Source organism: Paenibacillus massiliensis 2301065 = DSM 16942, from assembly GCF_000377505.1.
GTDB lineage: Bacteria > Bacillota > Bacilli > Paenibacillales > Paenibacillaceae > Paenibacillus > Paenibacillus massiliensis.
On record NZ_KB898196.1, the window covers coordinates 1 to 181932 of the forward strand.

Here is a 181932-nt window from a genome sequence, read left to right on the forward strand (position 1 = left end):
TTACCACGACATGCTGCCAAAGGTTGGCGCCCAAATCAGCATGTCTCGCCGGGGCAATTGCCTAGACAACGCCTCCATGGAGAGTTTCTTCTCGCATCTCAAAACGGAAGGACTCTATCCCTATGATATACGAAATCTGGCAGAGGCACAAAGACGAATTGAGAAATACATACGTTTTTACAACCGAAGACGACCACAGCGTAAATTAAACAAACTGACGCCGGTAGAGTACCGACGCCAGTTTCTAGCTTAGGTGTTTTTTCAATGTCCACTAAATGGGGTCTTGACCAGTCTCCATTGGGTTCTTTTCTACCAGGAATGTACCTGACAATCTTAAATATACATATCTCAAAGCTTAATGATATTATCGGCATTTCCCGATGCTTATTGCACTCTTTGCAGGCAGGATATTCACTTATTTTATGGGCTTGGTTGTAGAGCAAACCTTCATGTTACGATCAGATTATTGCATTTGTGCTGTCCATACGAAGAAGCATGTTCATTCAAACATAAATAGAATCGCCAATATTTACAGCATGTGGAATTTATATAGGTAATTAGCCTTGATTTAATTCCATGAAATGATAATATTATCCGGTGATTCTGATATTTTTCTACTATTTCCAATGAGAGGATGATTCTATAGAACCATATCTTAAAGACTAAAAAAAGAATAATAGGGGTGTATACACTTGAAAGCAAGAAAGAAATCTTGGAGTCGCTTGTTATCTTTATCGCTCGCTGGCGCTTTGGCGCTGTCAACCTTTACCGCAGGTACATCTGTGTTGGCTGAAGAATCTGCCATACAGGCTTCATTTCAGGACATTGGAGCATCCTACGCTAAGAATGAAATTATTGCACTGGCCGAGCAAGGCATCATCTCTGGTTTCTCTGCCAAGGAGTTCAAGCCAACCGAAGCCGTAACGAGAGCACAGTTCGCCAAGATCATGGTCAAAGCCATGAAGCTGGAGCCAGATGTCTCCGCTGCTGCTGCATTCAAGGATGTTCCTGAGAATCAGTGGTATGCCGGGTATGTTGGCACGCTGGTGAAAGCCGGAATCGCACAGGGAACCTCTGCGGAGACATTCGCACCGAACAAGACCGTGACACGCGAGGAGCTGGCTGTATTCTTCGTCAGAGCCTTTGGCTGGGATCAGCAAGTCTCCCCTGCTACGCCCGACAAGCCCGCCCTGGCCGACCTGGCGCAGGTGTCTGACTGGGCAAAGCCAGCAGTAGAGCTGGCTTACCAAAGCGGCTTCATCAAAGGTGCAGTCCAAAAGGACGGTAGCGTGCAGTTCCTACCAACGAAGGTCGCAGATCGTCAGGCATTGGCCCGATTGACTTATGAGTACGCCTTTAATCCCTCTGCTTATGAAGCTTCTGTGAAGCCTACGGAAGAACAAGCACCGGATAATACCAGCGAGCAAGCAGCCGGTACGACGACTCCTGCTGGAGGCGGTGGCGCCAGTACGTCCACAGACAAAGATAAGGACAAAGGTACGGGCAACAACGGCAGTGGCAACGGAACCGACAACGGTAGCGGGAACGGAAATGGTGGAACGAGCAGCAAGCAAATCACCGCTCCGGGCACCTATACCTTGGGCAAAGTGAGTGGCAATGTGTCCATTACTTCTGCAGATGTCATTCTCAAGAATACAACCATCCAAGGAGACCTCACGCTCCAGAGCTCCATTGGCAACGGCGATGTCACCTTGGAGAACGTAACGGTAACTGGCAAGACGAATATTTTCGGTGGCGGACCTAACAGTATTCATATCCAAAAGTCCGTGCTTGCTACCCTGTTCGTCAACAAGAGTGATGGTAGTATTCGTCTCGTCGTAGAGGACGGATCCAACGTGCAGCAGGTGGAGTTCCAGTCCGGTGGTAAAATCGAGAATCGTGGCAGCACCGTGGGTCCAGTAGATATTCTGGAAAATGTCCCTCACAATGCTCAAGTCGTGCTGAGTGGTAGCTTCGATAATGTGCTGGTACACGCTGCACAGGCTCGCATTGAGCTTGCTGAACAGTCCAGTATCGGCAACCTGCAAATATTTGAGCAGGCAATCAATGCTTCCTTTGATCTGAAGCAGGGCTCTACAATCTCCCGTGCTATCGTTAATGCTGTAGTGGAGTTCATCGGTGAAGGAGCACTGAGCTCTGCACTGGTTCAAGTAGACGGTGTTAGCTTCGATCAGCTGTCGCAGCCGCCTGTCATCGAGGCAGATCCTACGGTTACCAGCGTAGTGTACGCACCCGAGCAGGTGACACTGTCCAACCTGCAATCTCAGCGTCAGGTTATCATGACAGGGATTACAGGCTCAGCCAATAAGGATCTGACCAACCGCGCGGAATGGAGCATTGTAGACACGTCTATCGCTGTGGTAAATCCGGAAGGGTTTGTCACGGCTAAAGGCGAGGGCACTACTGAGCTACATGGGAAATACGGAAATCACGAGATTACAGTACCTGTAAACGTATCGGTATCCGTATATCAATCGGTGTATGAAGATACCTACGGTGTCCCTTATCCATATATTGATTGGATTGCTGTGACGAATGGCGAGATCACAGCCGTATTTTCCGACAATGTAGATGTTGAGCAGTTGTCTATCGAAGACTTGGTGATAACGGCTTACGTGGACGGGCAAGTACACCAGCTTGAGAATTTGAAGCTGCATTACAATGGATTGAATATGGCAACCATTAACTTTGATCCGGTTCATGAATATGGCGGCACCTTGTATGTCACCGTGGAGTCCGTATCGGACATGGCCAAATTTTCAGGAAGCCAGAGTGGTAATATCCCTCTCACTGGATTCGGCGGACAAATCAAGGATGTCGATGGTAATCCTGTAGTTCTGGACATTAAGATTCGCCAGGGACTGGGTAACAAGACTGGCAAGATTGTCTTCCAGACCACGACGGATGAGAACGGCAGATATTATGTGAATCTCGCACCAGGCATTTACACCGTCGAGTTAGGTGGAGAAGGCACTCCATACATTACAACCTATCTGACAGGCGTCGCAGCAATCAACGTGAAGAACACCAACGAGAATTACACCGTAATCAAAGTACCCGAAGCGAACGAGACTCGCATTGTACTGACATGGGGCAGAGATCCGCGGGATTTGGATTCTCACCTGATCGGGCCAGCTGTAGGAGAAGGCCAGTTCCATACGTACTTTAGCGATAAAGTGTACAAGCATAACGGATCGCTTATCGTAGACCTGGATCTGGACGATGTTACCTCCTACGGGCCAGAGACGACTACCATTCGACGCAGTCTCCCTGGCGAGTATACGTTCTATATTCATCATTATGCTGGCTTGAGTACCATTCGGAACTCTTACTCCAAGGTCGAAGTATTCCGCGGCAACGTGGCTTCTCCAACCGAGGTGTACAACGTAGCTCCGGGTAGTGGTAATGAAATCTACTGGATTGTATTCAAGATGGTGGTGGCTGAGGATGGTACTGCAACGTTCCAGACCATCAATGAATTCACGAACACGAACCCTGCCAAAGGCTCTTATGTGAATTATTCGGCAGATTAATAACACTAATGTTAAGTGGTAGTAGTAGAGTGAAGGTAGCGTAAACGGGTATTAGAGGAATAAGCAATAAGAAGGCTGAAAAAACACGGGTCTCGTTAGCGAGGCTCGTGTTTTTGTATTATGGAAGGAGAAACCTCGCATTACGTGGGTTTGATGAATTTCTTTATTTCTTTGGACCAGCCTTTGATTATGACTCCATCATTTCTTTCTAACATCAAACTTATTGAGCCAGTACACAGGTCTCACTGTATTGGATATAGATTTGAGTGACTCTAATGTTTCTTTCTTTTTTTAGTTTGATTGCATCTGACTGGCTTTGGAAGTAGCCACCAGATTCAATTGGCACTGGGTAGTGGTATAAAGAAAGACCTTGAGGATTTGCCACCCCCAAGGCCAAGTTAAACATCACCATTAATTATAAACTTTATATCCTTTAGCGATTACCCACCCATTAAGACCATACGAAGCTGAAATCACATAATAGTTATACTTTTCATTTTGTAAATGTTCAAGCAAATCCTCTGGTTTTTCATAATGCATTGGCCACCCGTAGTTCTTCTGTTTCTCCAATAGTTCCTTGTTATTTTTGAGAAATCGGCTTACTTCAAATGTGCTAATATCAAAAATAATACTTCCCTGTAACTGTGTGTCAAACATATGAGCCAGGACATCAGTAAACTCGATAGTGGTGGCAACTGAATCTTCGTTACCATCTAATGTTTGAATTGTAATTCTAGATTTCCGAAAATCAACTTCATAGGAAACAATTTCATTGTCGTGAATATTTTTCATTTCCACTCCAACCCCCTATCATAAAAAGAGATGTATTATTTGCTTCTTTTTGGAGAACCACTACTCCAATCCCAAGTATGTCTATGAGGGAATTCATGGCTATTGTCTCCATTTGAGTGTTCATAATCAATGTCTTCTATAGCTCGCCCGTTTTTGTCATAATATCTTCTCTGCGTCAATGTACCCTTCTCATCATAAAAGTCTACTGAAGAATTCGGTTTACCAGTCGTCGGCAAATTTCTCACCGTATCAGTTTTCTGTACAGTTGTATGATTTTCATATGGCTTACCTTTTGAACGAATAGAAGAAGTATTACCCTTCCCCTTAGAAGACCCATTCCCTCCAAGAACAGCACCCGAGCCAGCAAGCCCATACCCCTCTGCAGCTGCCATTAACTTTTGATCCCAGCCATTGACAAAGAAGTAATCAAGCTCTTTCAGCGCCCATTTTGCACTTCCTGGATTACTAGGATTAGTCGAAAGGCTAAATAGATACATAAACTGGTTCTGTGTCATTTCCCCGTTATATGCCTGACCAAACATGGAACGCTGATGTTTAGCAATAAGTTGTCCTAAAAGCTGATTCTGTACTTGACTGCTTGCTCCCCGTGCATGAATAATGCTGAGAGTGTCTTCAGATGTTGCTACACTATAATAATAACCACCTGCACCTGCTCCAGCTACATGCATATGCCCCGTCGGGTCCACATACTTCAACGGGTTATTGCTCACATACGTATACCAGTTCATAGTCAGCGGATTCGCAATCTCGCCCTGATACGTATCCTCACCCATGAAGCGTCCCATGCTTGGGTCATACCAGCGAGCACGCAGGTATTGCAGGCCTGTCGTATCGTCCCAATACTCCCCGGCATAGCGCAGTACATTGGGTACCGTCTCCTCCGCTGTTAGCGGACCGCCCCAGATGTCATAGCTATACTGATTCAGCGTCTTGCCACTGCTATCGCTGAGACCTACCACATCGCCATGACCATTGAGGTGGAAATATTGCAGCTGATCCGTGGTCAGGTCCTTACGCGCCCAGATGCGGCCAGACAAATCATAGATATATACATACGTCATCTTCGGCGTTCCGCCTGCTACTTCTGCTTCGGCAATCAGCTTGGCTTCCTCATCGTAGTAATAACGAGTGGTCTTGCCAGCAGAGGTTCGTTCGTACAGCAAGCCGTCTCCGTTATAGCTGTAGCCGACTTCGATACCTTCTCCTGCCGCTTTGGTAAGACGACTAAGTGAATCATACGTATATTCGGCGTTCTTCAGACCGAACAGCTTCCCACTGCCCATGCTGGCACGGTTCCCGTTCGCATCGTAGCTGTAGCCGCGGCTCTCGTCACCCTGTGTCTCTGTCCCGATCCGGTTCAGGGCATCGTATCCGAACGTATCTGTAGTGCTATTGTTGGTTATGCTCGTGATGTTCTTGCTTCCATCCCACTCATATCCGAATTGCTGAAGGGGAGTCCCGGATTGAGAGACTGCCATACCGGTCAGATCATTCCCCTTGTATTGAAAGCTAGTGCTCAGTCCGTTCGCAGAGGATTGACTCTTGATTAGACTATTCGGCGTGTAATCGAACGTCATGCGATCCAGGGACCCTGTCGTTCCTACGGACTGAAGCCCAGCAGATCCACTACTGCCATTGTTCACATCCAGCTCGGTTACACGGCTCATGCGATCCAGAGCTGCCGTTACGTTCGTCTCTTCACCAGAGGGACTGGTAACCGTATAGCCTGTCCGTGACTGTGTGTTGTACGTATACCGGATGGACGTACCGTCCGGGTATGTCAATGTGCTCAGGAAGCCATTATCCGGCTGATAGCTGTAAGCTGTAGTTCCATGTGCGTCCGTCATCGTCAGACGTCGTCCGACACGGTCATACGTATAGCTGGTGCTGAAGTCAGGGCCCGACCATTTCGTAATCAAGTCATCCTGATTATATTCGAAGCGAATGGCCTCAGACTTTCCAGTCATGATCTGTGTCACATTACCGCGTACATCGTACGTATTCGTCGTCTGGCTGCCCGATGCCTTTTGCAGCAGCGTACGCCGACCAAGCTCATCATATTGATAGTAGTTCTGCTGGCCATCCGGGTACTTCACCAGCATCAGATTTCCGCCTATTGTATACGTGTATTGCATGGTCTGCCCCATCGGGTCCGTGACCGAGGTCATCTGCCCTCGTGCATCATACGCATAGCTTGTCGTCTGAGCGTTGCCATCTGTGGTACTTGTAGTCATTCCTGCGAGATTATACGCATAGGACTGCAAAGGCTGGAAGGAGCCGTCGCGTTCCTCCTGAATGGAAGTCACACGACCAAGAACATCCATCGTCTGCCGCTGACGATTCCCTGCTGGATCGGTGTAGGTTACCGTGCGCTGAGCTGCATCGTATGCCGTAGTGTCACTAGTACCGTCAGGATAGCTGGTTCTAACGTTGCGTCCTAAAGCATCATAGCTGTAGCGGGTGACCGCACGCTCGGCATCGCTACTCTCGATCACGTTGCCCTCTTCATCGTATCCATAGCCATAGACCGCATCTGCTGTCTGTTGTTGCACCAGTTGGCCGAATGGATTGTAGAACAGTGAGCCTGGGATGCCATCAGGACCTACGAGTGTAATATCATTCGTAGCATCATTATACGTAATGGAGGTCTGAGTCCCATCACTATGTGTCGTCTGAGTCAGACGTCCGACAGCATCGTAGACATACGACTCTACACGACCCGAAGCATCTGATCTGGACTTGAGCTCCCCCGTTGAATAATAATCATAGTTATTTTTTACATTTCTCGGCAGACTTTCGCTGGTAAGCAGATAGGAGCCGTATGGGGATTTGTAATCCATCCAGGCCACCATCGACTGCTGGTTCTCCGCATCCATCTGGACCGTCCTGCTCGTCGGATGTCCTTGTCTATCATAATTGACCCGAATATCGGACAGCAGCTTGCCTCCGGCACTTCCCTCACGAACCTGAGCTGATCTCACGCTGCCCTGAAGATTATAATCATAGACCTCTACAGCATTCTGAGTACCACTGATCTTCGTAGACACTTGCTGTGGCAGCACCCAGAAGATAGAGGAATCTCTTGATGTTGCATACTGATAGCTTGTCTGCTGGCCCGTACTAAGTGTCTGGGACAACGGCAATCCATGTTCATTATAGGTATAGGTTGTAGTAAGCAGACTGCCTGGATTCCCATTCTCACTGTAGCTCTCAGTCTTCTGGACGGGCAGATTCCACTCCCGCTCCAGATCATAGGAATAGCTCGCTTGGTAACCCGTAGTTCCCCCTTGATGTCGATAATCTGACAGATACAGGCGATTCGGAGCATTCGCCGCCACGAAGGTTTTGTCCCATTTATATGTCTCTGTAAGTCGTGCTTCATTCACAATCGTCTTCCAGCTGGCATCCTGACCATAGCTCGCCAGATCTTCCCCACTGTAGCTTAGCTTCACGTCACGGAGCTTGCGATCCCCGGCAGTAGTGCTATAGAGATCTACTCGGGAATTCACTTTATATACATGGGCAGTACCATATACGCCGATTCGTTTCTCAGCAGCTTCATAACGGAAGTCCGTCATCGCTGATGTGGGTCGAACAATACGGGTCAAGAGTGCTGCTGTATTAGCCCCTGCTTCCCCCATACTGCCATCTACGGCTGTTACGACATTGAATGGTGATGTACTGAATTGATACGCGTACCTTGTGCTTCGTGACAACGGGTCCAGCACCTCTGACAATACGCGTTCTTCCCCGTCACCTCTCTGCCGATACGTGTATTGACGCTGCGTCCCCGTCTCTTGAATAGACAACTGATTGCTTCCGTAGCTAAATACCAATTCTCGTCCGTCATTATTACGAATACGGCTAATCCGCTTATCCGTACCAGAGCCTACGTAGTTGAACTCGACCCGGTTGCCATAATGATCGGTAATTAGAATCAAGTAGCCTTCCTGATCCAGATAGTATTGATGACCATTCAACTGGCGAATGAGATATTTACTAGGGACCCCATTCACCGCTTCACCTGATGTACTGGATACCTTCAGATTGTTCCATACGTAGCCCTCAAGCTCCATAGCCTCTGTCAGTGCATAGGTACCTACACCCGGCATAAATAGATACTTCTGACCCGCATGTTCCTCAATAGAAGGCAGATTCCAGCTCCAGCCTCTTCCCAGAGCAGTAGCTTCCTCACGGCGAGGAGTGACTACGTTCCGATACACACCCGTCTCTGTATCCAAGCTTGCTCCAATCAGATCGTTGGATTTGGCACTATCATATACCCGGGTCAATGGGAATGGCAGCGAGCCTTGCAAGACGAAATCCGTAGCTTGTACAACCAGATTCCCCTCAGTGACAGATACACCGTTATCTCCATAAGACTTGATATAGCGAGAAGCATCGTCGGTTAATACAGCCTGTACTATCGCACTACCATCATATGGGCCGTATACATCTGCCAGTACGGATGCCATCAGGCTGGAGATATTCCCTACACCCGGTAGCTTCATGCCCCCATCCATACTATAGACATCTGCCTGAACCGTGTGTTCTCCATCATAATTCACAGCTTTCGAGTCAGTTACTTCTGTATTCGGACTGTCATGGGGTGCCCCATTACTTTCTTCATCCGATACTGTGTCCACAGCAGATACATCATCCGTAGATTCACTGTTGTCTGCTACTGTACCCTCAGTTCCGTCAGTTCCATTCGTTTCGTTTGCAGGCAGGCTGTCTGCTGCCGTACCATCAGCTGCAGCAGGTTCGTTAGCAGGAATCGTATCTACTAGAACAGGCGGCTCCTCAGCCACCGTCTCCATGACACGCAGCGGAGCCTGAGATGTAGCCAATGAAGACTCTGTATGGCCTTCCTCTATAGCTCGATAGATTTCATATAGTGTAAAACCCTTGTCTACCTGCTCTTGTAGCCACTGCTCATCCTTGCCCGTCTGCTCCTTCAGCCAGGTCCAGGTAATAATCTGTGGCGAGGAAGAGGTAGTCTCCTCCTCTGCTGCCTTGCCTGAGGCCCACGCTCCAAAATCTCCAAGCAGTAGCAGTAAGCACAGCAATGAGATTATACTTCGTTTAATCACAGAATCACCCCAAGATCATATATTTTAAAATGGGAATATCTTTTTCGTACGTTTAATGACATTTCCGTTCCGATCGTATTCAAGCTGGATCTGATCCCCCGTGTATAGCGTCGTGCTCTCCAAGCGGTTGCCTTTTCCGTACTGATAGGTTGTGTCTGTTCCCACTGGCATAAGGGCTGCCTTGATGACTGTCGTCAATGCCGCCTTATTCTTTTCCTCCAGCTTCACATAGACCGTCTGCCCGGCCTGTAGCTCCCATTCCAGCACGGTATAGTCTCGTCCATAGAGCTGCTCCAACTGAGAGGAGGAGACGAGCAGCTTGCTCATAGCAGCATCCTCATACAACGATATAATGGGTTCTTGGTCTGGATTTAAGCTCTCTCGCACAGCAAAACGGTAGCGCCCCGTCTGTAATGGTGTGAAGTAATATAGCCCTTGTGCACTCGGGCCGAAATCTGCCTTCTTCTCTACCAGCTCAATCAGCTCTATGAGATTGCCTGTAACAACCTCCTGCATGTTGAAGACCAGATAAGGAGCCCCGAAGGCTACTCCCGTCACTGTGCTGCGCAATTTTGCCGAGCCCTGAGCAGGAACCTCCTGACGATCACTCACCTGGGTCGCACTCTCCCGAATAATGTTGCCTTGAGCATCTGTAATGCGAGCCTCATACAGCAAGCCCGTGCCCGGAACCTGCACCGCAGCAAGCAGAGATGCCGGATATGGACTTGTAGAGGTGAAGATCACTTGCTTTCCTGACGACAGGGCAATCTTCCGCAAGGCTGGTTCTGTGCTTGGCTCTGCAACGAGGTTCTCGCCATACTGGAACGTCACTGGCATAGCTGAGGTCACTGTCACGATGATGAACTGCCCCGCATTTAGTGAAAGGGATGTCCCCGGTTCGTTCATGCCTATAATGCCTGCCTGAAGACTATTGTCAGTTCTGGCCGTATAAGCCGCATAATCGAACAAACGAGTCCCCGCAGTCCCATTAGCCTTGAGCACCGCTTGTTCTGATCCCGCCACCGTGAATTTATAGCTTTGGCCTTGTCTTAGCGTAATCTGCCCATTCTCTGGTTGAGGCTCAGGTCCAGCAATGGCTACCGGTTCTACCTGGAACAACCGATATACGGCTCCAATCACGGCTGGTGTCTGGGATACCGTATGGATGACTGCCTTTCCGCCTGCATGTACAGAAGGCAAGGCTACCGTGTCATCCGACTTGCTGGCTTCTGTGCCATCGGTCCGATAATTCGTGTAGCTCCAACGAGCCGCTGGGAGTGAGTCTTTATCCAACGTCTTGTCCTGGCTACTAATATTCGTGAATTGATAAGCTTCATGCTGTTGTATGGTCATTCTGTGGAATGCTGGCTCAGCGCTTGGAGCGGTTTGAATACGATCTGTAAATGTGAACTGTACAGGATTCCCGGCAATATTGGTTACAACAGCCTCTCCCCCGCCGAGAATACTCGGTTTGGTTGTCACGCCAAAGCCGTCCGTTTGAACCGTACCATTCGGACGATAGCTGGCGTAGTCCAGCTTGGTGCCTGCCTTGGCAGCATTATGATCGAGTGTATAGGTATCCGTGCCTTGGTTACGGAATACTGCTGATTCACCAGGCATCAGTGTAAGACGCTGCAAACCATTGTCTGAATCTTGTCCTTTAAATATGCGATACACACCACCAAAGGTGACCGGGTTCGTAGTCACTGTCGTAACTGTAATCTTTTCCCCTGCTCTGACCCCTGGTTTGAACGTAGTACGTGTATTGCTGCTTCGTTCCTTACCACTTGCATCATAGATAACATAGCCGTATCTTCGCTCCTGGCTAGCGGATGTGTTCGCACGCAGATACGCAGTCTGGCTGCTGACATTGGTGTAGGAATAACTCTCGCCTTGGGTCAGAGTAACCCGAATATAAGCAGGCTCAAGGCTTGGAGTGGCCGTGAAATCATCCGTATAATCAAATACGATCGCCCGCGTGCCTGTCACACTCACTACAGCCTCTCCCCCGGCTGGTACATTGGGACTTGTGTTCATATTCATGCCATGTGCCGCCAGCCTCCCGTCAGCTCTATACATGGCATAATCGAAGCTGCTGCCAACCTGACGAGAATTATTTATGATCGGATTCAGCCTCGAACCATTGTTATTGAATACATAGGATTCACCTGGCTGAATCGTTATGCGCGTAATAGCTTCATTAGAGCGATACTGCTCTGCAAAAAGAGTGTAGACAGCCCCAATGGTAATAGGAGAAGAGGTTACCCCCGTTACAGACACCAGATTGTTCGGCATGACGATCGCGTTGCGCGTCGTACTCATTCCCCGTGAACGCTCCGTCCCATCCTCGTAATAGGTCACATAGTCCATTTTCCGCTCAGGGTTGCTTGATCTGCTGTCGCTATCGAGCCGCGCCCTTTTGTCGCTTATGTTAATGAATTCGTAGCTCTCACCCTTGCTCAAGGTAACCCTTATGAAGGCGGGTTCCCCGCTCTCTTCAGCCATAAAATCATCTGTATAGTCAAACTTGATAGGGACGGTGCCTGCTACCGTGATAATAGCGTAGCCTCCAGCAGGAATAGACGGCTTGGTTTTCTGATTGAATCCCTTGCTCTTAAGGGTATCGTCCTCATCATATACGGCATAATCGAAGAGCCCGCCAATCGTCGATGCATTATTCTTGATCGGATTGCTGCGTGAACCCGTATTCGTGAATCTGTAGGATTCTTCCGGTCTCAGTTCGACCTGACTAATAGCCTCTCCCGCTCGGTCACCCGAATCAAAGATGCGATAAGGCACCCCAAACGTAACAGGCGTAGCTGTGACCTGGGTAATGACGATGTATCTTCCTGCAGCGATCGGTGGCTTAGTATATGTATTTCTTCTACTATTGGCCTCTGTTCCATCTGGATAGTAGACAGCAAAATCAAACCGATCCTTGGATGTACCTGTACTTTCCAGAGTAAACGATTGATCACTTTCATTAGTAAAACGATGACTCTCCCCCATTTGAAGGGTGGCACGCTGGTAAGCAGGCTCTGTACTTGGCTCAGCTGTGAAATAACCATATGGAAAAGCAACGGTCACTGGCATGGACGAAGCACCTGTGATGATCAGCTCATCCCCGTCATACAATCTGGGATTAGAGGTACCCTCCAGCCTGGAAGAGCCCAGCTTCCCGTTATTTTCGTAGACTGCATAATCGTAGTACATATTGGAGGCAGAAGCCGCGTCACTGCTGATGGAATGTCCGCTGTTCCCCTCATTCACGATTCGATAACTATCCCCCATCTCAAGGCTGTAGCGCTCCATAGCTGGATTAGGTGAAGCAGCATACATCACAGGGTCTTTTATGGTTATCGTGATCGGACTAATCCCGACAGCCGTAACATAGGTAACACCTTCAGGTTGAACAATCGGAGTGTTCACCGAATCGATGTTATCCGCATAAATGGCACCCGTCGCACGGTAGGAGACATAATCAATATAATTTCCCTTGGCCTTGGAGCCGTCATGGCTAAGCGACTTCGCAAGCGATGAATCATTGGTAAATTCGTAGGTCTCGCCAGGGTAGATCGTAAGCGTATCTGAGGCAGCTGCAAGCTGCATCAGACGATTCTGCAAATACACACTATCCAACACAGAAGTGGGAAGGAGCTCAGTCTCTATAGACTCCACATTCTCTACCGTCTCCATGGTCTCTACACGCTCTACTGTTCCTGCACTCCCTGCAATGGATGATTGCCCAAACACCGGAGAACTGCCCACAACTTGAAGCAGCATGATGATAGCTAACACCAAAACACTTAAAGATTTACTAAATATCCCTTTCATGAATACCTCCTTGATCATCTGTAAGCTGAATCCACATGGACCCGAGCTCTTAACATTTTCAGTTCAATTTATATTGCAAGAAAAGATAATAATTTGATATCAACCTCCTTTTATTCCATTTTAAAGAATCCAACCCTTTATATCGGCGGTATTCCTACTATTTTTAAGCTGCAAAACGACGCTTTTAAGTCTTCTAAGTGTTGCATTCGAGAGCATAGCGTAGCTCCACAAAAAAAACAGGAGAGAGATTCCTAGAGAATCTCCCTCCTGTTTTACAGGTTACGCATGGATAACTATTTCATTTATGGCGACATTACACCGCATAGCAGACGCTTCTATAGAGTCCGTTGCAACAACAGGCTTCATCCCCTACCGCTACTGCTTAATCCGTAACACACGGATACCCCAAATCTTTACCTTACGACTATACAGCGGCATCCGTCCTCTTGAACCCGATCAGATTCAAAGCGAATACAAAAAGTGGAATCCCCGTAATCAGCCCCCACATCCCGAAGAAATGCTCCGACATTACCAGCACAATGAATGTGTAGAAGATCGGAACACTGACCTTCTTGGACATTAGCTTCGGATTCAGGAAATACGCCTCCAGCATATGAATGAACACGATCAGAATCAGCAGATACGCTACATAATGGAACCCCCCAAGACTGTACGCAATAAGACTAAGCGGCGCCATGGAGAGCACGACTCCAGCTACTGGAATTAATCCTGCTGCGAAGATGACTACAGCCAGCCCCAGCAGATTCGGGAAGCCCATCAACCACAGCACGGCGGTAGTAATCGTACAATTAATCAGGGAGATAGCCACCTGTGCCTCCAGCACCTTGCCGAACGTGCTCAGGAACAGTCTGCCTAGCTCCCCCGCCTCGCGGAAGAACCAGCTGAAGCGGCTTTCCTGGAAGGAAGCTGTGAAGCGGCCAATGTATTTCGTGTCCAGCAGGAAGAACAGGCTTAGTACAATCGCTAGCACGAGCTGGGTACCCAGATGACTGGTCTTCAGCAGGAACTCCATACCTGGGGTGATCAGACTCTCCAGATGAATACCCTGCATGAAAGTGACGAGGAGCTGGCTCCATTCATTTTCATGCGGATTGTGGAAGGCCTCTTGGATCATAAGGTACAGCTCATTGACCTGGGTCGATACGAGCGGCACCATTCGATACACACCCCAAGCTACAACCGAAAGCAGAAGAACATAGAGTGAGATGACGATCAGAGCCGGTGGAAGCCGTACAATGCTGGATAATCGCTTCGTGACAGCCCTATATAGACCTCCAATCAAGATGATCAGAATCAATGTGAGCAGCAGGACGTTCATCATACTTTTCAGGGAGACTACAAGCAGACCAAGCACAACTAGTACACTGATCCGCCGGAATGAAGCATGGTTCAATACTTCTTTTATATTCAATATCATTACTCCTCTATTATGGCATCATTTGCCGCTCTTCCACCGTATCGCTTCTGCGGATGATTTCACACGTAATATATCACAATTTGACGAAATATTTCAGTTTTTCTTGTTTGGTGTCTGCCCTACTCGACTGTTTCACTCGCTACGGGTCTCACAGGTCTGAGATAGCAAGTGCTATCCCGCAAATTTGATGCTGCAGCAAGCATGTCGAATTTATGTAAATTTTGTAATATAAATTGATTTTCCTATGTATAAAGTATCACTATCTTTCATCGCTATGCAATTCCAATGCCAAATATGTAAAGTTTTTAGGTCATTAGTACGATATATTAATCATTGATATCTAACAAGTGATGTAGGAGGGACTTCAAAAATGAAATTGAAAAGTAAGTTAATGATATTGTTTTCACTAACCGTAGTCCTTGCTGCCTCACCATTAGCCACAGTAGGTCTATATCAGACGCAAAAACAAAGCCTGCAAAATGTTGACTCTCAGCTTGTAGGCACGATGGCCTCCGCCTCCAAGGAATTGGATGGATGGCTGAGCAGCAACGCCAAAATTGTAGAGACACTAGGATATACCATACAAGAGGCTACTCCGCAGGACAGCTTGAACAAGGATTATTTCAAGCTCATGCATTTGGGAAGCAATCAGGGAACGTTATCCGATTTATACTTTGGCCGTGAGAGCGACGGCTTATTCCTGAATGGAGCCGATTGGACTCCTGACCCCGGCTATGACCCTCGTGAACGCCCATGGTACAAGCAAGCTCAGACACAAGGGGACAACCAGCTGATGTTTACTGACCCTTATCAGGATCAGATGACTGGGGGATACGCCGTGTCGATCGCTATGCCTGTGCATACTCCAGAAGGAGATCCGCTGGGTGTGGTTGCCGGAGACCTCCTATTAACGAGATTGACAGAGACGATGAGCAACGTCAATCTCAATGGATTGGGCTACGCCTTTCTGCTCGATAAAAATGGGAATTTCCTGACGCATCCAGACGAATCATTAGTCAACACCTCTGCTGCAGATTATGAAGAGCTGAAGCCATGGCTCGCAGAGATGCAGGCGAATAGCGCGGGGCAAGCCGAGTACACCTATCAGGGCAAAGACTCACTGCTCTTCTATAATCAAGTACCAAGCACCGGCTGGATTGTAGGGTCCGTAATCTCGACGGATCTTGCCTATAGTGAGTTTTACAAGCTGCGTAACCAGTTCACCTTAATCATTATGGCCACGTTAGTCGTTGTCCTGGGGATTGCTTATATTATTGCAAGAGGCTTCGTGAATCCATTAATCCGTCTGAAGAAGCTGTCGCAGCAAATGTCTGATGGTGACTTTACACAGCGTATTACCATCAAGGGCAAGGATGAAGTGGCCGAGCTTGGTACTGCCTTCAATCTCATGTCCGAGCAGCTCGGTAGCCTGCTCAAGCAAGTATCCGGGTCTGCAGAGCAGGTTCATGATATCTCCTCCGAGCTGAACCAACACACCCAGAGCACCAAGCGTATTGCCGAGCAGATTGCTGTAGCGGCTGATGAACTGGCTATGGGCTCAAGCTCTCAGGCTGAGTCCGTATATGACGGGTCTGCCCGACTGAGCGAGATGAGTGACGCCGTTAGTGGTATTAACCGTAATGTAGAGCATTCGGTAACGATGATGCAGGAAGCGACCAATGCAATGAACGCTGGGCTACAGGCTGTCAATGAGCAGGTCACGATGTCCTCCGACAACCAACGCTCGATTGAGGGAGTAAAAAATTCTCTCTCCCAGCTGGCCGAGCGCTCTCAGCAGATCGAGGTCATTGCAGGTATGATTCATGGCATCTCAACTCAAACCAACCTACTCGCGTTGAATGCATCTATTGAGGCAGCACGTGCAGGGGAATCCGGCAAAGGGTTCGCCGTTGTCGCGGAGGAAGTCCGCAAGCTGGCTGAGCAATCCGCGAATGCCGTCAAAGAGATCATGGTGCTACTGAGTGACGTTCAATCTGCCAGCGAGCAGACGATTCAGGATGTCAATGCAGCTGAATCCACAGCGGAGCGGCAGGTGTCAGGCGTGAATGAGATGCGCTCCTCCTTTGAGCGTATACGCCATTCCATAGAAGGCATGAGTCAGCAGATTGATGCTGTATCCTCGGCCACCAAGGATCTGGATGCGAACGCAGGCCGAATCGCAGATGTGATCTCGGGTGTGGCCTCCATGTCGGAGCAGAGTGCTGCTTCTACTGAAGAGGTCGCATCGTCCACTCAGGAGCAATTCAATTATATTACCAGCATTACAGAACGCTCCAAGGAACTGACTGAGCATGCGGATATGCTGCTACAAGAGGTCAATAAGTTCAAAATTTAATGTTGCTAACTAACTTGTCATAGATTAAGTCATAGTTGTCCTGGTATGTAGTCGATAGCTTAGCGCCAAAAAAGCCCCTGATCTCCAGCGAAAATTCGTTGGCATCAGGGGCTTCTTCTATTATAGTTTCGCGCTGCAATATATTGTATGCATGCTTTCTATCCTATACGATTGAATTCAAACTAATTCGTCTCCCACTTTATGTGGTTACGAGTTCTTTGACTTCATCATATTCATCGTTAATATCCCCGACAATCTCCTCCAGGATATCTTCCAACGTCACCATACCAATCATGACATTGGCTTCATCTGTCACGAGTGCCATATGCACACCCGTCTGCTGCATCTTGATCAATACATTACGGATTGGCAAGGTACTCTTGAACTTGGGAATATGATGAATGAATCGGTCCATGTCGTACTCCCGTCCTGCTGCCACGCTGGTCAGAATCTCCTTCGTGTTCAGAAAGCCGAGAATGGAGTTCCGATCCTGACTACTTGTCACCGGATAGCGGGTATACTCCTGCTGATTGACGACCTTCACCATATCCTCCAGAGACATGGACTGGTCCAGCGTCACCATATCCTTGCGTGGAATCATAATTTCCTTCAGAATCCGTTCGTCAAAGGCAAAGATGTTCTTCAGATAGCCCATCTCCGTCTGATTGATCTCACCCAGCTCATAGCTCTGGTTCACAATCAGCTTGAGCTCTTCTTCGGAGTGCACCGTCTCGTGACCCGCTGGTTTGACTCCGAACAGCTTCAGCAGCACACGCGCAGAGTTGTTCAGTGCGGTAATGAACGGATACATAATTTTGCCGAACCAATATAGAGGTCCTGCAAGAAGAAGTGTCATCTTCTCAGCATATTGAATAGCCAGCGTCTTCGGCGCCAATTCCCCAATCACGACGTGCAAGAACGTAATGATCGACAGGGCAATAGCATAGGACAGCACAGTAGACAGTGCCGCAGGTACATTAAACGCCTCAAACACAGGATGTAGCATCTTCTCCACGGTAGGCTCACCCAACGCCCCCAGCACGAGTGCCGTTATGGTGATACCCAATTGACAGGCAGACAAGGAGTAATCCAGATCATGAGCTACCTTCTTGGCTACAATCGCCCGCTTATTACCCTCTGCAATCAATTGATCCAATCTGGACATCCGGACCTTCAGCACGGCGAATTCCGCACCGACGAAGAACGCCGTCAAACCAATAAATATCGCTACCAGCACCAAATTCAATATTATAATTCCGTCCAATGTATCCCTCCTGTGAGGGACTCACCTCCATAGGTTATGAATAGTTGTTACAATCAATCCATATGCCAATCATTACGTTATGTCATCACTTCGTTAGTCAATCATTCGGAACGTTGCAGAATCACGCTCTTGATCTGATGATTATCCATCTCTGCTACCGTCCAGACATGTTGCTCCTGCTCAATGACGTCTCCAGTGTTGACGTTCATCGACTTTTGATACTGAATCCACCCACCGATGGTCGTAATATCCTCGTTGCGTTCGAACAGAAGACCCAGCTGACGCTCAATATCGTCCAACAGCACACGTCCATTAATGACGTATTGATCATCTGCAGTCTGCTGAATATCAGCTCGCTCATCCGCATCGAATTCATCACGGATCTCACCGACGATTTCCTCCAGCACATCCTCCATGCTCAGAATCCCGGACGTACCGCCATACTCGTCAATGACTACAGCCATATGCACACGATGCTGCTGCATCTTGATCATGGCCTCCTGTACGGGAGTTACCTCGGATACATAAGGCAGATCACGTGCAAATTCCTCAAGACTGTATTCAGTGCCCTCTACCATCTTCGGAAGCATCTTCTTCACGTTTACCACACCGATAATTCGGTCCTTGTCACCAGCTTCGACGACAGGGTAACGGGTGTAATTATATTCATCCAGGATCGGGATAATATCCTCATACGTCATATCCTTATCCAGCGTGATGAGATCTATCCGCGGAACCATGATGTCTCTGGCGACACGCTCATCGAAGGAGAACACATTATCCAGATATGACAGCTTGGTCTTGTTGATCGCTCCACCCTCATAGCTCTGATTCATGATAATACGGAGCTCCTCCTCGGAGTATCCCTCTTCATGACCAGCCGGCTTCACACCGAAGCTACGCAGAATAACACGAGAAGAACCATTTAGCGCCCAGATGAATGGGTACATGATTTTACCGAACCAGTACAGAGGACCTGCAAGCAGCAAAGTCGTCTTCTCGGAGAACTGGATCGCAAGCGTCTTCGGAGCCATCTCTCCGACAACCACGTGCAGGAACGTAACAAGTATAAAGGCAATGGCATAAGAAGCAATGGAAGATGCTGCTCCCGATACGTTCAAGGCACTGAACACGGGGTAGAGCAGACTTTCTACGGCTGGCTTACCCAGTGCACCAAGCCCCAGGGCGGTGACGGTAATACCTAACTGACACGCTGACAGATAGTAGTCCAGATCTCCCGCTACTTTTTTGGCTACAATAGCCTTCTTATTACCTTCTGCAATGATCTGGTCAATCCGGGACATCCTTATTTTGACTACGGCAAATTCAGATGCAACAAAAAATGCGGTTAACAGCAATAAAATAACCAGCAAGACTAAGTTCGTCAGGGTGATTATGTCCAATGATTACCCTCGTAAGAGGGATTCACCTCCAAAATATTTACAGCACGCAGAAGCCCCTTCGCTACAAGCGTTGGCTACTGTCGAGCTATCTATTGTTATATTAGAATGTCAATGTACGTGCCACGGCATACGCTCACCGATACACTTCGGTCCGTAAGACGCGATAATTCATAAAATACTGCTCGGGCCACTCCACAATGAATAGGCCTGACAGCCATTTGTTCCATATGCTCACCTTACTGATGAACACGAGCTCATAAGTAACTTGAATAACTTACGCTTCAACAACTCACGCTTCGCTTCCGTCCGGATATGAAGGCGGAATACGTGAGAAGAGCACAACCAATTACAATCGCCAAACAACGAGTATACAGTGACGCCTTCCCATCTAAAGTCCACCTCCCTTCCCGCGATTTATTTGTTGACAAAGATTATATCACATCTGACCTTGAACCATCCAGTCGCACGTCATGGTTTTGGGGAGATGCACCTTGTAGTCCAACAGTTGTCTGGGTTGAAGCCACGCTGATGCGATGCTGGAACCTCCACAAAATCATTTACCCCCGCAATGCATTTTTATATCGTATTCAAAAAAAAGAGTGCGAAGACCACTTTGGCCCCCACACTCCGCTATAACCAACATTTGCTCTGGAATCCTAGTGTCAGGTAGACGAGTTATGCTGCATTGGATTTTTCCTTTTGCTTACTTCCGGAGAGGAACCAGCCCGCGACTGCGATGATGATCAGAACCGCATAGAAGGTAAGCTTCCAGCCTGTCGACTCAGCAAAATCATGCGGAATCACATGTACCGCGGGGTGAGCCAGCGTGTGAACTCCCAGCTTGACACCGACCCAACCAACAATGAAGAATGCAGCGATCTCAAGTGCTGGACGGCTCTCTAGGAGCTTCACGAAGAACGTAGCTGCAAAACGCATAATGATCAGACCGATGAAGCCACCGAGGAAAATAACGATGAAATGACCGCCGTCCATACCACCGATGTTCGGCAGATTAGTCGTTGGGAGTGCAACAGCCAGCGCAACAGCAGCTAGAATGGAGTCGATGGCGAAGGCAATATCCGCTATCTCTACTTTAAGCACCGTTGTCCAGAAGCCACTCTGCTTCTGTTCCTTTTTCTCACGCTTGGCGGCAGCTTCCTCACCTTTTCTCACAATAAGCTTACGGGCGATATGATTCGCAGCAATGAACAACAGATAGAGCGCCCCCAGTGCCTGTACTTGCCAGACGTCCACCAGGAACGAGATCGCGAACAGGGATGCAAAACGGAAGACAAATGCTCCAGCAAGACCATAGAACAATGCCCTCTTACGCTCTTTCTCCGGTAGATGCTTGACCATAATCGCCAGCACCAGCGCATTGTCCGCGGCGAGCAGACCCTCCAGTGCCACCAGCACCAGCAATACCCAACCATACTCCAACAACAATCCCAAATCCATAATCCATCCTCCTTCGACATCATGTGTCATGTGTATTTAGTTTTGCCCAAAAGAAAAGAGACCTTTGCCTTGAATCGGCAAAGGTCTCGCTAACAATGCTGTCGGTGCAGTGCCAATAGAACCGGAGGCCGTAACCCGGCACTCGTAATGACGACTCTATTGTAAAAGCTACTCCCCTTCTGGAGTGGTCCTTCTTATTCAATTGAACAACCTATATGGAGGTAGTACGGAAGACAAAACAACGTGGTTTCATTTGTTTCATTTTTATTTTTCGCTCATACTATCGGATTGGTTTGGATGCTCCGAATACTATGTAACATGTATACACCATTTTCATGATGGCAAAACACGTCATGTCCTAAATATAAAAAAAGCAGCTCTGACTATTCGTAGTCGAGCTGCTTGTGTGGCAATACATTATGCTGCTTGCGATGTTTGCTTTTCCTTGTCTTTGCCCCCGGAGAGGAACCAGCCCGTCACTGCGATGATGACCAGCACAATGTAGAAGGTCAGCTTCCAGCCTGTCGACTCGGCAAAGTCGTGCGGAATGACACCAATTGCAGGGTGAGCCAGGGTATGAACAGCAAGCTTTACTCCAACCCAGCCGACAATGAAGAATGCGGCCACTTCAAGTGCAGGACGGCTCTCCAGCAGCTTCACGAAGAGGGATGCGGCAAAACGCATAATGACCAGACCAATGAAGCCACCCAGGAAGATGACAATGAAATGTCCACCATCCATGCCGCCGATATGCGGCAGGTTTGTCTTTGGCAAAGCAACAGCCAGGGCTACTGCGGCCAGGATGGAGTCAACAGCGAAGGCAATATCGGCAACCTCTACCTTAAGTACAGTTACCCAGAAGCCGCTCTGCTTCGGCTGCTTGCCCTCTTCCTTGGCAGCAGAGTCCTCGCCCTGCTTCAAAATGAGCTTGCGTACGATATGATTCGCGGCGATGAACAACAGGTAGAGCGCACCAATCGCTTGCACTTGCCATACATCCACCAGGAAAGAGATAACGAACAAGGATAAGAACCGGAAAATAAAAGCCCCAAACAATCCATAGAATAAAGCTTTTTTACGTTCCTTCTCTGGCAAGTGCTTAACCATAATCGCCAGCACGAGCGCGTTATCCGCTGCCAGGAGTCCTTCCAGTGCTACCAGCACCAATAACACCCAACCATACTCTAACAACATTCCTAAATCCATGCCCATCCTCCTTTGATATCAATGCATCTATGACTAAATTTGCCCAAAAGAAAAGAGACCTTTGCCTTGGGTAGGCAAAGGTCTCGCTAACAATGCTGTATCTGCATTGCCAATAAAGCCGGAGGCTCAAAATGAGCACTCGTAATGACGACTTTTACTGTAAAAGCTACTCCCCTTTTAGGGTTGTCTAGCATATATCATTGGTGTGTCTATCCGTCTATGAAGATAGTACGGTAGACATGACACTAAGTTTCATTTACCAGATATTGCGTCCTAGATATGCAAAATATGAACCTTAAAGTTATTATAAGGAAAGTAATAGGCTCTTACAATCTTTTTTTTCTCTTGTCTATCAGGCTAGGTAGCATCTTTGCCAACATACGGTTCAACATGTACATGTACATCGGAGATATCATGCTCGACCTTCAATTGGTTCTCTACATGAGTGGAGATATCATGAGCCTCCGTTAAATCCAGGTCAGCCTTCACATACAAAATAATATCTACATTGGTATTGCTGCCGTAGGATCTGGCTCTGATCGTCTTCACACCCTGTACCCCTGCCACCGTCAACACGGTATCTCTATAGGAATCGATCTTCTCCTCATCGTATCCGTCTGTTAGATGATGAGTTGCATCACGAAAAATATCCCATGCTGTCTTACAAATTAATAAGCCTACGAGAACAGCTGTTAACGGATCCAGCCAAGGCAAGCCAAACTGTGAACCCACAATTCCGAGGACGGTACCGATACTTACCCATGCATCCGAGATATTATCCTTCGCAGCAGCCATAAGTGCCTGACTGCGTATCTTCTCGGCAAGCTTCTTATTGTATCTATAGACGAAATACATAACAACCGCACATATGATTCCGGTATAAGCTGCCACAGGATCAGGGGATTCCTGGCGTCCCGCAAAGATCGAGCCTACTGCTCCGTACAATACCTGCAGACCCACGGCCATCATTATAAAAGATGCTACCAGAGATGCAACTCCCTCTGCCTTCCAGTGACCATATGTATGATCTCGATCCGCAGGACGCTGAGATAGTCTCAGTCCAATCAATACTGCTATAGATGCAATGATATCGGTCGCGTTATTCAAGCCATCTGCCTTCAATGCTTCTGAATCTGCAGCATAGCCAATGAAGAGCTTGAAAAAAGACAGGATAATATAAGCGACGATGCTTATAATCGCCCCTTTTTCGCCCATCCTCAGATTATCGTATTTCAACTGTTCCAACTCGTTAATCCTCCCCAGCCAATAACTTGAACATGACACCTATGTTATCAAGCGAGAATCGTGTGGGTCTAGAGAAACGTTTTGTCTACGAGCCTACTATATTTCGGGTGCCAAAAATAATGACATAGGGTAAATACTTTTTACTTCATTCAACATTTGCGTCTACGTGCAACTGAAGGGACAAAAACTCAAGCTTATAAGATCATCCGAAGGCAGAGTAGAAGCTTTTCGTTGTTTTAATGATACCAACCTTTATTGTAACTTATTTAGTTACATTTTTATGTTGACATCATGAATAATTGTAACTATTATAGTTACATAAAGTGTCGAACTAACATTTTTGATAAGAAAGGAAGAATTTCTAGTATGTTAAGTAGCAAAAAAACCTTAGGAATGATTGTAATTGCTTGTTTGATCCTAGTACTGAGTGCGTGTTCCGGAGGATCAGCTGCACCGAATGCCTCAAGTGAAAATACAGCCAGTACAGGCACAGTAGCTGGGAGCACTGCCAGTGAAGGAACTCAAGCCCCCCAAGCGACAGAGCTTAAGATTACTACCTATAATCCGGGAGATCAGGGCATCTTTGCTGTTACCTCTAGCCTCATTGAGGGCCCGAGTGAAGTATTGCTCGTCGATGCACAGTTTCAGAAAAATGATGCCGAGGCTCTGGTCAAGCTGATCCGCGATACGGGTAAGAAGCTGACAACGGTGTACATCAGTCACCAAGACCCTGATTACTATTTTGGCTTATCAACTATTCGCGAAGCCTTCCCGGACGTAAGCATTGTTGCGACCCCAGCTACCGTAGAGGGAATCAACCGCACGATTCAAATCAAAAATGATTACTGGAACCCGATTCTGAAAGATAATGCCCCCACTGCTCAGATTGTTCCCGAGGCGCTTGAGGGGGATACTCTGACTGTCGATGGTGAACAGATTCAGATTATTGGCCTGGATGGATCCGACCCATCCCACACCGTTCTTTGGGTTCCATCGACAAAGACCATTTTAGGTGGTGTGCCCATTTATGAGAATCAACATGTATGGATGGCTGATAACCAAACCAAAGAGAGCCGCGATCACTGGCGAGAGCTGTTGGACCGCATCACTGCTTTGAACCCCGAACGTGTAATTCCTGGTCACTATCTGGGCAAGAGCACGGAGGATATATCAGCTGTAGCCTTCACCCAAGATTATATGGCTAAGTTTGAAGCTGCGACGGAGCAGGCCAAGAACTCAGCAGAACTGATTGCCACGATGCAGAAGGAATACCCTGATTTCACAAACACAGGTGATCTGGAGCTGAGCGCACAGGTATACAAAGGCGAGATTTCCTGGCCTTAAGAGTAATGAAATAACCCAAAGACTCCTACCCGTAGAATTAAATTCTCACGGATAGGAGTCTTTGGGTTGCATGAGTTTAACTTCGATACAGCCCCTTCATACCCTCCATCACACATGTTCAGCTTACAACGGATTATTATGCAAAGGCTTGTCTCCTTGGTGAACTCGATGACGCTGATGAATCAACCGCTCCTTCATTACACCTGGAGTACAACCATAAGCCTTTCGGAACACACGAATGAAATAGTTGGTCTCCATCCCGAGATGCAAGGCTATATCCTGAACCGGCAGCTCCGGGTCCTCAGTAATCATCTGAACAGCCCGCTGCAGCCTCAGATTCTGCAAATACTGATGTGGAGATGTGCCGTATTCCTGCTGAAACAGGCGTTGAAAATGCTGAACGGAATAGCCGACCGCAGCCGCCAAATTATGCACCAGCAACGGTTCTGTAAAATGCTCGTTGATCAGCTGAATTGCCTTCTGCATCGCTTCATTGCGTACCGCGTGCCCCGTAGGGCGCCCAATGGATTGCTCGCCCTCCGAGGCGGATTTCACGAACAGCAGCAGTCGATAGAGCTGTACCGACAGCTCCTGAGCTAACTGATTCCCATGTTGATCAGCTGCCTGATTATTGACCATGCGCCATATGTCCTCGATGATTCCCCAACAGGATTCAAACGCTCCGGGGTCCAATCGACGGACCTCTGATGGTAACAAATTCAATGTTTGAAGTATTTCCAAAGCTTGACTACCTCCGACCCCAACGAAGCCCATGTGCCATCGCTCGTGAGATAACGGAAAATATTCATGACCGCGTTCAGATGGAAAAAAATAAGCCATTCCTGGCTCTAATATGGTCTCCGAGCCGCTTTTCATATCCCGAAACAACCCTTGGCCACTACGGACCATGAATAGCTGCGCCACCGGGAACCCGGTAGGCCGCACATGATGGTATTGATTGTGCCGGCCGACTGAATAAGGATATAACGGAAATGCCATCGAATCACGTGGCATTTCAATTAAGGAGAAAGGAAGCACACAATCACCTCATGTTCATTTTGTCCTACCGATTCGAGTCATTAATCCTAACGATATTTATGGCGTATCTTTTAGTATATTAAGCGTATAACAATACCAGTGCAAGATTCGAATCAAAAAGGTGTATCAGAGAATAATCTCATCCTTACAACAATCCCCAACCGAAAGGACATACTTATTATGACACTCAAACATCCCGCAATTAGCAGCAAAGCGCCACACATGCTGCACGGTGCCGACTATAATCCGGAACAATGGTTGAAATACCCCGAGGTGCTCGAAGAAGATATCCGTTTAATGAAGCTGGCTGGCTGCAACGTCATGTCTGTAGGCATATTCTCTTGGGTATCCCTGGAGCCAGAGGAAGGCGTGTTCCAATTTGAGTGGCTGGATGAATTGCTGGAACGCTTCACAGCTAACGGCATTTATGCATTTCTGGCAACCCCAAGTGGTGCACGTCCAGCATGGATGTCCCAGAAATACCCCGAGGTGCTGCGGGTCGAGCGTAACCGTGTACGCAACCTGCACGGCTTCCGCCATAATCACTGCTACACCTCGCCAGTATACCGCGAGAAGACTAAGATTATTAATACTAAGCTGGCTGAGCGCTATGCCGACCACCCTGCCGTGATCGGCTGGCATATCTCGAATGAATTTGGCGGCGAATGCCACTGCGATCTATGTCAGGCGGAATTCAGAGTATGGCTGAAGAAGAGATATGACAACAATCTTGATACAGTCAATCATGCCTGGTGGGCCACTTTCTGGAGCCACACGTTCACTTCTTGGGAGCAGATCGAGTCCCCAGCACCACATGGTGAAACTCAGGTACACGGACTGAATCTGGATTGGCGGCGTTTTGTAAGCGATCAGACGATCAGCTTCTGCCAGCATGAGATGGACACGGTCCGTAGCTTCAACCCGGAGTTACCAATAACGACTAATATGCACAATATCGATGGAATCGACTACCGTGAGATGGCCAAAATTCTGGACGTTGTCTCATGGGATGCATATCCAAGCTGGCACTTTACGGACGACGGTGACGATGTTCATCTAGCGGCGTGGACTGGCTTCCATCACGACATGTTCCGTAGCTTTAAGAACAAGCCATTCCTGCTGATGGAAAGTACACCCTCCCTGACGAATTGGCAATCCGTTAGCAAGATGAAGCGTCCAGGTATGCATAAGCTATCCTCATTGCAAGCGATTGCCCACGGCTCGGATTCAGTGCAGTACTTCCAATGGCGAAAGAGTCGCGGCTCCAGCGAGAAATTCCACGGTGCAGTTGTCGACCATGCTGGTCATGAGCATACACGTGTATTTAGCGATGTCGCTGAAGTAGGCAAGGTGCTTGCTGGACTGAATGAGGTCGTGGGTACCTCCACTCCGGCCGAGGTTGCTATCCTGTTCGACTGGGACAACCGTTGGGCGGTTAAGGATGCTCAGGGTATCCGCAACTCCGGGCTGAAATACGAGGAGACCGTTATACAGCATTACCGCGGCTTGTGGGAACTAGGTATTCCTGTTGATGTTATCGGCTCTAGCGATGAGCTGGCCTCTTACAAGCTCGTTATCGCACCTATGCTCTATCTGATTAGCGAAGAGAACGGGCGTAATATAGAACAGTATGTTGAGAACGGTGGCACATTCCTCGCCACCTATTGGTCAGGCGTCGTCAATGAGACCGATCTGTGCCATCTCGGCGGATTCCCCGGACCACTGCGCCGTACACTCGGCATCTGGGCTGAGGAAACGGAAGGACTGCATAGCCGTGATATGAATGGCCTCATCTTCGAAGCAGGTAATGAGCTGAACCTGACTGGTGATTATGACGCTCATGAGATTGCCGAGCTGATTCATCTGGAGGGAGCCAAGACTCTGGGCACCTATCGGAACGATTTCTACGCGGGACGTCCTGCACTGACCGTGAACCGCTTGGGCGAAGGTAGAGCATATCATCTGGCAACTCGGGTAAAGGAGCAGGCCTTCTACATGGAACTGTACAGAGCCATTACAAGGGACATCGGCATCCAGCCAGTGCTTGACTGTGAGCTACCGGTGGGCATCACTGCCCAAGTGCGTACAGATGGTGAACAGGAATATGTATTTGTACAGAACTTCAGTGGTCATGCTCAGGCAATCGAACTGGACGGACGCAGCTACCTCAACATGGAGACAGGCGAGCCAGCGGCATCTACTCTTGAATTGCCAGTCAACGGCTTAGCTATATTGAAACGCAGTGCCTTACCCTATTAATTGATCTGGAATTTGAAATATAGGAGTGCAACTACATGAGTAACAAAGAAAAAATGCACAATGGAAGCCTATATCTACCTAACGACGAACAAATCGTCCAAGAACAAACGCTCTGTCTAGAACGACTTTATGATTTCAACATGACGAGACCGTTGGAATATGAGAAGCGGGCTGCCTTACTCAAAGAAATGTTCGCTGAGTTCGGAGAAGGATGCTATATTGAACCACCACTGCATTCAAATTGGGGTGGCAGGCATGTCCATTTCGGCAAAAAAATATATGCCAACTTCAATCTGACCCTCGTGGATGATACACATATCTATGTGGGCGATTACACCATGTTGGGTCCAAATGTAACGATCGCCACAGCAGGGCATCCTATTCTACCTGAACTGCGTGAACAAGCGTATCAATACAACGCCGTGGTAACCATCGGCAAAAACTGTTGGATAGGCGCTGGTGCCGTCATACTGCCCGGGATTACGATTGGCGATAATACCGTGATTGGAGCCGGAAGTATTGTAACTAAAGACATTCCAGCAAATGTGGTAGCTGTGGGTAACCCATGCAAGGTGCTCCGTGAAATTAACGAGCATGATAAGAAGTATTATTTTAAGAAGCTTGAGATTGGCGATGAGTTGAACACATAAGTATAAATAGCATGCACCACTAAATGGTAATACCTCTTGGTATGGTCCCTTTTTCCTTTGTTGAATGGAGGGATCATACCCCTTTGTTTTTCATTCCCTTCTATGAGTCAGATAAACACAAAAAAACACCGATAAGTTGACTTAACGGTGTTCTCTTGGAGACTAATCGTTATTTGAAATCATCTAATTCTTTCATGAATTTGGCGGGAACCCCTCCCACAACGCAGTTATCAGGAATGTCCTTGGTCACAACTGCCCCGGCTGCAATAATGACATTGCTTCCTATGTTAACTCCAGGAAGGATTACACAATTCGCCCCGATCCATACGTCATTCCCTATTCTCACAGGTTTAACTATCGACAGCTTTTCTCTCCTGCCTTGGGCAGTCATCGGATGATTAACTGTGGAAATTGTACTGTTGGGTCCAATCATGCAATAATCGCCAATAATAACCTCTCCGACGTCGAGAATTGTAAAGTTATAGTTGGTTAAAAAATCTTCCCCAACATGAATATTCTTACCTACATCGCAATGGAATGGTGGCTGCATGTATACATTATTTTTGCAGGAACCAAATAAATCCTTAATGAGCTTCTTCTGTTCTTCTAGATTTGAAGTGTCGATCTCATTGAATTGTTTACATAGGCGAGTCGCATTCTCTTTCATGGCAGCAACCTCAGGGTCAAGAAAACAAAATGGTTCGCCTGCAAGAAGCTTTTGCATTTCCGTCTTCATGTAGAGTCTCCTTATTACAAATTTAATGCTCATATTAAGTGTTAGATATAGCTCTAAGTCAACAGAAAAATGATTTTTCTTGCATAGGCTTTGACTTAGAGATAACTCTAAGCGATACAATAATAATATTAGAAAGAACTAGGGGGAGTATTCATGGGATATACAATCGGTGAGGTTGCTAATATAACTGGAATATCTGCATTTACTTTGCGTTTTTACGACAAGGAAGGCTTAATGCCTTTTGTAGATAGGAATCCATCAGGAGTTCGTGTATTCAAAAGAAGTGATTTTGAATGGCTCGCCGTCATAACCTGCCTGAAGAAAAGCGGCATGCCGGTGAAGAAAATAAAGCAGTTTGTGGATTGGAGCATGGAAGGAGACACTACATTAGACCGGCGGCTAGAGGTATTTGAAGAACACAAAAGATCGGTGACTAATAAGATCGCCGAGCTTAATAAGCACATGGAGAAGATTGATTATAAAATTTCGTATTATCAGACAGCCATAGAGGCCGGTACCGAAGCGATCCACGCTCAACAAACTTGTGTTCTGTCAGAAGAATTTTTCAAAGCCTAACGGAACCGACACCCCATAATCACCACTGTAGCTAGCAACAGCAAAGAAGCCTTCCTAGCTGCCAATTTAATAGCCGGGAAGGCTTCTTTCCATGGTTATAGAAGCTGAGGACTCTATCTCAATAAGCAATGCCTACACGTGACTTAATATACTTGCTATCCTCTAATTGCTTGTAAGCGAACTCCGCTGTATCCGTAACAGATATCTCCGCTCCACCTTCAGGCAGAACATCACGCTCTACACGATACTTCCCGAGCCTTTCTCCATCAGGCAAGTACGTTGGACATACAATAGTCCATTCCAGAGACGAGTTCTTTAGCAAGCTATACACTTGATGATGCTCAATGGCTGCCCGGTTCGACTTCCGCTTGGATTCGCTGGATTGATACCGCAGTAGATGGGGAGAGATTCTGCTTTGTAAGATACCGGCGGTTCCAATGGTTATAATACGCTGAATATTCTCATTATACATGGCCTCAATAATCAGGGGCATGCTTGCTGATAACGTTGTAGTACCATCTGTATTTAGTGCGCTAATGACTACATCCATCCCATGCATTGCATGTGTAATATCATCTCCATGCAGGACATTCCCTTGAACAATAGTTAAATGTTCACGATCCATGTGAATTTTGTCTGGGGACCGAGCTAATACAGTCACATGGTGGCCATCATCAAGAGCATGCTGCAAGATATGGGCCCCGACTCGTCCAGTTGCACCAAATATCAAAATATTCATGAGAGAGACCCTCCTCCTATACATCGCATAAATCTATTCATAGAGTAACATTCAGCCTCATCCACCTTCAATCGAGCATACAATAATGATAAGCCATTGACGCAATGCTTGGATAAGAATATGCCCTATTGTAACGTTTCCATCATAGTATAGCTATTATTGAAAATCAGCAACGATCAGCATATCTACCCAGCGCGCCCGACGCAGCATGAAATGGACAACCGTCTCCCTCATTAGTGAATACCATAACGGTCTACGGGATTGACCAATGATTAATTGAGTGGCATGCACTTCCTTCATGCATTGAAGCAACGCTTCTCCAACATTCTTATGGCTTCCAAGCCCGGTCACTTCCATGTTGCCTCCCAGGCGATTGCTTAGTTGGCGAAGTGCATCCAGCCGTTTATTGTCGGCATCTGAAATGACATCCGTGTTATGCACATAATGGACATGCCATGGTGCCTTGAGTCGATGAGCCATTCGAAACCCGCGGCGAATTAATCGCTCAGCCCGCGAGCTGGTATCCACGCATACGAATATGACCTCTTGTCGATGTCTTGGTCCACGAACGGAAGAGTTGCGCTCCCACGCTTCCAAACGTTCATCCACATCGTCGGCAATTTCGCGCAAGGCCAACTCACGCAAAGCAATCAGGTTACCTATTTTAAAAAACGAACCTAAGGCCTGGTCCACCTTTTCAGAGGCATATATTTTCCCCTCTCGCATACGCTGTTGCAGCATTTGAGGCGTAACATCTATAAGCTCAACCTCATCTGCCATTTTCAGAATGGCATCAGGCACGGTCTCCCTTACACGAACACCGGTCAACTGCTCCACTGCATCATTAAGGCTTTCCAGATGCTGCACGTTAATGGTCGAGATGACAGAAATGCCGCTTTCCAATATGCGAATAACATCCTCATATCTTTTCTTGTTCCTACTTCCAGGGATGTTCGTATGCGCAAGCTCATCAACAAGCACCACCTCGGGATGACGTGCAATAATGGCATCAGTGTCCATTTCCTCAAGATGAGCCGACTGGTAGAAGGCGTGCATTCGAGGGATAAGCGATAAATTTCCCGTCTGCTCCTGTGTCTCCTTCCTGCCATGCGTCTCCAACAACCCTATGACGACATCGATCCCTTTGCGAAGCAGACTATTACCTTCCTGCAGCATTTTATATGTTTTACCGACACCAGGTGCAGCACCGATATACACTTTAAATGTACCTCGGCGGATGGTTTCTATTTTCTTTTCTATTTCCACAGGACTTAATCTTCGGAATGGCTCTGCGCTACCTCCTGAGTGCGGCTTGATTGGCAGAATGCGTTCTCCTTCATGCTCTGCGCGATCTGCCATCAAGAAGACGTCCACATTCCTCATTGTCCTAAGCACTCTACCCGCAATGGAGCCTTGCCAGCGTTCCTGCCAGCGACTTTTTTGAGAATGTCCCATCACAATACGTGTAACGTTATTTTGGATGGCATAGCGTACAAGCATCGTTGGAAGCTTGCGCACATGGAGTAAGGGAAGCTCTTCGAATCTGGCATCTACCTTCTCCGCTAATTTCTGGATCGAACGCTTGAACATTTGCTGATCCTTCGACAGCTTCTGATTGGGCAGTAGGAACGTAACCACCATCATGTCACCATTCAATCTTTTGGCGATTTGTTGTCCTCTGCGCACATAGAGTGAACCGTTCCAGTGGTACTGAACCGACACCAAAATCCGCTCTGTTGCTCCCGATGCACCAACTAGTCCGAGCTCTTCACGGTGTTTCTCAAGCGAATCGTTAACCCCCTCTGCCATCAGGCGCAGCGAGATTTCCCTCAGCACACCAAGATTTCCACGCCGGGCCAGCGCAGGATGCGTGTGATCTCCAAGGATTCCTTCGTCAATCCGCTTCAGCATCGTCTCCGGAGAGACATCAATGAGCCGTACTTCGTCAGCCAGCTCAAGCGTATCGGTAGGAACCGTTTCTTCTGCACGAATCCCCATCCGCTTAAAGACAATCTCGTCCACCCCCTCCAGCTCGTAGACATTGATCGTCGTAATGACGCTGATGCCTTGCTCCATCAGATATCGAATATCCTCCAGTCGTGTCTTGAACTTCGCCCCACTTCGATTGCGATGAGCAAGCCCGTCAACCAGGAGCACCTCAGGATTACGCATCACAAGTTCATCCAGCGGTAAATCCTTGTATTCCTTGCCATCGCTCCACCAATGAATACTCGGTACACGCCCCAACTCCAACGCTTGTTGAACCGTTTCAGAGCGCTGCATAGTCGAAATGGCACACATGACCACGTCAATTCCCTGCTGCTTCAAGGACCTGCCTTCATGCAGCATATGATACGTTTTTCCCGAGCCACTAACTGCACCGATAATAATTTTAAGACGCCCCTTGTGCAGTTGCGCTATCGAGCTTAAGATCTCCTCTGGTGATTTCCTCTTAAATTCGGTCACTCGCTACTCACCTCCTGAGATGCAGACCAAGGTTGACGCACCTGTTTCTCTTCTTATGTTACTTTTCCAGCCTCTCTTTCAAAGCCAGATTAAGCTTCAGTACATGTACTCTCGGGTCACCGAATACTCCCAAATCACGACTTTCTGTATACTGATCCACTAGCGCTTGCAACTCAGAAATAGAAATGCCCGTCAGCTTGCTGATTCGTGGCACCTGCACCTGTGCAGACTCAGGAGTAACGTGCGGGTCAAGACCCGAACCTGAATTGGTAATGAGAGCAATCGGTAGTTGATCGATGGGTACGTCAGGGTTATCCTGACGCCATTGGTCGATGGACGCTTGCGTGCGTGCCAGCATTTCTGGATTAGAAGGAGCGTAGTTGTTAGAACCGGATGCCTCTGCGGTGTAATCAATGCTGGACACACGACCCTGAAAATAGCTCGGGTCTGTAAACGATTGTCCAATCAATGCGGACCCAACAACGTTACCGTCATTATCCCGTAATAAACTCCCATTCGCCTGCTGCGGAAACATGAGCTGTGCGAGGCCAGTGCTGACAAGTGGGTACACAATACCGCAAAGGACGATGAACAATATACTGACGCGCAATGCGGTCCAGAATACCGTTCCTTTGGAAGGCTCCTCCTGCTTCGGTTGCATCATTGTACTCATAGCTACTTCCTTCTTTCTATGGTAAGAATGGCTCAAATCCAGATATGAACGAGCAGATCAATCATTTTGATGCCGATGAACGGCGCAATTACCCCTCCCAGGCCATAGACGAGCAAATTACGAGTAAGCAGTCTCGAAGCACTCATCGGTCGGTAGGCAATCCCCTTCATTGCTAGTGGAATCAGCAGTGGGATGATAACCGCATTGAAGATTAATGCCGATAGAATCGCCGATAGCGGCGAGCCAAGCTTCATAATGTTCAAGGCCTCCATTTCTGGAATAGCAATCATGAACATCGCTGGAATGATCGCAAAATATTTGGCAATGTCGTTAGCGATACTGAACGTGGTCAGGGCACCACGTGTCATCAGCAATTGCTTGCCGATCGCGACCACCTCGATAATTTTTGAGGGGTCTGAATCCAGATCGACCATATTGGCCGCTTCCTTTGCTGCCGTGGTACCGCTGTTCATCGCGAGCCCGACATCGGCCTGCGCCAATGCAGGTGCGTCGTTCGTACCATCCCCCGTCATCGCAACCAGCTTGCCTTCGGCTTGCTCACGGCGAATCACGGCGATTTTATCCTCGGGCTTACTTTCCGCAATAAAGTCGTCTACCCCAGCTTCCCTGGCGATCGTAGCTGCCGTCAACGGATTATCCCCGGTGCACATAATCGTTTTAATCCCCATTGCACGCAATTGATCGAATCGTTCACGCATGCCAGGCTTCACGGTATCCTTCAAGTAGATAACGCCAAAGACTTGTTGATCGACGGCTACAGCCAATGGTGTTCCACCCTCTGTCGCGACTCGATTAGCCTGGGCGTCCAACTCCTCTGGTATCACTCCACCTTGTGCAATGACCCATTGGCGTATAGCATCAACTGCTCCTTTGCGGACCTGCCGCCCATCCTTCAGGTCAACGCCACTCATCCGCGTCTCGGCTTTGAATTCAACAAAGCTGCCAGCGTCTCCAAGCGTCGAGTCAAACGTTTTTTCGTTTTTCCTCATCCATTCCAGCACCGAGCGACCTTCAGGTGTTTCGTCCTGAACGGAGGATACTGCCGCCCAAGCGGCCGCTTCATTGATGTGGACCCCACCAACTGGAATGATCTCACTGGCCATTCGATTCCCGTAAGTAATCGTTCCGGTCTTATCCAAAATCATGGTGTTGATATCACCGGCAGCCTCCACTGCTTTGCCAGACATGGCCAGCACATTGAACTGGGTTACCCGATCCATCCCGGCAATACCAATGGCTGAGAGTAGACCTCCGATCGTCGTCGGGATTAAGCAGACCAGCAATGCAATGAGCACGGGGATCTCCAGATTTACATGTACATAAGAAGCAATAGGGCCAAGCGTGACAACAACAATCAGGAATATAAGCGTCAGACTGATCAGCAACGTATTGAGTGCGATCTCGTTTGGCGTTTTTTGGCGTTTTGCACCTTCAACAAGCGCAATCATGCGATCAATGAACGTCTCTCCAGGATCGCTTGTTATTCTTACTTTAATTTGGTCACTAATGACGCGTGTTCCGCCCGTTACCGAATTGAAGTCGCCCCCTGCTTCCTTAATCACGGGCGCGGATTCCCCAGTAATCGCCGATTCGTCAACAGAGGCCAGACCCTCCATGACTTCACCATCGCCAGGAATCATTTCGCCTTGGGATACGACGACGATGTCCCCTTTTCGCAAATCGGTTGATGGAATGGTTTTAACGCTACCCCCAACTACTTTATTCGCAGTGATTTCCTTCTTCGTCTGCTTTAACGTATCCGCCTGCGCCTTCCCTCTGCCCTCTGCCAGCGCCTCGGCAAAATTGGCGAATAACACGGTAAACAATAGAATGATGAACACAGTAAGATTGAATCCGATCCGATCCTCTGCATGGAACGTGCCAGGAAGCAACGTCATCAATAACACGATGACCGTACCCAATTCCACGACGAACATGACGGGATTCTTCATCATGACAGCCGGATTCAGCTTGAACACACTTGCCTTCAAGGCCTGCATAATCAGCGGGCCAGAGAATAGGCTTATTTTACGTTTTTCGTTCATGGCAATTTCTCCCCATTTCTAACTTAACGAATCGTTAATTGTTCAGCGATTGGTCCCAATACAATCACCGGCAAGAAGGTCAGCGCACCAATCAGAATGACGCTGCCAATCAATAGAACAGTAAACAGTACGTTGTCGGTACGGAATGTGCCGATTGTCTCCGGTACCCATTGCTTACGTGTTAATGATCCGGCGACGGCAAGCAGCGCAATCATGGATATATACCGCCCGAAGAACATCACAAGACCCGTGGTTATATTCCAGAATGGTGTATTGTCCGCTAGTCCCTCGAAGCCAGATCCGTTGTTAGCTGCTGACGATGTGTATTCATACAGCACTTGTGTAATCCCGTGGAAGCCAGGGTTGGTGATCGAGCCTCTACCCAGATCAGTCAGGAAGGCAACAGCGGTTGGGACCAAAATGATAAACGGGTGTGCCAGAATCGCAATCGCGATGAGCTTCATCTCCCGCGATTCAATCTTACGTCCCAAAAATCCAGGTGTTCTGCCGACCATCAGTCCGCAAATGAACACAGCGAGTATCGCATACATAAGCATGTTCATTAGCCCGACGCCTTTTCCGCCAAACACGACGTTCAGCATCATCTCCGCTAACGGTACCAGACCACCAAGTGGAGTCAGTGTATCATGCATATTGTTGACCGAACCGGTCGTCGCTGCTGTTGTCACTACCGTGAACAGTGCAGATTGGGCGATACCGAATCGTACCTCTTTCCCCTCCATGCTTCCTTGCGAAGCATCAATACCAAGCGCATTCAGCGCCGGGTTCCCACTTTTTTCTGCTGTGTAGGAGATAGACAGGAACACAAGGAGCAATATCATCATCGCCGAGAAAATAACCCAGCCCTGCTTGCGGTTATTCGCAAATCTGCCATACATAAATGGCAGCGCAGCGGATATGGCCCACATGGACAGGATCTCAATCACATTGGTCAGCGGACTCGGATTCTCAAACGGATGTGCCGAGTTCGCACCAAAGAAGCCACCTCCGTTCGTTCCCAAATGCTTGATCGATTCTAACGAAGCGACCGGGCCAATCGCAATCTGCTGAATGTTTCCCTCCAGCGTCGTTACAGATAGAGTCGAATCCAGCGTTTGGGGTACTTGGAGCGCCACCAGTATCAACGTGATAACTAACGCAAAAGGGAAAAAGATTCGTGTATGCGCCTTGACGAAATCCTCAAAGAAGTTCCCTAAGGTCTTTCCTTTGCTCGTAATTCCTCGGACAAAGGCCACCGCAATGGAGAGACCCGTAGCCGCTGACGTAAACATCATCATCATAATGACAGCCATTTGCGAGAAGTAGGTCAGTCCCGTCTCTCCGCTATAATGCTGCAGGTTGGTGTTCGTAATGAAGCTAATTACGGTGTTCATCACTAATGTCGGCTCCATATTTGCGATACCATTGGGATTCAGCGGCAAGCCACTTTGCACCCGTAATAGTAAATAACTTATCGCGACGAGCACCACGTTGGTCGTAACGAAGCTGATCGCATACCATTTCCAATTCATGCCTACACGATGCTTCAGACCGATCAATGCAAAAACGGGTTTCTCAGCCCATCCAAATAGTTGATCCGTACGATTGGGTTCGTTAGAGAACACGTAGTACAAATAATCACCTAGCGGTCTGGCAACTAGCAGCAAAATGCCAATGACGATTCCGATTTGCAATATATCCATAAAATTTCCTCCCTGGTCCTACTCAATGAAAAAACATCGTTAAAATTTCTCAGGATGAAGCAAGGCATAGATTAAGTAGATGAACAAAGCACCTGTAGCAATCAACACAATGGTCATTCACGTTCTCCCTCCATAGGTTCAATAGATCTCCCACACCATTCAATAAATCCGATTACGAGCGCGAAAGAAACAATTAATGTAATTACCATCCATAAATCCAACATCCCAACACTCCCTTTGTTAATCCAATGAATCTTTTCCATGCTCACCTTCGAACTAAAGAAGAAGACAACAAAAAGAAGCCACAGAAAAGGAAACCTTTTCCGCGGCTTCTTGCTCATGACCTGTGTCCTGAACAGCCCGCGATAAAATGTTGCCCCTCCATACGCTTACGAGGTTAGCTGTCGGATTCGGGCGTGAGAGTCGCCCTACACCTGGCACCAAAAGGCCAAGTGATTCACCCCATGAGACCATCAGGTCTCGATTGGTTCCCCCGTTCCTTGCTTGTTCCAAGGATTCAGCGTGATTGGTCCACCGACCTCGTCTTCATCGGCAGTTCAATTCCGTTCACGGACTGTATCTTACCGCTCGAAAAAAACAATGTAAAACAAACGGTTTTGGCTATGGACTCAAAATGCATGAAATCCACATTATGTAAGCGTTCTTAAATAAGAGTTTCTAGACTTTCCTCTCATATACTCTTTATTACTAAGGTTTTCATTCATTTTTACGGAATTTTTACGCCTTTAAATGTCTTCTTTTATGCCTTTTTTACAGCATTTCTGCCTTTACTGAAATAACAAGAAATCTCACCCAATCCATGATCATATTGAAAATAAACGTTGACATCGATCACAGAAGTAAGCGAAAGTAAAGCGTCTCGCAGAACTGTCTGACCAATTTATCGAAGCAGACAAATATATGTTCGTTACTCAGAACAGGGCCCTACAGGGAGCTTCACAAACGAGACTAGTTGTTGTAGGTGGCGCAGGGAGTCTATTTATAGATGAAGCTCACACAACTCGTAAATTGGAGGCACCTGGTTTTCCGGAAATATATCTACCCCCAGCTGTTCATATGGCCGAAAATCTCGATGATCTTCGGCAATCCACGAATATTCAATGGACGTACCTTAGTCCAGCAGGAATTTTGATCCTGAATAGCTGTACGTCTCCAGCTCCAGTACTAGTATGCTACGTTCAATCGCCTTCTGAATGAAATAAAACCAAGAGGATGAGCTCGCTTGAGCCCATCCTCTTGTACGTTATTACAATGTTGCTCTTACTTCTTTGGCTGCTTGGACAAGGTTCTTCAAGCTGGCCCACGTTTCATTGACACCGCGAGTTTTAAGTCCGCAGTCCGGGTTAACCCATAGCTTGGACACCTCGATCTTATCCAACATACGATCCAGTCCTTGTTTAAGCTCTTCTACGCTTGGAATCCGAGGCGAGTGGATATCGTACACGCCTGGGCCGACTTCAGTGCGGAAGCCACACTCGTTAATTGCGTCGATAATTGCCAAGTCTGAGCGCGACGCTTCGAATGTAATGACATCGGCGTCCATCGCATCGATGTCACGAATGATATCGTTGAACTGGCTGTAGCACATATGCGTATGAATTTGCGTTTCGGCTTTGACGCCGCTATGCACGAGTCGGAAGGCAGGAATCGCCCAGCTCAAGTATTCGCTCTGCCAGTCGGAATGTCGCAACGGAAGCTTCTCTCTTAAAGCGGCTTCATCGATCTGGATAATCTCGATTCCATTGGCTTCGAGATCAAGTACTTCGTCACGAATCGCAAGGCCAATCTGAAGGGCGCTTTCTTTCAGACTGATATCTTCGCGAGGGAACGACCAGTTCAGGATCGTCACCGGACCCGTCAGCATGCCTTTGACCGGCTTGTTGGTACGGCTCTTCGCGAACGTCGAGTACTCTACAGTAATTGGCTTGCTACGACTAATGTCGCCCCATACAACCGGCGGCTTTACACAGCGTGTTCCGTAAGACTGTACCCAAGCGTTCTCAGTGAAGATAAAGCCATCCAAGCATTCCCCAAAGTATTCGACCATGTCGTTGCGCTCGTATTCGCCATGAACAATCACATCGATTCCAATTTCCTCCTGCTGCGCAATGCACTCCGCGATGCGGTCAAAGTTGAATTGCTTATACTGTTGCTCGGTGATGTTACCTTTCTTGAAGGCTGCGCGGTTCGCGCGGACATCAGCCGTCTGAGGGAACGAACCAATCGTCGTCGTAGGTAACGGCGGTAGATTGAATTTGGCTTTCTGAAGCGTTTCCCGTTCGGCGAAGGCAGGAAGTCTCGTGAAGTCGGCGTCAGTCAACTCTGCTACTCTCTTCTGTACCGAATTGTCATTCGTGAGTCGCGATGCACGGAACAGCTTCTCATTCTCTGTATAGTAAGTGGAAGCTTCCGGACTCTCCTGCTCCAAGATCGACTTGAGTTCTGCAAGCTCGCACAGCTTTTCTTCCGCGAACGCGAAGTATTGCTTATTTGTCGCCGTCAGTTTTGTTTCGTGCTTAATCGTGTACGGGACATGAAGCAGCGAGCAGGACGTGCTGAGCACGACTTGGTTTGCATGCTTGCTGATCTCTTGAACGAGAGCAATGGTTTGTTTATATTGGTTTTTCCAGATGTTCTTACCGTTGATTACACCGGCAAATAGCACCTTGTCACTTGTGAAGCCATGCTTGCGCACGAGGTCCAAAGACTGCTTGCCCTCGACAAAGTCGATGCCAATTCCGTCGAACGGCAGACCTTGAAGTACCTGATAGCAATCGCGCACGTCTCCAAAATACGTTTGTGCGACAACTTTTACGCCGCCTTTGGCGGACAGGATACCGCTATATAGCTCCGTAAAAAGCTCGATATCTTCCGAAGTCAAATCCGTTACTAATGCAGGCTCATCCAGTTGGAACCATGCTGCGCCAAGAGTGTTCAATTGGTTCAGAACAGCAGTATAAGCTTCGACAACCGCAGGCACGAACTCCTTCACTTGCTTCGAGCCTGTGAATCTTGCAAGCTTGAGCAGAGTGAATGCTCCGATCAGCACAGGCTTGGTTGTGATGCCAAGCTGTTTTGCTTCCGTAAATTCGTCGAACAGCTTCGAGCCGGCCAAGTGGATGCTTGTCGTATCTTCGATCTCGGGCACCATATAGTGATAGTTTGTGTTGAACCATTTTTTCATCGCCAGCGCTTTAACATCGCCTTCGTCGCCTTGATAGCCTCTCGCCATTGCAAAATACGTCTCTAGTGGGCTTAATCCGAGTTCCTGATATCTTTGCGGAACGATTCCAAGCAAGCAAGCCGTGTCTAGCAGTCCGTCGTAGAAGGAAAAATCGTTGGAGGCAATGAAATCGACGCCGTTCTCCTGTTGAAGCTTCCAGTTTGCGTATCTAAGCTGAGCCGCCGTTTGTTGCAGCTCTTCAACTGGAAGTATGCCTTTGAAGTATTTTTCGGATGCGAATTTAAGCTCTCTGAGCGCGCCGACTCGTGGATAACCGATTATGGATGTTTTCAATTGTAACAGCTCCTTGCTTAAATGTTGGCTTTAGTATAGAGCGTGGAAGCTGCTATCGGGAAACACAAAAAAACTATACCCAGATATAGCTTTTTTCTATGGCCCAAACGAAAAGCCTGAATATTACAATGCAAAGAAGGTGCCACCCCAATCAGAGTAGCACCTATATCTTCATTTAGTTCTTCATTTAGTTCTTCATTTAGTTCTTCATTTAGTTCTTCATTTTCTTCTTGCTACCATACATCCATAGACTAACAACAGCTAGAACAGCTCCAGCACCCACCATTGCTCCTTGAATAGCATCCTTCACTCCAGAACCTTCTCCACTTATGGCTGATGCTAACAGTAGAACAACTACTCCTGCGCTCATTAACTTATACGATTTTGTATTCAAATGATTAAGCATATTCAATCTCCCACATCGTTTATTTTGTTGTTTTTTTAGCCCGGTGCTATTTCTAGATTTTGTACGCCTTCATTGCCTTGCGCAGCTCTTTCCAGCTTGGACGCTTGCCGTACATCAGCACACCCGTCCGATAGATCTTCGCGGACAACCAGCCGAAGCCCACAATGGATATGACCAAGATGAGAAGCGACAGCCATATCTCCCATAGTGCAGCCCGCTCTAGTCCAATCCGCAGCAGCATGACTGTAGGTGACGTGAACGGTACGAACGAGCTGACCTTCACCAGCATCGTATCCGAAGTGAAGATATTGAAGATACCGATGTAAAATGCAGCCAGTGCCAGCATGGTGATCGGCATCACCGCTTGCCCCAGATCCTCCGTCCGGCTCACGATGGAGCCCACAGCAGCGAACAGCACTGCATACAGGAAGTAGCCGAGAATATAGAAGATTAGTCCATAGACCAGCACCTGCACATTCAGCTCTGCAAGACTGAGGCCTGCATCCGCCAGAATGACGTGGTTGTGTGGTAGCAGCAGATTTCCTCCCACTACAAGAGCAAATACCAGAATTTGTAGCATGCCAATCATGAATATACCGATAATCTTGCCGAACATCTGGGTCAGTGGCGATACACTGGTGATCAGAATCTCCATGATTCGCGAGCTCTTCTCTGCCGTTACCTCAGAGGCAATCATATTGCCTGTCATCATGGCGGAGGTGAAGAAGAGAATCATCAGAACATAGACTAGCGCATAATTGATCGGAGATAGATTCTCACCTGCGTTACCGTCCGCTCCATTGCCGCCTTCTGCCTCTACACTGATCGTACGGCTGTCGATCTGTACGGGAGTGCTAATCTCCTGCACCTGCTGCTCACTTAGTGTCGTCCCCGCAATCAGCTTCGTCTTGGCGGACTGAAGTCCCGCTTGAAGCAGTGCGATCACATCTGGTGAAGGAGCATCGCCCTTCGCGACATACTCGACAGTAGGGAACTCTCCAGCAGCCGATGTCAGCTCCACATAGCCTGTAATCGTGTCATTTTGCAGGGCAGACTGCAGTGCTTCATCCGTCGTGCTGTCATATCGTATCCAGCTTAGCGGTGTGACGGATTGCAGCTGAGTATACTGTTCTAAGGCTTCGGCCACAGTTGCATCCTGCTGCTGGACAATCAAGCCGATCGACATTTGCTCCTTCATGGGAGAAGAGGCCTTATCCTCCCCTTTGAAGAGGGTAATCAGATAAGGGATATTCATCCCGATCGTAATGAGCAAGGCTAATACCAGTGTAGTGATAAGGAATGACTTGGTCTTTGCCTTCTGGCGAAATGTGAACCCGATGACCGTACCTATTCTATTCATGCGATTCACCAACCTCCCGGATGAATATTTCGTTCAGCGTTGGTTCCTTAATCTCAAAATGCTCAATATTAGACTCTGCTATCGCTTTATTCAGCACCAGCCTGGCGGCATCCTCATGTTCCATATGCAGCATCCAGCCGCGCTCCAGCTTCTCTACATGGCTAATGCCTGGTATTGATTCCAGCCCCTCAAGCTCTGTCGAGGTCACCAGACGCAGTCGCTCCCGCGGATAACTGGACTTAATCTCTCTGACACTGCCTTGTACGACTGTGTTTGATTTATGCAAAATGGTAATGTTGCGGCAAAGCTCCTCCACATGCTCCATACGGTGTGTCGAGAACAGAATGGCAGCTCCTTCATCACGCAGCTCCTTCACGGTCTCCTTGAGCAGCTCCACATTCACGGGATCGAGTCCACTGAATGCCTCATCCAATACCAGAATAGATGGACGATGAACGACGGCAGCGATGAAGCCCATCTTCTGCTGATTCCCCTTGGACAGCTCCTCGATCCGCTTATCATAGTATTCAGGTACCGCGAAGCGATCCAGCCAATACCGCAGGCTCTGATCCGCATCCTTGGCAGACATGCCCCTTAGCCTGGCCAGGTAAGTGATCTGCTCACTTACTTTGACCTTCGGATACAGCCCCCGCTCCTCTGGAAGATAGCCCATACCATGCTGCATTTGCAGGCTGAACGGCTTGCCATGATACATAATGCTTCCTTCATCGGGATAGATCAGGCCAAGCACCATCCGCATCGTCGTCGTCTTGCCCGCACCATTGCCTCCAAGCAGGCCATAGATCTCTCCTGCCTCCACCTGCAGACGAATGCCATTTACCGCCGTCTGTTCTCCATAGTGCTTCACCACATCCTGCAGCTCCAGTACGTTCATGCTCAGATCACTCCTTTATCCATAAGAATGTCTTCGGGCACCTGCCCATCCATCCAATACGTCATCAGCTCATCAAGCTCCAGTGCCCGGGAACGCAAAATGCGAATCCCTGCTTCCTCCAGCATCTCTGCTACGGCTGGCGCCTTCATCGTTACCACACGCTGCAGCATGCCTTCCTGCGTATGCTCCACGACGCCCGGCAGATCGCCAGCATCCTCCTTGCTTCCCTCGAACCAAATTTCCTTGCCTGTCTCCAGCAACCGATCTTTCTCGGCTACGCCAAGCATTTGCCCTTTATCCATCAATGCCACATAATCCGCGAGGCGTCTGACCTCATCAATGATATGGCTGGATAAAATGATAGTGGTACGCTCATTGCGCATACAGTCCTTCAATTCATCAATCATGATCTTCCACGAGAACGGGTCCAGACCTGACGACGGCTCATCCAGTAGCAGCAGTCTAGGGTGCGGAGCGAGAGCAGCGGCGAGCTCGAATTTGCGACGCTCTCCCTTCGAGACCTTGGACAGTCTCTTGTCCCAAGGTGCCTGGAAGCGATCCATCAGCTCCTGGAACCGCAGTTCATCCCAGCCCGTATACCATTGGGCCCGAAAAGCAGCTGCCTGCCTTGCCGTCAATCGATCCTCATCCCGGGTGAAATGCTCAGGCATGTAACCGATCCACTGCCTTACATCAGCAGGAAGCTCATGCTCGTAGGATTGTCCGCACCAGTGAATCTCACCTGCATCCTGTCTGATTATCCGAGTCAACATGTGCAGCAGCGTGCTTTTACCAGAACCGTTATGCCCTACCAAAGCGAGAATATGCCCCAGTGGCAAGGAGAAGCTCAGCGGTCCGATTTCTGTCACGCCTCTTCGCTTGCGAACATTCTTCATCTCAATCATGGTCTTCTCCATTGTGTCATTTCTCCTTTACAGTCCCGTATTTCCTGCGCACAATATCATCGAATAGCTGCCTAAGCTCTTCCTCCTGGCACTGTACCGAGATGCCGATATCGACGGCCTGCTCCAGCGCAGTAGTTACCGCGTTCGTCTTGTAGCTGCTCTTGAGATCGTCGCCTACTCTGGCTACGAAGGTTCCCGTCCCTTGCCGGGTACGAAGCAGACCTTCCTGTTCAAGATCCTGATATACCCTCCGCACTGTAATTACACTGCAATTCAACGATGATGCAAATTCGCGAATGGAAGGCAACAGCGTACCTTCATCAATCTGACCTGCAATAATCAAGGACCGTAATTGGTTCTTGATCTGGGCATATAACGGCTCTGTACTGTTCTCATCAATTTGCACCGGTATATTCACCTATCTTCCTCCCCCCTGTTCCATGTCCATGCTCCCAATCCGCTTCAAGCCAGATCACGCCGAAGCAATGAACGAAGCGTCAGACGGGCGGAGGTCCACACGCTTGCAATAGCTCCAATTAGCAGCACCCACAGCAGAGGGGACGCCAATGTAAAGTCACGACTGATCCTGGTTACCCAACTCACGACACTGGAGCCCATCATGCTGACAACAATAACTAATATGACGATCGGTATCCCGGCAATCAACGAGTTCCAGAAGTACTTCTTCCCGCTTGAGGTCATCTCCATGAAGATATAGATACAGTGCACGATGATTCCATAAGCGCCCCAGGTCAAGGCGAAGGTCAGGAAAAAAGCAATTGAGAAATTCGATTGCAAATCACCGGCGAGTACGAATAGACAACTAAAGTACACGAGACCATTCATCCCAAAGGCAACGAACATCTGCTGAATGCGACTCATAACAACAATCCGTGATGGAATCGGCAGCGTTCGGTAGTAAGCCAGCATCGTCGTGTAGGAATCCTCCTGCAGATACATGAAGCTTCGCCGGTTGAACAGAAATCCGAGAAATGGAAGTAGAAACAGGATCAGAAAATCCATTATTGGACTTAGCGCAACGTCTTCTCCATTGAACTGTATAGCCATCACCATGGAGGTGGTAAAGCCCAGATACAACGAGAACAGGATCGACATCGGAATGGTCCAGCGCCCCATCGTCATTTCCCTTACCGTAATTAACCACGCTCGCTTCATATCCATCATGCTATCTTCATCCTTTCTACGAGAAAAATCAGATTTACACCTTCCACCCGCAACAGATACTTGGCAATTGGGCTATTGATGTTAAGGTGTGGTAGTTACTAGCATTACTTAAATGTTATTAGTGTGCTCACTGTGATTAGTGTGATTAGTGTGTATATCTTTATACACAGTATATAAACACCCACTCCCCAAGTCAACCCTTTTGTATGCCTAATCTCACACCACCAAGCCCTATGACCCTGAAAATTCCTATTCTAGCATGGTATCACAGCTACTCAAATTTCCTCCTAAATGCTTATGCGCTTCATGACTTTCGTCGATAAAATGATTAACCCGTACAACCTTCATTACTGCATACGCTCTTTGTGCATGTTTATAAAATGATAAAAGGAGACCTTCACCATGTTCCTCAAAAACGCAAGCTCCAAGCCATCACAGACAGCTACATCACTTCAGCAGATGCTTGACCAGGTGAAGCAATTGTCCGCTTCATTGGATTCAGGTCAACTAGAGGCGCGCTTGTCCACGGATGAGGCTGCACCTGCTATTGCCCAAGAGCTAGCCCAGGAGATCAATCAGATCGTAGACAAGCTGACCGGCAGAGTTGAGACAAGTACGCAGGTGCTTGAGCTATACAGACATTCTGCCATTTCCGGGTTCTGTGAGATTACTGTTGTCGATGGTGATCCACTGCACCGGGACAATCGCGTTCTGCCTTCCCCAGAATTCGTAAGATTATTTCAGATGGATCATACCCATGATATGCCTAAATCTCTTCATTCGTGGACAGATGTATTCCATCAGGAAGACCAGCCGCTGATTCGTAATTCCCTCACACAGCACGCCGCTGAACGGAATCAGCAGCCACTAGAGCTGGAAGGCCGCGTACATACCAAAGGAGATCAGTACCGCTGGTATCGTACCATTTGCAAATTCCTGTATAACGAACAAGGAATCCCCTACACGCTATTATCACTAATCATCGACATTCATGAACAGAAGGTAGAAGCCGATGAGCTGCAAGCTCTGATTACCAGATATGATCTCATCAACCGTGCCCTGGTGGAGGCTCCTTGGGATATGACTGTCGTAGCCGGCGATGTGGTCAACCCGAACAACGAGTTCTGGTGGTCACCTCAGTTCCGCAAGACGCTTGGCTTTCAGGATGAGAGCGACTTCCCCAACATCTTTAGCAGCTGGAGCAGTCGACTTCACCCCGAGGATGCCCAGCGGACAGTGGATGCTTTTGCAGCGCATATGAATGATTATTCGGGACGGACACCATACGATCTGGACTATCGTCTGCAGCTCAAGAACGGAGAATACCGATGGTTCCATGCCGGCGGGGAGACCGTGCGTGATAGCAAAGGCGTGCCTCTGCGGGTAGCCGGTACGATCCGGGATGTCACTCATGAGAAGAACAAGGAAGAAGTCGTACAGGCCATGACACTGAAGACCCAGCAGCTATTTGATGCCATTAACGAAATGATCCGGGGCATCAACTCCATCACCGAACAGGCTCAAGATCTGGTCAATGCACAGGAGCAATCGGCGGAAGCCGCCTTGCAAGTGAAGAACAGTGCGGAAGAGACCAAGAATATTACCGCCTTCATTCGCGAGATCGCCAGCCAGACGAATCTCCTCGGCTTGAACGCAGCCATTGAGGCTGCACGGGCAGGCGAGCTGGGATTAGGCTTTGGCGTCGTAGCCGGGGAAGTTCGGAAGCTGGCGGATCACAGCTCAGAGGCTACAGTGAATATTGAGGGTAGCATGCAGGACATGAAGAATTTGATCGATCAAATTCTGGACCACATCGGCAAGATGTCCTTCCTCACTCAGAATCAGGCGGCACTGACACAGCAGGTCAATGCCTCCATGGATGAGATTAACCGGATGTCGCAGGAGTTGGTCAACTTTTCGCGTAATCTGTAGTCTATGGCAATACGAAGGCCTCTTCTCCTGTCATGCAGGAGTCAGAGGCCCTTTTGAATGGAGCTACCAATAGTATTTAGCCACCGGATCTGGAGACACGGATTACTAATTTTTCGCAAAATACCGAAGTGGAGAATGACCCTACTACTTATATGAGGGTACTATAGTTCCTGGTGACTGCTGATCCGTACTACTCACTGAGAATGAGCGGCCCCTCTTTCGTCACAGCAATCGTATGCTCATATTGAGCTCCCCAGCTTCCATCAGCTGAACTGATCGTCCAGCCATCGTCACCCCATAATACAGCACCACTAGAGCCGAGCATGAACACAGGCTCAATCGTGAACACCATACCCTCGCATAGCTTCATCCCTGTACCCGGCCGTCCGAAATGAAGCACCTCCGGCGGCTCATGCATCTGTCTGCCAATTCCATGTCCAACGAGGGATTTGACGATTCCCACTCTACCCTGCCTCGCCGTTTGCTCTACCTCATAGCCAATATCACCCAGCGTGAAGCCGATGTGCGCTTTCTGGATGCCTTTCATAAGTGCCTTATGTGTCGTGTGCAGCAGGCGGGCCACTGGCTTATTGACCGTCCCCACCTGATAAGTCCAGCCTCGGTCGGCTAGCCAACCGTCCTTGTTCACCACAATATCAATAGTTGCAATATCCCCTGGCTCAAGTGGCTTGCTGCTGGGAAAGCCATGACAGACAACATCATTCACCGAGGCGCATGTAGCGTAAGGGAAACCTTTATAACCCTTCTGCTCCGGGGTGGCTCCACTCCTGTATAGGAACTCCTCCACCCGATTGTCAATCTCTGCTGTTGTAATCCCAGGTACCATCCAGCGTGCAATCTGATCATGGCATGCCGCCAGAATCCTCCCCGCCTCCCGCATATATCCGATCTCTTCCGGGGTACGTATGCGTATGGTCATGAGCCCTCTCTCCCTCCCTATGTCTTGTTCACTCAGCTTTCTCTATCCTGACAATCGTCACGCCTATAGAGTCATACCTATTCCATTGTATGAAGCTGTATGCGAACTCGCGCATGATGTTCCTGTGAATGCCAGAGGAAGCAGGTGTTAGCAACGTCAAGAAGCCGCCCGAATTACAACAACACACATGCTGTACATGCTGCTGTAGTCGGACGGCTTATACCGTAATCTAGTAATCAAATATTACGTGTGTTTCTGACACCTAAACATACTGTTTCAGCTATTACACGGCTATTACACTATTCCAGAAGATACTCTTCCAGAGCACACTGTTCCAGACGAGCTATTGCTCCTTACCCCACAGAACGACTCAGGCAGGCTTCGGTGTATCGACTCCGTTCAAGACAAGGTGCATATGAATCTCTGCCTTCAGAGAGTCTGATACTGCGCAATACTTCTCTTTGCCCATCTCGATCGCCTTCCATACCCGATAATCCGGGATATCGCCATCGACATGGAACGTAAGATCAATCGCGGTGAAGCCTGTAGGGTTCTCTTCCTTACGCTTGCCTTCAGCTACAATATCAATGCGCTCTATGGATGGGAGAAAACGGTCCAGAATCATCGTGATATCGATTCCCATGCATCCGCCGAGCCCTGCCAGCAGCAGTTCCATGGGTGTCATCCCTTTGCCATCTCCACCATATTTGGCTGTAGCATCCATGCCTACGCTATATCCTGACGGTCCTTCGGAGGTGAAGGCTCGTTTTCCTTCCCAGGTTGTTGTAACTTTCATGTTCATCCTTCTTTCCGCTGTAAATTTGTTTACCTATATAGGTCGCTAATCGCTCCAATTGTCTATATATCGCACTAAAACTCCGTAATCTGCCGCAAAAAACGCTTCGTCCGCTCTTCACGCGGAGCCTCGAAGAATGCCTGTGGTGCAGCCTCCTCCACGATGAATCCATCCGCCATGAAGATGACCTTGTCTGCGACCTCACGGGCGAACTTCATCTCATGAGAGACGACGAGCATCGTCATCCCTTCACGGGCCAGCTCGCGCATGACACTGAGCACCTCACCTACCAGCTCCGGGTCCAGCGCTGATGTAGGCTCATCGAACAGCATCATGGCTGGCTCCATCGCGAGCGAACGGGCAATTGCGACACGCTGCTGTTGTCCTCCCGACAATCTGGAGGGATACGCATCCTGCTTGTCCTTCAGCCCTACTCGATCTAGCAGACGCTGGCCGATCGGAATGGCTTGATTGCGATCCATTTTTTTGACGGTGACAAGCCCCTCAATGACATTCCCCAGTGCAGTCATGTGGGGGTACAGGTTGAATTGCTGGAACACCATGCCTGTCTGCTTGCGAATTTCACGGATTGCCTGCTGCTTCTGACGAACTGGAGCCGTTGCTGCTACCTGGATGCCGTTCACCTCGAAGACTCCTCCGGATATTTCCTCCAAGCCATTAAGACATCGTAGCAGCGTACTCTTTCCTGACCCACTCGGCCCGAGCAGCACAACAATCTCTCCGGCCTTCACATGCAGATCAATGCCCTTCAGAACCTCGTTATGTTGAAAATGCTTCGTTAAGCCTTTAGTTGTAATCATATGCACTCACTCCATTGAATTTCAGTGGTCCTGCATCTCAATAAGCTCGCGCCAGTCTATGCTCCACACGCTCCAGCAGGAATGACAGCCCTGTGCTCATGAGCCAGTAGATGATGCCAATAGCGATATAATACGGCATGAATACGAACGTCTGCGATTGCAGTAGCTGAGCCTGACGTAGCAGCTCGCTGACGGTAATGACCGAGACCAGTGAGGTCTCCTTCAGCATGCCGATGAAGGTGTTGCCCATCGGTGGAATCGCAATGCGAGCAGCTTGCGGAAGCACTACCCGACGCATCGCCTGTGAGGGAGTCATTCCCGTGGCGAGCGCCGCTTCCATCTGTCCGTTCGGCACAGACAGAATCGCTCCACGGAACGTCTCGGATAGATAAGCACCCGCATTCACGCTAAGTGCAATATAAGCTGCCGTCAGCGAGCCAAGCGTAACACCATAATCGACTAGACCGTAATAAATGATACAGATCTGCACCAGCAAAGGGGTACCGCGTATAATCGACACGTAGGCCCGCGCCAGCCAGCGAATGAAGCGATTGCCCTTCAGCCGTGCCACTGCTGTAACCAAACCGATCAACAGACCGAAGGTCATGGAAACGACCGTTAACAAGAGCGTATAATAGGCGCCTTCCAATAGGAATGGCAAGCCGTTCAATACCATTTGCAGCATTTAAATTTCTCCTTCCCGAAGACGATAGTCGGGATCTCCCGTATATTATCGTCACAGCATGAGGCCATTCATGAACGATCCATGAACAGCCTCAGCAGCACACCATGTGTTGTTATTGGGCAGGCGGCGCCTCGCCGAACCATTTCTTGAAGATCGTCTCATACGTTCCATCACTCTTCATATCCGCAAGCGCCTTGTTGATCGCATCTCGCAGTTCAGGGTTCTCCTTGCGCAGCGCAATTCCTGCCTGATCTGATTTGATGGGCTCCCCAACCGCCTTAATCTTGAATCCGTTTTGATCTACAAGCGGCTTCAGCGCATACAGGTTATTGATCGTGGCATCAATTCGGCCTACGTCAAGATCTTTAAGGGAGGTAATTACATCGTTATAGGTCTTGATTTCAAAAGGACCATACTTTGGCAATACTTCATTGCGCAGGTAGGATTCATCGTTGGTGCCCAGTCCGACGCCGATCGTCTTTCCTTTGAAATCCTCCAGCTTGGTAATATCGTTATTGCTGCTGTTCACAATAATCTTGACGCTATTTGTGATATAGCCATCTGAGAAGTCAATCTGCTGCTTCCGCTCATCGGTGATCGTCACTTGACTGGCCACAACATCGAATTTGCTTGTCTGAAGGCTAGGAATTAGCCCGGAGAACTCCTGAGTTGTGAACTCGGCCTCTACACCCAGACGCTTTGCAACCTCCTTGGCAATATCAGGATCGAAGCCATCTACTTCATTCTGATTGTTCAGGAATGTGTAGGGTGGATAGGTTCCCATCGTTCCCACCTTCAGCACTCCAGCACTCTTGATGTTCTCCAGCAGATTCCCTCCAGCCGTCTCTGTACCTGGAGTCTCAGTGTTACCATTAGTGCCACTATTCGCTGCCGGGTTGTTGGTCGTGCTGCATGCACTCAGGATCAATGTGAGTACCGCGAGTAATGTAATTGTCCATTGCCAGCTCTTGCGTGGGTTCGTCTTCATCTTCATTCTCTCCTTATTCTTGGTCCCGGGACTTGCCCAGCAATCCGTAAAATTCAAAATTAGCTGCTTCCGCGGCGAGTCGCTCAGCCGTAGCTGAAGCAATTGACTGATGTAATTTCTCCGAGCCGAACAGCCAACGGGAAATGAGACCTTCAAGCAAGCCCATCAGCAGTGCCGCACGCAGCTCTACATCAAGGCTAGGTGGCAGCATCCCCAACTCCATCGCACGTTCGATATTTCGGCGAAATGCCTGTTCCATCGCCTGTCTTACTTCAACAATATGCTGACGCACCGTCTCTTCGACACCGTTCCCCTTAAGCAGCAGCTCCATCAAATAGCGATTGTCTGCTGCGAACATGAATAGAGAGCAGAACAGCGTCTCTGAGGCTCTGACCATATCCGGTATATCCCCTGGCTGCTGCCGGTAGCCCTGATGAATGACATCCAATAGGGCAACACGCCCGGTCTCGATAATCTCCAGAGCCAGTGCTTCTTTGCTCTTGAAATGCCAATAGAAGGTTCCCTGAGCTACACCGGCCTCGCGAACAATGTCGGATACCTTAGTCATATGATAGCCATTTGTGGCGAATTTCTTTAATGCAATTTGCAGAATTTGAGCGCGTCGATCATCTGGTGCGATAAATGTGTCTTTTTTCAATAGTCCATCCCTCCCGATTGATCAGTCAGTCGGTTAATGACTAAATCCTATAGGACAACTACGAATTTGTCAATACATTGATTTTCTATTGCTTCAGCAGACACAAAAAAGCCGTCCGACCACAACATCATTGTTGCGATCTGGACGGCCCCATGCCGATGCGTTTATGTGTATACAGCAAACGAACGGCTCAAGAGACAGAAGAGTTCAGGCGCCCCAGCTCATTCTCCACGACTAGAGTTAGCTCTTCTTCATAACCTCCCGTAATCCGATATTTGCGTACGTACTCTTTTACGAATTTTTTGGGATCTTTAGGCCGGAAAATTCGAGTCATCTCCCGCAGACTTTCCTTTACTTCGTTATGACCTTTCGTTGCCATGATAACTCCCTCCCAAAACGTTGAAAAATAAATGCTTCGTTGAAGAGAATGCCGCAAAGTTGTGTTGTCATATACATTTGAAGTAGGTGTAGAAAACGCAGCTTAGGTCGGGAACTACCTAATGGCAGTGTACCTGACACTTTTATTACCCGAATCTGACCAAAATGAATCACATTCATAGTATAACATATTCAAAACTTCGTTTCAGCTTTCCGGGCTTCATGAACTTTTTTTAATTTCATGTTTTCGATGCAAAGCACGGTTATAGATTAATATCGGTATTTACAGCTCAATATGTTTGGGCATATTCTCAAAAGAGAACATTCATCATGATCAACTGCGTAGTATTGCACGATTTAAGCCCATTTCATGAAGCAATCTATTAGGAGGAAGCGTCATGCTGAAGAATCAGCCCAAAGTCTTGATTCTCTATGCCAGCTACGGGGCTGGACATTATCAGGCCTCACTCGCGGTCAAGCAAAGCCTTACGAATAGAGGATTCCAGGTTCGATTACTCGATCTCATGGCCGAGGCACACCCTCTGCTCAATGAGGTTACGAAATTCGTATACATGCAGAGCTTCAAGACGATCCCAAGGATGTACGGCTGGGTCTACAATCGCACCAAGGACATGAGCGCACGGTCTGCCTTCGGCCATGTCCTGCATTCCTTCGGTATCCGTCAGCTCGCCAAGGCCTTGAACGAGGAACAACCCGACTTGGTCATTCATACGTTTCCACAGCTCGCATTACCCGCATTGCGGCGCAAGCGTGGAATCAGGCTGCCCATTGTGAACATCATTACTGATTTTGATCTGCACGGAAGATGGCTACACCCTGAAATAGATCGTTATTATGTGCCGACCGAGGATATGAAGCTTGAGGCGATCGAGCGAGGGATGGACCCGGAACGGATTGTCCCATCAGGCATTCCAGTCCATGCTTCCTTTCACGAGATGAGCACGGAGGAGATGACTCTGGTGGATGAAGCGATCCATCAGCCAAATATCATAGAGCTCAATGCAGGCGGAGACAACAAGACCAAGACGATTCTGCTGCTAGGGGGAGCTTATGGTGTCATGACCGGGATGCACACTCTGTGCAGTAGGCTGGCAGCTCTGCCTGATGTCGAGGTGCTGGTCGTATGCGGTCGGAACGAGTCACTACGGGAGCGCCTGATGAGAGATCTTACGCACTGCTCCAATATCCAGATCTTCGGGTACGTAGATCACATCGCAGCATTAATGCGTAGGAGTGACCTCGTCATTACAAAGCCCGGGGGAATTACCCTGTCGGAAAGTCTATCCTCTGGCTTGCCAATCTTGATCTACCGTCCGGTACCAGGACAGGAAATGAACAATGCCTTATATCTGGAGCGCAAGGGAGCCGCACTCATCTCTACTCATTTCGAGCAGTTAATTGAACAGGTTACCCGGATTTTGTCCGCCCCTCATACCTATGCAGCGATGGCAGCTACAGCCAGGCAGCTCGGGAAGCCATGGGCGGCAGAGCACATTGCGGAGGATATTATACAGCAATGGTTCGCTCCTCTGCCCACAGCTATGGAGCAGTAGAACGCTACAGCATACAGCCTCCGTGAAGCAGAAAAACAGAGTCAGCGGCCACGTATCTTTATTGGGCTCTCGCATAACTTTACGTCAGTACGGACAGCTTAATAGGAGTATATGGAGCCATCCAGCAAGCCCTTGCTGGCGAGTGCTATCAAGTTGACGTAAAGGAGCCAAGCCATGGAACGTAAAGGGAAAGACATGCTCCCACTCTCGGGAGAGCAAGTGGAGGTAGATGGAGTCTACACCGATGAGGATGGTCACGAGCAGCATCTGAAGCGGGGACAGCATTTTCCATCGGATCTGGTACTGGGGTCCAGTGAGTGGCAGATGACGGAGTATTCCTTTGACAATCATCATGAAGGCCGCACCGATCCACGCCTTGTTCCCAAGGAGGATGACGTGGACAAGCAAGGGAAGATTACTCATCCTCGTCGGCACATGGAGCGTGGTGACCGCTAAGCCCATACGAGCTTTACATGAGATCTTAATAGACCCGCTTTAAAAAACCGCAGGTCCCTTACGTGGGAACCTGCGGTGCTTATTATCTCAGAATTTGTTTTACCAGCTTATGATCTACAACGGCATAAAAGGCCGTATCGGTCACACCAGAGGCTGCATCCATATATCCGGTAGTGAAGGCACGCTGGAGCTTCAGATTAATCTTATTCAGCACCTCGTAGCGATCCTTCAGTTGGATGCGTACATCCCCAGCCGAAGTCAGTGTTACTGCCCCCGGCAGAATAGTGTCCTCCGTATAAGAGCGTTGGACGATCTGGTTCTGCTGAGAATAGAGCTCTATGCTGTGCTCAGTATAAAGTACATAGTACTGATCATTCACCACGATGTGGGCTTCATCGGGAATGGTGAGCTCCCATTGCTTATCCCCATCCTTGTTAAAGGACATGAGCAGATCGTTAACACCTTCTGTCTGGATACGCAGCATGAAGGTACTGTCATTCATAGCATGAATGGAATAGCGTGTGGGGTCTCCAGCCGAGACATTAGCATTCGCCGGGAAGATGTAATTGTTAATCGGCTTTAACTCCAGGTTCAGAACATCAAGCACCGTGCTGCCCGATGGCTGCCATCCGTCTTTGGTTTTGACCTTTCTTTGGCTATCCATAACGATTCGATCCTGCTCGGCAGCGACAAAGGCTCCGTTCACAGTACCTCCTCCAGTTAGCTTACCAGCGTCGCTGTAACGGTTAACGACAGAGGTTGCAGTGCCATCCGCTCTGACCGTTGCCTCTTCAAATACGTACAGCTCCCCGTTATTCATCAGCTTAATGATACTACCCGATGATATATTCTGATTCCACCGCTCTAGCCCCTTGTCTGACAAGGATATTAATTTGTTCGTGCCATCGGTATACTTCACATAAGCGTAGAAGGAACCTGAATCCGTAGGCATCAGCTCTACAGACGTTGCATAGGCCCCATCCGCGGATTGGAATGTATACTGCCACAGTGACTCCCCAGTCTGATCATTGAAGGCCTGCAATGTATACAGGTACGAGTCGCTAGTCTCTTGCCCCTCGGCAGACTTCACAACAGGCTGTTGCGTGTATACGTGCACCCGTTGCTTGGATGGCAAGGCGAACACTTTGGACTGATTTGGCTCAAGCAGCTTCTGCTCGGCCTGCGCCACAGGCAAGGACGGAGCATTCCAATAAGCAGCCTCCAGCGGCTTGGATACACTTACATCGGCTGCATTAGCTGCCAAGACTGCTGGCTGAGAAGATAACACTAATACGGCTCCCAGCGCTACACTTCCTCCACATTTCCACCATTTCATACTCATGTCGGATTCATTCCTTTCAGCATTTCTTGTGCACGAGCTCCACTTCTGTATTTCAAAATAACAAGAGTACATATTGGACAAATTCAGCAACATGTACATGTATATACGCTCGGCACCATTTCGGTCATTGTTACTAAACTATACCATTCCTACTCTAACGAAACACTATCCTATCAAGATACTACTCAACAAAATGAACCTTCCCATCCTCCAGCGACGCAATACGCACCAGAGACTCGACTCTGTAACCAGCCTCCTGCAACAGGCGCCCGCCAGGCTGGAAGGCCTTCTCAATCACAATACCGATGCCAACGACCTCCGCTCCTGCCTGCTCCACAATCCTTGTCAGCCCGAAGGCCGCTTCTCCATTAGCCAGAAAATCATCAATGATCAGGATACGCTCACCCTCGTGCAAAAATTTGCGAGACACCGTGATTTCATTCGTCTCCTGCTTAGTAAAAGAATACACTTGCTCAACCCAAATATCCTCTCGCAGCGTGAGAGACTTGTGCTTGCGTGCAAAGATCAGGGGGACATCCAGCTCCAGAGCGGTCATGATGCCTGGTGCAATCCCCGATGATTCAATGGTAAGCAAACGCGTAATGGCCTGATCCGAGAAGCGACGCGTGAATTCACGGCCAATCTCCTTCATAAGCATGGGGTCCATCTGATGATTCAGGAAGGAATCCACCTTCAGCACCGTGTCACTGAGCACAATACCTTCTTTACGCACCTTATCCTGTAAAAGTTGCACGATTTCAACCCCCGATCACCAAATCCATATTTAGAACATCACAAATTTTGTGTAAAATAGGCTGTAGAAACTCAAGCTCGATTCGATTATCTCAAGATAAGGAGTGCCACTGTGTATGAAGAGAAAAGGATTATTACATGAATTCAAGGAGTTTGCTGTACGTGGCAATGTCATTGATCTTGCAGTAGGGGTTATTATCGGAGCAGCCTTCGGCAAAATCGTCACATCTATTGTGAATGATATTTTGATGCCGCCGATCGGTAAAATTCTCGGAGATACAGACTTCTCCAACCTTTACTATCCGCTGGATGAGAATCACCTGAACCCGGATGGCAGCTCCATGTCCCTCGCTCAGGCCCAGGATGCAGGTGTAGCTGTCATTGCTTACGGACAATTCATCAATGTCCTGCTGGATTTCGTTATCGTCGCGTTCTGTATCTTCCTACTCGTCAAGGGCATCAATATGCTCAAGCGTAAGGAACAGGACAAGCCTGCTCCCGAGAAAAAAACCAAGGAATGCCCGTACTGTCTCTCCGAGATTCCTGTGAAGGCTGTACGCTGCTCCCAATGCACTTCCCAACTGGAGGAGTCCGTCAGCTCCTGATCGGCTCGTCCAGTATAGCTCGGGCGAATATCACACGCCCGCGGCGTGGCATGTCTGTGAGCAGCATACCACGTCGCGGGCGCTTATCGTCATGCTGTATGAGTGACTTGTAGCTGATCTCTTGGCCTCTTAACGTCTAGGCAACAGGTTCTCCAGCAAGGCACGAAGATTGCGATCCTCGCTGTACACCTCTTCCCCCGTATCCAATTCCGTCACACGGATATACTTATAGCCAGATTTCGCATCTGTCGGCTTGAACACCAATTCATCCGTCTGATCTGCTCTTACATTGTAGCCCATGTTCCCGAACATTTCTGTCAGCTGATTCATATTCGGTGCAGCCCCATCATCTGTAAAGATCAAGCCTCTTAGCTCTTTGACCTCTTCATCATGCACAACGCGAAAGTGAACGATACATTCCATCACTTCCACCTCCTTAATACCATAATTCGTCACATACACTTCCATAGTCTTATCCAGCTTGCCCCGATCTGCGCAGGTTAACCAGCTGTAATTCCCTTGCCACACTCGGCAAAGCAGGCCGATGGGCGTATAATGTATAACCAACCATACAGCAGACCCTTACCTATAGTTTACCATTCTGATCAAGAGAACTACCCTGCAATTAGCAAAAATTTATGTATTTTATCCAAACACGAGACGCTTAATCAGAACAAGGCCCCATTTCTAATACAGCTTATACAGCTACAATATGCCCACAAAGGAGATTACGAGCATGACAGAGGAACGTTTCGATATCTATGATGAAGAAGATCGGTGGATCGGCACAGCCAGCAGGCATGACACCCATCGCTTAGGCTACTGGCATCACTCATTCCATTGCTGGATTGCTCGGCAGGAGGATGCCCGAAGCTATTTGCTGTTCCAGCAAAGACAGTCCACCAAGGATACCTATCCGGATCTATATGACATCACGGCTGCTGGACATCTGACCGCAGGAGAGGATATGAGTATGGCCGCCCGTGAGCTTCAGGAAGAGTTGGGAGTAAAGGCAGAGCTGCATGAATTGATTCCTTTAGGACATACACGAGAGGAATTACAGGGTTATCTGAATGGAGTGCCGTTCGTGGATCGTGAGGTTAGCTCCGTATTTGGCCTACTGGATCAACGACCACTGCATGCGTACCAGCTTCAGCAAGAGGAAGTAGCAGGGCTGTACGAAGCAGAGCTGGAGGACATGCTGGCTTTATTTGAAGGCAGGCTGCCTACCGTCCACGCCCGAGGTGTGAATGTGGAGGCCAAGTTCGCAGGTAGCTCATCTTCACTGGAAGATCGACAAATCACGGCAGATCAATTCGTTCCTCGTCAGATGGACTACTATCAGCGAGTATGCAGAGCACTATTACACTTCATAGCTGGCAGTAATGAGGTGGACACGCGCCTGCACTAGCGCGTGTATTTATCTACAATGGAGCGGAAGCCTGGACCGTAGCGGGCCGAGAGCTCTGTGCCCATATCGTGCTCCAGCTCGAACAAGATTACTTCCTGTGCAAAATGGTTCAGCAGCAGGCGAGTCATCACCGGGTGCTCAGTTACTACCGCCTGCGCCTGACCTTCTCCGTCCCTCGTGCCGAGTATGCACCAGCGGCGATCAATGATCAGCGAGAAGGCGCGCCCCGTCATAGGCGTCAGCTCGCCGAATGTATCCAAAGGCAGCAAGCGCACGGACGGAGCCTCTCCTCCGTCATACGACCACAGCAGCTTGACGCCTCGCTCCTCCGCCTGTGCAAGCTCCTCTCTAAGGAGCTCAGCTTCCTCGCGGGACACATCCGCAATGACCTCATGCTGTGAGCGACGAAGCTCACGCAGCACGGTATCAATAATGTTCCTGTCCCCTTCCATGTTATAGAAGGGAGACTTATCAGGCTCCGGACGAGGCATTTCCTCTACCACAGCCTCCAGTGATTCCTGTACCTGGCCTGAGATAATCCGTGTTAATTCCTCAGCCGGCAGTACGCTGTACCGCACAGGCTCTCCTTCACTGGTACGCAAATAGCCATGGCTGGCGAGCCGCTGCAAGGCGGCGTACACATTCGAGCGTGAGGCTCCCAGGCGCTTGGCTACTTCATAGCCTGAGGAGGCTCCGTACCGGGCAAGATCCAGCATGGTCTTGCCCTCCATTTCGGTAAATCCCAGATTTCTAAGATGATGCAGCAATCGTTCCATATCCTCTTCGTCCCTCCATGCTGTCGAACGACAGATCCCTGCCTATTCAGCAGGGACCCAGTTGCATCAGATTTGTTCAGCACCGCAGCGGGGACACCACTTGGAGCCTTGTGGCAGCTCAGCAGTACAGATTTGACAGCGTACCAGCTCACGATCCGTATTTACGCGTGGTGCTGCCTGAGCGTCAGTCTGATTGTTCTCCTGCCAGTAGCGGATTCGCTCATCCAACACCTCTTGACGCTTGCGTTCACGTGCCAGCTTCTCTTCCTCCATCTGCTTGGCAGCTAGCTCCTCTTGTCGGCGACGCTCCCACTCTGCATCGAATTCCGCCTTTTCCTCAGGCGAGAAATCATGTTCTGCATAACCGTACCCATCCTCGTCCAATTCCGGCAGCTCGAACTTGCGTTTCTCCTGCCCTTGCTCTGGCGCCTTCTCCAGAGTAGGCTCCTTATGACCCAAGCCACTCTCCCGCAGAATCGAGGAAATGTCGCTTGCTACTGCAGCCTGAGAATGGGCATGAGTATGATTTTGAGTATTACTTTGAGCTTGGGCTTGAGTATGAGCTTGAGTGCGAGATGGCGAGCTGCCGAAGTCATTCGTCAGCTTGCGCCCACACTTCGGACAGAAGTTGGCGTCCAGTGCAGCGGAGGCACCGCATTCGCACAGCCGTTCGTTCTTCAGCTCAGCAATGATCCCACGCAGCCGATCCACATCGTCCTGCAGCTTATCACATTCCTTGGACAGCTGGGTCATTTCCACCTCAGCAATGGACATATCGGAATAACGGTAGCCCTCGTAGAAGACCTGCCCCATCCGCAAGAAATGCACGTCCATCTCTTGCTGGATCGCGTCAATCTGATTATTAATTCTCCCGATCTCTACCGCATGTTGGGCCTTCTCTGTCGCTCTGTTCGCCCCATCTTTAATACGCTGAATAAATTTCATATCTGTATCCTCCTCGTTCCTCTTCAAGCCATATGCCTGCCAGACATCCTCCAGGCGCCTGCACCGTATGAGCCTAACGATATTTCCATGGCTATGGTCAGCCTTGTGGCTAGGTCTATACGCAATCCCCTTTTGCCGGGCTACTGTTGGAAGCGGCCAATCTTCGCTATAATGGATTTCTATATATTCATATTAGTTGTTGGACGCAATTTTCGCTCGAAAGTCGCGCCTGTCTGTTCAGAACATGTCTATCATACCAAAAAGTGTGCTGGAATGTGAAAATGGAAGATTTTGAAAACGAAAGAGGTTTCACAGTATGAACCCCATAAGTACATTTTACCCCCGTCCACTCGGGGTTGCCTATCATACAACACAGCCGGAGGCTTCCAGAGCCTCTCTCGATACCAGCAGGGAGCTAGTGCACGAGCACGAGCCAGATGCTGCTTATTTTCGCGCCCTTGAGCAGGCTGGCATTCTGCTGAATAAGCCGCAGATTGATGCGGTGCGCTACGGACAAGGACCTCTTCTAACCCTGGCTGGTGCAGGCTGCGGCAAGACGACAGTGCTCGCCGCCAGAGCGGGCTATCTCATTACGGTACGTGGTGTAGCCCCGTCTTCACTGCTTCTCGTTACCTTCACCAGTAAAGCTGCTACCGAGATGAAAGAGCGAATCGCCGCATTACCTGGAATTCGACCCGCTGCTGCCAAAGCCGTACAAGCCCGTACGTTCCATTCCTTTGCACTCGCACTGCTCCGGCATCAGGGTGTACAAGAGGAAATCTTCGGAGATACGCAGGCACAGCATACTGTGATGAAAATGCTCCTGCGTCGTCTGCGGTTAAGTGATGCCATGCAGCCAGAGACCATCCTGTCTGCCCTGTCTGCCTGGAAGGGAGAAGGTAGACAGGTGGAGGAGCTGCCTGAGTCCACTCCCGAGGAAGCTGATCTGAAGCAGGTCGTCTTGGGCTACGAGGAATGGAAGCGGGATCGTCATAAAATAGACTTCGACGACATTCTGCTACGGGCAGCGACTATGATGCGTGATCCAGACATCCTGCGTCCACTACAGCGACGCTTCTCTTATATTATGGTCGATGAGTTCCAGGACACCAATGTGCTCCAGTATGAAATGGTACGCAGATTGGCCGCCCCACATCGCAACCTGATGGTTGTGGGTGATGACGACCAGACCATCTACACATTCAATGGTGCGCGTCAGGAGTCCATTCTGGAGTTCGACCGCGTCTATCCGGGAGCCAAGATTATTACCCTGAATATTAATTATCGCAGTGATCCTCGCATTCTCGGCTTGGGCTCACGCATCATCGCTGTAAATCGCCGGAGACGGAAGAAGACTCTCATGTCCGCAGGTCCAGGAGGCCTAGAGCCGCAATACTTCACTCCCGCTCAAGCGGAAGAGGAGGCCGCCCATGTAATCCAGCACCTGACCCAGCAGGTAGAGGAGGGTACGCTGCGTTATGCTGATATCGCTATTCTACACCGTACCGCGAGCGCCAGTCGGGCGATCTTCGAGCAGTTAGTCATGCGGGAGATTCCTTTTGTCCAATATGGTGCGAGCTCCGTATTCTATGATCAGTCCCTGATTCGTCCGCTGATGGATCATCTGCGGCTGGCCCTGAACCCTCGGCTGAAGGAGGCGCTTCCCAGTGTACTTGGCCCCCTCTATGTGCCTCGGGAGTCAGGAATCGAGTATCTCCAGACGGAGGACCGCAAGCAGCCCAAGAAGTATCCGCTCATTCACCTGACCCGTTGGGATCGACTGCAGAACTTCCAGCATGAGCAAGTCAAAGAACGGATTCGCCTGATTAAGAATCTCGCAGGGATGAAGCCTGTAGCAGCCATCCAGGAAATGCGACGCACATTTTATGATAAATATCTGGAGAGCGGTGATCCGGGTACATGGACACACTACAAAGAGACCATTCAGGAAAGTCTGGAGGAGCTTGAGACTGCTGCGCAGCGCTTCGAGACAGTGGAGGATTTCGTAGGCTTCGCTAACGAGCTGACAAGGCGTCATCAAGAAATGGAGCAGCTACAGGCTGCTGCTGACGGGGATGCACTGCATCTCATGACCATTCATCGTGCCAAGGGCCTCGAATTTCCCTGCGTATATTGGATCGGTGCCAGCGAGGGCTTGCTCCCGCACAGCTCGGCTCTAGCCTCCCAGGCACCGGAGGACCTGCGCCAAGGTCAGGCAACTGCGGGCTCTTCAGGCACAACTTTATCCGATACGGATGCCCTGCTTGAAGAAGAACGGCGACTGGCCTACGTAGCGGTCACACGAGCGAAGCATATGCTGTATATTACGTCTCCAGCGTCTCATCATGGGAAGCCTGCCGCTGTATCCCGCTTTCTGCTGGAAGCTTACGGAGTCAAGCAGGTACCCTCTCGCCCTTCGACATCAAGACCGGAGGTCAAGGAACGAGTTAGCGAAGGGCGAAGCCCCCGCACCGTCACCATACCGGTGTGGGTCTGCCCGGATGTGGCTTGCGGAGCCTGGATGCGACAAGACACCCGGGGAGCATCTGGAGCGTCAGCAGCCTCATCTACTAACCGAAGCGGATCGTCAGCAGTTCACCAAAAGACAGGTCAGGCCAGACAAGGAACAGCTGGCCAGGCAGAACAAGCTGGATTTACCAGACAGACGACGCGGGAGGCACCGCCTGCATGTCCGCTATGCTCAGCAGCGATGCAGACGGGTACTCGTGCTGTGCCCGCCAGATAAGATCATAGATCCTTTATATGTATACATTTGGAAGATTCGACACATACGCTATGCACATTTTTTCATAATTTAAGCTCACTTTAAGCGTGAAGCTTTTGCTTGTAAGATTCGGCTTAGTGTACAATAGAATTAAGGCAAGAACAGCCCGAAAAAAACACATACGGCACGTGCAGGGCTATTCAATACGAAAGTGACAGTGTACAGCGCTCAGCAGTACATAATTCGCAGGCTGAATATTAGCAAGACAGGATATCTGGCAGGTCACCACGCTTTAACGAGGCCGTGGATCGTGAAGCCCATCTACCTTTTGGGAACACCGATTGCCAGCACTGCCCTGCTGCGATGTAACTTCCATGTACGGCCGGCTAGGAGAATGCATGTGACTGAATCCAATTCGTCAACTTTGAATCAAATCCCACTCCCGCTTCATGAGTTCCAGCAGCATCTGGAGACTAATCATCAGCTCGCCAAGCAGTTCGAGGAGTGGAAGAAAATACCCGTCATGTACCAGCTCGCTTTGGAGGAGCTCCAGAACAAGATCAAGCTGATTCAGACCGAATGGAAGCTCATGGATGGCTTCAGTCCCATTGAGCATATCAAGACTCGGATCAAGGAGCCCCATAGTATATTGGAAAAGGTCCGCCGTAAAGGATATGAAGTCACGGTGGATAACGTGTTATCCCAGATTCACGACATAGCGGGTATGCGTATCGTATGTGCTTTTGTCAAGGATATCTATCGTCTGCTGGATCATTTGCAGACCCGTGAGGATATACGCATCATAGAAGTAAAGGACTATATTGCTCATCCTAAGCCTAACGGCTATCAAAGTCTGCATGTCATTGTAGAGGTGCCCCTGATCCTGTTCGAGGGCAAGCGCTGGATGAAGGTCGAGATTCAGATGCGTACGCTCGCTATGGATTTCTGGGCCAGCCTGGAGCATATCCTGTATTACAAATTTGACAAACAGGTACCGGAATATGTTGTGACTGAGCTCGCCGAGGCAGCCAAAGCGGCCAATGCGCTGGATGACAAGATGCTGAGTCTGCGTCGTGAAATCCTGTCCCTGAGTGACGGACAGCGACAGCCTTCCTAGTCCCGTTCTTAGCTTGTCCTAATGACAATGTGAACAAAAACGGCCTGCTCCCGGAGCACAAGCTTATGCCCCGAGAGCAGGCCTGACTTGTGACCAGCTCTGCTATGTGGAGCTGGTACTACAGCCAGTGAAGAGAACAAAAAAACAGGTCGAGAACCACTGAGCTGATATGCTCCCATCATAGTAGAAGTAGAAGTTTTGTTTTTTCTACTGTCTACTATGATGGGAGCACTTCACTGAGCTCTGTCCCCGACCTGTTTTTTCTATTGTTAGATCGCTATGACCTTGCATGATCCTCGTCTCATTGCAAGTTCAGTTGCTTCTCCGATACACTACACTTCAATGATTCTCTTGTCACTACAGCTTCATATGATCCTCGTCAAAATACTCCTCCAGCGTCAGTCCCAGCTTGGCTACGTCTTGTGCAAGCTCCTTGCCAAGGTATCGAATGTGCCAAGGCTCATATACATAACCCGTAATACTCTCCTTGCCATCTGGATAGCGAATGACAAAGCCATATTCAGGTCCATGCTCTGCGAGCCATTTGCCTTCTTTGGTGCTGCCAAGCGACTCTTCCAGCGCATTCCCTACACTTGGGCTGGATACGTCGATGGACAGCCCCGTCTGATGCTCACTCATACCAGGGACGGCGCTCACGCGTGATGCATAGGTCTCACCCTTGGTCTTCACGTTGTTGTTATAGATGGCCTCTTGACGTTTGTAGGACCGGTATCCAGAGACAGCGCGCAGCTCTATCCCATCCTGCTCTGCTGCTGCGAAGAGTTCCTCAAGTGCCTGAGCTGCTTCCTTACGCATATGGCGCTTCTCATGAGGGCCGTCGAAGGAGAACGGTACATTCGGCTCGACCAGATCACTAGGCTCATAGCCATCTGGAAGGCTACGCTGCTTGTTCACAATGACAGCAATGGCCTCAGCGTTCGTCACTACAGCCTTGCTTCCCTGCTCCTGTACTGTCGCTTGCAGTGCATTGTTCTGACGTTGTGCCAGCACTGGAGCTGCTGACGAGCTCGAACCGCCTGTAGCCTGTCCCACTCCTGAGTCCCCACCTGCGGCCTGATCTCCCGATGCTTGTCCTGCACCAGTAGATCCAGTAGCAGACCCCGGGGATACCTCAGTGTTGTTGTCGTCAGTGCTGCCGTCTACTGCTGGTGTATCTGTCCCCGGTGCAGCAGGCTGTACAGACTGCTCTCCGCCTTGCTCTCCTTGAGAGGCCGCCAGGTTGTCGCTCTCCTGCTTGCCGGCTCCCCCTTCGCCGCAACCGCCTAGCAGCATTGCTGGCACCAGTAGGCCCGGAATCAACAGTCTTGTCCAAGATTTATAACCGCTCATGCGGTGCTTCATATGCTCCATGAGATAAGCTCCTTCATCTATGTCAGGATGAATATTCGATCTTCAGATCGCACCATCCCATTGTATCCAAATTGTGAATAAGTCACGATGTTCATATAGGACCATGCCATGAACTGAGTAACTGATATAGTCCTATTATAGCCTAATTCGTCTATCAGACGTCTCTTTTCGACAGACTTCCAATTCGTTCCTGCACATTCGCAGCGGCATGCTGACGAACGATGTCGAGTGCCTGAAGCGCCTTAGGGTGATGAGACATCAGGGCGGCTACATCACGAAGCTCAGGCTGAGACACCGGCCCTGTAGATGAGCGAATCTCGAACGTATGCAGTTCGGGGCCTGGTTGATGAAGGGTTCCTTCGGCCGCTGCCTCCGCAATCCACTCACCGAATGCGCCCCCCCCTCGTCTGCCCTCCCCAGACGGATCGACAGCGAGTCGTTCGAGAGGATTACTTCCAGGTGTCCTTCCCCGGTCTCTCGCCCACTCGTCAAATACGCCTGATAACAGCTCCGCCTTCGACAGCCCTGCTGCTTCCAGTCTGAGCAACGGATCAGCCTCTAGCACAGCCAGTGCCTCCGTGGCATGCCTGCACTCCTGCTCTCCACAGCTACAGTCTTCAAGGATAAGGAGGGGCAGCTGTCTTTTGATCCATTCAGATGCCTCTCCCTGCAATAGTTGGTACAGCTCCAGGGGGAAGCCGCGTAGCCTGTTCAATATGCTCTCTCTGGTTGGAAGAGCAAGCAGTTCCGTCTTGCCTGTGACTGTACACACAGGCTGCTCTTGCCGCTCATCGCCCCACTCTGCCGACCATGTCCCTGCAGCCACCTGCAGACTTATTCGCATCTTCATTCCCCCTGCAACCAAATATCATTCTGCAAGGCAACCAAGCCTCGCAGCTCTTCATCTGACATCTCTGTAAGCCAATTCTCGCCAGAGCCGACAACCTGCTCGGACAGCATCTTTTTGCTCTCAATCAGCTCATCAATCCGTTCCTCCAGCGTGCCCTGACAAATCAGCTTGTGCACCTGAACATTGCGGTTCTGTCCAATCCGGAATACACGGTCTGTCGCCTGATTCTCCACAGCGGGATTCCACCAGCGATCATAATGGATGACATGGCTAGCCCGTGTCAGATTCAGACCGACGCCTCCTGCTCGAAGCGAGAGAACGAAGATATCTGGTCCTTCCCCCTGTTGGAATCGCTGCACCAGCTCATCTCTCTGCTGCTTGGACAGCCCGCCGTGGAGGAAAGAAGGACGCTCGTCATACATCCGTGCCAGACGTGATACCAGAAGCTCTCCCATAGCTACATACTGAGTGAAGATCAGTGCTGCTTCTCCATTGGCACGTATGGCCTCGATCAGCTCCAGCAGTCGTTCCATTTTGCCCGAGGCCTCTGACTTGGTATTCTCTCCCCGTTTACTCCCTAATAGAGCAGGGTGATTACAGATCTGCTTCAGCTTCGTCAAGGAGGAGAGGACCAAGCCTTTGCGTGCGATGCCACTTTGTCCATCCAAGGTCCCCATCAATTGATCAACGACGCCCCTGTACATACCCGCCTGCTCTGGAGTCAGCACACAATATGATTTGAGCTCCAGCTTCTCTGGAAGGTCCTTGCGAATATCGGGGTCACTCTTCAATCTGCGCAGCATGAAGGGCGAGACAAGCTTGTGCAGCTCACGTAGCATCTCCTGTCGATCCTCCGCTGCTCCGGTATACCGGTGCCGGAAGGAGGTCGCGCTTCCAAGATAACCAGGATTCAGGAAATGAAAGATCGACCACAGCTCGCTGAGACGGTTCTCAACGGGAGTGCCTGTCATGGCAATCCGATGCGGAGCCGAGAGCTTCATAACGCTCTGCGATTGCTTGGTCCTGGAATTCTTGATGTATTGTGCTTCGTCCAGCACAATGGAGGACCACGATACGGCCGATAGATCGCCTCCGTCGCGACCAGCCAGATGATAGGTCGTCAGTACAATCTCATGATCCATAACCTGGTTCACGAAATCCTCACCATGCAGTCGCTGGCCCCCATGATGGATATATAGCGACAGGTCGGGTGCGAATCGCTGTAGCTCCCGCTGCCAATTGCCGAGCAAGGAGGTCGGGCAGATAATCAGCGCAGGCCCCCTGTTGCTATTGGACGGGCTGTAATCGAGTAGACAGGTAATTACCTGTATTGTCTTTCCCAGTCCCATATCGTCCGCAAGGCACACACCAAAGCCCAGATCACGCATCGCAGACAACCACTGGAAGCCACGCTCCTGATATGGACGCAATTGTCCATGCAGTTGGGGAGGTACCCGCCTTGGAGCAACAGATCTTAGCACACCGCCCTCCAGCAGCGAGCCCAGCAGACCGAACGACTCAGTGCCATAGATGGATATGCCCTTCCAGACGGAGCCCTCCTCTGGGTCCTGCTCGGCAGACAAATGCATCCATTCGGCCAGAGTCATCTCGCCCTCTTCCTGTTTCTTGATGTATCTCAGTACCTGTCGCAGCTCTTTCGGATCAATCTCAACCCATTCGCCTCGCAAGTGTACATAGGGCAGGTTAGTTGCAGCGATGGCTTCAAGCTCCGCCAGTGACAGCACATTCCCACCCAGCACCGCCTCGGCATCGAAGGCTACAATTTGATGCATGCCTAGTGGAGAGGCCTCCACTGCGTTTGTCCCGAACGCAGTACCCTCTGCATGCTCACGCATACGCAGACGCAAGCCTGCACGCTTACGTCCCTCCTTGCTCCATTTGGAGGGCATTTGTACAGCTGCACCGATCTTCTGTAGTCTTGGGACGGATTCGAGCAGGAAAGGATAGAACTGCTCCGGGCTCAAGGTGAAGGCTTCCGGGTAGGGATTCTGCATTGCCCCCTGCACCTCACGCGACACCTCCGCTGCACGTCCCATACTCATGAGTAGCTGCAGACGAAGCTGGCGATAAATGATATGCCCGCGTTCAAGATCAGGCTTGTCATACGTCCATATATCCGCCGCTGATAGACGGAGGGACGGCTCCAGCACACTTTCCGCCCAGAAGGTCACCTGCCAGTTCATAGCTCCCTCCTCCAGAGGAGGCTCAAGACGCAGACACAGGCGTAAGCTCCCTTCCTCAGGCTCTCTTTCTTCCTTCCCACTCTGCGGAATACCTGCTCCATTCAATGAAGCCACCTGTGCATGGAGCTCCTCCATCTCAGCTGGCGTACCCTGAATGGTGATCGGTCGCGTACCTGTCAGCAGACTGTTCCACCATAGATCAGCCAGCGGTGAAGTCCCGCGGCGATAATCCGGGCGCTGCCTGGAGAGCTCGCGCTCACGTTCCGCCGTCGCCTTGCGCATCTCCTGCTGAATGATGGCAGACATGAAGGAATGCAGCACGATCGCTGCGGCTTCTTCCCGAGAGGAAGGATCATGATTCGCAAGCAGCGTTGGCGCAGACAGGCCAATCGCAGGCATTGCTGCTGCTAGCTCACGAAATCTACCGATATCCTCTTCAGATTCCAGTCGTGGCTGCCAGACACCCATCGCAGATTCCTGCACACCGCGTCGTCTGGCACCGCCAGACTGCACCTGCTGGATGCCTGGCACAACCTCGCCTCTATGAATCAGTTCAAGCGCAAACCGCGCCGCTGTCCGCCAATAAGGCAGCTCTTCTCCTGCCCGAATACCTGCAGCAGCACAGTCCTGTTCACTCAAGCGCAGCAGCAGCTCAAGCGCATCTGCAGGCTCCAATGCCAGTCCTTCCAATGTACGTCCGAGCATGGCTCGCCTCTTGCCTCCGCCTGATTGCTCCGCACGTCCAGTATTGGGCACACGCAGCTCAGCCAGCCGCAATGCTGCCTGCCGAAAAGGTTGTATTCCGTTAGATAGCTTCAGTCTTCGTACGACACTGCTCCAGGCATCGACACGTGGCTCAGAAGTCTCACCCGAGAAGCAGAACATTACATCTCCAAGCCAAATTGCGTACAGCGGTTGGTTCATATCAATCTCCCGTCCAGCCTCTAATTGTTACTCTTCATCATATACGAAAATCCCGCCAAATCAAAATGCTTTCGAAATTATGCTGACGCCAAAAAGACGTCCCCGGTATTCTGGAGACGCTTTTTGGGGAGATCAGCCCTACTAGTATTCGCGCGAATGAAGGGACTGAGCTGAAAGGGGAGCTACTTTCTCCCGTAATCCGCCTTGATTTCTCCCCAGCTCTTGGTTTCCCACTTGACTACTTTATTGGTATACGTATTATTCTGCAGCCACCGCTCCGCGCGGTCTACCAGATCCCAGATCTCTCGTGTCGATTCATCGCGCGGCAAAGTGGAGACGGCCTTCTTCTGTCTGACCCATTTCAGGGCGTTGACCGAGTCGCTATAGACTGTCTTGTTGCTGTTCTGATTCTTGAGATACGCAAGTCCATGCACGATGGCCAGGAATTCGCCCAGATTGTTCGTCCCCTTGGCAATTGGCCCGCAAGAGAACAGTACCTCACCAGTGCGGGTGTCGACCCCCTTATACTCCACTGGACCCGGATTTCCGCGTGTGCCTACATCCACCGAAATGCTGTCATAATCAATGTCCGTTGCTGGTGCTCCTCCTGAATGTGCTGTGCCCTTGCCTGCACTGGAGCCCTTGCTTCCCGAGGAGGTTTTGCCTGTACCTGCCACATTACCCCAGATTCCCTTCCAGCCGTGGGCAAATGCCTTCTCCGCCTCTGCCTTGGACGGAAAAGCCTTGAACTTCGCCCCCGTTACACCGCTCACCTGCGTCTGACACTCAGCCCAGCTTGTATAGACACCTGGTGTCTTCCCTTCCCAGACAACATAGAATTTTTGGTTAGCCATAGATCCTCCATGTATGAAAAGATTAGTTTTTAAATTTCATGATCATCAAATGAACCTGTCCAACATAACATTTTATCATGTCATATGTTACATGTGGGCAAAATGGGTATATTCATAATAGATCATTCTTGACCCGCTGGTCATCGCAAATGACCGTAGAGCGAACATTCACTTCAGTTAGGAGGATTTCGAAATGCATCGAAGCCATCCCTTGAAATGGTGGAATATCATTGCTTATGTTGCGGTCATCGTGACCAACTATCTGGCCATGGCACTGCCGATCGGAGGTCGCAGCACATCGGCTGTCTCGGACATGTATCCAACGCTGATTACTCCAGCGGGCTACGCCTTCTCGATCTGGTCGGTCATTTATCTGCTGCTGGCAGGATTCGTAATCTATCAGGCTTTGCCCCGAGGCCAATCCCGGGACTCTGTACAGGGCATCGGAGTCTTCTTCATTCTGAGCTGTCTGTTCAATATCACCTGGATTTTCCTGTGGCAGAATCTCTATATTGAACTGGCTCTCCTCGTGATGCTCCTGCTGCTTCTGTCACTCATCAAAATCTATCGTGCCACCAGGGTATCTTATCCGAGCTCCGGAGAAATATGGTTCGTACGACTCCCATTCAGCCTCTATATGGGTTGGATATCTGTCGCTACAATTCTCAACGTGGCCATTACACTGGAGAAGAATCAATGGAGTGGCTGGGGCCTGAGCGACAGCACCTGGGCCGTCATTGTCCTCTGCATAGGAGCAGCCTTGGCGATTCTGGTCAGCTTCCCATACAGGGACAGTATCTATCCGCTCGTGTTCGTATGGGCCTATATTGCCATAGCCGTCGAGCAGCGAGGTACGCAGAGCGTCTATCTTGCAGCCCTTATTCTGGCGGCCCTGATCCTGATCTATTCCATCTGGCTGCTATTCGCCCGTAGTCAGGATCGCGATTAGCGGAGTTATCTGTGCTGATTGAATGATTGAATCAATGATTCAATCGTCTAGCTCGGCTGAATAATAACACATCCAATCTCTTCACAAAAAAGGGGATCATCCACCGTAGTCTTATCACTACGCGGACAGTCCCCTTTTCCTGTATTATATCTAAGTAACGATTAACCCTTCAGTGCGATGGTCTCGATCTCCACCAAAGCATCCTTTGGAAGACGTGCCACCTCAACTGCACTTCTTGCCGGGTATGGCTGCTCGAAGAAGGAGCTGTACACTTCGTTCACCTTGGCAAAATCGTTCATATCCTTGAGGAACACTGTAGTCTTAACTACATTGCTCAAGCTGCTGCCCGCCTCTTCGAGAATAGCCTTGACATTATTCAGGGAAAGTCGTGCCTGCTCCTCTACACCTTGACCGAACTCACCAGTTGCTGGATCAAGTCCCAGTTGACCTGAGGTAAAAATAAAATCGCCTGCCTGCATAGCCTGACTATACGGGCCGATTGCGCCAGGTGCGCGTTCTGTCGAAATAGGTTTCATATTATGTACTCCCTTCGGTCATCTTTTTGAATACTGAGCCTATTATAGCATTATGCTCAGGGTGTAGGACAAGCTATCCTCACCTTACCATATGAAAAAGGTACCGAAACGCCCGGTACCCTGCTCATACGACATCTATTCTGATTCAGCCTGCAATCATCCTATTGGCATGTCATGTACATAACGACTGTCGACGGATTAATACCCGCCTGCTCCGTGTGTATAGGTCCCCATATTTCCGGCGGCCCCTGTCCCAACTGTTAATCCTGGAGTAATGAATATAATACCGGCACTAAGCGTAAGTAACAAAAAGCATTTCATTTTCCGCATTTTTACGCACTCCTCTGATCATATTTTCATAACTCCGCTGATTTTCAACACGTGTATGCCGTCTAAATTCTTCAAATAATGTCACACATTTGATAAAACCAGCCTTGTCACCCATTTTAATGGATGATGACAAACTTTGGAGTACATATTTTACTGCAAGGTCGAAATTTTGCTGCTGATAATAGTAATATGACAATTCATAACAGAAATTGGCGAATCGTTCGAGGGTGAAGTGCATATTATAATAGCTGCTGCTAGCTTGCTGGCTGTCGATATAGGTGGAGATTCGGTCCTCGAATTGATCAAGTATGCTGCTGACGTCCAGACTGTAGCGGTTCGCAGCCTCCATAATCTTCTCCAGTGCAGGCAGGACCTCGTCTTCATTATGCTCAATATACGCAATGTAAGCAGGCAATACGCTCGTATTGCCTGTCATCAGCTCATAGGCGAAGCCGTTGGCCTTGGCCCAAATGCTGAATTTGCGCACCTCTGCCTTACCCATCTCACCCAATCCCTTGAACCAGCTCAAATCTGTGTAGTACTGCGTATACTGCTTGGCCTCATGATACTTCTTCTGCTTGTCACACGCCGCTGCCTTCATCAGATAGGCATAGCCATAATAGACCACAAGTGGATACTTGGTTGTACGTTCTTCTTCGTTATATGGCTTGTTCTTGCATTCGTATGTATACATGGTGTAAGTATAGTTGCTTAATTCATTCGCCAGCTCGTGAACCCGGTCCAGTCGATTCAGTGTAAAATAGACATTAATCAGTTGGAGCATAGCATCAGGCTGCTCTTCCTCCGGCAAGCGGTTACGGAATGGATCGAATCGAATCGCTGCGCGCAGGTTCATCTCATAATCATCGCTTAGCTGCAGCATGAACAAACGATAGTGGCTACGTGCGAGTCGCTCTGCATGCTGATACTGCTCACTCTCGGCCACCGCCTCGAAGAATGGAGCCGATTCCTTATGATACCCTTCCTGGTATAGCTGCTCTCCTACTGAAAAAATAACAGGGATATGCCCAAGCTCGTCCAATACAGCAGGTAGTGCCGATTGGATACAATCCAATCTTCCCATGCGTGCGCATTGCAGCAGATAAGGCTTCAGACGTGACAGCTTCCATTTGTTATCAACAACGCACTCCTCCAGATACATCGGGTATAGCTCGCCTTCCGGGTGCCCCATCGCCTCCGTGATCCGGTCCAGCTCCTTGAGCGACAACGGTTTCGGAATCTGGTAACGCAAAATAGCACTTAAAGTCCCTTTATTCAGTCCGCAGCGTCTGCTGAATTCCTGAAGTGAACAATTCGTCTGCTCTAAGTACGACGCTATGAGCGAACGCAGTCTATTTCCAACCTCCACATTAGCTCCCTCCCACCATAGTACATATGAACATCACCTTATAATTCACTTTCCCTGCTGCAATACGCATGTAGTCGATTTTGTTACTTTATCCCCCTTCTAGGTAGCATATATAGAGACAGTGTATTTTTTTGAATTTATTGAGATTATATGTAAGAATTAACCAGGGGTCAATGAAACTTTTTAGCTATTTCTCGACGGCAAATTTTACTAAGTCGAAAAGCATGACCACGGAACCACTTCTTTTGTTATTTTCACTATTTTCAGTGTCTGTTTTCAGCGGAAGTGCTCGGATCGAATCGAAAAAAAGCACAAGTATCGCTGACTCGTAAAATACCAAGAATCAGTGAACTTGCGCTTATCCGGAATCTATATTCAATTGCTCAATGTAGGCTGCCACGGCCTCTTCGTTATGTTGTCTGCTCATTGTCCTCCTAGGCTGTAGGCTTTTTGTATTGTTTTTTGGCATACCAGTAACGATTCAAGAGGTCATCCAGTTGTTCGGAGGCTCTCAGTACTCGATCGTCTGTTCGTCCAAACTGATGTGCAGAGTCTAACATTTTTTCACGAAAGTACTCGATTTTCCCCTCCAGCTCTCTCAATTCCACCATAATACCCCTCCTTTTCATCAGGTTTCTTGCCAAGACCTTACGAAATTAGGCCTGTCCACTCCTACTCTGGCTCGTGGCTTACATCTTCAGCTTTAGTGTCACATGTGTTTATAATTTTTTGACATTGCCAAAAAAAATAATCTTTTGTCTTCTATGTTATATATACCCATTTTTTAGCAGCAACGATCATGGAAAGTGCAGATTTTTTTACAAAAGTAGTTTCGAACCTCCCGATTCTCCCTGGATGTGAGACAGACCGTCTTTTGCTGAAGTTTTTCTTACGATAATCGAATGATTCAACTCCGCTGAAAACTTACATTCTATTATCTTAACAAAATGGGAGTACCTGTCGGTTAGACAGAGCACTCCCATGTATTCGTTCGCTTCTCATGAGCGATAGTTATAGATCACTGCGTCGGATCGGAGCCCAGCGCGTGAATGACTTCATTCGGGTACACATGGACTCCTCTAGCACCCGCTAGAGCTATGCGAACCATTGCCTTGGCAATAGCTGCCGCCGGAATGGCCCGATAAGCAGACAGCCTTCCGTTCCATAGTGGTGACGTGAGCTTCATGAGAACCGCAGCAGCCCGCTCGCCTGCTCTTCGCTCTGATCGCTCACCCAGAATGAGGGATGGACGAAACAGATGCAATGCAGGCAACCCCACTTCGGCCAGCGCTTCCTCAGCCTCGCCTTTTGTACGGCTGTAGAAGATTCGTGAATGCGGATTGGCACCAGCGGATGAGACAGCGAGCATCTGTACGACACCTGCCTGTCGTGCCAGCTTCGCTGCCTGCAGTGGATATTCCAGATCCACAAGCCTGAACCTCTCCTGCGACCCCGCCTTCTTGATCGTAGTACCAAGCGCACAGTACAGATCATGCACCCCCTCAAATACATGAGCGGATTGCTCCAGCTCATCCCACGAGATGACGTGCTCGGTCAGCTTAGGGTGCTGGATGCCAAGCGGTTTACGAGTAAGGACCTTCACCTCTGCATAGGCGGGGTTCTCCAGCAGTTCTCTTACGATCAGGCCTCCTACCAGTCCTGTCGCCCCTATAATCAATCCCTTACGATCCATGCAATTGTCTTCTCCTCTTCCTATATCCTTGCTTGCGGCCTGACTCCTCCAATGGTAAGGACTCTGACGTGTAGAGGGGCAGATACAACGCGAACGTGCTCCCCTCGCCCTCTGCACTGTCCAAGCGAATAAAGCCTCCCATCAGACGCGCCAAGTCCCGACTAATAGACAATCCCAGGCCCGTTCCTCCATACTTGCGGCTAATCGATCCGTCCGCCTGCTGGAAGGCCTCGAAGATATAATGCTGCTTCTCCGAAGAGATGCCGATCCCTGTATCCTTCACTGCAAATACAACCCATTCACCTTCCAGTTCAGGCTCTACAAGCTTGCGCTTATGGATACTCAATGTCACACTGCCCTCATGAGTGAACTTGAACGCATTAGACAGCAGGTTCCGCAGAATCTGCTGAATACGCTGCGGGTCAGAATTCATCTGGGCCGGGCAATCCTCAGAGGTCTCTAGCTGGAATATCAGGCCCTTGTTGCGGGCAGTAATCTCAAAATTCACCATCATGACCTGGCCGAGCTCCAGCACATTGACGGGCTCCATGACAATTTCCATTTTCCCGGCTTCCACCTTGGAGAGATCCAGAATATCATTGATCAGCTGCAATAGATCTTGTCCTGATGCGTGGATAATACCTGAATATTGCTTAAGGCTGTCCTCCTCCATCTCCTTACCCTGCTCGTTAATAATCTGGGCAAGGTTAATGATGCTATTTAGCGGAGTACGAAGCTCATGAGACATGGTTGCCATGAATTCGGATTTATATTTGGAAGCCATCATTAGCTGCTTGGCTCGTTCCTCCAGAATCAGCTTGGCCTGCTGCAGCTCGTCCCTCTGCCTTGAGAGCAGACGGTTGGCCTGGATAATCTGATGGTTGCGTCTTTGATCCATTTGGAAATCACGCAGCATCAATGCGAACAGATAGCTTAACACTATGCCTAACGGCAGCGTATAGGGCACGATATGCCCCAAATAATGGGCTGTAGGAATAACCCCGAACATCGCAATATTAATGACATTCGCTATATTAACAATTCCTATTACAATGGAAGCCTTGACGATAAGTCGATAGCTGGAGTGCCGCATCCAATAGTTCAATCCGGCTCCAAGCACTCCTAATATACTCATATTGATAAAGCCCGCGATAGAAGCTTCATTGAACCCAAGGGTGAAGCGCACTAGTCCCGTGAGCACCCCGATCAGCACCAGCACAGAGGCATGAGGATAGACCAATATGGCGATGATCAGCGGGACGAACCTGAGGTCGAAGATAACTTCCTCGTTAAAATTAAAGCCGAATGCGGAGCTGATCCAGCCACACAAAATGATGAACAGGACAGAACTCACATATTTTACAGCGGTAGAGGCCTTGGTCAGTACATATTTATAAAATACGTTCGCACAGTATGCCACTGCGATCAGCATACCTAAATTCAGCAGGAACATCTTTGAATATTCCATAGCTTCCCCCTGCTATCCAGAATAGAAGTCCCTAACCTAGGGATGGCTCACATACTCTTCCATCATACCATGAAGTGATTTGATTCGACACTCGTGCTAAGGTATCGAATTTTCATCTTGAAAGTTAATGATTTACTTTTAGCGCACTATATGTTATAGTGATAAATGTATGATTTAACCCCATATGATTCCTCGCAACAAGTACACTCCGCTCACCGCTGGAGTTCATTCAATTTTTTTCATCACCCAACGTGTAGAATTTTGAGCTTTTTGCAGTATATTTTGCATTCACACTGGCGCGGTCATCGGAGCCGCAAGGATGGAAGAGAGGTAGGGCTTTCGTCGTTTGGCAAATGAATTGATGGAATCGAATGCCCTGTTACCGGGATGGTAACTGCCTTCATACTAGCGAAGGTGGCAAGGGGTTAGTATATAGAATACAGGCTGACAAGTGTGTACGTCGCCACAGAGAGACTGCCCCCATCTTAGATGGTAGGGCGGTCTTTTTTTCCAATAAAATGAGCCGAAGAGACTCACTGGGCAAAAAAATAACCCGTCCAGTATGGGCGGGTTCATTCACACTTGATGAAAGAAAGGGGTTAATATCTGTAGTATAGGCGGCCTACCTTAAAATCAAATGATATGAACCTTAAAGAAAGATTAAATTAAACACCTCTACAAGGATTAATAATCGGTCCAGTATCTATAGGCCTCATCATCTTGTGAAGGGCGCTGAGGCAAGGGTCTCTTGGTCTGGGTGTTTCCCTCGGGACGCTCCCATCCCTCCAGAATGACCGCCTGCATAAAAGAGGACTTGTCGTCCCATCGAATATACGCCTGCTGCTCCAAATGGATGAAGGCGTTCGTTATCTCCTGCTTGCTCCGCCCAGTCCTCACCTGAAGCTCTCGTTCATTGGGCATCCGCCGCTGCTGCGCATAGAAATTGTACAGGATACGCAGTAGCTTGCGCTCAAGATCTGGCAGCATGGAACCCCTCCTTCATGAACTGGAATAAAACATATTCTATCTGCTTGCATGAATTAGAAAGCAACACCACACCAACCACCAACATGATCTCAACATAAGCAGTTGAACATAAGTGACCCAACAAAATGATCACCAAAAATAACTCTAGAAAACAAGAACATTTGTTCCTATTTTAACAGCTACTAATGCTGTTGGCAACCCTGTGCCGCATCCAAAAAAAACACAGCTTCAACTGAAGCTGTGCTCTGCCCCATATATGCCTTGGTTCATCAACCATTGTCTCTCTCCTGGCGGCCTACAGAATACATCCACCATGCGATACTGCCAATGCCTCCAAGAGCCAGTGCTGAAAAAAACAGGATATACAACAAATGGGTCATTTGTGACATCACAATCGCCTCCTACTTGTTGTATACCCTTATTGTAAGTCTGATTATACCTTAAGAGCTGCTTTTGCTGGGTTCACCAGGCTTACCGCCTCTACGCTTCACCAGAACGATAATGATAGCAACTACAAAAAAGATACAGGAAAGCGCAACAGCCAACGTATGGGAAATACCTCGAACATCCTCTTGCTGAATCCCGTTCGATATCGTGTAGCTTGCCCCCTGCATGATCATCAGTGTACTGAATAGCACAATCGGGCTGAGAATAATCAGACTAGCAATTCGCTTCTTGCCTGCGACCAGCACGACACTCCCCGCCGCAACGATCAGCAGCAGCCAGTACAGCAAGGCTTCTATCAAAATTGAATTTCCCAACATGTTCACTCCTCTACACATAGAACTAATATCGTCCTGCAATCCGTCATCTAAATCACTATTTGTGCAATCATATTGTAACAGACTGCAGTCCATCCTCCAACCGCAGCCCTGCTTTCTGAACCGTCTTTTATTAGCGCCTGGACCAGATCAAATAAGCGAGTAGAGCTGATATAAATCTACACTATTGCTTAATACAACGAAGAGCACCCCTTGCCTCCAAGGCTCAGGGTACCCTCGTCTGATTTCCACCTTAACAGTTCTATGCAGCCTGCTTCTTAATGTGCGCCCTTCTTGGTGAAGCCACCGCCATACACGTCAGCCACATCCTCGACGGCGACAAAGGCCGACTTGTCTACTTCCTGCACGACGCTCTTCAGCGTAGACAGCTCCAGTCTGCTGACTACACAGTAGATCACTTGAGTCTCCTCCTTGGTGAAGCCTCCTCTGGCGTACAGGTAGGTAGTGCTTCTGCCCAGACGTGTCATAATAGCCTCGGACATCTCCTCGTATTCACTCGTAATGATCGTGACAGATTTGGATTCATCCAGACCTTCAACGACGATATCCATGACCTTCGAGGCAATGTAGAACGTAAAGATGGAATACATCGCCGAATCCCAGCCCAGAATAAAGCCTGCCACGATGAAAATAACCACGTTAATGATGAGAATGATCTGTCCGACGGAGATGTTGATTTTTTTGGAGATCAGGATCGCCAGAATCTCAGCACCGTCGGTAGTCCCTCCCAGGCGAAGCACCAGACCGACTCCCAATCCCAGTAGCAGTGCTCCGAATAATACTGCGAGCAGCTTGTCATCTGTGAAGGCCTCTACATGGTGGAGATAGCCGGTTGTAAGCGACAGAATCACAATCCCGTATAGAGCTGACAAGGCAAAGGTCTTGCCTACTTGTCTGTATCCGATGAACAGGAACGGAAGATTCAGAACGAACAGAAAGATCCCGAGTGGAAGTCCGGTCACATTTGCAATCATTAGAGAAATCCCTGTAATCCCGCCGTCAATAATCGCATTCGGAACGAGAAACAGCTCCAGTGACACCCCTGCCAGAATTGCTCCCGCTGTAATAAAGAGGAACTTCAATAGCAATTCAGTGGGTGTAAGTTTCTTGGGTTTATGTACCATAACCAATCCTTTCTTCAAGCAGATTAGCTTAATTTTAATATTTTTCAACCACTTGGTAAATGCTTCATCCTTACAAGTCGTTATCCGTTCTACTCATCAGGTACAAAAAAGACCGGTCCATAGGCTGGAAGCCGGTCAAACATGACACCTATACATTCTACCCCATACCCAGCGCAATATCCTAAAGGACCTTCAAAAGCCTCATTCGCCCAATCATGACCTTCAAGCACCGTAGTTAGATACAAAGAAACCGGAAAGTCCAAAGCGGAGTCTCCGGATTCCGTTAATTCATATGAGAAATTGATCTTAATAACCTTCTCTTTCTCTTCTTTCTGCAGCCCAATCTCTAATTTTCAAATGTAAAGCAATGTTTCCTACAAATCTCAATGTATCGTTTTCTTGTACGGAAGCATCATATTCAAATTCATCAAGAGCAAAAATGTATGTTATGTGTTCGTAACCAATATCTTTGTTACACGCAGCCTTAACTTCATCCACTATGCTCTCAAAACCAGAAAAACCCCCCTCAGGTAACCATAGAGAAATAGCCTGATCGTAATCTATAAATCTGTTTTTTATTTTGAAATCTTTCTCGAATTTAGAACCGCCTTTTTTCGCAATAAAGTTCAATTTAACTTTTTCAAATGAAGGCTCCTTCGACACCCAGACAGAATGCATTGACTCAACCGTTTTATATATCATTTTATCACCTCAAAAAGGAAGATCATATGTACCAATGGTAAACGCGAACTAACATCACCACAACATGGGATATTCATATCACCTATCAATGGCAGAGACAACAAGATCTTGATCGGGTTGTCTAGCCAGCACTAATTCTCCACATCATGGTGATGGAGTATACGAGCAGATTTTGCCGCGCCAAAACTTACTTCCTCCGATACCACAGCGCCAGAAACAAGACAATAGACAACAGCAGGAGTGACATCGTATTCGTAATCAGGAAAGCATACCCGGTGCCGCTAGTGATGAGATCCAATGCATAGATCTCCATTAGCAGAACCCCAGTGAACATGGATATAACGGTGTTCAAATGGAGCCCCCTGGCTGAGAGTTCTCTACACATCAATACAATTTGGGGCACCCAGCCTACGGATAAGATGACACCGCCGATCAATTGCAGTATGGCAAATAGCACATCGCCCATCTCCTTTACCCGAGCAGTATATGCCCAGGTGTAGAGATGGTTACGATGCAGCGGAGTACTTTGTCTTGAGTTTCGCGCTGACTTGGCCTTCTTGGAGACACTAATGCTGCTCAAGAGCGGGAATAGTTATCCTGTTACCGATTGTTCCCCTATGTATGTATGAATAGCCGTGGTCCAGTCCAGCACCAGACATATCTAATTCAGGTCCTTACTACGCAACGCCGACAGCTTGGAGGTGACCGATTGCAGCTTCAGGCTACGCGAGGATTCCTTGTCACGACGATCATCAATCTTCACCGAGGTGGACACCCGTCCTGCCCCTGCTTGAAACGGCGCTTCATGTAGCGCAGCAATTGCAGTAAATACATCGTCAAGCGATCCCTCAATGATCGTGCTCATCGAAGTAAGCTCGTAGGAGATTCCTTTCTGCGTAGCCAGTACGCGCTGCATATCTGCCACATAGTCACTCAGACTTGTAGTTCCAGTACCAATTGGGATGACGGTCACTTCAGCGATTGCCATTGGCTGCTCCTCCTTCAAATTGGATCATCTAAACTCTATTCTACCAGTCTGCAGCCTGCCAATTCAATTGGGCTCAGGTTGAGAGGAACAAGAAGGCGATTATAAATCGTTCCACAAAGTTCAAATTTGAGCCAAACTTCGGCATACTCATTCTAACTCTCAAAAGCTTGCAATTTGAACGATAACCAGCAATATCCTTTACCTTTTGCTTGGAATTTTGCTATAATCGTCATTGCGTCTTTCGAATTTTCTGTTTGCAAAACACTATATATTGGGGTAACCTATTTAAACAGTATCTAAATATAGTGCGGAAGCGGAAATAGACGATTTTGTCCTTAAGCCTATAGATTTACATATATTTTCCACTTCTATAAGCAGGCTAACACCATCAACAGATTGCAGCATACGCTTCTGCCGACCATGGCTCACAGTGTGATGCTCCTCTTATCGTTGCTTTCGATCTATCGAACAGCCCAATCATCATTTATCCCTTGAGTTATTCATATCGCAAATTATTCATCCCATGAAAGTGAGGAATTCATCCATGCCACACACCGTGACCAAACCTAATAACCGCCAGCTTGCTTTCGACGAGATGCGTTTGTCCGTCTATGCCGATCGGGCGCTGAACGGCCTGAATCAGCTTGATAAGGAACGCCTGCTGCGCGGGGTTAACTCCAAGCTGCGCCGTGACGAGGTCACTGGAGACGAGATTAGCAATGCCTTCATCATGTCTGCCCTGGAGCTCGTGACCAAGGAAGAGCCAGACTGGAAATTCGCAGCTGCTCGCTCTCTACTCACTTCCCTGTATAAGAAGGCAGCCTATAACCGCCGCTATAAGTCCTACCACGACAATCCATACGGTGCCTTCTACCCGCTCATTACCGAGATGGTGAAGAAAGGTATCTATCGTCAGGAGCTGCTCGATTGCTACAGCAAGGAGCAGATCGACGAGCTTGGTGAGTGCATCGAATACCAGAACGATCTGCTGTTCGATTACATCGGACTATTGACTCTATCCGAGCGGTATCTTGCTCATGATTTTGACGGTCGGGTCATGGAGCTGCCGCAGGAGCGCTACATGGTCATCGCCATGTACCTGATGCACCAGGAGCCAGCGGAGCGCCGCATGGAGCTGGTTAAGGAAGCTTACTGGGCGATGAGCAACATGTATATGACGGCTGCTACACCGACGATGTCCAATGCAGGCAAGAAGGTGGCCGGACAGCTTTCTAGCTGTTTCATTGACACCGTAGACGATTCCCTAGAGGGTATCTTTGATTCCAATACAGACGTAGCTCGTCTCAGCAAAATGGGCGGCGGTATCGGCGTATACCTGGGCAAGGTTCGCGCTAGAGGCTCTGACATCCGTGGACACAAGAACACCAGCTCCGGCGTCATCCCATGGATTCGCCAGCTGAACAATACGGCTGTCAGCGTAGACCAGCTTGGAACACGTAAGGGTGCCATTGCGGTATATCTGGATGTATTCCATAAGGATATTCTGGCCTTCCTTGACCTGAAGCTGAACAATGGTGATGAGCGTATGCGTGCGCATGATGTATTCCACGGTGTCTGCCTGCCTGACTTGTTCATGGAGCGCGTGGAGAGTCGCGGTGAATGGAGTCTGTTCTGTCCACATGAAGTCAAGAAGGTCATGGGCTGGACCGATGAGAATGGTCGTCCGCTGGGGCTGGAGGATTTCTACGACGAGACAGCAGGAGCAGGCTCATTCCGCGAGAAGTACGAGGAAGCTTTGAATCATCCAACCTTGTCCCGGATTACCGTGCAGGCGATCGACATTATGAAACGCGTGCTGAAGTCCCAGTTGGAGACGGGGACACCATATATGTTCTATCGTGATACCGTGAACCGTGCGAACCCGAACCGCGTTCATGGCATGGTATATTCCTCCAACCTGTGTACGGAGATTATGCAGAACCAATCTCCAACCGTGGTAGAGAAGGAAGAGCTCGTAACCAAGGATGGTCAGACACGCATCGTTATTTCCAAAATTCCTGGAGATTTCGTCGTATGTAACCTGAACTCCATCCATCTGGCTCGTGCAGTACCTGCAGGCGTGCTGGATCGTCTAGTGCCTATTCAAGTGCGCATGCTGGACAACGTTATCGACATCAACAATATTGAGGTGCTGCAGGCTCAATATACGAATAGCCAATACCGGGCCGTGGGCCTTGGAACCTTTGGTCTTCATCACCTGCTGGCTCTGGAGGGCATCCGCTGGGAGTCCGATGAGGCAGTAGAGTATAATGATCATTTGTACGAGAAGATCAATTATCTCGCTGTCAGATCCAGCATGGAGCTGGCGAAGGAGAAGGGCCGTTATGCGAAATTCGCAGGCTCTGACTGGGAGAATGGACAATACTTTACCTCCCGCCATTACACAGATGGTACCCGTCCAGGCAAATTCGTGACGACTGAGCAGTGGAGCGAGCTGGCTGCAGAGGTGCAGACGAATGGTGTACGCAACGCCTGGTTGTTCGCGATCGCGCCTAACGGCTCCACCTCGATCATCGCTGGTTCTACGGCCAGTATTGATCCGCTCTATGAGCTGTTGTCCTATGAAGAGAAGACGACCTACAAGATCGCTAACCCTGCACCAGACCTGAACGCGAATACCATCTGGTACTACAAGACAGCGTTCCTCGTAGACCAGCACGCTTCCATCAACATGGCAGCAGCTCGTCAGCGTCATATCGACCAGGGACAAAGCTTCAATCTGTACGTTCGTCCAGACATCAAAGCTACTGAATTCCTGGAGCTGCACCTGCATGCCTGGAGATCCGGTATGAAATCGACCTATTATGTTCGCAGCCGTGCGCTGACGATTGAGGAATGCGATAGCTGCGCATCCTAAACCCAACTGAAGGAGAGACTCACCCATGCAGTTGCAAAAAATATTTAACACCGAAGCGCCTAACCGCTCGACTCGTATTATAGAAGGAGAATGCTCCGGCATTCTCAACTGGAACGATATTCGGATGCCCCACATGTACAAGCTGTACAAGGTGCTGCTCCTGAACCACTGGATTGCTGATGAGATCCCGATGTCCAAGGATGCATCACAGTTCCCGCTGCTGGACGCCGAAGAGCAGCGTACCTTCAAGATCAACATCGGCTTGCTGGCCGTACTTGATTCCATGCAGACCATGTTCGTGGGAGATGTGAAGCGCTACTTCACCGACTCCTCCCTGGAGGCTGTAGCAGCCATTATCGGACAGCAAGAGGTTGTACACAATCAATCCTATTCCTATGTTCTCTCCTCGCTCGTATCCGAGCAGGAGCAGAAGGAAATCTTCGAGTACTGGAAGCATGATCCGGTGCTGCTCGAACGCAACACCTTTATCTCTAACATCTATCAGGAGTTCCGGGACAATCCTAATCCGCAGACCTTCTTCAAATCCATGGTAGCGGACCTGATTCTGGAGGGTATCTTCTTCTACAGTACCTTCGCCTTCTTCTACAATCTGGCACGTGACCAGAAGATGATGGGCACCAGCCAGATGATCTCTTACATTCAGCGTGACGAGAATCAGCACTGCTACTTCTTCGCGGAAGTATTCAAGCAGCTGCTGGTAGACTTCCCGGAGCTGAACACCAAGGAGAACATGGACTATGTCTACAGCACGATCCACCGCGCCGTGGAACTGGAGACAAACTGGGCATTTTACACGTTGCCTAATGTTCGCGGTATTGATCTCAATGAGCTGTCTGATTACATCAAGTACATCGCGAACAAGCGTCTCCGTCTGATGGGTATGGAGAAAGCCTACGAAGGTGTGGATGTGAACTGCATGCCGTGGATCAAGCCATTCTCGGATGAAGCGCTGAATGCGACCAAGACCGACTTCTTCGAAGCCAAATCCCGTAACTACGGTAAAGTGGGCGACGATAACGGATTTGACGATCTGTAAGCTAAGAATAGCTTGCTAGGGCAGATCATTATCATTGTATAACCTTACAATGATCACATAGTAAAAGCGCGAGTTGCGGGTTTACCCCGTAATCGCGCTTTTTGATTTAGAAAATTTAAGCTAAATTTTCAAATAAATGACATCGAAGAAAGATCTCAGCTTGAGTAATCGTTTTAATCATGTCTCTTAAATCATTACGCTCAATCTAGCATCTTGCAGATGATTATCACGTTGAATTAATTGAATAATAATGTAATTGTTGTAACTATTCATCACTTTTAATACTATATTTCAAAGCATATAAGACATATAGAAAAATAAAAATAAAAATGACAATTCCAATATACCATTTGTCCCAGAACACCAATGAAATAGGAATAACAATAAAAAGACTGAATGCAGTCCAGTTTTTGAAGGAATAGTCAAAGCGTTTTTTCATAAAGAACTCAGACACTATCAAATCTAACACTAAACTAAAAAACACAAATGAAATAAGGATGGAAATAAAATAAACTTTATCCGTGAATTCATTAGTGGTTAAAACAACTGTAAAGATAGTAAATATTAAAGTTAAAATAACTAAATTAATTACTGTATGGAACAATGGCTCAAACAGTGATGCTAGCTTCGTTTTATAATACATTTCAATTAAATCCATCATCCCACCATTTTTTCTATACGTAATAGGATCTAATTGCATCTTCTTTAATTTAATTATTTCATCCTTAATTTTCTTATGGAATGATTGTAGGAGATCTAATCTATCCAGTTCCATATTATCTTCAATCGCCACTAAACTATAATAATCTTTCAATAGATCAGACGGAAGATATGTACTTGCTTTTGTAATAATAACATCAATAATTACAAATTCAGCATTCCCTTTGAGCACTTTTCGTATTACTGTCTCAAGTTCAGAATACGATTCAATTGCTCTCTCTATTTTTATTACATTATTTTTTTGATTTTCAACTATAGATATTCGGAATTGCCTATACATCCATATGACTGCTAATGAGAGTAGAATATATAACATTACAAACTGAGAGTTTGGAAATAGTGAATTTATCACTGTAATAATAAAGCTTTCGCTCACATAACCACCCTTTTTAAAATTATAAGACTGTACAATTCTATTCACGAAAGAAACAAGCTCATTGTTTCACTGTAATTATATTTCAAGAATTCTAATTAATAAAATCAAATATTTTAATTGCCCCATATAATGGGCATTCTAAAAATCGAATGAGAACAATCACAACACCCTTTTTATAGGTAGGCCTTATCTAATAAAAGAAGCACCGTCATTAACAGTGCTCCTAGCGAATTCAATATTTAGTTGCAATGTTGATACCCTAGATACTCCGCTTAAGACGCAGCAGCTCCACGCCAGCCAGTAGCACAATTCCAATCCCATGTGTGTCATTGAGCTGCCAATCCAGCTCTTCCTTATAATACAGCTTGTTGAAGGAATAGCCGGAGCCGCGGCAGACACCATACACGTTGCCACCCTTGTCGATACAGTAGCGGGACAGGCCCTCCCAGCCACGCTGAGCTGCGGACATGAACATATCCGGCTCATTTACCCAGCCCAGACGCACACCACGCGCATACGCATAGATGAACATGGATGTACATGATGCCTCCGCATACGATTCAGGGTCGGTGAGCACCTGATGCCACAAGCCCTGCTGATCCTGCAACCGCAAATACCCATAGGCAAGCTCATTCCAGAAATGAAGCAGCTCCTCCCGCAGCTCATGCTCCTCTGGCATCACGGTCAACAGCTCTGTGAGGGAGAAAATAACCCAGCCGTTCCCTCGGCCCCACGGCACCCCGTTGGGTTTGTCGAACTTGATATCATAGACATGATGCATGATGCCCAGCTCCGGCTGGAACATCCGCTTGCGGTACAGCAGGAACTGCCGAGCCGCATCCTCCAGATAGGCTACCTCTCCAGTCAATCGGTAATACTCCGTCAGGAACGGCGTGCTCATGTACAGATCATCGCACCATATCGTATCCTTCATGAAATCCGTAGTCCCTGCTGCACGGTATAGAGCGCCATCCTCCTGCCGATCCTGCACCTGTGTGATATAAGCAGCGATATCTGCTGCGGCCCTCTCAGCTCCCTGCAATGGACGCATTCGATGGGCTACCAGCATGGCGGCACCGAAGGAGCCGCAATCATCCAGCGAATCTATCAAGGTGAGCTGATGGTTAATTCCTGGTGCTCCGAACCGATCGCGGTCCCAGACCGCATAGGTATGCAATGAAGTACATTGTTCGATGTGCCCTTGTGCATAATCTGCAAAATAAGGCTGTGACAGCTCCTGTCCTGTGGCAAGCAGACCATATAGCGTGACCCCCAGCGGATAGTTCCAGCGTCCATACATCGCCGTCTCTGTATATGGACGCACCCAACTGTCGGGCTGATCCACACGCCAGAATTGGGCTGAGGCCCCCTCGCCCAGCAGCGCACGAACTGTAGGTAAAGAGGCTACAGACGGAGCATCCTCTACCTCGAATGGCCCCAGATGCAGCCACGGATCAGTCGAGCCCTCAATACGATAAGGCTGTACGAGACGGACCTTTTGAATGGCAGCATTATTGATCGTGCTGTGCTCCCGCCTTGCTTGTGTATTGGCTGGACGGGTCGGACCGGAATCAGCTGTTGTAACGGCTCCAGCTATGGATACCGTTGAAGCGGTATCATCAAAGGCTGAGTCTAGATCTGGACCCATGTCTGCGTCTGACTCTAATTCAAGCTCGAAGCCCCAGCCTTCACCGTCACATACGGATTCCACAATCAGCTCATGGCGACCAAATTCCAGTCGCAACGGAACGACTAGCTGGTCACGATCCTGCGCCTTGTTGCTGACCAGTGTGCCGTCAAGGTACACCGCAAGGGACGAGATGGCCCGACAGGACCCATATAGCTTCACAAGGATCGGCTCTGGACTCATAGATTCAATGCTACACCAGGAGAACGCTACGGCATCCTGCTTCACACCCAAGATACGAGAAAGCTGCCCCTCCTGCTGCTCCTGCTCAGTCCAGCGGAGGTCAGGATACCACGTATATTTTACGGCAAAGTCAGCTTCTTCATGCCCCCATGAGGAAGAGGCAGAGGATACCTCCTCGCTGGCATCTGCTCCTCCGTCCTTCATCGCATGAGAGACGGTTGCCTTCTGCCCATGAGGCATATTGGCTACAGACGACTCTGCAATAGACTGACCAGGCCACACGCTCCACCGCTGCTGCTGTGGAGCACTGTATAGCCAACCTTCACAGCCGCTATGCTCGTCAGTCGGCATCAGGAAGTGCAGCGGGGCTCCCTTCACACTGCCTGTGCCGAACATACCGCCGCAGCCTGTGCCGACAGCCACAAATTCCAGTACAATATGATTCCAGCCCGCATCCAGCTTAGCCCGGAAATAGCTCCGCCGCTCAGGGAACACATCCTCGTTCAGATTGGAACGAAATACGCTTCTCCCATTGATATAGACCCGGGCGGGACTATAGCAGCTGATCGCAAACGGGAGCTCAGCCTCCGTGTCACTCCACAGCTTTCCCCATACATAGACGAATTCACCCGGTTGTACAGATGGGAATCTCTCATGCAGATTCATATCATAGCGACAATCCGGCAAGCGCCGGAAGCCGCGCTCCGAATGGACACGGTACACCGGGGGGTGAGCCGGGTGTGCACCCACGAAGCGCCCAGCGACAGCTGTCAGCACCTGCTCGATCTGCGTTCCCGCATATCGGCTTATACTATGGTGAGGAGGAAAATACGCCGGAATGTGAGCCGAGGCATCGCTTATTTGGACAGCCATGCTTGAATGGATCGTAGCAGGTAAAGCCTTTAAATCTTTTACATCCTTCGTATTGTCCGCATTCTTCTCAACCAATCTGCTCATCGTCCGCTCCTCCTCTCACACCCATTCTCCACCAGGATACAATGTTGAACTATAAAGACGCTTGCTCTGCTTCAATGGCTTGGCAGCAGCCGGGGTCAATTCCATAGGTGCAGAGGCAAAAACCTTTGCAGTCTCATCATCATAGATAATGACCTGCTCAAGTCCGGTTCCCAGCAAATCCCCGTGTGCAGCATAGCCTTCATGAGGGAACTGCACAACTCTGTTCATTTCACCGTCATAGAGGCCCGGATACACGCCTCCGCCCCGACGATAGGCCAGAATGTAATCCAGTGCGTCCTGATCCCAGTGACCTACCGTCTCCACAATCGTCAGCCACCCGCCTGTCGTGCGTTCTTCCTTCCACACCTCACGGCCTTCGTGATCCAGCAGGAACAGGGCATCCTTGCCCTTTAATCCTTTGCCATCATCCTCCCGTACCATCCGATCGAGCCCGGCTACCTGCAGTCCTGGCTGATCCTTCAGGAATCGTCCCAGAGCCAAATGCTGAGATTCAATCGAGCCTTCGTACCGCCACAGCTCCTGTCCATTCCGATCGTACATCACCGTCACACTGCCGCCGATGACCAGCTCAGGTAGTCCATCGCCATTGACATCACCGACCCAGATGCAGTCCGCATGATCGTCCAGATCATGGCAGCTCCAGCGCAGCTGTCCCTTGGCATCCAGCAGATCATACCCGGCCATTACCTCATCCAGCCCATCTCCATCCAGGTCATACACCCACGGGAAATGCCCTACATTCCCCTTATGTGTCCACAGCAGATTGAAGTCCCGGTCAAGTGCCCATAGCTGGTGATACCGATCCTTGAGGATAATATCCGAGGGATGGTCCCCCCCTGTCAGATTGGCAATGATAATACAGTCATGTGCATGCTCGGACGGAAGTTCATGCACGGCTTTTACCTGCCCAGTGTTACCGTCTAAGATATGAAAACGTCCATCCATTACACACAGCACCTCAAGCTGTCCATCGCCATCAATGTCGTAGATTTGAACAGGATAATCTGAGCCCTGCTTCCCTGCACCCGGGTCAGGCTTCCCTGTCTGCCATAGAAGCCTTCCCTCCAGATCGTAAGCCGTGAGACACTGCACCTGATGCGGAATATAGCGTACATCCTGACGGTTGTCTGGCTGCACGAGCAGCAGCTCCGCGCGTCCATCTCCATTCAGATCGCCCAGTAGCAGCTTGCACCGCGGGCCAGCAGCCGTAATATCAATATCCGCAAGACAATGTGGAGCCAACTCTTGAATAATTGCTTCCATAACCAGTCCTCCTGTCTCTTCTTCACACGAATACATGCCATCTTTACGAATACAGTCGAGTTCGAGCAGATACACTCCTTAGCAGATACATCCCTCAATTGAAGCAACAACTCTATGCCTTGACCGATCAAAAATGATTTCAGAGGGGCTCCCCGCTTACAGCGACTCTACACTCACGTCTAATATGGTCAAGGAGCTAGTCCAGATCCACCTGAGCTCCCCCGGGAACCTCCACGATCGAGCCATCAACTGCCAGCCACACGGAGGAAGCCCCTGGATTGTAGACAAAATCACGAACAGCGGAGAAGATCAGCTGCTTACACGCCTTTAGATAATGGACGATCTCAATATTCGTCGCATACCAGATATCCTCACGGTGTCCTAGGAGCTCACAAAAACGCTCCATGACCTCCCAGTTGTTGTCCTGATCGAACTCATAGCTATGTCCCCATACCGCCATCAGGTACAGGTAATGCCGCTTGTGCAGGGCCGCAAAATTCTCCCCGTGCTCCATCAGGTGATCGTTATGATGACAGGTCATTTTCCACTCCAGCCAATCCTCAGGCAGCCCGAACCCACCTCGGGTGGTCGGCACCACACGTGCATACTCCATCCCAAGCGACGGAAGAACGCTTATTATATCCTTGTTATAGGAACCATTCGGATAGGACATTCCTCGAATGGGTGTACGCAGCAGGCTCTCGAAATACTTGCGGTCCTCAACAATTTCATGGATGATCTGCTCCATGGGACACCGTGCGAGTGTAGGATGCGTCTGGGTGTGCACAGAAATCTCGTGACCACGGTACAGCTCCACAAGCTCATCAGCAGGAATCCGCTCAGACTGGTCCAGCAGACCTGAATTCAGGTGAAAGGTACCTTTGATGCCGTATTGGTTGAACAAGCCTACGAGTCGTTCATCGGCTCGCTTCCCATCGTCATAGCTCATGGTAAGCGCTTTATGCCGACCTTGCGGATAACAGTAATAAATGCTAGGCATGATCGCATGCACTCCTTTTCTATATCAACTTCCATGTCCCTTATGCTCATTGTGCTCATATGTCTTTGCCGCACCTCGTATTTCTGTTTACTTCCGCTTGCTTCTTTATTGTCTTTATTGCTCTTCATTGCTCTTTATTGCTTCTTCCTTGTTCTTTATTGCTTCTTCCTTGTTCTTCTTCATTCTCCATCTTGCTTCTTCACACTTCCCCATACTCACTCATTCTTACTCATGCTCCATCTATACAGCCAACATGCGATCATGCGATCCGGTAGGCTGCTCCATGACCATTTCTCTTGCTTATTGAAGGTCTTCTGCTTGAGACGATGCCAGTGGTGCATACACAGACAGATCGGCATATTCCGCAATCAGCGGTGCCATCTGTCGGAAGCCAATATACCCACCTCCAAGCAATGGACCATAGCTCTCCCCATCATCTATCCAACGAAAGATCGGCAAGCCGTTGATGGCAAAAGTAAGCTCTGCACCTTGCTTCAGCACCAGAATGTCATACGTATCTCGCATGTCCTCCACACCCGGGAGCGGATCGGCGCCCTGTGCTACCAGATGGAAGCCGTAGCTTTTCCGTAGATTACAGGTATGAAAGCCGCGTTCCTCCGCCCACATTCGACGGAAATACGAGACATGAAATGCATTGAGATCCCCGTGATGATATTGGTCATATTCACCAGTACGGTCTGCCAATGCAGGATCGAACAGATCCCGTCCGCCTTGGCCGCGGGCTGCGAAGAACATAATGGCCAGCCCAGGTTCCCGCAAGGGACGGAAGCGCCAAGTGATTGCACAATCTGCCGGGAAGCTCACGGGGCACCAATATACGACATTGGCCCGCTGTCCTTCCTTCGGGTCCAGTGTGCTTTCGAGCCGCATTCGCCCCATTGGGAAGGTCACAGCCCCCTGCCCCTCCAGACGGAAGTTGCTAACATCCGCCGGAGATGCGAGTGGATTATAATAGACTCGTTCCCACTGCTGTGGAATCAAGACAGGACGTTCAGTGTGCGTCATATCCTCCACCTCCCGTTTGCTTTTCTCTGGCATCCATTCAGAGCCCATACCTCTTAGGCACGAGCAGCAATCGCCGCTGCATCCTCAGGCAGTTCAGCAGCGATCAGCTCTAGGCTAATAATGGCATTGATGGACCACTGCGAGGCTTCATTGGTATTCATCCAGTCAATCTCACTCAGCTCATGGACATACTGCACTCGTGCAGCTTCATGCTGCAGATTCACACGCCCGAACGGATTGGCCAGCAAAATGCTCCAGCAACGCTCAGCCGTAGCCGTATCCTGTCGGTAATACGCTCCATAAGCAGCAATACCCACACTCAGTACAGCGTGCTCGAAGCGAAGTGGACCATTGATGATCCCACCTGTGATGGCGTCCTTCTCTTCCTGTGGCAGATTGTAGAAGACACCGAATTCCGCGAGCATATCCTCCCACTCCGGGTCCTCCAGCATGGCTGCCAGCTCGAACCAGACCTGCGGACCGCCCATACTAATGGCGAGGTGTCTGCCCCAATTGTCGTCCCCCATGCCGTAGAGCATCCCGGTCTTGGGATCGTAGCCATAGGTAGGTCCCGACAGCAAGCGCAGATTCGCTCCCTTGATGCATTCGATCCCCGTCAGAATCTTGTCACGGTAAGCCGAATCTTCGAATCGCTCCCACCTTGTCATCCAATTCGAGCTGAAGGCCGCCCAGTCTGGTCCTACCCGAGCATGAGTCGGAAATTCGTCCTTCGGGAAATAAGCCCGCATCGGGTCCAGTGTCACGGTACTGAAATCCGCATCCTTCACATCATCCATAACATCCCCGATCCGCTCATCCCCGGTCAGATAGTAATAATAGCGGTGGAGGCCTGCCATGGCGATCCGTGCTTCCTTGCAGCCGCAGCCCCAGTGAATGACGTTATGACGCGAGCCCAAGCCAGCATATTCTCCAAAATGGTAGGAATCCACCTCGCTCGTATGCCGAGTCATCGCCTCGGCCATTCGGAATACATCTGCGCGTCCGGTCCGCAAGAACGTCAGCCACAACCACATATTCGGCACCAGCTCACCGTTCTGCCAGGCACAGCCACCCAGATCGTAATTCCAGACATGCCGCACTGGATCATAGCTATGCATGAAGTCGCCATAGTCCCAGAAGCCGTACCATCTACGCTGCTCGATCTCCTCCAGATAGAATTCGATAATCCCATCCAACCGATCCTCCAGATAGCTCTTGGACGGTGTGCTTCGATCTGGCAGACTCCAGATCCCAAAGGCAGCGGCCTCATGGTAATACTCCGGTGTACACACGAGCCTTGCAGGCGTATCCACCGCTGTCTGCATTCGCGCCAGCCCTTCCCTGTCTGGTGTCTGCTCCGTGCACCAGAGCGTCAGCTCGTTCGTGTTCGCAATCCCATACGGTGTCGCTCGCAGCTCCTCCGCTCCTTCATAGGATGATTCCACATGCGTTTCCGTATCGTAATGCCTTAGGTCCATAGCTCCAGCTTCCGGGGACCAGAACCAGACCGTCAAGCTTGCGCTATCCGTCGCGGCTGCTTCAATCTCCATGCCTGAGGGATATTTGCGCCAGCTATCCTTCAGTCCTACTGCTACGCCGCCACCCTCCGAGCCAATGTACCCCAGACCACCAGCACGACGCCCTTCGGCTGCCTTGATCCAGGCATTGCCCTCAGCTGTGCGCTTGACGATCCGGTAGTGATCTGCGGAGTCCTGTACGATCCTGAAGCCGTTCCAGGTCGCCGAATCCGCGAGCAGGCTGAGAAAATAGGCATCCTCATCCGCGTCGAAGGCTACGGGGCGACCCTCAGTCTGATCTGTGAACAGCTCCTGATATTTCCCCTTCGTGCGCCGGGTATGCAACGTCTTGGGCGATTCACTGAACAGGCCACGGTCACCACCAAAACGAACATGGCGATTATAGAGCGGCCCACGCATAGGAATGCTGAACCGTATTCCGAGTCCTCTGATATAGTCCTGATGCGGGTTCCCATCGTAATGAAAGGTATGTACCACCCTTATAGAATCCAGTCCGGCATGGAAATACAGACGCAGCGTGTATGGCAGCCATTCCCGCGAACCTAAGTTGGATACGGAACGGTGTCTTCCCTCCAGCTTCAGCACAGCCTGCAGCGGACCATCCTGCTCCAGTAAAACATTCCGGGTATGCCCCGCGAAGCTCTCCTCCCGGATCGTCACGGTCCCGGAGACCCGATCCTGCACCTCACGTATACAGACCAATTCGCCCCCATCGCACAGCTGTACCATTCCATTTGTATCCGGAGCGCTTACTGTGGAGACAGGGATTGCCACACCTGATCTTCGGTGGATACTGCGGAGCAACCCTCGTCCCTGCTTGTTCACTATACAGGTCATAACACCTGTGTCTATGATGAAGGTCTCCTGCGTCTCCTGAACAGCCACTCGGGGATGAAGGGCTTGTATCTCTGTTGCATCTAGATCCTTGGGATCTGTTGCCTCAGTCAGAATCCATTCTTCATCTCCAACTTGGGAATCCTCACAGATGGCGGTATGGAAGGACCACTTGATGCTGCCGTCGGGCCAGTAGGCGCCTGGGCGACTCTGTAGTGGGAGCTCGACATCATGTTTCTGCCTGCTTGCGACCAAGTGGGGCAACTCCTTGCGAGACAGCTCTCCTTTTCTCCACGGCACCCCCCAGGTTACTCCTGTGGTGATGGTCGGCTTATGTAGCCAGCGTAGAGGAATCCTTGGCACCATGTTCAACATAATCATCTCCTTATAGTGAAGCTGCTTCTTGAGGTCCAAGAAGCAGCAACCTGAGCAGGACAGCACAGTAATTCGGTGATTCGAGAGTAATAAAGTAGTCTCATATTAATGAAATATCCTAATAGTATTGAAGTATTCAAGTGGTATTAAAGTATCATCATGAAAAAAAGCACATAAGCAATACGCCACTATTTCCCGTCCTGCCGGGCAGATTCGGAGCTGTCCTGCTGGTACAGCTTGCGATAATGCGTCGGGGTCATTCCCTCCTGCTTCTTGAAGATCCGATTGAAGTAGCTATGCTGATATCCAACCTGTACCGCCACATCGTTAATCAACAACGAGGTATCCCGCAACAGCTCCTTGGCCTTATCCAGCCGTAGCTCCGTTAGATAATCAATGAAGTTCTTACCTGTAACCTTCTTGAACCACTTGCTGAGTACAAACGGACTTGTGCCCGTATAATCAGCGCAGCTATCCAGCGAAATATTGTGCATGTAATTCTCGTTGATATAAGCCATTACCTGCTCCACGGTCCGTCGGAGGCCGGCGTCCGAGCGTTCTGCCATCTCCTTCAGGAACGGAGCGACCACCTTCGATCTGAACCAGTCGAGAATGAGACGCGGCTCATGGATCTGCGACAGCGCAGCATACATATTCGCACCCTTGAACAGCTGGTTAGGGTGAACGCCTGATATCATAATCGCATGCTGGATACTCCCGAGCAGATGCAGCATACCCTGCTGCACATCTATCGCCTTCGCGCCATCTGCACATAGCGCCTCCAGGAACTCCTCCAGCAGACGATAGGCCTCATCCGCCTCTCCCATACGAAGAGCCTGAATAAGCCCCCGTTCCAAAGTGAAGGAATACTGCGAGTCTGGTGCTGCTTCGCCAGTACGATCCATCTGCTCCAGATTGATGATCTGATTCTCTCCACTGAATTGACGATAGCTGGCAGCCTGCTTCACGGATTCGAAGAGCAACGGAACCGCCGATACCCGATCGGTCGGGGCGGCAAAAGCAATCGTCACTCTCATCTTGAGCATGCGATTGATCGCCCCTGTCAATTCCTCTGCGAAGGTCTGTACCTGTTTCAACAGCTGTTCTTCAGGTGTCCCCATAATAAGTAAGCCAGCCGTCAGATCGTGGAAATGGATACTCTCCGCTTGGTGGAAGTGTTCAGCAGCCATCTCACCCATGATATTAACAGCCGCGAAGGATACCAGACTCTCGTCACCATCCCTGAATTTCCCCTCCAGGCTGGAGATCCCTGTTAATTGAATATAGAGCACCACCAATTGGCAGCTGTCCATGCTCCATTGATAGCGTTCCATTCGCTTACGAAGCTCCTGCTCGGAATACGCATACATATTCCCTTGGAAAAGCTGATGCAGGAAGCTCTCCTTCACTTGGGGAAGCTGCTCGGATAGCGTGTACTGTAGCGCGTGACTCTCCCCGTATAGATGTAGCCAGCGCTGCTCAATCACGGAGAACTCATCCACTCGGGCATGAGCAGCCGCATCCTCTGGCATTAACGTCTGCATGAGCCTTCTGACTGGAGAATAAATCTTCCGCGAGGCGAACCAGGACAGGATTGCTGCCAGCAGCAACGCACAAGAGCTTACCGCGAAGATCAGACGAGAAATAAAGATGACAGGAGCCGTAATACTCGTGATTGGAGAAGCCGAGACATACAGCCATTCCGCAGCAATCCGAGAGAAGCTGCCATAAGTAACGGCGTAGGTCATATCCTCCCATTTGAACAGGAACGAGGACGAGCTCCCGGAGGCACGCTGCTCCTGAATGGCGCTGCGCAGGGCGCTCACGAAAGGAGCGTCCTCCGTACTCCCCCCGGCAGAGACGAACAGATCACCTGTCGTCCTCAGCAGGAAGGTCTCGCCGTTTTTGTAAGGCATCATCGTCTTCAGCATGGCGGCTACCTTCTCTGAATCCATACGCATCAGCAGAGCTCCGTTCGGACTCTGGCTGCCACCGGGAATATGGTGGATTAGCGTCAGGTCCTTCTCCCAAGGTCGATTGGGATCAAACGCCCACTGCGCCCAGTAGGTGCTCTGTTCTTGCTCCATCAGCTTCTCGTAGCGCTCGACTACCGCAGCCGAGGACACGAGACCATACTCCGGATTGAATAGAACAGGCTGCTCCTCTGACAAATACAGCTCTACCTGTTTTGCCATGGAGCTAGAGCCTTGCATGACCACCAGCGTCTTGGTAATATCCCACGCCCGTTCATGGTTCAGCGTGAAATCCATTCCCTTGAGACTGTAATCGAACTTCGGATCGAAGGCCCAATGCGCCAGCATGAGCTCCAGATTCGTTAATTGATCATTCATGTAAGCTGCCCGCTGCTCGATCTGACGATTGTGGTTCGCCAGCAGCTCACTCTCCAGTCTGCCGCCAGCCATCCAATAGATCATTGCACCAATAATGAATCCGGGAATGGAGGACACGACGAGGACTATAGTCAAGTTACTGCGAAAATACCGTCCCCGGTGTCCCGCCCGGAACGGACTGTACCGATTCCATTGCATCGCGATCCTTTTCAATGTGCTCTCACCAGCCGAATTAGATTTGAAGTGAAGCCGAACTGTACGCTTCTTCTTCGGCTCCATCCGGCTGGGTCTGCATCCATGAGAGCACACATCTTGCTGCTCTATACGCCATGGTTGCTATCGCTACTGGGATGCTGCCTTGGACAACCTTTCGAAGTAATATACTGCTTCATGGCTGGCACAGACTCCACGATTAATGGAGCCTATGTCAGCCATAGCAGGATCTAACTATCGAAAGTACCCTTATTTCTCGGAATTCGCGTACAGCTCGTTCATTTCATTTACCAGTTCATCTCCGCCTGTGTTGCGCCATACCTCAAATGCAGCCTTCAGGCCTGCTTCGTCAAGCTGTCCTACAATGAATTTGATACGTGCGTCGTTGATGATATTGTCCAGCTGCGAGCCTTTTTGTGAATACACCTTGGAGATGAAGGCCTCCGCCGGATTATTCACAATGAACTCCTCATTAGCCTTCTGTACGGCATTTTGCTTGATCAACAGAGGCGTCTGCTTCACCTTGGCCGTGCGATCCTCAGGGATGAATGCCAGCATTTGGTTCAGTCCCTCAACCTCACTCTCCAGCAGGACTGTATCCTTGGAACGCTCCACAGCTCCGTCCACTATGGCATAGTGCTTGCCTTCCAGGCCATAGTTCAACAGTGTCTGATTATCGGCATCGTTCAGCTGATCGAGGAATTTCAGTACCTTTTTCAGCTCATCCTCCGTCTTCACCGTAGATTTCGGAATGGCCAGGATGCCTGAGAAGCCTGAAGTCGGCAGCGTGCGCAGTTGACCATCTGGACCCTTGACTCCGCCATTAACATCAATATAGTGCTGGTCCGGCTGATCCTGACCTGATTTCTCCAGCGCAGCGTGAATCCGATTGTCGATCCGTGCTCCACCGTCTACCACGTCTACGATTACGCCAGCCTTGTTATTCACGATCGGATCTGTCCATTTGGCGCTGTCCATGACCGGGAAGTCTGAGTTGATCAGCTTCTCATCGTAGAGCTTTTTCATAAATTTAAGCGCTTCCAAATATTCAGGATACTCATGCTCCGGCACAAGCTTGCCATCCTTCACGCCCCATTTATTAGGCGAATTAAACCACAGCTTGATTGTATCGAAGCCACTTGCCCATTGTCCGGTCCATTTCACCAGCACCATACCGTAGGTGTCAGCCTGACCATTGCCATCCGGGTCCTGCTCCTTGAATGCCTTGAGCATATTATAGAAGTCATCGACCGTCTCTGGCTCCTTCATACCGAGCTTATCCAGCCAATCCTTCCGGAATGCCATACCGTTACGACCGAGGTTGCGTCCACGATAGATCCCGTAGTTCTTGCCTTCAATTGAGGAGTTCTTCATAATGACCGGGTTGGCCTGACTGAGATTCGGGTAATCCTTCAGATAAGGACCAACCTCCCAGAAGGCGCCTGATTTGGCAGCGTTCACAAAACTGGATGCCTTGACATCGCCTACATAAATAATATGCGGCAGCTTGCCTGAGGCCAGTGTAATATTGAATTTGTCCGCATAGGAAGCATTAGGCACCCATTCAAAATGGATCTTCGTTCCTGTGCGCTTCTCAATCTCGGCTGCAGTCGGACTACCATCCTTCGGATAATTCGTTTTGAAGATTGGAAGCATGATATTCAGATTCAAAGCACCATCATCAGCCCCTGCTGATCCTTGATCCTGATCACCGGAATTGGCGGAGTTGCCACCGGCACAACCTGCGATCAAAGTTACTATCATCATAGCAGCAATCAGCATTGACAACCAGCGTTTCGTGTTAGCCATACATGTCCCCTCCATTATACTTATTCATTTTCTTGCCAGTCTGAGAACTTGCTCTACTCGTCTGAGAACTTGCTAATGACCCTCTTCAACACCGCTTCCCTATCCATAACTTAGCCCTTCACAGAGCCCAGCATCACCCCTTTGGCAAAATGCTTTTGTAGGAATGGATATACTAGCATAATCGGCACTGTACCAACGACGATGACCGCCATCTTGACTGCCTGGTCCGGTGGCTGTACAAAATTCGGGTCCATTGAACTCAGATCACCAGCAGCCGACTGGGATAGCATGACGATCTGACGCAGAATGACCTGCAGGGGCCATTTGCTCGGATCATTGATGTACAAGAGCGCCGAGAAGAAGTTGTTCCAGTGCCCCACCGCGTAGAACAAGGTGAACGTCGCCAGCACCGGCTTGGAGAGTGGGAGTACGATCCGCCATAGCAGCCCAAGCTCGGTACAGCCATCAATCTTGGCAGCCTCCTCCATCTCAAGTGGCAGCTCCTGAAAGAAGTTCTTCACAATGATCAGATTGAAGGCACTGATTGCTGCAGGATAAATCAACGCGTTCAGGGAATCGAGCATATTCAGCTCACGAATGACGAGATACGTCGGGATCATCCCGCCGCTGAACAGCATGGTGAAGATGATCAGATTCAGAATCAGATTGCGCCCCATCAGCTGCTTCTTCGCCAATGGATACGCCATAGTGACGGTGCAAAAGAGATTCACAATCGTCCCGACAACCGTCACATAGATCGAGACGCCAATACTGTTCACAATCGTATCCGTGGAGAAAATGAAGCGGTACGCATCTAGCGAAAATGTAGTCGGAATCAGAAATACAGCACGCTGTGTAATCTCTGCCTCCGTCGCGAAGGAGCCGGACACGACGAATATGAATGGAATAATCGCTACAATGCCGATTAGACCGAGGAAGACATAGTTGAAGATGTCAAACGTCACGCCTCCAGCAGTTCTATATTGTTTGGCCACGCTCTATCCTTCCCTTCCGAAGATCTTAGTCATAGCTTAGTAAATGCCGGACTCACCAAACTTCTTGGCCAGCCAGTTCGTGCCCAGTACCATAATGACGCCGATCACCGACTTGAACAGCCCTACAGCTGTACTGTAGCTGAACGCACCTTGTGTGATCCCGAGTGTGTACACGTACGTATCGAATACCTCCGCTACTTCACGGTTGAGTGCATTCATCATCAGGTAGATTTGCTCAAAGCCGTTGTCGAGGATCGTCCCCATACGTAGAATCAACAAAATAACAATCGTGCTACGAATAGCTGGAAGTGTAATATGCCAAATCTGCCGCCAACGGTTCGCACCATCCACAGTCGCCGCCTCGTACTGCTCCATATCTACTCCAGAGAGCGCCGCCAGGAAAATGATTGTCCCCCAGCCGCACTCCTTCCAGATGGTCTGGAGGATGATCAGCGGACGGAACCAGTCAGGATTGGCGAGGAAATCAATTTTTTGCCCTGTAAACGCATACACAATCTCATTGACTGTGCCGCCTTCCGTCGTTAAGAGCACATAAGACATACTCGCAACAATAACCATAGAGATGAAATGTGGTACATACACCATAGTTTGAATGGTTTTCTTATAAAAGGAAAGCCGAATTTCATTCAGCAGCAGCGCCAGTATGATCGGTGCCGGGAAGAAAAATATAAGATTATAGAAGGACAGGATCAATGTATTGCGCAGCAGCATAAAGAAATCGGGATTTTGAAAAAACACACGAAAATGCTCCAACCCTACCCATTCGCTCTTCCAAAAGCCCAAAAACGGCTGATAGTCCTTAAAGGCTAACATGACCCCCCACATCGGGATGTACTTGAATATCAGAAAATACAGCAGACCTGGGATCAAGAGGATATACAGCCATCGATCACGGATCAGCCTCTTCTTGCGGAGTGCCCATTTATTAGGATACAGTCTTGGCTGCGATGCCGCCAGGTCCTGAACTGCTCCACGCTCCATTACGAATCACCTCCGGTTGTCATCACAACAATTACGATTGAAGCAGCCATGGAATGCCACAATCCTTTGCGTGAGTTCATTATGGAATGAGGAGCATTTTCCGGCAATTAGACTTTTTCAACGGGGCTGTTATTGGCCTGATTTGACCGGATACTAGGCCTCTTCAAGAAAGTGCAAACGGTGCAAAACATTACTATTGCGCGCAATGACGCCGCCGCTTATGCTTCCCCTGTTAAGTGACTATAGGAGAAATTCAGGTAGTAGCCAATCAGAATTGGTTCAGTGTACGCAATGAAATATCTACTCACCTACGAGACAAGGAGGCTGTACGAGTATGACGGCTAAGCTGTATCACGGGGCTGCCTGGTATCCCGAGCTGTGGAATGAGGATGTGCTGAAGCAGGATATTCGACTGATGAAGGAGACCGGAATTAATCTGGTCCGTATGGGGGAATTCATATGGAGTGTGCTGGAGCCAGAGGAGGGGCGTATCGATATCACGCCGTTCGCCGACTTCATTGAACGTCTGCATCGGCACGGGATTGATACGATCATGTGCACACCTACGCCTACTCCGCCGATCTGGATGACCCATCAGCATCCCGAGCGCTGCTTCGTAGATCAGCAAGGCACGGTCATGGGACACGGAGCTCGTCAGCACATTTGCACGAATCATCCTTATTTCCGGGAACGGGCTGCCATTCTGGCAGAGCATCTCGCACGGGAGCTCGGGCCATTGCCTGGCCTTGTGGGCTGGCAGCTGGACAATGAATTCAAAGCCCATGTAGCCGAATGTATGTGTAGCACCTGCCTGGGGCTATGGCATGAATGGCTGGAGGCACGCTACGGTACTATCGAGCAGTTGAATGAAGCTTGGGGAACGAATATCTGGAATCAGCGCTATCAGCGCTTCGATCAGGTGCCCCAGCCGGGGCCGGCTCCATTCCTGCATAGCTCCTCGCTGTGGACTATGTATCGTCTCTTCTCCATGGAGAAGATCGCCGAATTCGCAGATGAGCAGGCGGCTGTCCTGCGTCGCTATTCGGATGCTCCCATCACGCACAACAGCAGCGTTGCCTTTCATGTGGATAATGAACGGCTGTACCAGAATCTCGACTTCGCCTCATACGATACCTACGCCTCACAGGAGAACGTGCACGCGTATCTTCTGAACTGTGACCTGTGGCGTAATTTCAAGCCGGGCCGGAGCTTCTGGATTATGGAGACAAGCTCCTCCTTCGCGGGCTCACTGAAGAGCTATGCTCATCCGCATCCGAATGGCTATCTGAAGGCTGAGGCGGTAGCTGCCTATGCGCTGGGAGCTGAAGCGTTCTGCTACTGGCTCTGGCGACAGCAGCGCAGCGGCAGTGAGCAGACGCACAGTGCCGTGCTAAGCGCTTGGGGCGATTACGGAGTAGGATATGCCAATATCCTGGAGGTCGATTCCGCTCGCCGCGAGCTAGAGCCCTGGCTACTTCATAGCCATCCCGTGCAGGCCGAAGTAGCCATTACCTATTCAGACCGTACCAAGGCGTTCCTCGCAACAGAGCCGCATCGGGGACTGAATTACCGTGGACTGCTAGGGGATTACTACAAGCGCGTGCTGAACATGGGGATTCATCGTGACCTGCTGCCGGAGGGAGCTGAGCTTAGTGGATACAAGCTACTGCTTACACCTTTCGTTCATTATATATCTCCCGAGTATTTGGCTAAGGCTCGGCAATTTGTAGCCGAGGGTGGCACCTGGATTGTAGGTCCGCTGAGCGGTGGACGAACCCAAGAGCATACGATTCATACAGATGCTGCGCTGGGCAAGGAGCTCGAACAGTTGGCTGGTGTCAAGACGAAGTATACGTACCCGATGGAGCAATCCGGGGCGATCGGCCATGCCTTCGGTGTCTCGGCGGGATTATCGTTATGGAGTGCCCTCTTCGAGCCACTTCCCGGCGAGGCGGTCAGTATAGGGGAAGTCCTCGGTGGACTGACACCCGGCTTGTCCTTCGTCACCGAACGCAGCTATGGACGCGGGTCCGTCGTCATGCTCGGCTCGCTGCCAACCGGTGACGACGGAGATCTGCTGCTACGCAAGCTGATTGATCATTATGCAGCGCAATCCGAGGTTCGGTTGCGGAGTAATGTCACCTCGGGGACCATTGTCTGTCCCCGCCAGGGAGAGGACTACGAGCTATGGGTGATCGTCAATATGGACGGTCATGGCGGCTCCGTCACACTTCCGCACTTGGGAGAGGACGCCTTGAGCGGACAGCAGCTGCCTCCCGGACCACTCAAAATTGGAGCTTATGAGTACAGAGTAGTTCGTTTTCCTGCGTAAAAAGTATAAATATGCAAAAGAAGCTTCCAGACCCACGTAGGTTGTGGTCTTGGAAGCTTCTCGTGCGTGGTCAGCAGAAAGCGGGGAAGCCCTAACTCAAATCAAAGAACGGCAAGCTTAACAGCAGTCGGCAGGGCTCCCCGCTTGCAGCGGCTCTAATCTCCGTTTTGATTCGGTCAAAGTCTAATCTAAAGTTCTTGCTCTATGTCTGCTGGCGCAGCTTCAGGAATACCTGATAGCTACGCTCGGCACAAGAGGAGATGGACACCGGATCAAAGCCGATCAGGTCAGCATACAGCGTATCATTTAGCGGATCTGTCCAGGACTGCGGCAGCTGTGATGCACCGAGTCGTGCGCCCATAATGGAGCCTACCGTAGCCCCGTTGCAGTCCGTGTCCATTCCACCGTATACAGAAGTGACTACCGCCTTCTCAAAATCATTGCCCGCATACACTAGTGATGCCGCTACCAACGCCGCATTGTTATTGGTGTGGACGGCATCATAGTGACTGAAGGCATCCCAGATCCGGCTGACGAGCTCCCGTTCATTGCGAGCCTCAAGCCCGATCTCCATGCCGCGCTGCACATCCGCCGCCAAGCGACTGGTCCTCGGAATCTCACTTAAGCCGATCTGTACAATCCGCTCACTGTCATCCTCCACAAATGCAGCCGCAATCATGGCCGCAGCCAGCATCTCGCCGTAAATGCCGTTCTTCACATGAGAGAACGAGGCATCGCGCCAGCCCAGCTCTGCTGCCAGCTCTGGTCGCCCGGCTACACCATAGGCCAGACCATCGGCACGAATCGCAGCTCCAATCCATTCCCGATAAGGATTCAAGTGCATCCGTACATGCTCCTGACGCTCCAACCAGTTCGAAGGCTTGCCCGGATGGAGATGAGAAGTCTCTTGCGCAAAATTCATGTAGGCTTGGGTCTCCGCTGTACATACCTGACTGTATGTCAGACGGCAATGCCACAGCTTCCCGATATCCCAGGAATCCCAGTCGAGCCCCTTCTCCTCCAGCATGAGCAGACCCAGAATCGTATAACGGATATCATCATCGCTTTCCATGAAGCGAATTTTCTCCCGCACACTCAAGGGTCCCAACTCCGTCAACCCCAGTCCGTACTCCTCCTCAGCTCTGGAATGCTCTGGTGTATAGCCCTGGATGGGCCAAGCATCTGCACCCTTGAACCACAGCTCGATATTCTCCCATCCCGGTCGTCCATCCTTGCCGTACAAATAATCGGGGTGCTCCAGCGGCTTGCCGAGCGTGCAGCCAATACTGCGTCCCAACCAGGCACCACGAAATTTATCCTGCCATGTCTTCTCACTCCAGTCGGTCTGAAGAGTCCGTGGGCCATCGGGCCGCAGACGACGAATTCCTTCCAGATCTGAAGGCTCCTCGAAAGGAAATTCCGGAGCTACAGTAAGACTCATCAGCTCATGATACAGCTCGAGCAGCTTATGTTCGTCCTGACCCACAGCTGTCCATCGCTCCGCAAAGCCCTGCGTATCACAGCCCTCTTCGCCCCGCTGTATGAGCTCCAGCCTCACCGTCTCTTGCAAGTCTGTCCAGCCTGCCATGTTATGCATCTCCTTGCGAGGCTTGCAGCACCTTGGCATCCAGTATAGCCAGGGCTTCAAAAATAAGACGAATAAAGGCTTCACGATCAACGCCGAGCAGCACATTGACGTTCGGCTCCCGGTCTGTCTTCGTACGCAGGTCACCTACCGTCATCCCGCGGGTATACGTCCCTTGTGTCTCGATCGTGACATCCACCATTTTGGACTGGAACAGCTCGGGCTTCAGCAGCCATGCAATGGCACATGGATCATGCAATGCATTGCCATGATAGCCCATCTTTTTTCCGAAGATCGAATAGAAATCCAGTAGCTCTCCTACCATGACAGAGACTGGGCCACGCGTCTTCAGCGCTTCGATCTCTTCGTCGAATATAGCGGCCTTATCTGTCACGTCCAGACCGCTCATTGTAATAGGAATGCCTGACTCGAAGACAATCTGAGCCGCCTCGGGATCCACGTAAATGTTGAATTCCGCTGTCCGTGTCACATTGCCGTAGGCAAGTCCGCCGCCCATCATCGAAATGCCCGCAATACGGGATTGTAGCTCGGGATAGGCACGAATCAACGTCGCAATGTTAGTCAGCGGGCCAATCGGTACCAACGTAACGGGCTCAGGCGAGGACAGCAGGATATCCCGCATGAATTCGACTGCTCCCATCTCCAGCGGACGATAGCGGCTTGGAGGTAGCACCGGGCCATCCATGCCGGATTCGCCATGAGCCTCTTCTCCCGTCACCAGCGTACCGAGCAGCGGTCCCTTCGCTCCTTTGGCTACAGGGATGTCCGCACCTACGAAGCTCAGAATCTTCAGTGCATTATCTGTGATCTTCTCCAATACCTGGTTACCGCCTACTGTGGTGATTCCTTTGATCTCCAGCTGCGCAGGATGAGCCAGCGCCAGCAATATAGCAATGGCATCGTCATGCCCAGGATCGCAGTCAATAATAATTGGTCTAGTCATGGTCCTCTCCTCAGTTCGTTTTTTGTGCCAGCTTACGACGCTTCTTGCGTGTCTCTGCAATCGCATAGACGATCAGCCCGATGACGGTAGCTACATATGGAAGGGTACCGATCAGCTCGGCTGGGATCTTGAGCACCTGCAGTGCATTGGCTAACGCTTCTGCGGCACCGAAGAGCAGCGAGGTCAAAGCTGTACCTACTGTCGTGCTCCGTCCCATGGACTCAGCCGCGATCGCAATCCAGCCCCGTCCGGCAATCATATCCCGAGTGAACAGGGACAGGTACCCCATCGACATGTAAGCTCCTCCCAGACTGGCGAAAAAACCACTCAGCAGCAAGGCCGCATATTGAATCTTCACCACGCTGACTCCGACGGATTGCGCTGCGTGTGGATTCTCGCCAACCGAGCGAATCTGCAGTCCCAGCGGCGTGCGCTTCAGCAGATAATAGACGGCGATGACTGCCAATATAGAGACATAGGTCAGAATATGGTGCCCTGACAGGATGGGGCCGAGCACCGGCACCTGATTAAGCAGGGGAATATCCAGGCTGGGCAGCACCTTGCTGGGCAAGGAGGTGGATGAGCCTTTATCACCGCTCAGCAGGTACAGCAGGAATACAGTTCCCCCTGATGCGAACATATTGATAGCAACCCCGCCCAGAATAATATGCGTCTTGAACTTGAGAGTGAAGAAAGCTAGCAGCCCGGCAATCGCTGTACCAGAAAGGACGGCACCCAGCAAGCCTATCCAGGCACTGCTTGTATAAGAGCTAACAACAACCCCAGCTAGCGCTGATACCAGCATGATGCCTTCCATACCGATGTTGATGATGCCCGCACGATTGGAGATCAAGGCACCAAGCGCAGCGAACAGGATCGGCGTCGTCACCCGCAGCACCGAAAATGCAAAATCCGTCGTAAGAATTACGTTCAACAGACTATTCATGAAGCTTGGCCTCCTTCAGCAGCATCCGATTCTTCCAGAATTTGAGGAACTGCTCTGCCGAGATCAGCAGGATAATGACAGCCTGAATAATCGAAATCATCTCGGAAGGCACGTCCGACAGGCGAGCCATCAGATCAGCACCAATTCGAATATAGGCCAGAAAGAGTGCCGCTCCGATAACGGACAGCGGGTTATTCTTGGCAAGCATGGCTACAAGTGCGCCATCAAGCCCGTATCCTGGCAGCGCAGTCCATTGGAAGCGATTATACATACCCAGCACCTCTACAGAACCGCCCATTCCAGCGATGAAGCCTGCAATCAAATGCACGACAATGATCACCTTGGCTGTCTTCATGCCAGAGTAGCCGGCGAACTCACGGTTAGCCCCCGTCATACGCAGCTCATACCCCCAACGGGTCCGGTACATGAAGAAGTGGGCAGCTACGATGAGCACTAACACAATAATCAGCCCGGTATGCAGGCGGGTGCCTGGTACAATTTTGTCTAGCTGGGCTGTCTGAGCAAATTTGTAGGATACATTCGAGAAGGCCTTGGCATCGCGTAGATGATAATTCAGCAGGTACAAGCCGATCCCGAATAAAATGCTATTGAACATCAGAGAGGTAACCAGCTCATTCGCGTTCCATTTGGCCTTCAGGTAGCCCGGTATGGCCGAGATGAGCGCCCCCGTAATAGAGCCTGCAGCAATAGCAATAATCGGGTGCAGAATTCCGTTCATGCTCAGGTGAATAGCCAGAATCGCAGCGACTATGCCGGAAATGTAAAAAATGCCCTCTGCTCCAAGGTTGAACATATTCGTCTTGAACAAGAGCGATACCGACAGCCCCGTGAACATGAGTGGAATGGCCATTTCGACTACATTTCCCATTCTGCTCACCGTTGATAGCGGCTCGAACAGAAAGATGCGAATCGTCTCTACAGGCTGGCTGCTTACCAAAGAAATAATAATGAATGCGATAGCAAGCGCAATCAGAATGACCGCTGAGGTTCGCAATACTTCAAAATACTTCAATCGGAACATGGGGAAGCCTCCTTACTCACTTGCTCCTGCTGACGTTGAATACCTAGCATGTAGAGGCCAAGCTCCTCTTCACTGACACTGGCTGGTGACTCTAGCCGTGCAACAATCTTGCCATCGTACAATACGAGCAGCGTATCACTCATTTCGAGGATCTCATTCAGATCCGCCGAGACGAGCACGACGGCACAGCCTCCATCTCGCAGCTCCAGTAGCTTCTGATGGATGAATTGGGCTGCTCCGATATCTACGCCACGCGTCGGTTGCTCCGCAATCAGCAGATCAGGTCCGGTCGAGCACTCCCGGGCAACGACTACCTTTTGCATATTACCACCAGACAGCATACCAATCTGCTGCGTGGGGCCTGAGCATCGCACCTTGAATTCCTCAATCAGTGAGCGTGCCAGCTTGTGAACAGATGACATGCTCAGGAACAAGCCTTTATTCAAATTCTTCGAACGGTACTGGGTAGAGATCAGATTATCCGCAATGCTGGCTTCACTCGCGGCACCCTGCCGATTCCGATCCTCCGGAATGTAGGAGACACCCAGCTTACGAATATCATGAATGCCCTGAGTGTTGATGCTTCTACCTTTTACGGCAACCTCTCCTACGGCCTGAATGTTATGCAGTCTTCCAGTCAGAGCTTCGATCAACTGCGCTTGTCCGTTACCTTCGACTCCGGCGATGCCCACGATCTCACCGGCACGGACATGAAAGCTAATATCCGACAGCAGAGTTTTTCCTTCATGATCAACAGCTCCAAGTCCCTGTACCGATAGTACAGGGTCACCATAGCTCGGGCGCGTCTTATCATACTTCAGCACGACATCCCGTCCGACCATCAGGCGTGAGATTTCCTGCTCACTGACATCCGCTATGTTGAATACACCCTCTGTACGTCCACCCCGCAGAATCGTGATCCGATCACAGATCTCCTTCACTTCCTTCAGCTTGTGCGAGATGAACACGATCGTATGGCCCTTCTCCTTCAGCTGCTTGAGCTCCCGGAACAGCTCCTCCGTCTCTTGGGGCGTCAATACAGCCGTAGGCTCATCCAGAATGAGAATTTCTGCGCCACGAAGCAGCGCTTTGAGAATCTCCACCTTCTGCTTCATTCCCACACTCAGATCCTCGACCTTCGCTTCGGGATTCACTGTCAGGTTGTACTTCTGGGCCGTCTCCTTCGTCATACGCACGGCCTCCGCATAGTGAATGCCGACCCCTCGCCTTGGCTCCATTCCAAGCACCATATTCTCTGCAACTGTAAAAGACGGTACCAGCATGAAATGCTGATGCACCATACCAATACCCAGCGCTATAGCATCCTGCGGATTGCCCAGCTTCACCTGCTGACCTTTTAGCAGAATCTCGCCTTCACTCGGCTCCTCCATCCCGAACATCATCTTCATCAAGGTGGACTTGCCTGCACCGTTCTCACCAGCAATGGCATGAATCTCGCCCTCCTGCAGAGAGAACTGTATGTTCTTGTTAGCCACGACCCCATTCGGGTATACCTTCGTAATGTTTCTCATTTCCAGCAGCGCGCCGGGCATGGTAGGCAACTCCTCTCTACAGCAAATGTGCACAAAAAATATACAGCCGAAAAATGCATCAAATAGCATGACTACACTTTCCAGCTGTACCAGATCAATTCCCGTGTGTGAGTGTAGAGCCGCTGCAAGCGGGGAGCCCTGTCGACCACTGTTAAGCTTGCTGTTCTTTCCAATGAAATTGAAAAGCTGATGAACAGCCGGCTTAAAGGTGGACACTCCGTTTCTCTAGGGCTTCCCCGCTTTCCGCTAACTACGATCTCCGCAGATCATTAACACCCGAAATCTTATTGGGTCAAGATAGTAGACTATGAAAAAACGACACAACCTCTTTCAGTTAGCGGGCTTATGGCTTGACACTGTTGCGGATCTCTTCGATCTCAGAAGTCTCCATGCCCATTGCATTCGCTACTGTGATCTCTTTGTTCATGAGCTTCTTCTTGATGTCCTCTACCTGAGTCTGCAACTCGGCTGGGAACACTTCCTTGTAAATATCATTCTCGGCAATCCCTACACCGTTCTCGACGAATCCTAACACTTCACGTTTGCCCGTCTCCAGCGTACCTTCCTTAGCTTTGGTCACCGCTTCAAGGATGGCTGTGTCAATCTTCTTGATCGCAGAGGTGATAATGAGATTCGCTTTCTCACTGTCTGTATCTTTCAATAGTGCCGCTTGGTCAGAATCCACGCCAATGGCATACTTCGATTTCTCTTTTGCCGCATCAAAGATGCCAAGGCCAGTACCACCGGCTACGTTAAAGATCACATCCACACCGGAATTATATTGAATGAGCGACAGCTCTTTTCCTTTGGCTGGATTTACAAAATCACCTGCATACGATACAGCGACCTTGATGTCAGGGTCCACATATTTGGCTCCCTGAATATAGCCTACGAGAAAGGCGTTGATGCCTGGAATATCCATACCGCCCAGGAAACCGATTACGTTGTCTTCATTAGCCTGTGGCATGTCCGATTTCGTGGCCAACGCAGCAACAGCTCCCGCCAGGAAGGAGACTTCATTCGTAGAATAAGACATGTTGTAGACATTGGCAGGTGCATCCTCGATGTCGGTGTCATAGTTGATAAAAGTCTTGTCAGGATACAGTTCGGCTGTCGCATTGAACATCTCCGTGATCTCGGAACCACCGGAAATGACGATGTTCCAATCCTCAGCCGCAATATCATTAAACGTAGGCTCCCACTTCGTCTTGTCCGTACCCATCTCAATCACCTTGGTCTCGGCGTCCAGCTCCGTTTTGACCATTTCCAGACCATGATTGGCTGCGTCGAAGAATGATTTATCTCCCAGCGTGCCTGGAATCAGCAGCACGACCTTCAAACGGTCACCCTGTTCACTACCACCGTCAGCACCATTTGTGCCCGTTCCTTCAGATGTTCCTTTCGTTCCTCCACAGGCGGACAGCAGCAGCAGCACAGCCAACATACACATTACCAATGCATTCTTCTTCATTTTCTTTACTCACACCCCTGTTTGTTGTTAAAATCATTGATGATCTGTCATACTTGTACATCAGGTCTTTCTAACAAATTGTGAATCAGATGTGCCAACTTGAACCATATTGCAATGTTTCATTATCAAAAACCGAACGTAACAATGGATAACAACAGTTAACTTTCGTTTGTGAGTATGATCATAACAAAATTCAGCCATGATATTTATATGATTTCGGCCATGTTTTTGTACGATTCGGCTAAATGTCGAAATTTCGGGGAGGGCGATTATGGATCAAGTTCTGTATGTTGTCAGAGCGGAACATGCCAGATTCACACATATTATCCCTCATCATCATGAATGCTATGAGCTGATCTATTATCTCAAGGGCAAAGGGACCTCGACGATCGGAGAGCATAGCTACCATTTTCAAGCTGGCTCTTATGCCTTGATCCCTCCGTTACAGCAGCATGACGAAGACCACCGCGAGGATGCCGAGGTGCTGTTCATCGGGTTTCAGACAGCTAGGTCCAAGGCTACGGAGCTTCAGGGTATGCATCGGGATGACAAGGAGCACAGTATCCGCAGCTATATGCAGGAGCTGAGCACCGAATATACAAGACGTCGAGAGGGCTTTCAGCAGCATCTGAATGATCGTCTTCATCATATGTTGTTGCATCTGCTACAACGAGGGACAAGCAAGCGAAATCCCTTGTTCTCTGGAGATCGGCTACAGTATGTACTCGCTCATATTGATGAGCATTTCAAACAGCGTCTATCCGTCGATATGCTGGCTGATATGTCTGGTTACAGCTATGATCGTTTTCGACATTTGTTCAAAGAGCGCTATGGTACAGCTCCTTCTAGATACTTGCTGATCAAGCGTCTGGATTACTCCAAACACCTGCTGGCTAGCACACAGATGTCCATCTCCGAGATCTCGGCCGAAGCTGGCTTCGTGAATGATGCTCAATTTTGCAACATGTTCAAGAGAGAGACGGGAACGACTCCACGGTCCTACCGCAAAAGCCTGCAAATTAAGAGTATGTGACCACGCAAAAGAACCTTCATAACCACTTGAGTGTGTGGAAATGAAGGTTCTTTTTTATTTAACGCTGATATAAGTTATTTCATTGATTACGCTGGATATCCTCCGGTATGCTGTAGCAGTTCAATCTCTCGTAGCATATAGGGCAGATCAGATAATGAATCAATGATGAGATGTGCACCAGCACGCTTCAGATTGTACGCTGCCTCACGACGCCGCTCTTCCTTGTCGAATGGGGTTGGAGCTGACGTTCCATCCGCAGCGGCAGGCTCCTCATTTCGATTCAGCACCCCGATCGTCCATACCCCGGCATTTCTGCCCTCTTGCATGTCTATAACCGTATCTCCTACCTTAACTACGTCGCTAAGTGGATATACCTGCATACGGTGGGCCGTCTCATACAGCATCCACGGATAAGGGCGACCATTGCTCACCTCACAAGGCGTCACCATGCAATCCAGTCCCAATGTATTAAACACATGACCAGGGACCGTACTCAGCATCTCAAGCGAAAGAGCAGAAGTTGCACCACACTGGATACGCCGCTCTCGTATCTCCTGTAACGCCAGATTCAATCCCTTCGCCGGGGCCGTACCATGCAGCATGGATTGCAGCATCGGCAGCAGCTCGTTGTAAATATGCTCTACATCCTTAAGCCCAGGCTCATGTCCATAATGATTCACCCAGTTCCTTCGCACTTCAGCAAGCTGCAAAATATGGGCGATATGCTCTCGTAGGGGCAACCCCCGTCCACGCCTGATATCCGTAAGCCCGACCTGGACCCCCATCCAGCGAAAAATGTCGGCCATGCCTTGCGATAATCGAAGTCCTTCGGGGTCCAGCATTGTGCTTTCCAGATTGAACACCACCGCTTGTATCATGCCCTTCGCCTCTCTTCCACGCTGCCTTGTATTACTTCAAGAGCTGTTGCACTCCATCGTATATGATGAGTGTAAGAAGAGATGCTGTAGGAGGTTAACAATATGCAAAATTCAATGGATTTTAAGTTCATGTCTAAAACGCCGCTTGTAGCTGTTTCTTAATCTCAACTATAATGATAGGGCGAGTGAACCCGGCCAAAGCGTTACTCGCCCCAAGCCGATTGCCTATGTGATCGGCTTGGGCTATTTGGTAGTGTGCTATATAGCATTAATCCAATATATATTTACTCTTGATTTCATCTAGATCATTTAAACGAAGAACCAAATCATTCTCCGGATTGGCACTTGTAATGTTGGATTCTTCCACTTTCTGTGTACTTGCTCCTTCTTCTGATGTCTCCCCATATATAAATAAGCTTTGAACAGAGTTCAAGAGACTTGCAGGTGTGTTTTCATAGGTAGCTAAGAATAAAATATAGTCATTTCCAGTCAAAATATCTATATTTTCTTCAGATATAAACTCTATATTCCCCACCTCTCCTCCAAGTTGCTTTACTTCAATTGTATCGCCAGGCTTGGAATTACCTTTGAGAGAATCTACAATTTCGATGGTGTAGATGGTATAATTCGTTTTTTCTTCGGGTAATTCACCTCCAGGATTCATTTTTTCGTCTACAGATGTTGAATAAATTACATCATTAAGTGCTTCAACTCGTGACTTAATGACCCTGCCTTTAATAATAACATCTGCTTTTTCTGACAAAGAGTCTATGCTCTTGTAGTGGGGAAAATCCTGTCTCACAAGAACAGTCGACAGCTCTCCCTGACTCGTACTATCATCAATATTCACGGGAGTACAAGCAACCAGAGACAGCATTGCAGTTGCACATATTATTAGTCTAATAATATTCCTCATTTCGTTCCCTCCGTATCAATTTTTAGTATTTTGCTTTCACATTATTGATATCAAACGTCTGTGGTTGAGTTATTTCGTTACTTTTTTAACAATAATTTATATACGTTTTTTTGTTGTTAGACTTATATTTAATGAAAGTTACATCCATGTATTTATGTTTTCTCTTCGAACTTTCTGAACATTCGATTGATAATCCGTCCTCAAAAAGGTAAAGGAAAACTCCAGACTAATTAAAGCCTGGAGCCTATTTTATATCAATCTAAGAGGTTGAATCAGTTCTGTCTCACTGTCAACAAAACGAAAATCATTACAGCACAAAAACATAAACGATAAAATATAATATCGTGAGTATATGAATGTTAATGCGAGTTTTATCACAAAATGATTTCAGTGGCTTTGCCAAATAAGGACTAACATACATAAACGAAAGGCTAATCAGTATAAATTGAATATAGCGTCGCAAATCCGCACTTAGATTAATAATCCGTCAGTCTTCTAAATTGTTTAGATATTCAATAAATGACGTTTCAGAAGATATCTCAAAAGTCACATCTTTATAATAAGGGAATAGAGGACTTTCTATCCGCTCTGGCTCGTTAATTACAACTACTCTCTTATTTAATTCAATGGCTATTGCAAAATCAATATACGCATGAGGGCTCCATTCGTTTGAAACGATGACATGATCAGCCTTACTAATCATATTCTTTGTATCCAAATAACTTTGGTGAGTTGTAAAGGTTATATTGTGCTTTTCAGAAATAAATAGAATTGCATTTTTGGCCTTAATAGTAGATGTCTCAAATGTGAAGTCCACTGCCTGAATCACATGTATATTCATTAGTTTATATCAACTCCTGACCCAATTTGACCTACGCTAATCCATGAAGCACTATTCATCGAGAACGCCTGAAGAAGGTTATGAGCAATTCTAACGCGATCTACGTTTGTTGGAATTGACATATTACCTACATATAGTACACCGGCTGGTGCTGCTGGATTATTAAGATGAGTATAAGTAACTCCATTTCCAAAGCTCTTATAATTTACGGGCAAACTTGTAGAGTCAACATCTATAGATTTATATCGCCAACTTTGGTCAAAAAAACTAACGAAAAGAGAGCCCAGACTAAAAATCAACACTTGACTTTTAGATTGGGCTCTTACAAATTATTAATTTATTGACTTTTCAACCGCTGAGCATTTATGGAGTCTAATTGAATCCACTGATTAGAATTTCGATCTGTATATATATATATGATGTCTGGATCATCAACAAATTTAACATAGACAGGGTATTTAGGCATTTTACTAAGTTTAGCTTCGATACTGACAATCTCGGATGGACTGTATCCCTCTACACGAATGAGATGTTCTCTTAGGCTGTCTTCAAGCTGGGTATATTTCATTTGTAGTTGGATATACATTCCTAAAGCAATCACAGTAATGATGATCAGAGCAGTAAGCGACGGTACTCTTAATAGGATGTTCTCTTTTTTACTTACTTCATCCTTCTTATGGGATTTCCAACGCTTCATGGAGACACTCAGGATTTTTAATAGGATGTATGTCCCACAAAATATAAGAAATAATACAATAACTAATGACAGCATATCATCACCTCTCAATCGATATAGATTTATATTTAAGGAGGAGAGATACTTATACCGGAGATGTACTTAGAATAATTATATTCTAAAAGATACTTGATAACTTAAATATTTGGAACTAATTACATTAGAGGGTGTTACAAAACCAGGGAGGTGGGGGAAATTCCCTCCTCCAAAGAGATCAATTCCTTCTCCATAATAGAAAGCCTGCCATATAAACTTTGAACAGTAATTCGGCGAAATCGTTCCCATTAAGGCAACGGGATTTATAAAATAATTAGTAACCCGAGTATAGTTGTAAGTAGCCCATCTAGCAGCTTCTACCCCCCGTCCATCTCTTGGGCGATATACTCTGATGGTTTCGCCTGGGTCATGCCGATCTAAATAATCTGAAAAATTATCAACTTTCCCACCATTAACTGCTGGAGTTACGTGAACTACTTTGAAATTTGAATTTACAATACCGACATGACCGACAATTTGCGTTGTACTCCCAAATGTTTTTGTTGAATATAACACATCGCCTATTCTCATTGCTACTGAGGTACCTGGATATTTAGGACCGATTTCTGCATAAGGTTCGATTAGACCTTCGAGGTTATACAGATCTTCACGATCATCTAAGCCATAAACAGCTTCAGTGACATCTAACTTCATTTGATTATTATTATATTGCTGTTCTACCATATACGATTCATTACTAATACTTGCAGATGCTTGTCCTAATGGCACCATACAGAGTATTAATAAAATCGGGATTAATATAAATGGAATTTTAAGTAGCAATTTTTTCACTAATAATTCCTCCTTATTTTCACCACAAAATAATCAGAATCTTGTTCCATCCAAAATCCAACTCTCTGTTGACTACAAATATACCGGAATTTGCCTCATAGACATCATTCGGCACATTCTTGTGGAACATTGCATAGTTTCGCTGTGAAAAGTAGAGGGTGAGTGAACCCGGCCAAAGTACTACTCGCCCTTCTCCGCCTGTCTATACAATTGATTTAATTCTTCTTGTCCCATCGCCAAGCTTCTGATAGTAATTCATTAGTTCATCAAGCTTCACAGATTGGGCTATGACCTTGGGATGATGAATAGAGTGCTGCGCAGTCATCTTATGCAGTTTTATTCGCTCTCGTTCGATGCGTATACGAGCAAAGAACATCTTGCTTGGCATGATCAGTACACCTCCTTCTTTATAGAAGCTTAACTTTTTTTGTCAAAACAGCTACTGTGACTTAAAAGACAAAATAGCAAAAAAAGGCTTACTTAGAGCCCCTAGCCTCTTCTAAATAATCTGGTATACCTCACTCTTTAAACTTTCAAAAACCTCTACAGATTGCGGACTTGACCATTCTCGATACTTCTCAAATAAGGCCATACAACTAGCCATGTAACGAACGCTACGTATATCAATAGATAACCGCAATGCTTCCAAGATCAATAATATTGCATCATTCGAATCTTTTTTTGTTCGATAATCGACTAGGTCAGTCAAAAACTGAACATATCTCTCAGCCATAATGTAATCTTTATAGTATGCATGTTTATATTCCGTAGGATTAATTGGGACATAAGAATTAAATCGCTCTAAAATGCTGTCGATATCATATGAAAATTGATTAGCTGCTTTGACAATGAAACCAAGTGCATAAAAAATCTCATTAGGATGGTCAGCTATGTAATCAGCGTATTCATGCAAGGCTTCGGCATTCCCCATATTCATTTTATATAAAAGTGAATTAGCTTTTCCCCATTCTTTAAATTGGTTTACGTGCCAGATCGCCCGCTCACTATCCTCTTTGACCCAAGAGTCAGCAGAACTATACAGAGCTACGTATTCAAGGGCAGCAGCATAGTTTTGATTTCCCTCACAAACCGTCGACAGCGCAAGCCATGCATAAAGAATATAATAAAATATTGGATAATCCGCTTCCTTCGCATCCCTATTTTCAGACATATAAAAATATATATTGTTTGCTAATTGGAGCAATTTTTTTGCAAGCTCATCTACACGCGTCAAGTGATGTACTGCCATAAAAACATTAATCAAATGCTTCAACGCATCCAATTGATCCATCTCATCCAGCCGGTCAACATAATCCTCAAATACCATGGCGGCCCGATAGTTGGCTTCCAGATCCGTACCTAATGAAATGACAAAGAGACGATATCGGCACAGCGCCAGACGTTCAGAGTGCTGGTACTTCTCCGCTTCACTAACCCGAAGATAGATGAACTTAGCGGCTTGTAACAGTTTATCTGCATATAATTCCTCGGCTATTTCAAACATAGCAGATACATAAGAGTTGTCCTCAAGCAATTCAAATACTAGCCGCTCTATACAGTCAAAACGTTCGAGCTTGGCACATCTCAGTATGAATGGACGAATTCTACGTAATGAGGGAGTAGCGACACACTCATGAACATAGCGATCGAAGAAGTAATCCTCTGACAGCCCCATCCCCTGTGTAATCTGCACAAGCTGCTTAAAGGAAATAGGCTTGATCCCCTGGATTAACCGACTGAGCGTACCAGGGTTCATGCCTGAATAGTCGGCGAATTGTGCGATTCTATAATCATTCTTGTGCATGTAATCAGCCACAATATCACGAATCGGAGTCACCCAACCATACACCTCCTCTCATAAAATCCAAAAATAGGATGTAATTACATTACACATCATAATTCAACAGTGGTCAATATGAATTTGTTTAAAATTCCCAACAAAAAAGAAGCCCTCTACAAATATGAGGACTTCAACAACTCCGGATTAACTTTCAATTATCACTGCCTCGAATCAATGGAACCATACACCAACACTCATCCGAAGCTTCTACTAGAGTGCTTCAATAATATCACCAGCAATCACAGAAGCTGCATTCATCCGATGCGCAGCTGCCTGTGAACCCGCCAGACCATGGAGTCTCACACCAAATGTAGCTGCCTGCGTAGGGTTCAAGCCCTGCGCGAGCAGTCCTGCAATGATTCCGGTCAGGACGTCTCCAGCACCAGCTGTTGCCATACCTGCATGCCCTGTAGTATTGACGTATACCTGTCCATCAGAAGTAGCTACGACGGTACGCGCTCCCTTTAAGACCAGTGTTACTCGTCTTGTACGAGCATACTGCATAGCAGCATTGATTCGGTCACGTTGAAGCTCCTTCGTAGGCACCCCGAGTAGCCTGGACATTTCACCGGGATGCGGGGTCAGAATTACAGGTCCACCATTCGGTCTGGACCACGATAATGCTTCATCGCCTGCATCTGTCAGGATATTCAGGGCGTCAGCGTCCAAGACCAACGGAGCCTCTATCCCCTCCCACAACTGTCGCAGCCAGTCTGTATCTCCACTGAACCTGCCAAGACCCGGACCGATAGCGACTACATCCCGCTGAACTGCTAGTTCCAGCAAGGATTGTACGGTGTACGCACTCCAACCATCCTCAAGACCATCTTCACTGCTAGATAGCTGGTCACGATCCGTCTTGCCTTTACCAATAGCTTGATTACCAGACACGCCTCTCAGCATCAGTTCGGGCACAGCACCGATCATATGTGGAAGCAGCGCCGCAGGCAACGCCCAGGTCACCAGGCCACAACCGATTCGCAGCGCAGCTCTTGAGGTCATTAATCCCGCTCCACTCATCGCCAGAGTCCCACCGACTACCAGCACATGACCGTAAGTGCCTTTATGACCATCGGCCTGCCTGCTACGGCGAATATCAACCCCTAGCCGCTGCTCTAACAAGGCTTCGGTCAGAAGCTGAACCTGCACATCCTGCCTCCGTATGGCACTGACGGGAATGCCAATATAGCGAACGACTATCTTGCCGGCATATTCTGCACCGGGGTATTGCGTTAACCCACGCTTGAGACAAGCCAGTGCCACGGTCAGACTGGCACGGATGCAAGGATCGTGCGTCTCACCAGTATCAGCATCCAGCCCACTAGGAATATCCACCGCCACAATGGGCAAGCCACTATCGTTCGCAGCCTGAATCAAGAATGCATAATGCGAGCGTGGCGCACCCGAGGTTCCCGTGCCAAGCAACGCATCAACGATTCCGGTGGCATGCTCCCATTCCACTCGATCCTCTCCCCACACCAGAGCAGGAATACCCAATGCCTCTACAATATTGCACTGCTCTGCAGCCTCGGCCCGTAGCTGTGAGGGGGCGTCGGCATATACGATCGTAACGCGGATACCAGCGTCCTGCAGATGACGAGCCGCTACCAGGCCATCGCCCCCGTTATTGCCTTTGCCTGTGAGAATGAGCCAATGCTCAGCTGAGAGAAGAGCAGCATCCTCCGTCAAATCGACCTCTATAGCATGGTCCTGTGCATGGTCCCGCACAGCATTTTGGGCATTGCTACGCATATTACCAGATTTACGGCTTTGTGCAGCATGCCCATACAGCGCTATCCCGTGCTCACTCTCCGAGTTGCTGCCTCTCGTACAGGCTGGCTTTTCCCCAGCACGATCCCAGCAGTATCGCAGCACCTCTTCCGCTACCACTCGTCCAGCGTTCTCCATCAGGCTAGCTACTGGAATACCGAGCTCATCAATGGCATAACGATCAATCGTTCTCATTTCTTCAGCAGTTACAATCTCCACTATTACTCCCCTCCCTTCATCAGCTAATCCATTTCCTTCGAAAGAGCATCAACCTTAACCGGGGGCGACAGGGCTCCCCGCTTGCAGCATCCTTACATTTACGCTCAAATTTGATCTGATCAAGCTTCTAGTACCCAACCGTGAACCTGGCATTGACGAATTCTGCTTCCTCCGCCTCATCTACGAGAGCAACCGCGTAATCCTCAATGGAAATACGACTGTAACCGAGCTCATCGGTGACGAGCCAGTCTGTGCCTATGCGAAAATTCCCAGTGCGAAGGCCTGGCTTAATGACCGCAGCAGGGCTAAAATACGTCCAAATCACATCAGCTTGGGAGATGACTGTGAACGCCTCAGCATGAGCTAGAGCCAGCGGACGTGCCTCCTCTGGGAACTCCAGCGTATCCATCAGCAGCTCCCCGCTGCCCGTCTTCAGGCTACCTGCTCCACCTACAACCAATATCCGTGGTACCTGAGCCTTCTTGGCTGCCTCAATCAGGATGCGAGCCACCTCGACCAGCTCATCCTCGGCCCCGAAGCGTGGCCCGTATGCACTAATGATCAACTCATGACCTCGTGCCGCTTCAGTCACGTCAGCCAGCGACAACAGATCGACCTCCACGACCTTCACATCTCCAGTCAGCCCGCCCAAGCGCTGCACATCCCGCACGGCCGCAGTAACCTGATGCTTCCGCTTCAGCAGCTCCTTCACGATGGCTTGTCCAACTCTTCCTGTAGCTCCAAATACGATAATGTTCATTTGCACATGTATTTCCCCTTTTCTAATGAAGTTCTTGTCTCATACAGCTGATCATTCTGGTGAATACACATCTTATGTTATTACTTATCCTTACTCTGCCCTGGCTAAACGTATTTCTCGCCATCTTACTCCTTCAAGGCTTCCTCCAGTACATTCCCTCCGAGACGGGGCTCGTCAGCCGGAAGCCGAATTGCTCATACAGTCGGTTAGCAGGGACATCTGCAAAGAGATTGGCGAAGCTTCCTGAGGGGACTTCACGCTCCAGGAATTTCATAATCTCACCCATTATAAGCTTGCCGTAGCCCTTGCCCTGCTCTGACGGCTTAACAGCAATATCGGTGACCAGGAAGAAGCATCCTCCATCCCCGCTTACTCGCCCCATTCCGATCAATTGTTCCGCCTCACGGAGCGTTACCGCGAACAGACTATTGGCAAGTCCCTTCTCCGCTGCTTCCAGGCTGAACACGGATAGTCCAGCTTCTCCGCGCAGTGATAGGTACTCTTCAGCAGCAGGTCTCTCATATCTGATCTCCATCTGTACCATTCTCCTTCCGCGCTCGCTTATCTTACTCATTGTAACAGTATTATACAAAATTAAATCACAAGCACGACCCAATACAGTGTTTGTCTCCAGATCTTGCGCGTTTATATGAATAAAGAACTGTATTTAACACCTTACTAATGATCCTCGAAGCATAGTCTTCCGTTTCGAGCTGAGGATTTTTGGCATCTTTCTTGAAATGTATATCGGGGTTATGCAATAGTGTAATTATTAAGGAAAGGAGGGACCGGCGTTGTCCCCAGCGGAGCCTATGAACTGGAATTGGATTGAACTCTTCGTCATGCTGGCGTTCACCTGGACCGGCGTCCTCGTGGTGTGGCTGTATGCGCACAGCACTGCGCAATTGCGACTATCTCGTCGTAGCAGGCTGGACGAGCTTCAGGAATCATTATACATATACGGCGAGCTTGCTGGAGCCTTGGCATGCGTAAGGGAAGGCTCAAGACGAGGTGAGCCGAACAGCAGTCTTGTCCGGGCTTTGGAGAAAGCCAAGGCAGCTCCCTATCTAACACCCTATCTGCAGGAGGAGATTCAGGATTGTCTAGAGCAGGCGGACAGCTCGCATATCTCGCTACTGCATAGATCAATAGAACGAGAAATGAACAAGCTAATCGACGAACGGCGAATGCTGCTGCAAGAGACGCATGCCCCCGGATGGGGAACGGCTTGGTGGAGTATGCTGCGCCCGGGTCTCGGTCCAGCGGCACTCATCGGCATTCTTTGGCTGATCTGGCGGATGCTGCGTCAATGGTTAACACTCGAAGATACGGCTACCCCGTGGGAGCACAGCTTGCTCTGGATGCAGCTCCTATCTGGCCTACTGGCCATCCTGTGTGTTTACCGCCTGCTCAGCCTTCGGCGCCAGAATGGCCTGGATGTGACAGCGTCTCATATCCCGGCCAGCATTGTATCGTTTCTTATCGCTGGCATGGCTTTGCTACAGTGGCTGGGGCTCGGAGCCTCCCCTTATATTCTGGCTGCACAGCTCCTGATGTTCGCCCTCGGCTTCCGCTTCACTCGTGGGCGGTCCCGCAGTAACCGCCCTTATGCAGGTCAGTCGGATGAAGACCCTGAGACCCCTAAGGGCACATCTACTGATGCCGGTAACACGAGCCAATAGCCTCGCCTTTTGTCCGATTACAAAGTAGTGCTAATGATGATCCAGCACATTCATCTTATGTTGTCATCCGGTCTGTCCCCGGAGACAGGCCGAGGATTAGGCTTGTAACCGGGGACAAATCATCGTATTATAGTTAGTAAAAATATAAATAATATACACATATGTAAACGATATAGAATTTACAAGTGAGGAGCGCCCATGGAACTCGATATCTCAGAAAAATCTCTTCCGGTGTACGAAGCATTAGCCAGTGAAGTCCGATTGAAGATTATACAACTGTTGGCGAACAAGCCGATGAATATCCGTGAACTGGCAGATGCACTGACACTGAGCAGCGCCATTATGACCATGCATGTCAAGAAGCTGGAGAAGGCTGGCCTGATCTCCACTCGTATGCAGCCAGGTCGTGGCGGCGTGCAGAAGGTGTGCAGCCTCGCCGCAGACAAGATTGAGATTACGCTCCCCGGACAGCAGCAAGAGGTGCGTCAATATCATCATACCGAGATTTCCGTTGGTCATTATGCCGATTTCAAGATCGAGCCCACCTGCGGGCTGGCTACTGTCGACAGCGTTATTGGTGAGTACGACGAGCCTCGTTACTTTCTGGATGCAGAGCGGGTCAATGCTAAAATTCTCTGGTTCGGTAAAGGCTATATCGACTACAAGATCCCCAATTTCCTCCTCTCCAGCGAGCAGCCTGAGGAACTGGAGATTTCTCTGGAGCTCTCCTCCGAAGCCCCCTCTACGAACAACAACTGGCCTTCGGACATTACCTTCTTCCTGAATGATGTTCAGTTGGGGACCTGGACCAGCCCAGGGGATTTCGGAGACAGTCGCGGTAAGTATACACCAGGCTGGTGGCCCGATACTGTCAACCAATACGGCTTGCTCAAACGGCTTCGAATTACTGCCGAAGGCACCTTCATTGATGGCAAACAAATCTCTGACGTAGGCATACAGCAGGTAGGCATCGAGAACAAGCAGTGGACCTTCCGCATCGCTGTGCTGGAGGAATCAAGACATGTTGGTGGTGTAACCTTATTCGGCTCGGGATTCGGGAACTACAATCAGGATATCATCTTCCGACTGTACTACAAGCTACTGAACTCGGCAGCAAGAGAAGGTCTCTAAGTATTAGAGGATCAACTGATAACCCGAGTAATCGAAACAGCGACAGTAAAGGACGAGAACATAATGTCCTAGACTGTCGCTGTTTCGTTGAATTAAACGTCTCTTGTTCATACCTATCTAGATTCAAATAAAGCTAGCATCCACACTCTTGTACTCTCTCAAGCCACTCACTGATAAGTGACTCAAACAATATAGCCTGTTCAATCTGAAGATTATGGCCTGCTCGGTCCAGAACGGCAAAGGTTGCTCTAGGATATGTATCTAAAATGCCAAAAGCATCGTTATAACCAACGACTGCATCTTGGCGACCGAGAGCAAATACGGTTGGTTTATCGAAAATGAATTCATCTATATTAGTAGAGAATCCATAGTTTCTCTGGATTTTGCTAAGAAAATCATAATCAGCGATTTTACAGCCTGCCACGATCTCATTAGAATACCTTTTCCAATTATATTCATTGAGAACAACTTGATTTGCGCTAAAATCACTTCTTTGCTCTTCGCTTAAAGTATCCATGAACTCACGATCATAATAAATAACAACATGTTCGGGAACGATTCTTCTCTTATGCTCAGGAATAATTAATGGACAAATTAGCGCAGCACCACCAATACGATCTCTATGTCTATTAATTACCCCTCTTGTGATATATCCACCGTACGATTCACCTGCTATAAGATAATCTTGGTTCGGAATAAGTGTCTCGATAAAATCGACTACTGCTTCCAGCATATCATCTGAATTATTGATTTGATCGTAATCCTGTGTCAGTCCCATTCCAGGCAGGTCAAGATAGATACGGCGCCAACCGGATTTTTTTTCAAATATGGGCTCCATGCACCCACTCATTAACCGATGGTCTGGTGTGAAGCCGTGGATCATTATGATCGGTCTGCCTTCACCCATTTCCTCGTAATATATATTGGCATTCTTGACTTTACAATACGGCATTCAGACTCCTCCAAATTGAGCTATTTATACTATACTTACACTGCTTACTCTAAAGAAAAATCTACTGCGCACCCGTAGCGATGACAAAGACCCTTCCCAGTGGAAGAGCCTCTTTGTCAGACTAGACTTTTATACATCCGCGCTTAGCATCGCCTTTGTCTTCATTAACTCTCTTTCCCGCCTCATAGCTGTCCACAAAAAATAGAGTATGAGACAAGCATTACAGCTTCATTTTCAGCCCTTCATGTGTCGCCGTAAAGCCTAAACGCTCATAAAAACGCAACGCATCATCTCGTTTTTTATCTGTCGTTAGCTGGACCATATGACAGCCTCGCTCTTTGGCGCGCTCTATCGCCCATCGAATCAATTGGCTCCCAATGCCTTCTCCTCTTACTGAAGAAGCCGTCCGCACCCCTTCAATCGTAGCTCTCCAGCTACCTTGATGAGTAATATAAGGAGTAAACGTAAGTTGTAGAACGCCAACAATCTCTTCATTCAGGCAGGACACAATCAGTTCATTATTTGGATCTGAATCAATGGCCTCAAACGCTCTTACATAGCTGTCCGGAAGGGGAGTCTCGAAGCGTTCTCTCATTCTGCCCAGTTCGTCGTCCGCAAGCATTTCAACAATTTTATACAGATCATCTACTGTAGCTATTCTAAAATGAATCATGTTACCTCCTCTTAAGAGAGCAAAGTTAACATGCATTCTATCATAAGTGAGTTTTCGCCGCCAACCTGACTGTTAGAGCATGAAGCCTCAGCCAGCCCTTATGAGACTCGCACCTTCACTCAGGAACGCAGCTGCTCCAGAATCTGCGGGTCCTTGATCTTGCGATCCTCGGCCAGCAGCACAATCTTGGACAAGATCTCTGCCGTCTTGGGGTCCTCATCCAGGAAAGGAAGGAAAATTCGCCCCCGATGCTGGCTATGCACAGGTACAATATACAGGTCACCTGCTGCCTGCTTGAATGTGCTCCCACTGCCAAGATGAACGGCATATTCGCCTAATTCGCCTGCAATACGAGCATAGTTGCCTTCCAGCCTTACATTCTCCAGCTTCAACAGACGAAGGGACTCCTTCACAATGACACGCCGCATCTCAATCGTCGTCAGACTAGCCTCTGGATCAACTCCACCAACATAAGCAACGCTAACGACCAGATCGAGATCACGCATCACCTCGGAAAATAATACTCCAGGCACATCCTTTAGAGCCACGGGCTCATTGGTCTTTCGGTCAAAGAACTGCACCGTCTCTAGTGTAGGCGACTCGGTATCTGCAGGGGAGAACCAATCAGCCATCGCGTACAGCCGCGCAATCAGATTATGCTGGTAATCCACGCGCTGCAGCCCCTCTTCGTAGCTAACCGTCCACTGACGCTGCTTGAGCAACGAGACCGTCTTATTCGGCTGCACTTGATACCCTGCATAGCGATTCGAGACCAGCCCGTTAGCCAGCTCATCCTCGTTAGGCAAATAGAGCTCGCGGAACACCTGCTTGAAGGGCTCGCGCTGCTTGAGGTCCTCTCGCTCACGCTGTCCAATGTAGAATAGCTTCTCCATACTGTTACGCTGGTACAGGTGCCACAGGCCACTCTTGAACAGATGCAGCGGATGAGCAATGACCAGTTGATCTTCGGACTCCAGCGGATGACTCACATAACCCAGTTCTCCATTATCCGTGCCCCCTTGCTCTGAACCAGACTGTACCTGTGGACCAAGCAGACAGCGCTGTCCCTCATCCAAGTACCCGAAGGCGTCTCCACTACGGAACACAAGCGCCTGCAGGAGCGGAGCAAGCACAGGATTACCGATGAGACGGAACAATTCCTGAGCGGTGAACACGGTCTCTTGCACCATGGATCGCTCCAGCTCCTGCCGAGCACGACGGTATTGATCCGTCAGCTCACCCTTCAGCTCCTTAAGGCGCACAACATGCTCATGCTTGTTCACACGGGACGGCAAGGATTTTAGCTCCTTACCCTGCTTCACCGCCACAATGCTCGTCTGTCCTTCCCTGCTAATCTCCAGCTTAACATGCAGACCTGGTTCAACCTCATACGGTTCGAGGAACGGCTCCAGGCCATCCAGCCTGCTCGCCTCCATATCCCATGTCAAACGCGTCACATCAGCGTATCCGGCATTACGTGCCAGATTATCGAGAGCGATCTGAGCAGCCGTACCTTCACTGGCTTTACGCTGAGCCCCGAATTTCTTACTTTCCTTGAGGAACTGCTGAACAAAATCATACCGTCCACGTACATCCTGCTCGCGCTCAGAGCCAAGTGCTAATGGAATCAGACTATACGCCAGCAAGTGATCCTTGTTGCGCTTCGACACCACAGAGCCGTGCATCTCCTCAAGTGACAGCTCCCCTAGCACGGCATCCGCGAACAGCTGGGAGCGGCGGTGGTTAGCCCCACCTGAGATATACTTCGCACAGTCATACAGCAGCTTGAAGCGCTTCGCACCAAGGGTAGCATAGGCATCATTGAACCAGCGAATGTCGAAGGCACCGTCATTGAAATCTTGAGCAGATATCGGTGAATAACAAGCGACAACCGTCTCCTTCTCCGCAGAGAAATGCTCATTAATGTGAGCATGGAAGTACCAAGCTGCACTATGCAGTCCCTCCCACCCAAGGTGTCCGGATACGATATCCAGCCATTGCGGAGCATACATGGCGGCCTCCAACAGCCTTTTCTCCGTCAGGGGGTATTGCTGTAGCAGCTCGGCAAGCTCCTTCTTCCCCTCTCCTGGGCGTGGATGGCAGTTGCGTATGAGGTAGCTGAATGTCTCCTTGCGTGTAGTGCTGTTCCCATAGGAATATATATATCCGCGCACAAAGGAATCCTGGTCAAGTGCTGCAACCAATCGGACCCAATATTCGATGCCAGTTAGTCGGCCCAGCTTCATCGCCTGCTCCGTCAATTCAGTCGGTAGCTCCCCCCGCAATAGCTCCAGCTCCACAATCCGGCTTATGGCCGTGTCACGCAGAGCCTCTATACGAGGATGTCCATCTGTTGTCTCTGTTCGCGGAGAAGTCAGGTCCATGAGGAAATGCGGTGAGCTAGGTCCTGCGAGTAACTGGTAGTAGATCTCCTGTTCATCAATCAGGCTCAGCTCATAGGCTCGAATAAAATCTGACAAGGATAGTAGCATTTTCGGATATACCTTCTCCACCTTAACCATAGCTTGATAGGCTGTCTGGAAATATCGCTGGAAGCTAGCATCATCATAGCTACGATCTCGCACGAGATAAGCCCATGTGTCCGTCAACATGCCCAGCAGTCCCGCCTCTTGCTGCACTTGATCCTCGGGCATAAGATGCAAGATTGCCGACCAGTATCGCTCTGCTATGCTGAAGGTGTCTTCTCGACTGCTATCGGTAAAGGCTGCCTCAATCAGCGTCTTCACCTGGTCTTTATACTGCAGATTAAGAAGCAGTCCTTGGATGTCCTCAATCAAGGATACGGGGTACACCTGCTCTATATAGGACTTGCGCCAGCCCTCCAGCAGCCAGATATCCTTCATGTCATCATAGGAATCCATCGTGTAATGATAATATTGGTAATACTCATTCAAGGTGCCTCGCAGGCTGGGAAAGCGCGCAATGATAAACAGCTGTAGCAGTTCCTGACTAGTTAGCTGGTGATCACGGAAGTATGCGTGCCATACCTCCGACAGCGGCAGTTGATCCAGCTCTGGCATATGCTTGCGCTCGTTATACCGTACCTTGGATTGCAGACGAGTACCCAGCAAATAACTATGACGATATCCCGCATAATACTCGATCTCATATTCATAATCTCTGTGCTCATGCACTAGCCGATCCAAGCCCTCAAGCCATGTGCTTATCCGCTCGGGAGTCAGGGTGAACAGCTCCTCCGGACGGAAATTGTTAACATCCCGGACCTCTTCCAGCAGTGCTCTGCGGCGAGAAGGATCAAATAACCCGAAGCCATTCTCCAGTGTGTATCTGGCATGAGATGGACGTAGCTTGTCTAGTAGTGGCTTCTCCTTGGGTGTCGGCTCAGTCACCAGCTCCAGCAGAGATTGTACACGTTCCTCCTGCTTCAGCTCTGGTCGTACCACCACCTGCTCCGTCAGGATCTCAAGCGCACCCAGACGCTGAAGCTCAGACTTGGATTGTAGCAATCGTGCCAGTGATGTATCCAGCTGGGCCTCGTTCTGAAGCAGCAGTACTTGAATGACAAGCTGTCGTAACGAGCCTGTCTTCAGCTTAAGCAGCTCCTCCAATCGCTTCATCTCATCAGGTCCAAGAAGCATCTGCTTGGCATGGGCGAGTGCATGCTCACGATTAGACATGCTTTTGTCGGATAGACTCTCAAATATAAAATTACGCTGCGCAGCATGCTCTGATCCACGTACGAACAAAGATAGTAGCTCTCCGCGAAGATCGGGTCCCAGCTGATCCTTCAGCAGGATAATCTCTGCGATCCAATCCGAGTCCATGTCATAGGCTGCCAAATACAGCATCTTACGAACCACATCATCCCGATGAATATGATAATGGACATAATCCAGCACACGGGATGCCCGTTCCTCCCCACTTGGTGGAACTTGTTCAAGCATTTGCTTGAACAGCTCGAAGTCACGGCGGCGTTCCGCCTTGCTCGCCAGCTCGGATACAGGAGTCAGAAGGACACTTGAGCCTTTCTCTTCACTTGCAACATTCCATTCGATCTTAAAGCCCCAGTTCCTCGTATACGCTGCATCGTAGTTCATGATAACCCAGTAGATTAACTCAGGGTCCTGCACATGCAGATGCTGACGTGCGATGCTCAGTCTCAGTTGCCGGTTCTGGCTATTCGCCAGCACATACTGAGAGACTACCTGCTGGTAGAGCTGCCCCTGCTTCATGAGCTCTGGGACCAGCTGTGCTAGTTCCTGTTCCTCAAGCACTGCCGTTGCCCATAGACTCATCAGCAGACGATTAGCATTCTCTTCCCTTAGCCACTCTTCACGAACCTGCTCACTCGACAATGCCTGCAATGCTTGCTCCAGCAGCTGCGCAGCTACACGTTGGTTAGCTGACTCCAGGGCCATACCTGTCCATACTGACATCGCCCGCACCACGGAGCTGAAGCGAATCAGCTCATGGTCGATCAGGATACGCAGCATATAGATGAAGGCCTCTACAGTCCCCTCATCCATGCGCTCTACTATACTTTGACGGAGACCCTCCTGCAGTCGGGCAGCCACCAGCAATTCACCAATCTGACGGTAGCCTTCCTCCCAGCTACTCATCAGCATCCCCTTGATCATCTCTCCACTAAGAAGAGCATGCTGCTGCTCTCCATAAATAATATCCGTTAGCACCTGCTGTACATGTGCATCTCCGGTATCCAGCGCATAAGCAATACGATCCGGCAGAACCGTTCTGACTTCATGATGAGGGTAGGGCTCATTTGCAGGCAAAGATAAGTAGGCCTTCAGGTCAAAGCCAAGCATCTCCATTCTCAGCACGGAAGCCAGCTTGCGCACGATCTGCGGCAAATGGACACGGTAATCACGGGTTCGGAAGGGTCTACGATTATATCCGTTACTGTGTGGATATAGCAGCGCACGTTCCACCACATATGCAAAAAAATCAGCTGTTGGCTGCTTTGTCAGACTTCTTACTGCCTGAACCAACGGCTGGAGAAATGTCGAGCCCTGTTGTGTGGAGTCTTGCTGTACGGAGTTCGCGATATTCTGTCCCAACAAACGAACAATTTCGCCATAAGTCCGCTCACTCTCATTCACATATGGAGAATGGGCCAGCTGTGCAATACATTGTGCGAGCTCACCCTCCTGGCCCTGCAGCCGCTCTGCCGACTGCTTCAAGTGCTTCAAATATTCCTTCTCTTCCACGGAGTTCCTGCTGTTCAAAATCATTCTCCTCCTTCGTCTTCTTGACTCTAGTTGTGAAAGGCTACCACAATCGCCCTGCTAGCATGGTTAACCTGATAAAGACCAGCTCGTCACCCTCCTCTAATGGTAGTAGCTCATCCAACTGCTCAAGCTCTTGTTCATTCAGGAATACACGGTACAAGCCATCCTTATATGCAGTAAGAGCAACCGCAGACGCCTCTGTCACGTCAGGCATCCCATCACGATTGATGGTTCCGAAGCTAACCTTCCCGGTGTATGCCTGATCATCAATACTCTCCGGAAGCAAATAAGCAAGTCCGTTATTCCCCTCCTGACGATCCTGATATTTCTGAATTTGCCAAGCAACTGTATGCTCAATTAGCTGTCTCAATGTATTCGTTGTTTCAGGAAGCTCAATAGTTTGCTTAGCCAATACAGGCTTGCGCTTGGCTATGCTCTTGACCGTCACGGCAATCCTCATGATGCGCCTCCTTTATTGCATATATAAACATTCCGCAATGGGTACATACATTCCCCTTTTTATTATGATAAACAAATTGATTCCATGATTTCATGAGTCATATCTCATTGTTGTCTAGTTACTAAGGACCAGTTCTAATGCGGTGCAAATACGAAGACAGCTCATACAAAAAGAGGCGTCCCACACACGCCCCTTCAATCGTTCGTTATAATTGACTATATTTATGTCGCCTTAACTTGCCTTAATTTCGCTTTACCTTGCCCTTAGCTCATGTTATCTAGCTACTACACTCGCTCTACCCTAACCACTATCGCACCACAGGCTCCACGCATACAGGCGATTTCAGCTCTAATTGATGGCCTGACGCTGCCAATCGACCTGTCTCCCCGTCGATCGAATAGGAGACGAGATTGTCACTCTCCTGGTTAGCCACGATCAGATAACCGCCCACCAGGTTAAAATTGCGCGGTGTCTTCCCCAGCGTATCCACCCATTCTATCCGTTCAAGCTTCCCGCTCTCCTCGTCAATCCGATACAACACAATGCTGTTATGCCCGCGATTCGATACATACAGGAAGCGACCACATGGCGTAACCCGAATATCAGCCGCCGTATTTTCCTCCCGATAATCCTCAGGCAGCGTAGATAGATGCTGGAGGGGCTGCAGCTCTCCAAAGTGCGCATCGAACAAGAAGGCCGAGACCGTATTGTCCAGTTCATTGGCTACATAGGCGAATTGGCCGTTCGGATGGAAGACCAGATGACGCGGCCCGGCCCCCTTCGGCTGCTCAGCTTCCTTATGGGTCACCAGCTTGCCTTCCTCGATCCGGTAAATCACGATCTGGTCCATGCCCAGATCGCAGACCATGACATAATCGCCAGAAGGGTCTGGCACAATCGAGTGGGGATGTGGTCCGTCTTGGCGCTCTGCATGGACACTAGACCCGACATGCTTGACCTGGGAGGCCATCTCTCCAAGACCTACACCACTTACGATGGGGAACATCCCAGCATTGCCTCCTGAGTAATTGGAGACCAGAGCGAAAGCACCATCCTTCGTCACCGAGACGTAGCAGGGATGAGCCCCCTGTGTTAATTGATGGTTCAATTGCCGGAGCTCGTGAGTCTGTTCATCGACTTTGTAAGCATATACCTTCCCCTCGCCGTCCTCACTGACAGCATACAGACAATGCTCCTCCGGATGTAGAGCCAGAAAGGACGGGCGCTCTATGCCATCGGTGCCGTTCACAATGCTCATCTCTCCATTGTCGCCATCCAGCTTGCACAGGTATAGGGCCTTCTCCTCCCGTGATGCATATGTTCCTGTATAAAAGTAGTACATCTGCTCTTGTGCCATGGTCAAATTCCTCCCTGGATCATGAGATAGATATTTCGTCTATCATTATTACCCAATTATCAGCGTTACTCATGGCAGGACTATAAATTAGGTAATAGCTATATATACAAAAAGATCGAGGGCAAAGCTCTATCCAGCCTGCCCTCGATCTCAGATGTATGCGAATATATTATCTAACTATAATGAACGTAGCCCACTTGCTCCAGCGCTCTAATTCAGCTTCTTGCCAATCACATGACTTAGTGGAATGAAGCCAAGCACCCGGCTGTCGTTACTGTTATTGCGATTATCTCCCATCACGAAGACATAGCCCTCAGGCACGTCCCACGTCTGATCCCCCTGATCCATCATCTCTTCCTTAATATATGGCTCATTCAGCAGTGTACCATTCAAATATACCTGACCTTGATTCAGCTCAAGCTCGTCACCAGCCTTGGCAATCACACGCTTCACATAGATGGAATCCGTCGGCTCATCGCTCAGCCAGCGCATGATAGGCTGCTCCATGATATCATCTCGAATGGTGCGCGCCTCATGTACACGACTATCAATAATGACTATATCCCCGCGCTCTATCGTTCCCGGGAACGTATTCGGAATCTTGGATACTAGCACCTTCTGTTGGTCATGTAGCGTAGGATCCATAGAATGACCTTCAACCGTATAAGGTTGAATACCAAAAATACCGATAACTAATGTAATGACGATCGCAATCCCAAAGGAGCATATCCAGCTCAGCATACTTTTGAAGAACTTTACCATGAATCATCTCTCCCGTACAATCTAGCTTAAATTCTATATGATCTGGATTAGAAATCTTACGATTGTTCAGATCTGTTAATCCTAGTATACACTTTCTAGTAAAAAGAAAGCCAATCTCTCACTACAGTTGTGTAAAATAACGGGCTCCGTACAATGATTTTACAATTCGAGGTCCTGAAACTTGAATTTGTGTATTAATGTAGTATTATGAACCAAGGCTTCAACAATTGCGTATGTACTTATGGATTCATTACAGATTGTGCCACTAAGGCACGAATGATGTGCTCAAGATTACCAGGTAGGTGAAAATATGCTTCCTTTCAGAGAGCGCTTAGCATCTCTCAAAATCATTCAACTGGTGGTCTCCGCCTATCAGAAACGAATTGTACGCCTGATCATTCCGGTAGTTATTATTACCCTGGTCGTGTGGCTGGGTAGCCGGGAGCTGCAATCCATTAATCCGGGACGTATGCTGAACGAGCTGCGGGGCTTATCGTCTGGCTCCATCGTCTTCATGTTCATATTCTCGCTGATTGCTGCTGCTGTCATGAGCTCCTATGATTTTGTGATTCGACGCCATTTCAAGCTGGAGGTCACCCGCTGGGCAGCCTTTCGGTATGGATGGATTGCCAACACCTTCAATAATGCCTTTGGCTTCGCCGGCTTTACAGGAGCGGGCTTGCGGGCTTTGCTGTACAAGAAGAGCGGTGTACCACTCAAGACCATTACGACTGCGGTCATCTTCCTGTCGCCTATTGTAATTATTGGTCTGTCTCTACTGGCATGGGCATGTATTCTGCATATTCTACCCGTAGGTGCCATGCTGCAGGAATATTCCTGGCTTCGCTGGGCTGTATGGGGGATGGCAGCGTACTTTCCAGTATTTATGCTGCTTCAGCGCACCCCCATGTTCGGCAAATGGTTCAACAAAGGTGAGGGACAAATTCCGTGGAAGACCATTCTGGCCTTCCTCCTCTCCTCGTTGCTGGAATGGCTGTTCGCAGGCCTTGCGTTTGCCGTGGCCGCACTTCAGATTCTGGATGGCCTTCCAATCGACGCCTTGATCGGTATCTATGTTGTGGCGGCTATTGCCGGCATTATCAGTCTCGCACCAGGCGGTCTGGGCGCGTTCGATGTCACCACACTGCTTGGCCTCCAACTGCTGGGGGTAGACGCGGATCGTGCTGTCACCGTCCTGCTGCTCTTCCGACTGTTCTATTTCGTCATCCCTTGGCTCATCGGAATGGTGCTAGCAGCTCTTGAAATGATGCCCGGACGGGAGAAGCTCGGAGAGCTTGCCGGGGCTGGCTGGACCTATTCGCTGAACAAATGGCAGCGATTCTGGGGCTGGCCTGGGCAGTTCCGCTTCTTGGCCGACCTTAGCGTATGGGCACTGAGCAAGCTGGTGCTGATCGCCGGCGCAGTCTTGCTGCTATCTGCTGCTGTACCTGGTCTGCTATACAGGCTTCGCTGGGCCGAGCATCTGCTGACGCTACCGATCATGCGGCTGTCCCACGATATTTCCGTCATGATCGGGATTATGCTCATTGTGCTGTCTCACGGCATATCGCTGCGGATCAAGCGAGCACTGCGGCTGACACTCGTGCTACTCCTTGCCGGGGCCGTCTTCACCTTCGTGAAGGGACTGGATTTCGAGGAGGCGAGCTACCTGCTGTTCGTCGCCTTGATGCTGTGGCTGTCCCGCTCTCGCTTTTACCGGATCGGAGCACCGCTGCGGAGGACGAATCTCTTCATCTGGGGAGGTATATCAGTCCTTGTGACCGGAGTTTACCTCTTGATTGGGGCTGGTGGCTATCGTTATTTCTCACACTGGCTGCCGCAAGGTATGAACTCGCATCTGTTCAATGACCCGAATCGAATCGTGATTACAGCGGTCCTCAGCCTGCTGTTCGCCTGGATTTTCTTGACGATGTATCTGGTGCTTCGCCCTCAGCGTAGTAAATCCGAGCAATTGGATGAGGAAGCATTGGACAAGCTGGAGCAATTCCTGGAGGACGAGGACGGTCATCTGCTGACACACATGCTGTTCCTTGGCGACAAGCATCTCTACTGGGCCTGTGATGGCAACGTATTGATCCCTTACGCACGCAGCCGTAACAAGCTAGTCGTGCTCGGTGATCCATTGGGTCCCCGCGAGCAGATCAGCCGAGCTATACAGGAATTCCAGCAGTATGCGGATCGCTACGCCCTGCTCGTGGTATTTTACCAGGTGTCCCCAGACTACTTGCCCATCTATCACGAGAATGGATACCGCTTCTTCAAGCTGGGGGAGGTGGCTCTTGTCAAGCTGGAGGAATTCACCATCTCCGGGAAGAAGAACACGCCACTACGGACCGTCAGGAACCGTTACGACCGGGAGGGCTATTCCTTTGCCATGGTGCATCCTCCATTGACCCCATCCCTGCTGGAGCAGCTTGAGCATGTATCATGCGAGTGGCTCAAGGGACGCAAGGAAAAGGGCTATTCTCTCGGCTGGTTCCAGGAATCTTATCTGTCTCGTGCACCAGTAGCACTCGTACGCAATCCAGATGGGGATATTATCGCATTCGCCTCTCTCGCGCCAGCCTATGACGGGGATGACAAGATCGCCATTGATCTCATGCGGCATCTACCTGATGCTCCGAATGGCACGATGGACTATCTGTTCACTCATGTCATGGAATGGGCGCGGGAGGAGGGCTACACGACCTTTAGTCTCGGAATGGCGCCACTATCCAGCGTCGGTCAGAACGAGAAAGCTCTGCGTGAAGAACGCATGGCACGGCTGGTCTTTCAATATGGTGGTAACTGGTATGGATTTCAGGGACTCAGGCGGTATAAGGAAAAGTTCAATCCCTCGTGGGAGCCACGTTATCTGGCCTATCCCTCCTCGGTGTCATTGCCCATTCTGACCGCTGACCTGCTGTATCTGGTCTCTAAAAAGATGAAATAGCACCAAAAGAGGGACTGCCTCCGTTCACCACCGTTAGTGGCGACGAGGCAGTCCCTCTTCGCATATTATTTATTATTTATATTATTTATTACTTATATTATTCGTTAACCAGATACGCTTGGTCAGGAATATGACGTTTCTTAGAAGCTGCCGCGTACAACTACGTCTTCCAGTGGCAGACGACCCGATGGACGAGCAGGCTCCAGTGCTGTTCCTACTGTGATCAGCATAACTGGAATGTAACGCTGTGGAATCTGGAAGCTCTCGATCAGCTGTGCTGGATTGAAGCCGCCCATTGCGCAAGTGTCATAGCCAAGAGATTTGGCAGCCAGCATGATGTTCTGTGCAGCCAGAGAAGCATTCAGGATCGCAGAATCACGCGCTACCTGCGGATTTTGATAAGCTCCGTTAATTTGTCCTACCAGCGCATCACGCACTTCAGCAGGCAGGAAGCCATTATCAACAGCCTGGTCATAGATAAATGTATTGCGGTTAGCCTCAAGATCACCAAGGACAGCAATCGTCACACTGCTATCTGCAACCTGGCTTTGATTGTAAGCGATTGGCAGCAGCTTCTGCTTGTCAGCCTCACTTTCAACCACGAGGAATTTCCAATGCTGAAGATTCCAAGCAGATGGAGCTTGGCCAGCAGCACGCAGGATCGCTTGCAGATGCTCTTCAGGAAGAGCTGCATCCTTTACATATTTCTTGACAGCATGACGCTCGCTAATGACACGCAGCGTCTCGTTATGTTCAATGTTAGACATGGTTCACACTCCTAAAAATATATATATTGTTTTCGCGAATCAGCGACAGCGAGCTCCTCGTCCACGGATCTCCGAAAACTACCTCAACCCAGCAAGGATGCACCATGACTCACGGCTCACGTAGTCTTCGGAAAACCAGCAAATGTAATTTTATTAGTTACAACTAATAATGTCAAGCATAGCTTTACATAATCAGGTGATCCTAGATATGATATTAACAGATTCAAATAATATCGGCTCATTAAGGAATGTTATCCTACTTCAGGAAGAGCCAGATTATACTATATAAAGGGGATTTTTTATGCTTGGTTACAAGAAAAGCGATCTGGTTCTCTTCGGTGCATGGGTCGTCGCATGTATCGCCACACTAGGGAGCCTGTATCTCAGTGAATATCTGGGGTACGAGCCCTGCAAGCTCTGCTGGTATCAGCGTATTCTGATGTATCCACTCACCGTGCTGCTAGGGATTGCCTATTTTCGTGGTGATACGGGTGTTCGGACCTACGTGCTGCCACTGGCAGGGATCGGCGCAGCCATCTCAACCTATCATGTCATTATTCAACGGATTGCTGCTTCCCGTGCTTCTGCACCTTCAGGTGGTACCGCTTGTGGGCGTGTCTCCTGTGAGAATGACTATTTGAACTGGTTCGGATTTATTACTATCCCGATGCTGGCCTTGATTGCCTTCATCATGATTATTGGCGCCATGCTGTACCTGGTTAGAACAGAACGCAGTGGCAAGAACTGATCATTGGCATTCCAAGAGTAACTGTATATTATAACCAGCAAGGGTTATACTGTAGTCTGTTACATAACCTGCTCTCATATTCTGTATAACCACGCCGAAGAGTCATTACAGTTCAATCACAGCTGAATGGACATCGACTGCGAGCATCAGGCCTACTAAATATGGTATACTATTGTAGTTAAAATTCAAGATATCAACAATACGTCATAAAAGCAACTGTATCTCCAGAAGGAGGTTCCTGCATGTTTCAGATTAACCCGACTTACCTGCAATATGGCGCTACGTTTGGCATGCTTACCATTGCGCTGATGGCTATTTTCATACGAATGAAGGTCGGACACCGTCCGGTGAACAGCAAGACCATTATTATGCCCCCTGTAGGCATGGCGACAGGATTTGCGATGTTTGTCGTACCGGATGTGCGTATCCCGCTTTTATGGGCGCTTGCTTCGTTCTTGATCGGATGGTTCATTTTCTCCTATCCGCTCATTCGCAGTACTCGCTTCGAAGTACAGCAGGGTCAAGTCTTTGTTCAGCGCTCGCGGGCATTCTTCTTCATTCTGCTTACGCTACTAGCTGTGAGACTGCTGCTGCACGAGCTAGTCTATATGTACATTTCCATTCCACAGACGGCAGGTGTATTCTTCATTCTCGCCTTCGGTACACTGACCCACTGGCGACTCTATATGTATAAGGAGTATCGCAAAATCCAGCCAACTGCCCCTGCTGATCCGCCTTCGCGGAAGGAGATGTAGCTGGTAAGGAACCATGACGGTCCATTAACAACATACGACGAACAACATGAGGCAGTCATCGAGAGATGGCTGCCTCTTTTATGTAATGGATTTGAAATCGCTCTAAGCAAGAGCAGAGTGTATCCGCTCGAACCACACAAGCATAATTGCCGAAAGGGGACGAGTACATGGGCCGCCTAAAAAGATTCTTGCTTTTCTTAATACCCTTCACGATACCCTTTTTTGTATATTGGGGATATATGGGCTTTATAGCCATTAAGATGAATGAGTATGAGAGGCTTACGGAAGATTACCTGTATCAAGAAAAGCTATACGCCCAGCGTGAGGTCGATTCCATCACAAGTATGCCTTCCAAAGGCGGAAAGTTTGGTATACATATACTTGTTCGTTTAAATGATGAACCTGATATTGTTTATTACTACGTTATGGATTCAAAAACGGATAAGCTCCGCCAAGTCTATGCTATGAAAGATAACTCGACTGTTGAAGGACTCCATAGTGAGACACGGTAAATCACATACTCACTTATTATGGATTCGCTTACATTCCAATCATTAGCTACCCATGCGCTTTTCATAAATAAATAGACCGTTTTCTTCTTTGGTTTTGACATAACCACTTTTCTCATAAAAATAATGATTACCAACACTCCAATTCGGAGTATCCAGCCACCATTTTTGCGCCTCAGGGTACTCAGCTTCTATTAGCTTGATCACTTGGTAGCCTATCCCTTGGTTCTGATGCTTGGGATCAATATAGATTCTCCCCAGATTATATACAAAATTGCTACCCACAAAAACGATAACACCACCAACAATTTCACTATCTTTTACGATCTTATAGTAATGTCCCTGTTTCATAAATTCAATTTGTGATTCTTTAGAATCGTAGCCATCAGGGCCACCTGGCTCATGATTAAAGGTTCTTGACTCGTCATCAAAACTGTCTTTCTGAATTTGAGCTAATAGCTCAGAGTCATCTACAATGGCTTTTTCGATAAAAACACTCATCCTCTTGCCCCTTCCATCTCATTTTAAAACAAACAAGACTAGCCATATCGGTTAGTCTTGTTCATCATACGATTACTGCTCCGTCAAAATTACAGGTCCATCTGCAGTAATCGCAATCGTGTGTTCATATTGTGCGGATAATCCGCCATCCAGTGTGCGCGCTGTCCATCCGTCCTGATCAATCTTACAGCGATAAGTGCCTGTGTTCAGCATCGGCTCGATCGTAATGACCATTCCTTCCTTCAGGCGCGTGCCGCGGTGTGGAGGTCCATAGTGAGGAACCTGCGGCTCTTCATGCATCTTCTCGCCAATACCATGACCGATGAAGTCACGCACGACGGACACGCCCTCTGCTTCGGCAAATACCTGGATAGCATTAGAGATATCGCCGATGCGATTGCCGATCACAGCCTGCTCAATCCCTTTGTACAGGGATTCCTTCGTCACATCCAGCAGCTTGCCAGCCTGCTCGGATACGTTACCCACGGCATAGGACCAGGCCGAGTCTGCGAGCCAGCCATTCAGGTTCACAACCATATCAATCGTTACGATATCGCCATCCTGCAGTGGTGTCTTGTTCGGGAATCCGTGGCAGATCACATCATTCACCGATCCACAGGTAGCATACGGATATCCATTATATCCCTTCTGCTCAGGAGTAGCTCCATTCTTGCGCATGAAGGCTTCCGCGAAAGCGTCGATCTCCATCGTGCTAATGCCTGGACGAATCAGCTTCGCAATCTCCCTGTGGCAGGCTGCGAGAATCTCTCCCGCCTTCTTCATATGTTCTATCTGTTCTTTCGTCTTCAAAATAATCATCAGGTGGTCTCCTTAACATGGTTAAAATGCAAATACAGCTTCCTACGCTTGTAGCCTACTGTATATTGTATCTCGAAACGACAAGAATTGAAACGTTGTTGGCCTGGCTTGCAGTCAGAAAGTACAAAAGCTTATGATAATTGTAACTTTCCATAATATAAGCTAGACGGGACCTTTGAGAGGAGGAAACAGCTTGACCGCACCACAATATATGATTGGCGTAGATATCGGAACTACCAGCACCAAGGCCGTGCTTTTCGAGGAACAGGGACGTGTCCTTGCCCAGCATCATGTCGGATACCCACTAGACACCCCCGAGCCTGGGGCTGCCGAGCAGGACCCGAAGGCTATTCTGGAGGCTGTATTAACTGTGACCAAAGAGGTTATGGACAAGAGCAAGGTTGCCCCTGAGTCTGTTCTCTTCGTATCCTTCAGCTCAGCCATGCATAGCATTCTGGCTGTGGATGCAGACGGCGAGCCCCTCACAGCCTGCATTACCTGGGCAGACAATCGAAGTGCCGATTGGACCCGCGTCCTGACTGAACAATTGAACGGGCATGAGATCTACAGACGGACTGGAACACCGATCCACCCTATGTCTCCATTAACCAAGCTAATGTGGATCACTCGTGATCTGCCAAAGATCGCTGAACGCGCCTCTAAGTACATTTCCATCAAAGAATATATATTTGCCAAGCTGTTCGGTGAATATGTCATAGATCATTCCATCGCTTCTGCTACAGGAATGCTGAATCTGAAGCAGCTCGATTGGGATGCCGAAGCCTTGGCGGTAGCTGGCGTTACCCCGGACCAGCTCTCGAAGCTCGTACCGACGACTCATGTTATGAAAGGGCTTCAACCAGACTATGCCAAGCGCATGGGACTGGACCCATCCACTCCATTCGTCGTTGGAGCCAGTGACGGGGTACTCTCGAATCTGGGCGTGAACGCCACCGAGCCAGGGGTCGTGGCTGTCACTATCGGCACCAGTGGCGCCATTCGAACCGTTGTAGACGAGCCCGTCACGGACCCGAAAGGACGTTTCTTCTGCTACGCTCTGGCAGAGGGCAAATGGGTCATCGGTGGACCTGTCAACAACGGCGGCATCATCTTCCGATGGATACGGGATGAATTCGCGGCTTCGGAGGTCGAGACAGCCAAGCGGCTAGGACTAGACCCATATCATGTACTGACGAAGATCGCTGAGCAGGTGCCTGCTGGGTCAGAGGGGCTTTTGTTCCATCCTTATCTATCGGGTGAGCGTGCTCCACTCTGGAACCCGCAGGCGAGGGGCTCTTTCTTCGGCTTAACGTTGCGGCACAAGAAGGAGCATATGATCCGCTCTGCACTGGAGGGCGTACTGTTCAATCTGTACAGTGTAATGCTTGCCATGGAGGAGGTCATTGGTCGTCCTGCATTGATTCATGCCACGGGTGGCTTTGCCCGCTCGGAGCTGTGGCGGCAGATGATGGCTGATATTTTCGACCAGGAGGTCGTCATTCCTGAGAGTCTGGAGAGCTCCTGTCTCGGAGCAGTCATTCTGGGGCTGTATGCACTGGAACGAATTCCGACGCTGGATGGAGCAAGCTATATGATGGGCACCACATATCGGCACAAGCCTGTTCACAGCCATGTCGGGGTATATCGTGAGCTGCTGCCAATCTACATTCGCCTGTCCCGCAAGTTCGAGGAGGAATACAGCGAGCTAGCCAGCTTGCAGAATCGCCTTACCCAGGAGGCCGCGAAGCAGTAGCACAGTTGATGGTGGGGTAGTTTTAAAGGGTAGCGTGAAAGCATCGTGGACATGAAGAAGCGTAAAGGCTCGACTTTTAGCTTGCCAAAGCTTGAAACCATACCGGGACACGAGCCGTATATGATGAAAAGCTAAAATTTTAAATACAAGGAGTGTCGAATATATGCTACGCAAAATAATAAACAAGCTTCTTCATTCCACATCCTCATCCTCGCACAAACGCCATTACAGCAGCAGCTCCCGCGGAAAACAATATAAGCGGTATTCGAGCAGCGATCATGGCAGAGGCTATAGACGTAAGATGTCTTCTTCGGATCTGAAATACGGTAATCGTTCACACGGTCAGGATTACTACAAGAACAGACACAGACGCTATTCCAGCTCATAAGCTGTCAAAGGTTATGCAGCTATAAGGCTAAAATGCTATAAGGCTATAGCGCAATAGCGCATTAGCCTCTAAGCACCACCTTGAGAGCTTAACCTTCAAGCAGCAGTAACTGAACAACAATCTTTGAGGAAAATTCGATGAGCAATAACATCTAAAGCGAGCAGTACAGCAGCAGCCCTCACCCATGATCCTACCAGGTGAAGGCTGTTTGGCTTGATTTGATCTAGGGCAATCAAGGTACTAGTGTCATACTCTCTCCATCATAGATCATGCTACCTGCAAAGCTATTGAAACTGAACGTGAGCGGCTGCTTGTATTGCTGATCGTTCAGAATGATGATGAGAGAGTCCTCTTCTGTAGTTCCTCTAGCTCCTAAGTCCATATTAAAATCGTACTTCTGTCCATTCGCATCTGCCCAATCAAATGTTTCGAATGAATAGGGTGGAGAACCTTCGAGCTTTAGAGAAACCCATTTCTTCCCCCCCTCCTCGCGAATAACACTACTCTTGATTCGGTCATCCGAAGTGTACACCTGTTGATTACGCTCCGTATCCAGCTTGACTTTGATATCGGTGCCAAACTTGAATCTCATACCTCCTATCGTAAATCGCATAGGCGTAGCTTCCCGATACCAACTGCCTGGAAAATAAATCGTATGCTGTCCGCTACTGTTGTCTATATCCTGATACATATGCAAAATCTCGCTAAACTGATGATCCTTACCGAGCTGCAATCGAGGATCGAGCAAGTGATACGTTGGCCGATTCTTGACATCAACCTCCCGAATCTTCACATCCGTGCGAAGTGGGGTCTGCGTAAAGCCTTCAAGCACATATTCCTTATCACCGATCTTGAATGGCTTCTCGATCATGGCCTCTCGGTGCAAGTCAACGAATCTGCTCTGGTCCAATTGTACCTCCGTCTCGAACCATCGCCCATTATGCAATCCGCCAGTCTTGCTCTCTTCCTGAATATATCCCGTTAGCCTGAATTCAGATGGTACATATTCTCCTGTTGGAAAGTCGAAGGCAATCTTATTTTCCTCCGTTATGATCTGACCCTCCATCATATATGGCATATAGATAGCAGATGTGGGCTTGCCGTCTCGAGCCAGAAGATGTAGCTTGTTATTCTCAAGGATCACCTTATTTGAGGTAGATGAGCTAGTCAGATTGTAGAACACAATCACACGCTGTGAATCGGCAATCGCACCATCAATCTGCATAACATATGGTCCAGACTCCAGCGTCTGATTCAATGACTGATATAATCCATGCTCGACAGCCTGTAACAGGGTACTATCCTTCTCCACAAGCTTCTGCACATACGTCGGAAGTGCAGCTACAGCATCCGAGGAAGCTGGCTTGGCAGGCTCCCCCTGCGGCATATAGTATAGTGAGGCCAAGATAGCCAGACAGATCGCAATGCCTGCCCCACCCCATCTCAGGATATAAGCAAAGCGGCGACCACGTTTTCGCTCCGCCGCCTGTCGCAGCCCTTGCTTCATCGCTTGTTCCAGCTGAACCTCCTGAATTCTTCTTTCCGCCAAACGGCTGTCTTCGAAATATCTGCGCAGCTGCTCCTCATGCTCTCCCATGCTGCACCTCACCTCCAGTCTCCAGCTTGCCCTTCATGAGCTTCAATCCCTTGTACAACCAGGTTTTTATCGTTCCTTCGGGCTTGTCTAATACTCTGGCGATCTCCGGGATCGTCATATCCTGATAGTATTTCAGCACGAGCACATCTCTGTACTTGGGCTTCATGTGGGCCAGAGCCTCCTGCAAATCAAGCTTGCTGTCGCTAATCATTTCGCTCGTCGTCTGACTCTCATGATTGAACAAGGGCTGGAATCGCTTGCGTCGCTTCAGCTCATCGGCACAAATATTCATCAGGATGCGGATGAGCCAAGGAATCATGGTCTCTGGCTCCCGCAGGCCACCACATTTGAGCCATCCCCGGCACACGGTCTCCTGAAGGGCTTCCAGGGCATCAGCCTCAGAATGCAAGTAGCTATAGGCAATCCCGTACAAGCGTCTTCTATGCGCAGCAATCAATTGCTGAAATGCCTCTTCATCCCCGGCACAGGCCCTCTCTGCAAGCTGCTTTTCTTCCACTAGCTCCATGATGCAATACTCCTCTCCATTCGCATGCTATGAACTCGGCCGAATCTTATCATGCTATTAAAGAGACTTCACAGTCCCGTAGAAAGTTTTGACTAATGCGTTTTTTTCTTCCACACATGACAAAACACCCTTGGCCTGCATCGGCTTCATCCGATACGGCACAAGAGTGTATTGGACACAGAGATCACGTAACTCAGTGACTGGTACTCGAATTAAAATAGTTCGGTCGACTAGCAGATGAATAACATTTGCGCAATAATTACCAGCAGAATGAACAGGACAAGAATGGCGCCTGTAGAGGTAAATGGTCCTGGACAATACCCATAGCTAGGCCCGTAGGAACCTCCTTTATCACCCCCGTACGCCGGCCCAAATCCCATATTATTCGCTTTACCGCTCATGCACAGCACCCCTTTCGCTCATTTTCCATACCATCCTATGTAGACGATCCTATAAGCGTAAGGGACAATATCCCATTTTCAGTGAAATTCGCCCGCTAGTTGGGTGTGCAGTTGCTGTAGATCATGGCGCAATTCAAGCGTATCCTCATAGCAGGGGCCTAATTGCAGCAGACGCTCCAATATATGACGAGTGCCTTGATGCAGCTGCAGCTCCTGCTCCCAGCCTGCAGGCGGCTGCTTCGGTGCAGATGACTGCGACTTTGTAACCTCGACCGTCTCATACGACGTATAAAGCAGGAACAACAGATGATGTCCCAGATCGTAGAGATCACTCTGAATGACTGGGAGACGTCGCTGTGGATCCCGCTCATTTAGTAGCTGTTGAATGGCCGCTGTAGCTGGCTCTTCCCCACTCGGCAAAGCGAGGCCAAAATCAATCAGATACAGGTCCTCGCCATGCAGGATGACGTTAGGAATCCTCAAATCCATATGCACAAAGCCACGCTCATGCACATACTCCACCAGCTCCAGCAGGGACAGCATATAAGATACGCATTCCCGTTCATTGAATTGGTGCTGCTCCTGAAAGATCAATTCCTCCAGATTGCGACCTTCGACAAACGTTGTCACTATATATTGTCGCTTTTTATAAGCAAAGGCTGCCTTAAGTGCAGGAATACGCGGGTGCTCCAGCTGACTTAAGGCAGCGGCCTCCTGCTTCAGCAGCAACTCTCCTCTTGCCTTCTTGCTTGGTCGGGCTTGCTTGAGCGCATAGATCCGCCCATCCTGCTCGTCAGTACACGCGTAGGTCAGGCCATAACTACCCTCACCCAGCAATTCATGTATTTTGTAGCGGTCGGCAATGATCTCCCCCGGCTCACAAGGATAATCCTGCCATGCCTCAATGCTCCTCCGTATATATCCTAAGACCACTGTTCCTCCTAGCGTAAGAGGATGGACTGTCGCCATCTTTACAGCCCCATTATATCATTAGCCAGCAGACCTATGCCTCCCTGCTCTTGCGCGGCACCAGACCCAGTAGAGCAAAGATAGAGCTGCGGGTCTTCTTTTTACGACCTTGGTACGTACGTAGACTGGTGATCAGCTGACGATCACGCTCCTCCTCCGTCCTTTCCTTGATCCAATTCTTCTGCTCCTCCAACTGGGCAGTCAGCTGGCTATTCAGCTGTTGCAGCTGTAGCTGTCCTTCCTCCAGTTCCTCAATACGGCGATACAGCTTGTCCCAGTCCGGACTTACAGCCTCATGGCGGAGAGATATTTGCTGCTCTGTTTGCGGTGTTTGCGGTGCCTGCGCTGGCTGATCTGAGCCCCCAACCTGATCGGACTGCATGGATGAACCCGACTGTATAGGTTGACCTAATGGTAGTCGCTGACCTGATGATAGTGGCTGATCAGACTGCAGCACGGAATTTGACTGCAGCTCCCCGGCGGCTGATTCCACATGAGCGTCCTGTCCTAAAGTTTCGTTCAATTCGCTCCGCAACAGTGAAGGCTGATCCTCCTCCATTCGTTCTGCCTTCCCTTTACCCGTGTACTCCTTCTCGGATGTTGCCGCTGTGACTGCCTCCACAAGATACCTCAGCTCATCGCCCTTTTCGGCCCTTTTGGCCGAATACAGGAGCAATGCCGGCTCTTCCTCCATCCCACTTGTCACGCTCAACCCTACGCTCCCTGAATTATGAATATCGTATGCTGCACGCTCTCCATCTTCCGCGAACAAAGCTTGTTCCACAGCCTCTGACAGCAGCAAATTATTTTCCCTCAATGCCGTCTTCAGCAGCCTGAACCGTTCCATATCCTTCTGCGAGAACATTCTGGACTGGTTCGCCGCTCGCTCAAAGCGGTACCCCTTCTCCTCCATTGCAGCAGCGTACTTACGAAGCGTACTTGTTCCTACGCCAAGCTTTCTGGCGATATCGGCGGTTGACTTCAGCTCTTGCATTCGTAATCCCTCCTGAATCTATAATGGATGCAGCCTTCTGACATGACGGCTCGTCTACCGAAGGGTAACCTCGGCATTTCGCAATGTAATTCCAATTCGCTTTTAGAGCGGCGATCTCCTTTGGCTGAATTTTTCTAATATTGAGGATTACTAAGAACTTTTGTCGTTCGCGCATTCGTCAGTTTTCTTATCATGAAATGATCAAAAAACTGTCGGTTTTATCGCTTGTTCACCTGTATTTTTCTGGCATGAAATGTTTTAGGATAGAAATATCTATAATTCAATTGCATTATGTGAAGAAACGTGACGTATACCTGGGCTTTTGCATAGACTATATTAAGAAGGATGTTCATCCACATAGGAGGCTGTATCGAATGAAAGGGAAAACGCGTAAAGTGGCAGTGATCGGTGCGGGGATGGTAGGCTCCAGCTGTGCCTATTCCATGGTGAATCAGGCGGTATGTGATGAAATCTTGATTATTGACCGTTCCAGCGACCGGGCTCTCGCCCAAGCACTTGATCTGTCCCATTGCATGGATTTTACCCATACTCGAACCAAGGTCTACCCAGGCACCTGCGCTGATTGTACAGATATGGACGTAGTGATTCTGACGGCTGGAGCCAACCCACAACCAGGGCAATCCAGACTGACCGTCCTAGAGGCAACAGCTACCATCATTCAAAATGTTGTTCAAGAGGTGATGGACAGTGGCTTTCAGGGGATATTCGTAATTGCCTCCAATCCGGTGGATGTCGTAACCTGTCTTGTGCGGCAGCTCTCAGGCTTCCCACGCTCCAAGGTCATTGGCACCGGTACATCCATTGACAGCTCCCGCTTAAAGACACTGCTCTCGGAGGTATTTGCCATTGATCCCCGCAGCGTCTCCGGGTACGCATTAGGTGAACATGGCGAATCACAGTTCGTCGCCTGGTCGCACGTCACTATTGGCGGCAAGCCTATTCTTCATATCCTACGGCAGCATCAGGATCGGTTCGCTCATGTGGACCTGGAGGATATCGAGCGCAAGACGCGGGATGCTGGCTGGGAGATTTTCACCCGTAAGGGCTCCACTCAGTTCGGAATTGGAAATGCACTGGCCTACATCACACGCTCCATCCTGAACGATGATCGCAAGATTACAGCCGTCTCAGCGGTGCTCGAAGGAGAATACGGCCATTCCGGGCTTGCCATCGGGGTACCGGCGATTATTGGCGGGGCGGGAATTCAAGAGGTCGTAGAGCTGGAGCTGACAGCGGAGGAGCAGGTCAAATTCAATCAATCCTGCAATATCATCCAGCAAAGCCTCGACCAACTCTCTGTCGTGTAATCACTTCTTCAAAATAGACCGCCGCCCCTGAGAAGTTGAGCGGATCGAAGAGCCAATAACGCTCACAGATCATCTCATCCCGGGGCAAGCGGTCTTTTGTTCACGTGCACATTTTTCTTACTCACACTTTACGAATCGCTTCATACAAGTTAGATGTAAGTAGCATGTACTCCTGACCTGTGTAGCTATCCTAATAAAATCTCAAGCAACCAGCTACAAGCCGTTTCAACGCTTCATCCTGTTAGCGTGCACCGACATTCGTACCAGCTGGCGTTCCGGACCCAATCAGATCACTGCCTGTTGCCAGCTTCAAGAAGTTGCCAAGCTGCAGGGAGCCATCTGCACTCCGAATGACCGAAGGACTGAGGCTGGCAAAGTCCTCTGCACTCACGACCAAGCCTTTGGCATTCGTGCTCTTCTTGTTCTTCCACCATACGTTAGAGCTATCGGTATCCGTACCACTAGTCTTATCGCTGCTTCCACCATTGAACGACAGATTGTTAGTAAAGATATGCGTTCCATTATCAAACGCAAAATTGCTTTGCCCGTTGGCCCATGAAGTATTATTCTTCATGCTGATGCTGCCCGGATTGCTGTTGAAGGTGAAGCCGTGCTTCTTATTCTGGAAGGCAATGCTGTTGGTAACGATATGATCAACACTGATCTTCTCCCCGCCCAGCTTGAAGCCGTTGCCATCACTGTTGGAGGTCGAGGTACCGTCCTCTGTGTGTCCATTCTGATAGGCGATACTATTGCGGATTGTGACTGCGCCGATGGCGCCCGTATCCGACTTGGAGTAGAGATCCCATCCATCGTCTACATTATATGCCGCCAAGCACTCATCAAAGACATTGCCTGGGCCAACAGTCAGCTTAGCTGCGAAGCCGTCTGCATCCTCACCATCATCTGGATCAAAGTTATTGTGTGAATAGGAACGAATGACTTCATTGTAGCTAGGCCACTCACTCTTGGCTGCGGTTGAGCTGTAGCGGGCGATTTGAATCCCTGTGTCACGATTATGATGCGCTTCTATATTTTCGAGGCGGTTATAGCTCCCCCCGATGAATACTCCATTATCTCCGGCTCCCTTGACCTCCAGACCCTTCACGAGCCAATAGTCGCCAAATAATTGTAAGCCCCGATTCGCCGAAGCGAATTCCTGAGCAGAGAAATCAAGAACAGGCTTCTCGCTTCCATACGCTACGAGCCCCTTACGGCTACCGGATGTACCACTATTCCCGCGCTCAACGGTAATCGTCTGTCCATAGCTGTACGTGCCTCCACGCATATAGATCGTTTTGCCAAGTGCAATCTGGGTTAACGCTGCCTCCAATGTCATTGGACTGCTTAACGTACCCGGATTGGTTGCGCTTCCATTAGGAGCTACATAAAGATCCGTAGTAGCCAAGCTGATGACTGCCTCCTCAGGCTGTGCCTCCGAAGCCAGTACATAAGATGGAGATGCATGGTAAGCGCTTCCAGCAATGAGAGCCGCAACAACCCCTGTGATTACTGTAACCGAAGACCATTTCGATTTGGAACGGGTATGGGCTCGTCCTGCACTTGCAGTGTTACGATTGGATTTGATTGTACTCAATGGATATTCCTCCTTTGAATTATGAATCATGTCAATCCTACGGCCGTCTCCACGCTCTTAGCTCCCGTAAGAGCCTCTCCCCTCCTTAATGGTCGATTGGGCGCTGCTTGTACACAACCACTGTAATACGTGAGCAGCCTAAAGCCTGTACACAAGTACATCATACACAGATCAGGTATTATATTCCAGTGCTTTTTCTTACATTCGTCCTAAATTTTTGTTTTTTTTTGGAATTTGGAGCACAATAGATGTCGTATGCCCGGCATACTTCTTCTAACCTGTTACAAAGAACAGGGCTTGCGGGTAATGATTAGCTAACCTGTTACCCAATCCTCCAACCCAAAAGGAGTGAATGACCATGCTACTGGAGGCAGTACACCATGATCCGAAGCGCAACTGGGCTTTTGGATATGATGAGAAGACCATCTACCTTCGTCTGCGCACGAAAAAGAACGAGATGACTGAGGTTCATGCGCTAACCAGAGATAAGTATGACTGGGAGCGGACGCGTGAGCTCATCCCTATGTACAAGTTCGCTACCGACAGCCGATTCGATTATTACGAATGCAAGGTCCAGCCACGCCACCGTCGTCTGAAATACAGCTTCCTCCTGTGCTCGGGAGAAGAGCAGCTATGGATGGTTGAGCATGATTTTGTAACAGAAGAGCCTGAGAATCCTGATCGCATGTTCCAGTATCCTTTTCTCAACCCTATCGATATTCTCCGACCACCTGCTTGGGTCAAGGATGCTGTGTTCTATCAGATCTTCCCGGAACGCTTCGCGAATGGCGATCCCTCCATTAATCCTCCGGGGACAGAGCCCTGGGGCGGACAGCCACGGTTCGACAACTTCTTCGGCGGGGACCTGCAAGGCGTGCTGAATCATCTGGATTACCTGGAGAGCCTTGGCATAACAGCTATCTACTTCACTCCTGTGTTCCAGGCGACGACCAATCATAAATACGATACCGAGGATTATATGAAGGTGGACGCCCACTTCGGCGATGCCGCTCTGCTGAAGACGCTGGTGGATGCGTGCCATGCGCGAGGAATCCGGGTGCTGCTGGATGCCGTGTTCAATCATTCGGGCAGGACCTTCGCTCCGTTCGTGGATGTGCTGGAGAAGGGAGAGGCCTCCTCCTATAGAGACTGGTTCCATGTACATAGCTTTCCCTTGACTGTAAATGATGGCATACCTACCTACGATACATTTGCACTGGAGCCGATGATGCCCAAGCTGAATACAGAGCATCCCGAGGTGAGGAGATATCTGCTACAGATGGCCGAATACTGGACGAGAGAGATCGGCATTGATGGCTGGCGCCTGGACGTTGCCGATGAGGTAGATCATGCCTTCTGGCGAGCCTTTCGTACGACCGTGAAATCCATTAATCCCGAGGCTTATATTCTGGGAGAAATGTGGAATGATTCTGTCGAGTGGCTGCAGGGTGATCAGTTCGATGCCACGATGAACTACCCTTTTACTAGATCGGTTATTGATTTCTTCGTGGATAATAAGACAGATGCTGAGCAGTTCGCCTTCTCCATCGGCAATCAACTGGCCCGCTATCCTCGTCAGGCCGCCGAGGTTGCCTTCAACCTGCTGGACAGTCACGATACTCCGCGCCTGCTCACCTTATGCAAGGGAGACACCCGGCTCATGAAGCTCGCGGCGCTCTTCCAGTTCACCTATCTCGGTACACCATGTATCTACTATGGTGATGAGATTGGCATGGATGGCGGGGCAGACCCGGATTGTCGGAAATGCATGCAGTGGGACGAGGAGCTGCAAGATCGTGAGCTGTTCTCCTTCTATCAGGAATTGATTCAGATGCGGCACGAGCACCCTGCTTTGCGTGCTGATGGAAGCTTCCGCTTTCTAGAGGCGAAGGCGGGAAGTGGCTTAATTGTCTACGAACGTCGCTCACACCAAGAGCATCTCCTGATTCTGCTCAACCGTGAGAACCATCCGCAAGCAGTCAGGGTAGCATTAGAGGCAACAGGTGCTGCACCTCTGAAGCCACGATATGGCTATTCGCAGGGAGTCCTCCATGGTGACATTCTGGAGACGGAATTGCCGCCCTTCGGTTACGCAGTATGGCAAGGCGCCTTGTAGATCGTTAGAGGTGATCAGGCCTACCCCACGAATCTCTGATCCGATAGGAATGTAAGCCGGATTCAAGAGCTACCAGGAGCTCCGTACTTGCAGTTACCATTTGAGGAGCTCCTTACTACCATTTGAAGAGTTCCTGACTTGCATCCGTCCTTCTCTCCTCTAACCAAAGCAAGACCGCTGCCCATGGTATGATGACCACTGGCACGGTCTTGTTCTTTTACGTTATCTCAAGATTCTTTACACGTTCCCAAGATTAGTTCTGGCATCCTTGACTCATTCTGTACATCTGGGAGCTCGGGCGATAGGTCTAAGTTCAGTTTGTGTGTCTCGTGCTGTATATGTCTGTCTCTTGCTGTATATGTCTGTCTCTTGCTGTATATGTGTGTCTCGTGCTGTATGTTGTGTCTTATGCTGTAGATGTGTGTCCCAGTTGTATGTCTATGTCCTATGCTGCAGGTATGTGTCTTTTTCTGTATATGTTGTCTTGCTTCACTGTTCGTTAAAAAATGTGCCGCCTGCACATTCTGTCGCCAGAGCTCGAAGCTGGGTCAGCCCATCTTCCCTGAGACAGGTACCCTTCCCATCATGCTGTATGAGACTGCTCCCCGGCATAACGCTCATATGCCTTACACATGTCGGCGGATGGCTCCACGCCAAGCTCTTCATATAGCAGCGCAGAGAAGCGCTCATAGTGCTGGATCAGTGCTGTATGATTCCCCATCTCATCGTATATTCGTAGCAGCTCGGTACATACCTGCTCGGAATACGGCTCCTTCTCCTGAAGCTGCAAGAGACGCTGGGCTGCCTTTCTGGAGTGTCCTGTACGGTGCTCTTCACGGGCTCGTAGCAGCATTCCCTCCACATAGAGCTCTCGCAGCTCCTCCTGACGGGAGTAAGCCCATACATAATCATGCTCCTCCAGATAATGTCCGCGGTACTGCTGTAGCGCACGATCCAGCTGTTCATAATTCTCCTGGCCCTCAGGTGCGCCGCGAAAGGCTTGAACGGCCTGCTCAAATGCATCCACATCTGTACTCCAGTGTCCTACATTCAGACGATAACGGTCCAGATTAAATTCAAGCCGGATGCCCTCCAGCCATTCCTTCAGCATTTTGCGGATCTGGTAGACGGTGGTGTGTAGATGCACGACAGCCTTATCCATTGTATATTCCGGCCACAGGTCGTCGAGAAGCTGCTGCTTGTTCACCCATTCTCCCCGTTGCTGAACCATATAGGCGAAAAGCTCCTGGGACTTTAACGTCCTCCATTTGAAAGGTTTACCGTCCAATTCCTTCGGTGCAGACCCGGCGAGTGACGTTAACTCAAGGCGTTGGAAGCAACGCACATCCGGTTCGGCCACCAGCGGCTCCACAGGCTGAGCCGGGCCCCTGCTTACGATTCGGTCAATCGTCTTGCCGAGCCGCTGAGGATGCACAGGCTTAAGCACGTAATCCAGTGCTTGCAGCTCAAAGGCTTCGATGGCATATTCTGAATATGCTGTGATGAAGACGATCTGAGCTCCTAGTCCAAGCTGCTCAATCCATTCAGCCGCCTCCAGTCCATTCATTTCAGGCATACCGATATCCAAGAATATCACATCTGTGTGGGCTGAGCTCAAGTGCTCTATTCCCAGCTTGGCAGAGGTGTATTTGCCTGCGACTGTCAGCCGCCCGTCGTTCTGTAGGAGTCTTTCCAGTTGATTCAGCGCCGAACGCTCATCATCAATCAGAATAGCCTTCATAAGCCTTCCTCCCTGCTGTTGTTCTCGTTATAATAGTCGGCTTTCCGGCAAAGAGCTGCGCTTGTCCAGCAGCCCAATAGTTCTTAGTAGACGGTCTGCTGTCAGCGGCTTCAATATATAGTCCACTGCCTGCTTCTCAAAGGCATGCAGCGCATAATGGCGACTAGCTGTCACAAAGACAATCTCCGCCGCACATTTCGCCCGAATAACATCTGACATATCCAATCCAGAAATGCCTTCTAATTCTATATCGAGAAAAACAGCGTCAGGCTTTAGAGCTTCTACCTCATTTAATGCAATTTTGGGGTTACTTGAGCATCCAACGACTTGAGTCTCAGGCATATGCCCAAATATATCCTTCATTCTGCGCATATGATCTTCATCGCAATCCAGTAAGTATATCTTCAGCAAGCGTCCCCCTCCTGAGCAAATTATTATCCTTTCGCCGCGAATTCTCCAGGTAGCTTGTAAGGTACTTTGAAGCTGACCGTCGTACCCACTCCAGGTGTACTCTTGATATCAAGTCCGTGCCCGTATAAAGTCATCAATCTGCGGTGAATATTGCGCAGACCTACACTATTGCTATGAGTCCCCTCAATCAGAAGCTGTGGTAGCAGCTTAGGCAGAATTCCGACACCATTGTCACTCACCCGAATATGTATGTGGCTGTCTTCATGGTGTATTACAATCTGAATAAGTCCGCCAGTAGCCCTCTGCATAATTCCGTGCCTGATCGCATTCTCCACAATCGGCTGAATGGTTAGTGGTGGAATGAGAGCCTTCGCCTCCTCACTAATATCGTATTCAACCTGAAGCCTCTCCTCGAATCGTGCCTGCTCAAGGGACACATAGGCTTCTACAAGCTCAAGCTCCTTTTGCAGCGGAATCGTCTGATCGCGATTCTGGAAATCAAAGCTGCCACGTAAATACTGACTTAAGTCCATCAACAGCTCAATTGCCCGATCCGGGTCCACCGTACAGGTTGAAATAATGACATTCAGGGCGTTGTACAGGAAGTGCGGCTTGATCTGGGCTTGTAAAAATGCCATCTCAGAGCGGACAACCTCCTGTGCAGAGGAACGAATATTCAGTAGTGTATGCACACGTACTCGCAGCTCCTGAGCATCCACAGGCTTGCGCAGAAAATCATTAGCCCCTGCCTCAAAGCCAACTTCAATATCACCAGGCAGATCCCTGGCGGTAAGCAGCAGGATCGGCAGCTCGGCCAGAGAATAGCTCTCACGAATCGCTCTGCATAGCTCTACTCCCGACATGCCCGGCATGACCCAATCCGTAATGACCAGGTCAATACGCTCTTGTCCGGACACATATTCCAAGGCCTCGGTCCCTTGATCAACAGCGATGACCCTGCAGCTAGGCGAGCTAAGCAGCTCCATTAGAACCTGCAGATTAATCGGGTCATCATCCACTGCCAGTATTGTATGCTGTCTCTCATCTGCAGGCAGAACGGCTCGCTGTTCTCCCGGAGACGATGAAGCAGACGTCTGCTTACCAGCCGTTGTCTCGTTCAGACTGCCGTACCTTACCAGCTCCGATTCGATCAGGTATTCGTTTAGGTCCAGTAGCTCTGCTGACATAGTCACGACAGGCTGCTTATGGCTTGCGTCGACAAGCGGGAGCGTGAAGATAAAGACAGAGCCCTTTCCTACCTCAGATTGTACTTGAATACGTCCACAATGCAGCTCAATAAGCTGCTTTGTAATATTTAACCCCAATCCGGTCCCGCTGTATGGAGATTGATCTGATTGGCCTCCGCGATTGAACAGCTGGAATATATCCTGAAGATGCTCCTTGGCAATACCAATTCCTGTGTCCTCCACTGTGAGCTTCAGCTCGCGCTCGTTTGACTCTGCCCGAATCGTGATCGTTCCTTCATTCGTGAACTTCACAGCATTCCCCAGCAGATTGTACAAAATCTGACTCAGTCGATCCTCGTCAGCGAGGACACGCGGAAGCTCCTCTGGCAACTCCGTAATGAACACAACTCTTTTCTTGCCCACTGTATGACTTAGCACCTCCAGCACGGAGTATACAGCGGATCGTACATCTACAGCTCGAAGATAGAGCTGGAGCCTGCCATTTTTGAGATTCGAGAAGTCCAGAATATCGTTGACAAGGTATGACAGTCTACGCCCCACAGCTGTGATTAATCCCAGATTACTGAGCTGCTTCTCATCCAATCGCCCCTCTGAGCGCTCGATGGTGGACTGGGCAATGTTAATAATGCCGTGCAGTGGAGTTCTCAGCTCATGCGAGGTATTGGCAAGGAACTCATCCTTCAAGCCATCCAGCGTGAGCAAGCGGTGAGACAGGCTCTCCACCTCATAGAACGATTTGGCATACCGATGAGCCAGCAGGAGCGCCTGGGCACTGACGAAGATCAGGACTTCATAGGCAATCAAGCCCTTGATTTCCAGTCTCCCCACCAGATTCGTGATGGTTACTACAACCGTCATCATAATGCTGAGCATACTGGCGGTCATATATGTAACACTCTCCGGTCGCATGACCAGCCCCTTGGCCATGGCATACACCGAATAGAGCACACTTACGATGGCATACATTAGCAATACCGGCTCGGTAGTAGACATGATAATCGTAGGTAGCAGCAGGCCGATGGCCACCAGCAATACAGTGCAGCCTGTCGATATCCAAAGGGCGATACGGTGCACCAATCCCTCTATATAGGTGCTCACATACCTTAGCAGGAAAAAATACACCAGTGTCGATGAGATCAACTGAATGCGCAGGATCCATTCATAGGGAATGCCAGGAATCGTACCTGCCAGCTTCTCACCCTGCACCAGACAGTACAGCAATGCGGCGAAGCAAAATCCACCCAAGTAGAGCAGAGACAGCTCCTTTTTCCGCAGACGGTACAGTACCATGAAATAGAGAGCAGGCAGGAAGAATCCAGCTGCAACCAGCAGATCCATAGCTAATGCCTTATTCCGTACCTGCTGAATGGAGCCTGTATCTCCGAAGAGCAACGGCTTGACCATCCCTCCTGAAGCATAGCTATAATTCGCTGCATGGATCGTCAGCTCAAGCGTGCTGCCATCTGTTTTGCCGAATCCAGTAAACGGAACATTCCCTGGTTGTCCAGTATCCGCTGTTCTGCTAGGCTCCCCACTGGCTCCGATCTCCGTATCATTCAGGTAGACACGACTCGCGGAGCGAATATTCTGCATGGTGACACCGTATACGTCCTCCTGCTCATCAGGCAGTAATATTCGAAGGCGGTAAGTACCAAATCCGTCAGGCTGACCATCCGGGAGAGCACTGTCCCATTTTCCAGGCACGGCTATGTATGATTTCTGAACCCTATTCAGCGAGTGCACATCCAGAGAAGCCTCTGTCATCCGCATAACAGGAGGGGATGGCGGTAGGAAGCGCTCCGAATAGAACTCCCATTCACCACGAAGCTGTACTACACCCTGCTCACGAAAGTTCCATTCACGAAGATCCAGCACTCCCTTCTCTGCACGCGGAAGCTCCCGGCTATCTGCGGACCACGCTAGGATGAGATACACTGGCAGAGCTACGGTCATTAGTACAACCACAGCTATGCTTACGATTTGCTTTTTCATAGATAAGAGGCTCTCCCGGTTTTTTGGTGTCTGGACAAGGAACCTGCCATTATCCAGCTGTAAGGCTATAGTAGCCCATTCACTGTCATCCGTCATCCTCTTACCCCAAATAAAGACCACAAATCATGGTAATTCTGATGTACCTCTCCAAATTGATTATAGATCGTGCCTCTGAACGGATTCTGAGCAATACAAGATCGAAGGTGAAATAGATACCCTTGAGAAAATTTATGCAAAAAGCTTACATATTTGCTCCGCTTCCTGACAAGCCTATGAGTATCCGTGTCGTGCGGAAGATGCACATCATGAACAGGAGGTTTAACGTATTGAAGACATTGATCGTGAAGAAGCTAGGCTGGCTCCTATTAGGTGGCTTGCTGATCCTGACTGCACCAGGCATGGACAGCGTAGCCACAGCGGCTGGAGACGGTCAGCCCTTTCATTTTGGATTCAAGAAAAGCCGTAACGGCGAGCTTCCATCCATTGCACAAGAAGGCTTCATGGAGAAGCTACAGGAGCAAGGAGCCGTCTTCTTGGGAGATACGAGCCACAAGGAGCTATATCTGACCTTCGACAATGGCTACGAGAATGGCTACACAGGCAAAGTACTGGATGTTCTGAAGCAGCATAAGGTACCGGCGGCCTTTTTCGTAACCGGACATTTCGTGCGAGATCAGCCTGAGCTGCTACGCCGAATGGCGGATGAGGGCCATATCATCGGCAACCACTCCTGGAGTCACCCGGATATGACTACACTATCTGCTGAGCAGATCCGTACAGAGCTGGACAAGGTACGCGAGGCAGCAGGCAAGATTACGGGACAATCAGAAATGAAGTATGTCAGACCACCGCGTGGTATCTTCAGCGGAAAGGTATTGAAGGTGTGCCAAGAGGCAGGATATACCAACGTATTCTGGTCTGCCGCCTACAAGGATTGGGATGTACAGCGGCAAATGGGCTCCAATCATGCCTTCCGGCAGGTGGTCTCACAATTCCACCCTGGAGCCGTTCTTTTGCTGCACTCGGTGTCCAAGGATAATATGGAGGCATTGCCTTCCATTATTCAGGCGGCCCAGCAGCAAGGCTATACGTTCAAGAGCCTAGATGAGCTGCAGCATAAAACCTACCGATAAGCATATATAGTACGTAGAACAACAAGCTGAATACCAAGCTGAATAACAGTCGACGGGCTTCTGCTTGCAGCGGCTCTATATTCACATTTGTAACCGGTCAAGGGTAAAGGAGTAGCCTCTCGACCTCTACACACATAGACCCCGGAATAGCTGCCTTCTCTGGATATAGGAGAAACAGTACAATTCCAGGGTCTATTTAGGTTGTACTTCAACCGTTCAAATTACCTATATAGATAAGAGGAGAAATTTTAGCCGGGCCCGGCTGGCTCCTTGATCACTGCAAAAGGATAACTCGTGGTACGATTCTCATGATGGGAGGAATTCGCATGACCTGCACTCAGGACAATCTGATCGGTGAAACGATGTCAGTCCCTGGCAACATCAATATCGACGTTGCCTCCGCTCAGCCACATGGTACCAGACGCTTAATGCTCAGTGACAACCCCGAGACATTGACGTTGACCAATGTACCCGAAGTGGACGGAACCTTATGGCATGATGTGGTCCACACTACCGACAAGACTGTACGGCATCGGATTTTTGGCTGGCACTACAACAAGACAGGTGGCCCAGTCCGTATCGGTGTTACGATCGAGAATAAGAATGGGGCACCCATGAGGCTTAGCCAACTGGAAAGAGAATTGAAGGTTGTGCCAGAGACTGCGAGCTGGATCATTGATGTCGGACAGTGTATTGCCAAGTCCTGTCTGGCCGGGACGATGGAGCGCATTCGTCCAGTGGATTCACTTCAAGCCTGTCGAGGTGTATCTCTGCTGGAACAATTCGAGGTTCCAGAGGGGTCTCTGGCTGGCTTCGTCTATGATCTGACGTTGACCCGTCCGGGACACCGAGGGAAGCTGGATTATGAGATCCGAACCGTAGTGAGTAAGGACCTAACTGCTGACTTGCGTGAGGTGGTATCAGCACCTCTACCGCCTGTACCGCCACCACAAGCCCACCCCCGAGGAAGCTGGAGCTTCAGCGAGACGGACGCTATCATGCCGGAGTATATCATCGGTACAAGTGCTAATTATAGAGCTTGTGCTGCCTCACGGCTGGACGGAACAGTTCCGGCTGACCTGCTGTTCACAGCAGCACGTAGTGAACTAGGGCCAGCACTTGATAATCGGGGACAGTTCGGGGTCATCTACCATGTCACAATCCCGATCTATAACCCTCTACCGGAGGAACGCCAGGTACGCATTTATGCCAATCCACGCGGAGGTGCTTTTGCAGGCTCAGTACGACTGGACAATACCGTGTATGGCATTCCACTCCTGCGTAACAATACCCAAGTCTGTAGACTTGCAGACATAACTGCTCCTCCAGGCCGCAGCTCGTATTCGTTCAGCTTCATGGTGGCTGGCAGTGCCAGTACTCCACTTGGCATTTATGTGACGAGTCCTTAATTATCCTTAATCATCCTTAATTAGTCCCTAATTACTTCTTAAGATGATCCTCAGCGCAATAAAGCACACAGGTCAAGGGATAAAGCTTCTCCCGGGTCCTGTGTGCTTTATTATAGTCCCACATATACGATAATTGTGTCCTTATGTATGCATCCCAGCCAGTCTTATGCAATGGATACATAATTCAGCGGCTCCTGCTGCGGACGTCCGAACAAATAGCCTTGGGCCAGCGGAATTCCTGCTTGCAGACAGTATAGATAATCCTCGCGATTCTCAATCCCCTCTGCAAGTACTTTTCCATGAAAAGCTTTAGCCGATTGCACAATTCGCTCAATCTGACGCTGCTTCTGCGGATCACGGTGACATTCGTGAATGAGACTACGATCTATTTTCACATAATCAGGCTCAAGTCTGTTCATGAGCTCCATCGTCGCGTACCCGGCTCCCAGATCATCCAGAGCCACGGCAATCCCGTGTCTGCGATATTCATCGAAAATACGCTTCAATACATCCAGGTCTTTAATTTCCTCCGTCTCAACGACCTCAAACACAAAATCAGCAGGATCAAGCGACAGCTTTGCAATGATGTCAAAGGAGTGCTGGAGGCAAAACTTCGGATTTCGGATAGATGAGGGCAAAAAATTCACAAATCGCTTCGTACCCCGAGGCAGATATCTCGCGCTTGTCTCAATAGCTTTGACGCAAGCAGCTCGGTCCAGATATGTATACAACCCCGTGCTTCGAGCCACCTCGAATAATTGATAGGGTGAGATCAATTGCTCATGTGATGACTGGCGAAGCAGAAATTCATAACCGATCACTTGCAGATCCTGATCCACAATGGGCTGCATATGGCTGCTGAATTCCCGCCTGAGAATAAGCTGCACTATATCGTAATGCTCCAGACGTGCCCGCAGCATTGCAAGTTCTACCCACTCATCCGACAGCAGGTGTACAGCCGATTCTTCACTTCGGGATTTCAGCTTTCCTTCCAAGGCCGATTCCTCAGCTTCCAGGAGAAGAAACAGTTGCAGCAGCTCGTCCATATTGGAATAGGGGCATCCGATGACATGGTTATCCAGCAACACGACGTGTCCCATTTGCTGAAGCTTATGCCTGATGCTTCCATCCACTGGGCGAATCCATAGCGTCCCCTCTGTGCGGATCGGGGGAATAGTACTGCAGCTGCCACAATTCATAAATATGGGCCTCCCTGGAAACTAAATTTCCTTTTTTATGAATATCATAACATGTATTTTAGAACAATAGGACTACTTTTTCGACGTATTTTTTACTTTTCAACAATTATCCACAACGGAAAAGGCCTTAAGAACTATAGTTTCGAGTTCATTTACGAAAAAACAACATGCGTATGAGTGCATATCCATCGTCGTGCATAATTATATGTATAACTATAAATTTATCGACATACTTCTACATAAACAATCCACATGTATTCGAAACCTTTTTGACCAATCTAAACCAAATACAGACAAGCCCTGTGCCCTCGAAGGAGCGACAAAGCTTGCCTGTATGAGTTGACCAGCTTCAGCACCATAGGTGGCTGTCACCAGGCCGATTGTGATAACAGCAATTTACTTGGGCAATACGATTTCTTGCCCTACCTGCAACTGATACACATTTTTGATATTATTCAGCTTCGCCAGCTCCTGCCAGCTCACGCTATACTCCAGGCCGATCCGGTACAGGTTGTCACCCTTCTTCACAATATAGCTACCCGGCTTCGCGGATGCTGCAGGTGTAGTAGGTACAGCTGTTGGCTTGTCAGCGGCCGCTGGCTTCGAGTCCTTGGAAGGCGTTGTCGGCTTCGCAGCAGGTGCTGTCGGCTCTTCTGTGACTGTTGGCTTTGCACTACTTGATACTGAAGATTTCAGTGTGTATTTGGCAAAGCCATCCTCTTGCGTTCCTGCGAAAGACATCGTTGCACTGGAAGCCGTCAAGCTCTGAGCACTTGGCGAAGATACGAAGGTAACCTTGGCATCGCCAAACGGAGCAAGCGACCAGTTATTATCCGCCGTCGGGTTAATCGTCCCGTTATCACGAATATAGTCGATAATTACCTGACGGTTCTCGTCTGGTGAAGCGATTACGATGCGCTTTCCATCCGGATTCGCCAGCTTGGAGGAGGAAGCGCGATAGTTATTGGTAGCCACGATGAACTCCTGCTTCGGATCAATCGGCTTGCCATCATAGCTCAGATCCTTGATCCGGCTAGCTGATGGATTTAACACTGTACCCTTGGCATCGTACTTCGCAGGCTGTGTGACATCAATCTGGTAGTTAACGCCATCGATCACATCAAAATTATAAGTTGGGAAGTCACCATTAATCAGTTGCTGCTCATCGGTCTTCAGTGGATCGATCTGGTTGAATTGCCCCGCAGACCACTCCAGCCATTCCTTCACTTCAGCCCCTGTGATCTTCACCGCATATACTGTATTCGGATAGACATAAAGGTCAGCTACGTTCTTAATCGCAATAGTACCAGCCGGGATGTTCGTGTAATACGATGCTCCCGAGCGTCCTCCTGCCTTGAATGGCGCTCCAGCGGAGAGGACAGGCAAGCCCTCATATTCGGTTCCCTGCAGGTGCTGCTCGATATACCACTTCTGTGCATTCGTCACAATCTGGATGGATGGATCATCCTGTACCAGAGCGAAGAAGCTGTTGATTGGGGCTGTTGTCGTTCCAACAGGTCCACGTACATACTCCAATGTCTCTTCATGCTCATGATATACGGCATCCAGTACATCTTGATCTGCTTCTACCAATGATTTCTTGTTGGCTTTGTCATAGATGGCGCGTACTTCCGTGGACGAGTCACTCACTGTCCATTCGCCATCGGTCAGAGTCAGCTCCAGATCAATGATTCCGAGGTGATCTCCCCAGTATCCAGGCTCAACGGATGGAACACCATTAATCGTGCCCTTCTCTAGGTCTACGCCTGGTTTATCCTTGAAGTCTGCACTTGGAAATACCTTGTGAGCATGTCCGAACAGGATCGCGTTAATCCCCTCTACCTTGCTCAAATAGAGCACGGAATTCTCCATTAGTGGCGTCTGTGGAATATCCTCGAAGCCAGAGTGCGGGATCGCCACGATAATGTCGGCGCCTTCCTCCTTCATCTTCGGGATGAATTTCTGTGCCGTCTCCACCATATCCTTGGCGATTACCTTGTCAGTCAGATGCTTCTCATCCCACTGATTGATCTGTGGCGGTACGAATCCGATCACACCTACCTTAACGGTATGCTCCTTGCCTGCTTCATCCTTGACTGTCTTGTCCAGAATCACATAAGGTGTGAAGTAATTCTTCTCCTGATCCTCTGCATAGTACACGTTGCTGTTCACATATGGAAAATTAGCTCCCTCAAGCGTTTGCTTCAAGAAGTCTAGACCATAGTTAAATTCATGATTTCCCAGGTTACCAGCGTCATAATCCAGCAGATTCATGGCCTTGTATACCGGGTGAATCTCCCCCTGCTTCAGCGGATCTACCTTGGCTACATAGTCGCCCAGCGGATTGCCCTGAATGAGATCCCCGTTATCGAACAGCAGGCTATTCGGTGCCTCTTCACGAGCCGCCTTGATCAGACTGGCTGTCTTGGCAAAACCATACTCATCTGTGGCCTTATCCGCGTAATAATCATAGTTAACCATATTGACATGTAGATCGGTTGTTTCCATAATACGTAGCTTGACCGTAGCATTACCTTCCGCCGCAGATGCAGACCAGCTGGGCAGTACCCAGACATTCGCTACCAGCAAGACCGCAGCCAATCCCTTGTACAGACTTTTTCGCGAATTCAAAATATAACCCCTCCCGTACAATATGTATGTAACCGAATCCAAAATGCACGATTCACTGAACATTTTAATCTAACTTGGGTCAATTGAATAGAGATATGTAAACATTACGTTAACGTTATTTTTACAAGAATAGACATGTGAACGCGGGGAACAAGCACGGAGAAGCCAAGGAATGGGAGAAGATAGTAGCTTAGGCTTCACGATTCCATGCGGACATTGATTGGCATTATTTATGTTATATGATTCAATATACTAGAAAGGCTGGATCAGCCTGCACAAATCAAAGTAAGTGAGTGAATGCCAAATAAGCCAAATAATCTATAGATGGCAGATTGACAATAACACAGCTGTTAGAGGGAGAAATATTATGAAGGCTAATCTACGTGCCCACTCCTCAGATACTAATTTTGAGATTGAATGCAAGGACATCATTCTAAGGGAATTCTTAATCACAGATCTAGACGATTTTCACTCACTCACCTGGCAGCCTGAAATACATGAATTTTTGCCAGACTGGAACGTATCGAAAGAGCAACGGACAGATTGGTTTATCAACTATGAGGTCCCAGACAACAAACAGTTCTTTGATGCTGTATCGCAAAGAAAAGACATTGGTGAGCTACGTCTGCGATTAGGAATTATCTTGAAAGAGACCGGGGAATTTATCGGTTGGTGTTGTTCAGGAATTAAGGAGGAATTACCAGCGCCAAATCGAGAAATCATGTATGCAATCTCTAAGGACCATCGAGGTAAAGGCTTCACAACCCAAGCCTCACAAGGGATGATCGAATATTTATTTGGCCATACAGACGTTGCAGCGCTCAGTGCTGTTGCTTTATTGGATAACGTTCCATCGAATAGAGTAATACAAAAATGTGGATTTAGCTTTCAGCACATTATTGATATTGATGATGAAAAGTATAACTATTATACACTTCATAAAAAGGATTGGGCAGTCAACCGCTAGAGAAAACCGCTAGAGAAGACTTCACCAGCCCAGCAATCATCTTTTAGAAAAACTCTTCTACAAAACCCTCAATTAATAAGGACCGCCAGGAGAATTCCTGACGGTCTTATTAACAGCCGTATCCTTTACTTCTCCCAGACCTGACGCTCCATGCCCTGGCCTGTGTACTCAATACGAGCAGGTGTAATATCCAGAATCACATAATCTGGGTCATCCGGGCCTGAGAACCACTGCTTCAGCTCATCGTTCCACAGCTCATGACGCAGCGACTCCTGCTTCGTAATCTCACAGGTCCCCTCGACCTCAACAACTTCCTTAGTTCCCCCTGCTTCATAGCCAAGCAGCAAATACACATTCGGATTGTCCTTGAGCTCTTCCACTTTATGAGTCTTGCGACTCGTAGCCAGATGAATATTGAGACCATTATTGAAAAGGGCCATGTAGCGCACTTTTGGCTTGCCGCCTTCGACAGTACCCAGCGAGCAATAAGGATTTTGCTTCAGAGCCTTGATGATGCTCTGCTCCAGTTGTTCACGATTTTTTGTTGCTGTACCCATGATCATCCGCTCCTTTTTGTTGGTATTATTCACAACATTTGTTCGAAATGATGCATCTCTTACTTGTACCCTGTCCGTTCTGCCTTGAACCGATTCCTGAACTGAGTTCTGAATCGAGCCTTTGAACCAAGACCCGCATCACCCGCTTCATTCAGCAGGCCAATTGTCAGCATATCTTCTGCGCACAGCAACTTATATCCCACTATGGACAGCTTGAGTGGAAAGGCCTATAATTACTCCTGTGCAGACACATATCTACATATGCTGGCTGTAGCACAAAAAATTCATAACCCTGTCAGGGGTGCTGGAATCGGCCGGCTGAGATTGTGTCCCGCAAATGACACTGACCCTTTAACCTGATCTGGATAATGCCAGCGTAGGAAGCTTTAGTCCATGTCCATCCCGTTCGATGGCCATGCTCCTTATTCATCGCATACGTCCCGGTCCGGGGCGTTTTTTTGTGTTCGCTCGGCAGATGTACAGATTCACTCCAAATTAGGAGCTGCTAGTCCCATAGAGTACCCATCGTTGAAGAATACTATGCTTAACCTACGGGTAAAGAAAGAAGGAGAGATGCTCTACATGACACAATTAGGAAGCACTACACGATCTACTGGTTCTTCAAGATCTTCAAGCAATTCAAGCAATTCAGGCTCTTCAAGGATGGACTCTTCTCACAGCACTCGAATAGTTCATCAACGTCGGATGTCTGTTAGGTGGACAGGGACGGCCCTTCTGCTGGCTCTTCTACTCTTGCTGAGCGCTTGTGGAGCCGCAGCACCTACACCATCGTCTGGTGAATCAGGGGAGTCCTCTAGTCAAGGAGCCTCGGGCTCCACTCCGGAATTGAAGGACATTAAGGTCGTACTCGACTGGACGCCGAATACGAACCACACAGGATTATACGTAGCCCAGCAAGAAGGTTATTATGAGCAAGAGGGGCTAAAAGTAGAGATTGTGCAGCCAGGCTCTGGCGGAGCCGATCAGATGGTCGCTTCCAACGCCGTTCCTTTTGGCATCAGCTATCAGGAAAGTGTGACTCAAGCTCGTACACAGGATGTACCACTCGTCTCCATTGCCGCGGTTATTCAGCATAATACGTCAGGCTTCGCCGCTCCGGTGGATCGCAATATCCATTCCCCCAAGGACTTTGAGGGAAAAAGCTATGGCGGATGGGGCTCCCCCGTTGAAGAAGCAGTGATGAAATCCATTATGGAGACTGAGCAGGCCGATGTTAGCAAGGTGACAATGGTGAACATGGGAAGTGCAGACTTCTTCACCGCAGTCAAACGAGATATTGATTTTGCATGGATTTTCTACGCTTGGACAGGAATTGAGGCAGAGCTACGGGGCGAGCCGCTTGATATGCTATATGTCAAGGACTACTCAGACAAGCTCGACTACTACACACCAGTCATTGTGACCAATGAACAGACAATCCAGAATGATCCCGAGCTCGTAAAGGCCTTCATGAGAGCTACAGCCAAGGGCTACCAGTATACGATTGAGCATCCTGAGGAGGCAGCAGACATCTTGATCCAGGCTGTGCCAGAGCTGAACCCTGAGCTTGTTCGCGCCTCTCAAACATGGCTGAGTCCCCGCTATCAGGATGACGCATCACAGTGGGGCTTGCAGAAACAGGAAGTATGGCAGGGCTATGCCGAGTGGATGTTCGAACGCAAGCTACTGGATAAGGAGCTTGCGGTAGACAAAGCATTTACAAATGACTTCCTGCCGCAATGACGAATGCAGCGTATATTTCGTCATTTCAAGGCGGCCAATAACGACACACACTAATGTATGGTCAACATCAGAACAGGCTAATGTTGTTTTCAAGAACTAAAATTCATCGAAGAAGGTGAGAGTTAACATGGCAGATACATTGCTCAGCATTCAGGTTATTCCCAAGACTCCCGGTGGGGAGGATTCCATCCCTTATGTAGACCGTGCTATCGAGGTTATTCAGAAATCCGGCGTCAAGCACGAGGTTCATCCGCTGGAGACTACGATGGAAGGGAACATTGACGAGCTACTGAAGGTGGTCAAGGATATGCACACCGCCCTCATCGAGGCGGGCAGCCCCAGCGTGATCTCTCAGATCAAGATCGCACATAATCCGAAGGGGATCAGCATGGATCAACTGACTGAGAAATATCGTCCATGAGCCGTAGAGGACCTTCACGAAGTTCCTGGCTACAGCGCGTGTGGCCGCCACTTGTGGCGGTCCTCTTCTTTTTGGCGCTATGGCAGGCGGCAGCGACCTTTCTGAACATTGAGGCTTGGCTGTTACCCAGTCCGATTCGGATTATATCCGAAGGGACAGCTCAGTCAGCCCTGCTCGCTGGACACACCTGGGCGACCGTCAAGCTGATGCTCGGGGGCTTCGCCATTGGTTCAACAATCGGGCTGCTGATTGCCATTGTGCTGCACATGATTCCTTTTTTCAAAACATCGCTGTATCCTTTGCTGATTCTTAGCCAGAATATTCCCATTATTGCGCTTGGCCCGTTGCTTATGATCTGGTTCGGCTTTGGGCTGCTGCCTAAGCTCATGGTGATTACACTCGTCTGCTTCTTCCCGGTTGCTGTCGCGGCCATGGACGGATTCATGCAGACTGATCGTACCATGATGAATTACATGCGAATGTCAGGCGCTGGAAGACTGCGGATATTTGCCAGACTGGAGCTCCCTCATGCGCTACCGTCGGTATTCTCAGGCATTAAGATCGCCGCCACTTATAGTGTAATGGGCGCTATTATTGCGGAATGGATCGGCGCAGACAAGGGTATCGGGTACTACATGCTATTGCAAAAGGCGGCATACCGTACTGATCTCGTATTCGCAGCAATTGGAATTATTGTGATTCTGAGCCTGCTTATGTTCTTGATCATTATCTTGCTGGAGAAGTGGCTAGTCCGCTGGCAGCCACAGAAGAAATAATACCTTCCATTCATAACTTGTCATAACTTGCGGTCTTAGCTAACGATCAATTGCCAGCGATGTGCAATAAGTAACCTTGGCATGACATCTACACTGTGATGATTAAGTAAATAAGTGAGAGGGTTCGAGGAGGAATGAGATATGAAGACAGAGCAGCCGCAGGCCGCACTTCAGGTAGACCGGATTAGCGCCGGCTTCCACAGTCGTAGCGGATGGTTACCCGTAATACAGGACCTCTCCTTGACGGTGGAGCCAGGACAGTTCGTATCCATCGTAGGACCTTCCGGTAGTGGTAAAAGTACGCTATTTCATATGATCGGGGGACTCATGACTCCGCAAGAGGGTCGGATCTTCATGAATGGTGCAGAGGTAACGGGTGAACGTGGACATATCAGCTACATGCCCCAGCAGCCTGCGCTTTTCCCATGGCTCACGACCCTGGATAATGTCCTGATGGGGCAAGATAATGCACCAACCCAGCGGAATCAAGACCGCGCCAAGTCGCGAGCTGAGTCACGAGCCGAAGCCAGGCGGCAGCTGACCGAGATCGGATTGGAAGCCTTCGCGGATGCCTATCCACACATGCTGTCAGGGGGGATGCAGCAGAGGGCCGCGTTCCTGCGGGCATTGCTGAGTCCACAGGAGCTGATGCTGCTGGATGAGCCATTTAGCGCGCTGGATGCCATGACCCGTAGTGACATGCAAAGCTGGCTGCTGCATGTATGGGAGCGGCACCGGCGTTCCGTCCTGTTCATCACCCACAACATTGAGGAAGCACTCCTGTTGTCAGACCGCGTCTATGTGCTCTCGGCACGTCCTGCTACGGTACTGCGTGTCGTTGATGTTCCCTTTGCCCGGCCACGCCGGGAGGAGATCATGCAGCAAGTGGAGTTTACCCAGCTCAAGCAGGAGCTGACCCTGTCGATGAAAGAGGAACGACAGAAATCTGTGCAGCTTGCTCAGGGGGGATTCTGATGAGTGAACAAGCATCCCGTCCCCCTATGCAGCCTAACAGTGGCCTGCACTGCACTGGAGTCACTCATGCTGGCAACAGTCCAGCAGCCTCCAAGTATAGCTTAATTGATACACATATTCACCTGGATCAATACTTACCCGAACAGCAGGCAGACATGATTCGTCAGATGGATGCTGCAGGCGTGCAAGCCCTTCTGTCCGTGTCCATGCATCTCGCCTCCAGCCGCAACAATCTGGCATTGGCACAGCAATATCCGGGTAAGGTGCTACCGGCCTTCGGCTATCACCCTGAGCAAGCTCTCCCGACAGCAGATGAACTGGCGGAGCTATTTCACTGGATCGAGCAGCACCAGGACCAGATGATTGCTGTCGGTGAAGTCGGTCTCCCCTATTACCTTGCACAAGAAAAGGCTGCTCAGGGAGAAGTGTTCGACCGGACGGGATACATTGAGCTGCTGGAGCAATTCATTATACTCGCCGCTCGTTATCGCAAGCCCATCATTCTCCATGCTGTGTACGAGGATGCCGAGATTGCCTGCGATCTGCTGGAAAAGCATCAGGTGCAGCAGGCTCATTTTCACTGGTTCAAGGGAGATGTCGCGACCGTTCAGCGAATGGCAGCCAATGGATACTATATCTCTTTCACGCCCGATATTGTGTATGAGGAGGAGATTCAGGCGCTGGCACTCCAATATCCTCCCCAACTAGTCATGAGCGAGACAGACGGTCCTTGGCCGTTCGAGGGTCCATTCGCTGGACAGACTACCTCTCCATGGATGGTGAGCGAGGTCATACGCACCTATAGCAAGCTGCGGGGAATGCAGGAGCCAGAGGCCCGGGCCCTTCTTCATGCTAACGCCTGTCGGTTATATGGGCTGTAAGATATGGACTGTAAGGCTGCGCAGGCTTGTTGCACCGTGATTCATGGCGCATCATCCTCACATCACAGCATTCGATCGGCCTAGGGGCAAGTTGGCTCTAGAACTTCATGAATCCTTTGCTATGCAAATAATCCCTCAGCTCCAGCCGTGTTGGCTTGATGAGTCTTGCGGCCATATTCTCCGACCAGGAAGCTGTCCGCTGCCCACCCGTGCGTTCCGTAATGTACTGGACCATCGTCTGGTCGTACAGCTTCACAGCTGCCTTGGATTGCTCGCGATCATAACCATTCATATGCAGCACACCGGACAGCGGCAAGCGCGGTTTGCTGCCGACCTCTTGGTCAGGCACACCGATGCACATGCCGAAGACTGGATACACAAGCTCTGGCAAGCCGAGCAGCTCGGATACCTGAGCAATATTCGTACGAATACCACCGATATAGACAATTCCAAGTCCAAGGGATTCAGCGGCTATGGCCGCATTTTGTGCAGCCAAGGCCGCATCAATAGTAGCAACAGCATAGTTCTCCGTAGAGGATACCTGCGACTGAGCCTCAGGCTGATGCCATTCTACAGTCTGCTGTACACGGTACAAATCTGCACACCACACCAGAAATACTGGGCATTCCGCTACATAGGCCTGTCCTCCGGCCAGCTCGGCAAGCTGCCTCTTCAGCTCATCATCTGTGACGGCAATGGCTGTATAGGCCTGCACATTACTGGAGGTCGAAGCCATCTGGGCGGCTCCGACGATCTGCGCCAGCTGCTCCTCGGTTACAGGCTCCGGCTTGAACTTTCTGACTGAGCGATGATTCATTAGCAGCGCTATCGTATCATTCATGCTGGTTTCACTCCCAATCCTTGTAGAATAAAAGCTATCGTCTGATCCACAATCTCATCCTGAGAGAAGTCCTCCGGCTCAAGAATGGACTCCAGTTGTCCTCTCCGCTTCTGGGAGATCGACGCATGAAGCACGAGCAGCAGCGCCTGATTCAGAGAACGGTAGTTAAACACCCCTTGCTCGCGTCCCCGCTCCAGCACTTGCTTGACCTTTTTCCAGATCGGCAACAAATACTTGAGAATATACTCCTGTCGGTCAGAATGCATCGTCATTTCTTGCTGAATGATGTCACTCATTTCCTTGTCCCGGATGGTCGATTCAATAATGCCGCGCAAGAGGAGCACAAGACCCTCGACTGGACTGATTGCAGTGTAGTCAAAGTCTCTCGGCTGGTTCACATGATGAAGACACTCAAAAATGGCCTCATAAACCTTCTCCTTGCCTCCAAAATGGTAGGATACCATGGATACATTGACTCCTGCCAACTGACAGATCTGTCTAACACTTGTCCCATCATATCCCTGCTCGGCGAAGCAGCTTTTGGCCGTTAACAATATGCGTGTTTTGACATCTTGCTCTCTGTGCTCTGGTAGTGATGACATACAGCGTTCTCCTTACAGCAATATTTACCTCGTATTATGTTACTTTATGGACCAATACGCAAGTAAGCGGCACAGATGGAATCTGCACCGCCTACGGCCCTCATGTTGCGCTATTTTCATTACAATGGGGCCAACTCACCGTAATCCTGAGCCTAATTTTATACCGAAGAGTTCATCGCTGGTGCAGTAGCCGCTCTTGCCTTGGCTGCACGCAGTGCACTGGCTGCGCATCCGATCAGCAAGGAGATGAGCAATATCAAGAGCAGCATCCATGAAGCCTTTGAAGCCCCTATACCTCCCAATTGAATGGCTGTAATCCCCTGCACAGCATAAGAGGCAGGAAGCCATTCTCCGATCGTTTGATAAATGGGAGATAGCAGTTCTCTTGGCACCATCGCGCCAGACGAGACCAGCTGCAAAGACAGAACGATAATATTGAAGAGCATACCTGCACTACCGAATACGATGAGAAAGAGCTGGGCAAAGAACATGAACGTTCCTACGAACAATGCCTGGAACATCCACAGCTTCAGGAAGCCCTGCTCTGCCTGTCCACCTAGCATGACGACTAGCGTAGAGCCGATCAAGGAGATCAGGAGGCAAGAGACCACGTTAATGATGATTCTAGCTCCAAATTTCTCATACCAGGTGAACGCCGCACCGAGCATTCCGGTAGCCATCTGCACATTCAGCCCCATAATCATGACACCTACATAAGAAGCAAGGACAAGCATCATGGGCACCATCTGATTGTTCATTCCCTGTACCGGGTGGATCGAGCTAAGCTGTGAGCCAACCTTATGGATAGAGGTCTGAGCTACCTGCTGGGCTTGCTCTGGTGACGCACCTGAACCGACCAATTGAGCCATTACACTGGCCGTAGAGGCCTGGGAGTTCACAGTAGCTGTGATGGAGGCCGCCGCGTTGCTCATGATGCTCTTCACGGTAACTGGATTAGCCTCATTAATCGTATATCCAATGACAGCCTGGCCGCCCGGTGTGGTCAATTGAGAAGTAAAGCCTTGTGGTATATCAATGACCATCTGTACCTCACGAGCATCCAGACGGGACTGAGCCTCCTCCAGTGTCATACCTTCCTTCACCTGAAAAGGCAGATTGCTGCTCAGCTGCGCTGCAATCTCCTGAGCTTGTGCGGATTCGTCCTCGACCACAAGGGCCACCTGCAATTGATCTGCCCGATCATTAACACCTTGATAAGCTGTCATCCAGATTACACTAAAAATGATCTGAAACATGATAGCTGTGATGATGCCAATCATAGTCTGTGGTTTTTTCATATATGCCTTAACCGCATTTAGCATGATTCATCCTCCGAATTCAAACAAACGTTTGTTTCATTTTTTATTTAAAATATAAGATTTTGGGCGAAACATGTCAACTATTTTCAGAAAATAATATGTTACTTTCGCAATATACAAAAGTACATAACAAACAGCCCGTAAAACCCAATTGCAGGCTGTTACGGGCTTGTTATTCGTTTATAGCTATGGCAGAGAATACGCGTCATACCTAGTGCCTCGACCATTCAAAAGCGAATGTAGATACGCTGCAAGCGTGATGTCCGTCTACAGCTCAGAGCTTTATCCGTTGCAGTCGCAGGGCATTCAGGACAACGGAGACGGAGCTGAAGGCCATCGCAGCCCCTGCCAGCCATGGAGCCAGGAAGCCAAGTGCTGCAATAGGAATGCCTATGACATTGTAAGCCAACGCCCAGAACAGATTTTGCTTGATATTGCGCATGGTACGCCTACTCATGTCCATCGCATCAGGCACACTGTTCAGATTGCCTTGCATCAGCGTAATATCCGCAGCCTCCATCGCCACATCTGTCCCTGTTCCCATGGCGATACCAATGTCCGCCGTGGCTAATGCAGGCGCATCATTGATCCCGTCACCTACCATGGCTACGCGACGTCCTTGCTCACGCAGCTTGGCTACCTCCGCTGCCTTCTCCTCAGGCAGTACCTCTGCCAGTACGTTAGCTATACCTGCTTGTGCGGCTACGGCTCGTGCAGTCAGCTCATTATCTCCGGTAATCATAATGACCTCTTTGCCCATAGCCTGCAGGCGCTTCACAGCTTCCGCCGACGTACTCTTGATCGTATCCGCTACCGCCACCTGACCAGCGTAGACACCGTCAATCGCTACCAGCATCGCTGTCTTGCCTGCACGCTCGAATGCTTTCATTTGGTCGGCAGCTGCGCCCGGAATGGACACATCCTCCCGTTGCATTAGCTTACGAGTGCCCGCATAGACGACATGGTCTTCTACGACAGCTCTGACGCCGTAGCCAGGAATGCCTTCGAAGTCTCCTGCCTCAGGGATCTGAATACCCCGTCCCACAATCCCCGCCACAATCGCCTCAGCAAGCGGATGCTCGGAATGCTTCTCAGCGGCAGCGAGCAGACTTAACCAATCCGTGGCATTCCCCCCATCGGCAGCCACGGTATCCGTTAGCTCAGGCTTCCCGTGTGTAATCGTCCCCGTCTTGTCGAAGACGACAACATCGGTGTGATAAGCCGATTCCAGATGCTCCCCGCCCTTGAACAAGATACCGTATTCTGCCGCTCGTCCGGAGCCTGCCATAATAGAGGTAGGTGTTGCGAGCCCAAGTGCACAAGGACAAGCGATAACCAGCACAGCTATAGCCTTCTCCAGCGCACCCGACAGATCACCCGGGGCTACCAGCAGGTACCACACAACAAAAGTTACTACGGCGATTCCTACAACAATCGGTACGAAAATTCCAGAAATGACATCGGCAACACGCTGAATTGGTGCCTTCGAGCTCTGGGCTTGCTCTACTACCTTAATGATCTGTGCCAGAGCCGTATCTTGCCCGGTACGGGTCACTCGCACCTTCAGCGAGCCGTTCTTGTTGACCGTCGCTCCCGTTACCGGATCGCCTGCCTGCTTATCGACGGGGATACTCTCACCGCTAAGCATGGATTCATCCACGGCCGAGCGTCCTTCCTCTACCGTGCCATCGAGTGGAATTTTCTCACCCGGTCTAACGAGCAGCAAGTCTCCGGGAACAATCTGCTCCACCGGAAGCTCAAGCTCCTCGCCGTCGCGCAAGACACGTGCCTGAGGCGGCTGCAGGTTCATCAGGCTGCGAATAGCGCTGGAGGAGCGTCCTTTGGCGACAGCCTCAAACCATTTTCCCACTAATATCAATGTGATCAATACGGCGCTCGTCTCATAATACATTTCGACCTGTCCATGAGCATGTGCACCAACGGATTGATAGGTCAGGTAGAGACTATAGAAGTAAGCCGCCGAGGTCCCCAGTGCCACCAGCACATCCATATTGGCGCTACCGCTGCGCAGGGCCTTGTAGGCTCCGACATAGAATTGCCAGCCTATGATGAACTGGACAGGTGTCGCTAGAATCAACTGGAACCAGGGATTCATGAACAGCTCGGGAACATACATCCAGGACGTGAAGCTGAAGTGGCCCACCATGGCCCACAGTAAGGGTAAGGACAGTACGGCGGAGATGACCCACTTCCATAGCTTGCGGGCTGTCTCCCGCTGCCGCTGCTCGAACAGATCAGGCCCTTCCCCTTGCGGGATAGCTCCATACCCTAGCTGCTGCACCTTGTCTACGATGCCCGCTCGGTCGAGGACACCTGCTGTATACTCGACATGTGCTGTTTCGAGCGCAAGATTCACATTCACTGTCTCTACTCCAGGCAAGCGCGACAGCCCCTTCTCAATCCGGGTAGCACAAGCCGCGCAGGTCATGCCCGTAATATTAAAATCCGCCTGCTCAGTCACCGTTCCATACCCCAAAGTTTCGATCTTGCCGCGCAGCTCGCCAATTCCTGTCTGTCCCGCTACGTAATCAATGGTCACTTGCTCGGTAGCCAGATTCACGCGTGCATTACTGACCCCTTCCATACGGTTCAGACCCTTCTCAATCCTTGTGGCACAAGCCGCACAGGTCATCCCGGTGACATGCAGCGTCGTATGCGCCTCAGACTGAGTGATATCTCGTTCCATTTGTGAGCACCTCCATTCATATACCCTATGGGGGTATGTATATTTGAAAAATAAAAACGTCTTGCGACGACGTATTCCAGTGTAATATTTCGAATTAGAATTTGAATTTGAATACCCGACGTTACCAGCAACAGTCAGTGGAAAATAGGATACCCCTGCCGGGTACACAGCTCAAGAAGAAGCCTTCTCTTGCCTTAGAAAGAAAGCCTCTTCTCAAGTTAACTAACCACTCTGATTAGACAATATCGTACCCTTGGTCCTCAATAGCATGCTTGATCTCACCAATTGAGATCTTGCTTTCGTCAAAGTCCACCAATACAGTCTTCGCCTCCAGATTAACCTTGGCCTCCGCACCCGCTTCCTTCACCGCGCGCTCCACAGCCTGTACACAATGGTTGCAAGACATACCTTCTACATTTAAAGTAACTTGAGACATCCTCACATTCCTCCTGCCCAAAGTATATTATTTCATCAGCTTCTTGACAGTAACCAGCAGCTCGTCAATCACTTCATCCTCACCAGCCTGAATGCGCTCAATGACACAGCTCTTCATATGCCCCTCCAGCAGTAGCTTGCCAACTGCATTCAGAGCAGACTGTGCAGCCGCTATCTGGTTCAGCACATCGTCACAGTACGTATCCTTCTCAATTAACCCCTTGATGCCGCGAATCTGGCCCTCAACACGGTTGAGTCGGGAGATCATACTGTTCTTCAGCTCGGCGGGATGATGGCTGCGCCGTACACCCTCGGCAGAGGCTGAGGCATGCCCGCAAGCATGACCCTCAGGGGCACAAGCCGGAGCTGCCGACTCCGTTGTCTGATTCTGTTCTTCTGCACTCATATGGCTTACCCCTTCCTGTCAATCTGTTCAGGTTCATTCTAATATACCCATAGGGGGTATGTCAAGGAAGTCTATTGTCTTGCTCCTGAACACTTTCTCTCTTCCCGGTGCTATGACCCTGACTAGCTCCAGGCCAACATCTTCGTCTCCCGAAATCCGTTAGACTACCAGATCATTATCGCCCTATTCGGAAAGAATCAACCTGCATTCTTCAAATGACGCTGCACGAACAGGGTATAACAGGCCAGTGCTGCCAGCTCCCCAATCGCAATGACCAGCGCCATCGGTATTGGCGTCGTTCCACTACCCAATCCCACTAGAGGAGACGTAATAGAGCCAATGAGGAGCGGTAGGAGACCGAGTAGTGCCGATGCACTGCCTGCATTCGCTCCCTGACTCTGCATTGCAAGAGATGTCGTCATCGTGGACACAATACCCACGGAAGCCACTACGAAGAATAATGGAATGACAATGGATATGAGTCCTCCACCCAGCAAAGACACCAGAAGCAGCGCTACACCTGCAAGGGCCGCGATAATCAGACCAATGCGCAATAAGAGACCTTCACCCACACGTCCGGCTAGACGACCTGCCACCTGAGCAAAGAGGACAATGCCTATTCCGTTCAACGCAAAGAATAGACTGAAGCCCTGTGGCGTCACACCGAAGATATCCTGCAGCACGAACGGAGAACCGGCAATGTATGCGAACATGGAGCCTGTAATGAGGCCCTGAGACAATGCCAGCCCCATGAACATAGGATTCGCCGCCAATGCTCCAAAGGTCGACAGCGTCTGCTTCAGCCCTCCAGTAGAACGCTTGTCCTTCGCGAGCGTCTCAGGAAGTCCCAGCACAACCGCGATCAGCATGACGACTCCAATAATACACAGCACCATGAACACTCCACGCCAAGGCATGAATTTAAGCAGAAGCCCCCCAAGGACCGGGGCAGCAATAGGAGCCAGCCCGTTCACGAGCATGAGGAGCGAGAAGAATCGGGTCAACGCAGGCCCTGAATAGAGATCGCGAGCAACAGCACGCGAGATGACAATCCCCGCTGAACCGGTAAGTCCTTGAATGAACCGCAGCACCAGCAAAATTCCGATATTAGGCGCAAATACACACAACAGCGAAGCAACGGCATAGAGCACCAGAGACACGATTAATGGCCCGCGGCGCCCTCGTACATCACTAAGTGGGCCAGCAATGAGCTGTCCGATTGCAAGCCCCAGCAGACAAGCCGTCAAGCTTAATTGTGCCAGCGAGGCTGTCGTCTGCAAATCTTGTGCCAGTATAGGCAATGAGGGCAGATACATATCAATAGATAATGGTGCGAAGGCGCTGAGTGCCCCTAGCACAAAGGCAATCCATAGCACACGTCCACCTTTTAATGGACTGGCTTGCATAGTAGTACTGGATGAAGATTTCATTATGTAAGTTCCTCCTAATAACTTGCTGATCGAATTACTGAATCGAATCTCAAGCAACTCGATACAACTCATAGGCTTGCAAAGCCTGATTGTAGCATTATATACCCTACGCCTTGCGCACAGTCAATACCGCCAGACGTCCGAGAAGCCTGTAACTATAGGCCAGCCACATGATTGATCTGAGAATGAATCCAAAATTAGTCCATGTAGTGCCCTATTCTAGATTTTCGTCTATTCTTCGACATGTAGCTGAATGTTTCATGAATTATATGTAACTATCGCAAATACAGCTTACCTCAAAACAAAAAAGCGAGCAACTCGGTATCATTGCTTCGCTTCTTCGTCGATTGTTCAACTAACCCTTTGAAAATATGAATAAGGAACTATTAAGCACTATGCAATAGGTATTATTTTCGGAAGTATAGCTACATCGGATACGAGTGAATGTGTCTTGAAATGCAAAAAGACCCAGGGCATCTGCCCTGGGCTCTAACTGCTCAACGATCCAAACCTCTGACAAACTCTCGCATATTTCGAAGGTAAGATTCTGGAGTGGCTGATAATGTATTCAGCAAATTCTGCATGCTGTCCATAAATGCATTAGCTGATGACGTGTCGGCTGTCTTGAACCGATTCGTTATTTCCGTGTTATTCAGCAGCTCATTGAACTGCTCCGTTTGCTTCTTGTAGTTTTCCAGCCAATGCGAGTGGCTTGGAACCTGTCTTACAAAATCCAGCAGCCTGCTCAGTCCAAGCTCAACTCCACCATTCTTGATATCATCCTTATATGCTTCATATCTCTTGGGGTCGACCACCCTCATCAGCTCTGCCGGGTTGACATAGTCTTCAGGAGCACCTGATGGACGCTCTGCGGGAGTTATGTAGCTAATAGTTCCTGTCTCCGGGTCAATGGATCGAGTCTTGGCGATTGCAGCAATCTGCTCCATCGTCTTCAGGAATGTCTCGGCTTTGTCGCCTTCCATATACTGCTCAGCAATATATTTAGACTGGGAAAGCCCCATCTCCAGCAGCATCGCTCGTTGATCCTCATCTGTCACCGTATCGTCGACAATAAAATTGGATGCAATCATACGGTACACCGTGTCCGATATGCTCTCCGGTTGGTCCTCCAGCACTTTGTTCAATGAATCGTTAATCTGCGTTGTGCCGAAGTATTTGATAGGTTGAGAAATAGTAGCCCCTTCAGCTAGCTGTCTGCCAGCTGTACTAATTTCTACGGAGTCTTGAATAGTAGGTATGGAAGATGGAGCACTTTTCACTTGAGCTGGCTGGTTCTCTGTAAGGGTAGGTTTCATTCGCGGACTATCGGGTCTTATCGTGACTTGATACGATCTGAGTGCTTCGAATTGCATATGATCTCCTCCTGATCCGATGTAACAGGCAGCTTAGGAGTTAAACGATATCGTGTATTCCTGTTTGTACCTTAATTATCGGATTGAAGTTAGTTGGAATGAATATGTATGAACGTCAGAAGCTGGATTGTAAGCCGATACGCCATCTTCAATTTACATTCATGCCTAGTTCTCGAAAGCTCCTGCGTGTATGGATCGTACTGGTAGGCCGTCGTTCCCGTTGTGTCCTTCATGCTTAAACGCTTGCCTGTCACATCATATGCATAATCCACGACCTGATCTGGCCTCGTCTGATTATCTCATCACTACTACAACAATTACCTTACCTACATTAAAAAAACCACATGGAGCTAAATACGCTCGCATGTGGTTGAACCGATTGTTAATTAGTCAAGAAATATTAAGTGGACGCAAATAATCTCTTGTAAGAGTTCTTTCTCATGGGTATCGATTTCGCCCAAATCACATGAAGCCGTGGAAAATGCTTTCACCTTTTAATCACCTATCATTAAGATGCTTTGAGCTAGAGAACCTCTCATAACTCCTCCTCAGAGAACTATCGTACTTGGCTAGACAGTCCGCCTCACTACAAAATATTAATGTCTATGCCTTTCAACTGGACTTCCAAATTCCAATCTAAAGGTTTGGGGTTAGACGAACTGAACCACTTGGCCCCCTCGTTTATCCACCTTGTTCTATAATCTTCAATTGACTCTGGATTGTCCTTTGCATCATCATCAAATCCAGACTCAAAACCGCAACAATTGCATATCTCATAAGTTGGAAAACCATTTGCATCCCATTGGGGGTAATCAAGTTCATCATATCCACACACTAAACATACATATTTACTCATAGTTAAATTCCTCATATTCTTATGGATTTTGGGTCGTAATTCTCATGAAATAATTATAACCAGCATTGGAATCTCTACTTCCATACTTAGGTTTATAAAGACTACCTATGGTACCATCTCTATGGATGAAAACCATATCATTTGTCCGTTTGTTGTAAATCACCTTCGTATTTCCCTGATACCTTTGTATAATATTAACCCCATCAACCCTTTTTGTGGCTAAATCATAAGCTAAATCATAATAATCTTGTTTTGTGAAATCGTCTCCATACTCCCTTCTACCGCCATTTCTGCCTAGAACATGTTTATCAAAATGCTCGTCAAATCTACTAAAACCACTAAAACAATCCGTATTATGCACCCAAATCCCAATATCTGTTACATAGTACGTATGGTAGTCCGCAACTGTGAAGTTATACACCGTGATTGGCTTGTCCAGCTTAAGGAATTCAACCTTATCAATCTTCAGGTTGCTTCCATCGGCCTTCTGGAGTTTGTCCCCGACCTGAAGCTCATCAGCGAAAATCCAACCTTTCCCTTCCACCCAGAACGGATGATTGTCGGTCGTCTCGATGACTTGCTCCCCGACATGTAACTTAATAATATCATCACGCTGGTTGCGATATAAAGCGGTGACTTCCTTGTAACCTAAATCTCCCTCTGGATCACTCTCATCCTTGGCAAGAACCTGATCTCCGACTTCAATGTCCTCAATATT

At 49.3% G+C, this 181932-nt stretch carries 144 protein-coding genes and 2 riboswitches; of the genes, 36 read left to right on the forward strand and 108 right to left on the reverse strand.

The annotated features are described in order from the left end of the window. Positions 1–253: IS3 family transposase (locus D328_RS0121160; protein WP_018887043.1), on the forward strand; the 253-nt coding region annotated here is incomplete at its 5' end. A 439-nt stretch (positions 254–692) separates the two neighbouring features. Further along, the gene (locus D328_RS29545; protein WP_018887044.1) at positions 693–3554 is read left to right on the forward strand and encodes an S-layer homology domain-containing protein; all 2862 of its coding nucleotides are present in this window, start codon (positions 693–695) and stop codon (positions 3552–3554) included. Between the two features lie 411 nt (positions 3555–3965). On the opposite strand, the gene D328_RS0121170 is transcribed toward D328_RS29545, so the two are convergent. The 4 genes from D328_RS0121170 to D328_RS0121185 all read right to left on the reverse strand — a co-directional run bounded on the left by D328_RS0121170 (position 3966) and on the right by D328_RS0121185 (position 14726). Next, positions 3966–4346 (reverse strand): hypothetical protein, encoded by a 381-nt coding sequence (locus D328_RS0121170; protein WP_018887045.1) that lies wholly within the window; start codon positions 4344–4346, stop codon positions 3966–3968. A 35-nt stretch (positions 4347–4381) separates the two neighbouring features. Beyond that, positions 4382–9460 carry an RHS repeat-associated core domain-containing protein gene (locus D328_RS0121175; protein WP_018887046.1) on the reverse strand — a complete coding sequence of 1693 codons (5079 nt, stop codon included), beginning with the start codon at positions 9458–9460 and terminating at the stop codon, positions 4382–4384. 24 nt (positions 9461–9484) lie between these two features. Further along, a complete protein-coding gene (locus tag D328_RS0121180; protein ID WP_018887047.1) occupies positions 9485–13294 on the reverse strand; it encodes a hypothetical protein in 3810 nt (1269 codons plus the stop codon). Between the two features lie 424 nt (positions 13295–13718). Further along, the gene (locus tag D328_RS0121185; protein ID WP_018887048.1) at positions 13719–14726 is read right to left on the reverse strand and encodes an AI-2E family transporter; all 1008 of its coding nucleotides are present in this window, start codon (positions 14724–14726) and stop codon (positions 13719–13721) included. A 376-nt stretch (positions 14727–15102) separates the two neighbouring features. Here D328_RS0121185 and D328_RS0121190 point away from each other — a divergent pair, with 376 nt between their 5' ends. Beyond that, complete coding sequence (locus tag D328_RS0121190; protein WP_018887049.1) at positions 15103–17088, forward strand: methyl-accepting chemotaxis protein; 1986 nt, start codon at positions 15103–15105, stop codon at positions 17086–17088. A gap of 199 nt (positions 17089–17287) precedes the next feature. Here the strand turns inward: D328_RS0121190 and D328_RS0121195 are convergent, their stop codons facing one another. The 5 genes from D328_RS0121195 to D328_RS0121215 all read right to left on the reverse strand — a co-directional run bounded on the left by D328_RS0121195 (position 17288) and on the right by D328_RS0121215 (position 23664). Then, complete coding sequence (locus tag D328_RS0121195; RefSeq protein ID WP_018887050.1) at positions 17288–18352, reverse strand: hemolysin family protein; 1065 nt, start codon at positions 18350–18352, stop codon at positions 17288–17290. Positions 18353–18453: 101 nt separating this feature from the next. Then, entirely contained in the window at positions 18454–19755 is a 1302-nt protein-coding gene (locus tag D328_RS0121200) for a hemolysin family protein (protein WP_018887051.1), read from the reverse strand. 675 nt (positions 19756–20430) lie between these two features. Beyond that, complete coding sequence (locus D328_RS0121205; RefSeq protein ID WP_018887052.1) at positions 20431–21213, reverse strand: TerC family protein; 783 nt, start codon at positions 21211–21213, stop codon at positions 20431–20433. 417 nt (positions 21214–21630) lie between these two features. After that, a complete protein-coding gene (locus D328_RS0121210; protein ID WP_018887053.1) occupies positions 21631–22419 on the reverse strand; it encodes a TerC family protein in 789 nt (262 codons plus the stop codon). Positions 22420–22776: 357 nt separating this feature from the next. After that, positions 22777–23664 carry a cation diffusion facilitator family transporter gene (locus tag D328_RS0121215; protein WP_018887054.1) on the reverse strand — a complete coding sequence of 296 codons (888 nt, stop codon included), beginning with the start codon at positions 23662–23664 and terminating at the stop codon, positions 22777–22779. 366 nt (positions 23665–24030) lie between these two features. Here D328_RS0121215 and D328_RS0121220 point away from each other — a divergent pair, with 366 nt between their 5' ends. Beyond that, positions 24031–25008, forward strand: coding sequence for an MBL fold metallo-hydrolase (locus D328_RS0121220; protein WP_018887055.1), 978 nt, complete (start codon positions 24031–24033; stop codon positions 25006–25008). Between the two features lie 123 nt (positions 25009–25131). On the opposite strand, the gene D328_RS0121225 is transcribed toward D328_RS0121220, so the two are convergent. Further along, positions 25132–26046, reverse strand: a complete 915-nt coding sequence (locus D328_RS0121225) for a helix-turn-helix domain-containing protein (protein WP_018887056.1) — start codon at positions 26044–26046, stop codon at positions 25132–25134. Positions 26047–26226: 180 nt separating this feature from the next. On the opposite strand from D328_RS0121225, the gene D328_RS0121230 reads away from it, so the two are divergent. Together D328_RS0121230 and D328_RS0121235 are read left to right on the forward strand one after the other, a co-directional pair. Further along, positions 26227–28305, forward strand: a complete 2079-nt coding sequence (locus D328_RS0121230) for a beta-galactosidase (RefSeq protein ID WP_018887057.1) — start codon at positions 26227–26229, stop codon at positions 28303–28305. A gap of 35 nt (positions 28306–28340) precedes the next feature. Continuing rightward, complete coding sequence (locus D328_RS0121235; RefSeq protein ID WP_018887058.1) at positions 28341–28955, forward strand: sugar O-acetyltransferase; 615 nt, start codon at positions 28341–28343, stop codon at positions 28953–28955. A gap of 169 nt (positions 28956–29124) precedes the next feature. On the opposite strand, the gene D328_RS0121240 is transcribed toward D328_RS0121235, so the two are convergent. After that, a complete protein-coding gene (locus D328_RS0121240; RefSeq protein ID WP_018887059.1) occupies positions 29125–29691 on the reverse strand; it encodes a sugar O-acetyltransferase in 567 nt (188 codons plus the stop codon). A 153-nt stretch (positions 29692–29844) separates the two neighbouring features. Between D328_RS0121240 and D328_RS0121245 the strand changes: the two genes are divergently transcribed. Beyond that, positions 29845–30267, forward strand: coding sequence for a MerR family transcriptional regulator (locus tag D328_RS0121245; RefSeq protein WP_018887060.1), 423 nt, complete (start codon positions 29845–29847; stop codon positions 30265–30267). A 118-nt stretch (positions 30268–30385) separates the two neighbouring features. Here D328_RS0121245 and D328_RS0121250 read toward each other — a convergent pair whose 3' ends face one another. From D328_RS0121250 to D328_RS0121315, 13 genes are all read right to left on the reverse strand, one after another. Then, entirely contained in the window at positions 30386–31006 is a 621-nt protein-coding gene (locus D328_RS0121250) for an NAD(P)-dependent oxidoreductase (protein WP_018887061.1), read from the reverse strand. 156 nt (positions 31007–31162) lie between these two features. Next, complete coding sequence (locus D328_RS0121255; protein WP_018887062.1) at positions 31163–33472, reverse strand: universal stress protein; 2310 nt, start codon at positions 33470–33472, stop codon at positions 31163–31165. 58 nt (positions 33473–33530) lie between these two features. Continuing rightward, the gene (kdpC, locus tag D328_RS0121260) at positions 33531–34145 is read right to left on the reverse strand and encodes a potassium-transporting ATPase subunit KdpC (protein WP_018887063.1); all 615 of its coding nucleotides are present in this window, start codon (positions 34143–34145) and stop codon (positions 33531–33533) included. 32 nt (positions 34146–34177) lie between these two features. Continuing rightward, entirely contained in the window at positions 34178–36211 is a 2034-nt protein-coding gene (kdpB, locus tag D328_RS0121265; RefSeq protein ID WP_018887064.1) for a potassium-transporting ATPase subunit KdpB, read from the reverse strand. A 23-nt stretch (positions 36212–36234) separates the two neighbouring features. After that, on the reverse strand, positions 36235–37914 hold the full coding sequence (gene kdpA / locus D328_RS0121270) for a potassium-transporting ATPase subunit KdpA (protein ID WP_018887065.1): 1680 nt from the start codon (positions 37912–37914) through the stop codon (positions 36235–36237). 39 nt (positions 37915–37953) lie between these two features. Further along, complete coding sequence (gene kdpF / locus D328_RS31920; protein WP_081625333.1) at positions 37954–38031, reverse strand: K(+)-transporting ATPase subunit F; 78 nt, start codon at positions 38029–38031, stop codon at positions 37954–37956. 254 nt (positions 38032–38285) lie between these two features. Further along, positions 38286–38447: riboswitch (cyclic di-AMP (ydaO/yuaA leader) on the reverse strand. A 734-nt stretch (positions 38448–39181) separates the two neighbouring features. Then, positions 39182–41452 (reverse strand): 5-methyltetrahydropteroyltriglutamate--homocysteine S-methyltransferase, encoded by a 2271-nt coding sequence (gene metE, locus D328_RS0121285; RefSeq protein ID WP_018887068.1) that lies wholly within the window; start codon positions 41450–41452, stop codon positions 39182–39184. A 211-nt stretch (positions 41453–41663) separates the two neighbouring features. Next, positions 41664–41858 (reverse strand): hypothetical protein, encoded by a 195-nt coding sequence (locus tag D328_RS0121290; RefSeq protein ID WP_018887069.1) that lies wholly within the window; start codon positions 41856–41858, stop codon positions 41664–41666. A 52-nt stretch (positions 41859–41910) separates the two neighbouring features. Beyond that, positions 41911–43218 carry an ABC transporter permease gene (locus D328_RS0121295; protein ID WP_018887070.1) on the reverse strand — a complete coding sequence of 436 codons (1308 nt, stop codon included), beginning with the start codon at positions 43216–43218 and terminating at the stop codon, positions 41911–41913. Continuing rightward, complete coding sequence (locus tag D328_RS0121300; protein ID WP_018887071.1) at positions 43211–44113, reverse strand: ABC transporter ATP-binding protein; 903 nt, start codon at positions 44111–44113, stop codon at positions 43211–43213. The genes D328_RS0121295 and D328_RS0121300 overlap by 8 nt, the downstream gene beginning before the upstream one ends. Before the next feature lie 2 nt (positions 44114–44115). Beyond that, positions 44116–45030: an ABC transporter ATP-binding protein gene (locus D328_RS0121305; protein WP_018887072.1), complete on the reverse strand. Its 915-nt coding sequence runs from the start codon at positions 45028–45030 to the stop codon at positions 44116–44118. Between the two features lie 4 nt (positions 45031–45034). Beyond that, positions 45035–45436, reverse strand: coding sequence for a GntR family transcriptional regulator (locus tag D328_RS0121310; RefSeq protein WP_018887073.1), 402 nt, complete (start codon positions 45434–45436; stop codon positions 45035–45037). Between the two features lie 44 nt (positions 45437–45480). After that, positions 45481–46203, reverse strand: a complete 723-nt coding sequence (locus D328_RS0121315; protein ID WP_018887074.1) for a hypothetical protein — start codon at positions 46201–46203, stop codon at positions 45481–45483. Positions 46204–46605: 402 nt separating this feature from the next. On the opposite strand from D328_RS0121315, the gene D328_RS0121320 reads away from it, so the two are divergent. After that, entirely contained in the window at positions 46606–48135 is a 1530-nt protein-coding gene (locus D328_RS0121320; RefSeq protein ID WP_018887075.1) for a methyl-accepting chemotaxis protein, read from the forward strand. A 190-nt stretch (positions 48136–48325) separates the two neighbouring features. Here D328_RS0121320 and map (D328_RS0121325) read toward each other — a convergent pair whose 3' ends face one another. The 7 genes from map (D328_RS0121325) to D328_RS0121355 form a co-directional block, all read right to left on the reverse strand. Continuing rightward, entirely contained in the window at positions 48326–49075 is a 750-nt protein-coding gene (gene map, locus D328_RS0121325) for a type I methionyl aminopeptidase (RefSeq protein ID WP_018887076.1), read from the reverse strand. A gap of 370 nt (positions 49076–49445) precedes the next feature. After that, positions 49446–49871: an OsmC family protein gene (locus D328_RS0121330; protein WP_018887077.1), complete on the reverse strand. Its 426-nt coding sequence runs from the start codon at positions 49869–49871 to the stop codon at positions 49446–49448. A 74-nt stretch (positions 49872–49945) separates the two neighbouring features. Then, positions 49946–50692, reverse strand: coding sequence for an amino acid ABC transporter ATP-binding protein (locus D328_RS0121335; protein WP_018887078.1), 747 nt, complete (start codon positions 50690–50692; stop codon positions 49946–49948). A 37-nt stretch (positions 50693–50729) separates the two neighbouring features. Next, positions 50730–51377, reverse strand: a complete 648-nt coding sequence (locus D328_RS0121340; protein WP_018887079.1) for an amino acid ABC transporter permease — start codon at positions 51375–51377, stop codon at positions 50730–50732. 112 nt (positions 51378–51489) lie between these two features. Then, entirely contained in the window at positions 51490–52365 is an 876-nt protein-coding gene (locus D328_RS0121345; RefSeq protein WP_018887080.1) for a substrate-binding periplasmic protein, read from the reverse strand. 13 nt (positions 52366–52378) lie between these two features. After that, the gene (locus D328_RS0121350) at positions 52379–53023 is read right to left on the reverse strand and encodes a TetR/AcrR family transcriptional regulator (protein WP_018887081.1); all 645 of its coding nucleotides are present in this window, start codon (positions 53021–53023) and stop codon (positions 52379–52381) included. A gap of 190 nt (positions 53024–53213) precedes the next feature. Further along, a complete protein-coding gene (locus D328_RS0121355) occupies positions 53214–53402 on the reverse strand; it encodes a hypothetical protein (protein ID WP_018887082.1) in 189 nt (62 codons plus the stop codon). 397 nt (positions 53403–53799) lie between these two features. On the opposite strand from D328_RS0121355, the gene D328_RS0121360 reads away from it, so the two are divergent. Together D328_RS0121360 and D328_RS0121365 are read left to right on the forward strand one after the other, a co-directional pair. Beyond that, the gene (locus D328_RS0121360) at positions 53800–54975 is read left to right on the forward strand and encodes an MGDG synthase family glycosyltransferase (RefSeq protein ID WP_018887083.1); all 1176 of its coding nucleotides are present in this window, start codon (positions 53800–53802) and stop codon (positions 54973–54975) included. A gap of 174 nt (positions 54976–55149) precedes the next feature. Continuing rightward, positions 55150–55431, forward strand: coding sequence for a hypothetical protein (locus D328_RS0121365; RefSeq protein ID WP_018887084.1), 282 nt, complete (start codon positions 55150–55152; stop codon positions 55429–55431). Positions 55432–55513: 82 nt separating this feature from the next. On the opposite strand, the gene D328_RS0121370 is transcribed toward D328_RS0121365, so the two are convergent. Further along, on the reverse strand, positions 55514–56773 hold the full coding sequence (locus tag D328_RS0121370) for a hypothetical protein (RefSeq protein WP_018887085.1): 1260 nt from the start codon (positions 56771–56773) through the stop codon (positions 55514–55516). A gap of 181 nt (positions 56774–56954) precedes the next feature. Then, positions 56955–57527, reverse strand: a complete 573-nt coding sequence (locus D328_RS0121375; RefSeq protein ID WP_018887086.1) for a xanthine phosphoribosyltransferase — start codon at positions 57525–57527, stop codon at positions 56955–56957. 115 nt (positions 57528–57642) lie between these two features. On the opposite strand from D328_RS0121375, the gene mscL reads away from it, so the two are divergent. Then, the gene (gene mscL, locus D328_RS0121380; protein WP_018887087.1) at positions 57643–58131 is read left to right on the forward strand and encodes a large conductance mechanosensitive channel protein MscL; all 489 of its coding nucleotides are present in this window, start codon (positions 57643–57645) and stop codon (positions 58129–58131) included. A gap of 129 nt (positions 58132–58260) precedes the next feature. On the opposite strand, the gene D328_RS0121385 is transcribed toward mscL, so the two are convergent. Then, complete coding sequence (locus D328_RS0121385) at positions 58261–58554, reverse strand: hypothetical protein (protein WP_018887088.1); 294 nt, start codon at positions 58552–58554, stop codon at positions 58261–58263. Between the two features lie 313 nt (positions 58555–58867). Between D328_RS0121385 and D328_RS29550 the strand changes: the two genes are divergently transcribed. Continuing rightward, complete coding sequence (locus D328_RS29550) at positions 58868–59542, forward strand: NUDIX hydrolase (RefSeq protein ID WP_018887089.1); 675 nt, start codon at positions 58868–58870, stop codon at positions 59540–59542. Here the strand turns inward: D328_RS29550 and D328_RS0121395 are convergent. Both D328_RS0121395 and D328_RS0121400 read right to left on the reverse strand, forming a co-directional pair. After that, positions 59539–60318 (reverse strand): TrmB family transcriptional regulator, encoded by a 780-nt coding sequence (locus tag D328_RS0121395; protein ID WP_018887090.1) that lies wholly within the window; start codon positions 60316–60318, stop codon positions 59539–59541. The two genes, D328_RS29550 and D328_RS0121395, sit on opposite strands and share 4 nt — an antisense overlap. Positions 60319–60384: 66 nt before the next feature. After that, positions 60385–61263 carry a zinc ribbon domain-containing protein gene (locus D328_RS0121400; RefSeq protein WP_018887091.1) on the reverse strand — a complete coding sequence of 293 codons (879 nt, stop codon included), beginning with the start codon at positions 61261–61263 and terminating at the stop codon, positions 60385–60387. Between the two features lie 316 nt (positions 61264–61579). On the opposite strand from D328_RS0121400, the gene D328_RS0121405 reads away from it, so the two are divergent. Both D328_RS0121405 and D328_RS0121410 read left to right on the forward strand, forming a co-directional pair. Next, positions 61580–64009: an ATP-dependent helicase gene (locus D328_RS0121405; protein WP_018887092.1), complete on the forward strand. Its 2430-nt coding sequence runs from the start codon at positions 61580–61582 to the stop codon at positions 64007–64009. A 373-nt stretch (positions 64010–64382) separates the two neighbouring features. Further along, positions 64383–65105, forward strand: coding sequence for a GTP pyrophosphokinase (locus D328_RS0121410; protein ID WP_026281316.1), 723 nt, complete (start codon positions 64383–64385; stop codon positions 65103–65105). A gap of 357 nt (positions 65106–65462) precedes the next feature. On the opposite strand, the gene D328_RS0121415 is transcribed toward D328_RS0121410, so the two are convergent. The 4 genes from D328_RS0121415 to rnhA all read right to left on the reverse strand — a co-directional run bounded on the left by D328_RS0121415 (position 65463) and on the right by rnhA (position 71308). After that, a complete protein-coding gene (locus D328_RS0121415; RefSeq protein WP_018887094.1) occupies positions 65463–66476 on the reverse strand; it encodes a M15 family metallopeptidase in 1014 nt (337 codons plus the stop codon). Positions 66477–66630: 154 nt separating this feature from the next. Next, positions 66631–67320, reverse strand: coding sequence for a hypothetical protein (locus D328_RS0121420; protein ID WP_018887095.1), 690 nt, complete (start codon positions 67318–67320; stop codon positions 66631–66633). A gap of 2 nt (positions 67321–67322) precedes the next feature. Beyond that, complete coding sequence (locus D328_RS0121425) at positions 67323–70454, reverse strand: DEAD/DEAH box helicase (RefSeq protein WP_018887096.1); 3132 nt, start codon at positions 70452–70454, stop codon at positions 67323–67325. Between the two features lie 182 nt (positions 70455–70636). After that, positions 70637–71308: a ribonuclease H gene (gene rnhA, locus D328_RS0121430; RefSeq protein WP_018887097.1), complete on the reverse strand. Its 672-nt coding sequence runs from the start codon at positions 71306–71308 to the stop codon at positions 70637–70639. 193 nt (positions 71309–71501) lie between these two features. Here rnhA and D328_RS0121435 point away from each other — a divergent pair, with 193 nt between their 5' ends. Next, complete coding sequence (locus D328_RS0121435) at positions 71502–72257, forward strand: tryptophan-rich sensory protein (protein WP_018887098.1); 756 nt, start codon at positions 71502–71504, stop codon at positions 72255–72257. A 161-nt stretch (positions 72258–72418) separates the two neighbouring features. Here D328_RS0121435 and D328_RS0121440 read toward each other — a convergent pair whose 3' ends face one another. The 11 genes from D328_RS0121440 to D328_RS0121495 all read right to left on the reverse strand — a co-directional run bounded on the left by D328_RS0121440 (position 72419) and on the right by D328_RS0121495 (position 82236). Beyond that, a complete protein-coding gene (locus tag D328_RS0121440; RefSeq protein WP_018887099.1) occupies positions 72419–72793 on the reverse strand; it encodes a RidA family protein in 375 nt (124 codons plus the stop codon). Between the two features lie 292 nt (positions 72794–73085). Next, positions 73086–74492, reverse strand: a complete 1407-nt coding sequence (locus D328_RS0121445; RefSeq protein ID WP_018887100.1) for a helix-turn-helix domain-containing protein — start codon at positions 74490–74492, stop codon at positions 73086–73088. 434 nt (positions 74493–74926) lie between these two features. After that, positions 74927–75103, reverse strand: a complete 177-nt coding sequence (locus tag D328_RS30835; RefSeq protein ID WP_018887101.1) for an aspartyl-phosphate phosphatase Spo0E family protein — start codon at positions 75101–75103, stop codon at positions 74927–74929. Between the two features lie 407 nt (positions 75104–75510). Beyond that, the gene (locus D328_RS0121455) at positions 75511–76185 is read right to left on the reverse strand and encodes an NAD(P)H-binding protein (RefSeq protein WP_018887102.1); all 675 of its coding nucleotides are present in this window, start codon (positions 76183–76185) and stop codon (positions 75511–75513) included. Continuing rightward, a complete protein-coding gene (locus D328_RS0121460; RefSeq protein WP_018887103.1) occupies positions 76175–77653 on the reverse strand; it encodes an ATP-binding protein in 1479 nt (492 codons plus the stop codon). The genes D328_RS0121455 and D328_RS0121460 overlap by 11 nt, the downstream gene beginning before the upstream one ends. Before the next feature lie 684 nt (positions 77654–78337). Further along, positions 78338–78640, reverse strand: a complete 303-nt coding sequence (locus tag D328_RS0121465) for a hypothetical protein (protein ID WP_018887104.1) — start codon at positions 78638–78640, stop codon at positions 78338–78340. 440 nt (positions 78641–79080) lie between these two features. Further along, on the reverse strand, positions 79081–79404 hold the full coding sequence (locus D328_RS29555) for a hypothetical protein (protein ID WP_154659253.1): 324 nt from the start codon (positions 79402–79404) through the stop codon (positions 79081–79083). Between the two features lie 275 nt (positions 79405–79679). Beyond that, positions 79680–80546 (reverse strand): YitT family protein, encoded by an 867-nt coding sequence (locus D328_RS0121480; protein ID WP_018887107.1) that lies wholly within the window; start codon positions 80544–80546, stop codon positions 79680–79682. A gap of 306 nt (positions 80547–80852) precedes the next feature. Further along, on the reverse strand, positions 80853–81248 hold the full coding sequence (locus D328_RS0121485) for a hypothetical protein (protein WP_018887108.1): 396 nt from the start codon (positions 81246–81248) through the stop codon (positions 80853–80855). 187 nt (positions 81249–81435) lie between these two features. Continuing rightward, positions 81436–81828, reverse strand: a complete 393-nt coding sequence (locus D328_RS0121490; RefSeq protein ID WP_154659256.1) for a hypothetical protein — start codon at positions 81826–81828, stop codon at positions 81436–81438. An 81-nt stretch (positions 81829–81909) separates the two neighbouring features. Next, a complete protein-coding gene (locus D328_RS0121495) occupies positions 81910–82236 on the reverse strand; it encodes an MTH1187 family thiamine-binding protein (RefSeq protein ID WP_018887110.1) in 327 nt (108 codons plus the stop codon). A 544-nt stretch (positions 82237–82780) separates the two neighbouring features. Between D328_RS0121495 and D328_RS0121500 the strand changes: the two genes are divergently transcribed. Both D328_RS0121500 and D328_RS0121505 read left to right on the forward strand, forming a co-directional pair. Next, positions 82781–85114: a ribonucleoside-diphosphate reductase subunit alpha gene (locus tag D328_RS0121500; RefSeq protein WP_018887111.1), complete on the forward strand. Its 2334-nt coding sequence runs from the start codon at positions 82781–82783 to the stop codon at positions 85112–85114. 25 nt (positions 85115–85139) lie between these two features. Further along, positions 85140–86171, forward strand: coding sequence for a ribonucleotide-diphosphate reductase subunit beta (locus tag D328_RS0121505; RefSeq protein ID WP_018887112.1), 1032 nt, complete (start codon positions 85140–85142; stop codon positions 86169–86171). Positions 86172–86436: 265 nt separating this feature from the next. Here the strand turns inward: D328_RS0121505 and D328_RS0121510 are convergent, their stop codons facing one another. From D328_RS0121510 to D328_RS0121560, 10 genes are all read right to left on the reverse strand, one after another. Beyond that, positions 86437–87312 carry a hypothetical protein gene (locus D328_RS0121510; protein WP_018887113.1) on the reverse strand — a complete coding sequence of 292 codons (876 nt, stop codon included), beginning with the start codon at positions 87310–87312 and terminating at the stop codon, positions 86437–86439. A gap of 214 nt (positions 87313–87526) precedes the next feature. Then, positions 87527–90094 carry a glycoside hydrolase family 88/105 protein gene (locus D328_RS30425; protein ID WP_018887114.1) on the reverse strand — a complete coding sequence of 856 codons (2568 nt, stop codon included), beginning with the start codon at positions 90092–90094 and terminating at the stop codon, positions 87527–87529. 15 nt (positions 90095–90109) lie between these two features. Beyond that, positions 90110–91378, reverse strand: coding sequence for a hypothetical protein (locus D328_RS0121520; RefSeq protein WP_018887115.1), 1269 nt, complete (start codon positions 91376–91378; stop codon positions 90110–90112). A 196-nt stretch (positions 91379–91574) separates the two neighbouring features. Continuing rightward, the gene (locus tag D328_RS0121525) at positions 91575–92378 is read right to left on the reverse strand and encodes a polysaccharide deacetylase family protein (RefSeq protein WP_018887116.1); all 804 of its coding nucleotides are present in this window, start codon (positions 92376–92378) and stop codon (positions 91575–91577) included. 300 nt (positions 92379–92678) lie between these two features. Then, a complete protein-coding gene (locus D328_RS0121535; RefSeq protein WP_026281319.1) occupies positions 92679–93404 on the reverse strand; it encodes a DUF1961 family protein in 726 nt (241 codons plus the stop codon). 53 nt (positions 93405–93457) lie between these two features. Then, positions 93458–96151, reverse strand: coding sequence for an exo-rhamnogalacturonan lyase family protein (locus tag D328_RS0121540; RefSeq protein ID WP_033413479.1), 2694 nt, complete (start codon positions 96149–96151; stop codon positions 93458–93460). Positions 96152–96339: 188 nt separating this feature from the next. Continuing rightward, positions 96340–98781 (reverse strand): AraC family transcriptional regulator, encoded by a 2442-nt coding sequence (locus D328_RS0121545; protein ID WP_018887120.1) that lies wholly within the window; start codon positions 98779–98781, stop codon positions 96340–96342. A gap of 183 nt (positions 98782–98964) precedes the next feature. After that, positions 98965–100524 (reverse strand): extracellular solute-binding protein, encoded by a 1560-nt coding sequence (locus tag D328_RS0121550; RefSeq protein WP_018887121.1) that lies wholly within the window; start codon positions 100522–100524, stop codon positions 98965–98967. 110 nt (positions 100525–100634) lie between these two features. After that, the gene (locus tag D328_RS0121555; protein ID WP_018887122.1) at positions 100635–101519 is read right to left on the reverse strand and encodes a carbohydrate ABC transporter permease; all 885 of its coding nucleotides are present in this window, start codon (positions 101517–101519) and stop codon (positions 100635–100637) included. A 36-nt stretch (positions 101520–101555) separates the two neighbouring features. Continuing rightward, positions 101556–102521: an ABC transporter permease gene (locus D328_RS0121560; RefSeq protein WP_018887123.1), complete on the reverse strand. Its 966-nt coding sequence runs from the start codon at positions 102519–102521 to the stop codon at positions 101556–101558. Positions 102522–102855: 334 nt separating this feature from the next. On the opposite strand from D328_RS0121560, the gene D328_RS0121565 reads away from it, so the two are divergent. Then, entirely contained in the window at positions 102856–104853 is a 1998-nt protein-coding gene (locus D328_RS0121565; protein WP_018887124.1) for a beta-galactosidase, read from the forward strand. Positions 104854–105055: 202 nt separating this feature from the next. Here the strand turns inward: D328_RS0121565 and D328_RS0121570 are convergent, their stop codons facing one another. The 6 genes from D328_RS0121570 to D328_RS0121595 all read right to left on the reverse strand — a co-directional run bounded on the left by D328_RS0121570 (position 105056) and on the right by D328_RS0121595 (position 112414). Then, positions 105056–106441, reverse strand: coding sequence for an ADP-ribosylglycohydrolase family protein (locus D328_RS0121570; protein ID WP_018887125.1), 1386 nt, complete (start codon positions 106439–106441; stop codon positions 105056–105058). 1 nt (position 106442) lies between these two features. Next, positions 106443–107402, reverse strand: a complete 960-nt coding sequence (locus D328_RS0121575) for a nucleoside hydrolase (RefSeq protein ID WP_018887126.1) — start codon at positions 107400–107402, stop codon at positions 106443–106445. Positions 107403–107412: 10 nt separating this feature from the next. Next, positions 107413–108348: an ABC transporter permease gene (locus D328_RS0121580; RefSeq protein ID WP_018887127.1), complete on the reverse strand. Its 936-nt coding sequence runs from the start codon at positions 108346–108348 to the stop codon at positions 107413–107415. Further along, a complete protein-coding gene (locus tag D328_RS0121585) occupies positions 108341–109390 on the reverse strand; it encodes an ABC transporter permease (RefSeq protein WP_018887128.1) in 1050 nt (349 codons plus the stop codon). The genes D328_RS0121580 and D328_RS0121585 overlap by 8 nt, the downstream gene beginning before the upstream one ends. After that, positions 109378–110943, reverse strand: coding sequence for an ABC transporter ATP-binding protein (locus tag D328_RS0121590; protein ID WP_025676753.1), 1566 nt, complete (start codon positions 110941–110943; stop codon positions 109378–109380). Before D328_RS0121590 ends, D328_RS0121585 begins: the two co-directional genes overlap by 13 nt. 343 nt (positions 110944–111286) lie before the next feature. Then, complete coding sequence (locus tag D328_RS0121595; RefSeq protein WP_018887130.1) at positions 111287–112414, reverse strand: BMP family ABC transporter substrate-binding protein; 1128 nt, start codon at positions 112412–112414, stop codon at positions 111287–111289. Positions 112415–112685: 271 nt separating this feature from the next. Here D328_RS0121595 and D328_RS0121600 point away from each other — a divergent pair, with 271 nt between their 5' ends. Beyond that, positions 112686–113447, forward strand: a complete 762-nt coding sequence (locus D328_RS0121600) for an AraC family transcriptional regulator (protein WP_018887131.1) — start codon at positions 112686–112688, stop codon at positions 113445–113447. 86 nt (positions 113448–113533) lie between these two features. Here D328_RS0121600 and D328_RS0121605 read toward each other — a convergent pair whose 3' ends face one another. The 10 genes from D328_RS0121605 to D328_RS0121650 form a co-directional block, all read right to left on the reverse strand. Beyond that, positions 113534–114325: an HAD hydrolase-like protein gene (locus D328_RS0121605; protein ID WP_018887132.1), complete on the reverse strand. Its 792-nt coding sequence runs from the start codon at positions 114323–114325 to the stop codon at positions 113534–113536. Positions 114326–114593: 268 nt separating this feature from the next. Next, complete coding sequence (locus tag D328_RS0121610; protein ID WP_018887133.1) at positions 114594–115241, reverse strand: hypothetical protein; 648 nt, start codon at positions 115239–115241, stop codon at positions 114594–114596. A 487-nt stretch (positions 115242–115728) separates the two neighbouring features. Next, on the reverse strand, positions 115729–116082 hold the full coding sequence (locus tag D328_RS0121615; RefSeq protein ID WP_018887134.1) for a hypothetical protein: 354 nt from the start codon (positions 116080–116082) through the stop codon (positions 115729–115731). Positions 116083–116419: 337 nt separating this feature from the next. Beyond that, positions 116420–116779 carry a hypothetical protein gene (locus D328_RS30430; protein ID WP_169445813.1) on the reverse strand — a complete coding sequence of 120 codons (360 nt, stop codon included), beginning with the start codon at positions 116777–116779 and terminating at the stop codon, positions 116420–116422. A gap of 150 nt (positions 116780–116929) precedes the next feature. Continuing rightward, on the reverse strand, positions 116930–117646 hold the full coding sequence (locus D328_RS0121625; RefSeq protein ID WP_018887136.1) for a hypothetical protein: 717 nt from the start codon (positions 117644–117646) through the stop codon (positions 116930–116932). Positions 117647–117848: 202 nt separating this feature from the next. Further along, positions 117849–118034: an aspartyl-phosphate phosphatase Spo0E family protein gene (locus D328_RS0121630; protein ID WP_018887137.1), complete on the reverse strand. Its 186-nt coding sequence runs from the start codon at positions 118032–118034 to the stop codon at positions 117849–117851. A 111-nt stretch (positions 118035–118145) separates the two neighbouring features. Beyond that, positions 118146–119483: a helix-turn-helix domain-containing protein gene (locus D328_RS0121635; protein ID WP_018887138.1), complete on the reverse strand. Its 1338-nt coding sequence runs from the start codon at positions 119481–119483 to the stop codon at positions 118146–118148. Between the two features lie 213 nt (positions 119484–119696). Then, positions 119697–121475, reverse strand: a complete 1779-nt coding sequence (locus D328_RS0121640) for a bifunctional ADP-dependent NAD(P)H-hydrate dehydratase/NAD(P)H-hydrate epimerase (RefSeq protein ID WP_018887139.1) — start codon at positions 121473–121475, stop codon at positions 119697–119699. 127 nt (positions 121476–121602) lie between these two features. Continuing rightward, positions 121603–122235: an NAD(P)-dependent oxidoreductase gene (locus D328_RS0121645; protein WP_025678227.1), complete on the reverse strand. Its 633-nt coding sequence runs from the start codon at positions 122233–122235 to the stop codon at positions 121603–121605. A gap of 133 nt (positions 122236–122368) precedes the next feature. Continuing rightward, positions 122369–122770 (reverse strand): GNAT family N-acetyltransferase, encoded by a 402-nt coding sequence (locus D328_RS0121650; protein ID WP_018887141.1) that lies wholly within the window; start codon positions 122768–122770, stop codon positions 122369–122371. 259 nt (positions 122771–123029) lie between these two features. On the opposite strand from D328_RS0121650, the gene D328_RS0121655 reads away from it, so the two are divergent. Beyond that, positions 123030–123917: a hypothetical protein gene (locus D328_RS0121655; protein WP_018887142.1), complete on the forward strand. Its 888-nt coding sequence runs from the start codon at positions 123030–123032 to the stop codon at positions 123915–123917. 198 nt (positions 123918–124115) lie between these two features. After that, positions 124116–125048, forward strand: a complete 933-nt coding sequence (locus D328_RS0121660; protein ID WP_018887143.1) for an ArsR/SmtB family transcription factor — start codon at positions 124116–124118, stop codon at positions 125046–125048. A gap of 133 nt (positions 125049–125181) precedes the next feature. Here D328_RS0121660 and D328_RS0121665 read toward each other — a convergent pair whose 3' ends face one another. From D328_RS0121665 to lepB, 6 genes are all read right to left on the reverse strand, one after another. Continuing rightward, positions 125182–126000, reverse strand: coding sequence for an alpha/beta fold hydrolase (locus tag D328_RS0121665; RefSeq protein WP_018887144.1), 819 nt, complete (start codon positions 125998–126000; stop codon positions 125182–125184). Between the two features lie 220 nt (positions 126001–126220). Next, complete coding sequence (locus tag D328_RS0121670; protein WP_018887145.1) at positions 126221–126673, reverse strand: GNAT family N-acetyltransferase; 453 nt, start codon at positions 126671–126673, stop codon at positions 126221–126223. Between the two features lie 119 nt (positions 126674–126792). Beyond that, on the reverse strand, positions 126793–131898 hold the full coding sequence (locus D328_RS0121675; RefSeq protein WP_018887146.1) for a DUF4132 domain-containing protein: 5106 nt from the start codon (positions 131896–131898) through the stop codon (positions 126793–126795). Positions 131899–131941: 43 nt separating this feature from the next. Next, complete coding sequence (locus tag D328_RS0121680) at positions 131942–132361, reverse strand: hypothetical protein (protein WP_018887147.1); 420 nt, start codon at positions 132359–132361, stop codon at positions 131942–131944. Positions 132362–132668: 307 nt separating this feature from the next. After that, positions 132669–133718, reverse strand: a complete 1050-nt coding sequence (locus tag D328_RS0121685) for a lactonase family protein (RefSeq protein ID WP_018887148.1) — start codon at positions 133716–133718, stop codon at positions 132669–132671. 210 nt (positions 133719–133928) lie between these two features. Next, on the reverse strand, positions 133929–134480 hold the full coding sequence (gene lepB, locus D328_RS0121690; protein ID WP_018887149.1) for a signal peptidase I: 552 nt from the start codon (positions 134478–134480) through the stop codon (positions 133929–133931). Positions 134481–134790: 310 nt separating this feature from the next. Between lepB and mprF the strand changes: the two genes are divergently transcribed. After that, positions 134791–137433, forward strand: coding sequence for a bifunctional lysylphosphatidylglycerol flippase/synthetase MprF (gene mprF / locus D328_RS0121695; protein WP_018887150.1), 2643 nt, complete (start codon positions 134791–134793; stop codon positions 137431–137433). Positions 137434–137573: 140 nt separating this feature from the next. Here mprF and D328_RS0121700 read toward each other — a convergent pair whose 3' ends face one another. Then, on the reverse strand, positions 137574–138200 hold the full coding sequence (locus D328_RS0121700; protein WP_018887151.1) for a nitroreductase family protein: 627 nt from the start codon (positions 138198–138200) through the stop codon (positions 137574–137576). 301 nt (positions 138201–138501) lie between these two features. Between D328_RS0121700 and D328_RS0121705 the strand changes: the two genes are divergently transcribed. From D328_RS0121705 to D328_RS0121715, 3 genes are all read left to right on the forward strand, one after another. After that, on the forward strand, positions 138502–138948 hold the full coding sequence (locus tag D328_RS0121705) for a disulfide oxidoreductase (RefSeq protein WP_018887152.1): 447 nt from the start codon (positions 138502–138504) through the stop codon (positions 138946–138948). 242 nt (positions 138949–139190) lie between these two features. Then, positions 139191–139703 (forward strand): CcdC family protein, encoded by a 513-nt coding sequence (locus D328_RS0121710; protein WP_018887153.1) that lies wholly within the window; start codon positions 139191–139193, stop codon positions 139701–139703. A gap of 167 nt (positions 139704–139870) precedes the next feature. Further along, positions 139871–140215, forward strand: coding sequence for a hypothetical protein (locus D328_RS0121715; RefSeq protein ID WP_018887154.1), 345 nt, complete (start codon positions 139871–139873; stop codon positions 140213–140215). Positions 140216–140257: 42 nt separating this feature from the next. Here the strand turns inward: D328_RS0121715 and D328_RS0121720 are convergent, their stop codons facing one another. Both D328_RS0121720 and map (D328_RS0121725) read right to left on the reverse strand, forming a co-directional pair. Further along, positions 140258–140713, reverse strand: coding sequence for a GNAT family N-acetyltransferase (locus tag D328_RS0121720; protein ID WP_018887155.1), 456 nt, complete (start codon positions 140711–140713; stop codon positions 140258–140260). 72 nt (positions 140714–140785) lie between these two features. Then, complete coding sequence (gene map, locus D328_RS0121725) at positions 140786–141532, reverse strand: type I methionyl aminopeptidase (RefSeq protein WP_018887156.1); 747 nt, start codon at positions 141530–141532, stop codon at positions 140786–140788. 193 nt (positions 141533–141725) lie between these two features. Between map (D328_RS0121725) and gntK the strand changes: the two genes are divergently transcribed. Further along, a complete protein-coding gene (gene gntK / locus D328_RS0121730; RefSeq protein WP_018887157.1) occupies positions 141726–143285 on the forward strand; it encodes a gluconokinase in 1560 nt (519 codons plus the stop codon). A gap of 620 nt (positions 143286–143905) precedes the next feature. Here gntK and D328_RS0121735 read toward each other — a convergent pair. The 5 genes from D328_RS0121735 to D328_RS30435 form a co-directional block, all read right to left on the reverse strand. Next, positions 143906–145270, reverse strand: coding sequence for a DUF4179 domain-containing protein (locus tag D328_RS0121735; protein ID WP_018887158.1), 1365 nt, complete (start codon positions 145268–145270; stop codon positions 143906–143908). Beyond that, positions 145257–145796: a sigma-70 family RNA polymerase sigma factor gene (locus tag D328_RS0121740; protein ID WP_018887159.1), complete on the reverse strand. Its 540-nt coding sequence runs from the start codon at positions 145794–145796 to the stop codon at positions 145257–145259. The genes D328_RS0121735 and D328_RS0121740 overlap by 14 nt, the downstream gene beginning before the upstream one ends. A 230-nt stretch (positions 145797–146026) precedes the next feature. After that, positions 146027–146197, reverse strand: coding sequence for a hypothetical protein (locus tag D328_RS31110; protein WP_018887160.1), 171 nt, complete (start codon positions 146195–146197; stop codon positions 146027–146029). A gap of 78 nt (positions 146198–146275) precedes the next feature. Next, positions 146276–147166 (reverse strand): serine/threonine protein kinase, encoded by an 891-nt coding sequence (locus tag D328_RS0121750; RefSeq protein WP_081625331.1) that lies wholly within the window; start codon positions 147164–147166, stop codon positions 146276–146278. 34 nt (positions 147167–147200) lie between these two features. Then, positions 147201–148160, reverse strand: a complete 960-nt coding sequence (locus tag D328_RS30435; RefSeq protein WP_018887162.1) for a MerR family transcriptional regulator — start codon at positions 148158–148160, stop codon at positions 147201–147203. 374 nt (positions 148161–148534) lie between these two features. On the opposite strand from D328_RS30435, the gene D328_RS0121760 reads away from it, so the two are divergent. After that, positions 148535–149488 (forward strand): L-lactate dehydrogenase, encoded by a 954-nt coding sequence (locus D328_RS0121760; RefSeq protein ID WP_018887163.1) that lies wholly within the window; start codon positions 148535–148537, stop codon positions 149486–149488. 241 nt (positions 149489–149729) lie between these two features. Here the strand turns inward: D328_RS0121760 and D328_RS0121765 are convergent, their stop codons facing one another. Beyond that, entirely contained in the window at positions 149730–150998 is a 1269-nt protein-coding gene (locus D328_RS0121765; RefSeq protein ID WP_407667811.1) for a right-handed parallel beta-helix repeat-containing protein, read from the reverse strand. 445 nt (positions 150999–151443) lie between these two features. Here D328_RS0121765 and D328_RS0121770 point away from each other — a divergent pair, with 445 nt between their 5' ends. Then, positions 151444–153201, forward strand: a complete 1758-nt coding sequence (locus D328_RS0121770; RefSeq protein ID WP_018887165.1) for an alpha-glycosidase — start codon at positions 151444–151446, stop codon at positions 153199–153201. Positions 153202–153784: 583 nt separating this feature from the next. On the opposite strand, the gene D328_RS0121775 is transcribed toward D328_RS0121770, so the two are convergent. The 3 genes from D328_RS0121775 to D328_RS0121785 are packed head-to-tail and all read right to left on the reverse strand — an operon-like array spanning position 153785 to position 158553. Next, a complete protein-coding gene (locus D328_RS0121775) occupies positions 153785–154942 on the reverse strand; it encodes a response regulator (RefSeq protein WP_018887166.1) in 1158 nt (385 codons plus the stop codon). Between the two features lie 27 nt (positions 154943–154969). Next, a complete protein-coding gene (locus D328_RS0121780; RefSeq protein WP_018887167.1) occupies positions 154970–155353 on the reverse strand; it encodes a LytR/AlgR family response regulator transcription factor in 384 nt (127 codons plus the stop codon). A 23-nt stretch (positions 155354–155376) separates the two neighbouring features. Further along, positions 155377–158553: a hybrid sensor histidine kinase/response regulator gene (locus D328_RS0121785; RefSeq protein WP_018887168.1), complete on the reverse strand. Its 3177-nt coding sequence runs from the start codon at positions 158551–158553 to the stop codon at positions 155377–155379. A 398-nt stretch (positions 158554–158951) separates the two neighbouring features. Here D328_RS0121785 and pdaA point away from each other — a divergent pair, with 398 nt between their 5' ends. After that, positions 158952–159686: a delta-lactam-biosynthetic de-N-acetylase gene (gene pdaA, locus D328_RS0121790; protein ID WP_154659270.1), complete on the forward strand. Its 735-nt coding sequence runs from the start codon at positions 158952–158954 to the stop codon at positions 159684–159686. Positions 159687–160012: 326 nt separating this feature from the next. Beyond that, the gene (locus tag D328_RS0121795; RefSeq protein WP_018887170.1) at positions 160013–161095 is read left to right on the forward strand and encodes a hypothetical protein; all 1083 of its coding nucleotides are present in this window, start codon (positions 160013–160015) and stop codon (positions 161093–161095) included. A gap of 164 nt (positions 161096–161259) precedes the next feature. Here the strand turns inward: D328_RS0121795 and D328_RS0121800 are convergent, their stop codons facing one another. Both D328_RS0121800 and D328_RS0121805 read right to left on the reverse strand, forming a co-directional pair. Beyond that, positions 161260–162294: an EAL domain-containing protein gene (locus D328_RS0121800; RefSeq protein ID WP_018887171.1), complete on the reverse strand. Its 1035-nt coding sequence runs from the start codon at positions 162292–162294 to the stop codon at positions 161260–161262. Between the two features lie 396 nt (positions 162295–162690). Then, the gene (locus D328_RS0121805; protein WP_018887172.1) at positions 162691–164925 is read right to left on the reverse strand and encodes a bifunctional 2',3'-cyclic-nucleotide 2'-phosphodiesterase/3'-nucleotidase; all 2235 of its coding nucleotides are present in this window, start codon (positions 164923–164925) and stop codon (positions 162691–162693) included. A 367-nt stretch (positions 164926–165292) separates the two neighbouring features. On the opposite strand from D328_RS0121805, the gene D328_RS0121810 reads away from it, so the two are divergent. Beyond that, positions 165293–165892: a GNAT family N-acetyltransferase gene (locus D328_RS0121810; RefSeq protein WP_018887173.1), complete on the forward strand. Its 600-nt coding sequence runs from the start codon at positions 165293–165295 to the stop codon at positions 165890–165892. A 125-nt stretch (positions 165893–166017) separates the two neighbouring features. On the opposite strand, the gene D328_RS0121815 is transcribed toward D328_RS0121810, so the two are convergent. Next, on the reverse strand, positions 166018–166449 hold the full coding sequence (locus D328_RS0121815) for a pyridoxamine 5'-phosphate oxidase family protein (protein WP_018887174.1): 432 nt from the start codon (positions 166447–166449) through the stop codon (positions 166018–166020). A gap of 287 nt (positions 166450–166736) precedes the next feature. After that, positions 166737–166849, forward strand: a riboswitch (TPP riboswitch). 305 nt (positions 166850–167154) lie between these two features. Between D328_RS0121815 and D328_RS0121825 the strand changes: the two genes are divergently transcribed. From D328_RS0121825 to D328_RS0121845, 5 genes are all read left to right on the forward strand, one after another. Beyond that, complete coding sequence (locus tag D328_RS0121825) at positions 167155–168192, forward strand: ABC transporter substrate-binding protein (protein ID WP_033413504.1); 1038 nt, start codon at positions 167155–167157, stop codon at positions 168190–168192. Between the two features lie 127 nt (positions 168193–168319). Continuing rightward, a complete protein-coding gene (locus tag D328_RS0121830; protein ID WP_018887177.1) occupies positions 168320–168613 on the forward strand; it encodes an MTH1187 family thiamine-binding protein in 294 nt (97 codons plus the stop codon). Beyond that, positions 168610–169389: an ABC transporter permease gene (locus D328_RS0121835; RefSeq protein ID WP_018887178.1), complete on the forward strand. Its 780-nt coding sequence runs from the start codon at positions 168610–168612 to the stop codon at positions 169387–169389. The genes D328_RS0121830 and D328_RS0121835 overlap by 4 nt, the downstream gene beginning before the upstream one ends. A gap of 141 nt (positions 169390–169530) precedes the next feature. Next, entirely contained in the window at positions 169531–170364 is an 834-nt protein-coding gene (locus D328_RS0121840) for an ABC transporter ATP-binding protein (protein WP_018887179.1), read from the forward strand. After that, complete coding sequence (locus tag D328_RS0121845; protein ID WP_018887180.1) at positions 170364–171245, forward strand: TatD family hydrolase; 882 nt, start codon at positions 170364–170366, stop codon at positions 171243–171245. The genes D328_RS0121840 and D328_RS0121845 overlap by 1 nt, the downstream gene beginning before the upstream one ends. A 97-nt stretch (positions 171246–171342) precedes the next feature. Here D328_RS0121845 and nfsA read toward each other — a convergent pair whose 3' ends face one another. From nfsA to D328_RS31650, 10 genes are all read right to left on the reverse strand, one after another. Continuing rightward, positions 171343–172086 (reverse strand): oxygen-insensitive NADPH nitroreductase, encoded by a 744-nt coding sequence (gene nfsA, locus D328_RS0121850; RefSeq protein ID WP_018887181.1) that lies wholly within the window; start codon positions 172084–172086, stop codon positions 171343–171345. Further along, positions 172083–172688 (reverse strand): TetR/AcrR family transcriptional regulator, encoded by a 606-nt coding sequence (locus tag D328_RS0121855; protein WP_018887182.1) that lies wholly within the window; start codon positions 172686–172688, stop codon positions 172083–172085. The genes nfsA and D328_RS0121855 overlap by 4 nt, the downstream gene beginning before the upstream one ends. 158 nt (positions 172689–172846) lie before the next feature. Further along, positions 172847–174010 carry a YhgE/Pip domain-containing protein gene (locus D328_RS0121860; RefSeq protein WP_018887183.1) on the reverse strand — a complete coding sequence of 388 codons (1164 nt, stop codon included), beginning with the start codon at positions 174008–174010 and terminating at the stop codon, positions 172847–172849. A gap of 271 nt (positions 174011–174281) precedes the next feature. After that, positions 174282–176714 carry a heavy metal translocating P-type ATPase gene (locus D328_RS0121865; protein ID WP_018887184.1) on the reverse strand — a complete coding sequence of 811 codons (2433 nt, stop codon included), beginning with the start codon at positions 176712–176714 and terminating at the stop codon, positions 174282–174284. Positions 176715–176949: 235 nt separating this feature from the next. Next, entirely contained in the window at positions 176950–177150 is a 201-nt protein-coding gene (locus D328_RS0121870) for a copper ion binding protein (RefSeq protein WP_018887185.1), read from the reverse strand. A 27-nt stretch (positions 177151–177177) separates the two neighbouring features. Next, positions 177178–177555, reverse strand: coding sequence for a metal-sensitive transcriptional regulator (locus D328_RS0121875; protein ID WP_018887186.1), 378 nt, complete (start codon positions 177553–177555; stop codon positions 177178–177180). A gap of 197 nt (positions 177556–177752) precedes the next feature. Next, positions 177753–178985 (reverse strand): multidrug effflux MFS transporter, encoded by a 1233-nt coding sequence (locus tag D328_RS0121880; RefSeq protein ID WP_018887187.1) that lies wholly within the window; start codon positions 178983–178985, stop codon positions 177753–177755. 497 nt (positions 178986–179482) lie between these two features. After that, a complete protein-coding gene (locus D328_RS0121885; protein WP_018887188.1) occupies positions 179483–180358 on the reverse strand; it encodes a hypothetical protein in 876 nt (291 codons plus the stop codon). Between the two features lie 586 nt (positions 180359–180944). Then, positions 180945–181214 (reverse strand): hypothetical protein, encoded by a 270-nt coding sequence (locus D328_RS0121890; protein WP_018887189.1) that lies wholly within the window; start codon positions 181212–181214, stop codon positions 180945–180947. Between the two features lie 19 nt (positions 181215–181233). Beyond that, the coding region (locus D328_RS31650) for a polymorphic toxin-type HINT domain-containing protein (protein WP_018887190.1) at positions 181234–181932 on the reverse strand (699 nt) is incomplete at its 5' end.

What these genes read in the sequence shown, in the direction of transcription:
- D328_RS0121480 (WP_018887107.1), bottom strand. Translation starts at nt 80,546, where the DNA reads ATGGTACATAAACCCAAGAAACTTACACCCACTGAATTGCTATTGAAG.
- D328_RS0121180 (WP_018887047.1), bottom strand. Translation starts at nt 13,294, where the DNA reads ATGAAAGGGATATTTAGTAAATCTTTAAGTGTTTTGGTGTTAGCTATC.
- D328_RS0121335 (WP_018887078.1), bottom strand. Translation starts at nt 50,692, where the DNA reads ATGATTACAACTAAAGGCTTAACGAAGCATTTTCAACATAACGAGGTT.
- D328_RS29550 (WP_018887089.1), top strand. Translation starts at nt 58,868, where the DNA reads ATGACAGAGGAACGTTTCGATATCTATGATGAAGAAGATCGGTGGATC.
- D328_RS0121575 (WP_018887126.1), bottom strand. Translation starts at nt 107,402, where the DNA reads ATGACTAGACCAATTATTATTGACTGCGATCCTGGGCATGACGATGCC.
- D328_RS0121660 (WP_018887143.1), top strand. Translation starts at nt 124,116, where the DNA reads ATGGAACTCGATATCTCAGAAAAATCTCTTCCGGTGTACGAAGCATTA.
- D328_RS0121405 (WP_018887092.1), top strand. Translation starts at nt 61,580, where the DNA reads ATGAACCCCATAAGTACATTTTACCCCCGTCCACTCGGGGTTGCCTAT.
- D328_RS0121735 (WP_018887158.1), bottom strand. Translation starts at nt 145,270, where the DNA reads ATGGGAGAGCATGAGGAGCAGCTGCGCAGATATTTCGAAGACAGCCGT.
- D328_RS0121595 (WP_018887130.1), bottom strand. Translation starts at nt 112,414, where the DNA reads ATGAAGAAGAATGCATTGGTAATGTGTATGTTGGCTGTGCTGCTGCTG.
- D328_RS31110 (WP_018887160.1), bottom strand. Translation starts at nt 146,197, where the DNA reads ATGAGCGGTAAAGCGAATAATATGGGATTTGGGCCGGCGTACGGGGGT.
- D328_RS0121370 (WP_018887085.1), bottom strand. Translation starts at nt 56,773, where the DNA reads ATGAGTATGAAATGGTGGAAATGTGGAGGAAGTGTAGCGCTGGGAGCC.
- D328_RS0121710 (WP_018887153.1), top strand. Translation starts at nt 139,191, where the DNA reads ATGTTTCAGATTAACCCGACTTACCTGCAATATGGCGCTACGTTTGGC.
- D328_RS0121245 (WP_018887060.1), top strand. Translation starts at nt 29,845, where the DNA reads ATGGGATATACAATCGGTGAGGTTGCTAATATAACTGGAATATCTGCA.
- D328_RS0121410 (WP_026281316.1), top strand. Translation starts at nt 64,383, where the DNA reads ATGCATGTGACTGAATCCAATTCGTCAACTTTGAATCAAATCCCACTC.
- D328_RS0121210 (WP_018887053.1), bottom strand. Translation starts at nt 22,419, where the DNA reads ATGGATTTAGGAATGTTGTTAGAGTATGGTTGGGTGTTATTGGTGCTG.
- D328_RS0121250 (WP_018887061.1), bottom strand. Translation starts at nt 31,006, where the DNA reads ATGAATATTTTGATATTTGGTGCAACTGGACGAGTCGGGGCCCATATC.
- D328_RS0121300 (WP_018887071.1), bottom strand. Translation starts at nt 44,113, where the DNA reads ATGAACGTACTGGAGCTGCAGGATGTGGTGAAGCACTATGGAGAACAG.
- D328_RS0121535 (WP_026281319.1), bottom strand. Translation starts at nt 93,404, where the DNA reads ATGACGCACACTGAACGTCCTGTCTTGATTCCACAGCAGTGGGAACGA.
- D328_RS0121440 (WP_018887099.1), bottom strand. Translation starts at nt 72,793, where the DNA reads ATGAAACCTATTTCGACAGAACGCGCACCTGGCGCAATCGGCCCGTAT.
- D328_RS0121330 (WP_018887077.1), bottom strand. Translation starts at nt 49,871, where the DNA reads ATGAAAGTTACAACAACCTGGGAAGGAAAACGAGCCTTCACCTCCGAA.
- D328_RS0121190 (WP_018887049.1), top strand. Translation starts at nt 15,103, where the DNA reads ATGAAATTGAAAAGTAAGTTAATGATATTGTTTTCACTAACCGTAGTC.
- D328_RS0121345 (WP_018887080.1), bottom strand. Translation starts at nt 52,365, where the DNA reads ATGAAGACGAACCCACGCAAGAGCTGGCAATGGACAATTACATTACTC.
- kdpB (WP_018887064.1), bottom strand. Translation starts at nt 36,211, where the DNA reads ATGAACGAAAAACGTAAAATAAGCCTATTCTCTGGCCCGCTGATTATG.
- D328_RS30425 (WP_018887114.1), bottom strand. Translation starts at nt 90,094, where the DNA reads ATGAGCAGATTGGTTGAGAAGAATGCGGACAATACGAAGGATGTAAAA.
- D328_RS0121525 (WP_018887116.1), bottom strand. Translation starts at nt 92,378, where the DNA reads ATGCCTAGCATTTATTACTGTTATCCGCAAGGTCGGCATAAAGCGCTT.
- D328_RS0121305 (WP_018887072.1), bottom strand. Translation starts at nt 45,030, where the DNA reads ATGGAGAAGACCATGATTGAGATGAAGAATGTTCGCAAGCGAAGAGGC.
- D328_RS0121860 (WP_018887183.1), bottom strand. Translation starts at nt 174,010, where the DNA reads ATGCTAAATGCGGTTAAGGCATATATGAAAAAACCACAGACTATGATT.
- D328_RS0121650 (WP_018887141.1), bottom strand. Translation starts at nt 122,770, where the DNA reads ATGGAGATCAGATATGAGAGACCTGCTGCTGAAGAGTACCTATCACTG.
- D328_RS0121815 (WP_018887174.1), bottom strand. Translation starts at nt 166,449, where the DNA reads ATGGGTACAGCAACAAAAAATCGTGAACAACTGGAGCAGAGCATCATC.
- D328_RS0121290 (WP_018887069.1), bottom strand. Translation starts at nt 41,858, where the DNA reads ATGCTTAATCATTTGAATACAAAATCGTATAAGTTAATGAGCGCAGGA.
- D328_RS0121670 (WP_018887145.1), bottom strand. Translation starts at nt 126,673, where the DNA reads ATGATTCATTTTAGAATAGCTACAGTAGATGATCTGTATAAAATTGTT.
- D328_RS0121825 (WP_033413504.1), top strand. Translation starts at nt 167,155, where the DNA reads ATGTCTGTTAGGTGGACAGGGACGGCCCTTCTGCTGGCTCTTCTACTC.
- D328_RS0121435 (WP_018887098.1), top strand. Translation starts at nt 71,502, where the DNA reads ATGCATCGAAGCCATCCCTTGAAATGGTGGAATATCATTGCTTATGTT.
- D328_RS0121170 (WP_018887045.1), bottom strand. Translation starts at nt 4,346, where the DNA reads ATGAAAAATATTCACGACAATGAAATTGTTTCCTATGAAGTTGATTTT.
- D328_RS0121590 (WP_025676753.1), bottom strand. Translation starts at nt 110,943, where the DNA reads ATGCCCGGCGCGCTGCTGGAAATGAGAAACATTACGAAGGTATACCCG.
- D328_RS0121865 (WP_018887184.1), bottom strand. Translation starts at nt 176,714, where the DNA reads ATGGAACGAGATATCACTCAGTCTGAGGCGCATACGACGCTGCATGTC.
- D328_RS30430 (WP_169445813.1), bottom strand. Translation starts at nt 116,779, where the DNA reads ATGAAGCGTTGGAAATCCCATAAGAAGGATGAAGTAAGTAAAAAAGAG.
- D328_RS0121610 (WP_018887133.1), bottom strand. Translation starts at nt 115,241, where the DNA reads ATGAGGAATATTATTAGACTAATAATATGTGCAACTGCAATGCTGTCT.
- D328_RS0121800 (WP_018887171.1), bottom strand. Translation starts at nt 162,294, where the DNA reads ATGAATTGTGGCAGCTGCAGTACTATTCCCCCGATCCGCACAGAGGGG.
- D328_RS0121520 (WP_018887115.1), bottom strand. Translation starts at nt 91,378, where the DNA reads ATGGAAGCAATTATTCAAGAGTTGGCTCCACATTGTCTTGCGGATATT.
- kdpC (WP_018887063.1), bottom strand. Translation starts at nt 34,145, where the DNA reads ATGAGTACAATGATGCAACCGAAGCAGGAGGAGCCTTCCAAAGGAACG.
- mscL (WP_018887087.1), top strand. Translation starts at nt 57,643, where the DNA reads ATGAAGAGAAAAGGATTATTACATGAATTCAAGGAGTTTGCTGTACGT.
- D328_RS0121645 (WP_025678227.1), bottom strand. Translation starts at nt 122,235, where the DNA reads ATGAACATTATCGTATTTGGAGCTACAGGAAGAGTTGGACAAGCCATC.
- kdpA (WP_018887065.1), bottom strand. Translation starts at nt 37,914, where the DNA reads ATGGATATATTGCAAATCGGAATCGTCATTGGCATTTTGCTGCTAGTT.
- D328_RS29555 (WP_154659253.1), bottom strand. Translation starts at nt 79,404, where the DNA reads ATGTTGGGAAATTCAATTTTGATAGAAGCCTTGCTGTACTGGCTGCTG.
- D328_RS0121495 (WP_018887110.1), bottom strand. Translation starts at nt 82,236, where the DNA reads ATGGCAATCGCTGAAGTGACCGTCATCCCAATTGGTACTGGAACTACA.
- D328_RS0121485 (WP_018887108.1), bottom strand. Translation starts at nt 81,248, where the DNA reads ATGATATATAAAACGGTTGAGTCAATGCATTCTGTCTGGGTGTCGAAG.
- D328_RS0121740 (WP_018887159.1), bottom strand. Translation starts at nt 145,796, where the DNA reads ATGGAGCTAGTGGAAGAAAAGCAGCTTGCAGAGAGGGCCTGTGCCGGG.
- D328_RS0121680 (WP_018887147.1), bottom strand. Translation starts at nt 132,361, where the DNA reads ATGAGGATTGCCGTGACGGTCAAGAGCATAGCCAAGCGCAAGCCTGTA.
- D328_RS30435 (WP_018887162.1), bottom strand. Translation starts at nt 148,160, where the DNA reads ATGCAAGAGCTGAAGTCAACCGCCGATATCGCCAGAAAGCTTGGCGTA.
- D328_RS0121580 (WP_018887127.1), bottom strand. Translation starts at nt 108,348, where the DNA reads ATGAATAGTCTGTTGAACGTAATTCTTACGACGGATTTTGCATTTTCG.
- D328_RS0121795 (WP_018887170.1), top strand. Translation starts at nt 160,013, where the DNA reads ATGACCTGCACTCAGGACAATCTGATCGGTGAAACGATGTCAGTCCCT.
- D328_RS0121205 (WP_018887052.1), bottom strand. Translation starts at nt 21,213, where the DNA reads ATGGATTTGGGATTGTTGTTGGAGTATGGTTGGGTATTGCTGGTGCTG.
- D328_RS0121810 (WP_018887173.1), top strand. Translation starts at nt 165,293, where the DNA reads ATGAAGGCTAATCTACGTGCCCACTCCTCAGATACTAATTTTGAGATT.
- D328_RS0121240 (WP_018887059.1), bottom strand. Translation starts at nt 29,691, where the DNA reads ATGAAGACGGAAATGCAAAAGCTTCTTGCAGGCGAACCATTTTGTTTT.
- D328_RS0121890 (WP_018887189.1), bottom strand. Translation starts at nt 181,214, where the DNA reads ATGAGTAAATATGTATGTTTAGTGTGTGGATATGATGAACTTGATTAC.
- D328_RS0121840 (WP_018887179.1), top strand. Translation starts at nt 169,531, where the DNA reads ATGAAGACAGAGCAGCCGCAGGCCGCACTTCAGGTAGACCGGATTAGC.
- D328_RS0121885 (WP_018887188.1), bottom strand. Translation starts at nt 180,358, where the DNA reads ATGCAATTCGAAGCACTCAGATCGTATCAAGTCACGATAAGACCCGAT.
- mprF (WP_018887150.1), top strand. Translation starts at nt 134,791, where the DNA reads ATGCTTCCTTTCAGAGAGCGCTTAGCATCTCTCAAAATCATTCAACTG.
- D328_RS0121845 (WP_018887180.1), top strand. Translation starts at nt 170,364, where the DNA reads ATGAGTGAACAAGCATCCCGTCCCCCTATGCAGCCTAACAGTGGCCTG.
- D328_RS0121630 (WP_018887137.1), bottom strand. Translation starts at nt 118,034, where the DNA reads ATGCCAAGCAAGATGTTCTTTGCTCGTATACGCATCGAACGAGAGCGA.
- lepB (WP_018887149.1), bottom strand. Translation starts at nt 134,480, where the DNA reads ATGGTAAAGTTCTTCAAAAGTATGCTGAGCTGGATATGCTCCTTTGGG.
- D328_RS0121420 (WP_018887095.1), bottom strand. Translation starts at nt 67,320, where the DNA reads ATGCGAATAAGTCTGCAGGTGGCTGCAGGGACATGGTCGGCAGAGTGG.
- D328_RS0121400 (WP_018887091.1), bottom strand. Translation starts at nt 61,263, where the DNA reads ATGAAATTTATTCAGCGTATTAAAGATGGGGCGAACAGAGCGACAGAG.
- D328_RS0121600 (WP_018887131.1), top strand. Translation starts at nt 112,686, where the DNA reads ATGGATCAAGTTCTGTATGTTGTCAGAGCGGAACATGCCAGATTCACA.
- D328_RS0121540 (WP_033413479.1), bottom strand. Translation starts at nt 96,151, where the DNA reads ATGTTGAACATGGTGCCAAGGATTCCTCTACGCTGGCTACATAAGCCG.
- D328_RS0121465 (WP_018887104.1), bottom strand. Translation starts at nt 78,640, where the DNA reads ATGCTGCCAGATCTTGAGCGCAAGCTACTGCGTATCCTGTACAATTTC.
- D328_RS0121770 (WP_018887165.1), top strand. Translation starts at nt 151,444, where the DNA reads ATGCTACTGGAGGCAGTACACCATGATCCGAAGCGCAACTGGGCTTTT.
- D328_RS0121605 (WP_018887132.1), bottom strand. Translation starts at nt 114,325, where the DNA reads ATGATACAAGCGGTGGTGTTCAATCTGGAAAGCACAATGCTGGACCCC.
- D328_RS0121560 (WP_018887123.1), bottom strand. Translation starts at nt 102,521, where the DNA reads ATGGAGCGTGGAGCAGTTCAGGACCTGGCGGCATCGCAGCCAAGACTG.
- D328_RS0121395 (WP_018887090.1), bottom strand. Translation starts at nt 60,318, where the DNA reads ATGGAACGATTGCTGCATCATCTTAGAAATCTGGGATTTACCGAAATG.
- D328_RS0121785 (WP_018887168.1), bottom strand. Translation starts at nt 158,553, where the DNA reads ATGAAAAAGCAAATCGTAAGCATAGCTGTGGTTGTACTAATGACCGTA.
- D328_RS0121880 (WP_018887187.1), bottom strand. Translation starts at nt 178,985, where the DNA reads ATGAAATCTTCATCCAGTACTACTATGCAAGCCAGTCCATTAAAAGGT.
- D328_RS0121715 (WP_018887154.1), top strand. Translation starts at nt 139,871, where the DNA reads ATGGGCCGCCTAAAAAGATTCTTGCTTTTCTTAATACCCTTCACGATA.
- D328_RS0121830 (WP_018887177.1), top strand. Translation starts at nt 168,320, where the DNA reads ATGGCAGATACATTGCTCAGCATTCAGGTTATTCCCAAGACTCCCGGT.
- D328_RS0121855 (WP_018887182.1), bottom strand. Translation starts at nt 172,688, where the DNA reads ATGTCATCACTACCAGAGCACAGAGAGCAAGATGTCAAAACACGCATA.
- map (WP_018887076.1), bottom strand. Translation starts at nt 49,075, where the DNA reads ATGACCATACGCATACGTACCCCGGAAGAGATCGGATATATGCGGGAG.
- D328_RS0121550 (WP_018887121.1), bottom strand. Translation starts at nt 100,524, where the DNA reads ATGGCTAACACGAAACGCTGGTTGTCAATGCTGATTGCTGCTATGATG.
- map (WP_018887156.1), bottom strand. Translation starts at nt 141,532, where the DNA reads ATGATTATTTTGAAGACGAAAGAACAGATAGAACATATGAAGAAGGCG.
- D328_RS0121455 (WP_018887102.1), bottom strand. Translation starts at nt 76,185, where the DNA reads ATGGATCGTAAGGGATTGATTATAGGGGCGACAGGACTGGTAGGAGGC.
- D328_RS0121340 (WP_018887079.1), bottom strand. Translation starts at nt 51,377, where the DNA reads ATGCTGCAAATGGTATTGAACGGCTTGCCATTCCTATTGGAAGGCGCC.
- D328_RS0121355 (WP_018887082.1), bottom strand. Translation starts at nt 53,402, where the DNA reads ATGGCAACGAAAGGTCATAACGAAGTAAAGGAAAGTCTGCGGGAGATG.
- D328_RS0121365 (WP_018887084.1), top strand. Translation starts at nt 55,150, where the DNA reads ATGGAACGTAAAGGGAAAGACATGCTCCCACTCTCGGGAGAGCAAGTG.
- D328_RS0121220 (WP_018887055.1), top strand. Translation starts at nt 24,031, where the DNA reads ATGTTAAGTAGCAAAAAAACCTTAGGAATGATTGTAATTGCTTGTTTG.
- D328_RS0121235 (WP_018887058.1), top strand. Translation starts at nt 28,341, where the DNA reads ATGAGTAACAAAGAAAAAATGCACAATGGAAGCCTATATCTACCTAAC.
- D328_RS0121720 (WP_018887155.1), bottom strand. Translation starts at nt 140,713, where the DNA reads ATGAGTGTTTTTATCGAAAAAGCCATTGTAGATGACTCTGAGCTATTA.
- D328_RS0121460 (WP_018887103.1), bottom strand. Translation starts at nt 77,653, where the DNA reads ATGGAATATTCAAAGATGTTCCTGCTGAATTTAGGTATGCTGATCGCA.
- rnhA (WP_018887097.1), bottom strand. Translation starts at nt 71,308, where the DNA reads ATGGCTAACCAAAAATTCTATGTTGTCTGGGAAGGGAAGACACCAGGT.
- D328_RS0121835 (WP_018887178.1), top strand. Translation starts at nt 168,610, where the DNA reads ATGAGCCGTAGAGGACCTTCACGAAGTTCCTGGCTACAGCGCGTGTGG.
- kdpF (WP_081625333.1), bottom strand. Translation starts at nt 38,031, where the DNA reads ATGACCATTGTGTTGATTGCTACAGGTGCTTTGTTCATCTACTTAATC.
- D328_RS0121875 (WP_018887186.1), bottom strand. Translation starts at nt 177,555, where the DNA reads ATGAGTGCAGAAGAACAGAATCAGACAACGGAGTCGGCAGCTCCGGCT.
- D328_RS0121360 (WP_018887083.1), top strand. Translation starts at nt 53,800, where the DNA reads ATGCTGAAGAATCAGCCCAAAGTCTTGATTCTCTATGCCAGCTACGGG.
- D328_RS0121700 (WP_018887151.1), bottom strand. Translation starts at nt 138,200, where the DNA reads ATGTCTAACATTGAACATAACGAGACGCTGCGTGTCATTAGCGAGCGT.
- D328_RS0121425 (WP_018887096.1), bottom strand. Translation starts at nt 70,454, where the DNA reads ATGAACCAACCGCTGTACGCAATTTGGCTTGGAGATGTAATGTTCTGC.
- D328_RS0121585 (WP_018887128.1), bottom strand. Translation starts at nt 109,390, where the DNA reads ATGTTCCGATTGAAGTATTTTGAAGTATTGCGAACCTCAGCGGTCATT.
- D328_RS0121870 (WP_018887185.1), bottom strand. Translation starts at nt 177,150, where the DNA reads ATGTCTCAAGTTACTTTAAATGTAGAAGGTATGTCTTGCAACCATTGT.
- D328_RS0121705 (WP_018887152.1), top strand. Translation starts at nt 138,502, where the DNA reads ATGCTTGGTTACAAGAAAAGCGATCTGGTTCTCTTCGGTGCATGGGTC.
- D328_RS0121385 (WP_018887088.1), bottom strand. Translation starts at nt 58,554, where the DNA reads ATGGAATGTATCGTTCACTTTCGCGTTGTGCATGATGAAGAGGTCAAA.
- D328_RS0121230 (WP_018887057.1), top strand. Translation starts at nt 26,227, where the DNA reads ATGACACTCAAACATCCCGCAATTAGCAGCAAAGCGCCACACATGCTG.
- D328_RS0121750 (WP_081625331.1), bottom strand. Translation starts at nt 147,166, where the DNA reads ATGGCGACAGTCCATCCTCTTACGCTAGGAGGAACAGTGGTCTTAGGA.
- D328_RS0121415 (WP_018887094.1), bottom strand. Translation starts at nt 66,476, where the DNA reads ATGGAGCATATGAAGCACCGCATGAGCGGTTATAAATCTTGGACAAGA.
- D328_RS0121685 (WP_018887148.1), bottom strand. Translation starts at nt 133,718, where the DNA reads ATGGCACAAGAGCAGATGTACTACTTTTATACAGGAACATATGCATCA.
- D328_RS0121500 (WP_018887111.1), top strand. Translation starts at nt 82,781, where the DNA reads ATGCCACACACCGTGACCAAACCTAATAACCGCCAGCTTGCTTTCGAC.
- D328_RS0121505 (WP_018887112.1), top strand. Translation starts at nt 85,140, where the DNA reads ATGCAGTTGCAAAAAATATTTAACACCGAAGCGCCTAACCGCTCGACT.
- D328_RS0121570 (WP_018887125.1), bottom strand. Translation starts at nt 106,441, where the DNA reads ATGGCAGGCTGGACAGACTTGCAAGAGACGGTGAGGCTGGAGCTCATA.
- D328_RS0121665 (WP_018887144.1), bottom strand. Translation starts at nt 126,000, where the DNA reads ATGCCGTATTGTAAAGTCAAGAATGCCAATATATATTACGAGGAAATG.
- D328_RS0121565 (WP_018887124.1), top strand. Translation starts at nt 102,856, where the DNA reads ATGACGGCTAAGCTGTATCACGGGGCTGCCTGGTATCCCGAGCTGTGG.
- D328_RS30835 (WP_018887101.1), bottom strand. Translation starts at nt 75,103, where the DNA reads ATGGTGGAATTGAGAGAGCTGGAGGGGAAAATCGAGTACTTTCGTGAA.
- D328_RS0121295 (WP_018887070.1), bottom strand. Translation starts at nt 43,218, where the DNA reads ATGAATAGAATAGGTACGGTCATCGGGTTCACATTTCGCCAGAAGGCA.
- D328_RS0121775 (WP_018887166.1), bottom strand. Translation starts at nt 154,942, where the DNA reads ATGAAGGCTATTCTGATTGATGATGAGCGTTCGGCGCTGAATCAACTG.
- pdaA (WP_154659270.1), top strand. Translation starts at nt 158,952, where the DNA reads ATGGACAGCGTAGCCACAGCGGCTGGAGACGGTCAGCCCTTTCATTTT.
- D328_RS0121315 (WP_018887074.1), bottom strand. Translation starts at nt 46,203, where the DNA reads ATGATGGATATGAAGCGAGCGTGGTTAATTACGGTAAGGGAAATGACG.
- D328_RS0121545 (WP_018887120.1), bottom strand. Translation starts at nt 98,781, where the DNA reads ATGGAGCCGAAGAAGAAGCGTACAGTTCGGCTTCACTTCAAATCTAAT.
- nfsA (WP_018887181.1), bottom strand. Translation starts at nt 172,086, where the DNA reads ATGAATGATACGATAGCGCTGCTAATGAATCATCGCTCAGTCAGAAAG.
- D328_RS0121320 (WP_018887075.1), top strand. Translation starts at nt 46,606, where the DNA reads ATGTTCCTCAAAAACGCAAGCTCCAAGCCATCACAGACAGCTACATCA.
- D328_RS0121760 (WP_018887163.1), top strand. Translation starts at nt 148,535, where the DNA reads ATGAAAGGGAAAACGCGTAAAGTGGCAGTGATCGGTGCGGGGATGGTA.
- D328_RS0121615 (WP_018887134.1), bottom strand. Translation starts at nt 116,082, where the DNA reads ATGAATATACATGTGATTCAGGCAGTGGACTTCACATTTGAGACATCT.